The organism is Burkholderia sp. Nafp2/4-1b (genome assembly GCF_003635165.1).
GTDB lineage: Bacteria > Pseudomonadota > Gammaproteobacteria > Burkholderiales > Burkholderiaceae > Burkholderia.
Genome location: NZ_ML058616.1, coordinates 56,527 through 281,749, shown reverse-complemented (window position 1 = coordinate 281,749; position 225,223 = coordinate 56,527). Strand labels below are relative to the sequence as shown.

Annotated in this window: 213 protein-coding genes (2 of these 213 running past the window's edge); 115 read left to right on the top strand and 98 right to left on the bottom strand. The window is 67.9% G+C overall.

Annotation, left to right across the window (positions count from 1 at the left end):
• Both C7H84_RS24515 and C7H84_RS24510 read left to right on the top strand, forming a co-directional pair.
• A protein-coding gene (locus tag C7H84_RS24515; protein ID WP_121861186.1) for a glutathione S-transferase family protein crosses the window boundary here: on the top strand, positions 1-541 show its 3' portion. 107 nt of this gene lie to the left of the window's left edge; 541 of the gene's 648 nt are visible here — the last part of the coding sequence; the start codon falls outside the window, past its left edge; the stop codon is at positions 539-541.
• On the top strand, positions 538-1,779 hold the full coding sequence (locus tag C7H84_RS24510; protein ID WP_121861185.1) for a multifunctional CCA addition/repair protein: 1,242 nt from the start codon (positions 538-540) through the stop codon (positions 1,777-1,779). Before C7H84_RS24515 ends, C7H84_RS24510 begins: the two co-directional genes overlap by 4 nt.
• 119 nt (positions 1,780-1,898) lie before the next feature.
• On the opposite strand, the gene C7H84_RS24505 is transcribed toward C7H84_RS24510, so the two are convergent.
• A complete protein-coding gene (locus tag C7H84_RS24505) occupies positions 1,899-2,735 on the bottom strand; it encodes an XRE family transcriptional regulator (RefSeq protein WP_121861184.1) in 837 nt (278 codons plus the stop codon).
• 499 nt (positions 2,736-3,234) lie between these two features.
• Between C7H84_RS24505 and C7H84_RS24495 the strand changes: the two genes are divergently transcribed.
• On the top strand, positions 3,235-5,085 hold the full coding sequence (locus C7H84_RS24495) for a M24 family metallopeptidase (protein ID WP_121861182.1): 1,851 nt from the start codon (positions 3,235-3,237) through the stop codon (positions 5,083-5,085).
• Between the two features lie 119 nt (positions 5,086-5,204).
• Here the strand turns inward: C7H84_RS24495 and C7H84_RS24490 are convergent, their stop codons facing one another.
• The 3 genes from C7H84_RS24490 to flgA form a co-directional block, all read right to left on the bottom strand.
• Positions 5,205-5,645, bottom strand: coding sequence for a flagellar protein FlgN (locus C7H84_RS24490; protein ID WP_121861181.1), 441 nt, complete (start codon positions 5,643-5,645; stop codon positions 5,205-5,207).
• An 85-nt stretch (positions 5,646-5,730) separates the two neighbouring features.
• The gene (gene flgM / locus C7H84_RS24485) at positions 5,731-6,069 is read right to left on the bottom strand and encodes a flagellar biosynthesis anti-sigma factor FlgM (protein ID WP_121861180.1); all 339 of its coding nucleotides are present in this window, start codon (positions 6,067-6,069) and stop codon (positions 5,731-5,733) included.
• 118 nt (positions 6,070-6,187) lie between these two features.
• Entirely contained in the window at positions 6,188-7,273 is a 1,086-nt protein-coding gene (gene flgA, locus C7H84_RS24480) for a flagellar basal body P-ring formation chaperone FlgA (protein WP_121861179.1), read from the bottom strand.
• A 205-nt stretch (positions 7,274-7,478) separates the two neighbouring features.
• Between flgA and flgB the strand changes: the two genes are divergently transcribed.
• The 12 genes from flgB to flgL all read left to right on the top strand — a co-directional run bounded on the left by flgB (position 7,479) and on the right by flgL (position 19,472).
• On the top strand, positions 7,479-7,967 hold the full coding sequence (gene flgB / locus C7H84_RS24475) for a flagellar basal body rod protein FlgB (protein WP_121861178.1): 489 nt from the start codon (positions 7,479-7,481) through the stop codon (positions 7,965-7,967).
• A gap of 37 nt (positions 7,968-8,004) precedes the next feature.
• Positions 8,005-8,430: a flagellar basal body rod protein FlgC gene (gene flgC, locus C7H84_RS24470; protein WP_121861177.1), complete on the top strand. Its 426-nt coding sequence runs from the start codon at positions 8,005-8,007 to the stop codon at positions 8,428-8,430.
• Positions 8,431-8,518: 88 nt separating this feature from the next.
• Positions 8,519-9,265: a flagellar hook assembly protein FlgD gene (locus tag C7H84_RS24465; RefSeq protein WP_121861176.1), complete on the top strand. Its 747-nt coding sequence runs from the start codon at positions 8,519-8,521 to the stop codon at positions 9,263-9,265.
• 28 nt (positions 9,266-9,293) lie between these two features.
• Entirely contained in the window at positions 9,294-10,535 is a 1,242-nt protein-coding gene (flgE, locus tag C7H84_RS24460; RefSeq protein WP_121861175.1) for a flagellar hook protein FlgE, read from the top strand.
• Positions 10,536-10,555: 20 nt separating this feature from the next.
• Positions 10,556-11,314 carry a flagellar basal-body rod protein FlgF gene (flgF, locus tag C7H84_RS24455; RefSeq protein ID WP_121861174.1) on the top strand — a complete coding sequence of 253 codons (759 nt, stop codon included), beginning with the start codon at positions 10,556-10,558 and terminating at the stop codon, positions 11,312-11,314.
• 35 nt (positions 11,315-11,349) lie between these two features.
• A complete protein-coding gene (flgG, locus tag C7H84_RS24450; protein WP_121861173.1) occupies positions 11,350-12,138 on the top strand; it encodes a flagellar basal-body rod protein FlgG in 789 nt (262 codons plus the stop codon).
• 20 nt (positions 12,139-12,158) lie between these two features.
• Complete coding sequence (gene flgH / locus C7H84_RS24445; protein WP_121861172.1) at positions 12,159-12,848, top strand: flagellar basal body L-ring protein FlgH; 690 nt, start codon at positions 12,159-12,161, stop codon at positions 12,846-12,848.
• A gap of 5 nt (positions 12,849-12,853) precedes the next feature.
• The gene (locus C7H84_RS24440; RefSeq protein WP_121861344.1) at positions 12,854-14,038 is read left to right on the top strand and encodes a flagellar basal body P-ring protein FlgI; all 1,185 of its coding nucleotides are present in this window, start codon (positions 12,854-12,856) and stop codon (positions 14,036-14,038) included.
• Positions 14,039-15,037 (top strand): flagellar assembly peptidoglycan hydrolase FlgJ, encoded by a 999-nt coding sequence (gene flgJ / locus C7H84_RS24435; RefSeq protein ID WP_121861171.1) that lies wholly within the window; start codon positions 14,039-14,041, stop codon positions 15,035-15,037.
• A gap of 215 nt (positions 15,038-15,252) precedes the next feature.
• Positions 15,253-16,008: a flagellar brake protein gene (locus C7H84_RS24430; RefSeq protein WP_121861170.1), complete on the top strand. Its 756-nt coding sequence runs from the start codon at positions 15,253-15,255 to the stop codon at positions 16,006-16,008.
• A gap of 190 nt (positions 16,009-16,198) precedes the next feature.
• The gene (gene flgK, locus C7H84_RS24425) at positions 16,199-18,208 is read left to right on the top strand and encodes a flagellar hook-associated protein FlgK (RefSeq protein WP_121861169.1); all 2,010 of its coding nucleotides are present in this window, start codon (positions 16,199-16,201) and stop codon (positions 18,206-18,208) included.
• 22 nt (positions 18,209-18,230) lie between these two features.
• Positions 18,231-19,472, top strand: coding sequence for a flagellar hook-associated protein FlgL (flgL, locus tag C7H84_RS24420; protein WP_121861168.1), 1,242 nt, complete (start codon positions 18,231-18,233; stop codon positions 19,470-19,472).
• Positions 19,473-19,553: 81 nt separating this feature from the next.
• Here flgL and C7H84_RS24415 read toward each other — a convergent pair whose 3' ends face one another.
• From C7H84_RS24415 to C7H84_RS24400, 4 genes are all read right to left on the bottom strand, one after another.
• Positions 19,554-20,711, bottom strand: a complete 1,158-nt coding sequence (locus tag C7H84_RS24415) for an MFS transporter (RefSeq protein ID WP_121861167.1) — start codon at positions 20,709-20,711, stop codon at positions 19,554-19,556.
• Positions 20,708-21,934: an ATP-grasp domain-containing protein gene (locus tag C7H84_RS24410; protein ID WP_121861166.1), complete on the bottom strand. Its 1,227-nt coding sequence runs from the start codon at positions 21,932-21,934 to the stop codon at positions 20,708-20,710. Before C7H84_RS24410 ends, C7H84_RS24415 begins: the two co-directional genes overlap by 4 nt.
• A 64-nt stretch (positions 21,935-21,998) precedes the next feature.
• The gene (locus tag C7H84_RS24405; RefSeq protein ID WP_162999352.1) at positions 21,999-23,147 is read right to left on the bottom strand and encodes a cysteine desulfurase family protein; all 1,149 of its coding nucleotides are present in this window, start codon (positions 23,145-23,147) and stop codon (positions 21,999-22,001) included.
• Entirely contained in the window at positions 23,144-24,169 is a 1,026-nt protein-coding gene (locus tag C7H84_RS24400) for a hypothetical protein (RefSeq protein WP_121861164.1), read from the bottom strand. The genes C7H84_RS24405 and C7H84_RS24400 overlap by 4 nt, the downstream gene beginning before the upstream one ends.
• 335 nt (positions 24,170-24,504) lie before the next feature.
• Between C7H84_RS24400 and C7H84_RS24395 the strand changes: the two genes are divergently transcribed.
• Positions 24,505-25,812, top strand: a complete 1,308-nt coding sequence (locus C7H84_RS24395; protein ID WP_121861163.1) for a solute carrier family 23 protein — start codon at positions 24,505-24,507, stop codon at positions 25,810-25,812.
• A gap of 36 nt (positions 25,813-25,848) precedes the next feature.
• Here the strand turns inward: C7H84_RS24395 and C7H84_RS24390 are convergent, their stop codons facing one another.
• The 6 genes from C7H84_RS24390 to C7H84_RS24365 form a co-directional block, all read right to left on the bottom strand.
• Positions 25,849-26,298, bottom strand: a complete 450-nt coding sequence (locus C7H84_RS24390) for a hypothetical protein (RefSeq protein ID WP_240462087.1) — start codon at positions 26,296-26,298, stop codon at positions 25,849-25,851.
• Positions 26,299-26,508: 210 nt separating this feature from the next.
• On the bottom strand, positions 26,509-27,024 hold the full coding sequence (locus C7H84_RS24385) for a spore coat U domain-containing protein (RefSeq protein WP_121861161.1): 516 nt from the start codon (positions 27,022-27,024) through the stop codon (positions 26,509-26,511).
• Positions 27,021-29,327 carry a fimbria/pilus outer membrane usher protein gene (locus tag C7H84_RS24380; RefSeq protein WP_240462086.1) on the bottom strand — a complete coding sequence of 769 codons (2,307 nt, stop codon included), beginning with the start codon at positions 29,325-29,327 and terminating at the stop codon, positions 27,021-27,023. The genes C7H84_RS24385 and C7H84_RS24380 overlap by 4 nt, the downstream gene beginning before the upstream one ends.
• Positions 29,328-29,352: 25 nt before the next feature.
• Positions 29,353-30,105, bottom strand: a complete 753-nt coding sequence (locus C7H84_RS24375; protein ID WP_121861160.1) for a molecular chaperone — start codon at positions 30,103-30,105, stop codon at positions 29,353-29,355.
• 97 nt (positions 30,106-30,202) lie between these two features.
• Positions 30,203-30,709, bottom strand: a complete 507-nt coding sequence (locus tag C7H84_RS24370; RefSeq protein ID WP_121861159.1) for a spore coat U domain-containing protein — start codon at positions 30,707-30,709, stop codon at positions 30,203-30,205.
• A gap of 888 nt (positions 30,710-31,597) precedes the next feature.
• Positions 31,598-32,482 carry a transcriptional regulator GcvA gene (locus tag C7H84_RS24365; protein WP_121861158.1) on the bottom strand — a complete coding sequence of 295 codons (885 nt, stop codon included), beginning with the start codon at positions 32,480-32,482 and terminating at the stop codon, positions 31,598-31,600.
• A 95-nt stretch (positions 32,483-32,577) separates the two neighbouring features.
• Here C7H84_RS24365 and C7H84_RS24360 point away from each other — a divergent pair, with 95 nt between their 5' ends.
• The 10 genes from C7H84_RS24360 to C7H84_RS24320 all read left to right on the top strand — a co-directional run bounded on the left by C7H84_RS24360 (position 32,578) and on the right by C7H84_RS24320 (position 40,797).
• Positions 32,578-33,213: a chromate transporter gene (locus tag C7H84_RS24360; RefSeq protein WP_121861157.1), complete on the top strand. Its 636-nt coding sequence runs from the start codon at positions 32,578-32,580 to the stop codon at positions 33,211-33,213.
• Positions 33,210-33,737, top strand: a complete 528-nt coding sequence (locus C7H84_RS24355) for a chromate transporter (protein ID WP_121861156.1) — start codon at positions 33,210-33,212, stop codon at positions 33,735-33,737. The genes C7H84_RS24360 and C7H84_RS24355 overlap by 4 nt, the downstream gene beginning before the upstream one ends.
• A 38-nt stretch (positions 33,738-33,775) precedes the next feature.
• Positions 33,776-34,084, top strand: coding sequence for a hypothetical protein (locus C7H84_RS36525; protein WP_162999351.1), 309 nt, complete (start codon positions 33,776-33,778; stop codon positions 34,082-34,084).
• A 61-nt stretch (positions 34,085-34,145) separates the two neighbouring features.
• Positions 34,146-34,922, top strand: coding sequence for a YoaK family protein (locus C7H84_RS24350; RefSeq protein WP_121861155.1), 777 nt, complete (start codon positions 34,146-34,148; stop codon positions 34,920-34,922).
• A gap of 250 nt (positions 34,923-35,172) precedes the next feature.
• On the top strand, positions 35,173-36,294 hold the full coding sequence (locus C7H84_RS24345) for a porin (RefSeq protein WP_121861154.1): 1,122 nt from the start codon (positions 35,173-35,175) through the stop codon (positions 36,292-36,294).
• Between the two features lie 373 nt (positions 36,295-36,667).
• Entirely contained in the window at positions 36,668-36,892 is a 225-nt protein-coding gene (locus C7H84_RS24340) for a hypothetical protein (protein ID WP_121861342.1), read from the top strand.
• 242 nt (positions 36,893-37,134) lie between these two features.
• On the top strand, positions 37,135-38,496 hold the full coding sequence (gene gor / locus C7H84_RS24335) for a glutathione-disulfide reductase (protein WP_121861153.1): 1,362 nt from the start codon (positions 37,135-37,137) through the stop codon (positions 38,494-38,496).
• Between the two features lie 445 nt (positions 38,497-38,941).
• Entirely contained in the window at positions 38,942-39,613 is a 672-nt protein-coding gene (locus C7H84_RS24330) for a CsgG/HfaB family protein (protein ID WP_205611459.1), read from the top strand.
• A gap of 82 nt (positions 39,614-39,695) precedes the next feature.
• Positions 39,696-40,121 (top strand): DUF4810 domain-containing protein, encoded by a 426-nt coding sequence (locus C7H84_RS24325; RefSeq protein ID WP_121861151.1) that lies wholly within the window; start codon positions 39,696-39,698, stop codon positions 40,119-40,121.
• Positions 40,122-40,131: 10 nt separating this feature from the next.
• The gene (locus tag C7H84_RS24320) at positions 40,132-40,797 is read left to right on the top strand and encodes a DUF799 domain-containing protein (protein ID WP_121861150.1); all 666 of its coding nucleotides are present in this window, start codon (positions 40,132-40,134) and stop codon (positions 40,795-40,797) included.
• 193 nt (positions 40,798-40,990) lie between these two features.
• On the opposite strand, the gene C7H84_RS24315 is transcribed toward C7H84_RS24320, so the two are convergent.
• From C7H84_RS24315 to C7H84_RS37215, 11 genes are all read right to left on the bottom strand, one after another.
• Positions 40,991-42,292: an FAD-binding oxidoreductase gene (locus C7H84_RS24315; RefSeq protein WP_121861149.1), complete on the bottom strand. Its 1,302-nt coding sequence runs from the start codon at positions 42,290-42,292 to the stop codon at positions 40,991-40,993.
• A 27-nt stretch (positions 42,293-42,319) separates the two neighbouring features.
• Complete coding sequence (locus C7H84_RS24310) at positions 42,320-43,624, bottom strand: FAD-binding oxidoreductase (RefSeq protein ID WP_121861148.1); 1,305 nt, start codon at positions 43,622-43,624, stop codon at positions 42,320-42,322.
• A 112-nt stretch (positions 43,625-43,736) separates the two neighbouring features.
• Positions 43,737-45,320: a DUF3138 family protein gene (locus C7H84_RS24305; protein WP_121861147.1), complete on the bottom strand. Its 1,584-nt coding sequence runs from the start codon at positions 45,318-45,320 to the stop codon at positions 43,737-43,739.
• A gap of 105 nt (positions 45,321-45,425) precedes the next feature.
• Positions 45,426-46,265 (bottom strand): ABC transporter permease subunit, encoded by an 840-nt coding sequence (locus C7H84_RS24300; RefSeq protein ID WP_059535122.1) that lies wholly within the window; start codon positions 46,263-46,265, stop codon positions 45,426-45,428.
• The gene (locus tag C7H84_RS24295) at positions 46,262-47,248 is read right to left on the bottom strand and encodes an ABC transporter permease subunit (protein ID WP_121861341.1); all 987 of its coding nucleotides are present in this window, start codon (positions 47,246-47,248) and stop codon (positions 46,262-46,264) included. The genes C7H84_RS24300 and C7H84_RS24295 overlap by 4 nt, the downstream gene beginning before the upstream one ends.
• Positions 47,249-47,258: 10 nt before the next feature.
• Positions 47,259-48,413 carry a polyamine ABC transporter ATP-binding protein gene (gene potA / locus C7H84_RS24290; protein ID WP_121861146.1) on the bottom strand — a complete coding sequence of 385 codons (1,155 nt, stop codon included), beginning with the start codon at positions 48,411-48,413 and terminating at the stop codon, positions 47,259-47,261.
• A gap of 199 nt (positions 48,414-48,612) precedes the next feature.
• Positions 48,613-49,728 (bottom strand): polyamine ABC transporter substrate-binding protein, encoded by a 1,116-nt coding sequence (locus C7H84_RS24285; protein ID WP_121861145.1) that lies wholly within the window; start codon positions 49,726-49,728, stop codon positions 48,613-48,615.
• 62 nt (positions 49,729-49,790) lie between these two features.
• The gene (locus tag C7H84_RS24280) at positions 49,791-51,218 is read right to left on the bottom strand and encodes an aspartate aminotransferase family protein (protein WP_121861144.1); all 1,428 of its coding nucleotides are present in this window, start codon (positions 51,216-51,218) and stop codon (positions 49,791-49,793) included.
• 37 nt (positions 51,219-51,255) lie between these two features.
• Positions 51,256-52,593, bottom strand: a complete 1,338-nt coding sequence (locus C7H84_RS24275) for a glutamine synthetase family protein (RefSeq protein WP_121861143.1) — start codon at positions 52,591-52,593, stop codon at positions 51,256-51,258.
• A 27-nt stretch (positions 52,594-52,620) separates the two neighbouring features.
• Entirely contained in the window at positions 52,621-53,406 is a 786-nt protein-coding gene (locus tag C7H84_RS24270; RefSeq protein ID WP_121861142.1) for a gamma-glutamyl-gamma-aminobutyrate hydrolase family protein, read from the bottom strand.
• A 276-nt stretch (positions 53,407-53,682) separates the two neighbouring features.
• Positions 53,683-53,865: a hypothetical protein gene (locus tag C7H84_RS37215; RefSeq protein WP_006402789.1), complete on the bottom strand. Its 183-nt coding sequence runs from the start codon at positions 53,863-53,865 to the stop codon at positions 53,683-53,685.
• A 468-nt stretch (positions 53,866-54,333) separates the two neighbouring features.
• On the opposite strand from C7H84_RS37215, the gene C7H84_RS24260 reads away from it, so the two are divergent.
• A complete protein-coding gene (locus tag C7H84_RS24260; RefSeq protein ID WP_121861340.1) occupies positions 54,334-54,885 on the top strand; it encodes a cupin domain-containing protein in 552 nt (183 codons plus the stop codon).
• 86 nt (positions 54,886-54,971) lie between these two features.
• Entirely contained in the window at positions 54,972-56,462 is a 1,491-nt protein-coding gene (locus tag C7H84_RS24255; protein ID WP_121861141.1) for an aldehyde dehydrogenase, read from the top strand.
• A 70-nt stretch (positions 56,463-56,532) separates the two neighbouring features.
• Here the strand turns inward: C7H84_RS24255 and C7H84_RS24250 are convergent, their stop codons facing one another.
• Positions 56,533-56,733 (bottom strand): heavy-metal-associated domain-containing protein, encoded by a 201-nt coding sequence (locus tag C7H84_RS24250; protein WP_006754615.1) that lies wholly within the window; start codon positions 56,731-56,733, stop codon positions 56,533-56,535.
• A 335-nt stretch (positions 56,734-57,068) separates the two neighbouring features.
• Between C7H84_RS24250 and C7H84_RS24240 the strand changes: the two genes are divergently transcribed.
• Positions 57,069-57,401, top strand: a complete 333-nt coding sequence (locus C7H84_RS24240; protein ID WP_059521142.1) for a cupredoxin domain-containing protein — start codon at positions 57,069-57,071, stop codon at positions 57,399-57,401.
• Between the two features lie 12 nt (positions 57,402-57,413).
• A complete protein-coding gene (locus C7H84_RS24235) occupies positions 57,414-58,250 on the top strand; it encodes an FTR1 family protein (RefSeq protein WP_121861140.1) in 837 nt (278 codons plus the stop codon).
• 70 nt (positions 58,251-58,320) lie between these two features.
• Here C7H84_RS24235 and C7H84_RS24230 read toward each other — a convergent pair whose 3' ends face one another.
• The 9 genes from C7H84_RS24230 to C7H84_RS24190 all read right to left on the bottom strand — a co-directional run bounded on the left by C7H84_RS24230 (position 58,321) and on the right by C7H84_RS24190 (position 65,489).
• The gene (locus C7H84_RS24230; protein ID WP_111015945.1) at positions 58,321-58,539 is read right to left on the bottom strand and encodes a hypothetical protein; all 219 of its coding nucleotides are present in this window, start codon (positions 58,537-58,539) and stop codon (positions 58,321-58,323) included.
• Entirely contained in the window at positions 58,539-58,994 is a 456-nt protein-coding gene (locus C7H84_RS24225) for a hypothetical protein (RefSeq protein ID WP_121861139.1), read from the bottom strand. Before C7H84_RS24225 ends, C7H84_RS24230 begins: the two co-directional genes overlap by 1 nt.
• 88 nt (positions 58,995-59,082) lie before the next feature.
• On the bottom strand, positions 59,083-59,403 hold the full coding sequence (locus C7H84_RS24220) for a DNA-binding transcriptional regulator (protein WP_121861138.1): 321 nt from the start codon (positions 59,401-59,403) through the stop codon (positions 59,083-59,085).
• The gene (locus C7H84_RS24215; RefSeq protein WP_121861137.1) at positions 59,396-59,761 is read right to left on the bottom strand and encodes a type II toxin-antitoxin system RelE/ParE family toxin; all 366 of its coding nucleotides are present in this window, start codon (positions 59,759-59,761) and stop codon (positions 59,396-59,398) included. Before C7H84_RS24215 ends, C7H84_RS24220 begins: the two co-directional genes overlap by 8 nt.
• Positions 59,762-59,903: 142 nt before the next feature.
• Positions 59,904-61,721 (bottom strand): glutamine--fructose-6-phosphate transaminase (isomerizing), encoded by a 1,818-nt coding sequence (gene glmS, locus C7H84_RS24210; protein WP_121861136.1) that lies wholly within the window; start codon positions 61,719-61,721, stop codon positions 59,904-59,906.
• A gap of 51 nt (positions 61,722-61,772) precedes the next feature.
• Positions 61,773-63,134, bottom strand: coding sequence for a bifunctional UDP-N-acetylglucosamine diphosphorylase/glucosamine-1-phosphate N-acetyltransferase GlmU (glmU, locus tag C7H84_RS24205; protein ID WP_121861135.1), 1,362 nt, complete (start codon positions 63,132-63,134; stop codon positions 61,773-61,775).
• Positions 63,135-63,270: 136 nt separating this feature from the next.
• The gene (gene ttcA / locus C7H84_RS24200; protein WP_121861134.1) at positions 63,271-64,266 is read right to left on the bottom strand and encodes a tRNA 2-thiocytidine(32) synthetase TtcA; all 996 of its coding nucleotides are present in this window, start codon (positions 64,264-64,266) and stop codon (positions 63,271-63,273) included.
• A complete protein-coding gene (locus C7H84_RS24195; RefSeq protein WP_121861133.1) occupies positions 64,263-64,667 on the bottom strand; it encodes a dihydroneopterin aldolase in 405 nt (134 codons plus the stop codon). The genes ttcA and C7H84_RS24195 overlap by 4 nt, the downstream gene beginning before the upstream one ends.
• Before the next feature lie 78 nt (positions 64,668-64,745).
• A complete protein-coding gene (locus C7H84_RS24190) occupies positions 64,746-65,489 on the bottom strand; it encodes an SDR family oxidoreductase (RefSeq protein WP_121861132.1) in 744 nt (247 codons plus the stop codon).
• Positions 65,490-65,502: 13 nt separating this feature from the next.
• Here C7H84_RS24190 and C7H84_RS24185 point away from each other — a divergent pair, with 13 nt between their 5' ends.
• Both C7H84_RS24185 and C7H84_RS24180 read left to right on the top strand, forming a co-directional pair.
• Positions 65,503-66,693 carry an SAM-dependent methyltransferase gene (locus tag C7H84_RS24185; protein ID WP_121861339.1) on the top strand — a complete coding sequence of 397 codons (1,191 nt, stop codon included), beginning with the start codon at positions 65,503-65,505 and terminating at the stop codon, positions 66,691-66,693.
• 16 nt (positions 66,694-66,709) lie between these two features.
• Positions 66,710-66,904: a DUF2905 domain-containing protein gene (locus C7H84_RS24180; RefSeq protein WP_040142330.1), complete on the top strand. Its 195-nt coding sequence runs from the start codon at positions 66,710-66,712 to the stop codon at positions 66,902-66,904.
• A gap of 83 nt (positions 66,905-66,987) precedes the next feature.
• Here C7H84_RS24180 and C7H84_RS24175 read toward each other — a convergent pair whose 3' ends face one another.
• The 6 genes from C7H84_RS24175 to C7H84_RS24145 form a co-directional block, all read right to left on the bottom strand.
• Positions 66,988-67,209 (bottom strand): hypothetical protein, encoded by a 222-nt coding sequence (locus C7H84_RS24175; RefSeq protein ID WP_121861131.1) that lies wholly within the window; start codon positions 67,207-67,209, stop codon positions 66,988-66,990.
• A gap of 109 nt (positions 67,210-67,318) precedes the next feature.
• On the bottom strand, positions 67,319-68,227 hold the full coding sequence (locus tag C7H84_RS24170) for a carbohydrate kinase (RefSeq protein ID WP_121861130.1): 909 nt from the start codon (positions 68,225-68,227) through the stop codon (positions 67,319-67,321).
• Positions 68,224-69,504: an AGE family epimerase/isomerase gene (locus C7H84_RS24165; RefSeq protein ID WP_121861129.1), complete on the bottom strand. Its 1,281-nt coding sequence runs from the start codon at positions 69,502-69,504 to the stop codon at positions 68,224-68,226. The genes C7H84_RS24170 and C7H84_RS24165 overlap by 4 nt, the downstream gene beginning before the upstream one ends.
• A complete protein-coding gene (locus C7H84_RS24160; RefSeq protein ID WP_121861128.1) occupies positions 69,501-70,520 on the bottom strand; it encodes a LacI family DNA-binding transcriptional regulator in 1,020 nt (339 codons plus the stop codon). Before C7H84_RS24160 ends, C7H84_RS24165 begins: the two co-directional genes overlap by 4 nt.
• Before the next feature lie 361 nt (positions 70,521-70,881).
• A complete protein-coding gene (locus C7H84_RS24150) occupies positions 70,882-72,720 on the bottom strand; it encodes an EAL domain-containing protein (RefSeq protein ID WP_121861127.1) in 1,839 nt (612 codons plus the stop codon).
• Positions 72,721-72,798: 78 nt separating this feature from the next.
• Entirely contained in the window at positions 72,799-73,842 is a 1,044-nt protein-coding gene (locus C7H84_RS24145; protein ID WP_121861126.1) for a bile acid:sodium symporter family protein, read from the bottom strand.
• 345 nt (positions 73,843-74,187) lie between these two features.
• Between C7H84_RS24145 and C7H84_RS24140 the strand changes: the two genes are divergently transcribed.
• From C7H84_RS24140 to C7H84_RS24130, 3 genes are all read left to right on the top strand, one after another.
• Positions 74,188-74,682, top strand: a complete 495-nt coding sequence (locus C7H84_RS24140; protein WP_121861125.1) for a peptide-binding protein — start codon at positions 74,188-74,190, stop codon at positions 74,680-74,682.
• 353 nt (positions 74,683-75,035) lie between these two features.
• Positions 75,036-76,112, top strand: coding sequence for a porin (locus C7H84_RS24135; protein ID WP_121861124.1), 1,077 nt, complete (start codon positions 75,036-75,038; stop codon positions 76,110-76,112).
• A gap of 172 nt (positions 76,113-76,284) precedes the next feature.
• Entirely contained in the window at positions 76,285-77,247 is a 963-nt protein-coding gene (locus tag C7H84_RS24130) for a LysR family transcriptional regulator (RefSeq protein ID WP_121861123.1), read from the top strand.
• 118 nt (positions 77,248-77,365) lie between these two features.
• Here the strand turns inward: C7H84_RS24130 and C7H84_RS24125 are convergent, their stop codons facing one another.
• Positions 77,366-78,325: a nitronate monooxygenase family protein gene (locus tag C7H84_RS24125; RefSeq protein ID WP_121861122.1), complete on the bottom strand. Its 960-nt coding sequence runs from the start codon at positions 78,323-78,325 to the stop codon at positions 77,366-77,368.
• Between the two features lie 278 nt (positions 78,326-78,603).
• Here C7H84_RS24125 and C7H84_RS24120 point away from each other — a divergent pair, with 278 nt between their 5' ends.
• Entirely contained in the window at positions 78,604-79,500 is an 897-nt protein-coding gene (locus C7H84_RS24120) for an alpha/beta hydrolase (protein WP_121861121.1), read from the top strand.
• An 88-nt stretch (positions 79,501-79,588) separates the two neighbouring features.
• Here the strand turns inward: C7H84_RS24120 and C7H84_RS24115 are convergent, their stop codons facing one another.
• The gene (locus C7H84_RS24115) at positions 79,589-80,080 is read right to left on the bottom strand and encodes an Lrp/AsnC family transcriptional regulator (protein WP_121861120.1); all 492 of its coding nucleotides are present in this window, start codon (positions 80,078-80,080) and stop codon (positions 79,589-79,591) included.
• 113 nt (positions 80,081-80,193) lie between these two features.
• On the opposite strand from C7H84_RS24115, the gene C7H84_RS24110 reads away from it, so the two are divergent.
• Complete coding sequence (locus C7H84_RS24110; protein ID WP_121861119.1) at positions 80,194-81,096, top strand: DMT family transporter; 903 nt, start codon at positions 80,194-80,196, stop codon at positions 81,094-81,096.
• Positions 81,097-81,343: 247 nt separating this feature from the next.
• Here C7H84_RS24110 and C7H84_RS24105 read toward each other — a convergent pair whose 3' ends face one another.
• From C7H84_RS24105 to C7H84_RS24085, 5 genes are read right to left on the bottom strand one after another with little or no spacing between them, the layout of a single operon-like run.
• A complete protein-coding gene (locus C7H84_RS24105; RefSeq protein ID WP_121861118.1) occupies positions 81,344-81,550 on the bottom strand; it encodes a DUF1289 domain-containing protein in 207 nt (68 codons plus the stop codon).
• Positions 81,547-82,053: a YbaK/EbsC family protein gene (locus tag C7H84_RS24100; RefSeq protein WP_121861117.1), complete on the bottom strand. Its 507-nt coding sequence runs from the start codon at positions 82,051-82,053 to the stop codon at positions 81,547-81,549. Before C7H84_RS24100 ends, C7H84_RS24105 begins: the two co-directional genes overlap by 4 nt.
• 21 nt (positions 82,054-82,074) lie before the next feature.
• Positions 82,075-83,007, bottom strand: coding sequence for a hydroxymethylglutaryl-CoA lyase (locus C7H84_RS24095; RefSeq protein ID WP_121861116.1), 933 nt, complete (start codon positions 83,005-83,007; stop codon positions 82,075-82,077).
• 29 nt (positions 83,008-83,036) lie between these two features.
• A complete protein-coding gene (locus C7H84_RS24090; protein WP_121861115.1) occupies positions 83,037-83,978 on the bottom strand; it encodes a glyoxylate/hydroxypyruvate reductase A in 942 nt (313 codons plus the stop codon).
• Positions 83,979-83,982: 4 nt separating this feature from the next.
• Positions 83,983-84,420: a VOC family protein gene (locus C7H84_RS24085; RefSeq protein WP_162999350.1), complete on the bottom strand. Its 438-nt coding sequence runs from the start codon at positions 84,418-84,420 to the stop codon at positions 83,983-83,985.
• 392 nt (positions 84,421-84,812) lie between these two features.
• Here C7H84_RS24085 and C7H84_RS24080 point away from each other — a divergent pair, with 392 nt between their 5' ends.
• Positions 84,813-85,436, top strand: coding sequence for an alpha/beta hydrolase (locus tag C7H84_RS24080; protein WP_121861114.1), 624 nt, complete (start codon positions 84,813-84,815; stop codon positions 85,434-85,436).
• Positions 85,437-85,505: 69 nt separating this feature from the next.
• Here the strand turns inward: C7H84_RS24080 and C7H84_RS24075 are convergent, their stop codons facing one another.
• Together C7H84_RS24075 and C7H84_RS24070 are read right to left on the bottom strand one after the other, a co-directional pair.
• Positions 85,506-87,626, bottom strand: a complete 2,121-nt coding sequence (locus tag C7H84_RS24075) for a phospholipase C, phosphocholine-specific (RefSeq protein ID WP_121861113.1) — start codon at positions 87,624-87,626, stop codon at positions 85,506-85,508.
• A 57-nt stretch (positions 87,627-87,683) separates the two neighbouring features.
• The gene (locus C7H84_RS24070) at positions 87,684-87,968 is read right to left on the bottom strand and encodes a hypothetical protein (RefSeq protein ID WP_121861112.1); all 285 of its coding nucleotides are present in this window, start codon (positions 87,966-87,968) and stop codon (positions 87,684-87,686) included.
• 609 nt (positions 87,969-88,577) lie between these two features.
• On the opposite strand from C7H84_RS24070, the gene C7H84_RS24065 reads away from it, so the two are divergent.
• From C7H84_RS24065 to C7H84_RS24055, 3 genes are read left to right on the top strand one after another with little or no spacing between them, the layout of a single operon-like run.
• Positions 88,578-89,336: a 2Fe-2S iron-sulfur cluster-binding protein gene (locus C7H84_RS24065; RefSeq protein WP_121861111.1), complete on the top strand. Its 759-nt coding sequence runs from the start codon at positions 88,578-88,580 to the stop codon at positions 89,334-89,336.
• A gap of 19 nt (positions 89,337-89,355) precedes the next feature.
• A complete protein-coding gene (locus C7H84_RS24060) occupies positions 89,356-90,357 on the top strand; it encodes a xanthine dehydrogenase family protein subunit M (RefSeq protein WP_121861110.1) in 1,002 nt (333 codons plus the stop codon).
• Complete coding sequence (locus C7H84_RS24055) at positions 90,354-92,579, top strand: xanthine dehydrogenase family protein molybdopterin-binding subunit (protein WP_121861109.1); 2,226 nt, start codon at positions 90,354-90,356, stop codon at positions 92,577-92,579. The genes C7H84_RS24060 and C7H84_RS24055 overlap by 4 nt, the downstream gene beginning before the upstream one ends.
• Before the next feature lie 21 nt (positions 92,580-92,600).
• Here the strand turns inward: C7H84_RS24055 and C7H84_RS24050 are convergent, their stop codons facing one another.
• The gene (locus C7H84_RS24050) at positions 92,601-93,518 is read right to left on the bottom strand and encodes a LysR substrate-binding domain-containing protein (RefSeq protein ID WP_121861108.1); all 918 of its coding nucleotides are present in this window, start codon (positions 93,516-93,518) and stop codon (positions 92,601-92,603) included.
• Positions 93,519-93,630: 112 nt separating this feature from the next.
• Here C7H84_RS24050 and C7H84_RS24045 point away from each other — a divergent pair, with 112 nt between their 5' ends.
• Entirely contained in the window at positions 93,631-94,269 is a 639-nt protein-coding gene (locus C7H84_RS24045; protein ID WP_121861107.1) for a glutathione S-transferase, read from the top strand.
• 105 nt (positions 94,270-94,374) lie between these two features.
• Here the strand turns inward: C7H84_RS24045 and C7H84_RS24040 are convergent, their stop codons facing one another.
• The gene (locus C7H84_RS24040) at positions 94,375-95,631 is read right to left on the bottom strand and encodes an MFS transporter (protein ID WP_121861106.1); all 1,257 of its coding nucleotides are present in this window, start codon (positions 95,629-95,631) and stop codon (positions 94,375-94,377) included.
• A 107-nt stretch (positions 95,632-95,738) separates the two neighbouring features.
• Between C7H84_RS24040 and C7H84_RS24035 the strand changes: the two genes are divergently transcribed.
• From C7H84_RS24035 to C7H84_RS24025, 3 genes are all read left to right on the top strand, one after another.
• Complete coding sequence (locus C7H84_RS24035; protein ID WP_121861337.1) at positions 95,739-96,776, top strand: LysR substrate-binding domain-containing protein; 1,038 nt, start codon at positions 95,739-95,741, stop codon at positions 96,774-96,776.
• 115 nt (positions 96,777-96,891) lie between these two features.
• The gene (locus C7H84_RS24030) at positions 96,892-97,113 is read left to right on the top strand and encodes a hypothetical protein (protein WP_121861105.1); all 222 of its coding nucleotides are present in this window, start codon (positions 96,892-96,894) and stop codon (positions 97,111-97,113) included.
• A complete protein-coding gene (locus C7H84_RS24025) occupies positions 97,113-97,493 on the top strand; it encodes a type II toxin-antitoxin system VapC family toxin (RefSeq protein WP_121861104.1) in 381 nt (126 codons plus the stop codon). Before C7H84_RS24030 ends, C7H84_RS24025 begins: the two co-directional genes overlap by 1 nt.
• Before the next feature lie 55 nt (positions 97,494-97,548).
• On the opposite strand, the gene dapA is transcribed toward C7H84_RS24025, so the two are convergent.
• On the bottom strand, positions 97,549-98,442 hold the full coding sequence (gene dapA / locus C7H84_RS24020; protein ID WP_121861103.1) for a 4-hydroxy-tetrahydrodipicolinate synthase: 894 nt from the start codon (positions 98,440-98,442) through the stop codon (positions 97,549-97,551).
• A 460-nt stretch (positions 98,443-98,902) separates the two neighbouring features.
• On the opposite strand from dapA, the gene C7H84_RS24010 reads away from it, so the two are divergent.
• Both C7H84_RS24010 and C7H84_RS24005 read left to right on the top strand, forming a co-directional pair.
• The gene (locus tag C7H84_RS24010; RefSeq protein ID WP_121861102.1) at positions 98,903-99,922 is read left to right on the top strand and encodes a sulfate ABC transporter substrate-binding protein; all 1,020 of its coding nucleotides are present in this window, start codon (positions 98,903-98,905) and stop codon (positions 99,920-99,922) included.
• Between the two features lie 168 nt (positions 99,923-100,090).
• Positions 100,091-101,062, top strand: a complete 972-nt coding sequence (locus tag C7H84_RS24005; RefSeq protein WP_121861101.1) for an ion channel — start codon at positions 100,091-100,093, stop codon at positions 101,060-101,062.
• A gap of 74 nt (positions 101,063-101,136) precedes the next feature.
• Here the strand turns inward: C7H84_RS24005 and C7H84_RS24000 are convergent, their stop codons facing one another.
• Positions 101,137-101,751 (bottom strand): glutathione S-transferase, encoded by a 615-nt coding sequence (locus tag C7H84_RS24000; protein ID WP_121861100.1) that lies wholly within the window; start codon positions 101,749-101,751, stop codon positions 101,137-101,139.
• A 326-nt stretch (positions 101,752-102,077) separates the two neighbouring features.
• Between C7H84_RS24000 and C7H84_RS23995 the strand changes: the two genes are divergently transcribed.
• Together C7H84_RS23995 and C7H84_RS23990 are read left to right on the top strand one after the other, a co-directional pair.
• A complete protein-coding gene (locus C7H84_RS23995; RefSeq protein ID WP_121861099.1) occupies positions 102,078-102,635 on the top strand; it encodes a sugar O-acetyltransferase in 558 nt (185 codons plus the stop codon).
• Positions 102,636-104,943: 2,308 nt separating this feature from the next.
• Positions 104,944-108,519: an indolepyruvate ferredoxin oxidoreductase family protein gene (locus C7H84_RS23990; protein ID WP_121861098.1), complete on the top strand. Its 3,576-nt coding sequence runs from the start codon at positions 104,944-104,946 to the stop codon at positions 108,517-108,519.
• Positions 108,520-108,606: 87 nt separating this feature from the next.
• On the opposite strand, the gene C7H84_RS23985 is transcribed toward C7H84_RS23990, so the two are convergent.
• Positions 108,607-110,274: a Na+/H+ antiporter gene (locus C7H84_RS23985; protein WP_121861097.1), complete on the bottom strand. Its 1,668-nt coding sequence runs from the start codon at positions 110,272-110,274 to the stop codon at positions 108,607-108,609.
• A gap of 292 nt (positions 110,275-110,566) precedes the next feature.
• Here C7H84_RS23985 and C7H84_RS23980 point away from each other — a divergent pair, with 292 nt between their 5' ends.
• Together C7H84_RS23980 and C7H84_RS23975 are read left to right on the top strand one after the other, a co-directional pair.
• Positions 110,567-111,853 carry an EAL domain-containing protein gene (locus C7H84_RS23980; RefSeq protein WP_121861096.1) on the top strand — a complete coding sequence of 429 codons (1,287 nt, stop codon included), beginning with the start codon at positions 110,567-110,569 and terminating at the stop codon, positions 111,851-111,853.
• 77 nt (positions 111,854-111,930) lie between these two features.
• Positions 111,931-112,656, top strand: coding sequence for a copper homeostasis protein CutC (locus tag C7H84_RS23975; protein WP_121861095.1), 726 nt, complete (start codon positions 111,931-111,933; stop codon positions 112,654-112,656).
• Positions 112,657-112,779: 123 nt separating this feature from the next.
• Here C7H84_RS23975 and bioB read toward each other — a convergent pair whose 3' ends face one another.
• The 9 genes from bioB to aceK form a co-directional block, all read right to left on the bottom strand.
• Positions 112,780-113,799 carry a biotin synthase BioB gene (gene bioB, locus C7H84_RS23970; protein ID WP_121861094.1) on the bottom strand — a complete coding sequence of 340 codons (1,020 nt, stop codon included), beginning with the start codon at positions 113,797-113,799 and terminating at the stop codon, positions 112,780-112,782.
• A 36-nt stretch (positions 113,800-113,835) separates the two neighbouring features.
• Positions 113,836-114,555, bottom strand: coding sequence for a dethiobiotin synthase (bioD, locus tag C7H84_RS23965; RefSeq protein WP_121861093.1), 720 nt, complete (start codon positions 114,553-114,555; stop codon positions 113,836-113,838).
• A 127-nt stretch (positions 114,556-114,682) separates the two neighbouring features.
• Positions 114,683-115,894, bottom strand: a complete 1,212-nt coding sequence (gene bioF / locus C7H84_RS23960; protein WP_121861092.1) for an 8-amino-7-oxononanoate synthase — start codon at positions 115,892-115,894, stop codon at positions 114,683-114,685.
• Positions 115,891-117,237 carry an adenosylmethionine--8-amino-7-oxononanoate transaminase gene (bioA, locus tag C7H84_RS23955; RefSeq protein WP_121861091.1) on the bottom strand — a complete coding sequence of 449 codons (1,347 nt, stop codon included), beginning with the start codon at positions 117,235-117,237 and terminating at the stop codon, positions 115,891-115,893. Before bioA ends, bioF begins: the two co-directional genes overlap by 4 nt.
• A gap of 435 nt (positions 117,238-117,672) precedes the next feature.
• Entirely contained in the window at positions 117,673-118,947 is a 1,275-nt protein-coding gene (locus C7H84_RS23945; protein ID WP_121861089.1) for a CocE/NonD family hydrolase, read from the bottom strand.
• 107 nt (positions 118,948-119,054) lie between these two features.
• On the bottom strand, positions 119,055-119,492 hold the full coding sequence (locus tag C7H84_RS23940) for a YchJ family protein (protein ID WP_121861088.1): 438 nt from the start codon (positions 119,490-119,492) through the stop codon (positions 119,055-119,057).
• Between the two features lie 39 nt (positions 119,493-119,531).
• The gene (locus C7H84_RS23935; RefSeq protein ID WP_121861087.1) at positions 119,532-120,209 is read right to left on the bottom strand and encodes an SDR family oxidoreductase; all 678 of its coding nucleotides are present in this window, start codon (positions 120,207-120,209) and stop codon (positions 119,532-119,534) included.
• Positions 120,210-120,427: 218 nt separating this feature from the next.
• A complete protein-coding gene (gene can / locus C7H84_RS23930) occupies positions 120,428-121,195 on the bottom strand; it encodes a carbonate dehydratase (protein WP_121861086.1) in 768 nt (255 codons plus the stop codon).
• Positions 121,196-121,269: 74 nt separating this feature from the next.
• Positions 121,270-123,090, bottom strand: a complete 1,821-nt coding sequence (gene aceK, locus C7H84_RS23925) for a bifunctional isocitrate dehydrogenase kinase/phosphatase (RefSeq protein WP_121861085.1) — start codon at positions 123,088-123,090, stop codon at positions 121,270-121,272.
• A 349-nt stretch (positions 123,091-123,439) separates the two neighbouring features.
• On the opposite strand from aceK, the gene C7H84_RS23915 reads away from it, so the two are divergent.
• Positions 123,440-124,555, top strand: a complete 1,116-nt coding sequence (locus C7H84_RS23915) for an MBL fold metallo-hydrolase (protein WP_121861084.1) — start codon at positions 123,440-123,442, stop codon at positions 124,553-124,555.
• Positions 124,556-124,661: 106 nt separating this feature from the next.
• Here the strand turns inward: C7H84_RS23915 and C7H84_RS23910 are convergent, their stop codons facing one another.
• The 5 genes from C7H84_RS23910 to argS all read right to left on the bottom strand — a co-directional run bounded on the left by C7H84_RS23910 (position 124,662) and on the right by argS (position 131,096).
• On the bottom strand, positions 124,662-126,257 hold the full coding sequence (locus C7H84_RS23910; protein WP_121861083.1) for an ABC transporter substrate-binding protein: 1,596 nt from the start codon (positions 126,255-126,257) through the stop codon (positions 124,662-124,664).
• 520 nt (positions 126,258-126,777) lie between these two features.
• Positions 126,778-127,551: an SDR family oxidoreductase gene (locus C7H84_RS23905; RefSeq protein ID WP_121861082.1), complete on the bottom strand. Its 774-nt coding sequence runs from the start codon at positions 127,549-127,551 to the stop codon at positions 126,778-126,780.
• Positions 127,552-127,570: 19 nt separating this feature from the next.
• Positions 127,571-128,212 (bottom strand): thiol:disulfide interchange protein DsbA/DsbL, encoded by a 642-nt coding sequence (locus tag C7H84_RS23900; protein ID WP_121861081.1) that lies wholly within the window; start codon positions 128,210-128,212, stop codon positions 127,571-127,573.
• Between the two features lie 69 nt (positions 128,213-128,281).
• Positions 128,282-129,196 (bottom strand): SPOR domain-containing protein, encoded by a 915-nt coding sequence (locus C7H84_RS23895; protein ID WP_121861080.1) that lies wholly within the window; start codon positions 129,194-129,196, stop codon positions 128,282-128,284.
• A gap of 118 nt (positions 129,197-129,314) precedes the next feature.
• On the bottom strand, positions 129,315-131,096 hold the full coding sequence (gene argS, locus C7H84_RS23890) for an arginine--tRNA ligase (protein ID WP_121861079.1): 1,782 nt from the start codon (positions 131,094-131,096) through the stop codon (positions 129,315-129,317).
• 201 nt (positions 131,097-131,297) lie between these two features.
• Here argS and C7H84_RS23885 point away from each other — a divergent pair, with 201 nt between their 5' ends.
• On the top strand, positions 131,298-131,621 hold the full coding sequence (locus C7H84_RS23885) for a DUF1840 domain-containing protein (RefSeq protein WP_044846191.1): 324 nt from the start codon (positions 131,298-131,300) through the stop codon (positions 131,619-131,621).
• Between the two features lie 284 nt (positions 131,622-131,905).
• Here the strand turns inward: C7H84_RS23885 and C7H84_RS23880 are convergent, their stop codons facing one another.
• The 6 genes from C7H84_RS23880 to C7H84_RS23850 all read right to left on the bottom strand — a co-directional run bounded on the left by C7H84_RS23880 (position 131,906) and on the right by C7H84_RS23850 (position 139,674).
• Entirely contained in the window at positions 131,906-132,493 is a 588-nt protein-coding gene (locus C7H84_RS23880; protein ID WP_121861078.1) for a hypothetical protein, read from the bottom strand.
• A 189-nt stretch (positions 132,494-132,682) separates the two neighbouring features.
• The gene (gene metH, locus C7H84_RS23875) at positions 132,683-135,400 is read right to left on the bottom strand and encodes a methionine synthase (protein WP_162999349.1); all 2,718 of its coding nucleotides are present in this window, start codon (positions 135,398-135,400) and stop codon (positions 132,683-132,685) included.
• A gap of 43 nt (positions 135,401-135,443) precedes the next feature.
• Positions 135,444-136,511 carry a homocysteine S-methyltransferase family protein gene (locus C7H84_RS23870; protein WP_121861077.1) on the bottom strand — a complete coding sequence of 356 codons (1,068 nt, stop codon included), beginning with the start codon at positions 136,509-136,511 and terminating at the stop codon, positions 135,444-135,446.
• 331 nt (positions 136,512-136,842) lie between these two features.
• Positions 136,843-137,100 carry a DUF3567 domain-containing protein gene (locus C7H84_RS23865; RefSeq protein ID WP_069257692.1) on the bottom strand — a complete coding sequence of 86 codons (258 nt, stop codon included), beginning with the start codon at positions 137,098-137,100 and terminating at the stop codon, positions 136,843-136,845.
• A gap of 246 nt (positions 137,101-137,346) precedes the next feature.
• On the bottom strand, positions 137,347-138,612 hold the full coding sequence (locus C7H84_RS23855) for a DUF3108 domain-containing protein (RefSeq protein ID WP_121861075.1): 1,266 nt from the start codon (positions 138,610-138,612) through the stop codon (positions 137,347-137,349).
• 186 nt (positions 138,613-138,798) lie between these two features.
• Positions 138,799-139,674 (bottom strand): IclR family transcriptional regulator, encoded by an 876-nt coding sequence (locus C7H84_RS23850; protein ID WP_121861074.1) that lies wholly within the window; start codon positions 139,672-139,674, stop codon positions 138,799-138,801.
• Positions 139,675-139,801: 127 nt separating this feature from the next.
• On the opposite strand from C7H84_RS23850, the gene C7H84_RS23845 reads away from it, so the two are divergent.
• From C7H84_RS23845 to rfaE2, 6 genes are all read left to right on the top strand, one after another.
• Positions 139,802-140,794: a fumarylacetoacetate hydrolase family protein gene (locus C7H84_RS23845; RefSeq protein WP_121861073.1), complete on the top strand. Its 993-nt coding sequence runs from the start codon at positions 139,802-139,804 to the stop codon at positions 140,792-140,794.
• 170 nt (positions 140,795-140,964) lie between these two features.
• Positions 140,965-141,792, top strand: a complete 828-nt coding sequence (locus tag C7H84_RS23840) for an enoyl-CoA hydratase/isomerase family protein (RefSeq protein WP_121861072.1) — start codon at positions 140,965-140,967, stop codon at positions 141,790-141,792.
• Positions 141,793-141,871: 79 nt separating this feature from the next.
• Entirely contained in the window at positions 141,872-142,627 is a 756-nt protein-coding gene (locus C7H84_RS23835) for a PhaM family polyhydroxyalkanoate granule multifunctional regulatory protein (RefSeq protein WP_121861071.1), read from the top strand.
• Positions 142,628-142,651: 24 nt separating this feature from the next.
• The gene (locus C7H84_RS23830; RefSeq protein WP_121861070.1) at positions 142,652-143,878 is read left to right on the top strand and encodes a patatin-like phospholipase family protein; all 1,227 of its coding nucleotides are present in this window, start codon (positions 142,652-142,654) and stop codon (positions 143,876-143,878) included.
• A 509-nt stretch (positions 143,879-144,387) separates the two neighbouring features.
• Positions 144,388-145,266 carry a ferritin-like domain-containing protein gene (locus C7H84_RS23820; protein WP_121861069.1) on the top strand — a complete coding sequence of 293 codons (879 nt, stop codon included), beginning with the start codon at positions 144,388-144,390 and terminating at the stop codon, positions 145,264-145,266.
• Between the two features lie 171 nt (positions 145,267-145,437).
• On the top strand, positions 145,438-145,923 hold the full coding sequence (gene rfaE2, locus C7H84_RS23815) for a D-glycero-beta-D-manno-heptose 1-phosphate adenylyltransferase (protein WP_059451616.1): 486 nt from the start codon (positions 145,438-145,440) through the stop codon (positions 145,921-145,923).
• 16 nt (positions 145,924-145,939) lie between these two features.
• Here rfaE2 and C7H84_RS23810 read toward each other — a convergent pair whose 3' ends face one another.
• From C7H84_RS23810 to C7H84_RS23785, 6 genes are all read right to left on the bottom strand, one after another.
• Entirely contained in the window at positions 145,940-146,182 is a 243-nt protein-coding gene (locus tag C7H84_RS23810; protein ID WP_121861335.1) for a hypothetical protein, read from the bottom strand.
• A 264-nt stretch (positions 146,183-146,446) separates the two neighbouring features.
• Positions 146,447-147,235, bottom strand: coding sequence for a type III pantothenate kinase (locus tag C7H84_RS23805; RefSeq protein ID WP_121861068.1), 789 nt, complete (start codon positions 147,233-147,235; stop codon positions 146,447-146,449).
• Complete coding sequence (locus C7H84_RS23800) at positions 147,232-148,152, bottom strand: biotin--[acetyl-CoA-carboxylase] ligase (protein WP_121861067.1); 921 nt, start codon at positions 148,150-148,152, stop codon at positions 147,232-147,234. Before C7H84_RS23800 ends, C7H84_RS23805 begins: the two co-directional genes overlap by 4 nt.
• A gap of 119 nt (positions 148,153-148,271) precedes the next feature.
• Complete coding sequence (locus tag C7H84_RS23795) at positions 148,272-148,808, bottom strand: hypothetical protein (RefSeq protein ID WP_121861066.1); 537 nt, start codon at positions 148,806-148,808, stop codon at positions 148,272-148,274.
• A gap of 210 nt (positions 148,809-149,018) precedes the next feature.
• Positions 149,019-149,864 (bottom strand): tetratricopeptide repeat protein, encoded by an 846-nt coding sequence (locus C7H84_RS23790; RefSeq protein WP_121861065.1) that lies wholly within the window; start codon positions 149,862-149,864, stop codon positions 149,019-149,021.
• Positions 149,865-149,878: 14 nt separating this feature from the next.
• A complete protein-coding gene (locus C7H84_RS23785; RefSeq protein ID WP_121861064.1) occupies positions 149,879-151,948 on the bottom strand; it encodes a bifunctional 2',3'-cyclic-nucleotide 2'-phosphodiesterase/3'-nucleotidase in 2,070 nt (689 codons plus the stop codon).
• A 240-nt stretch (positions 151,949-152,188) separates the two neighbouring features.
• On the opposite strand from C7H84_RS23785, the gene C7H84_RS23780 reads away from it, so the two are divergent.
• The 10 genes from C7H84_RS23780 (at position 152,189) to C7H84_RS23735 (ending at position 161,438) form a co-directional block, all read left to right on the top strand.
• The gene (locus C7H84_RS23780; RefSeq protein WP_240462094.1) at positions 152,189-153,382 is read left to right on the top strand and encodes an ABC transporter permease; all 1,194 of its coding nucleotides are present in this window, start codon (positions 152,189-152,191) and stop codon (positions 153,380-153,382) included.
• Complete coding sequence (locus C7H84_RS23775; RefSeq protein ID WP_121861062.1) at positions 153,379-154,329, top strand: ABC transporter ATP-binding protein; 951 nt, start codon at positions 153,379-153,381, stop codon at positions 154,327-154,329. Before C7H84_RS23780 ends, C7H84_RS23775 begins: the two co-directional genes overlap by 4 nt.
• A 27-nt stretch (positions 154,330-154,356) precedes the next feature.
• Positions 154,357-155,292: an MlaD family protein gene (locus C7H84_RS23770; protein ID WP_121861061.1), complete on the top strand. Its 936-nt coding sequence runs from the start codon at positions 154,357-154,359 to the stop codon at positions 155,290-155,292.
• Positions 155,293-155,381: 89 nt separating this feature from the next.
• Positions 155,382-156,005, top strand: coding sequence for an ABC-type transport auxiliary lipoprotein family protein (locus C7H84_RS23765; RefSeq protein ID WP_121861334.1), 624 nt, complete (start codon positions 155,382-155,384; stop codon positions 156,003-156,005).
• A gap of 19 nt (positions 156,006-156,024) precedes the next feature.
• Positions 156,025-157,176 (top strand): VanZ family protein, encoded by a 1,152-nt coding sequence (locus C7H84_RS23760; protein ID WP_121861060.1) that lies wholly within the window; start codon positions 156,025-156,027, stop codon positions 157,174-157,176.
• Between the two features lie 192 nt (positions 157,177-157,368).
• Positions 157,369-157,686, top strand: coding sequence for a ferredoxin (locus C7H84_RS23755; protein ID WP_006485233.1), 318 nt, complete (start codon positions 157,369-157,371; stop codon positions 157,684-157,686).
• Between the two features lie 13 nt (positions 157,687-157,699).
• Positions 157,700-158,344, top strand: coding sequence for an alpha/beta hydrolase (locus C7H84_RS23750; protein WP_121861059.1), 645 nt, complete (start codon positions 157,700-157,702; stop codon positions 158,342-158,344).
• Between the two features lie 494 nt (positions 158,345-158,838).
• Positions 158,839-160,155 (top strand): D-alanyl-D-alanine carboxypeptidase family protein, encoded by a 1,317-nt coding sequence (locus tag C7H84_RS23745; protein WP_121861058.1) that lies wholly within the window; start codon positions 158,839-158,841, stop codon positions 160,153-160,155.
• Between the two features lie 48 nt (positions 160,156-160,203).
• On the top strand, positions 160,204-161,130 hold the full coding sequence (locus tag C7H84_RS23740) for a D-amino acid aminotransferase (RefSeq protein ID WP_121861057.1): 927 nt from the start codon (positions 160,204-160,206) through the stop codon (positions 161,128-161,130).
• Positions 161,130-161,438 carry a YbeD family protein gene (locus C7H84_RS23735; RefSeq protein WP_121861056.1) on the top strand — a complete coding sequence of 103 codons (309 nt, stop codon included), beginning with the start codon at positions 161,130-161,132 and terminating at the stop codon, positions 161,436-161,438. Before C7H84_RS23740 ends, C7H84_RS23735 begins: the two co-directional genes overlap by 1 nt.
• Here C7H84_RS23735 and C7H84_RS23730 read toward each other — a convergent pair.
• Entirely contained in the window at positions 161,422-162,408 is a 987-nt protein-coding gene (locus C7H84_RS23730; RefSeq protein ID WP_121861055.1) for a transcriptional regulator GcvA, read from the bottom strand. The genes C7H84_RS23735 and C7H84_RS23730 overlap by 17 nt on opposite strands.
• Before the next feature lie 102 nt (positions 162,409-162,510).
• Between C7H84_RS23730 and C7H84_RS23725 the strand changes: the two genes are divergently transcribed.
• From C7H84_RS23725 to lipA, 3 genes are all read left to right on the top strand, one after another.
• The gene (locus tag C7H84_RS23725) at positions 162,511-162,837 is read left to right on the top strand and encodes a DUF2917 domain-containing protein (protein ID WP_121861333.1); all 327 of its coding nucleotides are present in this window, start codon (positions 162,511-162,513) and stop codon (positions 162,835-162,837) included.
• A gap of 85 nt (positions 162,838-162,922) precedes the next feature.
• Positions 162,923-163,678 (top strand): lipoyl(octanoyl) transferase LipB, encoded by a 756-nt coding sequence (gene lipB, locus C7H84_RS23720; protein WP_121861054.1) that lies wholly within the window; start codon positions 162,923-162,925, stop codon positions 163,676-163,678.
• Positions 163,671-164,663 carry a lipoyl synthase gene (gene lipA, locus C7H84_RS23715; protein ID WP_006760316.1) on the top strand — a complete coding sequence of 331 codons (993 nt, stop codon included), beginning with the start codon at positions 163,671-163,673 and terminating at the stop codon, positions 164,661-164,663. Before lipB ends, lipA begins: the two co-directional genes overlap by 8 nt.
• A gap of 293 nt (positions 164,664-164,956) precedes the next feature.
• On the opposite strand, the gene C7H84_RS23710 is transcribed toward lipA, so the two are convergent.
• From C7H84_RS23710 to C7H84_RS23700, 3 genes are read right to left on the bottom strand one after another with little or no spacing between them, the layout of a single operon-like run.
• Positions 164,957-165,625, bottom strand: a complete 669-nt coding sequence (locus tag C7H84_RS23710; RefSeq protein WP_121861053.1) for a hypothetical protein — start codon at positions 165,623-165,625, stop codon at positions 164,957-164,959.
• 13 nt (positions 165,626-165,638) lie between these two features.
• The gene (locus tag C7H84_RS23705; RefSeq protein ID WP_121861052.1) at positions 165,639-166,553 is read right to left on the bottom strand and encodes a glycine zipper family protein; all 915 of its coding nucleotides are present in this window, start codon (positions 166,551-166,553) and stop codon (positions 165,639-165,641) included.
• The gene (locus C7H84_RS23700; protein ID WP_121861051.1) at positions 166,550-167,101 is read right to left on the bottom strand and encodes a PAAR domain-containing protein; all 552 of its coding nucleotides are present in this window, start codon (positions 167,099-167,101) and stop codon (positions 166,550-166,552) included. The genes C7H84_RS23705 and C7H84_RS23700 overlap by 4 nt, the downstream gene beginning before the upstream one ends.
• Positions 167,102-167,482: 381 nt before the next feature.
• On the opposite strand from C7H84_RS23700, the gene tauA reads away from it, so the two are divergent.
• From tauA to C7H84_RS23685, 3 genes are read left to right on the top strand one after another with little or no spacing between them, the layout of a single operon-like run.
• Positions 167,483-168,499, top strand: coding sequence for a taurine ABC transporter substrate-binding protein (tauA, locus tag C7H84_RS23695; RefSeq protein WP_121861050.1), 1,017 nt, complete (start codon positions 167,483-167,485; stop codon positions 168,497-168,499).
• A 49-nt stretch (positions 168,500-168,548) separates the two neighbouring features.
• Positions 168,549-169,346: an ATP-binding cassette domain-containing protein gene (locus C7H84_RS23690; protein WP_121861049.1), complete on the top strand. Its 798-nt coding sequence runs from the start codon at positions 168,549-168,551 to the stop codon at positions 169,344-169,346.
• Positions 169,346-170,311: an ABC transporter permease subunit gene (locus C7H84_RS23685; RefSeq protein ID WP_121861048.1), complete on the top strand. Its 966-nt coding sequence runs from the start codon at positions 169,346-169,348 to the stop codon at positions 170,309-170,311. Before C7H84_RS23690 ends, C7H84_RS23685 begins: the two co-directional genes overlap by 1 nt.
• A gap of 71 nt (positions 170,312-170,382) precedes the next feature.
• Here the strand turns inward: C7H84_RS23685 and ggt are convergent, their stop codons facing one another.
• Entirely contained in the window at positions 170,383-172,266 is a 1,884-nt protein-coding gene (gene ggt / locus C7H84_RS23680; RefSeq protein ID WP_121861047.1) for a gamma-glutamyltransferase, read from the bottom strand.
• A gap of 71 nt (positions 172,267-172,337) precedes the next feature.
• Positions 172,338-173,300: a LysR family transcriptional regulator gene (locus C7H84_RS23675; protein WP_121861046.1), complete on the bottom strand. Its 963-nt coding sequence runs from the start codon at positions 173,298-173,300 to the stop codon at positions 172,338-172,340.
• 260 nt (positions 173,301-173,560) lie between these two features.
• On the opposite strand from C7H84_RS23675, the gene C7H84_RS23670 reads away from it, so the two are divergent.
• The 9 genes from C7H84_RS23670 to C7H84_RS23630 all read left to right on the top strand — a co-directional run bounded on the left by C7H84_RS23670 (position 173,561) and on the right by C7H84_RS23630 (position 186,649).
• A complete protein-coding gene (locus C7H84_RS23670; protein ID WP_121861045.1) occupies positions 173,561-175,696 on the top strand; it encodes a 3-hydroxyacyl-CoA dehydrogenase NAD-binding domain-containing protein in 2,136 nt (711 codons plus the stop codon).
• A gap of 29 nt (positions 175,697-175,725) precedes the next feature.
• Positions 175,726-176,943, top strand: a complete 1,218-nt coding sequence (locus C7H84_RS23665) for an acyl-CoA dehydrogenase family protein (protein ID WP_121861044.1) — start codon at positions 175,726-175,728, stop codon at positions 176,941-176,943.
• 14 nt (positions 176,944-176,957) lie between these two features.
• Positions 176,958-178,103, top strand: coding sequence for an acyl-CoA dehydrogenase family protein (locus tag C7H84_RS23660; protein WP_121861043.1), 1,146 nt, complete (start codon positions 176,958-176,960; stop codon positions 178,101-178,103).
• A gap of 32 nt (positions 178,104-178,135) precedes the next feature.
• Complete coding sequence (locus C7H84_RS23655; RefSeq protein ID WP_121861042.1) at positions 178,136-179,341, top strand: CaiB/BaiF CoA-transferase family protein; 1,206 nt, start codon at positions 178,136-178,138, stop codon at positions 179,339-179,341.
• A gap of 196 nt (positions 179,342-179,537) precedes the next feature.
• Positions 179,538-179,843: a DUF485 domain-containing protein gene (locus tag C7H84_RS23650; RefSeq protein ID WP_121861041.1), complete on the top strand. Its 306-nt coding sequence runs from the start codon at positions 179,538-179,540 to the stop codon at positions 179,841-179,843.
• A gap of 11 nt (positions 179,844-179,854) precedes the next feature.
• Complete coding sequence (locus C7H84_RS23645; RefSeq protein WP_121861040.1) at positions 179,855-181,549, top strand: cation acetate symporter; 1,695 nt, start codon at positions 179,855-179,857, stop codon at positions 181,547-181,549.
• 358 nt (positions 181,550-181,907) lie between these two features.
• On the top strand, positions 181,908-183,200 hold the full coding sequence (locus tag C7H84_RS23640; RefSeq protein WP_121861039.1) for a dicarboxylate/amino acid:cation symporter: 1,293 nt from the start codon (positions 181,908-181,910) through the stop codon (positions 183,198-183,200).
• Between the two features lie 4 nt (positions 183,201-183,204).
• Entirely contained in the window at positions 183,205-185,223 is a 2,019-nt protein-coding gene (locus tag C7H84_RS23635; RefSeq protein WP_121861038.1) for an ATP-binding protein, read from the top strand.
• A 70-nt stretch (positions 185,224-185,293) separates the two neighbouring features.
• Positions 185,294-186,649, top strand: coding sequence for a sigma-54 dependent transcriptional regulator (locus C7H84_RS23630; protein ID WP_121861037.1), 1,356 nt, complete (start codon positions 185,294-185,296; stop codon positions 186,647-186,649).
• A gap of 92 nt (positions 186,650-186,741) precedes the next feature.
• Here C7H84_RS23630 and C7H84_RS23625 read toward each other — a convergent pair whose 3' ends face one another.
• Positions 186,742-187,278 carry a TlpA disulfide reductase family protein gene (locus C7H84_RS23625; protein WP_121861036.1) on the bottom strand — a complete coding sequence of 179 codons (537 nt, stop codon included), beginning with the start codon at positions 187,276-187,278 and terminating at the stop codon, positions 186,742-186,744.
• A 163-nt stretch (positions 187,279-187,441) separates the two neighbouring features.
• Here C7H84_RS23625 and C7H84_RS23620 point away from each other — a divergent pair, with 163 nt between their 5' ends.
• The gene (locus C7H84_RS23620) at positions 187,442-188,014 is read left to right on the top strand and encodes a hypothetical protein (protein WP_121861035.1); all 573 of its coding nucleotides are present in this window, start codon (positions 187,442-187,444) and stop codon (positions 188,012-188,014) included.
• Positions 188,015-188,347: 333 nt separating this feature from the next.
• On the opposite strand, the gene C7H84_RS23615 is transcribed toward C7H84_RS23620, so the two are convergent.
• Positions 188,348-189,982, bottom strand: coding sequence for a YifB family Mg chelatase-like AAA ATPase (locus C7H84_RS23615; RefSeq protein WP_121861034.1), 1,635 nt, complete (start codon positions 189,980-189,982; stop codon positions 188,348-188,350).
• 262 nt (positions 189,983-190,244) lie between these two features.
• Entirely contained in the window at positions 190,245-190,496 is a 252-nt protein-coding gene (locus tag C7H84_RS23610) for an accessory factor UbiK family protein (RefSeq protein ID WP_121861033.1), read from the bottom strand.
• A 355-nt stretch (positions 190,497-190,851) separates the two neighbouring features.
• Here C7H84_RS23610 and C7H84_RS23605 point away from each other — a divergent pair, with 355 nt between their 5' ends.
• The 7 genes from C7H84_RS23605 to ptsP all read left to right on the top strand — a co-directional run bounded on the left by C7H84_RS23605 (position 190,852) and on the right by ptsP (position 198,256).
• On the top strand, positions 190,852-191,190 hold the full coding sequence (locus tag C7H84_RS23605; RefSeq protein WP_006398175.1) for a P-II family nitrogen regulator: 339 nt from the start codon (positions 190,852-190,854) through the stop codon (positions 191,188-191,190).
• A gap of 33 nt (positions 191,191-191,223) precedes the next feature.
• Positions 191,224-192,723 carry an ammonium transporter gene (locus C7H84_RS23600; protein ID WP_121861032.1) on the top strand — a complete coding sequence of 500 codons (1,500 nt, stop codon included), beginning with the start codon at positions 191,224-191,226 and terminating at the stop codon, positions 192,721-192,723.
• 242 nt (positions 192,724-192,965) lie between these two features.
• Positions 192,966-194,255, top strand: a complete 1,290-nt coding sequence (gshA, locus tag C7H84_RS23595; RefSeq protein WP_121861031.1) for a glutamate--cysteine ligase — start codon at positions 192,966-192,968, stop codon at positions 194,253-194,255.
• A 25-nt stretch (positions 194,256-194,280) separates the two neighbouring features.
• Complete coding sequence (gshB, locus tag C7H84_RS23590) at positions 194,281-195,237, top strand: glutathione synthase (protein WP_121861030.1); 957 nt, start codon at positions 194,281-194,283, stop codon at positions 195,235-195,237.
• A gap of 231 nt (positions 195,238-195,468) precedes the next feature.
• Positions 195,469-195,939, top strand: coding sequence for a PTS fructose transporter subunit IIA (locus C7H84_RS23585; protein ID WP_121861029.1), 471 nt, complete (start codon positions 195,469-195,471; stop codon positions 195,937-195,939).
• 73 nt (positions 195,940-196,012) lie between these two features.
• The gene (locus tag C7H84_RS23580) at positions 196,013-196,282 is read left to right on the top strand and encodes an HPr family phosphocarrier protein (protein WP_121861028.1); all 270 of its coding nucleotides are present in this window, start codon (positions 196,013-196,015) and stop codon (positions 196,280-196,282) included.
• A gap of 201 nt (positions 196,283-196,483) precedes the next feature.
• Positions 196,484-198,256, top strand: coding sequence for a phosphoenolpyruvate--protein phosphotransferase (gene ptsP, locus C7H84_RS23575; RefSeq protein WP_121861332.1), 1,773 nt, complete (start codon positions 196,484-196,486; stop codon positions 198,254-198,256).
• Between the two features lie 81 nt (positions 198,257-198,337).
• On the opposite strand, the gene moeB is transcribed toward ptsP, so the two are convergent.
• The 3 genes from moeB to gpmA all read right to left on the bottom strand — a co-directional run bounded on the left by moeB (position 198,338) and on the right by gpmA (position 201,781).
• Positions 198,338-199,090, bottom strand: a complete 753-nt coding sequence (moeB, locus tag C7H84_RS23570; RefSeq protein WP_121861027.1) for a molybdopterin-synthase adenylyltransferase MoeB — start codon at positions 199,088-199,090, stop codon at positions 198,338-198,340.
• Between the two features lie 132 nt (positions 199,091-199,222).
• Complete coding sequence (locus tag C7H84_RS23565; protein WP_121861026.1) at positions 199,223-200,764, bottom strand: S41 family peptidase; 1,542 nt, start codon at positions 200,762-200,764, stop codon at positions 199,223-199,225.
• Positions 200,765-201,034: 270 nt separating this feature from the next.
• Positions 201,035-201,781 (bottom strand): 2,3-diphosphoglycerate-dependent phosphoglycerate mutase, encoded by a 747-nt coding sequence (gene gpmA, locus C7H84_RS23560; protein ID WP_121861025.1) that lies wholly within the window; start codon positions 201,779-201,781, stop codon positions 201,035-201,037.
• A gap of 136 nt (positions 201,782-201,917) precedes the next feature.
• Here gpmA and C7H84_RS23555 point away from each other — a divergent pair, with 136 nt between their 5' ends.
• From C7H84_RS23555 to C7H84_RS23535, 5 genes are all read left to right on the top strand, one after another.
• On the top strand, positions 201,918-202,340 hold the full coding sequence (locus C7H84_RS23555; RefSeq protein ID WP_121861024.1) for a rhodanese-like domain-containing protein: 423 nt from the start codon (positions 201,918-201,920) through the stop codon (positions 202,338-202,340).
• On the top strand, positions 202,337-202,597 hold the full coding sequence (grxC, locus tag C7H84_RS23550; protein WP_121861023.1) for a glutaredoxin 3: 261 nt from the start codon (positions 202,337-202,339) through the stop codon (positions 202,595-202,597). The genes C7H84_RS23555 and grxC overlap by 4 nt, the downstream gene beginning before the upstream one ends.
• A gap of 106 nt (positions 202,598-202,703) precedes the next feature.
• Entirely contained in the window at positions 202,704-203,195 is a 492-nt protein-coding gene (gene secB / locus C7H84_RS23545) for a protein-export chaperone SecB (RefSeq protein WP_006752068.1), read from the top strand.
• Between the two features lie 26 nt (positions 203,196-203,221).
• On the top strand, positions 203,222-204,220 hold the full coding sequence (locus tag C7H84_RS23540) for an NAD(P)H-dependent glycerol-3-phosphate dehydrogenase (RefSeq protein WP_121861022.1): 999 nt from the start codon (positions 203,222-203,224) through the stop codon (positions 204,218-204,220).
• A 185-nt stretch (positions 204,221-204,405) separates the two neighbouring features.
• The gene (locus tag C7H84_RS23535; protein ID WP_121861021.1) at positions 204,406-204,930 is read left to right on the top strand and encodes an O-acetyl-ADP-ribose deacetylase; all 525 of its coding nucleotides are present in this window, start codon (positions 204,406-204,408) and stop codon (positions 204,928-204,930) included.
• Positions 204,931-204,979: 49 nt separating this feature from the next.
• Here the strand turns inward: C7H84_RS23535 and trmL are convergent, their stop codons facing one another.
• Together trmL and C7H84_RS23525 are read right to left on the bottom strand one after the other, a co-directional pair.
• Positions 204,980-205,450, bottom strand: coding sequence for a tRNA (uridine(34)/cytosine(34)/5-carboxymethylaminomethyluridine(34)-2'-O)-methyltransferase TrmL (trmL, locus tag C7H84_RS23530; RefSeq protein WP_121861020.1), 471 nt, complete (start codon positions 205,448-205,450; stop codon positions 204,980-204,982).
• A 114-nt stretch (positions 205,451-205,564) separates the two neighbouring features.
• Positions 205,565-206,377 carry a ComF family protein gene (locus tag C7H84_RS23525; protein WP_121861331.1) on the bottom strand — a complete coding sequence of 271 codons (813 nt, stop codon included), beginning with the start codon at positions 206,375-206,377 and terminating at the stop codon, positions 205,565-205,567.
• Positions 206,378-206,460: 83 nt separating this feature from the next.
• Between C7H84_RS23525 and C7H84_RS23520 the strand changes: the two genes are divergently transcribed.
• The 8 genes from C7H84_RS23520 to C7H84_RS23490 all read left to right on the top strand — a co-directional run bounded on the left by C7H84_RS23520 (position 206,461) and on the right by C7H84_RS23490 (position 213,541).
• Positions 206,461-207,426 (top strand): methyltransferase domain-containing protein, encoded by a 966-nt coding sequence (locus tag C7H84_RS23520; protein WP_121861019.1) that lies wholly within the window; start codon positions 206,461-206,463, stop codon positions 207,424-207,426.
• A gap of 195 nt (positions 207,427-207,621) precedes the next feature.
• On the top strand, positions 207,622-208,146 hold the full coding sequence (locus C7H84_RS23515) for a DUF2244 domain-containing protein (protein ID WP_121861018.1): 525 nt from the start codon (positions 207,622-207,624) through the stop codon (positions 208,144-208,146).
• 56 nt (positions 208,147-208,202) lie between these two features.
• Positions 208,203-209,804 (top strand): cytochrome c oxidase subunit II, encoded by a 1,602-nt coding sequence (gene coxB / locus C7H84_RS23510; protein WP_121861017.1) that lies wholly within the window; start codon positions 208,203-208,205, stop codon positions 209,802-209,804.
• Between the two features lie 43 nt (positions 209,805-209,847).
• Positions 209,848-211,464 carry a cytochrome c oxidase subunit I gene (gene ctaD / locus C7H84_RS23505; protein WP_121861016.1) on the top strand — a complete coding sequence of 539 codons (1,617 nt, stop codon included), beginning with the start codon at positions 209,848-209,850 and terminating at the stop codon, positions 211,462-211,464.
• A gap of 80 nt (positions 211,465-211,544) precedes the next feature.
• Entirely contained in the window at positions 211,545-211,685 is a 141-nt protein-coding gene (locus tag C7H84_RS36520) for a cytochrome oxidase small assembly protein (RefSeq protein WP_006760728.1), read from the top strand.
• Between the two features lie 35 nt (positions 211,686-211,720).
• Positions 211,721-212,329, top strand: coding sequence for a cytochrome c oxidase assembly protein (locus C7H84_RS23500; protein ID WP_121861015.1), 609 nt, complete (start codon positions 211,721-211,723; stop codon positions 212,327-212,329).
• Positions 212,330-212,344: 15 nt separating this feature from the next.
• Entirely contained in the window at positions 212,345-212,545 is a 201-nt protein-coding gene (locus tag C7H84_RS23495) for a DUF2970 domain-containing protein (RefSeq protein ID WP_006752057.1), read from the top strand.
• Between the two features lie 138 nt (positions 212,546-212,683).
• Complete coding sequence (locus C7H84_RS23490) at positions 212,684-213,541, top strand: cytochrome c oxidase subunit 3 (RefSeq protein ID WP_121861014.1); 858 nt, start codon at positions 212,684-212,686, stop codon at positions 213,539-213,541.
• Positions 213,542-213,709: 168 nt separating this feature from the next.
• Here the strand turns inward: C7H84_RS23490 and C7H84_RS23485 are convergent, their stop codons facing one another.
• Positions 213,710-213,919, bottom strand: coding sequence for a twin transmembrane helix small protein (locus C7H84_RS23485; protein WP_121861013.1), 210 nt, complete (start codon positions 213,917-213,919; stop codon positions 213,710-213,712).
• An 84-nt stretch (positions 213,920-214,003) separates the two neighbouring features.
• Here C7H84_RS23485 and C7H84_RS23480 point away from each other — a divergent pair, with 84 nt between their 5' ends.
• From C7H84_RS23480 to C7H84_RS23460, 5 genes are read left to right on the top strand one after another with little or no spacing between them, the layout of a single operon-like run.
• Positions 214,004-214,714, top strand: a complete 711-nt coding sequence (locus tag C7H84_RS23480; protein ID WP_240462085.1) for an SURF1 family protein — start codon at positions 214,004-214,006, stop codon at positions 214,712-214,714.
• Positions 214,715-214,774: 60 nt separating this feature from the next.
• Complete coding sequence (locus tag C7H84_RS23475; protein ID WP_121861011.1) at positions 214,775-215,401, top strand: cytochrome C oxidase subunit I; 627 nt, start codon at positions 214,775-214,777, stop codon at positions 215,399-215,401.
• A gap of 25 nt (positions 215,402-215,426) precedes the next feature.
• Positions 215,427-216,539, top strand: a complete 1,113-nt coding sequence (locus C7H84_RS23470) for a COX15/CtaA family protein (protein WP_121861010.1) — start codon at positions 215,427-215,429, stop codon at positions 216,537-216,539.
• Between the two features lie 8 nt (positions 216,540-216,547).
• Positions 216,548-217,450: a heme o synthase gene (gene cyoE, locus C7H84_RS23465; protein WP_121861009.1), complete on the top strand. Its 903-nt coding sequence runs from the start codon at positions 216,548-216,550 to the stop codon at positions 217,448-217,450.
• An 18-nt stretch (positions 217,451-217,468) separates the two neighbouring features.
• The gene (locus tag C7H84_RS23460) at positions 217,469-218,086 is read left to right on the top strand and encodes an SCO family protein (protein WP_121861008.1); all 618 of its coding nucleotides are present in this window, start codon (positions 217,469-217,471) and stop codon (positions 218,084-218,086) included.
• A 172-nt stretch (positions 218,087-218,258) separates the two neighbouring features.
• Here the strand turns inward: C7H84_RS23460 and C7H84_RS23455 are convergent, their stop codons facing one another.
• Positions 218,259-218,549: a YciI family protein gene (locus C7H84_RS23455; RefSeq protein ID WP_044848209.1), complete on the bottom strand. Its 291-nt coding sequence runs from the start codon at positions 218,547-218,549 to the stop codon at positions 218,259-218,261.
• Positions 218,550-218,778: 229 nt separating this feature from the next.
• Between C7H84_RS23455 and C7H84_RS23450 the strand changes: the two genes are divergently transcribed.
• Positions 218,779-219,594 (top strand): MetQ/NlpA family ABC transporter substrate-binding protein, encoded by an 816-nt coding sequence (locus C7H84_RS23450; protein ID WP_121861007.1) that lies wholly within the window; start codon positions 218,779-218,781, stop codon positions 219,592-219,594.
• A 129-nt stretch (positions 219,595-219,723) separates the two neighbouring features.
• Here C7H84_RS23450 and C7H84_RS23445 read toward each other — a convergent pair whose 3' ends face one another.
• Positions 219,724-220,032: a VF_A0006 family four-cysteine protein gene (locus C7H84_RS23445; RefSeq protein ID WP_121861006.1), complete on the bottom strand. Its 309-nt coding sequence runs from the start codon at positions 220,030-220,032 to the stop codon at positions 219,724-219,726.
• Positions 220,033-220,430: 398 nt separating this feature from the next.
• Between C7H84_RS23445 and C7H84_RS23440 the strand changes: the two genes are divergently transcribed.
• From C7H84_RS23440 to C7H84_RS23425, 4 genes are all read left to right on the top strand, one after another.
• Positions 220,431-221,180: a hypothetical protein gene (locus C7H84_RS23440; protein WP_121861005.1), complete on the top strand. Its 750-nt coding sequence runs from the start codon at positions 220,431-220,433 to the stop codon at positions 221,178-221,180.
• A gap of 299 nt (positions 221,181-221,479) precedes the next feature.
• A complete protein-coding gene (gene imuA / locus C7H84_RS23435) occupies positions 221,480-222,172 on the top strand; it encodes a translesion DNA synthesis-associated protein ImuA (protein WP_121861330.1) in 693 nt (230 codons plus the stop codon).
• Positions 222,105-223,601 (top strand): DNA polymerase Y family protein, encoded by a 1,497-nt coding sequence (locus tag C7H84_RS23430; protein WP_121861004.1) that lies wholly within the window; start codon positions 222,105-222,107, stop codon positions 223,599-223,601. Before imuA ends, C7H84_RS23430 begins: the two co-directional genes overlap by 68 nt.
• A 6-nt stretch (positions 223,602-223,607) precedes the next feature.
• Positions 223,608-225,223: the 5' portion of an error-prone DNA polymerase gene (locus tag C7H84_RS23425; protein WP_121861003.1), read on the top strand. It continues 1,600 nt past the right edge of the window; only the first 1,616 of its 3,216 coding nucleotides appear in the window; it begins with the start codon at positions 223,608-223,610; its stop codon lies off the right edge, out of view.

The window sequence follows — 225,223 nt, the reverse complement described above, 5'->3', positions numbered from 1 at the left end:
CCGCGACGACACGGCCGCGCGTATTCGCGAGTATTCGCCGAGCGGCAAGGTGCCGTGCCTCGTCGACGATCACGGCATGGCGATCTGGGATTCGCTCGCGATCGCCGAGACGCTCGCCGAACGCTATCCGCAGTTCCCGATGTGGCCGGCCGATCCGCAGCAGCGCGCGTACGCCCGCTGTATCTCGGCCGAGATGCACTCGGGCTTCACCGCGCTGCGCACGGAGATGGGCATGAGCATCCGCGCGTCGATGCCGGGCCGCGGCGCGACGCCCGAGGCGCTCGCCGACGTCGCGCGCATCGACGCGCTGTGGGGCGCGTGCATCGAGGCGTCGGGCGGCCCGTTCCTGTTCGGCGAATTCGGCATCGCCGATGCAATGTATGCGCCGGTCGTGATGCGCTTCAACACGTATGCACCGGCGCTGTCGCCGGAGGCGGCAGGGTATGCGGCACGCGTGACCGCGCTGCCGGCGGTGCAGCGGTGGATCGACGCCGCACGCCGCGAAACCAACGTGATTGCCGAATACGAACCGCAGCCATGAACATCTACGCAGTAGGCGGAGCGATCCGCGACGAATTGCTCGGCGTGCCGGTGCAGGACCGCGACTACGTGGTGGTGGGTGCGACGCCCGAGCAGATGGTCGCGCAGGGCTTCCGGCCGGTCGGCAAGGACTTCCCGGTGTTCCTGCATCCGGACACGCAGGAGGAATACGCGCTCGCGCGCACCGAACGCAAGACGGCGGCCGGCTATCACGGCTTCCAGTTCTACTACGCGCCGGACGTGACGCTCGAAGAGGACCTTGCGCGGCGCGACCTGACGATTAATGCGATGGCGCGCGAAGTGACTCCGGAAGGCGAACTGATCGGGCCGGTCGTCGATCCGTTCGACGGGCAGGCCGACCTGCGCGCATGCGTGTTCCGGCACGTGGGCGACGCGTTCGTCGAGGATCCGGTGCGGATCCTGCGGATCGCGCGCTTTGCCGCGCGCTTCGCGGATTTCACGGTCGCGGACGACACGCTCGCGCTGATGCGGCGCATGGTCGAGGCAGGCGAAGCGGACGCGCTGGTGCCCGAGCGCGTGTGGCAGGAGATCGCGCGCGGGCTGATGGAGGCGAAGCCGTCGCGGATGTTCGCGGTGCTGCGCGAGTGCGGCGCGCTCGCGCGCATCCTGCCCGAGGTCGATGCGCTGTGGGGCGTGCCGCAGCGCGCCGACTATCACCCGGAAGTCGACACGGGCGTGCACGTGATGATGGTCGTCGACTACGCGGCGAAGCAGGGCTATTCGCTGCCGGTGCGCTTCGCGGCGCTCACGCACGATCTCGGCAAGGCGACGACGCCGGCCGACGTGCTGCCGCGCCACGTCGGCCACGAAGACCGCAGCGTCGACCTGATCAAGCCGTTGTGCGAGCGGCTGCGCGTGCCGAACGAGTGCCGCGATCTCGCGCTGGTGGTCGCGCGTGAGCACGGCAACCTGCATCGCGTGATGGACATGGGCGCGGCCGCGCTGCTGCGGTTCTTCGAGCGCAGCGATGCGCTGCGCAAGCCGGCACGCTTCGCCGAAATGCTGCAGGCGTGCGAAGCGGATGCGCGCGGCCGGCTCGGGCTCGACACGCAGCCGTATCCGCAGGCGGAGCGGCTGCGCGTGGCGCTGGTGGCGGCGCGCAGCGTCGACGCGGGCGCGATCGCGCGCGGCGTCGGCAACGATGCGATGCAGATCAAGGACGCCGTGCATCGCGCACGGATCGAAGCCGTCAAGCAGGCGCTGGCGATCGCGGAATAGTCGGGGGAATCGGGGCGGCTAAGCGGGGCGGCGAACGCGGCCGCGAACCGGGCTTCGAATTGGCCTTCGAATCACGCTGACGAACCCGCCGGCGCGGTGTGCCGCCTGGCCGTCAGCCGTCATTTCTTCGTGCGGGCGCCGCTGCGGCGGCCCTGTGTAGCGGCAGCCGGACGTTTGCCGGCGGCCGCGCGCGACTTGTCGACAGCCGGCTTGGCCGCCTTGCGAGCGGGCTTGTCCGCGGCCTGCGCGACGGGCGGTGCGGCGGCCTGCGCGGCTTCCGCGTCACGCTCGCGTGTCGGCGCCGGTTCGCGACGGCTCACGCGCGGTTCGCCCGGCGCCGCGCCGGCATCGCGCGCGAGCGGTCTGATTTCGATCGACGACGAGCCGATTTCGGCGCAACTGTCGTCGAACAGCGGCAGCGTGCCGACCGCGATCAGCTCGGCGGGACCGTCGCCGACGTTCGCGACCCGATGGCGCTTCCTCGCATCGAAGTGCAGCGAGTCGCCCGGCGCGAGCGGGTAATCCTTCTTGCCGATCGTGTAGCAGAGCCGACCGGTCAGCACGTACACGAATTCGTCGCCGCCGTGCGCGACCCATTCCGAGCGGTAGCCCTCCATCATCCGCACCTTCAACGCATTGATCTGACTACCGTCGAAGGTGGTCGACAGCCGCTCGTACCACTGCGACGTGCCATCGACCGCGTACGGTTCGCGGCGGCCCGCATGCGAATCGGGCTGCGCCTGGCGCGGCTGCTCGATCAGCGTGCCGAGCGGCACGTCGAGCGCCTTCGCGACGTTGGCGAGCGATGACAGCGAGATGCCGGTGAGATGGCGCTCGACCTGCGACAGGAACCCGACCGACAGGTTCGCCTCGGTCGCGACTTCCAGCAGCGTCTTCTTCGCCTCCCGGCGCAGGCGCCGAATGCGCTGGCCGATACGCATGAGGTCTGAATCCATGAATCTCTTTCGTGACAACGAGTCGGGAGGCGAGCGGAAGGGCGGTGCTGTCGCCGGACGGGGCTGTGCCGCGAATCGCACGAAGCACGGCCGTCGGGACGATGCGCGCGCATTGTACCGTGCGGTTGTGCCGGCACGCCTCGACGCCGGCAGCACCGCGCCACGCAGGCTGCGCCACCGTGGACCGTCGCGGAAGCACGGCCGCATACCGCATTGCGTACCGGGATCGCGTACCGCATCGGCAATTTTAGCCCTACGAAAATTTTAGCTTGACCTCAATTTTGCCGTGCTCTAGATTCTGAGCGCGAATCAAACAAAGTTAAGTGAGACAAAAATTTTCCCCGATACCGGCCGCCGCAGCGGCACCGCGGCCCGCTGTCCGCGCGGGCCTTGTGTCGTCCGCGCACGGGCGGCGTGCGGCTTCCTGCGCGCGCGCCGCCATGCCGCGCCCCCGGCCGCCGGCCGCCGGCCGCCGACAACAATCAATAAAAGGTATCCGATGATCGATCGCCTGAAATACAGCTTCTCCGGCCTTCCTCCGTACGACACGTCCGTCGCCGACACGCAGGCCGGCCTGTCGCGCGCGCTCGACGCGCTGCGGCTCGACGCCGTCGTCGTGACGTCGCAGGACGAATACATCACCGAATACCTGCCGCGCCGCAACAACCCGCGCTACGCGGTGTCGGGCTTCGACGGCTCGGCCGGCTGCGGGATCTTCCTGAGCGCGGCCACCGCGCAGGCGCTCGGCGTGCCGCCGTTCGTGCTGTTCGTCGACGGCCGCTATCACCTGCAGGCCGAACAGCAGTGCGATCCGGCGCGCGTGCGGATCGAGAAGCTCGGGATGAACGTGACGATCTGGCAGGCGCTGGCCGATTGGCTGGTCGCGCACGCGAGCCGGCTCGCGCGGGTCGGCTACGACGCGCTGCGGATCAGCGTCGCACAGCGCGACCGGCTGCTCGAGCGGACGCAGGCCGCGTCGCTCGACTGGGTGAGCCTCGTCGAGCGCGAGATCGACCGCGCGATCGCGCTGCCGGGCTGGGTGGTCGAGCGGCCGATCTTCGAGTTGCCGGAAGCGATGACCGGCGCGAGCGTCGCGCAGAACCTCGACGCGCTGAACCGGCAGCTCGCCGCGCACACCGGCGCGGCGCCCGGCAAGACCGCGTTCTTCACGTGCGCGTCGGACGATCTCGCGTACCTGCTGAACAGCCGCGGCTATCACATCCCGAATGCGTCGTCGCACCTGGGCTTCCTGTTCGCGGTCGGCGAGCGGGTCGCGCTGTTTCTGCCGGAAGGCTGCGATCGGTGTCCGGTCGAGCTGGCGTCGTATCCGGCGCTCCACGTGATCCGCCGCGACTTCGCCGAACTCGAGCGCTTCCTCGCGCAATTCGCGGTCGATCACGTGTGCTACGGCTTCGAATCGGTCAACAGCGCGCTCGCCGAATCGGTGAGCCGCGTGTGGCCGCATGCGCGCCACGCCGATTTCAACCCGGTCGAGGCGCTGCGGGCCGGCAAGACGCCGGCGGTGCTCGACCGGTTCCGCGACGCGTTCGCGCGCAGTTCGGCCGCGATCGCCGAGACGATGCGCTGGGCGAAGGCCGGCGAGCCGGGAAAGCGCCATAGCGAATACGACCTGGCCCGCGCGATCAACGACGCGTACGGCGAGCGCTCGGCGGTCGCGCTGACGTTCCCGTCGATCGCGGCGAACGGCGCGAACAGCGCGTTCGCGCACTACACGGCGGCGAGCGCCGAAGTGGAGCTGACCGAGGGCGAGCTCGTGCTGCTCGACAGCGGCGCGTACTACGACGCCGGTTTCGCGACGGACTGCACGCGCGTGGTGCTGCGTCGCACGCGGCCCGAGACGGTCGCGCAGCCGTGGCAGCGCGAGATCTACACGGTCGCGCTGAAGGCGTGCATCAAGGGGCTCGTCACGCGTTTCCCGAAGACGGCAACGGGCGGCGACGTCGATGCGACGGTGCGGCAGGTGTGCCGCGACCACGGCTACGATTTCGGGCACGGCACCGGGCACGGCGTCGGGATCCACGTGCACGAGGGCGGCGTGCGGTTCGCGCCGGGCGCGAAGTACGGGCTGGTGCCGAATGCAGTGATTTCGGTCGAGCCGGGCATCTACGTGCCGGGCAAGGGCGGCGTGCGGATCGAGAACATCGTGATCGTGCGCGCGGACGACGACGCGGCGGACACCGTGGCGTTCGAGAACATCGTCACGGTCGGCTACGACTGGGACCTGATCGACGTCGAACTGCTGGACGACGACGAGCGCGCGTACTTGCGCGACTACGAACGGCTCTGCGTGGAACGCGGCACGCAGGTCACCGCGTGTCCGCTGCTGTAGATCGGGGAAGGGGCGTGCGGCCGCGGCAGGGCCGCGCTGCATGTGGCCGGCGCATCGATGCGCCGGCGTGGCGACTACATCATTGCATCAATACATCGGCGCATCGGCGCATCGGCGCTTCAGCGCATCAGCGCCGACACCCGCCCGTCGGGCCCGTAGACGCCGGCCGGCGCGGGCGACGAGCGCAGCACCGCAAGCGCGCGCTCGTTGTAGTCCATCCGGATCCGGATCAGCATCCCGTTGGTCGCATTGGCCTGGCGCGCGCGTTCGGCGGCCTGCAGCAGCAGTTGCCAGCGGCCGGCGAGGCGCGCATCGCGCTCGGCGGCCTGGTCCATGCCTTTCTTGCCGGCCGGAAAGCCGAGTGCGGACAACTGCGTGTCGCGCGTGCGCTCGAGCTGCGCGAGCCGGTCGATCAGCACGCTCTTCTTTTCGACGATGCCGGGCAGCATGTCCAGCGGCTCCGGCGTCGTAAGCGCCTTTTCCTCGTACGCGAGCAGCGACGCGAACGCTTCGACCGTCGCGTGTTCGTCGTTGACCGTGGCCAGCAGCTCTTCTCTCATCGCGTCATGCTCGTCGCGCCGGCACGCGTGTCCGCATGCCGGCAAACCAGGGGACCGGTCAGGGCGTGACGGGCCCCTGGCCGGCTCAGTTGCCCTGCGAGCGCTGCTGTTGCAGCAGGTCGCGGGCGGTATTCAATACGCCGTCGGCGATCTTGTTCACGTCGATGGTCAACGTGCCGTTGTTCAACGCGTCCTTGATCGACTGGACGAGGGCCGTGTCGATGTCGGCGCTGCCCGAGGCCGACGCCGAACGCAGCTGGCCGGACAGACCCGACAGGTTCACGGTCGTGTCGCCGCCGGTCGATCCTGCATCGGCCGCGGCCGCGGGCGCGGACGACGACGAAGCCGCGCCGGATTGCGCGCGGGTCGCGCCGTTGCCGGTCGGCGCGAGTGAGCTCGGGTTCGGAGTGGAATCGATCTTCACGATGGGTTTCCTGTACGGTATGACCCAGATAACGGCCGGGTCGGCCCGAACTTTAGCATCGTGCTTCCGAAACGCTCCGAATAAACAATTCTTTACAAACTTGCGGCGGGATACGTCGCTACAGCGGAATTTCCACGGTTCCGGCGTCCTTGACGATCGCCGTGACGATCTGCCCCGCGGCCATCCTGACCCGCACCGACTGGCCCGGCGCCGCATTCGCGAGCGCGCTGCCCTCGGCCGAGATCGTGAAGCCGGCTCCCGCCGCGACGACGCGCACCGTCTGGCCGGCCGACACCGACGCGGCACTCTTCAGCATGTCCTGGCGCAGCGGCAGCCCGGCCGAGATCCGGGCCAGCGCGGTCGCGCCGACCGCCTGCGCGGGATCGGTGATCACCGCGAGCGGCAGCACTGTCAGGTCGCCGTCGCGCGCGACCAGGTCGGCCGCGGTGAGCGGCTCGCCCGGCGCGATCTGGCGCGCGGCGACGTAATAGGTAGCCTGCACGGCGACCTTCGCCTGCAGATAGACGGTCCACGGCCGCTCGCCGGCGCAGCGCACGCCGACGGTCGTGCGGCCCCACAGGCGCGCGCCGGTCGGCAGGAACGGCTCGAGCGTCGTGCAGGCGGCGAGCCCGCGCGGAAATGCGGTCGCCACAGTCGCGGTCGTCTTGCCCGGCAGGCCGGCGATCTGCTGCTGCAGGAACGCGAGGGCCGTGCGCCGGATCGACTCGGGGTCTTGTTGGCCGGGCGGCGTCGCGGGCTGGGATGAGGCGGTCGCCGTGGCCGCCGTGGCGGGAGCCGCCGCCGTGCGGGGCGCCGGCGCGGCCGCAGCAGCGCGGGCCGCCGCCGCGATGCGCGGCGCAATGGCAGGGCGCACCGGATTCGATGCGGGTTCGGCCGTTCCGGCGACGACGGACGCACCGCCCGCCGCGACACCGGCCGCCCCGACCATGCCTGAAGCACCACCAGCCGCGCCACCCATGGCCCCCACCGAAGCGGCCCCCGCATTCCCGCCGAACTGCCCGCCGCTCGCCGCATTCGCATGCGCGAGCGCGGTCTCGGCCGTCTCGCCGCGTCCGGGAATCACGATCATCCCGTCGTCGGCGTGCGCGGCCGGCACCGCGAGCCACAGCGCCGCGGCGAGCGCGAACGCGCACCGCACGCGTGTGCCGCGTCGGTCGTTCCCGCGAAGTGCGCTGGCTGTCATCGCCGTGTCCTCGAAACCGTTGATCCGATTCGCATTCTAGGGAGCGGGGCCGTCGCGCAAACGATGAATAGAGGGGGCCTTTGCCGCGTTATTCGCCCGATTGCCGGTTGCGCCCGGCGCCTACCATCGCTGTCATGGAAAAAAGCCCCTTGGGTCGCCATCCGGCGCAACGGGCGTGCAGCGCTTCATACGGAGAGACGCACACATGCTGGACAAACTCGATGCCGAATTCGCGTTCGGCCGCCAGGCGCTCGACGTGCGCGCCTATCGGCAGGAACTGCTGTCGTCGAACATCGCGAACGCCGACACGCCGGGCTACCAGGCCCGTGACGTCGATTTCGCGTCGACCCTCGCGCGTTCGCTGAAGTCGACGGGCGGCGCGCTCGCGCCGAGCAATGCCGCGCAGCTGCCGATGGCGCAGCCGGCCGGCGTGACGAGCGGGATGACGATGGCCTCGACGGCGTCGGGCCACATGGCCGGCACCGTGAAGCTGATTCCGACGGGCGGCCCGGGCGACGACTACGGTCGCGCGCAATACCGGATGCCGCTGCAGCCGTCGCTCGACGGCAACACGGTCGATCTCGACGTCGAGCGCGTGCAGTTCGCGAACAACGCGCTGCACTACGAAACCGGGATGACCGTGATGACCCAGCAGATCAAGGCGATGATCGCCGCGATCTCGACGAATTCATAAGCGCGCGCCGCTTGCGCACCCGAGCAAAGGAGCCTCCATGCCCTCGTTGATGAACATCTTCGGCGTCGCCGGTTCGGCGCTGTCCGCGCAATCGCAGCGCCTGAACGTGACCGCGTCGAACCTCGCGAACGCCGACAGCGCGACCGGCCCCGACGGCAAGCCGTACAAGGCCAAGCAGGTCGTGTTCGCGACCGACCCGATGGGCGGCGCGCGCACCGCGTCCGGCCAGGGCGTCGGCGGCGTGCGCGTGTCGAAGGTCGTCGACGATCCGTCGCCGATGAAGTCGACCTACGACCCGGCGAACCCGTCCGCCGATGCGAACGGCTACGTGCAGATGCCGAACGTCGATCCGGTTCAGGAGATGGTGAACATGATCTCGGCGTCGCGCTCGTACCAGGCCAACGTCGAGACGCTGAACACCGCGAAGACGCTGATGTTGAAGACGCTGACGATCGGCACGTAAGCCGCGCCGCCCGACCCCAGCGATCCGAAGATCCGACAGATCCGACAAATCCGATAGACCCGACAGTTCCGACCCAAGGCCACCCAGGATGACATCCACCAGCACGACGATCGGCGGCAACGGCACCAACGTGTCGACCCTGCCGACCGACACGATGAACACCAACAAGGTGTCGACGACAGGCACGTCGGCCAGCGACCTGCAGGCGACGTTCCTGAAGCTGCTCGTCACGCAGCTGCAGAACCAGGACCCGACGAGCCCCGTCGACAGCTCGCAGATGACGTCGCAGCTCGCGCAGATCAACACGGTGAGCGGCATCGCGCAGCTGAACACGTCGCTCACGTCGCTGTCGACGCAACTCGCGGCCGGCCAGCAGACGCAGGCGGCCCTGCTGATCGGCACGAACGTGCTCGCGCCGGGCAACGGCGTCGCGGTGAAGGGCGGCGCGGCGTCGCCGTTCGGCGTGTCGCTCGCGAGCGACGTGTCGAACCTGACGATCACGGTGAAGAACAGCTCGGGCGCGGTCGTCAACACGATCAACGCGGGCAAGCAGTCGGCCGGCACGGTGCCGTTCAACTGGACGCCGACGGACGCGGCCGGCAACACGCTGCCGGACGGCAAGTACACCGTGAGCGCGCAGTACACGGGCAGCGACGGCAAGCCGTATACGCCGACCGTGCTCGCGGCCGCGCAGGTGCAGAGCGTGATCAAGCAGGCCGACGGCACGGCGGGGCTCGTGCTGTCGAACGGCACGACGGTGGGCTTGACCCAGGTCGCGTCGATCTTCCCGAACACCGCGTCGTCGTCGACATCCGACGCCACCACCACCAACTGATCCAGCTTTCTCGAAAACGGAGACCGAAATGGGTTATCAACAGGGTCTGAGCGGCCTCGCCGGCGCATCGAGCGCGCTCGACGTGATCGGCAACAACATCGCGAACGCGAACACGGTCGGCTTCAAGTCGAGCACCGCGCAGTTCTCCGACATGTACGCGAACTCGATCGCGACGTCGGTCAACACGCAGATCGGGATCGGCACGGCGCTCGCGTCGGTGCAGCAGCAGTTCGGCCAGGGAACGATCAACACGACGAACTCGTCGCTCGACGTCGCGATCAACGGCAACGGCTTCTTCCAGATGTCGAACAACGGCGTGACGACGTACTCGCGCGACGGCACGTTCCAGCGCGACAAGAACGGCTTCATCGTCAACGCGGCGGGCGCGAACCTGATGGGCTACGCCGCCGACAAGAACGGCGTGATCAGCACCGCGCAGACCGTGCCGCTGCAGGCGCCGACGACCAACATCGCGCCGACCGCGACGACCAAGATCTCGGCCCAGTTCAACCTGAACTCGCAGGACACGGTGCCGACCAAGACGCCGTTCAACGCGACCGACACCACGACGTACAACTATTCGACGTCGATCCAGGTGTACGACTCGCTCGGCGGCTCGCAGCCGGTGAACATGTACTTCGTGAAGTCGGCGGCCGGTACCTGGGAAGCGTACGCGGGCGTGCAGGGCGGCGCCACGACCGACCTCGGCACGGTCACGTTCAACTCGTCCGGCGCGATCCAGAGCACGACGACGGGCACGCCGGCCGCGCCGACCGCATCGCTCGGCCAGTTCCAGTTCACCGTGCCGACCACCGACGGCTCGACGACGCCGCAGCCGCTCACGCTCGACCTGACCGGCACCACGCAGTTCGGCGGCAAGGACGGCGTGAACAACCTCGCGCAGGACGGCTATGCGAGCGGCACGCTGACGACCTTCTCGATCGGTGCGGACGGCAAGCTGACCGGCAACTACTCGAACGGCCAGACGGCGGTGCTCGGGCAGATCGCGATCGCGAACTTCAACAACCCGAACGGGCTGATCAACCTGGGCGGCAACCAGTACGCCGAGACGTCCGCGTCGGGCGTGCCGCAGATCTCCGCGCCGGGCAGCACCAACCACGGCACGCTGCAGGGCAGCGCGCTGGAGAACTCGAACGTCGACCTGACGTCGCAGCTCGTCAACCTGATCACCGCGCAGCGCAACTACCAGGCGAACGCGCAGACGATCAAGACGCAGCAGACCGTCGACCAGACGCTCATCAACCTGTAACGCGCGGATAACCGGCAGCCATGGACCGACTGATCTACACGGCGATGACGGGCGCGTCGCAGTCGCTCGACCAGCAGGCGATCGTCGCGAACAACCTCGCGAACGCGTCGACGACGGGTTTTCGCGCGCAACTCGCGACCTACCGCGCGGTGCCGATGAATTTCGGCGACGGCAGCAACATCGACCCGACGACGACACGCACCTACGTGCTCGCGTCGACGCCCGGCGCGGATTACGCACCGGGTCCGATCACGCGCACCGGCAACCCGCTCGACGTCGCCGTGCAGGGCGCCGGCTGGCTGTCGGTGCAGACCGCCGACGGCGGCGAGGCGTACACGCGCGCGGGCAACCTGCACGTCGATCAGAACGGCCAGCTCGTCAACGCGAGCAACCTGCCGGTGATCGGCAACGGCGGCCCGATCTCGGTGCCGCCGAACGCGGAAGTGACGATCGGCAAGGACGGCACGGTGTCCGCGCTGATGCCGGGCGACCCGCCCACCGCGGTCGCGATGGTCGACCAGATGAAGCTCGTGAACCCCGACCCGGCCACGCTCACGCGCGGCAACGACGGGCTGTTCCGCACCGCCGACGGCAATCCGGCCGACAGCGACCCGACCGTGGTCGTCACGCCGAATTCGCTCGAAGGCAGCAACGTGAATCCGGTGACCGCGATGGTCGCGATGATCGACAACGCACGGGCGTTCCAGTTGCAGTCGAAGCTGATCCAGACGGCCGACCAGAACGAGCAGTCCGCGAACCAACTGCTCAACTTCAGCTGAGCGGCACGGCCCTCGCTACCAGGAGAAGATTCAACATGAACCGTTCGCTCTACATTGCCGCCACCGGCATGAATGCGCAGCAGGCGCAGATGGACGTGATCTCGAACAACCTCGCGAACACCAGCACGAACGGCTTCAAGGCGTCGCGCGCGGTGTTCGAGGATCTGCTGTACCAGACCATCCGCCAGCCGGGCGCGAACTCGACGCAGCAGACCGAACTGCCGTCGGGCCTGCAGCTCGGCACCGGCGTGCAGCAGGTCGCGACCGAGCGCCTGTACACGCAGGGCGGCCTCACGCAGACCGGCAACTCGAAGGACGTCGCGATCAACGGCGCGGGCTTCTTCCAGGTGGTGATGCCGGACGGCACGAACGCGTACACGCGCGACGGCTCGTTCCAGACCAACGCACAGGGCCAGCTCGTCACGTCGAGCGGCTACCAGATCCTGCCGGCGATCACGGTGCCGCAGAACGCGCAGTCGCTGACGATCGGCAAGGACGGCGTCGTGTCGGTCACGCAGCCGGGCTCGAGCAACGCGGTGCAGATCGGCTCGCTGCAGATCGCGACCTTCATCAACCCGGCCGGCCTCGAGGCGAAGGGCGAGAACCTGTTCGCGGAAACGACGTCGTCGGGCGCGCCGAACGTGTCGCAACCGGGCCTGAACGGCGCGGGCGTGCTCAATCAGGGCTATGTCGAGGCGTCGAACGTGAACGTCGTGCAGGAGCTCGTCAACATGATTCAGACGCAGCGTGCGTACGAGATCAACAGCAAGGCCGTGACGACGTCCGACCAGATGCTGCAGACCGTCACGCAGATGAAGAGCTAACCGGAACACCCGTCGTCGCCATGAAGCAGGTTCGCCTCCTCCCGTCAGCCTCCGTCCGCGCCGCGTGCGCGGTCGCGGTGGCCGCGCTCGCCGGTTGCGCGCAGATTCCGCGCGATCCGATCATCCAGCAGCCGATGACGGCGCAGCCGCCGACGCCGATGTCGATGCAGGCGCCCGGCTCGATCTACAACCCCGGCTACGCGGGGCGACCGCTGTTCGAGGATCAGCGCCCGCGCAACATCGGCGACATCCTGACGATCATGATCGCGGAGAACATCAACGCGACCAAGTCGTCGGGCGCGAACACGAACCGGCAGGGCAACACCGACTTCAACGTGCCGACGGCCGGCTTCCTCGGCGGGCTGTTCGCGAAGGCGAACCTGTCGGCGGCCGGCAACAACAAGTTCGCGGCGACGGGCGGTGCCAGCGCCGCGAACACGTTCAACGGCACGATCACGGTGACCGTCACCAACGTGCTGCCGAACGGCAACCTCGTGGTCAGCGGCGAGAAGCAGATGCTGATCAACCAGGGCAACGAATTCGTGCGCTTCTCGGGGGTCGTCAACCCGAACACGATCTCGGGCGCGAACTCCGTCTACTCGACGCAGGTCGCCGACGCGAAGATCGAATACTCGTCGAAGGGCTACATCAACGAAGCCGAGACGATGGGCTGGCTGCAGCGCTTCTTCCTCAACGTCTCGCCGTGGTGATGACGATGCCGACGACCCTGTTCAGCCGCCTGTCGGCCCGCGCGCATGGCGCCGCGCGGCTCGCCGTCGCGTTCGCGGCGGTGGCGGCCGCCTGCGTGCTCGGCGCCGCGCCCGCGCACGCGGAGCGCCTGAAGGATCTCGCGCAGATCCAGGGCGTGCGCGACAACCCGCTGATCGGCTATGGCCTCGTCGTCGGCCTCGACGGCACGGGCGACCAGACGATGCAGACGCCGTTCACGACGCAGACGCTCGCGAACATGCTCGCGAACCTCGGCATCTCGATCAACAACGGTTCGGCCAACGGCGGCCCGTCGTCGCTGAACAACATGCAGCTGAAGAACGTCGCGGCCGTGATGGTGACCGCCACGCTGCCGCCGTTCGCGCGGCCCGGCGAGGCGCTCGACGTGACCGTGTCGTCGCTCGGCAACGCCAAGAGCCTGCGCGGCGGCACGCTGCTGCTCACGCCGCTGAAGGGCGCGGACGGGCAGGTGTATGCGCTCGCGCAGGGCAACATGGCGGTGGGCGGCGCGGGCGCGAGCGCGAACGGCAGCCGCGTGCAGGTGAACCAGCTCGCGGCCGGCCGGATCGTCGGCGGCGCGATCGTCGAGCGCGCGGTGCCGAACGCGATCGCGCAGATGAACGGCGTGCTGCAGCTGCAACTGAACGACATGGACTACGGCACCGCGCAGCGGATCGTGTCCGCGGTCAACTCGAGCTTCGGCCCCGGCACCGCGACGGCGCTCGACGGCCGTACGATCCAGCTCGCCGCGCCGGCGGATTCCGCGCAGCAGGTCGCGTTCATGGCGCGCCTGCAGAATCTCGACGTGAGCCCGGACAAGGCCGCCGCGAAGGTGATCCTGAACGCGCGCACCGGCTCGATCGTGATGAACCAGATGGTCACGCTGCAAAGCTGCGCGGTCGCGCACGGCAACCTGTCGGTGATCGTCAACACGCAGCCGGTGGTGTCGCAACCGGGACCGTTCTCGAACGGGCAGACGGTGGTCGCGCAGCAGTCGCAGATCCAGCTGAAGCAGGACAACGGCGCGCTGAAGATGGTGACGGCCGGCGCGAACCTCGCCGACGTCGTGAAGGCGCTGAACACGCTCGGCGCGACGCCGGCGGACCTGATGTCGATCCTGCAGGCGATGAAGGCGGCCGGCGCGCTGCGCGCCGACCTGGAGGTGATCTAAATGGCGGCGAATCTCCCCAACGCAAACGATCTCACGCAGCGCTTCGCGCTCGACGTGCAGGGCTTCGATGCGCTGCGCGCGCAGGCGAAGCAGTCGCCGCAGGCCGGTGCGAAGGCCGTCGCCGGCCAGTTCGACGCGATGTTCACGCAGATGATGCTCAAGAGCATGCGCGACGCGACGCCCGACGGCGGGCTGCTCGATTCGCACACGTCGAAGATGTACACGTCGATGCTCGACCAGCAGCTCGCGCAACAAATGTCGAAGCGCGGGATCGGCGTGGCCGACGCACTGATGAAGCAGTTGCTGCGCAACGCGGGGCCGGGCGCGGGCGACGACACGGCGGCCGACGCCGGCGCGGCCGGGCTCGGTGCGGCGGGCTTGGGCGCGGCCGGCTCAGGCACGGCGGGCAACGAAGGCAGCCTCGCCGCGATGAACGCGATGGCGCGGGCCTACGCGAACGCGTCGAACAACGGCGCGCTCGCCGGCTCGCGAGGCTATACGGCCGGCAGCGCGCTGACGCCGCCCGTCAAGGGCGCGAGCGGCGTGCAGGACGCCGATGCGTTCGTCGACCGGCTCGCCGGCGCCGCGCAGGCCGCCAGCGCGACCACCGGGATCCCGGCGCGCTTCATCGTCGGCCAGGCCGCGCTCGAATCGGGCTGGGGCAAGCGCGAGATCCGCGCGAGCGACGGCTCGACGAGCTACAACGTGTTCGGCATCAAGGCGAACAAGGGCTGGACGGGCCGCACGGTGTCGGCGCTGACGACCGAATACGTGAACGGCACGCCGCGCCGCGTCGTAGCGAAGTTCCGCGCGTATGATTCGTACGAGCACGCGATGACCGACTATGCGAACCTGCTGAAGAACAACCCGCGCTACGCGGGCGTGCTGAGCGCGAGCCGCAGCGTCGAGGGCTTCGCGCACGGGATGCAGAAGGCCGGCTATGCCACCGACCCGAACTACGCGAAGAAGCTGATCTCGATCATGCAGCAGATCGGCTGACGCACCCGTTTCACGCATGTTTGCAGTCTTACGGACCGCGCCCGGCCTCTGCCGCGCGCGGTTTCAACGTTTGCGCGAAAAATATCGGCAATTCGATCTAAACTTTCGGTGAGCACTGCCGCTAAGTGTGTGAGACCGCAACCGGGCCCATGTTCTGGCCCGGTTTTACTGCGCACCGGTTGCCCCGGGCGCCCATGACAAGAAACCGGCTAGCCATGACTATCGAAACGTCGTCCGATCCGAGCCTGGATGCGGGCCATTCCGGGCCCGACTATGCCCGCCGCAATCCGCTGGAGATCGGCGTGCAGTTGCGCAACCTCGTGAACCGGGGCGACTTCCTGACCGTCCAGTATCCGGGCGGCCAGCTCGTCACGCGCCTGCTCGAGGTCGACGTCGGCGCGCGCACGTTCACGTTCGACTGGGGTGCGCTGTCCGAGCAGAACGCCGGCATCCTCGGCGCGTCGCACTGCACGTTCGCGGCCGCGCCGGAAGGCGTGCGCGTCGAGTTCACCACCCGCACGCCGCGCGAGACGCGCTACGAGGGCTTGCCCGCTTTCGTCGCCGATTTCCCCGACGTGCTGATGTGCATCCAGCGCCGCGAGTATTTCCGCGTCGATGCGCCGATCGTCGATCCGTTCCTGTGCCGCGGCAAGCTGCCGGACGGCGACGGCTTCGTGTTCGAGGTGCACAACCTGTCGCTCGGCGGCGTCGGGCTGCGCACGGCCGACGAGCGCGTCGAGGCGCTCGAGGTCGGCACGCTGCTGCCGGACGTCGAGCTCGAACTGACCGGCCACGGCAAGCTGTCGCTCGACCTGCGCCTCGTGTCACAGCGTTCGACGCAGATGCCGAACGGCTCGCGCCGCTACCAGCTCGGCTTTCGCTTCATGTCGCTGCCGGGCAGCGCGGAGAACACGCTGCAGCGCCTGATCACGCAGCTCGAGATGAAGCGCCGCTCGCTCGCGCGGGCCTGACGCACCTGCTCGCGGCCCCTTCCGGGGCCGCTTTTGCTCCGGCCCGCACGGTCCGCCGGGGCCGCCGACCCGCGACGCGCCAGAGCGCGTCGCGCGCGCATTTTTTCCTCAATTTTTCCGATCCGCGGCCGTTATAACGGGAGTCACGCAACCCGGCGGCCGCAGCGCGGCCGGCTCATCAGGATCGCGCATGTCCAACTCACTCATGAACCTCGGCGTCAGCGGCCTCAATGCCGCGCTCTGGGGCCTCACGACGACCGGCCAGAACATCAGCAACGCCGCGACGCCCGGCTATTCGGTCGAGCGACCGGTCTATGCCGAGGCGAGCGGCCAGTACACGTCGAGCGGTTACATGCCGCAGGGCGTGAACACCGTCACCGTGCAGCGGCAGTACAGCCAGTACCTGAGCGACCAGCTGAACACCGCGCAGTCGCAGGGCGGCGCGCTGTCGACCTGGTATTCGCTCGTCGCGCAGCTGAACAACTACGTCGGCAGCCCGACGGCCGGCATCTCGACCGCGATCACCAGCTATTTCACCGGCTTGCAGAACGTCGCGAACAATGCGTCCGATCCGTCGGTGCGGCAGACCGCGGTCAGCAACGCGCAGATTCTCGGCGACCAGCTGAAGGCGGCCGGCCAGCAATACGACGCGCTGCGCCAGAGCGTGAACACGCAGCTGACCAGCACCGTGTCGCAGATCAACACGTACACCGCGCAGATCGCGCAGTTGAACCAGCAGATCTCCGCGGCGAGCACCCAGGGTCAGCCGCCGAACCAGCTGATGGACCAGCGCGACCTCGCGGTGTCGAACCTGTCGAGCCTCGCCGGCGTGCAGATCGTGCGCAACGACAGCGGCTACAGCGTGTTCCTCGCGGGCGGCCAGCCGCTCGTCGTCGCCGACAAGAGCTACCAGCTCGCGACCGTCACGTCGTCGTCCGATCCGAGCGAGCTGACCGTCGTGTCGCAGGGGATCGCCGGCGCGAACCCGCAGGGCCCGAACCAGGCGCTGCCCGATTCGTCGCTGTCGGGCGGCACGCTCGGCGGCCTGCTCGCGTTCCGCAGCCAGACGCTCGACCCGGCCCAGGCGCAGCTCGGCGCGCTCGCGACCAGCTTCGCCGCGCAGGTGAACGCGCAGAACGCGCTCGGCGTCGACCTGTCGGGCAATCCGGGCGGCAACCTGTTCACGGTCACGAACCCGACCGTCTATTCGAACCAGGGCAATACCGGCAGCGCGTCGCTGTCCGTGTCGTTCGCCAACGCGTCGCAGCCGACGACCGGCGACTACACGCTGTCGTACGACGGCACGAACTACACGCTGACCGACCGCGCGAGCGGCTCGGTGGTCGACCAGAAGCCCGGCCCGATGCCGGTTTCGCTCGGTGGAGCGAACGGGCTGAACTTCTCGATTGCGTCGGGCACGATGAATGCCGGCGACCAGTTCACCGTGCTGCCGACGCGCGGCGCGCTGACCGGCTTCGGCCTCGCGACGACGAGCGGCTCGGCGATCGCGGCCGCATCACCGGTGGTCGCGGCGGCGTCGAGCACCAACATCGGCACCGGCAAGATCGCGCAGGGCGCGGTGAGCGCGGGCTACCAGGTACCGTCGACGCCGACCAAGCTGACCTACGACGCGGCGTCGAAGACGCTGTCGGGCTTCCCGGCCGGCACCACGGTGACGATCGCGGGCACTCCGCCGACCTCGGTGACGATCACGAGCCCGACCGACACCGTGCCGTACAACGCGTCGGCCGGCGCGAAGCTGACGATCAACAGCACCACGCAGCCGGCTCCGGCGGGCGTGATGAACGGCGTGACCGTCACGCTGTCCGGCGCGCCGTCGGATGGCGACACGTTCACGATCGGACCGTACGCGGGCGGCACGAGCGACGGCTCCAACGCACAAGCGCTGTCGCAGCTCGTCACCGCGAAGGCACTCGCGGGCGGCACGACGACGCTGACCGGCGCGTATGCGAACTACGTGAACGCGATCGGCAACACGGCGAGCCAGCTGAAGTCGTCGAGCGCCGCGCAAACGTCGCTCGTCGGCCAGATCACGACCGCGCAGCAGTCGGTATCGGGCGTGAACCAGAACGAGGAAGCGGCGAACCTGATGCAGTACCAGCAGCTTTACCAGGCGAACGCGAAAGTGATCCAGACGGCGGCGACGCTGTTCCAGACCGTGCTCGGCCTGTTCAACTGACCGGATTCGAGGGATAGAAGCGATGCGAATTTCCAGCGCCCAGTTCTTCCAGCTGAACGTTTCTCAGATGAACGACCAGCAGGCGCAGCTCGCGCAGCTGTACCAGCAGATTTCGAGCGGCACGAGCCTGCAGACGCCGGCCGACAATCCGGTCGGCGCCGCGCAGGCCGTGCAGCTGTCGATGACGTCGGCGACGCTGTCGCAGTACTCGACCAACCAGACCACCGCGCTCGCGTCGCTGCAGGCCGAGGACCAGGCGCTGCAGAGCGTGAGCAGCGTGCTGACCAGCGTGCAGACGCTCGTCGTGCACGCGGGCGACGGCTCGCTCGCCGACAGCGACCGCTCGGCGCTCGCGACGCAGTTGCAAGGCTATCGCGACCAGCTGATGACGCTCGCGAACTCGAACGACGGCGCGGGCAACTACCTGTTCGCCGGCCTGAACAATTCGTCGGCGCCGTTCACGAGCAGCCCGAACGGCAGCATCAGCTACGTCGGCGACTCGGGCACGCGCCAGGTGCAGATCGGCGATTCGAGCAGCGTGTCGCAGGGCGACACCGGTTCGGCGGTGTTCATGTCGGTGCCGTCGCTCGGCAGCGCGCCGGTACCGTCGGCCGGCGCCGGCAACCTCGGCACCGGCACGATCACCACGGTCACGGTGACGGACCCGTCCGCCGCGACCAACGGCCACCATTTCTCGATCACGTTCGGCGGCACGGCCGCCGCGCCGACCTACACGGTGACCGACAGCACGGCCAAGCCGCCGACCACGACGGCCGCGCAGGCCTACACGTCGGGTGCGTCGATCGCGCTCGGCAGCGGGATGACGGTGGCCGTGTCGGGCACGCCGACCGCCGGCGATACGTTCGCCGTGACGCCCGGCCCGCAAGCGACCGGCGGCGCGGACATCTTCTCGACGCTCGACTCGATGATCTCGGCGCTGAAGACGCCCGTGACCGGCAACCCCGTCGCGGCCGCATCGCTGTCGAACGCGTTGATGACGGGTTCGATCAAGGTCGGCAACACGATGCGCAACGTGACGACGATCCAGGCGTCGGTCGGCGGCCGCGAGCAGGAAGTCAAGGCGATGCAGGCCGTCAACCAGACCGCGGCGCTGCAGACGACCAGCAACCTGACCGACCTGACCAGCACCAACATGGTCACGACGATCAGCCAGTACCTGCAGGTGCAGAACGCGCTGACGGGCGCGCAGAAGGCCTACGTGCAGTTGCAGAACCTGTCGCTGTTCCAGTACATCAATCCGTGATGCACGCGGCGCCGGCTTCGATGTGAGCGCACGCTTACTTCGCGGCCGCTTGCCCCCGCGGCTGCTGTATCAGGCCGCGCGCTAGGAAGTCGACAGCACGCGACTTTCAGTGGCGTTGATTTCGGCCGCACGGACCTTGACCTTGCGCGTCGTCGTCAGGGTTGCGATCGTCAACATCGCGGCCGCCACGAGGCAGACGGTGCGTGGCTGCGGACACGCCCAAAGCAGTGCTTGCGCGCCAGCTTCCCCGAACGCGCCTGCGACCCAGATGAAGCCAAAGTAGCGGCTGCGCGCATGCGCGGGTGCGTGTTCGGAAACCAAATGGTAGAGCACCGGGATCGACAGGAGTTCGCCGATGCTCAATACGGCAATGCCCGCCCCGACGATCCAGCCTGTGGGTGCTGCGCCCACCAACGCGACGCCGGCCGCGGTCAGCGCGAGTCCGGTCGATACACTGGACCACGAGATACCGGGCCTTGCCGGACGGCGCAGCGTCCACAGGTACGCGAGGAGGACCGTGGCCGAATTCACGCCCAGCCAGACGTTGCCTTGGGTACGCCACCCGAGTCCGGCTGCAATCAGGGGGGCGCTGGAAAAGATCATCGTGTAGCACGCCCAGATCGCGCTGAACAGGATGAACACCCTCAGGAAGACCGGGTCGTGCAGCGGTGCGAACCAGGACGCGGATCGATGCGGTGCCGGCATCGCGCGCGATCCTTCCGGCGACGCGAGTACGATCGCCAGTGCGACGCCAGCCGGAAGCAGGAGCCACAGGCATGCGTTGCCGAAGGCAGGCCACAGCAACAGGGGGCCAGCCAGTGCCCCGACGTTGATCAGCAGATAGTGCGTGGAAAAGGCCCGGCTGCCGGCCGGGCCTGATACCTGGCTCAGCATCGAATAGATGACCGGATTCAGGATCCCGCCACCGATCCCGACCAGTCCGCCCGCACAGAGCAGCGCCTGCGGCGAGGTGGCCTGACACAGTGCCGCTAGCCCGAGCGCCTGGAGCAGCGAGCCGAAGGCGAGCGTCGAGCATTTCGAATACCGGTCCGCGAGGAATCCGCCCAGCAAAGGGAAGAGGCGGTAGCAGAAGATCTGGATCACGAAGAACAGCGCAAGCCCGGAATCATCCAGCCAACCTGCCTGCCAGGCGGAAATGGGTTTGTTCGGCGCAATCGAGAAGAACAGGAGCTTGTCGAGCGCGTGGAAGGCGAGCAGCGTCAGCAGCGGTCGATTCATGGTGCGATCCTGACGACGACATCGCGCAGTACCCTTTGCACCCGGTCGGCCGCGATGTCGGCCGTGTCACCGGTCACGATAACGAAGGCGATACGGTCCCCCGAGCTTTCAGGTGGACGAATTCGGTCCCCCGGTTTCTTTTCCAGCTCGCAATGGACGACGTAGTCGCGCCGCGTGACGTCGTCCCAACCGTCGAGCGCTTCCAGTACGCCTTCACGCGGGGCAACGACGAACCCCACGGCCGCCCCCGCGTTGCGAGCGCGGGGTGTCGTTTCGGAACCACCCAGCAACGCTTGCAGGTGGAGCTTGAACAGATCGATGCCGGTCGCGAGCGGGACCAGGTGCGTTGTGATGTGATCGCCACCGGGGCGCGGGTTGGTCTCGATGATGCGGGGGCCGGTCGACGTCCAACGCAACTCGATGTGAAATACGCCGGTATCCAGGCCGAGCGCCTGCGTGGCGGCGCGGGCCGCGTCGACCAGTGCCTCGCGTTGCTGCGTGGGGAGGCGCGCGGGGAATATGTGACCGATCTCGACAAAGGCCGGCGGTGACGTCACCCATTTCTCCGTTACGCCGGCAAACCGAACGGTTCCCTCGACTAACGCCAGTTCGACGCTGAACTCGCGACCGTCCGCGAACGCCTCGAGCAGATACTCTGTACGGCGTGCCAGGCCGAACATGCCGAAGTCCGTTTGCTGCAGTTGCCGATACGCAGGTTCGAGCGCGGTCTCGTCTCGCAGCAGCGTGACGCCCTTGCTCGACGCGGCGCTGGTCGGTTTGATCACGAGCGGGTAGCCTATTCGGGCTGCCGCCGCTTGCGCATCGTCCAGGGTCGCAACTAGCGCGTAGTCGAGCGACGGCGCCCCCGCCTGCTGATACGCGTGCCTTGCGAGATCCTTGTGGACGCCGCGTTCGGCCGCAAGCGGGGGGACGCCGCGCAGTCCCAGCATGGCGGCCAGTTCCGCGGCCGTTACGGTGACGAACTGATTGCCGGCGACCACGGCCGCGATGGTCGACTGCAGGCCCGCTTCGTCCAGCGTCTGCTTGACGGCTTGCGCGTCGTTTACCGGGCACACCAGCACGTCACGCACCTGGTCGCGATACTTGTACTGGTCCGGGTGCGTTGCGTCGCTGGTTACCACCCAGCATTCCAGGCCTAGCGCACGGGCAGCCTGAATGTAACCGAGGCCGAAGAAACACGGCTCGATGATGAGAACCTTCATGGGTTTGCTCCTCTCGTGGAGCGCGCGCCCGTTGTCGTTCGCGCACGCTCTGGATTGCCGGCGGTCAGGTGTCGCTGTGCGCGCGACAGATTTCGACGATGCGTGTCGCGAGCCCGTCGATGTCCTGCATGGTGTGGTTCGGCGAAAAGGAAATGCGGATCAGGCTGTTGAGGTGCTCGGGCGGCACGCGCATCGCCGACAGCACCCGCGATGGCTCCAGTGAATGGCTGCTGCACGCGGACCCTTGCGAAACGCAATATCCCGACGCGGCCAGATCCGCGATCATTTGCCGTGACGGTACCCCAGGAAAGGCCAGCGCCAGGATGTACGCCGATGCGTCCGCTGCGGGAACCAGCCGCTCGAAGGCGATGCCGGCCCGGGTCAATCCGTCAGTCAGGCGTTCTCCGAGCGCGCTGACATGCGCGAGCGTGTCGGCGGGCGCGCGCATTGCTTGTCGGAGTGCGGCACCGAGCAAGCCGATGCCGAATACGTTTTCCGTGCCGGGGCGGTAAGTTTGTTCCTGGGCGCCGCCATACATGAGCGGCGTGAGCTTGAATCGACCATTCAGGTAGAAGCAGCCGACTCCCTTATCTGCGCCGATTTTATGGCCAGACATGAACAAGGCGTCAACGACGTCCAGGTCGATCTGCCAGTCCAACTTGGCGAAATGCTGCACTGCGTCGCACACGACCAGGATCTCGGGATCGGCGTGTTTGACGGCGTACGCGACTTCATTAACGGGTTGGATCGCGCCCGTTTCGTTGTTGACTGCCATTAGGCAGAGCATCGCCGTGCGCTCGTTGATCGCCGCGTCGACATGCGGGCTCGTGACGACGCCATGACGATTCACCGGCAGTTCCCGGACGGTATACCCATGCTTCTTCATGGACATGACCGTCTGATACACGGCAGGATGCTCGACCGCCGACACGACGATCTCCGAACGAGCGCTTTCCTTGCGGCGCAGCGTCGATAGATATCCCTGGATCAGGAGATTCGCGGATTCGGTGGCGCCTGACGTGAAATAGATACGTTCGGCGCGACACCCGAGATAGCCGGCGATCCGGTTACGGGTGTCGCTGATGATGCGGCGCGCGTGGTCGCCCGCGCCGTGCGCGCTGGACGGATTGCCGGGCCCATAGGTGGCCAGCGTATCGAGCCAGGCTTTGGCGGAGACCTCCATGGAGGCAGCGTGATCGAAGTATTTGTTCATGCCGGCGCGCCCTCCGAGTTTTTCCGTTCCACATACGGCTCCATGTGGCTGAAGACGTCCCGCAACTCCAGTTCGCTCGCAAACCTGGCCCATGACATGTTCGATCGTTTCAAGCGGGTTGAGTCGAGCAGCGAGATTTCCGGGGTTCGTGAGATTTCAGGGAATACGATCTGCAGGAAGGTTCGCGACATGTCGCGGCTTACCGCATTGGCAGCGATTACGCCGCGCAGGATTTTTTCGCCGATATGCGGATCATCACGGCGTGAATAGATACAGACGTGGTCGCTGGATTCGTCGTAATTGAGCAGCAATCCACCATAGGTGGCCGGACAGAGAATGCCGGAGCTCTTTTCGTACAGGTTGATGAAGCTGCTTCTCAGGAGACGGGTCATGGGTCTCGCGATAATGTCTTCTTCGCGATCAAAATAGCCCGGGCTTCTCCAGTCGGTATTTTCGTAATAGGCGTCTTCGTTCGCGCATTCGGTCAGGAACGGCGTGCTGATGGCTAAACGGTCACCGTCGAAACTCGACAGGAGCAGGCTTCCGGATTCCCGGTAAAAGACTTCGGACGACCCGCTGCGCGATGCCGCGGTTTTGAGTCTCTTCAATGCTCCAGAAAAGCGATTGCTGTTTCTCGTCTGCAGGGTCACGATTGTCTGAGCGAATTCGTCCTGCGAAAGCCGACGCAGATATTCGGACGGCAAAATCGCGGACCAGCGCCGCTCTGCAATGGCGGTTGCCAGTTCCGCGCGTTCCTTGCTGTCGCCGAGCAGACGCGAGGTATCGGACAGGCACAGGCTGAGTGTCGCTTCGCGTCCTTCGGACGCCAGCCGGCGGCGCAGTGCTATGCCGAATTCAAATGTCTGCAAGGTCGACGTGCTGGGCCCTCCGCTGCCGCCAAACGAGAAACCCTGGTGGTCGCGGCGTACTGAAACGTGGCCGCAGTCGATTACGACGCGCTTTCTCAGCGCTGAAATCGATTGTTCGATTTCGTCCCATTGCGATATTTCCTCGATTATCAATTCCTGTCTCTCCAGTTTTTATTGGCATTCGGATGCGCCCACTTTCCGGTGTTCTGGAGCAAGCGAACTGCGCGCACTCATGCGGGCTTTCTTGTGTTGAGCTACTGTTGGCGCTCGATGGATCAGTGCTGCCACGCTCGCGGCGGGGCAGTCCGGATACTTTAGGGCGAGCGGCTTAGGCCGTGAATTGGACGAGTTCGAATCTGCATGGCTGCCGTTCGGCCGCCGTGTACGAGCCCACTGCTTGCCAGCCCCATTTCCGCTCCGTAAACTCGCGCCAGATTCCAGACCGGCGCACCGTCCGCAGCCGGCGTTCGACAGGAGCCCTTTTCCCCATGTCCGATTCCTACTTCCCGCGCTGGCGGGTCCAACCGACCGGCGCGGCTTCGCGCGTGGTCGGCCCCGACGAACGCCTCGCGTGGCCGCAGATGGTCGCGATGGGCGTGCAGCACGTCGTCGCGATGTTCGGTTCGACCGTGCTCGCGCCGCTGCTGATGGGCTTCGATCCGAACCTGTGCATCTTCATGTCGGGCATCGGCACGCTGCTGTTCTTCGTGCTGGTCGGCGGCCGCGTGCCGAGCTACCTCGGGTCGAGCTTCGCGTTCATCGGCCTGGTCATCGCGGTGACGGGCTACGGCGGCAGCGGCCCGAACCCGGACATCCCGGTCGCGCTCGGCGGGATCATCGCGTGCGGCGTCGTGTACGTCGCGCTCGGCGCGCTGGTGCAGGCAATCGGCACGCGCTGGATCGAGACGCTGATGCCGCCCGTCGTCACCGGTGCGGTGGTCGCGGTGATCGGGCTGAACCTCGCGCCGATCGCGGTCAAGGGCGTGTCAGGGTCGACCTTCGACTCCGTGATGGCGCTCGTCACGGTGCTGTGCGTCGGCGGCGTCGCGGTGTTCGCGCGCGGGATGGTGCAGCGCCTTTTGATCCTCGTCGGGCTCGTGATCGCGTACGTGATCTACGCGATCGCGACCAACGGGATGGGCCTCGGCAAGCCGGTCGATTTCGCGATCGTCGCGCAGGCCGCATGGTTCGGCGTGCCGAGCTTCCGTGCACCGGCCTTCGATCCGCACGCGATGCTGATGCTCGCGCCGATCGCGGTGATCCTGGTCGCGGAGAATCTCGGCCACATCAAGGCCGTCAGCGCGATGACGGGCACCAACCTCGACCGCTACGTCGGCCGCGCGTTCATCGGCGACGGGCTCGCGACGATCGTGTCGGGCAGCGTCGGCGGCACGGGCGTGACCACCTACGCGGAGAACATCGGCGTGATGGCCGTCACGCGCATCTATTCGACGCTGGTGTTCGCGATCGCGGCGCTGATCGCGATCGGGCTCGGCTTCTCGCCGAAGTTCGGCGCGGTGATCCAGACGATTCCGGGCCCGGTGCTCGGCGGCGTGTCGATCGTCGTGTTCGGGCTGATCGCGGTGACGGGCGCGCGGATCTGGGTCGTCAACAAGGTCGATTTCTCCGACAACCGCAACCTGATCGTCGCGGCCGTCACGCTGGTGCTCGGCGCCGGCGACTTCTCGCTGAAGTTCGGCGGCTTCGGGCTCGGCGGGATCGGCACCGCGACGTTCGGCGCGATCATCCTGTACGCGATCCTGCGCAGGGAAAAGGAACCGGGGCCGGTGGTGTGACGCGCGGCGGGATCGCGGCCGCCGGCCCATCGACCATTACGGATTCGGCTGCACCGAAAACGTGAGCGGCCACGCAAAGGTCCCGTCCTTCGCCTTCGGCGCGAACACGAAACGATAGGTCAGCGTGAAGGTCGCGTTCAGCGCCGTATAGGGCACGTTGATCGTGCCGCCCGTTCCCGGCAGCACCACCTTGCCGCCGAAGCCGCTGATCTCGATCGAGCTGAACTGCGCCTGGCTGGCGGCGGCAACCTGTACGCGCACCGTGTAGCCCATCCGGTCGTTGGTCTGGACGGTGAGTGTCGTTCCCGACGGGTTGCTGGCGTTCGGCACGGCCACGTAGCCGAGGCTCGTGTCCTTGTTCGCGATCACCAGCTTCGCCGGACTGGTCGCGTTGAGCCGTGCGTACGCCTGGACCGTCGTCCCTACCTGCACCGACCGGCTCGCCTGCTTCGCGGCGCTCGGGCCGGGCGCCGCGCCGACGAGCACGATCGATAGCGCCGCTACTGCGGCCAGCAGCCCCCGCGCGCGGCCGGCGCCGCGCAGAGGCGCGAAGGCTCCCGTACCGGTCTGTCCGCGTCGGGCACACCGCGCTGCGGCGCTGCTCGCTGTCTCGGTTCGATTCATGTCTGCCCCCGTTATCCGAGTCCGTGATGGCGATCGCTGGCGGCATGCGCAACGCATGCGCCGCCGGCGCACCTAGTAGTTGAACAGGATCGTGATGTTGTGGTCGGCGTAGCTGCCCGGCACGACGTTCTGGCCGCCGCGAATCAGCCCGTACACGGTCGCGCTGAAGGCGCCGGCGCCCGAGATCTTGCCCCACGAAATCGCCGACGTGCCGCTCGTGCCGTCGCCCCAGATCGACGTGTGCGCGCTGTCGAGGTATAGGTTGTAGCCAAGTGTCTGCGTGCCGCCGGTGCGCGTCATCAGCCGGTTCGCGAAGGTGCCGCCGCCCGCGCTCGCGGTGACCGTCGGCGTGGCGTTGCCACTGCCCGTGCAGTTCACCGAGATCGTGACCGCGGACGTGGCCGCGTTGATCGTGTCGTACGTGCCGAACGCCATCGTCGACGGCGCATTCATCGTGCAGGTCGTCGACGCGCGCGCGGGCGGTGCGACCAGCACGAAGGCACCGGCCGCCAGCGCCGCGGCTGCCGCGGCTGCCGCGCGAGGGCGGGCGAGCCGGACCGGCCGCCCCGCATGCTTGCGATGTCTCATGGTGTGACTCCCTTGCAAAGATGGGTGCCCAGGTCCGGCAGCGGGTCGTCGCCGGCGGGGAAGCGCACGCTCACGTCGCACTGCCGGTCGCGCCACGTCGCATGCAGGTGGTTCTGCTCCGACAGTCCGGTCACGTAGACGACGCCGTCGCGGCCGACCGGAAACGCGTCCTTCTGTCCCGCGAGCGTGACGGTCGCGCCGGCCGGCAGGTGCGTGCCGTCCTCGAGATCGAGCGTCAGCATCGCGCCGCGCGAACGCGTGATCGGAAACACGAGCGCCATGCCGCTGCGGAAGTAGGGCACCGCGTCGAGCTTGAGCGTACCGATCGTCGCGTCGAACGGCAGGTCGGCCTGCTCGATCGAGATCGGATTGCTTTCGTACGCGCGCAGCCGCGGCAGCAGCGCGACGCCGTTGGCGTCCGTATGCGCGACGAGCTGGTTGTCCGCGAGGATGCCCACGTTGGCGAAGCCCGGCACCTTCACGAGCGCGAAGCTGTCGGTGATTTGCCGCGACAGGCGCGCGGTGCCGTCGACGAACGCGATGCCGCCCGCTGCGTTGGCGCGTACGCCGGCGCGGCCGCGATACGAAGCCGCCTCGATGTTGTAGGTGCCGGTGCGCGTCTGCAGCGTCGCGCTGGCGTCCTGCGTGTCGTTGCCGGCCTGCAGCGAATAGCCGAATCCTTCGCCGACCGGCAGGCTGCGCTGCAGTTGCGCGAGCATTTCGGTGCCGCCCTGCTGGTGCGTCAGCGTGACGGATGCACTCGTGCGGTTGTCGATCGGGATCGTCCACGCGACGCCGACGAGCGTCGCGCCCGAGCCGCTCAGCGGCTTGCTGACACTGATGTTGGCGAAGCCGAAGCGGCCGAGCTGCGCGCTGTAGCTGAGCGACAGCAACTGGGTGCGGTTGCCGCCGCGATCGTCGAGGAACACGTGCGCGAGCCCGAGCGAGCCGAAGCGGCCCATCCCGACGCCGACGTTGACGCTCGTCAGCAGCTTCGGCGCGAGCACGCCGGGCTCGAGCCCGATCTGCGCGAAATGCGGCGTCGCCCACTGGGCGTGCGCGCCGATCTCGACGAGGCCGGACTGGCTCTCGGCACCGAGCGTCGCGAGCACGCCGGGGCCGTCGGCGCTGCGGCTCGCGGCCACCGACGCGTTGACGATGCCGAGCGGCCCGGCCAGCGCCACGCCGCCGATGCCGAGGTTCTGCCGCGACGCTTCGGCTTCCGCGTGAATCTCGCCGGTGAACCGGTCGGTCAGGCCGATCCGGTGCGTCGCGCTGGCGAACCAGTGCCCGTAGTCGTTGCTCGCCAGGCCGAAATCCCGCCGTTCCTTGCCGATCTCGTACGAGTAGTCCTGCATGCCTTGCTTCAACAGATTCGCGCTCGCATAGAACGACTGGGTGATCACTTGCTCGCGGCCCATCACGTCGCGCACCACGACGCGCACGTCGCCCTGGCCGGTCACCACCGGCACGTTGTTGATCGCGAACGGGCCGGGCGCGACCTCGCGGGTCGACGTCAGCGCGTTGTTGACGTAGACGTCGACGGTCGAAGGCAGCACCGCCTGCCCGTTCACGCCCTGCAGCGGAATCGTGACGAGCCCCGGCTGCGTCGCGAAATTGGTCGCGTACTGGACGCCGCCGAAGCGGATCGCGCGGCCCCACATGCCGGGGCGGCTGATCGAATCGCCGACGCGCAGGCTGGCGAGGCGGTCGGGCCGATCGGTCGTCCACGTGGTTTCGAGGCGGGTCAGGCGCCGCGTCGGGCCCGATTCGTCCGCGAGGAAGGTGCCGACGCCGACGCCGAAACGGTTGAAGAAGCCGAGCTCGAACAGCCCGGAGGCGTGCGTCTGGCCGGCCGCCTGCTCGGCGAGCAGGTCGTAGTTGAAGAAGCCGCCGAGGCCCGGCGCGACCGCGGCTGCACGGCGCCGCTCGGTCTCGTCGAAGGTCGCGCCGACGAACGCCTGCGCCGGCACGCTGATCGCCATCGTCAGGTTCCGCTCGTCGACGGTGTAGGTCAGCCCCGCGATCGACTTCAGCGGGTAGAACGGCGCGTCGCTGCCGGCCAGCGGCGCGGCGTCCGGCTGCCTCAACCGCCAGCGCTTCAGGTCGTCGGCCGACACGTAGAAGTCGCCGTCGGCGGCCTTGATCAGCAACGCCGTTTCGTCGAGCCCCTGGCGGTTGATGTCGACCTGATACAGCAGCTCGGCCGAGCCGCCCGCTGCGCCATGCGACGCTTGCGCGGCCGGCGCCGGCGCCGGTGCCGCGACGAGTCGCTCTTCCGCGAGAGTGGTCTGCGCGCTCATGAGGATCGCGATCAGCAGCGCCGCGTCAGCGCGCGTTCGGCGCGACCGTCGAGTCGATGTCGCCTGCATCGGAGTAGCCGACCAGATGCAACGCGGAAGCAACGGCCGGCGCGGCTCCGGCGCCGGGCTTGAACACCAGTTCACGCGACTGGCCCGGCAGCACGTACGCGAACTCCGCATGCGTGGCGACGGGGCGATCGCTGCCCGGCGCGAACAGCGCGAGGTTCGCCACCTGCGCATGCGCGGTGCCGTCGTTGGTCACGCGCAGCGCGAGCATGCCTGCGCCGCCTGGCCGCGGTTCGGCGCTCCAGCGCAGCCGCGGGGCGGTGTCGGCGGCCGGCTTCACGAAGATCGGCAGGCTCATTTCCAGCGCGATCTGCACGCCTGCGAAACCGGGCTTCGGCGCGGGCGGAATTTCCTGCAGATAGAGCCGGTAGCTGGTTTCCCGGTCCGCGCCCGGCGCATGCCGCAGGCCGATACGCACGACCTGCGAACTGCCGGGCGCGATCGTGAAGATGGGCGGCGCGGCAATCAGGTCGCCGGTCGACGCATAGACGTCGTCGCCCGCCTCCTGCGACCACGCAGCGGTGCGCAACTGCACGACCACGGGCTGGTCCGGCGATTCGTTCCTGACCGTGAGCGCGACGCTGCGCTGCGCCGCGGACAGTTCGACGCGAACGGGAGACACGGTGAAGTCGGTTGCCTGGCTGTCGGTGCATGCGGCGGCGAGCGTCATGGCCGCGATCCAGGTCGCGAGTTTGCACACGTTCGGTTTCATCACGGATCCACCTCCGGGGAAGTCGCTTGGGCACGCTTGACGCGGGCCGCCGGGAGGGGCGCACGCATCGGCGATGCGGCGCACCCTCCGCACGGCACTAAAACGTCACGGTGACCGTCACCGTATCGGCGTAGTTGCCGGGCACCGCATTGGGCTGGTCGGGCACCTTGCCGTAGACGGTCTTGGTGATCGCCTGGGCCATCGCCATCCCCTGGCCGGTACCGTTGACGGTGTCGGTCGGCGGCGTATTGCCCCACACGACCGTGCGGTTCGAATCCTGGTACAGCGAGTAGTTGAGCTGGTTCGAGCCGCTCGTCATGACGCGGGTGGCGACCGTGGCGCCGGACGTCGTGCCCGCATTCAGGCCGATGTTGAAGTTCGTGCCGTTCGTGCAGCGGACCGTGATCGCCGACTGCGCGGACTGGTCGCCGGTGCCGGGCGTATAGGCGGGGAAGGTCAGTGCGCCGGCCGAGTCGATCAGGCAGGTGGCATTGACGGTGGCGGACACGCCGAACGTCGTGCTGGACTGTCCGGCCGATGCCGAGACGGCTGCGCAAGCGAGCGAAGCGGCAAGTGCCGCGTGGATAAGTGAGGACTGCTTCATGATGAATTTCTCCCTTGAAAACTGCAATGTGCGGCCGGTGCGGCGAGCGTGTCGTTCGCGACGGAAACTCGATCGTCCGGATGCGCGATGGGTCTTCTGGTTACGTCGGAATCGGATCGCTGTCTGGGCGTGCACCTCCTTGATGTCGTCATGCTGAGTCGGACCGGCGCCCGGATACCCTGGCCGCTGCGCTGCCGCGCCTACGACGTGTGTCGCAGCCGTCGCCGCGCGCGTGCGCGTCGGCACGCGGGCGAGCGCGGGCGGCAAGGCTCGCGCGAACGGCACGCGTCGTCGTGGCGCGCATGCGCCCGGCGAGGGCGTTCCGAGGGTTGTCTATCGGATCGAAGCGTCGTGACTTCGTGGGATGGCGTGTGCCGGGTTCGCGCATCGGACGGCGACGGTGCGAAGCCGCGCCGCCGGCATCGATGGATGCGTGACAGGAGCAGTGATGCAGGACAACAGCCGTGTGACGGCCGATATGAGTTTGGACATGATTTCCCCGACCCGCTTGATGATTGTTTGTCGCCTGCATCGAGCCGTTGGCGCGTGCAGTGTCGTTGTGCGCACGGCTGCACCAGCAAGCAACGGGCCAGCGCACGCACGACCGCGCAAACAGGGGCTGGCCGGCCGCGGCGCGCGACGGGTGCCGCGCGGCGGACGCGGAAATGTTTCAGACGTGCAACGCGAGGCGGCGGGCCGGTCGCCCGCTCCCCCCGGCCTGGCGTGTGCGCGCGGGAATCGCGGGAAAACGCACCGGCCGCGCGGTGGGGATTCGGCTGCGGAATGGCACGCGCGGCATGCGGATCGGTTTCAACCGTGCAACGTACGCGGCATCGTCCGCAGCTGGCGATGCTTCGCGGCCGTTTCGATCAGGTCGGCTGCGACGAATTACCCGTCCACGTTCGACTGCGCCTGCAGCCACGCGCAGAACTGGGCGACGAGCGGATCGTCGGCCGGCGCGCCCGGCGCGATCCACCAGTAGCTGCGCGTCGCGATGCGCGGGCCGTCGAGCGGCATCACGAGGCGCCCGCTCGCGAGCTCGTCGTCGAACAGCGGCAGCGGACCGAGCGCGACGCCCAGCCCGTCGACGGCCGCCTGCAGCGCCAGGTAGAAGTGGTCGAACGACTGGCGCTTGCGCCCCTTCATCGTCACGCCGGCCGCCGCGAACCAGTCGCGCCAGCCTTCCGGCCGCGTATCCGAGTGCAGCAGCACGTGCCGCGCGAGATCGTCCGCGCGGGCGATCGGCACGCGCTTGAGCAGCGCGGGGCTGCAGACCGGAATCACGCTTTCGTCGAGGAAGTGCCCGCTCGTGCAGTTCGGCCAGTGGCCGGGGCCGCGGCGGATCGCGACGTCGAAGCCGTTCAGCGTGTCGAGCGGCGCATTCGACGTGGACAGCTTCAGCTCGACGTTCGGCACGTCGCGCTGGAACCGCGACAGGCGCGGCAGCAGCCATTTCATCGCGAAGGTCGGCAGCGCATTGATGCGCAGCACGCGCGCCGCGCCGGTGTTGCGCAGCTGCTCGGTGGCGAGCGCAATGCTGTCGAACGCGGCGCGCACCGAATCCAGGTAGCGGCGGCCTTCGTCGGTGAGCTTCACGCGCTTGCCGTAGCGGTGGAACACCGGCTTGCCGAGCCACGCCTCGAACCCGGCGATCTGCCGGCTGATGGCACCGTGAGTCACATGCAGCTCGTCGCCGGCGGCGCTGAAGCTTTCGTGTCGTGCCGCTGCTTCAAAGGCCCGAAGCGCGGAAAAGGGCGGGAGATCGCGTGCCATGCTTGTGATTCTAAATCACAAGGGCGCGCCGATAAAATCGTTTTGCCGGCCTCCTGAACGGCGGTAATCTCGGGGCACCGTTCGTGAGGATCCCCATGCAATCCGCTTCTTCGCCACCCGCCGCTCCGCCACCCGCCGCGCCGTCGCCCGCGCGCCGGATCGGCCTCGCCGAGCTGTTCATCGGCTTCCTGTCGCTCGGCCTGATGTCGTTCGGCGGCGCGCTGCCGTTTGCGCGCCGCACGATCGTCGACGAGCGCAAATGGCTCTCCGCCGACGAATTCACCGATCTGCTCGGCCTGTGCCAGTTCCTGCCCGGCGGCAACGTGATCAACCTGTCGGTTGCCGTCGGCATGCGCTTTCGCGGTATCGCGGGCGCATTCGCCGGCATTCTCGGGCTGATCGCGGGCCCGACGCTCGTCGTCGTCGCGCTCGGCGTGCTGTATGCGAAGACGCAGGGCGATCCGCGCGTGCAGCACCTGTTCGGCGGGCTCGCCGCCGCGGCCGCGGGCCTGCTGGTCGCGATGGCCGTGAAGGTCGCGAAGCCGCTGCTGCAGGCGCCGCGCACGGCGGCCGCCATTGCGGCGCTCGCATTCGTCGCGATCGCGGTGCTGCGCATGCCGCTCCTGACCACGATGCTGGTGCTGACGCCCGTCAGCATCTGGCTCGCGTCGCGCCGCCGCGCTGCGCCTGCCGCCGGGCGCACCGCCGCGCGCGATGGAGGCCGGTCATGAACGACACGCTGATCGCGATCGCGACGATCTTCAGCCAGCTGTCGCTGCTCGCGTTCGGCGGCGGCAACACGATCCTGCCGGAGATGCAGCGGCAGGTGGTCGACGTGCATCACTGGATGAGCGCGCACGAGTTCACCGCGCTGTTCGCGCTCGCGCAGGCCGCACCGGGGCCGAACATGATGATCGTGTCGCTGGTCGGCTGGCATGTGGCCGGCTGGGCCGGGCTGCTCGTCGCGTCGATCGCGAAGTTCGGGCCGTCGTCGATCGTCACGGTCCTCGCGCTGCACGCGTGGGAGCGCTTTCGCGACCGGCCGTGGCGCCGCTACGTGCAACAGGGCTTGATGCCGGTCACGGCCGGGCTCGTCGCGGCCAGCGCGGTGCTGATCTCGGAAGCGTCGAACCGTTCGGCGATCCAGTGGGGCATCACCGCCGCGTGCGCGGTGCTTGCGTGGCGCACGCGCATTCATCCGCTGTGGCTGCTCGCGGCCGGTGCGCTGATCGGGCTGACCGGCATCGGGCAGTGAGCCGGGGCCGGTGAGCGGCGGGCGAAACGGCCAGCGAAATGGCGGGCGAAGTGGCCAGCGAAGTAGCCAGCGAAGTGGCCGATGAAAGGGCCGATGAAAGGGCAGGCGAAAGGGCGGGCGATGCGGCCAGCGAAACGGCCAGCGAAACGGTCAGCGCAACGGTCAGCGATGCGGCCGGCGAAGTGGCCGGCGATGTGGCCGTTATACTCGCCCGGTCTTTCTGCGCCGCCGTCCGCGACGGCGGTGCCTGCCGACACGGCGCGCCCGACGCCGGACATTATTATTGGCGCGGCACGCAACCCCGCGCCGTGGCCGCGCGACAGCCGCGGCATCCGGCCCACGCCTGAACCGATGAATCTGGCGCCGCCCGCCGCGTGCAGCCGGGCGGCGCGTCACACGGGAGCATCAATGGATCTCGACGGCGCCAGCCGCAACCTCACCGTCGCCGCGCTGCTCACGCTGTCCGGCGGCTACCTCGACGCCTACACGTACGTCGGCCACGGCCACGTGTTCGCGAACACGATGACCGGCAACGTCGCGCTGCTCGGCATCAACCTGTCGGCCGGCGAATGGGCGGCCGCGCTGCATCACGTGCCGCCGCTCGGCGGCTTCGTGGTCGCGGTGTTCGTCGCGCATCTGCTCGGCCTTGCCGCGCAGCGTGGCTGGATGCGCCATACCGCGTTCGCGAGCCTGATCGTCGAGATCGTGTTTCTCGGCGTCGCCGCGAGCGGGCTCGTCGGCGCGTCGAGCGCGTGGCTGATTCCCGGCATCTCGTTCGTCGCGACGCTGCAGACGCTGTCGTTCACCCATCTCGAGGAACTGTCGTACACGTCGGTGATGACGACCGGCAACCTGCGGCGCGCCGCGCAGAAGCTGTTCGTCGGGCTGATTCCGCGCTACGACGCGGGTGCGCTGCACGACTCGGCGCTGCTCGCGACGATCAGCTTCTGCTTCCTCGCCGGCGCGGTGGTCGGCGGCCTCGTGACGCGGCTCGCGCCGGACGTCGCGCTATGGGGCGCGGTACTGCTGCTCGTCGGCGCGTTCGCGGAGATCGTGCGGCGGGCGCGGCGGCGTGCGGGCGGCGGCACCGACAGCGGCGCTGGGCCGGGCGATATCGCCAGCAACGGCAGCAACGCCAGCGATGGCAGCAACCCCGACCGCGGGACGCCGAGTCCGGCCGCCTGACGCGTGCGGCGGGCCGCCGCCGCGCGACGTGCCCTTCCTCAAGTGACCGAAGCATCGTGCGACGCAGGCCTGCGCGGGAACCGTTGTTCCCGGACGACAATCGCGCGCCACCACGCATTTCAATTTCTTTCAGCCCGCGCAGTGGTCTTATGATTCAGCCCACATCGCGCGCGCCATGAACGGGCGCGATCGCCACCCGGCTGCGCACGCGGCCGGCCATGAATGGAGACACCTACAAAAGGGCAAGCTCATGAAGCAGACCACCCGACTCGCAGCCATCGCAGGGGGCGCGGTGCTGGCCTTCGCCAGCCAGTACGCAGCCGCACAAAGCTCGGTCACGCTGTGGGGCGTCGCTGACGCCAGCATCCGTTACCTGACCAACGCCAACGCCAAGAACGACGGCCTGCTGTCGATGACCAACGGCGCGATCACCAACAGCCGCTTCGGCATCTACGGCACGGAAGATCTGGGCGGCGGCCTGAAGGCCCTGTTCAACCTCGAAAGCGGCGTGAACCTGCAGAACGGCGCATTCGCCGACAGCGGGCGCCTGTTCAACCGCGCAGCGTACGTCGGCCTGCAGAGCCAGTACGGCACGGTGACCCTCGGCCGCCAGAAGACCCCGCTGTTCGACCTGCTGGCCGACACCTACGATCCCCTGACGGTCGGTAACTACCTCGAAAACGCGTGGCTGCCGGTCGCGCTGGGTGGCGGCCTGTATGCGGACAACCAGATCAAGTACACGGGCAAGTTCGCGGGCCTGACCGCGAAGGCGATGTACTCGACGGGCACCAACTACGAATCGACCGGTGCGGGCGGCTTCTCGGGCCAGATCCCGGGTTCGCTCGGCAAGGGCAATGCATGGGGCGTGTCGCTGTCCTACGTGGCGGGCCCGCTCAGCATCGCAGCCGGCGCGCAGCAGAACAGCGACAACTCCGCACGCAAGCAGACGATCTACCACGCGAACGTCGTGTACGCGTTCAGCAAGGCGAAGGTCTATGCGGGCTACCTGCGCTCGAAGGACGACACCGGTTTCGTCGACAGCCTGCTCGCGCAGCAGTCGATCCCGGTCGCGAAGGGCACCGGCCGCATCGACGACGGTCCGTTCGCGGGCGTGAGCTGGCAGGTCAGCACGCCGCTGACGCTGACGGGCGCGTTCTACTACGACCACATGCGCAATGCGATGACCACGAACGGCACGCTCGCGAGCGGCAACCGCTATGCGATCGTCGGCATCGCCGAATACGCACTGAGCAAGCGCACGGAAGTCTACGGCACCGTCGACTTCAACAAGACGAACGGCGCGGCGAACGTCGAGCTGCCGGGTCGCAGCAACCAGACCGGCATCGCGATCGGCCTGCGCAATATCTTCTGACGAACGTCGGAACCCGTGCGCCGGCGCTCGCGCGGCGCGCAGCGAAGAGGCTCCCGCGGGAGCCTCTTTTTTTCGTCACGCGCGCTTCATGCGCGCGGCCGACTATTCAGCGATCGCTCCATCGGGAGCGGCCCATCCGTAAGCGTTTCGTCGGCAATCCGGAACATACTTTGACAGTGCGCGCGCAGTGTTTCGGCTACGCTGCGTGCAGCTTCGCCGTGTGCCGCAGCACGCGCGCGCGGGCATCGTTCCGGTGCGCGCTTCGCGTGCGGCCGGCGTGGTGCGTAACTTGTGTATCCGGTGATGACAAACACGGTCTGCCGGTTTTTTTCGTGGGACGATGCGCTCACGATTTTCTTGAAAGGGGATGACGATGGGTATCCTGAACACCGTGGGTGAAATCGCTGGCGCAGTGGCTGCGGTCGAGGCAGCGGAGAAACTTGATCCGGACGCGGGCCTGCTGACCAAGGCGGCGGCAGCCGTCGCCGGCTTCAAGGGCGCCGAGGCGATCGAAGGCATGCTCGAGAAGAAGGAAGAGCAGCCGCAGCAGGCAGACGACACGCAGGCGACGGACGGCAGCGACACGTCGCAGGCCTGAGCATGGCGGCTGGCCCGCCGCGGGTGCGCATTCGCGCGCCCAGGGCGGGCCGGTGCCGCGCGGCCGGCAGGCCGGGCATGTGGTCGATCGGTGACGCATGGCACACCCGGCAGTCGGGTTGATCGGCGAGAGGCAACGTCTCTCGCCGTTTTTTATGGGGCGCGCACCTCGCGGCGTCATGTTCCGCACGAATTCCGGAATCTTGCTATCGTGCCGTCATCCGAACTGCGATGAGGCTTGCGATGGATTTCGACTACGACCTGTTCGTCATCGGGGCCGGCTCCGGCGGCGTGAGGCTGGCACGGATGTCGGCGTCATACGGCGCGCGCGTCGGGATAGCGGAAGAGGAGCAGATCGGCGGCACCTGCGTGCTGCGCGGCTGCATTCCGAAGAAACTGCTCGTCTACGCGTCGCACTATCCGCACGAGCTCGACGACGCGAAGGGCTTCGGCTGGACCTTCGGCGCCGGCACGCTCGACTGGCCCGCGCTGATCGCCGCGAAGGATCGCGAGATCAACCGGCTCAGCGACATCTACATCAGCCTGCTGCGGCAATCCGGCGTCGAGATGCACGCGGGGCGCGCGACGCTCGTCGACGCGCATACCGTCGCGATCGGCGAGCGCACGATCCGCGCGCGCCACATCGCGATCGCGACCGGCTCGCGTCCGGTGCTGCCGCCGCGGCCCGGCATCGAACATGCGATCACGTCGCGCGAGGCGCTGTCGCTCGCGAAGCTGCCCGCGCGCATCGCGGTGGTCGGCGGCGGCTATATCGCGGTCGAGTTCGCCGGCATCTTCAACGGTTTCGGCAGTCATGTCGACCTGTTCTATCGCGGTGAAAAGATCCTGCGCGGCTTCGACGACGACGTGCGGCAATTCCTGTCCGACGAGATGACGAAGCAGGGCGTGGCGATCCACACGCACGCGGTGGTCGAGTCGATCGCGCGCGCGGACGACGGCACGCTGTCCGTGCGCGTCGGCGACACCACGCACGGCCCGTACGACACGGTGCTCTATGCAACCGGCCGCGTGCCGAACGTCGACGGGATCGGGCTCGAGCATGCGGGCGTGCTGCTCGACGCGCGCGGCGCGATCGCGGTTGATGGGTATTCGGCGACGTCGGTCGCCTCGATCCATGCGATCGGCGACGTGACGTCGCGTCCGCAGCTCACGCCGGTCGCGACGCGCGACGGCGCGCTACTCGCACGCACGCTGTTCGGCGGCTCGCGCGTCGCGACCGATCACGACTACGTGCCGTCGGCCGTGTTCAGCCAGCCCGAGGTCGCGACGGTCGGCCTGACCGAGGCCGATGCGCGTCGCCTGCACGGCGACGTCGATATCTACCGCACGTCGTTCAAGGCGCTGCGCCACACGCTGTCGGGCCGCGACGAGCGCACGCTGATGAAGCTGGTGGTCGCGCGCGACAGCCAGCGCGTGATCGGCGCGCACATGGTCGGCCGCGACGCGGGCGAGATCATCCAGGGCATCGCGATCGCGATTCGCGCGGGCGCGACGAAGGCGCAGTTCGACGACACGATCGGCATTCACCCGACCGCGGCCGAGGAATTCGTGACGATGCGGCAGAAGGCGGCCGACCCGCAGTAACCGGCGCACCGGCACGCGAGTCCGGCGCACGTGCCGTTCGCGCCGGAGCTATCACCAATCGGTGGATCGACGGAATAAACGTCAATTCTTATCAAGAAATCCCGTCTCAATAATCAGACTTGGTATGATCGGCCAAAATCAAATACGGGGCCGATCATGCGCGATCAACAGCGCAGTATCCAGAATGACGATGTAACCAGCGCACGCGGGGTTGTCGACCCGGCAGTCGCGCGTTCACACGTGGCCGCAACGCGTCCGTTGCGCGCACATTCCTTTCGCATCCCGCCATCTTCATGTCCATCGCCATCCAGGCGATGAAACCGCGCGCGTCAACGCGCGCCCCGGTCGTTTCGATCATCGCATCAACCGCCGATTCTTCAATGAACCTGTGAGCCGGCGCGCCCGTTCCGGGCGATCTTTTCACGCAAGGAGACCAGCAGTGAACATTCAGACACGACGCACCGTTTTCGTGGCGGCGGCGCTCGTCGCGGCGCTGTCGGGCTGCGCGACCGAATCGTCGCGCACGCTCGACGTGCCGGCCGTGAGCAGCGCGCAGAAGCCGTACGCGGGCAAGCCCGTCGCGATCGCGGTCGGCAAGTTCGACAACCGGTCGAGCTACATGCGCGGCATCTTCTCCGACGGCATCGACCGCCTCGGCGGCCAGGCGAAGACGATCCTCGTCACGCGCCTGCAGCAGAGCCGCCGCTTCAACGTGCTCGATCGCGAGAACCTCGACGAGATCAAGCAGGAAGCCGGCTTCATGAAGAAGGCGCAGGCCGTGAAGGGCGCGAACTACGTCGTGACCGGCGACGTGACCGAATTCGGCCGTAAGGACGTCGGCGATCACCAGTTGTTCGGCATCCTCGGCCGCGGCAAGACGCAAGTCGCGTATGCGAAGGTCAACCTGAACATCGTCGACACGACGACGTCGGAAGTCGTCGCATCGAGCCAGGGCGCGGGCGAGTTCAGCCTGTCGAACCGCGAGGTGATCGGTTTCGGCGGCACCGCCGGCTACGACTCGACGCTCAACGGCAAGGTGCTGGACCTCGCGATCCAGGAAGCCGTGAACCACCTCGTCGACCAGGTCGACGCCGGCACGCTGAAGGTGCCGCAGTAAGCATCGCGGCCCATGTCGCAGCGCGCGCCGAGGGCGGCGCCGCGCTGGCACGATTCAACAAGATACTAAAAGAGAACAGACCATGAAACGGGCTAACTGGCTGCCGGCAACGGCCGCCGCCTTGCTGCTCGCCGGCTGCGCGAGCTCCACGCCGCCGCTCTATCAGTGGACCGGCTATCAGCCGCAGGTGTACGAATACTTCAAGGGGCAGAAGTCGCCGCAGGAGCAGATCGACGCGCTCGAAAAGGCGCTGCAGGAGATCCGCGCGAAGGGCCATACGCCGCCGCCGGGCTTCCACGCGCATCTGGGGATGCTGTATGCGAGCGTCGGCAACGAGCAGCAGGCCGAACAGGAACTGCAGGCCGAGAAGCAGCTGTTTCCGGAGTCGTCGACCTTCATGGATTTCCTGCTGAAGAAAAAGACCGGTGCGCCGAAGACCGCGGACCAGAAGACCGCCCAGGCGATCACCGGCCAGAAGGATCCTGCTCCGACCACCGCCAAACCGTAACGCGCCTGCCATGTTCAAGACACTCTCATTCAAGCTGATGTCCGTGCTGTCGATCGTCACGCTGCTGAGCGCGTGCGCGCAGCCGGTGAAACGACCCGACTACACGGCGTTCAAGAAGAGCCAGCCGCGCTCGATCCTCGTGCTGCCGCCCGTCAACGAGACGTCCGACGTGGCGGCAACCTACGGATTGCTGTCGCAGATGACGCTGCCGCTCGCCGAATCCGGCTACTACGTGGTGCCGGTCGCCGTGATGGACGAGACCTTCAAGCAGAACGGCCTGACGAATGCGGCGGAGATCCAGCAGACGCCGCCCGCGAAGCTGCGCGAGATCTTCGGTGCCGACGCCGCGCTGTATTCGAAGGTGTCGCAGTACGGCACCGTCTATCGGGTCCTGGCGAGCGCGACGGTCGTGTCGGCATCGGCGAAGCTCGTCGACCTGCGCACCGGCGACGTGCTGTGGCAGGGCCACGCGAGCGCGAGCAGCGACGAGAGCGGCAACAACGGCGGCGGCAGCCTGATCGGCATGCTCGTGGTGGCCGCGGTCAAGCAGGTCGCCAACACGCTGATGGACCAGAGCCATGACGTTGCCGCGTTCACCAGCACGCGACTGCTGTCGGCCGGTCCGCCGAGCGGGATCTTGTACGGCCCGCATTCGCCGAAGTACGGGACGGACTGAGCGGCCCATCTGCTGCGCGGCGCTGCGGGCACCGCATGCGCCCCCGCACCGCGTTCAGGCCAATGGCCTGCGATCCGGTCGAACGGCTGCGCTTCCTTGCGCGGCCGTTTTTATTTTGCGTGGGCGCACGGCGCACGCTTACGGCATGCATTCGCCGCGGTCGTCATCGCATCGCATCGCCGAGGCCTCACGCTCAATGCACGCCGAACGCGTCGAGCAGCCGATACCAGCTCATCGCGAGCACCAGCGCCGGCGTGCGCAACGTCGCACCGCCCGGAAAATCGCGATGCCGGATCCGGCCGAACAGGTCGAAGCGGCTCGCCTGTCCGTCGATCGCCTCGGCGATCAGCTTGCCCGCGAGCGCGGTCGTGTTCACGCCGTGCCCCGAGAAGCCCTGCGCGAAATACAGTGTCGGCGCGATGCGCCCGAAGTGCGGCGCGCGATTCATCGTGATGTCGACGAAGCCGCCCCATGCGTAGTCGACCTTCACGTCCGCGAGCTGCGGGAACGTCTTCAGCATGTCCTTGCGCATCGCGTCGGCCAGGTCGCGCGGCGGTCGCGTCGAATAACTGACCTTGCCGCCCCACACGAGCCGCGTATCGGGCGCCGGCCGGAAATAGTCGAGCACGAAGCGGCTGTCGCAGACGGCCGCGCGCGCCGGCATCAGTGCTGCGGCGCGCGCTTCGCCGAGCGGCTCGGTCGCGATCACGTAGGTGCCGACCGGCATGATCTTCTTCGACAGCGCGGGCGCGAGCGTACCGACGTAGGTGTTGCACGCGAGCACGACGAAGCGCGCACGCACGTGCCCCTCGCCGGTCTCGACGACGTGGCCGCCCGCGACGTCGCGCACGCGCGTCACGCAACTGTCCTCGTGGATCCGCACGCCGGCGTCGGTGGCCGCACGCGCGAGCCCGAGCGTGTAGTTCAGCGGATGCAGGTGGCCGCTGTCGGGGTCGTACAACCCGCCGCGGTAGCGTGCCGACTGCACGTAGTCGCCGATCGCGTCCGCTTCGACGAAATGGAAGCGATCGTAGCCGAAGCGCTTCGCGGCCTCGTCGCGCCAGCGCTTGAGCGCATCGGCGTCACGCTCCGTGTTCGCGGCGGTCAGGTAGCCGGGCACAAGCGCGCAGTCGATGTCGTGCCGCGCGATGCGCGACTTCACGAGCGACAGCGTTTCGAGCCCCATGTCCCAGATCCGCTTCACGTCGCCTTCCGGCATGAACTGCGCGAAGGTGTCGATGTCGCACGCGAAGCCGCCGATCAACTGTCCGCCGTTGCGCCCGCTCGCCGCCCATCCGACCCGCGACGCCTCGAGCACGGTCACCGAATGGCCACGCTCGGCAAGGTTGAGCGCGGCCGACAAACCGGTGAGGCCCGCGCCGATCACGCACACATCGGCGTCGATCGCGCCGGTGAGCGGCACATGGCGGGTCGTATCGTTGGCGGTCGCCGCGTAGTACGACGCGACGTGCGGCTGGTTGGCGAAGGTTTGCATGATCAGGAGAGCAGATAAAGGAAGGGCTCAGAACAGCTCGCGCACTCGGTGGTACAGCATCCCGAGTTCGAGCGCCGGCTGCCGCCATGCGTCGCCGCCCGGAAAGCGCCGGTGACGCAGCTGCGCGAACAGGTCGAACGCACGCGTGTCGCCCGCGAGCGCACCGGCGATCGCGCGCCCGGCGATGCCGGTGAGCGCGACGCCGTGCCCGCTGAAGCCCTGCACATAGAAGAAGTTCGGATCGAGCGCGCCGAAGTCCGGCGCGCGGTTGCGCGTGACGTCGACGAAGCCGCCCCACGCGTGATCGACGCGCACGTCGGCGAGTTGCGGGAATACGCCGACCATCCGCTGCCGGATCGTTTCGGCGAGCGTGTCGGGCGATGCGCCCGCGGAGTTCGCGCGGCCGCCGAACAGCATCCGGTGGTCGGCCGACAGCCGGAAGTAGTCGAGGAAGAAGTTGTTGTCGCACACGGCTTCGCGCTGCGCGATCAGCTCGTCGGCGCGCGCGCGGCCGAGCGGTTCGGTCGCGATGATGTACGACGCGATCGGCGCGATGCGCGCGGCGGTTGCGGCCGGCAGGATGCCGCCGGGGCCCGCGTTGCAGCACGACACGACGAAGCGGCAGCGCACTTCGCCCGACGGCGTGCGCACGACCGGCCGCGCGCCGCGCACGACGTCGAGCGCGGGCGTGTGTGCATGGAGGGCGACGCCTTCACGGCGCGCGGCGTCGGCGAGGCAGAGGCAATACTTGAGCGGATGCAGATGGCCCGACAGCGGATCGTAGACGCCCGCGAGGTAACGGGGCGATGCGATGCGGGCACGGATCTCGCCGGTATCGAGCCACGACAGCGACGGATGGCCCCAGCGCGACGTGGCGGCATCCATCCACGCGCGCAGGTCGTCGATGCGGCGCGGCTTCGTCGCGACGGTCAGGTAGCCGCGCGTGAAGTCGCAGTCGATCCCGTAGCGCGCGATCCGCTCGGCGATCAGCGCGACGCCGTCGAGCGACAGCGACCACGCGGCATGCGCACCGGCGGCACCGAGCTGCTTCTCGATCACCTCGTCCTTCGCGAAGCCGGTGATCGCCTGCCCGCCGTTGCGGCCTGACGCGCCCCAGCCAGGCCGATGCGCGTCGATCACGGCGACCGACAGTCCGCGTGCGCGGCACTCGAGCGCCGTCGACAACCCTGCGAAGCCTGCGCCGATCACGCATACGTCGACGTCGATCGCATCTTCCAGCACGGGAGCGTCGACTACCGGCCGCGTGGCGGTTGCTTCGTAGTACGAGTCGCGCGCGAGCGCATCGGCGCGGCGGGTGAAAGACTGCGTCATCAAACCGACTCCATCGAAGACGGCCGGCGGCGGTGCGCGACGCACCGCGAGCCGGCCGGGTGAAACGACGCGGGGCACCATGCGTGCGGCACGGTGCCCCGTGCGGCCTGCATCAGAACGAATAGATGAACTGCGTCGCGAGCAGGTCGTTGGACTTGCCGTACGACCCGTCGTTGCGCAGGAACACCTTGTTGTTCGCCCAGTCGTGCCGGTATTCGACTTTCACGGTGATCTGCTGGGTCGGATAGAACAGCAGGTCGAGCGCGACGTCCTGACGGATCGCGCCCTTGCACTCGAAGCCGAGGCCACCGCCGGCCTTCGACGTTGCGAGGCAGTCCGAATCGACGCCGAAGCCGTTGCTCGGATCCATCCCGTTGCCGTTCAGTGCGATGCCGCCGCCGCCACCGCCGTTCTTGCTGTTGACGAGCGCATCGTAGCGCAGCGTCACGCCCATGCGGCCGACCACCGGCGCGTTGAACTTGCGGTGCGCGAGCAGCGACAGGCCGTACCACTGCGCGAGGCCGCCGTTGTACGCCGCGTGCTGCTGCTGGCCGTAGTCGAGTTCGGCGTTGTACTGGATGTCGGCCAGCGTGTAGGTCGCGTCGACTTCGCCGAAGAAGAACGTGCCGAATGCGCTCGGCGCCGCGCCGCCCGGGCCATAGTGCACGACGCCGTCCGCATCGATCGCGCTCGCGAGCGTCTGACGGCCGATGTTGATCGAGCCGCCGAGATCGAGCGCGCTCGACCACGTGTAGTCCGCGCGCGCGGTGAAGGTCGGCACCTTGTTGCTGGTCGTGATCGGATCGCCGAGCGCGTTGGTGCCCGTCTGCGTGACCGAGCCGTACGTGCGGTACTGCTCGTTGCCGACGAAGAACTTCCACGCCCATGCACCCTTCGTGTAGTTCGCGCCCGCACCGACGTAGCTGCCCGGATCGGAGAAGTCGTACAGCAGGTTGTGCGTGAGCGTGAGCATCTGGTTCGACTGCTGCACTTCGTAGCCGCCGAAGCTCGGGATCAAGCCGGCGACGAGCGTCGTCTCGGCGGTGATCGGCACGTTGATGACCGCGGTGTTCAGCAGGTTGTCGGTGATCGACCCGCGCGAGTTCTGCAGCAGCGTGATGCCGTTGCCGCGGTTCGGCATCAGCGTGATCTCGGCCGACGGCGCCATCGGGCCGACGCCGAAGGTCTTCTTGATGTCGAGGTACAGGTCGCCGAACGTGCTGTTGAAGTAGTTGTACGCGTTCTCGTGGTTCGCGAACAGGAACGACGACGTACCGGCCGCACGGTTGTAGATGTAGGTCGGATCGATGTAACCCGTGACCGACAGGCCCGCGAGCGGGCCGGTGTTGGCCGCGTCGGTCAGCGAGTCGACCTTCAGCTGCTGGTTCGCGATCTGCTGCTTCATTTCGCTGACTTCGTCGTTGGTCAGCGCGGCCTGCGACTTGCCGTAGTCCGGCGACGACGGATCGGCGGCCACGATGACCGGCCTCGCCGAGCCAGCCGAGCCGCCCGTGCCCGCGTGCGCGACCGGTGCGCCGCCCGGTTGCGCGGCGAGCTGCGCCTGCATGGCCTTCATCTGCTTCTGCAGCGCGGCCACCTGCGCCTGCAGCGCCTTGATCTCGGCGGATGTCGAGCTGGCCAGCGCGATGCCAGGCAACGCGCCGGCCACCAGCAGGCAGATCAGTTTCTTCTTCATTGCGGATTCTCCTAGTCGTGCGGCTGTCAAAGTGCGTTTCGATGGGCGCGCCGCATCGCGCGGTGCGCCGGTCTTGTTATCGATCGATGGGGAAGGGGCGTCGTTTCAGGCCGCCGCGAAGGCCGCCTTCAGGTCGGCCACGCGACGCCGCTCGCGCGCGATCATCATCTGGTTCACGACGATCACGCCGATCGTCACGGCCGTGATGAACAGCGTCGCCAGTGCGTTCATTTCCGGGTTCAGGCCGAGCCGCACGCGCGAGAACACCACGAGCGGCAGCGTCGTCGAGCCCGGCCCGGACAGGAACGCCGACAGCACCAGATCGTCGATCGACAGCGTGAACGACAGCAGCCAGCCCGACAGCAGCGCCTGCGAGATCAGCGGCAGCGTGACCACGAAGAACACCTTCAGCGGCGTCGCGCCGAGATCGAGCGCGGCCTCTTCGAGCGACTTGTTCATCTCCTTCACGCGCGACTGCACGATGATCGCCACGTACGACACGCAGAGCATCACGTGACCGATCCAGATCGTCACCATCCCGCGGCCCTTCGGCCAGCCGAACATCTGCTCCAGCGCGACGAACAGCAATAGCAGCGAGATCCCCTGGATCACCTCCGGAATCACCAGCGGCGCGTTGATCATCCCGGTGTACAGCGTGAAGCCCTTGAAGCGGCCGAAGCGCGCGAGCACGAAGCCTGCCCACGTGCCGATCACGACCGACGCGGTGGCCGTCAACAGGCCGATCTTCAGCGACAGCCATGCGGCGGTCAGCAGCTCGTCGTCCTGCCACAGCGCCGCGTACCACTTCAGCGAGAAGCCCGACCACACCGTCACCAGCTTCGATTCGTTGAACGAGTACACGACCAGGCTGATGATCGGGATGTACAGGAACAGGAAGCCGAAGGCGAGGACGCCCGTCGACAGCGGTTTGCTTGGCTTGATCATTTCGCTTCCTCCAGTTCCTTGACCTGGTAGTACTGGAACAGCGCCATCGGCACCAGCAACAGCAGCACCATCGCGACCGTCACCGCGGACGCCATCGGCCAGTCCATGTTGTTGAAGAACTCGTCCCACATCACGCGGCCGATCATCAGCGTGTCGGCGCCGCCGAGCAGTTCCGGAATCACGTACTCGCCGACCGCCGGGATGAACACCAGCAGGCTGCCGGCGATGATCCCGTTCTTCGACAGCGGCAGCGTGATGCGCGTGAACGCGACCCACGGCTTGGCGCCCAGGTCGTATGCGGCTTCGAGCAGCGTGAGGTCCATCTTCACGAGGTGCGCGTAGAGCGGCATCACCATGAACGGCAGGTACGAATAGACCATTCCGATGTAGACGCCCGCATCGCTGTGATAGAGCCGCAGCGGCGTGTGGATGATGCCGAGCGCGATCAGCGTGTGGTTCAGCAGGCCGTCGTCCTTCAGGATGCCGATCCATGCGTACACGCGGATCAGGAACGACGTCCAGAACGGCAGCATCACGGCCATCATCAGCACGTTGCGCCGGCCGGGCTCGGCGCGCGCGATGTAGTACGCCATCGGATAACCGATCAACAGGCAAAACAGCGTCGACACGGCCGCCATCTTCAGCGAGCTGAGATAGGTCGCGATGTACAGGTCGTCCTTCAGCAGGAACGCGTAATGCGACAGCTGCAGCGCGAAGTGCACGACGCCGTCCTTCATCTCGACGAGCGCCGTGTACGGCGGGATGCCCATCACCTGGTCGGCGAAGCTGATCTTGAACACCAGCACGAACGGCAGCGCGAAGAAGACCGTGAGCCACAGGAACGGCACGCCGATCGCGACGCTGCGGCCCGACGGCAGGAAGCGCGACAAGGCGGCGAAGCGGCTGCGGCGTCTGGAGGCCGGGGTCGCGGCGGTGGCGCCGGTGGGAACCGGCGCGGACGGTGTGGAAGCGGAAGTTCTCATCATGTCGTCCTCACGCCGTCAGCACGACGCCGCTTGCCGGCGACCACGATACGAACACGTCGTCGTTCCACGACGGCGCACCGTCGTGCAGCAGGTGCGAGCTCGACAGGTTCGACACGACCGTCTTGCCGCTCGGCAAACGCACGTGATACAGCGAGTAGCTGCCCATGTACGCGATGTCGGTCACGACGCCGCGCGCCCAGTTGTGGCGCGAGCCGGGCTTGTCGCGCGATACGTGCACGCGTTCAGGTCGCACGGAGATGCCGACCGGCATCCCGAGCGGCCCCGTCACGCCGTGGCTCACGTACATGCGCGCTTCGAGGTCGTCGCTCTCGACGAAGATGTGATCGGGCTCGTCCTCGACCACGCGGCCTTCGAACAGGTTCGTCGAACCGATGAATTCGGCGGAGAAGCGGCTGTTCGGGTATTCGTACACTTCGCCCGGCGTGCCGATCTGCACGATCTTGCCTTCGCTCATCACCGCGAGGCGACTCGCCATCGTCATCGCTTCTTCCTGGTCGTGCGTGACCATCACGCAGGTGACGTCGACCTTCTCGATGATGTTCACCAGTTCGAGCTGGGTCTTCTGGCGGATCTTCTTGTCGAGCGCGGACATCGGTTCGTCGAGCAGCAGCAGCTTCGGGCGCTTGACGAGCGAACGCGCGAGCGCGACGCGCTGCTGCTGGCCGCCCGACAGCTGGTGCGGCTTGCGCTTCGCGTACTTGCTCATCTGCACGAGCGCGAGCGCGTCGGCCACGCGTTCCTTGATCTCGTTCTTCGGCGTGCCTTCCTGTTTCAACCCGAACGCGACGTTCGATTCGACCGACATGTGCGGAAACAGCGCGTACGACTGGAACATCATGTTCACCGGCCGGCGGTACGGCGGCAGCGACGCGAGGTCTTCGCCGTCGACGAAGATCTTGCCGGACGTGGCCGTCTCCAGCCCGGCGAGCATGCGCAGCAGCGTCGACTTGCCGCAGCCCGAGCTGCCGAGCAGCGCGAACAACTCGTTCTTCGCGATCGTCAGGTTCACGTTGTCGACAGCGGTGCTGTCGCCGAATTTCTTCACGACGTTTTCGATGCGCACGAACGCGTCGTTTTTCGAGCGGGCCGCGGCGGCCGGTTGGGTCTGTCGTGCAGCAGCGGAAGAGGGTATCGATTGCATGGGAGTCACCATTCGTTCTTCACGGATTGCAGGCGTGAGGGTCCCCGCGCGGGGCGCGCAATGCGACTCGCGGACGACGGCTCGTGCCGATGGAACAGGGCGCGCGGTGTGCGCGGGCGGACGGAGCGTCCGCGGATCTCGGGCGGGCAGGTGTCGGCCGATCCTTAGCCGATGCCTGCGCCGCCGCGATGGATTACGATCAGTGGCCCGTCTTCAACTGCGCCCACAGACGGTTCTCGAGGCGCAGGATGTCGGCCGGCATCGGCTTCATCAGCACCATCTTCTTCAGCACGTCCTCGGGCGGGTAGACGGTTGGATCCTGCGCGACGGCCGGCGTGACGAACTGATGCGCGGCCTTGTTCGCGGTCGGGTAGAACACCGTGTTGGTGATCGCCGCGTTGACCTTCGGGTCGGACACGTAGTTGATCCACTTCAGCGCGGCCTCCGCGTGCGGTGCATCCTTCGGGATCACCATCACGTCGAACCACAGCAGGCCGCCTTCCTTCGGGTTCGAGAACTTGATGTCGTACGAGCGCTTCGCCTCCGACGAGCGGCGATGCGCGATGCCGATGTCGCCCGACCAGCCGAGCGCGACGCACACGTCGTTGTTCGCGAGATCGTTGATGTAGCCGGACGAGTTGAATTGCGTGATGTACGGGCGGACTTTCTTCAGGACTTCGAATGCAGCCTGGTAGTCGCCGGGGTTCTTGCTGTTCGGATCCTTGCCCATGTACTGCAGCGTGGCCGCGAACACGTCGACGGCCTGATCGAGGAACGACACGCCGCAGCTCTTCAGCTTTTCCATGTTGGCCGGGTCGAACACCAGCGCCCAGCTGTCGACCGGCGCCTTGTCGCCGAGCGCCTTCTTCACGGCCTGCGCGTTGTAGCCGATGCCGTCGGTGCCGTACGCCCACGGCACGCCGTACTGGTTGCCGGGGTCGGCATCCGCGATCATCTTCATCAGCAGCGGATCGAGGTTCGCGAGGTTCGGGAGCTTCGACTTGTCGAGCTTCTGGTACACGCCGGCCTGGATCTGCTTGGCCATGTAGTTCGAGGTCGGCACGACGATGTCGTAGCCCGAGCTGCCCGCCAGCAGCTTCGCCTGCAGCGTGTCGTCGCTGTCGTAGTTGTCGTACTTGACGTGGATGCCCGTCTGCTTCTGGAAGTTCGGGATCGTGTCCGGCGCGATGTAATCGGACCAGTTGTAGACGTTCAAGTCCTCGGCATGCGCCGACGGGCTGGCGACCGACGTGAACGCGGCCGCGGCGGCAAGGGCCGCGACGGAACAGGCTTGGCGAAGAAGGCAGGCACGCATGGTGGAATTCCCCTGGGTTATGGTGGCGTGCGGCGCCCGCCGCACGCCTGTAGGCAAAGCCGTTACGAAAGGCCCAACTGCTGGGCGGTCGCATCGACGGCCTTCTTCGCCTTCGATACGAGTTCATCGATTTCCTGACGCGAGATCACGAGCGGCGGCGACAGCAGCATCCGGTCGCCGGTCGCACGCATGATCAGGTTGCCGTTGAAGCAGAAGTCGCGGCAGAGCGTGCCGACGTCGCCGCCGTTCGCGAAGCGGCGCCGTTCGGCCGGCGCTTCGGCAAGCTGCAGGCTCGCGACCATCCCGTGGCCGTGCACTTCGCCGACGATCGGGTGGCGCGCGAAGGTTTCGCGCATCAGCGCCTGGAAGTACGGGCCCGTGTCGTGCTTGACGCGCTCGACGATCCCTTCGTCGCGCAGCAGCTTCAGGTTCGCGACCGCGACGGCCGCCGCGACCGGATGGCCCGAGTACGTGAGGCCGTGATTGAATTCGCCGTTGTCGATGATCGGGCGCGCGATGCGCTCGTGAATGCCGACCGCGCCCATCGGCACGTAGCCCGACGTCAGGCCCTTCGCCATCGTGATCAGGTCCGGCTCGAAACCGAAGTGCTGATGCGCGAACCATTCGCCGGTACGGCCGAAGCCGCCGATCACTTCGTCGGCGACGAGCAGGATGTCGTACTTGCGGCAGATCCGCTGGATTTCCGGCCAGTACGTCGACGGCGGGAAGATCACGCCGCCCGCGCCCTGGAACGGCTCGCCGATGAAAGCGGCGACGTTCTCCGCGCCGAGTTCGAGGATCTTCGCTTCGAGCTGCTGCGCACGCGCGAGGCCGAACGCTTCCGGCGTCTCGCCGGCCTGTGCTTCGCCGAAGAAATACGGCTGGTCGATATGCACGATGTGCTCGACCTTCGACGGCATCTGTTCGTGCATGTAGCCCATCCCGCCGAGCGTGCCGCCGGCGATCGTCGAGCCGTGGTAGCCATTCTTGCGCGAGATCACATATTTCTTCTGCGGCTTGCCCTGCACGCGCCAGTACTGATGCACGAGGCGCAGCACGGTGTCGTTGCCTTCCGAGCCGCTGTTGCAATAGAAGAAGTGGTTGAAGCCGGCGGGCGTCACTTCGGCCAGCAGCGCCGACAGCTCGATCACCGGCGGGTGCGTGGTCTTGAAGAACGTGTTGTAGAACGGCAGTTCCTGGAGCTGGCGATACGCGGCGTCGGCGAGTTCCTTGCGGCCGTAGCCGACGTTCACGCACCAGAGGCCGGCCATCCCGTCGATCACCTTGTTGCCGTCCGAGTCCCACAGATACACGCCGTCGGCCTTGACGATCACGCGGCTGCCCGCGCGGTTCAGTGCACCCATGTCCGAGAACGGGTGGATGTGGTGCGCGGCGTCGAGCGCGCGATATTCGGCGGTCGTGCGCGCCTGCGTCGTGCGGGCCGCCGGTGCGGCGGGCTGGATCCACGCGGATTCGTTGCGGTACGTCATGTTTCCTCCGTAATTCGATAGTGCGTTGTGCGCGTGCTTACACGTGCAGCAGCAGATGACGGCGTTCCCACGAGCTGATCACGCGGAAGAACGCTTCGTATTCGGTTTCCTTCAGCGCGAAATACGCCTTCAGGAACTTGTGGCCGAGAATCTCGCCGAGCGGCTCGCATGCGGCCATCAGCGTGAGCCCTTCCTCGAGGTTGCGCGGCAGCTGGTACGGCAGCTCGTAGCCGTCGCTGACGAGCGGCTCGGTCGGTTCCAGCCGTTGCGTCATGCCGAGGTAGCCGGCCGCGAGCGTTGCCGCGAGCGCGAGGTACGGGTTGCAGTCGACGCCCGGGATCCGGTTCTCGATGCGGCGGGCGGACGGGCCCGAGTGCGGGATGCGGAAACCCACCGTGCGGTTGTCGTAGCCCCACTGCACGTTGATCGGCGCGGCCATGAAACGCGACAGCCGACGATACGAGTTGATGTACGGCGCGAAGATCGGCATCAGCGCCGGCGTGTACTTCTGCAGCCCGGCGAGGTAGTTGTAGAACAGCGACGTCGCGCCGCCCGTTTCCGGCGACGTGAACAGGTTGCGGCCGGTTTCCTCGTCGACGATGCTCTGGTGCACGTGCATCGCGGAGCCCGGCTCGTGCTCCATCGGCTTGGCCATGAAGGTCGCGTACATGTTGTGACGCAGGGCCGCCTCGCGCACCGTGCGCTTGAACAGGAACACCTGATCGGCGAGCGACAGCGCGTCGCCGTGCATGAAGTTGATCTCCATCTGCGCGGCGCCGACCTCATGAATCAGCGTGTCGATGTCGAGGTTCTGCGCTTCGCAGTACTCGTAGATGTCCTCGAACAGCGGATCGAACTCGTTGACGGCCTCGATCGAATACGACTGGCGGCCCGTCTCGGGGCGGCCGGTGCGCCCGACCGGCGGACGCAGCGGCAGGTCCGGATCCTTGTTCATGTCGACCAGGTAGAACTCGAGTTCCGGTGCGACGACCGGCTTCCAGCCCTTCGCCTTGTACAGGTCGAGCACGCGGCGCAGCACGTAGCGCGGCGAGATCTCGACCGGCGAGCCGTCGAAGTGCACGCAGTCGTGGATCACCTGCGCGGTCGGGTCGACCGCCCACGGGATCAGGCGGATGGTGGACGTGTCGGGCACGCACACCATGTCGGGATCGGTGACGCCGGTGAGCGACCCGTCTTCCGGATATTCGCCGGTGACGGTCTGCACCATCACGGCCTGCGGCAGCCGCATCGATTCACCGGACGTGAACTTGTTGCGCGGCGTGATCTTGCCGCGCGCGATGCCGGCCATGTCGGGAATGATCGCCTCGACTTCGGTGATCCGGTGCTGCTTCAGAAAGTCTTCGATGTCTTGCATGTCTGTTCTCGTTATGTGGGTCGGCGCTCAGGCGAGCGCGGCGGCGGCCGTGGCGCGCGTGCGGGCGTTGCGGCGCGCGCGGCACGCATCGCCGAACGCGCGGAAGATCGCGCTCGACAGCGGATCGTGCGCATGCCGCCATTCGGGGTGCCATTGCACGGCGAGCGCGAAGGCCGGGGCATCGACGACGCTGACGGCTTCGATCAGGCCGTCCGGCGCGACGGCTTCGACGGCGAGGCCGGAACCGAGCTGCGCGATGCCCTGCTTGTGCAGCGAGTTCACGTGAACGTCGTCGCGGCCGCCGGCGAGCGTGTGCAGCACGCCGCCGGGTGTCAGGTGCACGACGTGCGCGGGGCCGTATTGCGTGTCCATCGGCGCGTCGTCGTCCTCGCGGTGATCGGCGAGGCCCGGCACGTCGTGCACGCGCTGATGCAGCGTGCCGCCGCAGACGACGTTCAGCTCCTGAAAGCCGCGGCATACGGCCAGCACGGGCACGCCCGCGGCGATCGCCGCGCGCAGCAGCGGCAGCGTCGTCGCGTCGCGTGCGGGATCGTGCTTCGTGCCGGGTGCGCTCGGGTCGCCGCCGTACAAGTGCGGCTCGACGTTCGAGTAGCTGCCGGTAAACAACAGGCCGTCGACCGTGTCGAGCACGTCGTCGACCGACTGGCGATCGCCGAGTGCGGGCAGCACCATCGCGAACGCATGTGCGCCGTCGACGATCGCCGCGACGTACTTGTCGCCAACCGTATGCGACGCATGGGCGCCGATTTGCGTGAAGTCGGCGGTGATGCCGACCAGGGGTTTTCTTTCCATGACGTCAATCAGTTATCCATAAGGATGCTGCATGCGCTGCGCCGCAACGTGCGAAAACGCAGGCGCGACAGCGCCCCGCAGCCTGGCGAGATGCGCGAGGCCGCTGGTGAATGGGCACGGCGGGGAAGCCCCGCGCCGTGCGCGACGGTCAGGCCGTCGTTCGTTTTGCTGTGCTACGCGACGCGGCAATGGATGCGCGAACGCGTTCCGTCACCGCGGACGACGCGGATAACGAACAGACAGCTGAAACGAACGACGAGAAAAGGGGGAGAGGCGCTATGGCAGCAGCGACGCGACTTCGTCGGTATCGACGGCCACGAATGCGCGTGCGGAAACGGCGTTGTGACGCCGAACAGAACGACGGGACAGGATGGTGTAGATCGACAGGTGAAGCAGGCGAGGACTATGCCAGCCGCAACTGCCATCGGAAGCGGGAGCAGCGCTGCGCAAACTTCGCACATCGCCTCGATCCCACCTCACCAGAGGGCCACGGACTCTCACGATTACACTCGACTGGTTTGTTGAAAGTATTGAACACCTGATCGTTTCGGCGCGCGGGGCGTTTAAAATAATCAAGGTGCCGGGTTTGCGTCACTTACATCGAAAGGCATCAATTTTTGCGTTGCGATAACGTTTTTTGGTGCCAATGAATGGCCAATGACGCTGACCTGAGAGCCAGCATATACGAGCCAATAACGGCGTCAAATGTTTTTTGACGGTCTTGTGTCAGGGCTTTCCCGAGGCATTGCGAATAAAAGATTCGTAAATGGAATGATGCATCGGGTGTTCATTATTTCGAACGCCTTTCAGGGTTTTCCCCGCTGATGCGCGGCATAAAGTGATTAGAATATTCAACACGCGCCGAACGAGCCCAATGCGTCGTTTCACTTTTTCACCGCACTACATATCGTGTCCGAAACCGAATCGATGTCCACCGAAGTCGCCGAGCGCCTGCGTTTCGTGCGCAACAAGCATGGCCTGTCGCAGCGCGAACTCGCGAAGCGCGCCGGCGTGACCAACGGCACGATCTCGCTGATCGAGCAGGGCCGCGTGAGCCCGTCGGTCGGCTCGCTGAAGAAGCTGCTCGAATGCATCCCGATGAGTCTCGCGGAGTTCTTCACGTTCGAGCTGGTCGAGTCGCGCTCGATCGTGTCGCGCCGCGACGAGATGCCGAACCTCGGCAACGACGCGCTCGCGTTCCACCTCGTCGGCGCGGGCGTGAAGGACCGCAACATGTGCATCATGCGCGAGGTCTACCAGCCGCACGCCGATACGGGGCCCGAGATGCTCGTGCACGCGGGGCACGAGGGCGGCGTCGTCGTGTCGGGCCGGCTCGAGCTCACCGTCGACGGCGCGACCTGGTTGCTCGACCCCGGAGACGGCTACTACTTCGAAAGCCGTTTGCCGCACCGTTTTCGCAATCCCAGCGCGGAACAACTCTGCGAGGTCGTGTCGGCCAATTCGCCGGCCACCTTCTGAGCGCGCATCACCGCATTCGCCGCCGGCCGTGTTGCCGTTGCGCGGCGTGCCGCAGCGCGAATGACACAACCATTGAGGCATCCTGAATGAACAAGTTGACTTTGGCTGACTGGCAGGACAAGGCGGCGTCGCTCGAGATCGAAGGGCGCGCATTCATCGACGGCGCGTCGCGCGACGCGCACGGCGGCAAGACGTTCGACTGCGTGAGCCCGATCGACGGTCGCGTGCTCGCGAAGGTGGCCGATTGCGGCGAAGCCGACGTGAACGCTGCCGTCGCGGCCGCGCGTCGTGCGTTCGATGCCGGCGTGTGGGCCGGGTTGAACCCGCGTGCGCGCAAGGCCGTGCTGCTGCGCTGGGCCGCGCTGATGCGCGAACACCTCGACGAACTGTCGCTGCTGGAGACGCTCGACGCCGGCAAGCCGATCGGCGACACCACGACGGTCGACGTGCCGGGCGCCGCGTATTGCGTCGAGTGGTTCGCCGAAGCGATCGACAAGGTCGGCGGCGAAGTCGCGCCGGCCGACCATCATCTCGTCGGCCTCGTCACGCGCGAGCCGGTCGGCGTGGTGGCAGCCGTCGTCCCGTGGAACTTCCCGATCCTGATGGCCGCCTGGAAATTCGGCCCGGCGCTCGCGGCCGGCAACAGCGTCGTGCTGAAACCGTCGGAGAAGTCGCCGCTGACCGCGATCCGTGTCGCACAGCTCGCCTACGAGGCCGGCATCCCGGCCGGCGTGTTCAACGTCGTGCCGGGCGCGGGCGAGCCGGGCAAGCTGCTCGCGCTGCATCGCGACGTCGACTGCATCGCGTTCACCGGGTCCACCGCGGTCGGCAAGCTGATCATGCAATATGCCGCGCAGTCGAACCTGAAGCGCGCGTGGCTCGAACTCGGCGGCAAGTCGCCGAACATCGTGCTGCCCGATTGTCCGGATCTCGACCGCGCCGCGCGGGCCGCGGCCGGCGCGATCTTCTACAACATGGGCGAGATGTGCACGGCCGGCTCGCGCCTGCTCGTGCATCGCGACATCAAGGACGCGTTCATCGAGAAGCTCGTCGCGGCCGCGCGTGCGTACGTGCCGGGCAACCCGCTCGATCCGTCGGTTTCGATGGGCGCGATCGTCGATGGCATTCAGCTCGAACGCGTGCTCGGCTACATCGACGCGGGGCGCAAGGAAGGCACGCTCGTCACCGGCGGCACGCGCGTGAGGGAAGAGACGGGCGGTTTCTACGTCGAGCCGACGGTGTTCGAGGTGAAGCCCGATGCGAAGATCGCGCGCGAGGAAATCTTCGGGCCGGTGCTGTCAGTGATCGTGTTCGACGATGTCGACGACGCGGTGCGGATCGCGAACGATACCGAGTACGGGCTCGCGGCGGCCGTGTGGACATCCGACCTCACGACCGCGCACGACGTGTCGCGCCGGTTGCGCGCGGGCACGGTATGGGTGAACTGCTACGACGAGGGCGGCGACATGAATTTCCCGTTCGGCGGCTACAAGCAGTCGGGCAACGGCCGCGACAAGTCGCTGCACGCGCTCGAGAAATACACGGAGTTGAAGTCGACGCTGATCCGGCTGCGCTGACGCGGCCGACGGGCGTACTCACGGGCGCGGCGCCGGTCGGCGTCGTGCCCGCGTTCCGCGCCCGCGTCCTTCAGGCCGAGCGCAGCGCCGGGTGGAAGCCCGCCGCCTCGATGATCGACTGCACGCGTTCGGCGCCTTGCGCCGATTCGACCTTGACGGTCTTTGCGGCCACGTCGATGTCGAGTTTCGCGGCCGGGTCGGCTGCCGTCACGGCGCGCGTGATCGCGTTGGCGCAGCCGCCGCAGGTCATGTCCTGGACTTCGAATTCCATCGTGTGCTCCTGAGTTGACGATTGACGAACGAAGCGATGATGAAGCTTGCCATGGTGGGAAGGTCAAGCGCCGTTCGTCGTGATCCGATCGGTATCGCGTTGGCACTTTGTAATATTGAAGTCAGACGAATAGACGCTCCACGGCGCGCGTCAGCCCGAATTTCCCCCGATTGACTGTCGCGCATTGTCCGCAATCTCCTGCGGAGCCTTGCGGGACAACGCGTGTGTCACATTCGGGGCGCACGATCTCCATGCGCGGAGTAAGGGTACTCCGTGATGGAAATGCGAATCGATCTTACTATCGATTCTCTTCGATATTTCCATTCATTACGCACATGAACCGTTTCGCTTTCGGCTTCGCACTGGCCCTGCTGGGCGCGTCGGCAACGTCCGCTTTCGCGGCCGACGATGTCGTCAATCTGACCCTGAAGGACCACAAGTTTTCGCCGGATGGCGTGACGATTCCGGCCGGCAAGAAGGTCAAGTTCGTCGTGAAGAACCTCGACGCGACGCCGGCGGAATTCGAAAGCGACGACTTCAAGGCGGAGAAGGTCGTGCCGGCCGGCAAGTCGGTCGAGATCCTCGTCGGGCCGCTGAAGGCCGGCACCTACGAGTTCCACGACGAGTACCACGAAGCGCAGTCGAAGACGCACCTGAGCGTCAAGTAAGCGGATACCGCCATGCTGTCTACTGCCCTGATCGTCTTTCGTGAAGTGCTCGAGGCCGCGCTGGTGGTCTCGATCGTGATGGCCGCCACGAAGGGCGTGCCGCGGCGCGGCTGGTGGGTCGGCGGCGGGCTCGTCGGCGGCGTGATCGGCGCCGGCCTGATCGCCGCGTTCGCCGACGTGATCTCGCAGTGGGCGTCGGGCATGGGGCAGGAAGTCTTCAATGCGGGCGTGATGTTCGTCGCGACACTGATGCTCGCGTGGCACTGCATCTGGATGAGCCGCCACGGCCGCGAGATGGCGCTGCACATGGGCGAGGTCGGGCGCGCCGTCGCGGCCGGCAGCCGGCCGTTGACGGGGCTCGCGATCGTGGTCGGCGTTGCCGTATTGCGCGAAGGCTCCGAGGCCGTGCTGTTCCTGTACGGCATCGCGGCGGGCGACCCGGGGCAGACGCCGCAGATGGTCGTCGGCGGCCTGCTCGGCGTGCTCGGCGGCGCCGGGCTCGGCTACGCGATGTATGCGGGGTTGCTGCAGATTCCGCTGAAGCGCCTGTTCTCCGTCACCAACGCGCTGATCGTGCTGCTCGCGGCGGGGATGGCGAGCCAGTGCGTCGGCTTCCTGCTCGCGGCGGGCCTTGTGCCGTCGTGGGGCGATGCGGTGTGGGATACGTCGTGGCTGCTCAAGGAAACGAGCATCGTCGGCAAGGCGCTGCACACGCTGATCGGCTATACCGCGCGTCCGGCGGGGATCCAGATCGCCGCGTACGTCGGCACGCTGGTCGCGATCGTCGTGCTCGCGCGGCTGGTGGGCCGGCCGCAGACGGCCATGCGGCCGCCGCGGCATGCGGCGTGATCTGCCGCGGTGCGAATGAAACAAGGGGCGTCTTCGACGCCCCTTGTTTTCATCTGTTGCCCATTGCCGTTCAGCGGTGACTGTCGATCCACGCGCGCGCCCATTCGAGCCCGGCTTCGCGCGCATCGTCCTCGGTATCGAACACGCCGAGCACGCCCGACGCCTCGACGAGCCGGTTGTTCTGCGTGATCGTGCCGCTCGCCGCGAAGCGTTCGGGTTGCAGGATCTCGTCCTGCTGCAGGATCGCGTGGCCCCAGATCTGGTAGCCGTGATAGGTCTGCGCTTCCATTATCGCGTCACCTCCGCGGAACGGTTGTGCGTGCCGACGCGCAGCACGTTGCCGTCCGGCGTGTATTGCCGCGGGATATCGGACGTGCCGAGCGCGTGCGGCGTGTCGGGCGCCGCCGGCTGCATCACTGTGAGTCGGCCCGGCGCGGGCTGCGCGACCGGGCGCGGCGCGGCCGGCGCGTCGACCGTCGCGGCGGGCGGACGATGCGGTGCGGCTTTCATGGCTTGTGCGACGCGGCGCTTGTGCGGCTTGACCGCGGCCTTCGGCGGCACGCTCGCATGCTTTTCGGCGGCCTTGCTGCCGGCGTGCGCGTCGGCGCCGGTGCGTGCGGCCGGTGTGCGGGCCGCCGGCACGCGCGCTTCGGGCGGGTTCCAGACTTCGACGTAGTGCTCCGCCGCCCAGCCAGTCGACGCGGCGCTCAGCGCCAGCAATGCGCATCCAAACAGTCTTACCATGGTCTCTCCGTCATCTTGCTTGCGGCTCGCGTCGCGTTGCGGTGCGCGTTCCGGGATCGGCGGCTCAGCAGCGTTCGGGGAACGCGGCTCAGGAAAACACCTCGAGCCCGTGCTTCTCGACGATCTGCAGCATGCGCGCGGCGATACCGCTCGGCCGCTTGTCGCCCTGTTCCCATTGGCGGACGGTCGACGTCGTCGTGTTCAGGTAGAGCGCGAACACGCTCTGGCTGACGTTGACCGACTTGCGGATGCGCGCGATCGCTGCCGGATCGAACTTCGGCGCGGCTTCGATGCAGAGCGCGTCGTATTCGCGCATCGTCTTCTTGTCGATCAGCTGTGCACGATAGAGGCCCGACGCGGCGCTGTGGACCGCCTCCGTTGCGTCGCTCTTGAATCGGCTCTTAGCCATTGCAAATCTCCACCCACTCGTTCAATGCGACCAGTGTCGCGATGTCGACGTCGGTGCGTCGACCGACATCGGCGGCGAGCTTTCTGAAGGCGCGCAGTTCGCGAGCGTCGATGTTGTCGCGGTCGCATTTCGCGAACAGGAACACGAATACCCACGTATGCCCGACCTTGCCCAGCACGATGCCGCGCTGGCGATTCCCGTCCAGACGCTTCTTCCAGACGTTGCCGCCGAGATCGACGCCCTGGCCGCGGGCCAGCTCCCGCACCGCGCGGCACAGTTCGCCATCGGCGATTCCCGCTTTTCCCGCTGCCTTGTGAAACCACTTCGTCTTGAATACGCGTCGTACGGAAGCAGACATGTCGAGTCAGTCGAGTTAGCACAGGATTATATACCACTACGTGGTACATATTTCGACCTGGCCGAATGGCCTGACTGGCTTGCTTCACGCCGAGACGCAGCAGCCCGGAAGGGCCGGTGGCGGCCCTTCCGGGAGACGGGTTTTACTCCACCGTCACCGACTTCGCGAGATTCCGCGGCTTGTCGACGTCGGTGCCGCGTGCACACGCGGTGTGATACGCGAGCAGCTGCAGCGGCACGACGTGCAGGATCGGCGACAACTGCCCGTAGTGTTCCGGCATCCGGATCACGTGCAGGCCGTCGTCGTTGACGATCTGCGTGTCGGCATCCGCGAACACGTACAGCTCGCCGCCGCGCGCGCGCACTTCCTGCATGTTCGACTTCAGCTTCTCGAGCAGCGTGTCGTTCGGCGCGACCGTGACGACCGGCATCGCTTCCGTGACGAGCGCGAGCGGCCCGTGCTTCAGCTCGCCGGCCGGATACGCTTCCGCGTGGATGTACGAGATTTCCTTCAGCTTGAGCGCGCCTTCGAGCGCGATCGGGTAGTGCAGCCCGCGGCCGAGGAACAGCGCGTTTTCCTTGCGCGCGAATTCTTCCGACCACGCGATGATCTGCGGCTCGAGCGCGAGCACGCTGTTCAGCGCGGCCGGCAGATGGCGCAGCTCCTTCAGGAATTGCGCTTCCTGCGCGGCATCGACGTGCCCGCGCAGCTTGCCGAGCGTCGCGGCCAGCACGAACAGCGCGACGAGCTGGGTCGTGAACGCCTTGGTCGACGCGACGCCGATCTCGGTGCCCGCATGCGTCAGGAACTGCATCTCGGTGAGGCGCACCATCGCGCTCGTCGCGACGTTGCACACCGCGAGCGTATGCGTGTGGCCGAGCGACTGCGCGTGCTTGAGCGCGGCGAGCGTGTCGGCCGTTTCGCCCGACTGCGAGATCACCAGCACGAGCTCGCGCGGGTTCGGCACCGACTCGCGATAGCGGTATTCGCTGGCGATCTCGACCTGGGTCGGGATCTTCGCGATCGATTCGAGCCAGTACTTCGCGGTGAGGCCCGAGTAGTAGCTCGTGCCGCACGCGAGGATCAGCAGGCTGTCGATCTCCGCGAACGCGGCGCTCGCCGCGTCGCCGAACAGCGTCGCGTCGAAGGCATCGGTTTGCGGCACCGTGTCGCCGATCGCGCGCGGCTGCTCGAAGATTTCCTTCTGCATGAAGTGGCGATAGGGGCCAAGCTCGACCGCGCCGCCGTACGCGTTGACCACGCGGGTCTCGCGCTGCGCGAGCGCGCCGTGGCGGTCGACGATCTTCACGCCGTCGAGCGACAGCTCGCACACGTCGCCTTCCTCGAGGAACGTGAAGCGGTCGGTGCTGCCGGCCAGCGCGAGGGCGTCGGATGCGAGGAAATTCTCGCCGTCGCCGTGCCCGACGACGAGCGGCGAACCCTGGCGCGCGCCGACGACGGTGTGCGGCTCGTCCTTGTGCGTGACCGCGATCGCATACGCACCGTGCAGCTGCTGCACGGCTTCGCGCACGGCGTCGAACAGGTTGCCGCGATACAGGCTGTGTACGAGGTGCGCGATCACTTCGGTGTCGGTCTGCGACACGAATTCGTAGCCCTTTGCGCGCAGCGATTCACGCAGCGTCTCGAAGTTCTCGATGATGCCGTTGTGCACCAGCGCGAGCGCGTTCGACGAGAAGATCGGGTGGGCGTTGTGCGTGACGGGGGCGCCGTGCGTTGCCCAGCGCGTGTGGGCGACGCCGGTCGTGCCCTCGAGGTGCGATTCCTGCACCTGCGCGTCGAGATCGGCGACGCGCGCGACGCTGCGTGCGCGCTTCGGTGCGCCCGGCTCGAGCACGGCGACGCCGCACGAATCGTAGCCACGGTATTCGAGGCGCCGCAATCCTTCGATCAGCACCGGAACGATATTACGCTGCGCAACTGCGCCGACAATGCCGCACATGGAAATCTACCCTCTAGGTGGAGACGGGCGCCGCGCGACGCCCGCTTGATGTCAATTCTTCTTCTTGACCGGGCGGACGTAGCCGCTCTTCGCGGTCTGCGTCTTCTCGTTCAATGCGAGGACGCCTTCGGCGACGTCCTTCCAGATGGTCGTGCCGGCCGCGATCGTCACGCCGCGGCCGACGCGCACCGGCGCGACGAGCTGCGTGTCCGAGCCGACGAACACGTCGTCCTCGATCACGGTGCGGAACTTGTTCGCGCCGTCGTAGTTGCAGGTGATCGTGCCCGCGCCGATGTTCACGCGCGCGCCGATGTCGGCATCGCCGATGTAGGTGAGGTGGTTCGCCTTCGAGCCGTGGCCGATCACCGCGTTCTTCACCTCGACGAAGTTGCCGACGTGCGCTTCGTCCGCGAGCTGCGCGCCCGGGCGCAGCCGCGCGTACGGGCCGATCACGGTGTTCGCGCCGAGCTGGGCGCCGTCGATGTGCGTGAACGCGTCGATGCGCGTGCCCGCACCGATCGACGCGTTGCGGATCACGCAGTTCGCGCCGATCGTCACGTTGTCGGCGAGCGTCACGTCGCCTTCGAACACGCAGTTCACGTCGATCGACACGTCGCGCCCGCAGCGCAGCGTGCCGCGCACGTCGACGCGCGCCGGATCGGCGAGCGTCACGCCGTCGACGAGCAGCGCATCGGCGACGGTGCGCTGATGGATGCGCTCGAGCTCCGCGAGCTGCGCCTTGCTGTTCACGCCGAGCGTTTCCCACTCTTCGTCGGGCTGCGCCGTGACGATCTCGAAGCCGGCCTCGATCGCGAGTTCGACGACGTCGGTCAGGTAGTACTCGCCCTGCGCGTTTTCGTTCTTCAGCGCGCCGAGCCACATCGACAGCTGGGCCGTGGGCGTGACGATGATGCCGGTATTGATCTCGGCGATCTTCAACTGCTCGGGCGACGCGTCCTTCTGCTCGACGATGCGCGTGACGAAGCCGGGCGCGTCGCGCACGATGCGGCCGTAACCGGTCGGATCGTCGAGCGTGACGGTCAGAATCCCGTAGCGGCCGTCGCGCGCGGCGTCGACGAGACGGTGCAGCGTCGACGCGCGGGTGAGCGGCACGTCGCCGTACAGCACCAGAGTCGGTTGCGCGGGGTCGAGCAGCGGCAGCGCCTGGCGCACCGCATGGCCGGTGCCGAGCTGCTCGGCCTGCAGCGCGAACTGAACGTCGGGCGCGGCGACGGCGGCCTGCACCTGCTCGGCGCCATGACCGACGACGACGACGAGCCGCGACGGCTGCAGCGTGCGCGCGGTGGCGATGACGTGGGAGAGGAGCGGCCTGCCGGCCAGGGAATGGAGCACTTTCGGCAGCGCGGAACGCATGCGCTTGCCGGTGCCTGCCGCCAAAATCACGATATTCATGGCGCCAGCTTGTCTGAGGAGTTCGAAGCCGTCCATTTTAGCATGCGGCCCCTGGCGTTCCGGGCCTGTCGCGGCGCGGCGACAGTGCCGAAAAGGGGCGCGCTTCGCCCCATTCCGGTTGGCGTTCGGGCCCTGCTTACAGGTCGTCGAACTGGACGATCGAGATCGGTTTCGCGGCGCCCGGTGCGGCGGCGTCGTCACCCGATGCGCACGGCTCCTCGTCGAACGCGATGTCGCCCTGCGGATCGGCTTCGCCCGTCGCGCGCAGCGACGCGAACGGGAACTGGGTCGTATCCATCAGGTGCGACGGCACGACGTTCGACAGCGCACTGAACATGTTGTCGACGCGGCCCGGGAAGCGCTTGTCCCATTCGCGGATCAGCGCCTTCATTTCCGCGCGCTTCAGGTTCGGCTGGCTGCCGCACAGATTGCACGGAATGATCGGAAATTCGCGCAACTCCGCGAATTTCTCCAGATCGGTTTCCTTCACGTACGCGAGCGGGCGGATCACGACGTTCTTGCCGTCGTCCGACTGCAGCTTCGGCGGCATCCCCTTCAGCTTGCCGCCGTAGAACATGTTGAGCAGCAAGGTTTGCAGGATGTCGTCGCGGTGGTGGCCGAGCGCGATCTTGGTCGCGCCGAGCTCGCCGGCCACGCGGTACAGGATCCCGCGGCGCAGCCGCGAGCACAGCGAGCAGGTGGTCTTGCCTTCGGGCACGAGCCGCTTGACGATGCTGTAGGTGTCCTGGTTCTCGATGTGGAACGGCACGCCGATCTGCGTCAGGTACTCGGGCAGCACGTGTTCCGGGAAGCCCGGCTGCTTCTGGTCGAGGTTGACCGCGACGATGTCGAAGTCGATCGGCGCGCGCTCGCGCAGGCGCAGCAGCACGTCGAGCATCGCGTAGCTGTCCTTGCCGCCCGACAGGCACACCATCACCTTGTCGCCCTGCTCGATCATGTTGTAGTCGCCGATCGCCTGGCCGACCTGGCGCACGATCCGCTTGAACAGCTTGTTGTTCTCGTACGCTTCCTTCTGCTCGCGGCGCGTCAGCGCGCGGCGGCCGGTTTCGGCGACGGTGCCTTCGACGGCGACGCCTTCGGCAGCGGTGTCATTCATGTGGGGGGCGTTCATTCGCGCTCCTCGTCCTTGATGCGAAAGACTTCGACGCCGACGGCGTCGCAGTCCGGATAGGCGTCCGGTTTCTCGGTACAGACGCGTACCGCGCGCACGGTGTCGTGCGAGAGCAGGGCTGCGGCGATCGCGTCGCACAGCGTTTCCTGCAGGTGGATGTGGCCGCGCGCGAGGCACTGCGCGACGCTCTGCTTCATCAGGTCGTAGTCGACGACTTCATGCAGCCGGTCGTCGACGGGCGTCGATTGGGCGAGCGGCACGAACAGGTCGATGTTGATGACGACGCGCTGCTCGCCGCGCTTCTCGTGTTCGAAGGCCCCGATGTTGATGTGCACCTCGTAGTCGCGCAGGTAGAGCCTGCGGCAGTCCGCGAGGCGGGGGTGCAGGAGAGCGGAAAACATGGTCGTCCCAGTCAAATTGGCGTGCGCACACGCAAAGCGGCGCGGGTAGCGGCAGTCAGGCCGCGCGCGCCGCGCAGTTCAGTCATTCGGGCCGGCGGCGGGCGGCACCAGGTGCTCGCCGCCGTCGACGGTCAGCGTCGCGCCCGTGACGCCGGGCGCGCTCGCGAGATAGCAGGCCGCCGCCGCGATGTCGTTCGCGTGCGGCGCGTGGCCGCGCACCAGCGCCGCGACGCGCACCTTCGGCGCGAGCGCCAGCGCCAGCGCCGAGGTCGCGCGGTTCAGCGCGGCCTGCATCAGCGCATGCGACAGCTGCGCCGGCGCCGGATGAAACAGCGCCTGATCCAGCACGTGGATCGCACACGCGCGCAGCGTTTCGTCGTCGCGCGCGGCGTCGGGCGTCGCGTCGGCGAGCGCGCGGGCCAGCGCGAGCGGCGCCGTCACGTTGCGCGCGAGCGCATCGGCGAGCGACGCGGCGTCCACCGTGTGCGCGTCGTCGGTGCCGGCGCACGCGCTCACGAACACCACGCAGGCCGGCCGGCCCAGCGCATCGGCGCAGGCGGCGACCAGCGCCGCGGCGTCGCTTTCCAGGGCCAGATCGGCGGCGAGCACGACCGCGCGGCGGCCGCGCGCGGCGACTTCGGCGACGAGCGCGTCGGCGGCTGCGGGCGGCGCGGCGGGACTGCGCTGCAGCGCGACGTCCCAGCCGCGCTGCGCGAAGCCGGTCGCGAGCGCACGACCGAGCGACGCGGCGTCGGCCGCGCTGCCCAGCGCGCCTGCGACGAGCGCGATGCGCGGGGGCGACGTATCGGCTGAAACGGTCATTTACAATGCCGGGATGAACCCGAAAGCTCACGAACCCGCTAGTTTACCTGCTCCCGGCCCTGACGCGCTTGCGCAGTCCGAAACGCTTGCCGCGCAACTGCGCGACGAGATCGCGGCGGCCGGCGGCTGGCTGCCGTTCGACCGCTTCATGGAGCGCGCGCTGTATGCGCCCGGCCTCGGCTATTACAGCGGCGGCGCGCGCAAGTTCGGACGCCGTGCCGACGACGGCAGCGACTTCGTGACGGCCCCCGAACTGTCGCCGCTGTTCGCGCAGACGCTCGCGAACCCCGTCGCCGAAGCGCTGGCCGCGAGCGGCACGCGCCGCGTGATGGAATTCGGCGCGGGCACCGGCAAGCTCGCGGCCGGGCTGCTCGCCGCGCTCGATGCGCTCGGCGTCGAACTCGACGAATACCTGATCGTCGACCTGTCCGGCGAACTGCGCGAACGGCAGCGCGACACGATCGCGGCCGCCGCGCCGGCGCTCGCCGGGAAGGTGCGCTGGCTCGACGCGCTGCCCGAGCGCTTCGACGGCGTCGTGGTCGGCAACGAGGTGCTCGATGCGATGCCGGTGCGGCTGTTCGCGAAGGCGGGCGGCGCGTGGCGCGAGCGCGGCGTCGCGCTCGACGCGCGGCACGCGTTCGTGTTCGACGACCGGCCCGCCGGTGCGGCCGGCCTGCCGCCGGTGCTCGCGACGCTCGACGTCGACGACGGCTACGTGACCGAGACGCACGAAGCCGCGCTGGCGTTCACGCGCACCGTCTGCACGATGCTCGGGCGCGGCGCGGTGCTGCTGGTCGACTACGGCTTTCCCGCGCACGAGTACTACCATCCGCAGCGCGACCGCGGCACGCTGATGTGCCACTACCGCCACCACGCGCACGACGACGCCTTCCTGTATCCGGGGCTGCAGGACATCACCGCGCACGTCGAATTCACCGGCATCTACGACGCGGGCGTCGCGACCGGCGCCGACCTGCTCGGCTACACGTCGCAGGCGCGCTTCCTGTTGAACGCGGGCATCACCGACGCGCTCGCCGCGATCGATCCGTCCGACATCCACCAGTTCCTGCCGGCCGCGAACGCGGTGCAGAAGCTGATCTCGGAGGCCGAGATGGGCGAGCTGTTCAAGGTGATCGCGTTCTCGCGCGGCATCGACGGCACGCTCGACGCGTTCGCGCGCGGCGACCGCTCGCACGCGCTCTGACAGGAAGGGGCCCGGCATGCTGCGCTGGCTGATGGCGTCGTTCGTCGCGGTGATGATCCTGACGCGCTGCTGGCCGTGGCTCGGCAAGCTCGGCATCGGCCGGCTGCCGGGCGACGTCACGCTGACGCTCGGCGGGCGGCGCTATCCGTTCCCGTTCATGTCGACGCTGGTGCTGACGATGCTGGTGTCGATGGTGGCGCGGCTGCTGTGAGCCGCGCCGGATGTGGCGGCGCGTCGCGGCCGGGCCGCTGAGCGCGCGTGAAGGTTCGGTGCGTTACAACGACAGCTCGCGCCTCACAGCTCAATCTCGCCGAGGATCCGGTGCGCGAGCGCCTTCGCTTCCTCGAACGCTTCCTCCTCGCTCGGACTGGTCGTGTGGACGTCGTAGCGCATGTTCTCCGTCTCGTCGCCGTCGTCCCGCGCGAGGATCACGTAGCCCTGGAACTGCCCGTTGCCCGCGTGCTGCGTGTGCGCCTTGGCCGTGTAGATGCCCTTGGTGAACGTGTTCGTGTCCATCGTGCCTCTCCCGCAAAAGGACACTTCATCGTAGCACTGCGGCGCAGCATGTACAGCGCCGCAAATCAGCGACGGATCAGTGCGCCGTCGTCATCCCGTTACCCTCGCGTCACCGTTCGAGCAGTGCGACGACTTCGTCGAGCGTCGGCGCATGCGCGCCCGTGTGCCGGCACGCGGCGGCGCCGGCCGCCAGCGCGAACTTTAGATGGTCGCGCCACGATCGCTGCGGCGCGGCCATTAGGCTGAACAGCAGGCCGCCGATCGACGCGTCGCCCGCGCCGACGGTGTCCACTACCTCGACGCGCGGCGGGCTCGCCTCGAGCACGTCGCCGTCCGCGTAGAGCGTCGCCGGCTGCGCGCCGCGCGTGACCAGCACGGCCGCCTGCGGATTCAGCGCGCGCACCGCCGCGATCGCGTCGGGGCCGTCGCCGCCGAACAGGTGGCGCAGGTCCTCGTCGGACACCTTGATCAGGTCGGCGAGGCCGGCCATCTTTTCCAGCGTCGGCCGGTACGCGGCCGTCATCAGGTTCCGGTAGTTCGGATCGAAGCTGATCTTCACGCCGCGCGCGTGCAGGTCGGCCGCGAGCGCGACGAGCGTGCTCGCGAGCGGTTCGCGCACCAGGCTGATGCAGCCGAAGTGCGCCCACTTCACGTGCTCGGTCCAGCCGGCCGGCAGCCGCGCCGGGTCGAACGCGAGATCCGCGCTCGCTTCGCCGATGAAGAAGTACGCGGGCGGGCGCGTCTCGTGGACGATCGCGAGCAGCGGCGCGCGCGGCACGCGCTGCAGGAAGCGCAGGTCGAGGCCGGCGGCCTCGCTCGTGCGCCACAGCACGTCGGAGAAGCAGTCCTCGCCGATCGCGCCCGCGAGCGCGCTCGGCATGCCGAGGCGCGCGACCGCGCGCGCGACGTTCCAGCCGGCGCCGCCCGGCACCGACGTCCACTGCGCGTCGCCCGCGCGCACCATGTCGGTCAGGATGTCGCCCGCCGACACGAAAGCCGGAAACGTGCCGCCGCTCATTGCGTCGGCTCGCTGCGTTGCATGCGCGCGAGGGTCGCGAGCACGTCGTAGCAGGCGCCCATCGTGTGATAGTCGGTCTTGCCGGCCGGGCTTTTCTCGTCGCTGTACTTGCGGTTGTCGCAGGTGAGGATCCGGTACCACGCGCCGTAGCGGTGATCGACGAAATGCGCCCAGCTGTAGCGCCAGATCTCGTCGTACCAGTCCCAGAAGCGCTCGCTGCCGGTGCGGGCGCCGAGCATCGCGGCCGCCGCGAAGGTTTCCGCCTGCACCCAGAAATACTTGTTGTGGTCGCAGATCGTGAAGTCGGGGCCGAAGCCGTAGCAGAGGCCGCCGTGATCGGCGTCCCATGCATGCGTGAGCGCCGCGTCGAACAGCTCGGCCGCGCGCGGCGCGAGCCAGTCGAGCGGACGGTGCCGTTCGAGGATCAGCAGCAGCTTCGCCCATTCGGTCTGGTGGCCGGGCTGGAAGCCCCACGGACGGAAGATGTTCGAGCTGTCTTCCTTGTTGTAGTCCCAGTCGACCGACCAGTCCGCATGGTAGTGCTCCCACACGAGGCCGCCCGACAGCGCGGCCTGGCGCTGCGTGATGTGGGTCGCGAGCTTTTCCGCGCGATCGAGATAGGTGACGTGGCCGGTCGCCTCGTAGGCCGCGAGCAGCGCTTCCGTCATGTGCATGTTCGCGTTCTGGCCGCGGTATGTCGACACGTTCCAGTTCGGCGTCGCGTCGTCCGCGTAGAGGCCCGCGGCCGCGTCCCAGAAGCGGTGTTCGGCGAGTTCGTAGGTCGATGCGATGAGCGGACGCGCTTCGTCGACGCCCGCCATCGTCGCGTGCGCGGCGGCCAGCAGCACGAACGCGAGCCCGTAGCAGTGGCGCGTGCCGTCGAGCGTCGCGCGCTTGGCGCCGTCGCGCCACTCGAGTTCCCAGTCGTAGCCCTGCAGTTCGTCGTCCCAGTGCGCGTCGCGCAGGAAGCGCAGCGCGTGGCGCGTGTAGTCGAGATGGCGCGGATCGCCGAAATGCCGGTACGCCATCGCGTAGTTGAAGACGAACCGGCAACTGCTGACCAGATGCCGCGACGTGCGGTTGTAGACGCTGCCGTCGTCGCGGAAGTAGTGGTGGAAGCCGCCCGACGGATCGAACGCGTTCGCCGCGTAGAAGCGCAGCGTGTCCTCGACGTGCGACAGCAGGAACGACGGATCGCGGAAGCTCGCGACGAACGGTGCCGTTTGCGCGTGGGCGGCCGGCGCGGCCGGGCGGGATTGGACCGGGGGCATGTTCATGATTCGGTGACCGTGGCGGTATCGAGTGCCGGTGAGCCGGCGGGCTGGCTGCTGGCCCGCACGATCAGCTCGACGGGCAGGGAGATCTCGGTGTGCTCGGGTGCTTCCGCGAGCAGCAGTTCGACGCCGCGGCGGCCGAGCGCTTCCTTGTCGACGGCGAGCGTCGTGAGCGGCGGGTTCGCGTGCGCGGCGGCCGGGATGTCGTCGAAGCCGACGATCGCGATGTCGTCCGGAATCCGCACGCCGCGCGCGATGCACACGCGCTGCGCGGCCAGCGCGGCGGCGTCGTTGTACGCGAACACGGCGTCCGGGCGCGGGCCGGGCGCATCGAGCAGTTGCTGCATCGCGCGCGCGGCGCCGGTGTCCGGGTCGAGCCCGGCGTCGATCGTCACTTCGTACGCGGGATCGAACAGCCTCCCGGCCTCGAAGAACGCGCGCCGGTAGCCGATCGCGCGCTGCGCGATGCTGTAGTGCGCGGCCGAGCCGCCGATGAACGCGATCCGCGAGCGGCCGGTCGCGAGCAGGTGGCGCATCGCGAGCGCCGCGCCCGTCGCGTTGTCGATGTTGACCGAACGCAGGCCGGGCGCCCACAGGTCGATCAGCACGAGCGGCCGGCCGGTCGCGGCGAGCGCCTCGATCGTCTCGGGCTCGATGAAGCCGGCCACGGCGATCGCATCGGGCGCGTGCGGGCGCATCTGGCGCAGCACGTCGTCGTTCGGGCCGACGGTGAGCAGCGTCGGCACGATGCCGCGTTCGCGGCAGGCGTCCTCGACGCCGTGCAGCACATGCGAGAAGAACGGACTGGCCGGAAAGCGGTTGTGCTGGCGATGCAGCAGGAAGGTGAGCCGGCGCACGCGCGGGCGCAACTGGGCCGGGTCGTAGCCGAGCTGCTGCGCGATCCCGACGATGCGCGCGCGCGTGGCTTCGGACAGGCCCGGCTGGTTTTTCAGCGCGCGGGAGACGGTGCCGATCGAGACCTCTGCCGCCCGCGCTACGTCGCGAATGGTGGTGCCCATCGTTCGGGTCCGGTTTGTTTAGGGTGACGGCGATTGTATAGTAAAACCCGGCGCCTAATTCGGGCCGGATAACCGGGGAATACCCGGAAATAGCGGGATTTTGCGGGCTAATCTGCGAAAACGCCGTAACTAAAAATACTAAACAACGCGGAAAAGGCAAGGGGATTGCACGGGATGAAATCGTGCGGGGAATGGGCGCGTCGCGTGCGTTCGGATGTTCCGGCGGGCGCGGGCCGGCAGGCCGTTGCTGCGGCGCGAGTCCGCAGCGGCGTGCGGGACCGGCAACGGCGATCGGGCGCCGGGCTTCTCGTCTGTCCGCCCGCCGCCGGCAACCCGCGAGCGGCAAGCCGCTGGCCGTTCGTCAGCCCGCCACCGCGTGCGGAGGCTCGCCGCGCTCGCGCAGCGCCGCGCGGCCCGCATCGAGATCGACCACCGCGAGCCCGTCCGGCTGCTGTTTCGCGCGCCGCTTCGCGAGCGCCGCGACCGACGCGATCTCGTCGCTGCCGTAGCGCATCGCGCCGTTCGCGCCGGCCGGCACGCCGACCGCGCCGATCGCCATCGTCACGAAACCGAAGAACGCGGGATTGCCGTGGCGGTCCTCACCGCGCAGCCCGCCTGCCTGCCGGTCGGCCTGCGTGTAGAAGCGCTGCGCGCCGTCGTTGAAGCGCGCGATCGCGTCGGCCGCGCGCGTGCGCCAGTCGTCGCGCTGGAACAGCACGAGGAAATCGTCGCCGCCGACGTGCCCGAGAAAATCGCGCTGCGGATCGCACACGCCGGCCAGCACCGTCGCCGCGAACTTCAGCACTTCGTCGCCCTGCCAGTAGCCGTACTGGTCGTTGAACGGTTTGAACTGGTTCAGGTCGACGTAGCACGCATGGAAACCGGCGTCGCGCTCGAGCAGCCGGTCGATATGCGCGCTGATCGGGATGTTGCCGGGCAGGAAGGTCAGCGGGTTCGCATAGCGCGCGGCCTCGATGCGCATCTCGGTCACTGCGCGCACGAGGCTCTCGCCGGTGCCGAGCCCGACGTAGCGGCCGTGTTCGGTGAGCACGAAGCCGTCCGCGAGATAGCGCTGGTCGTGGCTCGCGAGCAGCAGCGCGAGCTGCTCGACCGTCGTCGCGACGTCGATCATCAGCGGCGCGTCGTTCGCGAACTGCAGGCACGGCTTCTTGCCGAACACCTCGCGGTGGTACGGCAGCGTGAAGCGGTCGATGAAGCCGCGCCGGTTCACGAGCGCGACCGGCTGCCCGCGTTCGACGAGCGCGACCGCATGCAGGGCCGGCATCCGGTTGAACAGGTCGAGCACGTCGTTGCTGGTCGCGTCGCGCGGCAGCGCCGGCGCGGGCACGAGCATTTTCGCGGCGATCGTGCCGGCCGGCCGCGTGGCGCGCGTCGCGCCGGGGAACACCGCGATGTGCGGGGTGCGGATCGCGTCGCGCGCGGCCGGCGCGACGACCGGCGACGGTTGCGCGTTCGGCCGCCCAAGCAGGAAACCCTGCACGCAGCAGATGCCCATGTCGCGCACGACGATCAGGTCGCACGCGTTCTCGATCCCTTCCGCGATCAGCTGCGCGCCGCTCGCGTGCGCGAAGTGCTGCATCGCCCTGACCGCCTCGAACTTGAGCGGGTCGCGCGCGATGTCGTGGATGAAGAAGCGGTCGATCTTCACGACGTCCGGATGCAGGCGCAGCCACAGGTTCATGCTCGCGTTCGCGGTGCCGTAGTCGTCGAGCGCGAACTGGATGCCCGCATCGCGCAGCGACGCGACCGCCGGCCCGATGCGCGCGACGTCCGGCATCGCGGTCTGCTCGGTCAGCTCGATCACGATGCGTTCGGCACCGACCCGCGCGCGACCGAGCAGTTGCCGCACGCGCTCGCGGTCGCGCACGAGCTGCAGGATCGTGCCCGCGCTGAAGTTGAGGAACAGCTTGCCGTCGCAGCCGAGCGCCGCGAACGCGTCGAGGCACGTGCGCGCGGCGGCCTGTTCGAGCGCGATGGTCGTGCCGTCGCGCGCGGCCTGCGCGAACAGCGCGGCCGGCGGCTCGAGGTCGGTGCCGCGCGGGCCGCGGATCAGGCCTTCGTAACCGATGACGGTGCCCGACCCGAGGTCGACGATCGGCTGGAACACGGCGGCGAGTGCGCGTTCGGCGATCAGGCGCGTGGTGGGGGCGGCGGAGGAATCGGGATGGGGCGCGGGCATGGACGAGGACAGCCGAAGCGACGGGACCTCGTCTTTAACGGCAGCACGCGCGCAGAATTGAATGAAGATTTCGTGACGTCAGCGCTTGCCCGCGTTCAGCGCACCCCGGGTGCGCGCAGCCCCGCCCGGCGCGTTCTCGCCGTCGCGCTCGCCGCTCACGTCGCGCGCGCCCCAGCGCTGCGCGAGCGCCGCGCACGCCATCAGCTGGATCTGGTGGAACAGCATCAGCGGCAGCACGATCGCGCCGACGGCCTGCGCGGAGAAGATCACCTTCGCCATCGGCACGCCGGCCGCGAGGCTCTTCTTCGATCCGCAGAAGATGATCGTGATCTGGTCGGCCCGGTTGAAGCCGAGCCGCTTGCTGACGATCGTGGTCAGCGCGAGCGCGATCACGAGCAGCACGACGTTGACGACCAGCAGGCCGCCGAGCGCACGCGCCGGAATCTGGTGCCAGAGCCCCTGGTTCACGGCCTCGCTGAACGCGACGTACACGACCAGCAGGATCGAGCCCTGGTCGACGAAGCGCAGCACGCCGCGATTGCGTTCGATCCAGCCGCCGATCACCGGCCGCAGCAGCTGGCCGGCGATGAACGGCACGAGCAATTGCATCACGATGCTGCCGATGGTGCTCCACGGCGACGCGGCCGCCGCCGACTGCGACGTGATCATCAGTCCGACGAGCACCGGCGTCACGAAGATCCCGAGCAGGCTCGACGCGGACGCCGCGCACACCGCGGCCGGCACGTTGCCTTTCGCGATCGACGTGAACGCGATCGACGACTGGACCGTCGACGGCAGCGTGCACAGGAAGAGCACGCCGGCATAGAGCGTCGGCGTGACGAGCGGCTGCAACACCGGCTTCAGCGCGAGGCCGAGCAGCGGGAACAGCGCGAATGTGCTGAGCAGTACGACCGCGTGCAGCCGCCAGTGGGTCGCGCCCGCGATGACGGCTTCGCGCGACAGCTTCGCGCCGTGCAGGAAAAACAGCAGGCCGACCGCGATGTTGGTCGCCCAGTTGAACGCGTGGGCGGCCGCGCCGCGGCACGGCAGCAGGCTCGCGAGCACGACGGTGCCGACGAGCGCGAGCGTGAAGTTGTCGGGAAGGAAACGGGGACGGGCCATCTGGGACTCATTCGAAAGCGGCGGGCGCGCCCTTCGCGCGCGCGAAGCCGATATTGTCCCGGTTGGTCATTCACTACACAAATTCATTGTGGGAATCGATTGATGAATCGCTCGCATGCAACACGGCGCTCCCGACAGGGGCCGCAAATGCGCAAAACGGCAGAAGAACATTCCGTCGCCGGTGCCCGTCGAAGTGGAAAAACCTAGCAGTAACATGGTGTTACACCGCTGCCCGCGACATAACACTTTTTGGCTCGACACCGTTTCGGACCGCTCATAAATTACTGCTGAAAGGCTTGCGTCGGCCGGAAACGGCAGGCGCAACGCGGCAATAGGCACTGGACGATGACGGAACGGGTGAAACTGAAGGTCGGACGATGGGTGGCAGGCGTGCTGGGCGCGTTCCTGTTGCCGCTCGCGCTCGCGCAACCGCCGCACGGCGGCCAGGCGTTCGGCGGCGACGGTTTCGGTCACGGTTTCGGCGGCGGCGAGATGCACGCATACGGTCAGCCGTCCGGCGCCGGGCCGGTCTGGCGTCGCGCGATGCCGCCAGCCGGGGCTCGTGCCGGCGGCGTGAGCGGCTACGGTTCCCGCTGGGGGCTGCGCCCGACGCCGTCCTACGGCCATTACGCCGCGCAGAGCCCGTATCGCCCGATCAGCGCCGAGTCCCGCCAGATGCCGCGCCCGCAGGGCGGCGGCAACGTGCCGCTGCGGGCCGGCTCGATCCGCGCCGACGTCGCGCGCTACAACGAGGAGCGCGGCGGCCGTCCGCTGCCGCCGCCCCGCGCCCAGGAAGAGCCCTCCCACTCGCCGTTTTTCTCCCCGTTCTACCGCAACTGAGCGTCCGCACGCTCGTCCTGGTGTGTCCCCTGCCGGCCGTGATGCGAATTCGCCACAGTCGCGCGCAGATTTCCGCTGATTTTCCCGCTGCATTGCGCTATCTTTCGCGCCCGGCTCGCGCACACCGCGAGGCCGTCCCGTCGCGTGCGTGCACCGCGCGGGGCCGCCGCGGCGCATCCGGCCCTCTGTCGATTCCGCGAAGTTAAGGCTGCCGCTATACCCGCAATAAGTGTGCGCAATTTTGACCGGACCCGTGATCCGTAAAGATGGCTGCGCCCCATACGACGCAAGCAATCGGCTCCTAAAACAACGCTCGCGCCACTTATCGACATTCGACAAAACCTGGAGATCCCATGAAAGCATTCGCTCGCCGTGCGTCGCGCACGTCCGTCAAGCTGATCGCCGCGGCCGCCTGCGTGGCGGCCGCCGCACCCGTCCACGCGCAGTCGAGCGTCTCGCTCTACGGTCAGGTCGACGAATGGGTCGGCGCAACCAAGTTCCCGGGCGGCAACCGTGCGTGGAACGTCAGCGGCGGCGGGATGTCGACGTCGTACTGGGGCCTGCACGGCGCAGAGGATCTCGGCAGCGGCTACAAGGCGATCTTCACGCTGGAGAGCTTCTTCCGCGCGCAGAACGGCCAGTTCGGCCGCTTCCAGGGCGACACGTTCTTCGCGCGCAACGCGTACGTGGGCGTCAGCTCGCCGTACGGCACGGTGACGGCAGGCCGCCTGACGACGCACCTGTTCCTGTCGACGATCCTGTTCAACCCGTTCTACGACTCGTACACCTTCTCGCCGATGGTGTATCACGTGTTCCTCGGCCTCGGCACGTTCCCGACCTATCCGAGCGACCAGGGTGCAGTCGGCGATTCGGGCTGGAACAACGCGCTGGGTTACACGTCGCCTTCGTTCGGGGGCCTGAATTTCGCGGCGATGTACGCGCTCGGCAACACGGCAGGCGACAACCGTTCGAAGAAGTGGAGCGCGCAGTTCAACTACGCGAACGGCCCGTTCGCGGCGACCGCCGTCTACCAGTACGTGAACTTCAACAACGGCCCGCAGGACCTGAGCTCGCTCGTGACCGGCATGAAGAGCCAGGGCATCGGGCTGGTCGGCGCGACCTACGACCTGAAGTACGTGAAGCTGTTCGGCCAGTATATGTATACGAAGAACGACCAGGTCGCCGGCAGCTGGCACGTGAACACGGCGCAAGGCGGCGTGTCGGTGCCGCTCGGCGTCGGCAACGCGATGGCGTCGTACGCGTACTCGCGCGACGCGGGCGGCCTCGACCAGACGCGCCAGACCTGGGCCGTCGGCTACGACTATCCGCTGTCGAAGCGCACCGACGTCTACGCCGCGTACATGAACGACCACATCAGCGGCCTGTCGAGCGGCAACACGTTCGGCGCAGGCATCCGCGCGAAGTTCTGACGACGGCTTGGCGGAACGCGCGCGACGTGTCGCGCGCGCCGTCCACCGGCATTCCGCCCGCAACGGCGCCGCTCCCCGCGGCGCCGTTTTGCGTTTGTTGACCTTCTTGTCTTCTCGCCTTTGTTACCCTATCTCGTAATTGCATGATTACCAGGAATTGCGAGCTAGTTCGATGGATACCCTCGTCAGCATGAATGTGTTTCGCTACGTCGTCGAAGTGGGCAGCTTCGTCGGCGCGGCCGAGCGCATGCAGATGTCGGCCGCGATGGCGAGCAAGCACGTGATGCATCTCGAGCAGCAGCTCGGCGCGCGGCTGCTGCATCGCACGACACGACGTGTCGCGCCGACCGAGGCGGGACGCGAATACTATGAGCGCCTCGTGCAGGCGCTGTCGGAACTCGACGAAGCCGGACAGGCGGTCGGCGCCGCGAGCGTCGTGCCGCAGGGCCGGCTGCGCGTGACGTCGCTGTCCGCGTTCGGCTTGCGGCACGTGATGCAGGCCGTCACCGATTATGCGGGTCGGTACCCGGACGTGACCGTCGACATGACGCTGTCCGATCGCGTGGTCGACCTGATCGAGGAAGGCTACGACGTCGCGGTGCGCGCGGCGCCGAACGGACTCAAGTCGTCGTCGCTGGTTGCGCGGCAGATCGCGACCGCGCACATCCTGCTGGTCGCGTCGCCCGAGTATCTCGAGAAGCGCGGCACGCCGCAGACGATCGGCGATCTCGCGCACCACAACTACCTGCGCCGCGATTCGAATTCGACGATGCTCGACTCATTGGTGATCGATGCGGCCGCCGCGTCGCGCGTGAACCTGAACGGCAACCTGATCGTGAACCATCTCGAAGGGCTGCGCGCGGCCGTGCTCGCGGGCGCGGGCATCGCGCTGCTCGGCACCGAGGTGGTCGGCGACGACATCGAAGCCGGCCGGCTCGTGCCGGTGCTGCTCGATTCCGTGCCGCCGCACGAGGCGCCGATCTATGCGGTGTACGCGAGCCGCCGCCACGTGTCCGCGAAGGTGCGCTCGTTCGTCGACTTCCTCGCCGCGCGTTTCGAAGGGCAGTCGCTGTGCCCGTCGATCGAGTCGCGCCTGCGCGTGCTGCCGATCACGCGGATCAAGCGCGTGGGCTGACCGGCGCGAGCCGCCCGCGAGCGGACACAAAAAAGCGCGAGCCGTTGCGGTTCGCGCTTTTTTTTTTGCGTGGGTCCGGCGTCGCGCGGGGCGCGGCGGCAACCCGCCGCCACTTGCGTCAGCGTGCGATGCCGAGCCGTGCCTTCGCGTCGTCGTACTCGCGCTTGAGCCGCTCGACGAGCGCGCCGACGCTCGGCAGGTCGTCCATCAGGCCGACGCCCTGGCCGGCACCCCAGATGTCCTTCCATGCCTTCGTCTTGTCGCCGCCGAAATTCATCTTCGTCTTGTCCGATTCCGGCAGCGCGTCCGGGTCGAGGCCGGCCTTCTCGATGCTCTCGCGGATGTAGTTGCCGTGCACGCCGGTGAACAGGTTCGTGTAGATGATGTCGGACGATTTCGCGTTGACGATCGCGCGCTTGTAGTCCTCGACCGCGTGCGCTTCCTGCGTCGCGATGAAGCGCGTGCCCATGTACGCGAAGTCGGCGCCCATCGCCTGCGCGGCGAGGATCGAGCCGCCGTTCGCGATCGCGCCGGACAGCACGATCGGGCCATCGAACATCTTGCGCACTTCGCCGACGAGCGCGAACGGCGACGTCGTGCCCGCATGGCCGCCGGCGCCGGCCGCGACGAGGATCAGCCCGTCGACGCCCGCCTCGAGCGCCTTCTGCGCGTGGCGCAGGTTGATCACGTCGTGCAGCACGATGCCGCCGTAGCTGTGCACCGCGTCGACGATCTCGCGCGCCGGCGCACGCAGGCTCGTGATGAAGATCGGCACCTTGTGCTCGACGCACACGCGCACGTCATGCTCGAGCCGTACGTTCGACTGGTGGACGATCTGGTTGACGGCGATCGGGCCGATCACCGCGTCCGGGTGCTTCGCCTTGTGGTCGGCGAGCTCGGACTGGATCTGCGTGAGCCATTCGTCGAGCAGTTCGGCCGGACGGGCATTGAGCGCGGGGAATGATCCGACGATACCCGCCTTGCATTGCGCGAGCACGAGTTCGGGGTAGCTGACGATGAACATCGGCGACGCGATGACGGGCAGCGTCAGGTTCTGCAGGACGGCGGGCAATGCCATGTTGATGTCTCCAGTCTCGAGGGGCGGCCGGGCCCGGCGCGATCGCACCGGGCCGGCATGCATCTTGGCGGTCGAACGACGCTTCAAGTGTAGCGGCGCAGCCGCGCGTTCATATTAATACGAACGGTCGTGCGATTCTACGCGAGCTTAACAAACCGGACGGCATGGCGACAATCGAGGGAGTGTTCTCTTTCTACGCATTCGGGTGTCTGCCGTGCGCAGCAGTGCGTCGCGCGCTCCTACAATAGGCGCCATAACAAACCAACGAGAAACAAACCATGTCGTTCGACGCGTTTGCACCGTTTCGCGTGACGGTGCAGGACACCGACATCTTCGGTGTCAAAGGAGGCGCGGGGCCGCCGCTTCTGCTGCTGCACGGCCATCCGCAGACCCACATGATCTGGCATCGCGTCGCCGCGACGCTGGCGAATCACTTCACGGTGATCGCGACCGACCTGCGCGGCTACGGCGCGTCGGGCAAGCCGCCGAGCGATGCGTCGCACGCGCCGTATTCGAAACGCGCGATGGCGGCCGACCAGGTCGCCGTGATGCGGCATTTCGGCTTCGAGCAATTCCACGTATGCGCGCACGATCGCGGCGCGCGCGTCGCGCACCGGCTCGCGCTCGATCATCCGGCGGCCGTCGAGCGGATGATGCTGCTCGACATCGCGCCGACGCTCGCGATGTACGAGCAGACCGATCGTGCGTTCGCGACCGCGTATTTCCACTGGTTCTTCCTGATCCAGCCGGCGCCGCTGCCCGAAACGCTGATCGAAGGCCGCACCGATGCATACATCGAGCGTGTGATGGGCAACCGTTCGGCCGGGCTCGCGCCGTTCGAGCCGCACGCGCTCGCCGCGTATCGCGCGGCGCTCGCACAGCCGGGCGCCGTGCATGCGATGTGCGAGGACTACCGCGCGTCGGCGACGATCGATCTCGAACACGATCGCGCGGACCTCGAGCGCGGCAACAAGGTCGCGTGTCCGTTGCGCGTGCTGTGGGGCGAGAACGGGATCGTCGCGCGCTGCTTCGAGCCGCTCGACGAATGGCGGCGCGTCGCGCGCGACGTCAGCGGCCGTGCGCTCGATTGCGGGCACTACATTCCGGAAGAGGCGCCCGTCGCGCTGATCGACGAGCTGCTCGCGTTCTTCGAAGCGCGCGACGCGGCCGCGTAAGCGGCGCCGGTCGCGACGGGGTGCGCGGGCGCGGTGTGCGTAGTGTGTTCCGCCAGCGATGGCCGCTGCGTGCCGCTCGGCTTGACGCTCAGCGGTGCGCGGCGTCGTCTTCGACGAGCGGCGGCAGGCGGCGCGGCACGGGCGTCGATTTCACGATCGCCGTGCTCGTTTCCGCGCGCTCCGTCACCTTCGACAGGATGTCGTCGAGGTGCTCGATCGTGCGCAGGTAGAGCCGGCAGATGAAACAGTCCTCGCCGGTGACCTTGTCGCATTCGACGAATTCCGGAATCCGCCGCAACACCTCCTCGACGAGATGCAGCTGCCCCGGCAGCGGCTTCACGCGGACGATCGCCTGCAGCGTGTAGCCGAGCGCACGCGGGTCGAGCTCGACGGTGAAGCCCGCGATCACGCCCTGCGCCTCGAGCCGCCGCACGCGGTCGGCGGTCGCGGGCGCCGACAGCCCGATCTGCCGCGCCAGCTCGCTGGTCGCGATGCGCGCATCCTCGGCGAGCGCCGCGAGGATCGCGCGGTCGGTCGCGTCCAGCGACGCGACGGCAGGCGGAGAAAGGCGTTTCGACATGATCGCTTTGGTTTCGAAGGTGAATCGATTGTTTCGCTTCAGTTTAGTCGTGGATACGCGGAAAGCAAGTTCCTAGAATCGAAGTCATCTTCTCTCGCCCAACGGAGTCCATGATGGCCTCGAACGAAATCCGCCGCGGCGCCGCCGAGATGGTCGTCGCGATGTTGATGTCCGGCACGATCGGCTGGCTCGTGATGTCGTCGCAGCAACCGCTCACCAACGTCGTGTTCTTCCGCTGCCTGTTCGGCGCCGCGACGCTCGCGATCGTCTGCGCGGCGCTCGGCTTCCTGCGCCGCGCGCTGTTCTCGCCGCGCATGCTCGCGCTCGCGACGCTCGGCAGCGTCGCGATCGTCGCGAACTGGCTGCTGCTGTTTGCCGCGTATTCGCGCGCGTCGATCTCGATGGCGACCGCCGTCTACAACACGCAGCCGTTCATGCTGGTCGCGCTGGGCGCGATCGTGTTCCGCGAACGGATCAGCGCATCGACGATCGCGTGGCTGGCACTGGCATTCGTCGGGCTCGTGTGCGTGGTGCGCGTCGAGCCGGCCGTGCTCGCGGTGCCGGGCGAATATCTCGAAGGCGTCGCGCTGTCGCTCGGCGCGGCGTTCCTGTACGCGGTGTCGTCGATCGTCACGAAGCATCTGAAGGGTACGCCGCCGCATCTGCTCGCGCTGCTTCAGGCCGGGCTCGGCATCGTGCTGATCGCGCCGTTCGCGCACTTCGACACGTTGCCCGCGACGGCCGCGCAGTGGCTCGATCTGGTCGTGCTCGGCGTCGTCAATACGGGTCTGATGTATGTGCTGCTGTATGGCGCGATCCAGAAGCTGCCGGTCGCGATGACGGGCGCGCTGTCGTTCGTCTATCCGGTCGTCGCGATCATCGTCGATCGTGTCGCGTTCGGGCAGACGCTCGCGTGGACGCAAGTGCTCGGCGCGCTGCTGATCCTGCTCGCCGCGGCCGGCGTGAACCTCGGCTGGCGCATCGTGCCCGCGCGTCGCGCGGCGGCCGGCAACTGAAACGGTCGTTTGAGTTGGCTCGCCGCTACGGTTCACCGCTACGGCTGGCCGCGATCGCCCGCTGCCGACGCCTCTCGGGTGCGGCTGCCGGGCACGCGGATTGCGCGTGAAAAACGCTGTAAGAAGTTGTAGGGAAACACCCGATGCGACGCTGCGGCGTCGCTCGTATGATTCGGGCTGTGACGTTGATCACGTTCACAGGATTCCGATCTCATGCCGTTCGCCAGACAGGCCGAACGGCATTTTTTTATGCGCCGCTCCTGGCGAGCAGGCGCCTTCGCGCGTCGAGCCGCGCGAGCAGCAAGCGCCTCGCGTCGTCGTCCGACGCACGCCATCCCTTGATTTCGTCGCGCGTGCGCAGGCAGCCCGCGCACCAGTCGGTGCGCGGATCGATCCTGCAGACGTCGGTGCACGGCGATGCGACCGTGCCGACCATGACGGGCACGTCGCTCATGCGTCGTTGCGCAGCGCGACGTCGACGACCGGCGCGCGCGTCAGCGACACGAGTTCCTGCGGCGACAGGTTGAACACCGCGTGCGGATGGCCGGCGGCCGCCCACAGGCTGTCCAGCTCGAGCAGGTCGGCGTCGATCAGCGTGACCGGCTCGACGAGATGGCCGATCGGGCAGACGCCGCCGATCGCGTAGCCGGTGTTGTCGCGCACGAATTTCGCATCGGCGCGGCCGACCGCGCCGACTTGAGCGGCGACCTTCTTCTCGTCGACGCGGTTCACGCCGCTCGCGACGACGAGCACCGGCACGCCGTCCGATTCGCGGCGAAACAGGATCGACTTCGCGATCTGCGCGACCGAGCAGCCGAGCCCGGCCGCAGCCTCGGCGGAGGTCTTGCCGGTTTCGGCGAGCATCACGATGCCGTTCGCATGCCCGCGCTCGCGCAGCAGCAGCGCGACGCGTCGCGCGGAATCGGGAAGGGATTCGAAGGAAGTGGGTGTCGTCATGGGCGATCCGTGAAAGTCAGGTCAGACGCAGTTCGGCGCGTCGGCCGCGCTCTGCGCCTTGGCGAGCAGTGCACGACCGGCGCGCGACACGTTCGCGCGGCCGATCGCGTTCGAGATGAAGTCGCCGGCGGCGACCACCTGCTCAAGATCGATGCCGGTGTCGATGCCGAGGCCCTGCATCAGGTACAGCACGTCCTCGGTCGCGACGTTGCCGGTCGCGCCCTTCGCGTACGGGCAGCCGCCGAGGCCGGCCACCGACGCATGGAAGATCTCGATCCCTTCGAACAGCGCCGCGTAGATGTTCGCGAGCGCCTGGCCGTAGGTGTCGTGGAAGTGCCCCGACAGCCGTTCGCGCGGGAACACGCGCGTGACGGCCGACAGCACTTCGCGCGTGCGCTTCGGCGTGCCGACGCCGATCGTGTCGGCGATGTCGATCTCGTCGCAGCCGAGCGCGGCGAAGCGCTCGACGACGTCGACCACCGACGCGACCGGCACTTCACCCTGGTACGGGCAGCCGAGCGTGCACGACACGCTGCCGCGCAATCGCACGCCGGCATCCTTCGCCGCCTTCGCGACCGGCTCGAAGCGCGCGATGCTTTCCGCGATGCTGCAGTTGATGTTCCGTTGCGAGAACGCCTCGCTCGCCGCGCCGAAGATCACGACTTCGTCCGCGCGGGCGGCCAGTGCGTTCTCGAAGCCCTTCAGGTTCGGCGTGAGCACCGAATACACGGTGCCCGCGCGCCGCTCGATGCCGGCCATCACGTCGGCGCCGTCGGCCATCTGCGGCACCCATTTCGGCGACACGAACGACGCGGCCTCGATGTTGCGGAAGCCGGCGCGCGACAGACGATCGACGAGCGCGATCTTCACGTCGGTCGGCACGAAGGTCTTTTCGTTCTGCAGGCCGTCGCGCGGGCCGACTTCGACGATCTTGACGGCGGTGGGGAACGTCATGGTTGTCTCCGGTTTTGTGTAGGCGGAATTCAGTAGCCGCGCGCGTAGTCGACGATGCCGCTGACGCGCTCGCCGCGCTCCAACGCGCGGATCTTGCCGGCGATCTGCTCGACGGCTTCGTCGCGCAGCGTCTCGGCCGAACTGTGCGGCGTGATCGTGATGCGCGGCGCGTGCCAGAACGGGTGGTCGACCGGCAGCGGCTCGTGCTGGAACACATCGAGCGTCGCGGCGGCGACCTGGCCGCTCGCGAGCGCGTCGAGCAGGTCGGCTTCGACGAGATGCGCGCCGCGCGCGACGTTCACCACGTAGGCGCCCGGCGCGAGCTTCGCGAAGGTGCGTGCCGACAGGATCCCGTCGGTATCGCGCGTGCTCGGCAGCAGGTTGACGAGCACCTTCGCGCCGTCGATGCATGCATCGAACGCGCCGTCGCCGGCGAACGTCTCGATCCCGTCCAGCTGCTTCGGGCTGCGGCTGTAGCCGCGTACCGGCAGGCCGAGCGCCGCGAGCGCCTGCGCGACCTGCGCGCCGAGCACGCCCAGGCCGAGCACGGCCACGGTGAAGCGCGCGCGCGGATGCGGTTCGAGCGCTTGCCAGCGGCGCTCGCGCTGCAGCGCTTCGTATTCGTCGAAGCGGCGCAGGTAGCGCAGCACCGCGTGCGTCACGTATTCGATCATCTGCTGCGCCATGCCCGAATCCTCGAGGCGCACCAGCGGCACGTCGCGCGGCAGCGTGCCCGGATGCGCGCGATCGAGCGCCAGCAGCGCGTCGACGCCCGCGCCGAGGTTGAAGATCGCGCGCAGGCCGTCGCGCGGCGCGAACAGCTCGCGCGGCGCGCGCCACACGAGCGCGTAGTCGGCGGGGGCCGTGTCGCCCGGCTGCCACGCGCGCAGCTCGGCGTCGGGCAGCGCCTGCGCGATCGCGTCGCGCCATGCGTCGGCTTCCTGGTGCGGCGAGTAGAACAGGATCTTCATGCGCTTACTTCGCGAACAGCTGGCCGATGTCGGCGAATGCCTTGAATTCCAGCGCGTTGCCGCACGGATCGAGGAAGAACATCGTCGCCTGTTCGCCGACCTCGCCCTTGAAGCGGATGTGCGGCTCGATCACGAAGCGCGTGTTCGCGGCCTTCAGCTTGTCGGCGAGTGCGTGCCATTCGTCCATCGACAGCACGACGCCGAAATGGCGCACGGGCACGTCGTCGCCGTCGACCGGGTTGACCGCGCTTTTGCCGGTTTCGTCCGGCGCGAGGTGCGCGACGAGCTGGTGGCCGAAGAAGTCGAAGTCGACCCAGTGGTCGGAGCTGCGGCCTTCGGGGCAGCCGAGCAGGCCGCCGTAGAACGCGCGCGCGTCGATAAGGCTCGACACGGGGAAGGCGAGATGGAACGGGCGCAGCGCGCCGGCGGGCGTAGCGGACATCGGGCGTCTCCTGTCGATCGAACCGGCCCGGCGGCGGCCGGTTCGATCCGATGCATGGCAAGCGGGAAGCCAACATTCTACGGTTTCGCGGCGGGTTGCGCCGCCGCGGGGCGGTTGGGGCGCCCGAGCGGCCGGCACGGTTGGCGCGGTTGGCGCGGTTGGCACGGTTGGCGCGGTTGGCGCGGTTGGCACGGTTGGCACGGGCGGCACGAGGGGCATGAAGGACACGAAGGGCTCGGACGGCACAAGCGGCACAAGCGGCGCAAGCGACACGGCCGGCCGTCCCCGGTGGCCGTCCCCCCGCAAAAGCAAAGCACAAAATATTGGTTCGGCCGCCGTGCGCCGCGCGCCACAATCGAGCTCGTCTCCAAGCAAAGCAAGCGAGGGCAATCATGCGCGCATGCAGCAAATCGGCGTGGCCGCCGCGGCTCGTGACGGTTCCGGGCCTGCACGGCAGCGAAGGCGCCCACTGGCAGACCTGGCTCGAGCGGCAGTTCCCGCGTTCGCTGCGGGTCGAGCAGGCCGACTGGGACGCCCCCGATCTCGCCGGCTGGGCGCAGTCCGTGCGCGCACTGCTCGAGCGCGAGCGCGGCCCGTTCGTGCTGGCCGCGCACAGCTTCGGCTGCCTCGCGGCCGCGCATGCGCTCGCGCAATGGCCGCAGGTGGCCGATGTCGCGGGCGTGCTGCTCGTCGCGCCGGCCAGCCCGACGAAATTCACGTTCGCCGGGCCCTTCGATGCGCGCCGGCTCGCGGTGCCGTCGATCGTGATCGGCAGCGAAACCGACCCGTGGATGCCGCTCGCCGATGCGCGCACGCTCGCGCAGCGGCTCGGCAGCGCGTTCGTGAACCTCGGCGATGCCGGGCACATCAACACCGCGGCCGGCTACGGGCCGTGGCCGCGCGCGAAGTACTTCATCGACACACTGGTGCATTGCGCGGCACCGCTGCGCTTTCGCGAAGCGGACGACGGCTTCGACGCCGCGCTCGTCGACCGCGCGCTCGCGCACGCGATCTGACCTGACACTCACGGGCACGCGCCGCGCGGCCGCTGCCGCGCAACGCCGTGCCGCTACCCGCGGTTACCCTTACGACGCGGACACGGGCCGCACCGCGGCCGGATCCGAGTAGCTCGGCCGGCCATTCTCGACGTGGCCCGCGAAGCGGCGCGAGAACGTGCCGTTCGCGCCGTCGCTCACCGTGACGTCATACCAGTGATGGCTCGACGCGAGCGCCCATTGCTCGACGCGCTCGTCGCCGCCGTGCAGCGTCAGCTGGCGCGCGGGCGTGCCGTACGCGTTGTCGGTCAGCGTCAGCGTCACATGGCCCGCGCCATGGTTGCGCAGCTTCAGGTACAGGTTGCCGTTCGCGATGTCGTAGCCGGCCTTCACTTCCGGCTGCGCCTGGTTGCGACGGCGCGCGGTCGCGGCCGACACGTTGCCCGCGAACATCCGCACGAAGCCGTTCGGGCCGTACACCGAGAACGCATAGACGCCGTTCGTTTCCGTCAGGTCGAAGTCCGCGTGCAGCACGCGGCGTGCGCCGACCGTGTAGCGCCACGGGCCGTCGGTGCGGTTCGCCGCATACACCTGGAAGTGCGCGCCCTGGTTGCCGCGGTTCGCGAATTCGACGCGCAGCGTGTTGCCGCCGTAGAGGCTCGCGTTCACGTGCAGCTCGTAAGGCAGCGCGCGCGCCGGCCGCACGCCGGGTTCCTGCGGGTCGATCGGCGACGGCGTCGCGGGCACGCTCGGCGCCGGTTGCGACGTGCATTGCTGGTCGGCGATCGTGCGGTACTGGCTCGTATCGGGCAGCGTCGGGAACGTCGCATCGGACGAACGGAAGTCGAACGCGGCGGTGAGGTCGCCGCAGACGGTCCGGCGCCACGGCGTGATGTTCGGCTCGTCGACGCCGAAGCGTTCGCCGATGAAGCGGATCACCGACGTGTGGTCGAACACCTGCGAGCACACGAAGCCGCCCTTTGACCACGGCGACACGACCGTCATCGGCACACGCGGCCCGAGGCCGTACGGCAGCCCGTCGGCCGTGTAGCTGCCGCCGCGGCCGGGGTTCACGACCGTGTGCAGCTCGCCGTCGGTCGTCACGGTCGACGCGCCTTGCGCGGCCGACGTCGGCGGCTGCGGCGGCACGACGTGATCGAAGAAGCCGTCGTTTTCGTCGTACATGATGAACAGCACCGTCTTCGCCCAGACGTCCGGATTCGCCGTCAGCGCATCGAGGATCTGCGACGTGTAGTTCGCGCCGTACGCGGGCGTGTATTTCGGATGCTCGGAGAACGCAGCGGGCGGCAGCAGCCACGACACCTGCGGCAGCCGGTCGTTGATCACATCGTCCTTCAGGTTGTCGAGCGTGCGCACCGTCTGCGCGCGCTGGTACAGCGACGAGCCCGGCTTCGCATTGATGAAGTTCGTGAAGTTCTGCAGGATGTTCGTGCCGTAGTTGCCGTTGTACGGGTCGGCCCACGTCAGGCCCTGCTGGTAGATCTGCCACGACACGCCGTGCGCCTCGAGGCGTTCGGGGAAGGTCGTCCACGACAGCAGCTGATACGCGGGCGGCAGGTCGCCGTCGACGTAGTCGGCGTTGTCGAGCAGCGGGCCGCCGAACTTGCCGGTCGGGTCGACCGTCCCGGTCATCAGGTACGAACGGTTCGGGTGCGTCGGCCCCGGCAGCGAGCAGAAATAGTTGTCGCACACGGTGAACGCATCGGCGAGCGCGTAGTGGAACGGGATGTCCTCGCGCACGTGATAGCCCATCGTCATGTCGGTCTTGTTCGCCGGCCACTGGTCGTAGCGACCGCCGTCGATCGCCGCGTGGGTCTTCGCCCACGAGTGGTCGAGCGCGCCGAGACACTGCGCGCTGGTCGTCTTCGTGTCGAGCCGGAACGGCAGCACGGGTTTCGTCGGATCTTCCTTCGACGGCTGGTACCACACCGGCTTGCCGTTCGGCAGCGGAATCGGGAAGCGGTCGTTATAGCCGCGCACGCCGCGCAGGTGTCCGAAGTAATGGTCGAACGAGCGGTTCTCCTGCATGAACACGACGATGTGCTGGACATCGCGGATCGTGCCCGTGCCGCGTGCGGCCGGAATCGCGAGCGCGCGGCGGATCGATTCGGGAAACGCGTTGAGCGCGACGGCCGCGCCTGCGGATTGCGCGACGGTATGCAGGAAACGGCGGCGGCTGGATGACGTCATGTTATTTCACCTCGGTTCTGCGATCGGGGGACGGAAACGGAGACGGAAACGGCGCGCTCAGTGCGGCGACGAAGCGGCGGCGGCGGACGCGCCCGCGTTCGTCGCGGGCTTCGCGTCGTCGTCATCGTCGGGCGGGTAGTGGACGACGGGCGGCGCGAGCGGCGCGGCATCGGACGCGGCGGCGCTCGCGCCGGCATTGCTGTTGAATGCGCTCGCGGAGCCGGACGATGCGCTTGCCGGTTGCGAGGCGTCGGCCGCGTGCGTGTCGTGCGGCGCATCGTCGCTGCAGGCGGCGAAGAGCGTGGAGGCACATAGAACGACGACGAGGGCAACGCGACGCATGACTACTCTCCTGGCAGGCGGATCGTGAAACGTTTCCGAGTATGCCGGTGCGATGCGACGATTCGGTGAATCGTTTGCTACCGGCACATGATCGCGAACGGCTTTCGCAAAGCTGACCGAATGCTTTCGCGCGGGGCTCCCGGCGCGCGTGGTGGAATTTTCCAGCGGACGCAGCGGCCGGACGCATTTACACGCGTGTGCAACGGCGCGTGCAACGGCGTGCGCAACTGCGGGTGCAACGGCGCACCGCGTGCAACGCGACAGCGTGGTATCGCGATGCGTACATCCCGTGCGGTACGGCAAATGCGCGTCGGCAATCGACGGTCGATGGGGTGCCCGCCACGCCGAAAAACGGACGTTTTTGCCGATCTGCCAGCGCACTGACAGCCACGCGCCAGCGTAGCGACATGCATGCGCCATGCAAGCCGGCGCGGCTGGCCACGCGCGCGTTCACAGCCCGACCCGATGCCGGCCCGAGCGGGACGCGCTATGCGCGCATCGCCGCGGCACCGGAATTGCTAGGTGCCCCGATACGCGTGCTGTCCCGCGCGGCCATCCGCACAGGGGCGGCACATCCGCGTCCATCACACCATGGAGCGAGCAGAAGTCATGTCCAGCGAACGACCCCATTCCCCCAGTGCTGAACCCGCGCGCGATGCCGGCTCGCCGACACCCGCGCCCGGCCATTCAGCGGCGCCACCGGCGCCGCACGATACGCCGCCGCCGAGTGCCGCGCGCCGCCGCTTCCTGCAAACCGCGGCGGCGGCCGCGACGGCAAGCGCCGCATCGCACGTTCATGCGCAGCCCGCGCACGTGGCACCCGCATCGGTCCCCCCGCATCGCGAAGCGGTACCCGCGCAGCCGGTGCATCTCGACATCAACGGGCGCGCATACACGCTGCAACTCGAACCGCGCGTCACGCTGCTCGACGCGCTGCGCGAATACGCGGGGCTCACCGGCACGAAGAAGGGCTGCGACCGCGGGCAGTGCGGTGCGTGCACGGTGCTCGTCGACGGGCGGCGCATCAACGCGTGCCTGACGCTCGCGGTAATGCACGAAGGCGAGCGCATCACGACCGTCGAAGGGCTCGCGCGAGGCGGCGTGCTGAGCCCGGTGCAGCGCGCGTTCGTCGAACACGATGCGTTCCAGTGCGGCTACTGCACGTCCGGCCAGCTGTGTTCGGCGACCGCGCTGCTCGACGAATTCGCGTCGGGCGCGGCGAGCGCGGCCACCGACGACGTGCGGCGGCGCCCCGCGCAACTGTCGGACGACGAGATCCGCGAACGGATGAGCGGCAATCTGTGCCGCTGCGGCGCGTACTCGAACATCGTTGCCGCCGTGCGCGCCGCGCACGGATCGCGCACCTAGCCGACGGAGGGCACCGCAAATGGAAGCGATCTCCTACGAACGCGCAACCGACGTCGCCGGCGCGGTGCGCGCGGCGCAGCGGCCAGGCGCGGCGTTCATCGGCGGCGGCACGAACCTGCTCGACCTGATGAAGGGCGGTGTCGCGCGGCCCGTCGCGCTCATCGACATCACGCGCATCGCCGGACTCGACGCGGTCGATGCGTTGCCCGACGGCGGGCTGCGGATCGGTGCGCTCGTGCGCAACAGCGACGCGGCCGATCATCCGCGCGTCCGTGCCGACTATCCGCTGCTGTCGCAGGCGCTGCTCGCCGGTGCGTCCGCGCAATTGCGCAACATGGCGACCGTCGGCGGCAACCTGATGCAGCGCACGCGTTGCCCGTATTTCTACGACACCGCGTTCGCGCAATGCAACAAGCGCCAGCCCGGCAGCGGCTGCGCGGCCCTCGGCGGCCACAACCGGATGCACGCGATTCTCGGCGCCAGCCCGCAGTGCGTCGCGGTGAACCCGTCGGACATGAGTGTCGCGCTCGCAGCGCTCGATGCCGTCGTGCAGGTGAGCGGCCCGCGCGGCGCGCGGCAGATTCCGTTCGCGTCGTTTCACCGTTTGCCCGGCGACCGGCCCGATCTCGACACGACGCTCGAACCGGGCGAATTGATCACAGCGGTGGATCTGCCGCCGCCGCGCTTTGCGGACCATGCGCATTACCTGAAGGTGCGCGACCGCGCGAGCTACGCGTTCGCGCTGGTGTCGGTGGCCGCCGCGTTGCGGATGGACGGCCCGCGCGTCGCCGAGGCGCGGATCGCGCTCGGCGGCGTCGCGCACAAGCCGCTGCGCGCGACGGCCGCGGAGCAGCATCTCGCCGGGCACCCGCTGACCGACACGACGCTGCAGGAAGCGGCCGCGCTCGCGTTGCGCGATGCGCGGCCGCTCGACGGCAACGGCTTCAAGGTCGCGCTCGCGCAGCGCGCGATCGTCCGCGCAGTGAAAACGGCAGCAGGAACCGCGGGAGGTGTCGCATGAACACGTTGACCGGACAGCCTCTCGACCGTGTCGACGGCGTACTCAAGGTGACGGGCGGCGCGCACTACGCGGCCGAATTCGCCGATACGCGGCTCGCACATGCGGTGCTCGTCACCAGCACGATCGCATCCGGGCGCATCGCATCGATCGACACGGCGCGCGCACGCGCGATGCCAGGCGTGTTGCTCGTCATGACGCACGAGAATGCGATGCGGCTGCCCAACGGCGGCCGCCCGCCGCTGTCGCCGCCGGCCGGGCGCCGGCTCACGTTGCTGCAGGACGATACGGTGCGCTACAGCAACGAACCGGTCGCGGTCGTCGTCGCCGAAACGCTCGAGCAGGCGACCGACGCCGCGAATGCGGTACGGGTGCGCTATCGCGCGAGCAATGCCGCACTCGATTTCGCGCAGGGCAAGCGCGGCGCGCGCGTGCCGCCGAAGCAGCAGGGGCGACCGATGGACACACAGCGCGGCGACGTCGATGCCGGGCTGCGCGCCGGCGCGGTACACGTCGACGCCACCTACACGACGCCGATGCAGCACCACAACCCGATCGAGCCGCACGCGACGATGGCGCACTGGGACGGCCCGACACTCACGCTGCACGACGCGACGCAGGGCGTGTCGGGCGCGAGCACGGCGGTGGCGGCGGTATTCGGCATCGCGCCGGAACACGTGCGGGTGATTTCGCCGTTCCTCGGCGGCGGCTTCGGCTGCAAGGGCTCGTCGTGGTCGCACGTGTCGTTGTGCGCGATGGCCGCGCGGCAGGTCGGGCGCCCGGTGCGGCTCGTGCTGACGCGGCCGCAGATGTTCGGCCCGGTCGGCGGGCGGCCGTTCACCGAACAGCGCGTCGTGCTGGCAGCCCGCGAGGACGGCACGCTGACGGCGATGCGCCACGACTCGATCGTCACCACGTCGACGTTCGAGGACTGGACGGAAATGTGCGCGATGCCGTCGCGGATCATGTACGCGGTGCCGAACCAGGCGACCACGCACCGGATCGTGTCACTGAACGTCGGCACGCCGACGTTCATGCGCGCGCCCGGCGAGGCGTCCGGTTCGTTCGCGCTCGAATCGGCGATGGACGAGCTCGCATGGCGGCTCGGCATGGACCCGGTCGCACTGCGGCTCGCGAATTTCGCGGAAGTCGACCCGCAGGAGGGCAAGCCGTGGTCGAGCAACAAGCTGCGCGAATGCTACGAGGCCGGCGCGCGGCGCTTCGGCTGGTCGCGGCGTACCGGCGCGCCGCGCACGATGCGCGACGGCGACACGCTGATCGGTCTCGGGATGGCGGCCGCGACGTATCCCGCGAATCGCAGCGAGGCGTCGGCGCGGGCGCGCATCCTGCCGGATGGCACGGCGGAAGTCGCGTCGGGCACGCAGGACATCGGCACGGGAACGTACACGGTCATGACGCAGGTCGCCGCCGACGCGCTCGGCTTCGCGCCGCAGAACGTGCGCTTCGCGCTCGGCGATTCGAGCCTGCCGCGCGCGCCGGTATCGGGCGGCTCGCAATCGGCGGCGAGCGTCGCGCCGGCCGTGCGCGATGCCGCGCTGCAGGCGCGCGCGAAGCTGATCGCGCTGGCGATCGCCGATCCGGCGTCGCCGCTGCACGGTATCGCGGCCGATGACGTGACGGTCGACAACGGCTGGGTCGTGCATCGCGGCGAGCCGTCGCGACGCGATCCGGCCGCCGCGCTGATCGCGCGCGCGGGCGGACGGCCGATCGAAGCGGAGGCGACGTCGAAGCCGGGCGACGAGAAGTCGCGCTATGCGTCGCATTCGTTCGGCGCGGTGTTCGCCGAAGTGCACGTCGATGCCGAGCTCGGCACGATCCGTGTACCACGCATCGTCGGTGTGTACAGCGTCGGCAGCGTGCTCAATGCGAAGACCGCGCGCAGCCAGCTGATCGGCGGGATGGTGTGGGGGCTCGGCACCGCGCTCGAGGAAGGGTCGTATCTCGACGTACGGCATGGCCGTTTCACGAATGCGAATCTCGCCGAATATCACGTGCCCGTGAACGCGGATATCGGCGAGCTCGACGTGAGCTTCGTCGACGAACGCGACACGCATTTCAATCCGCTGGGCATTCGCGGGATCGGCGAGATCGGCATCACCGGCGTGCCGGCGGCGATCGCGAATGCCGTCCATCACGCGACGGGTGTGCGCGTGCGCGATCTGCCGATCACACTCGACAAGGTGGCGATGCCGACGCGCGCGTGAACGTCAGCATGAGTAGCGGCCTCAGCGGCGCGGCGTCCTGCGCCGCACTTCGCTGCGCAGCCAGTCGAGCCACGTGCGAATCGCGGCTTCGTGCGGATGACCGGGGCGCCACACCACGTAGTGCGCATACACGTCGGTGATGCGCACCGTCGACACGCGCACGAGCGTGCCGGCCGCCAGCTCCGGTTCGATCAGCGAGCGCCGTGCGAGCGCGACGCCGCGGCCTTTCAGCGTCGCGTCGATCAGCGCGTTCGCATCGGTGAAGCGCGGCGCGCGCGCCGATTCGGTGAGGTCGAGGCGCGCGGCCTGGAACCACGGTTCCCACGGCTGCGCGGGGTGGCGCAGCAGCGTCGCGCGCACGAGATCGGCCGGTGCACGCGGCGCGATGCCGTCGCGATTGCGGTATGCGGGGCTCGCGACCGGAAAGACCGTCTCGTTCATCAGCTTCTCGGCGACGACGCCCGGCCACGTGCCGGGCCCGTAACGCAGCGCGACGTCGATTCGGTCGCGCTTGCGCAGCGGCGCGAGTGCCGCGTCCGGATGCAGCACGATCGCGATCTGCGGATGCGCGGCCGCGAAGCGCGGCAGGCGCGGTGCGAGCCAGCGTTCGGCGACGCTCGGCAGCACGCTCACGTTCAGCGTGACGTCGCAGGTGCGCGGCCTGCGCTGCGCGAGCGCAGGTTCGAACGCGCGTTCGAGCACGCTCAGGCCCTGGCGCACCTGCAGCACCAGGGCATGCGCGGCATGCGTCGGCGTCGCGCCGTTGCGTTCCCGCGTGAACAGCGGATAGCCGAGCTGCGCTTCGAGCGCACGAATGTGCTGGCTGACCGCGCCTTGCGTGAGCGCGAGTTCGTCGGCCGCGCGCGTGAAGCTCTGCAGCCGCACGGCGGCTTCGAACGCGCGCAGCGTCTGCAGTGGAGGGAGGTGAATGCGTCGCATCGCGCATTAGTATCACTAATGCGTGAGCACGACAATTCATCGTTTGCGATGGCATGCGCTGGGTTCCTACACTCGGTTCCATCTTCCAACGGGCCCACAGGGCAACGCCATCATGAACCGCTATCGTCTCTATCTTTCGCCGGGCGCGTGCTCGCTCGCGGCCCACATCGCGCTCGAGGAAACCGGCGCGCCGTTCGACATCGAGATCGTGTCCGTGCGCGAGCAGCAGAACCTCGAAGCGCGCTATCTCGCGATCAACCCGAAAGCCCGTGTGCCGGTGCTCGCGATTCCCGGCGAACCGCGCGTGCTGACCGAAACACCGGCGATCCTGACCTATCTCGCGCGCCGATATCCGGATGCGCGATTGCTGCCGCTCGACGATCCGCTGCGCGAGGCGCGCTGCCACGAATGGCTCGCGTGGCTGGTCGGCTGGGTGCACGGCGTCGGCTACGGCACGCTGTGGCGGCCCGGGCGCTTCATCGGCGATCCGGCGCTGCACGGCGCGATCAGTGCGCATGGGCGCGAGCTGATCGATGTCGCGAACGCGACGATCGAAGCCGCGTTCGCCGACGGACGCACGTGGGCCGAACCGGGCGGCCATTCCATCGTCGATCCGTTCCTGCTGGTGCTGTATCGCTGGGGCGTCGCGATCGGGCTCGACATGACGCGGCATCGCGCATGGACCGCGCATGCGCAGCGCGAAGCCGAGCGGCCGGCCGCGCGGCGTGCGCTGGCGCGCGAGGCGGCATGACGGCGGCGGCGTGGCATGGCATGCCTCGGAAGAGCTGCGTACGCCGCACGCGTGACGGCGTTCGCGTATGCAGCGCGATCGCCAGCGTGATCGCTATGACTGTCGCTATCGCGCGAACAGCGGGTAAGTCGCGGCGGCGATCAGCGCGGTCACGAGCCACACCACGCTCCACGAACTGACGGCAAGCAACGGCGGAATCGCGAGCGGCGTCGCGAACAGCCCGAGATAGACGATCGTATTCGCCATCCCGAGTGCGGTGCCCGCCTGGTTCGCGCCGGCGAGCGTCGCGAGTTCGGTGTACGCGACGCCGTGCCACGCCGACACGCAGATCCCGGCGAACACGAGAATCGCGACGATCGCGGCGAACGGCACGTGCGGGCTGCCGGCAGTCGCCGCCGCGAGCAGCGCGAACGATCCGGCCGCGACGCACACCGACCCGCGCAGGTACGCGCGCCGGTTGCCGTGCCGGTCGGTATGGCGTCCGCTCCAGACGCGCATCACCATCGCGCCGAGTTGCAACGCGACCATCGCCGCGCTGATCCCGGCGAGGCCGAGCCGGCCGAAATCGTGCAGGAACACGGTCGCGAACGTGAGCACCGCGAACTGCGGCGCGCAAAGTGCACCGATGCCGAGCACGATGCGCCACACGCGGCCGTTCGCGAGCGGGCTGCGCGCGGGCACGGCCGGCTGCTGCTGCGCGATCGGGCGGTGCGCGGCGGCCGGCGTGTCGGGCGGTTCGTGCAGCCAGCGCCACGTCAGCGCGGCCGAGCCGGCGCACAGCAGCATCAACGAACCGTACACCGCGGCGAAGCCCGCATGCGACGCGAGCGACGGCAGCAGCGCCGCGCCCACGCCGCCGCCGAGCGGCACGGCCGTCTGGCGGATGCTCATCGCGAGCCCGCGTTCGCGCTCGCCGAACCAGCGCATCACCGCGCGCCCGCTCGAGCCGTTCACGCTGCCGCCGAGCAGGCCGACGCAGCACATCGCCGCGACGACGCGCATGAGCGGCGGCACCGCGTGTGCGCTCGGGACGATCGTGGCCACCATCAGCGCGAGCATCGCGGCTGTCGCGACGAGGCCGGTGAGCAGCACGCGACGATCGCCGAAGCGATCGGCGGCGATACCCCACGGCAGTTCCGACAGCGCGACGCCGAAGCCGAGCGCGCCGAGCACGAGGCCGAGCGCGCCGTTGTCGAGGTGGTAGGCCGAGCGCATCCACACGGCGGTGGTCGGAATGCCGGCCGCGGCGGCGGAAAAGCTCATGTTCGCGGCGACGCCGGCCGCGAGCACGCGCCAGCGATGGGCCGGGCCGCGCGCATCGCGGGCGGGCGAGGACGGGGAAGCGAGGCAGGAGGTATCCATGGCGACAGGGCCTGTTCGGAAATTGACATCGCCAGTGTGGCGGCCTACATTCATCCTGAAAATCGGAAAGTTTTTGATGAATCGTTCGATAAAACGGGATGATCGAGATGTCCGGACAAGACAATGCCCACGGCACAGGGGCGCCTGACGCCGCGCTGGCCCGGCCGAACTTCGACGTCGCGGCGTTGCGCAGCCTGGTCGCGGGCGTGGATCTCGGCAGCTTCGCGAAGGCCGCCGATCGCGTCGCGCGTTCGTCGTCGGCGGTGAGCGCGCAGATCCGCAAGCTCGAGGAGCAGGCCGGCACGCCGTTGTTCGTGAAGGCCGGGCGCGGGCTCGCGCTGACCGACGCCGGCGACGCGATGCTGCGCTATGCGCGGCGGATGATCGAGCTGAACGACGAAGCGGCCGCGGCCGTGCGCGGCGTGAACCTCGACGGCTGGGTACGCGTCGGCCTGCAGGAGGATTTCGGCGAAGCGATCCTGCCCGACGTGCTCGGACGCTTCGCGCGCGCGCATCCGAAAGTGAGGATCGAGGCGCGCGTCGCGCGCAATACCGAGTTGCTCGAGCGGCTCGACGCGAACCAGCTCGATCTCGCGCTCGTGTGGGGCGATCCCGCCTCGGCGACGCTCGTGTCGCGCGCGGGCATCGACGCCGACGCGATCGCGCAGGTGCCGATGCAGTGGATCGCCGCGGTGGGCGCGGAGGGCTTCGGCACGCCGGACGGGGGTGAATCGGCGGATGCGGGCGGCGACGACGGCGCACGCGTTCGTGCGGCGCGCGCGGCGGGCGAGCCGTTGCCGCTCGTCGTGTTCGACCGGCCGTGCCGGTTCTTCGGCGCCGCGACCGATGCGCTCGATCGCGCGGGCGTGCCGTGGCGCGTCGCGTTCACGACGCCGAGCCTGGCCGGGCTGTGGGCCGCGGCGGCGGCCGGCCTCGGGCTGACCGTGCGCTCGCACTACGGGCTGCCGGCGTCGGTGCACGTGCTCGACGCCGCATCATCCGGGCTGCCGGCGCTGCCGAGCCTGCCGCTGATGCTGCTGCGGCGTACGTCGTCGGCCACGCCGACGGTCGAGCGGCTCGCGCGCATCGTCACGCAGGCGGTGCGGGACGCGACACACGGCGAGGCGGTGGCGCTGGCGGCGTGACGAAGCGCTCGGGGCGGTGGCTCGGCGCGCATCGACATCCCTATCCCGATCGGCCGAATGGAGCGATCGAGCGAACCGGACTACAGTGATGGACACCTGAAACGGAGGTCACATCATGCAAAACGCAAAGCTGCCTGACGGTACCGGCACCGGTACCGCGATCAATCCAGCGCAACGGGGCGACGCCTTGATTCCTGCTGACGGGGCTGGCCCCGGGCAAGTCGGGGCGGCGAAGGTGCACGTTCGGTTCGGCGTCCTGCAAGGGCAGGCGTGGATCGCGGACGATTTCGACGCACCATTGCCGGCGTATCTGCTGGACGCGTTCGAGGGGCGCTGATGCGCCTGTTGCTCGATACGCACATCTTCTTGTGGATCGTGACCAACGATTCGAAGCTCAGTGCGCGGGCGCGCAGACTGATCGCGAACGCCGATGAACGCTTCGTCAGCAGCGCGAGTATCTGGGAGGCCGCGATCAAGGCCGGCCTGGGGAAGCTGGATATCGACGTGGGCGGGCTGGTCTGCTCGATCGGCGCCAGCGGGATCCGTGAACTGCCGGTCAGCGCGGTGCACGGGGCCGCAGTGCGCGATTTGCCGCTGCACCACCGCGACCCGTTCGATCGCTTGCTGGTCGCGCAGGCGCGGCACGAACCGCTTCAACTCGTGACGGCCGATGCCCAGCTTGCGCGCTACGGCCTGTCTCTCGTTCTGACGGTTTGAAACAATCTGGCGGCCGAGCTTCGCCTGTTGTCCGAGCCGTGCGTCGCCCGGCCGCCTATGCCGCAGCGGCGTCCGGCTCGAATTCGGCGAGGGCGCCAAGAATCGCTGCCAGCCGCTCCCGCAGCCCGTCGCTCGCCGGCACGAACGGCAGCCGCAGCCCGTCCTCGCACCACCCCTGCGCGGCCAGCACCGCCTTCACCGGCGCCGGGTTCGGCTCGGCAAACAGCGCCGCGACGAGCGGCTGCAGCGCGACCGATAGCCGTCGCGCTTCGGCGAGCCGGCCGTCGCGCAGCAGCGCGTGGATGCGCACATGCCATTCGGGCAGCACGTGCGCGCTGCTCGCGATCGTGCCATGCGCGCCGGCACACAGCGCCGCGAAGTTCTGGTTGTCGTCGCCGGAAAGGATCGCGAGCGGCGTGTCGTGCACGAGCCGGCTCAGCCGGTCCAGCGTGCCGCCGCACTCCTTGATGCCGGCGACCCGCGGGTCGCGCGCGAGCGCCTGCAGCGTGTCCAGTTCGACGTTCACGCCGGTACGGTACGGGATGTTGTACACGAGCACCGGCAGGTCGGCCGCGTCGACGATCGCTTCGACGTGGCGGCGGATCCCGTCCTGCGTCGGTCGCACGTAGACGGGCGGCGTGACCAGCAGCCCGTCGGGCCGCAGCGCGGCGAGCTCACGCGCGCGGGCGGCCGCGAAGTGCGTCGCGCTCGCGGTGAGCCCGACGACGATCGGCAGGTCGGGCACCGCTGCGCGCAACGTCGCGAATACGGCGTCCTGTTCGCGTGCGTCGAGCAGCACGCCTTCACCGGTGGTCGCGCCCGCGACGAAGCCCGCGATGCCCGCTGCCGCGTAGTGGCGCGCGAGTCGCGCGAGCGCGCCGTGGTCGATCTCGCCGTCGTGGAACGGCGTGATGATCGGCAGCCAGATACCTTCGAAACGTGTGTGCATGCAAAGCCTCTTGGGGGAAACGGAGTGGGAAGGAACCGTTCCGCCGGCGGTGTGCCGGAGCGAGGCGTGCGAGCAAGGAGAATGAAACGACCTGCGGGCATCCCGTCCGGCATTCGCCTGACGGGACGCGACGTCCCCGTCAGTCGAGGAGTCGTTTTTTCAGTTTCAGCCCGGCCGCGCGCGTACCTGCCGCGATGGCGGCGAGGATCGGGAGCGAGTGCAGGGCAGCGGACATGGATGAACCGTTGAACCGTGAAAATGGGCTGAGCGGCGATCTTAACACCCGATCCGGCGCATGCGCGAGCGGCGCGCATCGTTTAGCAGAATTCGAGATTTGCTTTCCACCACAGATTGGAAGGCCCGCCGCACGCGGCCGCTAGAATGCCGCTTACGTTTCGATGACAGCGCGTACGCGTGCCGTCACGCACATTCACCATCACTGGAAACGGGGCATATCACGATGGCAAGCATCAAGGAGATCGGCCGCTGGCTGCACACGGGCACCGCGGCCGCGCTGGTCGTGGCGGCAACGGCCGCGCACGCGGACACGTCGATCCTGAACGTGTCGTACGACGTGACGCGCGAGCTGTACAAGGACATCAACACGAGCTTCGCCGCCGCATACAAGCAGCAGACGGGCGAAACCGTGACGATCAAGCAGTCGCACGGCGCGTCGAGCGCGCAGGCGCTGTCGGTGCTGCAGGGGCTGCAGGCCGACGTCGTGACGATGAACCAGCCGAACGACATCGACCTGCTCGCCGAACGCGGCCAGCTGCTGCCGAAAGACTGGCGCGCGCGGTTTGCCGACAACAGCTCGCCGTACTCGACCACGATGGTGTTCCTCGTGCGCAAGGGCAACCCGAAGGCGATCAAGGACTGGAGCGATCTCGCGAAGCCGGGCGTGCAGGTGATCATCGCGAACCCGAAGACATCGGGGAACGGCCGCTACGCGTATCTCGCCGCGTGGGGCTACGAGAAGCAGAAGGGCGCGACCGACCAGCAGGCGCTCGACTTCGAGAAGGCGATCTTCCGCAACGTGCCGGTGCTCGACTCGGGCGGCCGCGGCGCGACGACGACCTTCACGCAGCGCGGCATCGGCGACGTGCTCGTCACGTTCGAGAACGAAGTCGCCCTGATGGACACCGGTGCGTCGGGCGCGGAATTCGACGCCGTGTATCCGTCGACGAGCATCCTCGCGGAGCCGCCGGTCGCCATCGTCGACAAGGTCGTCGACAAGAAAGGCACGCGCAAGGTCGCGCAGGCGTATCTCGACTACCTGTACACGCCGCAGGCGCAGGAAATCATCGCGCAGCACCATCTGCGTCCGCGCGACGCGAACGTGCTGAAGAAGCATGCGGCCGAGTTCAAGCCGCTGAAGACGTTCAGCGTCGAGCAGGTTTTCGGCAGCTGGGCGAACGCGCAGAAGACCCACTTCGCCGACGGCGGCACGTTCGATCGCGTGATCGTCGACCGCAAGTAAGCACGACCGCACGCCGAGCGCGTGCCCGCGGAATGATCGCGCAGCCGGCCGCCCATGCGGCCGGTTTTTTTTCGCCCCGCACGCGGGCCCCGCTCCGCATCGCTGCGCATTCCCGGCCGCCGGCTTCGCGTGCTACGCTCATCGCCTTCCTGCTTCCGGCCTCGCGCGATGAACGTCGATTCGTCCTCCCCAGCCTCCCGCGGCCGTGGCCGCAAGCTCTGGTCGGGCACCCGGCCCGTGGTCGCGTACGGGATGCCGCCGCTCGGCTGGCGCGACCTCTATCACCGCGCGCTGACGGTGAGCTGGCCCGTGTTCTTCCTGTCGCTCGCGATGCTGTTCCTGCTGCTCAACGGCGGCTTCGCGACGCTCTACCTGCTCGGCGGCGCGTCGATCGCGAATCAGTCGCCGGCCGGGTTCGCCGGCGCGTTCTTCTTCAGCGTCGAGACGCTCGCGACGGTCGGCTACGGCGACATGCATCCGCAGACCGTCTACGCGCACGTCGTCTCGACGTTCGAGATCTTCATCGGGATGTCGGGCATCGCGCTGGCGACAGGCCTCGTGTTTGCACGGTTTTCGCGGCCGCAGGCGAAGATCCTGTTCGCGCGTTACGCGGTCGTGCGCCCGTTGAACGGCCGGATGACGCTGATGGTGCGTGCCGCGAATGCGCGCCAGAACGTGATTGCCGAAGCGCAGGCGAAACTGCGGATGATGCGCGTGGAAGGCACGCACGAGGGCTATACGCTGCGCAAGATCCACGACCTGCCGCTCGTGCGCAACGAACATCCGATCTTCCTGCTCGGCTGGAACCTGATGCACGTGATCGACGAAGCGAGCCCGCTGTTCGGCGAGACGGCCGAAACGCTCGCCGCGCGCGACGCGTCGCTGCTGATCACGATCGAGGGCTCCGACGAGACGACCGCGCAGGTCATGCAGGCGCGCTACTCATGGGCGCATGAGGACATCCGCTGGCTGCACCGCTATGTCGACCTGATGCACGAGGAAGACGGCGTCACGCACATCGACTACACGCATTTTCACGAAGTCGTGCCGATCGACGCGGAGACCGGCGAACGCGGCTCGGCGGGCGTGGTGATCGAGCCCGGCACGGCGGCAGCCCAGGCGCGCGGGCCGACGGCATAGGGTTGGCTTTCGGTTCGAACAGGCGCCGGCATCGGGCGGCGGTGGCCGCCACCCCATGCCGCGCCGTTCCCGCGTCACGCATGCAGCAGGCGCGCCGCTTCGCGCTGTTCCACCGCCACCGCGCGGCGGTAGCCGTCGCGGTCCTCGGCGCGCGCGACGTAGTCGCCGAGCACGCCTTCGTGCGGCAGCAGGTGTGCGTCGAACGCGATCTTCAGCGTGCTGGCGAGCAGCAGGTCGGCCGCGGTGAAGTGATCGCCGACGAGCCAGCGGCTGTGGGCGAGCGTCTGCGCGAGCGCGCGCTGCACGCGCGTGATGTTGCCCCAGCCGAACGCGACCGGATTGCCCGACGCGCCGGTGAATTTCTCGGCCATCGCGGGCTCGAGGCAGGTGGACGTGAAGAACATCCACTGCAGGAAGCGGCCGCGCAACGGATCGTCGGGTGCGATGCCGAGCCCGGCGCCCGGACACCGATCGGCGAGATACAGCAGCACGGCGCCGGATTCGGCGAACGGTTCGCTGCCGTCGTCGAGCGCGGGCAGCTTGGCCATCGGATTGACCTGGACGAACGCGTCGCTGCCCTGTTCGTGCGAACGCAGATCGATCGGTACGAGCTCGTAGACGGCGCCGATTTCTTCCAGCATCCACAGCGCCCGGAATGCCCGGGTTTTCGGCCAGTAGTAGAGCTTCATCGCGCCTCCGCGTTGGGGTGTGCGTGTCGGTTCGGTGGATGCTCAAGCGTACCCGAGCGGGAGACGTTCGGACAGGGGCGGGCGCGGCAAGCGGCGGAGCGTGGCGCGGTGACGGGCCGCAGGTCGAGCGGGTTCCCGCGCGCCCGAATTGACCTCGCATGTTCCGCAAAGCCATATGCAGCGGAAATTCATTGTCGAACTAGTTAATGCATGACTAGTTATAAATCGCATTGTGGGTGAAAGCCCAAGCGAATCGTATCCGGTGAATCGGGCGCGGCCGTCACGCGCCGTATGCCGGTTCGATCGCACACGGAGAACAGCAACGAATGGCGAACGACGATCGCACCACGATCATTCCCCGACGCACGCCGGAATCGGCCGCGATGACGGCCGAGCTCAAGCGGACGATGGCGATCACCGCGCGGCTCAACCGTCTGACGTTCGACGATGCGGACGAAGTCCGCAGATTATTCGGAGAACTGATCGGCAAGCCGGTGGACGCCGGATTCCTGTTGATCCCGCCGTTCTACGCGACGGGCGGCGCAGATACGCGCATCGGCCGCAACCTGTTCGTCAACCAGAACTGCACGTTCTACGACCTTGGCGGCCTCGACATCGGCGACGATGTGATGATCGGGCCGAACGTCAGCCTCATCGCGTCGGGTCATCCGGTGGAGCCGTCCCGTCGACGCGACGCCGTCGTCGCCCGGCCGATCGTGATCGGCAACAACGTGTGGATCGGCGCGGGTGCGACGATCATCGGCGGCGTGACGGTCGGCGAGAATTCGGTGGTCGGCGCGGGCTCCGTCGTGACCACGGACGTTCCACCGAACACGCTGGTCGGCGGAAACCCGGCGCGGATCATCCGTTCGATCGCTGAGTGACCGAGCTTGCGGTTGCTGCCGGCTGACCGTTGCGGAGCGCATGTGGACAACCGGCCCTTCCGCTCACTCGAAATGCTGTGGACCGGAACGGTGAGCGCGCGGTCGGACGCCCGATCTACGGGGCTTTCCGGCATTTGAGGCGGGTTGGGGGCAGACGCATGAAGCGCCATTGCCAATACGCGGGCGCCGAATGTCTACGCGGTTTCGGTTGTGGATATCCCGGTTTCCCAATCACTCGGAAGGCTGTGCATTCCACCGGTGAGAGTGGCGGCATGTAGCGCAGGCGCGATGCGAGGTGTGGACAACCAGGGTCCGCAACGACGAAAAATGCTGTGCTTTTGAATGGTGAGTGTCGACGGCCGGTTGTGTGTGAGGCTTGCCCGGCGGGGGCCTCCGGGCGCCCGCCCGACATTCGGACCGACGCGCATTCTAACGGCGCGCGGAAATCGGCGATAGACCAGCGGTAGATCGGCGATAAACCCGTACCCGAGCGCGGTGTGGATATCTTGCCGCGGAATTCACTCGGCGCGCTGTGTATTTCGATGGTGAGTGTCGGCGCCGGCTCGACGGACGCTCGACGGACGCGATGGCGCACGTGTCCGCTCCCGGTGTGCCGCGCCGCTTCGAGGGTCGCGCATTCTACCCGCAGTCGCGATTGCGTGCTCCGCTCGCGTACCGGCCCCGATGTGGATATCGTGCCGTCGAAGCGACTCGATGCGCTGTGTATTTCGTCGGTGAGCGTGCGTGCTCGACTGCCTGTCAGCCCGTTCGCGCGGGCCTCTGCGGCTTCAGCCGCAAGGCTTGCCGAGCGGTACCGATCGTCGCTGTTCACGCTCTGTTCGGCGTCATCGCGCGATCGCATGCCGACGCTCACCGTCGAATTTCACAGCGTCTCGAGTGGTTCGATGGCGAGCTATCCACACCCGAATCAGCGCTCATGTTCGATCGATGCGCTGTCGCTCACCATTGAAATTCACAGCGTCTCGAGTGGTTCGGGGCGAGCTATCCACACCCGAATCGGCGCCCGTGTTCGATCGATGTGCTGTCGCTCACCGTTGAATTTCACAGCGTCGAGAGTGGTTTGGGGGGCGAGCTATCCACACCCGAATCAGCACTCGTGTTCGACCGATGTGCCGTCGCTCACCGTTGAATTTCACAGCGTCGAGAGTGGTTCGAGGGGCGGACTATCCACACCCGAATCGGCGCTCGTGTTCGATCAACGTGCCGTCGCTCACCATTGAAATTCACTGGGTTTCGAGTGGGGCGGAGTCGAGCTATTCGCAGCCGAATCAGCGCTCTCGTTGGGTCGAGTGCTGTCGCTCACCATCGAAATTCACAGCGTTTTGAGTCGTCGCGGGGCTGGCTGTCCACACCAGGATGGGCATCCTCGATCGACCGCGGCCGGGCGCTCACCGTCGGGGATCACAGGGTTTCCAGTGTCTGCTGGCGGCGATATCCACATCTGCATCGGCGCCTCGTTTGACTGCGTAGTTGCACGCTCGTCCACGCCAAAATCGGCACCCGAGACGAACCCACGTAAGCCTGCATCGCCCGCCCACCGGACCACCGCTCAGGACCACCAGGCCGCAGCGCAGGACCGCCCGTCAGGACCCCCACTCAGACCATTGCAAGAACCGGCAGAGATGTGGATATCGTGCGCCCGAATCGACTCACAATCCTGTGTATCCGAACGGTGAGAGCGAACGCCGAATCGACCGGGCGGGGGATCCACCGTGTGGCCGTGTGGATATCTGCCCCCGACACCCACTCATCGCGCTGTGGTTTCCAACGGTGAGTGTCGGAACCGGCTCGAACTGAAGCCCAAAGTGAGGTGTGGACATCCGCCACCCGACGCCACTCGAAACCCTGTGCGATCGAGCGGTGAGCATTTCCGCCTGCTCGGCCGCGGCCCGGGCCGGCAATGTGGACATCCCGCGCCCGCGACCAATCCGAACGCTGTGCATCCGAATGGTGAGGCGCGCGTGCCCGACCGCTGAAACCCTTGTCACACGGGCCGCAAGCACCTGCCGCCCCCTCCGCGAGCCGACCTCCACCATCCCTCCTGTTCGCAGCACTCCATCCACCGACCGCGACACATCGCAAAGCCAGCCCCCAGCACCCCGCGCGAAAACTCTCTCAAATCCCGTCCAAAACCTGCGCAGTTTTTCTCACTCCGGCACCGTCCGAGCAAGATGAGAAAAAACTTTCTCGTGTCCACGCGAAAAAATAGAGTCATCCAGCCGCTCCAGGCCGGCGTCGCCCGACGCCCCGGTGCGCGGCACAGAACACACAATCCGGAGACATCCCCATGACCGCTCGCCTGCCCGAAGACGGCACGCCCGCTCTATCCGACTACCGTCTGACCGACAATCTGACCGCCACGCGCGGCCGGATCTTCCTGACCGGCACGCAGGCGCTGGTCCGGCTGTTGCTGATGCAGCGCGCGTCCGACACCGTGCAAGGCCTGAACACGGCCGGCTTCGTCAGCGGCTACCGCGGTTCGCCGCTGGGGATGGTCGACCAGCAGCTGTGGAAGGCGAAGAAACTGCTCGACGCCAGCGGCGTGCGCTTCCTGCCCGCGATCAACGAGGAACTCGGCGGCACCGCGGTGCTCGGCACGCAGCGCGTGGAAGCCGACCCGGAGCGCACCGTCGATGGCGTGTATGCGATGTGGTACGGCAAGGGCCCGGGCGTCGACCGCGCCGGCGACGCGCTGAAGCACGGCAACGCGTACGGTTCGTCGCCGCACGGCGGCGTGCTGGTGGTGGCGGGCGACGATCACGGCTGCGTGTCGTCGTCGATGCCGCACCAGAGCGATTTCGCGATGATCGCGTGGCACATGCCGGTCGTGAACCCGTCGAACATCGCCGACATGCTCGAGTTCGGCCTGTACGGCTGGGCGCTGTCGCGCTATTCGGGCGCATGGGTCGGCTTCAAGGCGATCTCGGAGACCGTCGAGTCCGGCTCGACCGTCGATCTCGACGCATTGCAGACGCAGTGGCCGGCGCCGCCGGGCTTCACGCCGCCGGCGGGCGGCCTGCACAACCGCTGGCCCGACCTGCCGAGCCTCACGATCGAGGCGCGCCTCGCCGCGAAGCTCGACGCGGTGCGCCACTTCGCGCGCGCCCACAGCATCGACAAGTGGATCGCGCCGAGCGCGCAGGCGAACGTCGGCATCGTCACCTGCGGCAAGGCGCACCTGGACCTGATGGAAGCACTGCGCCGCCTCGACCTGACGGTCGACGATCTCGACGCAGCCGGCGTGCGGATCTACAAGGTCGGCCTGTCCTATCCGCTCGAGATGACGCGCATCGAAACCTTCGTCGACGGGCTCGCGGAAGTGCTGGTGATCGAGGAGAAGGGGCCCGTCATCGAGCAGCAGATCAAGGACTACCTGTACAACCGCGCCGAAGGTGCACGCCCGCGCGTGCTCGGCAAGCACGACGCGGCCGGCGCCTGCCTGCTGTCCGAGCTCGGCGAGCTGCGCCCGTCGCGGATCCTGCCGGTGTTCGCCGAATGGCTCGCGCGCCACAAGCCGGCGCTCGACCGCCGCGAGCGCGTCGTCGATCTCGTCGCGCCGCAGATCCTGTCGAACGAAGCCGACGCGGTGAAGCGCACGCCGTACTTCTGCTCCGGCTGCCCGCACAACACGTCGACGAAGGTGCCGGAAGGCTCGATCGCGCAGGCCGGCATCGGCTGCCACTTCATGGCGTCGTGGATGGAGCGCGACACGACGGGCCTGATCCAGATGGGCGGCGAGGGCGTCGACTGGGCCGCGCATGCGATGTTCACCAACACGAAGCACGTGTTCCAGAACCTCGGCGACGGCACCTACTTCCACTCGGGCATCCTCGCGATCCGCCAGGCGGTCGCCGCGAAGGCGAACATCACGTACAAGATCCTCTACAACGACGCGGTCGCGATGACGGGCGGCCAGCCGGTCGACGGCAGCATCTCGGTGCCGCAGATCGCGCGCCAGGTCGAGGCGGAAGGCGTGTCGCGCTTCGTCGTGGTGTCCGACGAACCGGAGAAGTACGACGGCCATCACGGGCTGTTCCCGGCCGGCACGACGTTCCATCACCGCAGCGAACTCGACACGGTGCAGCGCGAACTGCGCGAGACGCCGGGCGTCACCGTGCTGATCTACGACCAGACCTGCGCGGCCGAGAAGCGCCGCCGCCGCAAGAAAGGCGAATTCCCCGACCCGGACAAGCGCCTGTTCATCAACGATGCGGTGTGCGAAGGCTGCGGCGACTGCGGCGTGCAGTCGAACTGCCTGTCGGTCGAGCCGCTCGAGACGCCGCTCGGCCGCAAGCGCCGCATCGACCAGTCGTCGTGCAACAAGGACTACTCGTGCGTGAACGGCTTCTGCCCGAGCTTCGTGACGGTCGAAGGCGCCGCGCTGAAGAAGGCGGCCGGCGCCGCATTCGACGAAGCGGCGCTGGCCGCGCGCGTCGACGCGCTGCCGGTGCCCGCGACGCACTTGGACGCGGCGCCGTACGACATGCTCGTGACGGGCGTCGGCGGCACGGGCGTCGTGACGGTCGGCGCGCTGATCAGCATGGCCGCGCACCTCGAAGGCAAGAGCGCGTCGGTGCTCGACTTCATGGGCTTCGCGCAGAAGGGCGGCTCGGTGCTGTCGTTCGTGCGGATCGCGTCGAGCGACCGCTGGCTGAACCAGGTGCGCATCGACACGCAGCAGGCCGACGTGCTGCTCGCGTGCGACATGGTCGTCGGCGCGAGCGCCGAGGCGCTGCAGACGGTGCGCCACGGGCGTTCGCGCATCGTCGTCAACACGCACCGGATCCCGAACGCGTCGTTCGTGCAGAATCCCGACGCGAGCCTGCACGCGGATGCGCTGCTCGAGAAGATGCATCACGCGGCCGGCGATGGCTATCTGTCGAGCTGCGACGCGCAGGCGCTCGCCGCGAAATTCCTCGGCGATTCGATCGGCGCGAACATCCTGATGCTCGGCTACGCATGGCAGCTCGGCCTCGTGCCGGTATCGCTCGCCGCGATGATGCGCGCGATCGAACTGAACAACGTCGCGGTGCCGATGAACAAGCTCGCGTTCTCGATCGGCCGGATGGCCGCGGGTGACGCCGCGGGCCTCGACGCGTTGTGGAACGCGCGCCACACGGTGGCCGCCGCGCACGCCGCGCCGGAGACGCTCGCCGACCTGATCGCCGATCGCGAAGCGCGCCTCGACGCATACGGCGGCGCGCGTTACGTCGAGCGCTACCGTGCGCTGGTCGACGCGGCGCGCGCAAAGGGCGACGATGCGCTCACGCGCGCGGTCGCGACGACGTTCTATCGGCTGCTCGCGGTGAAGGACGAATACGAGGTCGCGCGGCTGTACGCGGACGGCGCGTTCCGCAGCGCGCTCGAAGCGCAGTTCGAAGGCGTGCCGGGGCAGGACTATCGCGTGAAGTTCAACCTCGCGCCGCCGACGGTCGCGAAGGCCGGCCGCGACGGCAGCGCGCCGAAGAAGCGCGTGTTCGGCCAGTGGATGTGGCCGGTGCTCGGCGCGCTCGCGCGCGTGCGCAGCCTGCGCGGCACGTGGCTCGATCCGTTCGGCCGCACGGCCGAGCGCCGGATGGAACGCGCGCTCGCGGACGACTACGAGACGACGCTCACGCGCGCGCTCGCCGCGACGACCGCCGGCAATGCGGCGCAGGTCACGCAGCTGGCCGACCTGCATGCGCGCGTGCGCGGCTTCGGTCACGTGAAGGTGCGCAACCTCGCGGGCGTGAAGCGCGCGGAACGCGAGCTCGCGCTGCAACTCGGCATCGACGCGGCGACGAGCGCGGCCGTGCAGCACGCGCTCGACGAGATGAAGGGCGCGGGGATGCTGAAGGGGATTCCGGTAGTGGTCGCGAAGTAACGCGACCGCGCGCGGATGTGAAAACGGCGACGTGCGCGTCGCCGTTTGTTTATGCGCGGCCGGGTCGCCGGGACGCGTGCACGGTGCTCAGACGATCCCTTTCTTGCGGGTCGACAGCGCCGTTTCCGACAGGTCGATCTCGCGGATCAGCTTGGTCAGCGTCTCGTCGGAAATCCGGCTTTCGCTGCGCAGCCGGTACAGCACCGAACGCTCCGCGCGCACCGCCGCGATCCGCATCTGCAATTCCATCGTCTCGGTCTGCTTCGCTTCGGCGCGCGGCGTCGGGCCGTCCTCGGCGAGCGCGGCGAGGCGGCGGCGATACTGGTCCATCACGCGCGCGGAGATGTCCGCGCAGCGCGCGGCGCCCGATTCGTCGAGATCGGCGGAGATGGCGTCGTGCGACGAATCGATCGCGCGGATCGCGGCCTGCGCGGCGGCGGCGCGCGCGGTGCGCTCCTCGTCGGCGAGCGGGTTGCGCGTCGAGCGCACGCCGCGCAGCAGCAGCGGCAGGCCGATCACCGCGACGATCAGCGAACCGAGAATCACGGCCGACGCGACGAAGATCGCGGTGTCGCGCCCAGGCAGCGGCGCGCCGTCGGCCAGCGCGACGGGGATCGACAGCACGCCGGCGAGCGTGACCGCGCCGCGCACGCCGCCGACCGTCATCACCGCGATCGTGCGCACGCCGGCCATCGTGCCCGCGAGGCCGTGCCGCGCGGCGCGGCGGCTCGCGATCCAGCGCAGCAGCCAGACCCACAGGAAGCGGATCGCATACAGCGCGAGCATCATCGCGCACACGTTGAAGATCATCCGGCCGACGAGCGCGTCGCTCGTGTGATGCGCGTCGACGAGCGCGCGGCCGATGATGTGCGGCAGCTGCAGCCCGAGCATGATGAACACCATGCCGTTGAACACGAACTCGATCATCGCCCACGTGCTTTCCGCGCGCACCCGCGCTGCGACGGTGCTTTTGCGGGAGAAGCTCGTGTAATTCATCATCATCCCGGCCGACACGGCGGCGAGCACGCCGGACAGGTCGAGGTGCTCGGCGAACAGATACGCGGCGAACGGCACGAGCAGCGTCATCACGATGCCGGGAGCCGGGTCGCCTTCCTGCTCGGCATTCAGGAGGCGCGTCGACACCGCGCTGAACAGCCACGCGACGATCGCGCCGGTCGCGAGCCCGCCGGCCGCGACGATCACGAAGGTGACCGACGCTTCGCGCAGCGAGAACATGCCGGTGAGCGCGGCCGCGATCGCGAACTTCAGCGCGACGAGGCCCGACGCGTCGTTCATCAGCGCCTCGCCTTCGAGGATGTGCATCAGTTGCGGCGGGATCCGGCCCTTGCCCGCGATGCCCGACAGCGCGACCGCGTCGGTCGGCGACAGCACGGCGGCGAGCGCGAACGCGATCGGCAGCGGCAACTCGGGTATCAGCCAATGCGCGAAGTAGCCGACCGCGAGTACCGTCATGAACACGAGCCCGAACGCGAGCATCAGGATCGCGCGGCGCTGCAGGTACAGCTCGCGTTTCGGAATCCGCCAGCCGTCCGCGAACAGCAGCGGCGGAATGAACAGCAGCATGAAGATTTCGGGATCGAACGTGACGTGCAGGTTGAGCTTCGGCCACGCGAGCATCGCGCCGAACACGATCTGCATCAGCGGCAGCGGAAGCCGCAACGGCAGCACGCGCGTGATCGCGCCTGACAGCGCGACGGTGAGCAGCAGGATCAGGACTGTGAAAACGATTTCCATCGATACGGCAGGTGGGGAGAATGAAACGACTGTACGGAGTGTAGCGTGACGACGTGACGGGTGCGCTCGCGTGCCGCGGTGCGCGTGCACGCAAACGGTGCATCCGATCTGCGTCAGACTGGTGCGGCGGCACGGCACGCGAGCGCGGCGCACGGGTTCAGCGCTTGCACGGAGCTTGCTTGATGCTTGCGTACCGTCCGGCATGGCCCGGACAACCGAGGATTTCCACAATGATATTGCGCATGCCGTTCCGTTCACCCGCCGCGTCAGGCGGCCTCGCCAGGAGGGCGTCATGACGATCGCGCAGCAGGAGCGTCCGGCCGCGGCGTCGCCGTACCGTTTCGAGCGGGAGATGAGCTCCGGCCTCGAACGCCTGGCGACCCAGCATCACGACCTGACGCTCACGACCGTGTTCCAGCCGATCTTCAGCCTGTCGCACCAGCGGGCCGTGGGCTACGAGGCGCTGCTGCGCGCGCATGACGCGCTCGACCGCGCGGTGTCGCCGCTCGACGTATTCGGTGCGGCCGCGCGCCACGGCGAGCTGTTGCAGCTCGACCGGCTCGCGCAGGCGCTGCATCTCGAGAACTTCATGCTGCTCGGCGCCGAGCGCGAGTGGCTGTTCCTCAACGTGCATCCGGGCGTGCTCACCGACCCGTTCCAGGCCGCCGCGCTGCTCGCGAACCTGAAACGGCTCCAGATGCCGCCGCGTCGCATCGTGCTCGAAGTGCTCGAACAGCGCGCGGAAGACGTCGAGCGGCTCGCCGAGGCCGTGCGCGAATTCCGCGCGCAGGGCTTCCTGATCGCGCTCGACGATTTCGGCGCCGGGCACTCGAACCTCGAGCGGATCTGGCAGCTGAACCCGGACATCGTGAAGCTCGACCGGATCATGCTGTCGCACGCGGCACATCGCACCGGGCTCACCGCGATCCTGCACGGGCTCGTCACGCTGCTGCACGAGGCCGGCAAGCTCGTGCTCGTCGAAGGGATCGAGACCGAGCACGACGCGCAGATCGCGCTGGCATGCGAGGCCGATTTCGTGCAGGGCTATTACTTCGGCCGCCCGGCGCCCGGGCTGCCCGACAGCGTGACGGCGACCGGCTGCATCGGCGAGCTGACCGAGCGCTATCGTCAGCAAACCGAAGCGCGCGAGCGGCGCGACGCGCAGCGGCTCGCGCCGTACCTGCGCGCGTTCGAGCGGGCGGCCGAGCGGCTCGCGGCCGGCGAGCCGCTCGACGAGGTGTGCTGGAACTACCTCGCGCTCGACGCCGCCGCGCGCTGCTTCCTGCTCGATGCGCGCGGCCGTCAGGCGGGCCGCAACGTCGTGCTGCGCGCGGACCGCGCGCTTGCCGAGGCGCGCTTCTCGCCGCTGGCGGATGCGCAGGGCGCGAACTGGCTGCGGCGGCCGTATTTCCGCACGGCGATCGCCGAGCCCGGCCGCGTGCAGGTGACGCGCCCGTACCTGTCGATCAACGAGGCGCAGCCGTGCGTGACGCTGTCGATCGCCGTGCGGATCGGCGATGCCCAGCACGTGCTGTGCGGCGATATCGACTGGATCGACGAGGAAGCGGACGGCGCATAGCGCCGGCCGGCACGCTGGCGCGGTTCACGCCGCTCGGCTAGGATGCGCGAATTGTCCAGACGAATCGCGAGCCGCCGATGAACCGAACCGCCGCTTCCTCCGTCCTCCTCGAAGTGATCGCCACGACCGTCGGCGACGCGAAGGCCGCCGCCCGCGCGGGCGCCGACCGGCTCGAACTCGTGACCGCGATCGCCGAAGGCGGCCTCACGCCGAGCGTCGGCCTGATCGAGGCCGTCGTGGCGGCCGTACCGATTCCGGTGAACGTGATCGTTCGCCCGCACAGCCGCTCCTTCGTCTATGACACCGACGACCTGCGCGTGATCGAGCGCGACGTGCGCGCAGCCGTCGCGGCCGGTGCGAACGGCGTCGTGTTCGGCGCGCTCGATGCGCACGGTGACGTCGATCTCGACGCGCTCGCGCGCATCGCGGCCGCCGCGGACGGGCGCGACCTGACGTTCCACCGCGCGTTCGACGTGTCGCGCGATCTCAACGCCGCATTCGACGCGCTGCTGCGCGTGCCGGCCGTCACGTCGGTGCTGACGTCGGGCGGCCATCCGTCGGTGCTCGATGCCGTCGCGACGATCACGCGACTGGTGCGGCAGGCGGCCGGCTCGACCTGCACGGTGCTGGCCGGCTCGGGGCTCACGGTCGACGCGGTCGGCGATTTCGTTCGCGCGACCGGCGTGCGCGCGGTGCATTTCGGCTCGGGCGTGCGGGTGCGCGGCGAGGTGCTGGCACCCGTCGACGGGCAGCAGATCGAACGCGTGCGCGCGGCGCTCGACGGGGCGGCGGCGCACGTGTGATGCGCATGCCGGCGCCGCGCGCCGGCGAGCAGGCGCGCGGATGATCGGATGAGCGGACGAAAAAAAGCCGGGGCATGCCCCGGCTTTGTCGTTTGCGCCCGATGCGCGCCGCGCGGTGGCCGCTTACGCGTTCTCCGCGAGCGCGTCGGCCTGGCTCGCACGAATCCCGAGGCGCTCGAACAGCGCACGGTCGCGCTGCGTTTGCGGGTTGCTCGTCGTCAGCAACTGGTCGCCGTAGAACATCGAGTTCGCGCCCGCGAGGAAGCACATGGCCTGCATCGCGTCGTCGAGCTGCTCGCGGCCGGCCGACAGGCGCACGACCGCCTTCGGCATCGTGATGCGCGCGACCGCGATCGTGCGCACGAACTCGAACGGGTCGAGCGGCGCGGTGCCTTCGAGCGGCGTGCCTTCGATTGCGACGAGGTTGTTGATCGGCACCGATTCCGGATACGGGTTCAGGTTCGCGAGCTGCGAGATCAGGCCCGCGCGTTCACGGCGCGATTCGCCCATCCCGATGATGCCGCCGCAACACACGTTGATGCCCGCATCGCGCACGCGGTCGAGCGTGTCGAGACGATCCTGGTACGTGCGCGTCGAGATCACCTGGCCGTAGAACTCCGGCGACGTGTCGAGGTTGTGGTTGTAGTAGTCGAGGCCGGCGTTCGCGAGCTGCTGCGCCTGCTCGTCCTCGAGCATGCCGAGCGTCATGCAGGTTTCGAGGCCCAGTTCCTTCACGCCGCGCACCATCTCGGTCAGCGCCGGCATGTGGCGCTCCTTCGGGTTGCGCCACGCGGCGCCCATGCAGAAGCGGCTCGCGCCGTTCGCCTTCGCCGCGCGTGCGGCTTCGAGCACCGTGTCGACGTCCATCAGCTTCTCGGCCTTCAGGCCCGTGTCGTGGTGCGACGACTGCGAGCAGTAGCCGCAATCTTCCTCGCAACCGCCCGTCTTGATCGACAGCAGCGTCGACAGCTGCACCGCGTTCGCGTCGAAGTGCTCGCGATGCACCTGCTGCGCGCGGAACATCAGGTCGTTGAACGGCAGCTCGAACAGCGCGACGACGTCGGCGACGCGCCAGCGCTGCGACGTCGGGGCGGCCACGGGGATCGCGGCGGGTTGCACGGCGGCGCTCTGGGCTTGGGTCATGGTGGTTTTCCTGTCGTGAATACGGGGATCGGGGCGTCAATGCTGCGCGTGGCGCAGCGTATCGACGAGCGCGGCGATGTCGAGCATCGCCGCGGCGGATTCGGGGGCGGCCGGCGCCAGGTGCGCGATGCGGCCAAGGAGCGGCGCGCGATGCTCGCGCGCGAGCCAGTCGCGGATCGTCGCGACGTTCTCGTCGGCGTAGGACATGGCCGGGTCGACGTGGTTCGCGACCCAGCCGGCGAGCGTGAGGCCGCGCGCGGCAATCGCGTCGGCCGTCAGCAGCGCGTGGCTGATGCAGCCGAGCCGCACGCCGACGACGAGCACGACGGGCAGGCCGAGCGCGACCGCGAGATCGGCCGTGTCCTGCGTGTCGTTGAGCGGCACGCGGAAGCCGCCGACGCCTTCGACGACCACCACGTCCGCGCGCGTCAGCGCTTCGCGGTGGCTCGCGACGATCGTGTCGAGGTCGAGCGTCACGCCTTCCTGCGCGGCGACGATATGCGGTGCGGCCGGCGCCTTCAGCAGGAACGGCGTGCGCAGTTCGGGCGGCAGCACGACGTTCGCGGCCGCGTCGAGCTGGTCGGCGTCTTCGTTGCGCCAGACGCCGTCGCGTTCATACGCACCGGCGGCGACGGGCTTCAGCGCGGCCGCGCGCAGCCCGTGCCGCGCGAAGCCGTGCAGCATCGCGGCCGACACGAAGGTCTTGCCGATTTCCGTGTCGGTGCCGGTGACGAAGACGGAGAGCGGTGCGGTCATGCTGCCTCCTGCCGGTCTGTGCCAAACGGGGCAACCGCCCCTTCGGCGGGCAGCGGACGTGTCGATCCGGAGTAGCGCTTCAGCGCGTATTCCGGTCTCATGCAAAGCCAGTGAGCGAGCGGGCGATTCATCGTGCTTCCTTGCTGGCTTCGAGTAATGCGATTTCGAGCCGCGCGAGATCGTCGAACGAATGCGCGGCCGACAGCGAGATGCGCAGCCGCGACGTGCCGGCCGGCACCGTCGGCGGCCGGATCGCGGGCACCCACAGGCCGTGCGCGTCGAGCGAGCGCATCGCCGCGAGCGTCGCGTCGTTGCTGCCGATCACGAGCGGCTGCACGGCCGTGTGCGAATCGACCGGCTGCCAGCGCGTCGCGCGCAGCAGCGCACGCGTGCGCTCGATCAGCGCGGCGAGGTGCGCGCGTCGCGCATCGCCCTCGTCGCCGCCGATCACCTTCAGGCTCGCCGATACCGCATGCGCGACGGCCGGCGGCGCGGCCGTCGTGAAGATGTAGCTGCGCGCGCGCTGGATCATCCATTCGATCACGGTCTCGTGCGCGATGACGAACGCGCCCGCGACGCCGGCCGCCTTGCCGAGCGTGCCGACGTACACCAGGTTCGGCGAGCGCAGCGCGGCCGCCGCGAGCGCGCCGCGGCCGTGCGGGCCGAGCACGCCGAAGCCGTGCGCGTCGTCGACGACGAGCCATGCGCCGTGGCGTTCGGCCAGCGCGACGAGTTCCGCGAGCGGCGCGATGTCGCCGTCCATGCTGAACACCGTGTCGCTGACGATCAGCTTCGTTTCTGCCTCCGACGCATCGAGCAGCGCGGCGAGCGTGGCCATGTCCGCATGCGGATAGACCTGCACGTTCGCACGCGACAGCCGGATCCCGTCGATCAGCGATGCGTGGTTCAGCGCGTCCGAGAAGATCGTCGCGTGCTTGCCCGTCAGCGCCGTCATCGCGGCGAGGTTCGCCATGTAGCCAGTGCTGAAGTACAGCGCGCGCGGCGCGTCGGAGAAGCCGCCCGCGAAGCCGGCGAGTTCGTCCTCGAGCGCCGCGTGCGCGCGCGAGTGGCCGCCGAGCAGATGCGAGCCGCCGCTGCCGGAGCCGTAGCGCTGCGCGCCTTCGGCGAACGCGGCGACGAGTGCCGGATGCGCGGCGAGGCCGAGATAGTCGTTGCTCGCGAAGCCGACGATGTCGCGGCCGTCGACGCGCATGTGCGCGTCGCACGCGGTGTCGGCCGTGCGCCGCACGCGGCGCAGGCCCTGCGCATCGAGTTCGGCGAGGCCGCGCTGCAGCGTGTCGAGCAGCGGCGAGGTGGATGCCGGTGAAGCGTGTTTCATCGTGCGACCTCCGCGAGCGTCGCGTCGAGCGTGTCGCGGGTGCGCTGCGCGAGCCACGCGATGTCGTCGTCGCTCATCACGTACGGCGGCATCAGGTACACGGTCGTGCCGATCGGGCGCAGCAGCAGTTCGCGCTCGAGCGCGCGCTCGAAGAAGCGCCGCGAGAAGCCGCGTGCCGCGTCGCCGTCGAGCGCGACGTCGAACGCGAACAGCGTGCCGAGCTCGCGCAGGTGCCGCACGTGCGGGTGCGCGTCGAGCGGCGCGAGCGCGGCGCGCAGCGTGGCCGACTTGCGCGCATTGGCGGCGAGCACGTCGTCGCGCTCGAACAGGTCGAGCGTCGCGACCGCCGCACGGCACGCGAGCGGGTTGCCGGTGTACGAATGCGAATGCAGGAAGCCGCGCGTGGTGTCGTCGTCGTAGAACGCCGCGAACACGTCGTCGCGCGTGAGCACCAGCGACAGCGGCAGGTAGCCGCCGCTGATGCCCTTCGACAGGCACATGAAATCCGGCCACACGCCGGCCTGCTCGCACGCGAAGAAAGTGCCGGTGCGTCCGCAGCCGACCGCGATCTCGTCGGCGATCAGGTGCACGCCGAACTCGTCGCACAGCGTGCGCAGCCCGCGCACGTACGACGGATCGTGCATCGCCATGCCGGCCGCGCATTGCACGAGCGGCTCGACGATCAGCGCGGCGATCCGGTCGGCGCGTTCGGCGAACAGGCGCCGCACGTCGTCGAGCGCGCGGCCTGCCACGTCGGCTGCCGTCTCGCCCGGCAGCGCGCCGCGCGCGTCGGGCGACGCGACCACGTGCGCGTGGCGGATCAGCGGATCGTAAGCATCCTTGAACAGCGCGACGTCCGTCACGCCGAGCGCGCCGATGGTCTCGCCGTGATAGCTGTTCGCGACGCACACGAATTCGCGCTTGTCCGTGCGGCCGCGATTGCGCCACGCGTGGAAGCTCATCTTCAGCGCGATCTCGACGGCGGACGCGCCGTCCGACGCGAAGAACGCGTGGCCGAGCGTGCGGCCGGTGAGCACGTGCAGCCGCTCCGCGAGCTCGATCGCCGGCTCGTGCGTGCAGCCGGCGAGCATCGCGTGTTCGAGCGTGTCGAGCTGGTCCTTCAGCGCCGCGTTGATGTCCGGATTCGCATGGCCGAACAGGTTCACCCACCACGAGCTGATCGCGTCGAAGTAGCGGCGGCCGTCGCGGTCGTACAGCCATACGCCGGCGCCGCGCGCGACGGGAACGAGCGGCAGGCGCTCATGGTGCTTCATCTGGGTGCAGGGATGCCAGACCGCGCGCAGGCTGCGCGCGACCCAGTCGTCGGTGGCTGGCGTACTCAAGGCAACTCCGGGGGGTAAAACGGCGGCGGGCATCGCATGCGATGCCGCGCGGCGACAGACGGAAAACGCGCTGAGATTAGCGTGTTCCGCCGCTCGTTGCACTACCGGTTACAAACGCCGCAAAGCCTTGCCGGGCGGGAGTTCGGCGCAGATCGGAGCGGCTCGGGACGGTACGCGCCGGATGTCCGGAAATGACCGCAGATGACGACGTTCGAGTGAGACCACCCGATAGAAAAAAATCGCGGGTGCGCAGGTGTGCGAGCGGCGAAAAATCGGGGCGGGAAGCAAAAAGGGGGCGCAAAGCCGAACGCCGCTCGTGCGGGGGCGCGCACGCGAACACCGCCGCGGGCCGCGAGCGTTCAGGAAACGGAAAGAGGGGAAGGGAATCCGGGAGGCGCTCGACCTTGACCTCGACCGAGCGGCGCCACCCGCGCGTCAGCGCGAAGCCAGTGCGCGCGTATCGGCGTCGTGCGGGGTGGCGTCGCCGTTGTCGGCCGTTTGCGTCGCGCCCGCGTTCCACACGACGCGATCGTTGACCGCATACAACCGGCATGCGCCGGCACCCTGTTTCGAGCAATTATCGAGCGCGAGCGCCATCGGATCGTCGCCGCCTTCGGCCCACGACCACGCGCCTTCCGCCGACACCGCGAACGCGCGGCTCGGATGCTGGCTCAGGAAGCGGCGATAGCCTTCGCGGCCGGCCTCGTCGAGGAACGGCACCGCGTCGACCGAGTCGATCGACGCGTAGCCGGTCGCATTCGGTTCATGCGGATTGGCGACTGCATAGCGCACCGAGGTCGGCAGGTTCAGTTCCGCGAGGAACGCATGCACGGCCGGCCACCACAGGGGCACGCCGTCGCGATCGACGATCAGCCGGTGCGCGTCGTCCTTGTAGCGGCCGAAATCGATGAACTGCGCCTGCGTGCCGTGCGACACGTACGCGCCGTGCATCTGCGCGACGAGCGCGGGCGTCCACACCGAATCGTTGTCGCCATAGAGCCACAGCGAGCGCACGGCCGTATGCGCGCCGTACTGGTCGAACGCGTCGACCAGATTGCGCTGCCAGCCGTCGCAGAGATCCTGGCGCAGCCCGCCGGAGAAGTTGATGATGCCGCGCACGCCCGGCGCCGCTTCGGTGCCGTACGCGACCGATACGAGGCCGCCGTGCGACGTGCCGGCGACGACGATGCGCGACGCGTCGATGTACGACTGACGCGACATGTAGCGGACCGTCGCGTCGACGTCGGCCGCTTGCGTGAGGCCGTTCTTGCCGACGTTGCAGCCTTCCTGCTGGTAAGTGCCGCCCGACCCGGCGAAGCCCTGGCGATTCGGCGCGATCACCGCATAGCCGCGGCGCACGAATTCGCGCGCGAACGCGAGCGGCCGGCTGCGCGGCTGCTGATGGAGATCGCCGGTGTTCTTGCCGTGGTTGAAGACGACGAGCGGGAACGGGCCGGGGCCGTTCGGCTTGAACAGCGTGGCCTCGAGCATCACGGCGCCCGAAGCATCGGCCGGAATGCTGATGATTTGTTCGTTGAGGTTCGCGGCGACCTGCGGGAGGCCCGAGTCGCCGTAATCGAAGCGCTCGGCATGCGCGAGCGATCCGCTGGCCGTGGCCGCAGCGGCATTCGCGTTCGGCAGCGTACCGGCCTGAGCGGCCGACAGCGCACAGGCCGCCATCCATCCCACCAATACCTTGCTGAACGCCATTCGTAAGCCCTGCCATGCAACTTGACCAATCTGACGGCCATCCTAGCCCGACAAATTAAGGTTGTGCAATGCGGGAATTACCCGGCGTCTGACACAGCAACTATTTGTCAGCGTTCACTTACCTCGCCGTCGACATAGCGCCAGAAACCGTGCTCGTCGCGCGTGAAGCGACTCGTCTCGTGGAGCCGGTAAGCGCGTCCGCCGACCTTGTAGCGGGCCACGAATTCGACCTCCGCGTGCCGTTCGTCGAGCGGCGCATGCCGCTTGATCGCGAGACCGAGCCAGCGCGGTGCGTCGGGCGCATTCAGGTCCGCATCGAGATCGGCCGGGCAGGTGCGCGCGTAGCAGGTCGCGCGCAGGTAGTCGGTCGCGCCGAGGACGTACGCGCTGTACCGCGAGCGCATCAATTCGAGTGCGGTGGGGGCGGCTTCGCCGCCATCGATGAAGCGGCCGCAGCAGGCAGCATAACGCGGGGCCGGGGCTTTGCCGGCAGGAGCGGGGGACGCGCCGCCGCACGGGCACGCGTCAGGTCGGTTCAAAGTCATGCGAATCGTGAATTAACGACGCGGAGTTGTGATGCCGGCTTACCAGCTGAGCTCGACGCCGTCGTACTGGAGGAAACGGCCGTTGGCCTGCGAGATGTCCGCGCCGGCTTCGGCGATCACGCGGCGCATGCCGGTCACGCTGGTTTCCGGATCGATCGCCGCCTGCGCGCCGCCCATTTCGGTGCGCACCCAGCCCGGATGGAGCGCGATGCACGCGGCGTGGCGGGTCTGCAGCGACGCGATGCGCAGCACGTCGTTCAGCGCGGCCTTGCTCGCGCGGTACAGCCAGCCGGTCGTGCCAGTGGCTTCGGCGATGCTGCCCATCCGGCTCGACACGACGGCCAGCACGCCGCGCGCGTCTTCGACGAGCGGCAGCAGGATCGGTAGCAACTGCATCGGCCCGCGCACGTTCGTATGCATCACCGCGTCGAAATCATCGGCGCCGATCGTCTCGACCCCTTCGGTGCGCGGCCCGTATACGCCCGACACGACCACGGCCGCGTCGAGCCGCTCGCCGTCGAGCTTCCAGCCGAGCGCCGCGATCTGTTCCGGCTGCGTGATGTCGAGCGCATGCGCGTGCGCGCCCAGCTCGCGCAGCGCGCCGAGCGCGGCGTCGTCGCGCGCGGTCGCGATCACGTTCCAGCCGTCGCGCCGGTATTGCCTGACGAATTCGCGTCCGAGGCCGCGCGATGCGCCGACGATCAGTACGGTTTTCATGTTCGCCGCTCCTTTGCATTGCACCGCCGTCGCGGCAGTGCCGGTGTCAGATCAGTTCGATGCCGGCGCGGCCGGGGTGGGGCGCGAGTAGCCGGCGCATCCGTCGGGCGATGGGATGCCGGCGGCCCGATTTGTCACCATGATGCGCGATTAGCCCAAATTTCGTGCGACGCGACGCGTGCTCGCCGCACCCGCGCCCGCGCGGCTGTGCGTGCCGCTTACTTCGCGTCGTCGCACGGCTTCAGCGTATCGGCCACCGCCTGCGCGACGCCGTCGAGCTGCGCGGCGTCCGCCGCGACCATGTCGTTGTCGGGCGCGTGCTGGCCGCGTGCGGTCAGCGCCGCGACGCAGCGCTTGTAGGTTGCGTCGAGCGCGTCGAAGCTCGACACCGACATCCCGAGATTGCGCATGCGCCCGTCGTGCACGCCGTACACGAGCCCGTGCACGGTGAGCGACTGGCCGCGCGCCCATGCGTCGTTGACGATCGTCGTGCGGCACACGTTGACCACTTGCTCGATCGAGTTCAGCTCGATCAGGCGGCGATAGCGCGCCTCGCCGACCGGCCATTCGTCGAGCAGCGCCGCGTGGCGTTCGCGCACGTCCTGCACGTGGTGCAGCCAGTTGTCGGCGAGGCCGACGCGGCGGTTGTGCAGCGCCGCGTTCACGCCCGAGCAGCCGTAGTGGCCGACGACCATGATGTGCTTCACGCGCAGGATGTCGACCGCGAACTGAATCACCGACAGGCAGTTCAGGTCGCTGTGCACGACGACGTTCGCGATATTGCGGTGCACGAACACTTCACCCGGCGGCAGCCCGATGATCTGGTTCGCCGGCACGCGCGAGTCCGAGCAGCCGATCCACAGATATTCCGGCGCCTGCTGGTCGGCGAGACGCGTGAAGAATTCCGGATCGTCTGCGAGCTGGCGCTTGACCCAGGCTTCGTTGTTGTCGAACAGGTGAGAAAGCGGATTGTCTTGGGAAGTCATCGGTATGGATTCCGTTGGCGGAAATCGATCGATTGCGGTTTCGATTCAGTTTGAGTTGATTTGTTTCGGCGCGCTCAGGCGGCGCGCTGCGCATTGTCCGAGCGGTCGCCGACGTCCGTCGTCGCGTCGAAGCGCGCGGGGTAGCGCACGCTGAAACGCAGCGACGCGTCGTACGGGTAAAAATCGGGCAACTCGCCCTGCAGCAGCTTGTCCTTGCTCGCCTGCCACAGCGCGGGTTCGAAAAAGTCCGCGTGATGCTGCATGAAGACCTTCCGCACGCGCGGGTCGCCGAGCAGGAACGGTCCGTAGGTTTCCGGGAAGATGTCGTGCGGGCCGACGGTATACCACGGTTCGCCGGACATTTCGTCTTCCTCGTTGCGCGGCGGCGGCACGCGCCGCACGTTGCAGTCGGTCAGGTATTCGATCTCGTCGTAGTCGTAGAACACGACGCGGCCGTGGCGCGTGACGCCGAAGTTCTTGTACAGCATGTCGCCCGGGAAGATGTTGGCCTTCATCAATTCCTTCACCGCGTTGCCGTACTCCTTCACGCCGTGCTCGACTTCCGCATCGGTGCCGTTCTGCAGGTACAGGTTGAGCGGCGTCATCCGGCGCTCGATGTACAGGTGCTTGATCACGAGGTTGCCGTCCTCGTATTCGAGCAGCGACGGCACTTCCTTCTCCAGCTCGCGCACGAGCGCGTGGTCGAGCCGCGAGATCGGCAGCGCGACGCTCGAATATTCCAGCGTGTCCGCCATCCGCCCGAGCCGGTCGTGGCGCTTCACGAGCTGGTACTTCTCCATGATCTGCGCGCGCGTCGTTTCCTTCGGCGGCGGGAAGCGATCCTTGATGATCTTGAACACGTACGGGAACGACGGCAGCGTGAACACCAGCATCACGAGGCCCTTGATCCCGGGCGCGATGATGAAGCGGTCGCTCGAATGCGACAGATGGTGCAGCAGGTCGCGGTAGAACAGGTTCTTGCCCTGCTTCTGCAGGCCGACCGACGTGTAGATCTCGGCCTTCGGCTTGCCCGGCATGATCGTGCAGAGGAACTCCACGTACGCGGACGGCACGCCCATGTCGACGAGAAAATACGAGTGCGAGAAGCTGAAGATGATCTGCAGCAGGTCGCGGCGCAGCAGCACGGTGTCGAGCGCGAGCACGCCCGGGCGCACATGGCGGATCGGCACCGAGAACGGCAGCACGCGATCGGCGTTGATGATGCGGCCGACGATGTACGCGCTCTTGTTGCGGAAGAACAGCGACGACAGCACGTGGATCTGGAAATTCGGCGCGGCGTCGAACTGGCCGAATTCATCGGTGATCGCCTGCATCACGCAGCCGATGTCGCGCGTGAGATCCTCGAACGGGGGCTCGAGCTGGAAGTTCGTGACGATGCGCTCGAGCGTGGCGGCGAGCCCGTCGGTGCCCGGGTAGTACGCGCGATAGGTCGGCTTTGCGGCCGGCTCGTCGTTCTCGAGGTATTCGGTCGAGATCGCGGGCCGCACGAAGATGAAATCGTTGTTGAAATACGAGCGGTGCAGGATCGTGCAGCACACCGAATTGAAGAACGTTTCCGCGCACTCGGGCTGGCGGTGCGACGTGAGCAGGCCGATGTAGTGCAGCTTGATCTGCTGCCAGACTTCGTCGTCGATATCTTCCGCGTCGTATTCGTCCTGCAGCACCTCGATGCATTCCTTCACGCGCTCGTCGTACGACGTGATCCGTTCGCGCGCGAGCCGCTGCAGCCCGTGCCAGTCGCCGCGCTCGAACAGCGTCTTCGCATCGACCGCCGCTTCCCGGAAGATCCGGTAATGGCGGTCGAAGTATTCGAGCATCGTCTGCGCGACGTCGAAACCGATCTGCGACGACAGCAGTTTGGGGAAGTGATTCATTGCGTGCAGGCTCGTTCGAGAGGGGCTGTAAGCACTCGCCATTTTAGCGCCCAAGTCGGCGTTTCAATGACTTTCGGGGGCCGGCGCCGAGCGTCGTCAATCGGCAGGATATTCGCCGTTGACCGCCGTTCGGTGCATCTTCGCGTAAAGATACGGGTACGGACCGGATTCTGACACGAACTTTTTTTGACCGGCCGCAGCCCCGCCGGACACGCGTTTCGTGCGACGGCGATAGAATCGACGCGATGCCCGCCGCGGCCTGCCGCCTGCGCGCCTGCTGCCGCGCTTGCCCGCGCTTGCCCGCGCATTCGGATCCGCATTTGCCAGATAACGACGAGACACCCCACCGATGAACGCACTGGAACACCAACTCGACTATCCCTTCGCCGACACGCTGCCCGCCGCGGGCGACACGTTCGAGGTCGCGCCCGGCGTGCGCTGGCTGCGCATGCCGCTGCCGTTTTCGCTCGACCACATCAACCTGTGGCTGCTGCGCGACGAGATCGACGGGCAGGCCGGCTGGACGGTCGTCGATTGCGGAATCTCGTCGGACGCGATTCGTACGCACTGGGAAGCGATCTTCGACCAGCACCTCGACGGGCTGCCGGTGCTGCGCGTGCTCGTCACGCACTGCCACCCCGATCACTTCGGCCTCGCGAACTGGATCTGCGAAGGCGGCGACCATGGCCGCTGGAACGCGCGGCTGTGGATGACGCTCGGCGAGTACATGTTCGGCTGCCTGATGGCCGCCGGCAACGGCTCGAATGCCGGCGGCGCGGCCGCGGCCGATCACTTCGCACGCCACGGGCTGACCGATCCGGTCGCGCTCGACAAGCTGCGCAACCGCCGCAGCTACTACTCGGATCTCGTGCCGGCCGTGCCGCCGCGTTATCGGCGCCTGCGCGAAGGCGACGCGGTGACGATCGGCGCGCGCACGTGGCGCGTGGTAACCGGCTACGGCCATTCACCTGAACATTGTGCGCTCCACAGCGAAGCGGACGGCGTGCTGATCTCCGGCGACATGGTGCTGCCGCGCATCTCGACCAACGTGTCCGTGTTCGACCTCGAGCCGGAAGCGAACCCGCTCGCGCTGTACCTCGAATCGCTCGGCCGCTACGAGACGATGGCGCCCGACACGCTCGTGCTGCCGTCGCACGGCAAGCCGTTCCGCGGCGTGCGCACGCGCATCGCGCAACTGCGCGCGCACCACGACGCGCGGCTCGACGAAGTGCGCGTTGCGTGCGCGGAGAAGCCGGCGAGTGCGGCCGACATCGTGCCGATCATGTTCCGCCGCCGCGAACTCGACATCCACCAGATGACGTTCGCGCTCGGCGAGGCGCTTGCGCACCTGAACCTGCTGTGGCTCGCGGGCGAGCTCGTGCGCGAGCAGGGCGACGACGGCGTGATTCGCTTCCGCGCCGCGCGTATCGCGCAAGGAGCGCAACGAGCGCACCAAGCACACTGAACGCACGCCATCACGCTTACGCGACGGGTTCGTAGCGCCACCCGTCGCGCTGCCATTGCATCGTGTGCGTCGGCGCGAGCGCCGTCGCTTTGCGGGCCACGCACGGTTACTGCACGGCGACCGTCGTGAAGTTCTGCCGTCCGAACGGACTCACGTGATAGCCGCTCACGGTCGAGCGCGTGAGCGCGGCTGCCGTCGGGTAGCCGAGCGGAATCCACAGCGCCTGATCGTGGATGATCTTCTGCGCCGATTCGTACAGCTTCGCGCGCTTGCCCTGATCGGCGGTCGCCTTGCCGTCGGCGATCTGCTTGTCGAGCTGCGCGTCGCAGAAGCGCGCGAAATTGATGCCCGACTTCACCGCGTTGCAGCTGAACAGCGGCGACAGATAGTTGTCCGGATCGCCGTTGTCGCCGGCCCAGCCCATGAACAGCATGTCATGCTGGCCGAGCTTCGCCTGCTTGATCAGCTCGCCCCATTCGATCACCTTCACCTCGGCCTTCACGCCGATCTTCGCGAGATCGGCCTGCAGCAGCTCCGCGCCGGCCTTCGGGTTCGGGTTCAGCACGCTGCCGGTCGGGCGCGTCCAGATCGTCGTCGAGAAGCCGTTCGGGAAGCCGGCCGACGCGAGCAACTGCTTCGCCTTCGCGGGATCGTATGCATACGGTGCGATGTCCTTCGCGTAGCTCCACGTGTTCGGCGGATACGGGTTGTTCGCGGCCGTCGCCGTGTTGTCGAACACCACCTTCAGGTAGGTCGCGCGGTCGAACGCGAGATTCAGCGCCTCGCGCACCTTCTCGTTGTCGAGCGGCTTCTTCTGCGTGTTCAGCGCGACGAACGCGGTCATGAACGCAGGCGTCTGCACGACCTTCAGCGCGCCTTCGCCTTTCGCGGCGAGCACGTCCTGCGGCTTCGGCGACAGCGCGATCTGGCATTCGCCGGCCTTCACCTTCTGCATGCGCACCGACGGGTCGGGCGTGATCGCATAGATCAGCCGGTCGACCTTCGGCTTCGTGCCCCAGTAGGTCGGGTTCGCGTCGTAGCGGATCAGCGCGTCCTTCGTGTAGCTCTTCAGCACGAACGGGCCGGTGCCGATCGGCTTCGCGTTCAGGTCGGTCTGCTTGCCGGCCTTCAGCAGCTGGTCCGCGTATTCGGCCGAGTAGATCGACGCGAAGCCCATCGTCAGGATCGGCACGAACGTCGCGTTCGGCTCGTTCAGCACGAACTTCACCGTGTTGTCGTCGACCTTGTCGACCGACTTCACGAGCTTCACGAGGCCCATCGACTGCGCGTGCGGGAAGCCGCTCGCGCCGGCCACCTTGTGCCACGGGTTCGCATCGTCGAGCATCCGCGAGAACGTGAACGCGACGTCGTCCGCGTTCAGCGGGCGGCCGGGCTTGAAGTAGTCGGTGGTCTGGAACGCGACGTTCGGGCGCAGGTGGAACGTGTACGTGAGGCCGTCGGCGCTGGCTTCCCACTTGTCGGCGAGCGCGGGCACGACCTTCTTCGCGGCTTCGTCGTACGACACGAGCGTGTTGAAGATCACGTCGGCCGATGCGTTGGTCGTGACGAGCGAGTTGTACTGCACGACGTCGAAGCCGTCGGGGCTCGATTCCGTGCAGACGGTGAGCGGCTTGGCGACGACCAGGCCCGGAGCGGCGAGGGCGGCCGCGAGCGCGGCCGCGGCGAACAGCTTGACGTGCATAGGTTCTCCCACGTGACTTGTGATTTTTGCTGGATGTCGGAATGCGGGCGCGGCGCGGTCGAGGACCGGCCGGCGCGGCTGGCGAATAGCATACCGTCAAAGCGCGTGGCGCGCGGAAAAAGGCGCCGGAACGCGGGGAATTGAGCGACAAACGGCTGCGTTCGCGACGGAATGCGTGTTGGGGCGGCGGTGCGGGTGGGTCAGGCGAGGGCGCGAGATGGCGGGCCGATCGCGATGCGGTGAGCAAATGCGTGGCGCGTGGGCGACCTGGGCGACGGGACGATCACGCCAGCGATGCGCGACACTGGATGCGGCAGGAAGACGGGAACGCCGGGACTCGAGAACTCGGGAACTCGGGAACGCAGGAACGCAGGAACGCAGGAACGCAGGAACGCAGAAACGCAGAAACGCAGAAACGCAGAAACGCAGAAACTCAGAGATTCGCGCCGCTCCGCGCGATCCGACCGCGGCGATCAAGCCGCGTCCCGGCGCCCGCCGCACGCCGGGATCCGCGACGCACTCAGTGCGTGCCGGCCTTCGGCTTGCGCGGCGCCTTCTCGAACAGGCGGTCGTACAGCCAGCGCGGCAGCACGTGCAGCACCTTCGCGACGACGCCCATCTGCCACGGAATCACACGGAACGCATGCTGCCGCGCGATCGCGTGCGCGGCGCGGGCCGCGAAGCGGTCGGCGTCCATCAGGAACGGCATCCGGTACGGGTTGTGCGCGGTCATCGGCGTGCGGATATAGCCGGGCGCGATCGTCACGACACCGACGCCGGCCGGGCGCAGCTCGACGCGCAGCGCTTCGAGATACTTGATCGCGGCCGACTTCGACGCGCTGTACGCGCCGGAGCCGGGCAGCCCGCGCACGCCGGCCACGCTCGCGACGCCCACCAGCGTGCCGTGGCGCGCGGCCGTCATCGGGCCGACGAACGGCTCGAACGTCGCGACCATCCCGTAGTAGTTGATGTCCATCACGTCGCGGAACGCGGCGAGATCGCCCTGGCCCGTGACGGCGCCCTGGCTGATGCCCGCGTTCGCGATCACGACGTCGGGGCAGCCGTGCGCGGCGATGAACGACGCGGCGGCGGTGGCCAGCGCATCGGCGTCGCGCACGTCGGCGGAATAGACGGAGACGGACAGCTTCGGGAAGCGCCGCGCGAACGCATCGAGGGCATCGGTGCGGCGCGCGACGAGCGCGAGCGTGGCGCCCTGGCGCGCGTATTCCTCGGCCATCGCGAGGCCGAGGCCGCTCGACGCGCCGGTGATGAAGACCTTCAGCGGAGTAGTCATGCCGGCGCGCGGGCGGGGATCAGAGCTTCTTGTCCTGAACCTGCTTCACGAGGTAGTCGAGCGCCTGAGCGGTGCCCGGGATGCTGTTCGTGTAAGCCGGACCCGTCTTGTACTTGCCCTGGACGACGACCGTCGGCACGCCGTCGATCGCGTAGCTCTTCAGCAGCTCGGCCGACTGCTTGACCTGGCCCTGCACGCTGAACGAGTTGTATGCGTCCATGAACTGCTTCTTGTCGACGCCTTGCGTCGCCAGGAAGTCGGCCTGCGCCTGCGGCGTCAGCAGGTAGTTCTTCTGCTTGTGGATCGCGTTGAAGATCGCCGGCGTAACCTTCTCGGAAATACCGAGCGCGGACACCGCATAGAACAGCTTCGAGTGGGGGATGAAATCGTCACGGAATGCGACCGGCACGCGCTTGAAGTCGATGTTGTTGCCCTGCTTCTTCACCCAGGCCTCGATCGTCGGCTCGAATTCGTAGCAGTGCGGGCAGCCGTACCAGAAGAATTCGATGACTTCGACCTTGCCGGCCGGCGCGGACACCGGCTGCGGCGACTTCATCACCTCGAAGTCCTTGCCGGACACCGGGGCGGCGGGCGACGCCTGGGCGAAGCCGGCGGCGGCCAGGCCCAGGGACAGAAGGAGCGTGCTAAGCAGTTTTTTCATGTTGTGGACGTCGAATCAGTTGCTCGGGTTACGAAACGTAACGGGTTCTGCGTGGGCGCGGCCGGTTGCTTACTGCTTCGTGAAGCGGATCACCGCCGTGTCGACACCTGCATCGGACAGGCGCTGACGGGCCGAGTTCATATCCTCGAATTTCGAGAACGGGCCGACGCGCACGCGGAAGTACGTGACGCCGCTGACATCGCGCTTCGACACCTTCGACTCGAAACCCTGGAAGCCCAGCCGCGCGCGCTGCTGCTCCGCGTCGCCTTCCGTCTTGTACGCGCCGACCTGCAGGAAGTAGCCGGTGTTCGCGTCGTTCGCGGTCGGCGGCTTCGCGGCTGCGGCGGGGGCTGCGGACGACGTCGGCTTCGGCGTATTGTTCGCGACCTGCTGTTGCTGCTGCTTCTGCGCGGCAGCCTGCTGCGCCTGCTTCTGCGCGGCGAAGCGCCCGAGGTCGTCCTCGCCGCCTTGCTGCTGTTGTTGCTGTTGCTGCGCCTGCTGCGTCTTCTTCGGCGGCGGCGTGTCGGCCGGCTTCGGCGCGACGGCGACACCGTTGCCCGACGACCCGTTGTTCGATGCGGTGGTGTTGCTCGAGCCCGTGTTGCCGTTGTTGCCGTTGGTGCCGTTCGTGTTGCCCGACGGCGGCACCTCGACGATCTGCGGCTCGGGCAGCAGGCCGCCCTGGGTCTGGTTCGCGGCCTGGCCCGGCGCGGTGTTGGGCGGCGCCGACTGCGCGGCCTGCGGCACCGGCTGGCCGGGCGTCTTGCCCTGCAGCGCGCGGTTCGGGTCGAACTGCTGCGGCTGGCTCGCGCCGGTGTCGGCCGGCGGCGGCGCGACCTTCGACACGAACGGCGACGGCGAACGCGTGATGTAGAGCGCCACCACCACCGCGATCGCGAGGCCGACGATCAGGCCCAGCACGATTCCAAGAAATGTCCCTCCGGCTTGTTTCGATTGCTTCGAAGTTCGGCGTGGTTGTGCCATTGCTTGAGTCACCTGCAAAAAGAATCGTGAAAAGGCTGCGGCAGGCATCCGGTGGCAGGCGATCCTGCGGCGGGCGCTGCCGCGGCCATTCGCTGCCCGGTTCGGGCCGCTTGCATCGTTACATCTTGGCGGGGGCCGACACGCCGAGCACCGCCAGGCCGTTCTCGAGCACCTGCCGGGTCGCGGCGAGCAGCGCGGCGCGCGCATTGCGCGGCGCTTCGTCGTCGACCAGCACGCGCTCCGCATTGTAGAACGAGTGGAATTCACCAGCGAGATCGCGCAGGTAGAACGCAACCGCGTGCGGCGCCAGTTCGTTCGCGGCGTGCGTGAGCATGTCCGGATACTCGGCGAGCTTCTGCATCAGCGATACGGCCTGCGGGCTCGTGAGCTGCGACAGGTCGGCGCCCGGCAGCTGCGCGGCCTCGACGTTGTAGCGCGACTTCAGTTCGTTGAGCACCGAGCAGATCCGCGCATGCGCGTACTGGACGTAATAGACCGGGTTCTCGTCGTTCTGTTTCAGCGCGAGATCGATGTCGAACACGAATTCGGTGTCGGCCTTGCGGGAAATCAGGAAGAAGCGGACCGCGTCGCGGCCGCGCGTGATGGTCGCCTCGTCGATCAGGTCGGGGGCCACTTCCTGGCCCGGCGCCGCGCCGCCCGACCATTCGATCAGGTCGCGCACGGTCACGTAGCTGCCCGCACGCTTCGACAGCTTCACTTCCTGGCCGTCGCGCATCACGGTGACCATCTTGTGCAGTACGTAGTCGGGATAGCCCTTCGGGATGCCGACGTGCAGGCCCTGCAGGCCGGCGCGCACGCGCGCGATCGTGCCGTGGTGGTCGGAACCCTGGATGTTGATGACCTTCGTGAAGCCGCGCTCCCATTTCGTCACGTGGTACGCGACGTCCGGCACGAAGTACGTGTACGTGCCGTCCGACTTGCGCATCACGCGATCCTTGTCGTCGCCTTCGTCGGTCGTGCGCAGCCACAGCGCGCCGTCCTGCTCGTAGGTCATGCCGGCCTTGATCAGCGCGTCGACCGTCTTCTCGACCCGGCCTTCGCTGTACAGCGACGACTCGAGGTAGTACTGGTCGAATTTCACGCCGAATGCCTGCAGGTCCATATCCTGCTCGTGGCGCAGGTAGGCAACCGCGAACTTGCGGATCGCGTCGAGATCGTCGATGTCGCCCGCGCCCGTGACCGGCTCGCCGTCCTTCGCCGCGACCGTCTCGCGGTTCAGGTAGTCGCGCGCGATGTCGGCGATGTATTCGCCGTTGTACGCGGCTTCCGGCCAGCCCGCGTCGCCCGGCTTCAGGCCGCGCGCGCGCGCCTGCGTCGAGATCGCGAGGTTGCCGATCTGCACGCCGGCGTCGTTGTAGTAGAACTCGCGGTGCACGGCATAGCCCTGGCTCTCGATCACGTTCGCGAGCACGTCGCCGAGCGCCGCCTGGCGGCCGTGGCCGACGTGCAGCGGGCCGGTCGGGTTGGCCGACACGAATTCGATCAGCACCTGCTTGCCCTTTTCGCGATCCGACGTGCCGAACGCGCGGCCCTGGGCGAACACGGCGGCGATCACCGCCTGCTTCGCGGCGGCGCTCAGGCGCAGGTTGATGAAGCCGGGGCCGGCGATTTCGGCTGCGTCGACGAGCCCTTGCGCGGCCGGCTGGGCCGTGAGCGCGGCGACGATCTTTTCGGCGAGCTGGCGCGGGTTGGTGCCGAGCGGCTTGGCGAGCTGCATCGCGACGTTGCACGCGACGTCGCCGTGCGCGGCGACCTTCGGGCGCTCCAGCGTGATGGCCGGGGCGACGAACGCCGCGTCGGCGCCTTTCAGCGCGTGTGCGACCTGCGTGACGCTATCCGCGAGCAGGGCTTCGAGGGTCTGTTTGTGAGCTGGCAGCATGCTGGTAGAAGGCTTCGTTGGTGGCGGCCGGAAACGCGGGCCGGCCGGCGCGCTTTTTAAGCGCGCGTTTCAGGGATCGCAGAATTTTAACAGGTGCTAATATGCCGCTCAGGCGCGCCGCGTTCGCAAGGCCGGACGCTGGTCTGCCGGCGTCCCCCCAACCGCGTCGCGCAGGCACAACAAGATGAAAAGGGAATTGTCATGATTACGTTCAAGAGCAAGGCGGCACAGGATCTCGACGTGCTGAAGGATTTCGCCGTATACGTGCTGGGCCTCGTCGGCAAGCAGTTGGGCGAACGCGGTGTCATCACGCACGATGAACTGGACCACGCAATCGCGAAGCTGGAAGGCGCGGTCGCGCAGGCGAAGCAGGAGCGCGCCGAGCACGCCGGCCATTTCCACGAGGACGAAGACGACCACGCGCACCACGAAGTGCCGCCGAGCCTGGCGCAGCGTGTGGCGCCGTTCCTCACGATGCTGCGCGAAGCGAAGGCCGGCCAGGCCGACGTGCACTGGGGCTTCTGAGCGTCGTTGCCCGGCTGACGCGAATCGCAAGATTGGTCAGGCGAGAAAAGCCCGCTCGAAGCGGGCTTTTTCTTTTCATCTGACGAAAGTGGCGCCGGGCGGCTGCCCCGTCGCCTTGACCAAGATGGGAAATTCCTTATAATTCAATGCAAGACTATGTGAAAGCGGGTGCGAAAACATAGCGCCGCCCGAGCAATCGGGTCCCACCTGGAGTGGGTATTTCGTCGAACGACGGAAAGAGAGTCCCGCATGCGACGGCTGCCGAAAGGCGGCCGTTGGTTTTTCTACGCCCGGATCTTGCGGCCTTCCAGACTTGCGCGCAGCAACGTGCGCAACGCGACTTTCCGGGCTTCCCGCTGGCGCCGGTTTAGGCCGCCGTCCAACATGTAGGCCGACTGTACGCGCAGGATGAGCCGGCGTTTCCTGATCCGGTCCTTCGAAACCTCGAAGAACACGGCATACACGCGTTGCGTGCCGTCCGATGCGACAGCCTCCACCGTGACGAAATTGGGTTGCCGTTCATCCGCGACGACGATCCGGCGCGTCGCGAGCCCGACGATCACGCCGTGCAACAGCTCCCGTGACGCGCGATACCGGTCCGCGCAGAGCACGCGTGTCTCGCGGCCGTCGTCGTAGATCTCGTCGTCCGGAATGGTGTCGCGGGTGCGTCCGTCCCATTTGAAGCTGCGCGTAAAGCAGTGGCAGGAGAACAGAACCAGAACCGTCACGTCGAATCCGGTTTCCAGATCGCAGGTGAATGTCAACGGATGCAGATGGCTCAGATCCCAGCGCTCGCCGCGGTAGATCGTCGGCGGGAACGGGCTCGCGCTGTCCGCTGGCGTTTCGGTGATCCGGATCTCGAAGGTCGGCATGGCAGGAAGGATTTAGGGAGAACGGCGCGTCATGTCGCCCACGCGCGTTCGCCCGAAAGCACGGCGTTGCAGGGACGTCGATCTCGATTATTGAGATTAGGTATCCTGATGAACTGAGCTATTGTGCGACGCGCCCCTGGATCGGGGGCGCGTGGCGATGGAAGCGGCGGGTCGCCGCGGTCGACGCAGTTACAACTGCGGCGCGAGCGCGCGGCGCGCGTCGTCGAGCGACAGCTGCATCCGCTTCGCGTAGTCGTCGAGCTGATCCTGCCCGATTTTGCCGACCGAGAAGTAGCGGCTGTCCGGATGCGCGAGGTAGAAACCCGACACGCTCGCAGCCGGCAGCATCGCCAGCGAGTCGGTCACGCTCATGCCGATCTCGTCCGCATGCAGCGCGGCGAACATGTCGCGCTTCACGAGGTGGTCGGGGCAGGCCGGGTAGCCGGGCGCCGGGCGGATGCCCGCATACTTTTCGGCGATCAGCGCATCGTTGTCGAGCGTCTCGCCGCTCGCATAGCCCCACAGCTCGCGGCGCACGCGGGCATGCATCGCTTCGGCGAACGCTTCCGCGAAGCGGTCTGCCAGCGCCTTCAGCATGATCGCGCTGTAGTCGTCGTGGTCGGCTTCGAACTGCTTTTCCTTCACGTCGACGCCGAGGCCGGCCGTCACCGCGAACATCCCGATGTAGTCGGCGACGCCCGATTCCTTCGGCGCGATGAAGTCGGCGAGCGAGCGGTTCGGGCGCATCACGCCGTCGACCACCGGACGCACGCTTTGCTGGCGCAGGTTGCGCCACGTGAGCAGCACTTCCGAGCGCGAGTCGTCGGTGTAGATCTCGATGTCGTCGTCGTTGACCGTGTTGGCCGGCAGCAGCGAGATCACGCCGTTCGCGGTCAGCCAGCGGCCCTGGATCAGGCGCGCGAGCATCGACTTCGCGTCGGAGAACACGCGGCGCGCCGATTCGCCGACGATTTCGTCGTTCAGGATCGCCGGGTACGGGCCCGCGAGATCCCAGGTCTGGAAGAACGGGCCCCAGTCGATGTAGTTCGCGAGCTCGTTCAGGTCGTAATTCTTGAACACGCGGCGGCCGATGAACTTCGGCTTCACGGGCTGGTAGCCGGCCCAGTCGATCTTCGTCTTGTTCGCGCGCGCGTCGGCGAGCGTGACCATCGGCTGCGCCTTGCGGTTCGCGTGCTGATCGCGGATGCGGTCGTAGTCGGACTTCAGTTCATCGAGGTACTTCGCAGCGCCTTCGTCCGACAGCAGGTTCGACGCGACCGACACCGAGCGCGACGCATCCGGCACGTAGACGACCGGGCCTTCGTAGTGCGGCGCGATCTTCACGGCCGTGTGCACGCGCGAGGTCGTCGCGCCGCCGATCAGCAGCGGAATCTTCTTCACGCGGAAGTAGTCGTCGCGCTGCATCTCGGACGCGACGTACGCCATTTCCTCGAGGCTCGGCGTGATGAGGCCCGACAGCCCGATGATGTCCGCGCCCTCGACCTTCGCCTTCGCGAGGATCTCGTTGCACGGCACCATCACGCCCATGTTGACGACTTCGAAGTTGTTGCACTGGAGCACGACCGACACGATGTTCTTGCCGATGTCGTGCACGTCGCCCTTCACGGTCGCGATGACGATCTTGCCCTTCGCGCGCACGTCGCCGCCCGCTTCCGCGAGCAGCCGCTTTTCTTCCTCGATGAACGGGATCAGGTGCGCGACGGCCTGCTTCATCACCCGTGCCGACTTCACGACCTGCGGCAGGAACATCTTGCCCTGGCCGAACAGGTCGCCGACGATGTTCATCCCGTCCATCAGCGGGCCTTCGATCACGTTGATCGGACGGCCGCCGGCCGCGTCGATCTTCGCGCGCACCTCTTCGGTATCCTCGACGATGAAGGTCGTGATGCCGTGCACGAGCGCGTGCGCGAGCCGCTTCTCGACCGGCTGGTTGCGCCACTCGAGGTTCTCTTCCTTCTTCGCGCCGCCCGCCTTGAACTTGTCGGCGATTTCGAGCAGGCGATCGGTGGAATCCGCGCGGCGGTTCAGGATCACGTCTTCCACGCGCTCGCGCAGCTCGGCGTCGAGATCGGCGTACACGCCGAGCTGGCCCGCGTTCACGATGCCCATGTCCATGCCCGCCTGGATCGCGTGGTACAGGAACACGGTGTGGATCGCCTCGCGCACCGGGTCGTTGCCGCGGAACGAGAACGACACGTTCGACACGCCGCCGCTCACCTTCGCGTACGGCAGGTTCTGCTTGATCCAGCGGGTCGCCTCGATGAAGTCGACCGCGTAGTTGTTGTGCTCCTCGATGCCGGTCGCGACCGCGAAGATGTTCGGATCGAAGATGATGTCTTCCGGCGGGAAGCCGACTTCGTTCACGAGGAAGTCGTACGAGCGCTTGCAGATCTCGGTCTTGCGCTCGTAGGTATCGGCCTGCCCGGTTTCGTCGAATGCCATCACGACCGCGGCCGCGCCGTAGCGGCGGATCAGGTTCGCGTGGTGGCGGAACGCTTCCTCGCCTTCCTTCAGCGAGATCGAGTTCACGATCGCCTTGCCCTGTACGCACTTCAGGCCGGCCTCGATCACTTCCCACTTCGACGAGTCGATCATGATCGGCACGCGCGCGATGTCCGGCTCGGATGCGATCAGGTTCAGGAAGCGCACCATCGCCGCCTTCGAATCGAGCATCGCCTCGTCCATGTTGATGTCGATCACCTGCGCGCCGTTCTCGACCTGCTGGCGCGCGACGGCGAGCGCCTCGTCGAACTGGCCGTTGAGGATCATCCGCGCGAACGCCTTCGAGCCGGTGACGTTGGTGCGTTCGCCGACGTTGATGAAGAGCGTCCCGGACGTGACGTTGAACGGCTCGAGGCCGGCAAGGCGCATCATGTGATCGGTCATGGCGGTGCGAATTCGTGTGAGGTAGGACGTTGATGCGGGCGGGTCAGGCGGCGTCGCTGTACTGGCTCGGCCAGCGGCGCGGTGTCACGTCGGCGAGCGCCTTCGCGATCTCGGCGATGTGTTCGGGCGTCGTGCCGCAGCAGCCGCCCGCGAGGTTCACGAGCCCGGCCTGCGCGAACTCCTTCAGGAGGCCCGACGTGACGTCCGGCGTCTCGTCGAAGCCGGTGTCGCTCATCGGGTTCGGCAGGCCCGCGTTCGGGTAGCACGACACGTAGGTGTCGCACAGCTTCGCGAGCTCGGCGATGTACGGGCGCATCAGCGCCGCGCCGAGCGCGCAGTTCAGGCCGAACGTGAGCGGTTTCGCGTGGCGCAGCGAATTCCAGAACGCCTCGACCGTCTGGCCCGACAGGATGCGGCCCGACGCGTCGGTGACGGTGCCCGAGATCATGATCGGCAGGCGCTCGCCGGTGTCCTCGAACAGTTCGTCGAGCGCGAACAGCGCGGCCTTCGCGTTCAGCGTGTCGAAGATCGTCTCGACGAGGAACAGGTCGACGCCGCCGTCGAGCAGCGCCTTCGCCTGCTGATAGTACGCGTTGCGCAGTTCGTCGAACGTGACGTTGCGCGCGCCCGGATCGTTGACGTCCGGCGAGATGCTCGCGGTTTTCGGCGTCGGTCCGATCGCGCCGGCGACGAAGCGTGGCTTGGCCGGCGTCGCATGGCGGGCGGCCGATTCGCGCGCGAGCCGCGCGGATGCGACGTTCATCTCGACGACGAGGTCTTCCATCCCGTAGTCGGCCTGTGCGACCGTCGTCGCGCCGAACGTGTTGGTTTCGACGATGTCGGCGCCGGCCGCGAAGTACTGGTCGTGGATCTCGCTGATGATCTGCGGCTGCGTGATCGACAACAGCTCGTTGTTGCCCTTGATGTCGCGCGGGAAATCCTTGAAGCGCTCGCCGCGATACGCGGCCTCGTCGAGCTTGTAGCGCTGGATCATCGTGCCCATCGCGCCGTCGAGGATCAGGATGCGCGATTTCAGCAGCGCGGGCAGTTCGGCGCCGCGCGTGTAGTGCGCGTCGAGCGGGGCGGAAGCGGCGAGAGGGGTCGCAGACATGGCGGAAGACCGGCGAAGACGGGAAAACCGCCATTGTAGCCGGTGCGCCGGGGCGCCGCCCGGCGTCGCGCGGCGCGGGGCCGGCCGACGCGGCATGCGGGTTGCCCGCGCGGTCCCGGTGCATGCAGCGGCGCGGGCCCGGTGCAGGCGCACGAGCGTTGCCTGCGCAACGAAGCCGCGGCCGGCCATGCACGCGCCGCGCACCGTTCGCACCGTTCGCACCAAACGAAAACCCCCGCCCGGCGAACCGGACGGGGGCATGGATCGGAGTGCGCGTAGTGCCGCGCTGATGCGCGGCGAATGGCCCGGCGACGCGCCGGGCCGCGGGTCGTCAGTGCAGGACGACGGGCATCATCATCAGGCTGTCGAATTGTCCGAGGAACTCGTCTACTTCATCGAGCGACGGTTCGTCTTCGATCAGTTGCTTCACGTGCGCGCGGAATCGTTCGGCGAGCTCGCCGTCGATGAAGATCTCGCGCTGCGCGTTCTTGTCGACGATTTCGTATCCACCGGCATTCATCAGGTGATGGCCGACCTGCGGCGCAAATTCGACGACGCAGTAATTGGGGCTGTTGTAGATCATTTGCATGGCGGCACTCCTCTTCGCAGTGGCATCTGGCCTTGTTGTCCCGTAGGTGGGGCGGGCCTTGCCGGTTTCAAGGGGCTTGCGCTGCACACCCCGTTCTCCCGTTTGCGTGGGGTGTATCGGGTTAGAAGCCGATGTCTATCAAACGTTCTTATTGTGAGCCGGTGTACTGAAATAGTTGTTAAAGAATGTCATCGGCCATTTTCGCGACATCTTTAATCGGTCGAAATTGCCGATTCGTCATGGTGGTTACGGCGTAGGCGCCGAGGCCGGTACTTGTGATGCAGGCGGTTGCACGGGCTGTGCCTGCTCCGCGGGCGATGCTGCGGGTGCGGACGACGAGGCTGGCGCATTTGCCGTGCCGCCCGCGGGTGCGCCGTCGGCCGGTGCGCCCGGCGGCGCGAGGCGGCCGTGCCACAGCAGCTCGATTTGCGCGCCGTTCGGTTCCGATTGTACGAGACGCGCGGGCAACCAGCCTAGCGACGGTGCAAGCCACATGTCGATGCGCCGCGTGTCGCCCGCGCGGCGCGGCAGCCGCATGAAGTGGCGTGCGCTGACGATGCCGGTCTGCGTCTGCACGTCCTCGTCGCCGATCACCGTGATCGGCCACGTCTCGCCGCTGTTGTTGTCGATCACGAAGAACTGTTGCGTGACGCCCGGCTTGTACGCAGACGGATTGCCGCGCAGCAGCCCCGACAACTGCATCAGCATGCTGAAGCGGTCCTGCACGCCGTCGGGCAGCGGCGCGTTGTTCGGCGTGCGCGTGAAGACGACCTGACGCATCTCGCGGTTGAAGATCGCGATGTCCTCGGGTCGCTTGCCGCGTTTCTCGACGTAGCGCTCGGGCGCGATGCCGAATGCGTCGATGCGGCCTTCGCTGCGATAGGTGAACGGCCCGACGAACGGCACGGGCATCGACACCGACAGATCGTAGGTGTGGCCGTCGGTGCGCCAATGGATCGTGCCGATCATGTTCTGCATCCCGTTGTAGAACGTGTCGTACTGCAGGTCGCCGGACGGCGCCGCCGCGAACTTCACGCCGCTCGTCGCGGGGCCCGGTGTCGCGGCGGTGCCCGCGCCGCTGCTTGCGTCGCTGCTCGCGTCGCCGGCCGATGCCGCGTGCGTGCCGGATGCGCCTGTCGTGCCGCTCGCGGCGGAGGCGGCGGCCGGCGGCGGCTCGCCGTGCTCGGCCGTCTGCGTCGATGCGAGGACCGGTTCCTGCGACGGCGCGGGCTTCGGGGCGGCCGCGGCCGGCTTTGCCGGGGCAGGCTCGGCCGGATGTTCGACCGGAGGTTCAACCGGCTTCGGCGCGGGCTGGCGCTCGATCGGCCGCGGCTTCAGCAACTCGATCTGCACCGGGATCTCGGCAGGTGCGGGCGGCGTGAACGCTTCGCGGTTGCGCGTCAGCCACAAAGCGGCGAGCGCGTGCAGCACCAGCACGACGACGAGCGCGATGCCCATGCGCAGCCAGTGGCGTGGCAAGGCGCGGCGAGGACGGGTATCGGCTGGCGGCATCGGCGAGACGGAACAGGGTTGGGGCGGTCGTGGCCGGGCGTGCGCAACGCGCGCCACACCGTGCGCCACACTCGTCGGACCGCCGGCTGCGCCGCGCGTTCGCGGTGCGGCGCGCGGATTTCGCGCGGGATTCGCACGCTTATCGTGCGCGTGCGCGTATCGTGCGCCTGTTGCGCGCGCCGCGTGTCAGGCGTCGCGCGCGTCCGGACTATAGCCGAGTTCGTAAGACAGTTTCTGCGCGCATGCGCGCAGCGCGGTGTCCATCTCGCCGCCCCACGCGATGTCGAACATGCCTTCCTGGCCGAGCGCGACGATCGCGAGTGCGAGTTCACCGACCGCATCGAACACCGGCATGCAGAACGCGTGGATCGTCGGCAGCAGCATCCCTTCGACGCGCGCGGCCTGATGCGCACGCACGTCGGCGAGCACCGCTTCGACTTCGTCGAGCGTGCGCGGACCGCCGTGATGCGGCGAGCGGCGCGTATCGGCAAGCTCGCGTTCGAGCATCGCCGCGGTCTTGCTGCGCGGCAGGTACGCGGCGAACAGCAGGCCCGTCGCGGAGCCGAGCAGCGGCATCACGTCGCCGAGCTTCAGCGACGCCTTCGCGGGGTGGCTCGATTCCATCCAGTGCACGATCGTCGGGCCCTGGTTGCCCCATACCGCGATGCCGACGGTCTGGTCGACGCGGTCGCGCAACTCGGTCAGCGCGATCCGCGCGAGCTTCACGCCGTCGACGCGTGCGAGCCGCGCGAGCCCCATCTGCAGCGCGAAGCCGCCGAGTTCGTAGCGGCCCGAGACGGGATCCTGCGAGACGACGCCGAGCCGCGAGAAGCTGACCAGATAGCGGTGCGCCTTCGCCGGGCTCATGCCCGCGCGCTGCGCGAGATCGCGCAGCATCATCGCGCGCGGCTCGCTCGTCAGCACGTCGAGCAGGCGGAAGCCGACCTCGATCGACTGGATGCCGGAGCGCAGCTTCTCGCCGCCTTCGCCGTGCTCGCCGGAGCTGGCGTCGTCGGTGTCGGAATCGGCGAGATCGTCGTCGGGAAGCGGGCTGGCGGGCATGGGCAACGGGGGCGCGGCAAGGCGGCAAGGGTCGGGTCGAAAGCGGCATGCACGATCATGGCGCGCCGCACGGATTCACCATCGTAAAATAGATTCCCTCCATCGTCACTACAACGGCAGATACCCCATGAAACTTGCATCGCTGAAGGACGGCACGCGCGACGGCCAGCTGATCGTCGTGTCGCGCGACCTGCACACCGCGGCAATCGCCGATGCGATCGCGCCGACGCTGCAGCGCGTCCTCGACGACTGGGCGTTCTACGCGCCGCAACTGCGCGACCTGTACGACGCGCTGAACCACGGCCGCGCGCGCAACGCGTTCGCGTTCGATGCGGCGAACTGCATGGCGCCGCTGCCGCGCGCGTTCCAGTGGGCCGACGGCTCCGCGTACGTGAACCACGTCGAGCTCGTGCGCCGCGCGCGCGGCGCCGAAATGCCGGCGGAGTTCTGGACCGATCCGCTGATGTACCAGGGCGGCAGCGACGATTTCCTCGGCGCGCGCGACGACATCGTGTGCCCGTCCGAGGAATGGGGCATCGACTTCGAGGCCGAAGTCGCGGTGATCACCGGCGACGTGCCGATGAGCGCATCGCCCGACGACGCGCTGAAGGCCGTGCGGCTCGTCACGCTCGTGAACGATGTGTCGCTGCGCAACCTGATTCCGGCCGAGCTCGCGAAGGGCTTCGGCTTCTTCCAGAGCAAGCCGGCCACCGCATTCGCACCGGTCGCGGTGACGCTCGACGAACTCGGCGACGAATGGCGCGAAGGCCGCGTGCACCGGCCGATGATCGTCCACTGGAACGGCAGGAAGGTCGGCCAGCCCGACGCGGGCACCGACATGGTGTTCCACTTCGGCCAACTGATCGCGCATGCGGCGAAGACGCGCAACCTGCGTGCGGGCGCGATCGTCGGCTCGGGCACGGTGTCGAACAAGGACGCGAAGCGCGGCTACTGCTGCATCGCCGAGAAGCGCTGCCTCGAGACGATCGAGCACGGCGCGCCGCAGACGGAATTCATGCGCTACGGCGACACCGTGCGCATCGAGATGTTCGACGCGGCCGGCAAGTCGATCTTCGGCGCGATAGAACAGGCGGTCGCACCGCCCGACGGCGCGGCCTGACGCATGAGCGACACTAGCGCGACACCTGCCGCAAAGCTCGCCGCGATGCGCGCTTGCGGCCCGTGCGCCGGGTTTCGCCCGATGTTTGCCCGCGCGGGCTTGGCTACACTCGATTCAGGCTTTTCAAACACTGCGTTTCACATGGCGTTTCAAGCACCCGGGAGCTGCGCATGGCCGATCTCGCCGCATACGGCGGTTACGAAGCACTGAAGGTGACGCGCCGCGAGCATGGCGTGCTCGACATCGTGATGAGCGGGGAGGGCGCGAACCGCAGCGGCCTCGCGACCGCGAACGAGCGCATGCATCGCGAGCTCGCCGACATCTGGCGCGACGTCGATCGCGATCCCGACACGCGCGTCGCGGTGATCCGCGGCGAGGGCAAGGGCTTTTCGGCGGGCGGCGATCTCGCGCTCGTCGAGGCGATGGCGAATGACTTCGACGTGCGCGCCCGCGTGTGGCGCGAAGCGCGCGACCTCGTCTACAACGTGATCAACTGCAGCAAGCCGATCGTGTCCGCGATGCACGGCCCGGCCGTCGGCGCGGGGCTCGTCGCCGGGCTGCTCGCCGACATCTCGATCGCCGCGAAGGACGCGCGCATCATCGACGGCCATACGCGGCTCGGCGTCGCGGCCGGCGATCATGCGGCGATCGTGTGGCCGCTGTTGTGCGGGATGGCGAAGGCAAAGTACTACCTGCTGCTGTGCGAACCGGTGAGCGGCGAGGAGGCCGAGCGGATCGGCCTCGTGTCGCTCGCGGTCGAGCCGGCCGACCTGCTGCCGAAGGCGTACGAAGTCGCGGAGCGGCTCGCGCACGGGTCGCAGTCGGCGATCCGCTGGACCAAGTACGCGCTGAACAACTGGCTGCGCAGCGCCGGGCCGACGTTCGATACGTCGCTCGCACTCGAATTCATGGGCTTCTCGGGGCCCGACGTGCAGGAAGGCATCCGCTCGCTGCGCGAGCGGCGTGCGCCCGAGTTCCCCGGCGACGCACCGTTCTGACGCGCGCTATCATCGAACCAAAGGCGGCCGCACGCGCCGTGTCGGCCGCTTCGCCCACCCAGTCAATCAGGACGCCCGTATGACGAACGATGCCTCCGGCTCCAATCCTTTCGCCGGCTTTGCCGGTTTCAAGCCCGCCGACATGCTCGACCGGATGTGGGACATGATGCGGATGTCGCCGTTCGGCGGGATGGCGTCGTTCCCCGGCGGCGCGTCGGGGCTGCCGCCGACGCTGTCGAGCATGTCCGACATGATGGCGCCGCTCACGAGCGTCGAGGAACTCGACAAGCGGATCACCGATCTGCGCGCGGTCGAGCAATGGCTCAAGCTCAATCTCGGAATGCTGCAGTCCGCGATCCAGGCGCTCGAGGTGCAGCGTGCGACGCTCGCGACGCTGCGCGCGTTCGGTGCGTTCGCGCAGAGCTCGATGTCGGCGGCCGAAGAAGCGGCGCTCGCGGCCGCGCAGGCGGCTTCCGCGCCGCGCGCCGATGCGCGGCCGGCACCGGATGCGGCGGCAGCCGCTGCTGCAGAGGCACCGCCGGCCGGCGATGCGCAGCAGGCGTTCGACCCGGCCGGCTGGTGGAACCTGCTGCAGGCGCAGTTCAACCAGCTCGCGAGCCTCGCGGTCGCGCAGCCGGGCGAGCAGCCCGCGGCGCCGGGCGATGCGTCGGCCGAGCCACCCGCGCCTGCGGCACGGGCGGAATCGCGCGCACCCGATGCCGCCGCCGCGCCCCGCAAGCCGGCTGCGAAGCGTGCGAAGCCGACCGGCTCGGCCGCGGCGCGCGCGGCTGCCGCGTCGTCGCCCGCAACGCGTCCGCCGAAGCGTTCGACGTGACGCGAACCGGATAGCAGGTCGATCATGCGGCTCGCGCTCGTTCTGATGGGGGGCGGCGCACGCGCCGCCTACCAGGTCGGCGTGCTGAAGGCGCTGGCCGAGATCGCGCGCGAGGCTGATCCGCACCGGCATACGCTGCCGTTCTCGGTGATCTGCGGCTCGTCGGCCGGTGCGATCAATGCGACGGCGATCGCGAGCCATGCGGACGATTTCTCGCACGGCGTGCGCCGGCTGCTCGAATTCTGGGAGCCGCTGCGCGCGGAATACGTGTATCGCACCGACTGGCTCGGCATCGCGGCGGCCGGCGCACGCTGGCTCGCGACGATGGCCTTCGGCTGGGCGGCGCGCCGCTCGCCGCGCGGGCTGCTCGACAACGCGCCGCTCGCGCACCTGTTGCAGCGCGAGCTGAGCTTCCACCGGATCGAGCAGATGCTCGAGAGCCGCCTGCTGCATGCGCTGTCGATCACGGCGCTCAGTTATTCGAGCGGCCGCCACCTGACCTTCTACCAGGCCGCCGAGCCGATCCAGGCATGGCGGCGTGCGCAGCGCACCGCGCGGCTCGTCGACCTGTCGGCGTCGCACCTGCTAGCGTCGTCGGCCATTCCGTTCGTGTTCCCGGCCGTGCCGCTGGTGCTCGACGGCCAGATCGAATACTTCGGCGACGGCTCGATCCGGCAGGTCGCGCCGCTGTCGCCGGCGATCCACTTCGGCGCGCACGGGATCATCGTGATCGGCGCGGCCGATCCGCGGCCCGAGATTCCCGCCGCGAACGGCTCGGGCCTCGTGCGCGGGTACCCGACGCCCGCGCAGATCGGCCAGCAGGTGCTGGCGAGCGTGTTTCTCGACTCGATCGGCTCGGACATCGAGCGCATCGAGCACATCAACCGGATGATCGAGCACCTGCCGCACCAGGTCGAAGTGGACAGCGGCTGGCGGCACGTCGACGTGCTCGCGATCGCGCCGTCCGAGCGCATCGAGCTGATCGCCGCGAAACACCTGAAGCAGATGCCGGCGACGATGCGCGGGCTGCTCGGCGCGATCGGCGGCAGCCAGCCGGCCGGCGCGTCGTTCGCGAGCTACCTGCTGTTCGAGGAAGCGTTCACGCGCGAGCTGATCGAGCTCGGCTACCGCGACGGGCGCGCGCAGCGCGACACGCTCGCGGCCTGGATCGCACGGGCCGACGGCGGGAGCGCGCCGGGGGCCGGCACGCCGCCGGAAGGCGATCGCGCGGCAGGTGAAATACGGGTCTGATACGAATCCGCGGCGCGCGGGTCGAGAGGATCCTCGAGACGTCGCGAATCAGACGCGGCTTACAAAACGGTTGCATTTTTGCGACGCTGCCTGCGACCGATCGCCGCAGCACCGTGGCGGCGCGCGACCGGCTGCGCGTCTCGGAACCGTCATGCACGCGTGATATCATGGCCGCCGCCGTATACACCATATCGAGCAGTCCGCCGGACCGGCGGTCGCACGGGAACCCGAGCGGGAACCGCGTGGCGTCGGGGCGGGCTCGCCAACGAGCCGGCCTGCACCGGCCCCCACATCAGGCACGCGCGGTCGGTTCCGTTCGAGCGGAGCGGGCGGCGGCGTGCCGCAAGGCGGCGACGCGGCCGCCCGGCTGCCGGACGCTGAATCTGCGTCCGGGGGCCGGATTCCCGCGTAAAATTAGAGTCTTGGCTGCAAAAAGCGCGCTCGCGCGCCGACGCGGCAACAGTCACGTTTAGAGAAGTCGCATTGCGCAGAACAGGGGTGGGACCATCATGAACACCATGCTTTATCCGGAACTTTACAGGTCGCTCGAAGCTGTCCGCTGGGACATGGAGAAGGACATTCCGTGGGACAAGTTCGACGCTTCACTGCTTACCGACGAGCAGGCGAAGACGATCAAGATGAACGCGATCACCGAATGGTCGGCGCTGCCCGCGACGGAAATGTTCCTGCGCGACAACCAGCACGACAGCGACTTTTCCGCATTCATGAGCGTGTGGTTCTTCGAAGAGCAGAAGCATTCGCTCGTGCTGATGGAATACCTGCGCCGCTTCCGGCCGGAGATGGTGCCGACCGAAGAGGAGCTGCACGCGGTGCGCTTCCAGTTCGATCCGGCGCCGCCGCTCGAAACGCTGATGCTGCACTTCTGCGGCGAGATCCGCCTGAACCACTGGTATCGCTGCGCGGCCGACTGGCACACCGAGCCGGTCATCAAGCACATCTACGAAACGATCTCGCGCGATGAAGCACGTCATGGCGGCGCGTATCTGCGCTACATGAAGAAGGCGCTGAACAACTGCGGCGACGTCGCGCGCGCGGCGTTCGCGAAGATCGGCGTGCTGATGGCGTCGGCGCGCCGCACCGAGAAGCCGCTGCACCCGACCAACCTGCACGTGAACCAGGCGCTGTTCCCGCGCGACACCGTGCAGTCGCGCCTGCCGGATCCGGAGTGGCTCGAACGCTGGCTCGACGAGCAGATCCGCTTCGACGGCGAGTGGGAAAAGAAGGTCGTCGAACGGATCCTGCACAACCTGTCGATCCTGTTCGAGCGCACGTTCGCGACCGCGCAGGAGCTGAACCGTTACCGCAAGGAAGTCACCGGCCGCCTGCAGTCCGAAGGCGGGCAGTCGTCGGCCGCGCAACCGGCCTGACGCCGGACGGCGTCGCAGCCGGCGTGAAGTGCCGCCGGCCGCGATCGCCGCAGTGTTTTCAAGCATGAAGCCCGCCTGGCCGTCCGGCGGGCTTTTTATCTGGTGCCGCCCAGTTCCGTCGCGACCGTCGCGACGGGCACCGCGCGCCGCTCACGCCATCCGATATTCATCATGTCTGCTACCTTCGAACGCAAGCTGATCACCCGCGACGCCCTGGTTGCCCTGCGCGCGTCGCTGCCTTCGCCCGTCGTGTTCACGAACGGCGTGTTCGACATCCTGCACCGTGGCCACGTCACGTATCTCGCCGATGCGAAGGCGCTCGGCGCATGCCTGATCGTCGGCGTGAACAGCGATGCGTCGGTGCGCATGCTCGGCAAGGGCGACGACCGTCCGATCAACCGCGAGGAAGACCGGATGGCGCTGCTCGCGGCGCTCGAAAGCGTCGACTGGGTCGTGAAGTTCGAGGAAAAGACGCCGGTGTCGCTGATCGAGGCCGTCCGTCCGGACATTCTCGTGAAGGGCGGCGACTACGACATGGACGCGCTGCCGGAATCGGCCATCGTGCGCGGCTGGGGCGGTCGTGCGCTCGCGATTCCGTTCGAGCACGATCGCTCGACCACCGCGCTGCTGAAGAAGGTGCGCGCGCAGCAGTCCTGATACGGGTGCCGCGCCGTCAACGCGCCGATGCCGGGAGCGGCTCGGCCGCGACGGCCGGCGCGGCGATCGGACCGCCGAGCACCGGTTGATCGGCCGCGTGCGCGAGCGGCATCGCGTGCAGCGCATCGGGCTGCACCTGTCGCGACAGCATGCCCGGTTCGCGCGGGCCGGCCGCCGGCAGCGGCCCGAACACGCCGCGCACGGCCACGAATGCGAGCAGGTTCGCGAGAAAGAGAACAGCGATCAGCCAGCGCAGCATCGTCGACACTCCTCGTCGTGGTTCGGTCGTTCAACCTTCAGTCGTTCAATCGTCAGTGGTTCAGCCGTTCAGCCGTTCAGCCGGGCCAGCCGGGCCAGCCGCATGACCAGCGTGGTTCGTGACAGCAGGCGATCGTGCGCAACCTGTGCGGCCCGCTGATTGCATGGGCGCAAGCCGCAGCGCTCCTGTTCCCATCCTCATCGTGACGCAGCCCGCAGCCGGGCATTCGTCGACGCGGCCGGCGTGATGCCGGCCGGTGTTTCGTCAATCCTGCGCCGCGGCTTCCGCGGCGATCAGCGCGAGCCCCGACAGGATCAGCGCATCGTGCCGCGTATGCGGCAGCGTCAGCGCGCGCGCGACGTCGTCCGCCGCACCGCCGGCCAGCACGAGCCGCACCGGTGCCTGCCACGCATCGGCGAGGTCGCGCCACGCGCGTTCGATCAGCCCTGCCTGCGCGTACAGGCAGCCGGCCGACAGCGAGCGCGGCGTATCGACCTGGAACGGCTCGGCTTGCGCGCCCGCGAGCAGGCCGCTTGCAATGTCGGTGGTGAGCGTCGGCAACTGCGCGGTGTGCGTGCCGAGCGCGCGCATCATCAGCGCCCAGCCCGGTGCGATCAGGCCGCCCGTGAAACGACCGTCCGCGCGCAGCGCTTCCAGTGTCGTCGCCGTGCCGAACGTCGCGATCAGCAGATGTTCGCCCGGAAACGCCGCGCGCGCGCCGATCAGGCCGGCCCAGCGATCGCTGCCGAGCTGGTCGGGCGTCGTATAGCCGTTCGTCACGCCGCATTGCGCGGGCCGCGAGCGGATCGTCGTGCGCGGCAGCCCCGGCCAGCGGGCGTCGAGCAGCGCGTCGAGCCGTGCAGCCACATCGGCGCCCGCGACGTTCGAGATCCACGCGCGATGCGGACGCGGCAGCGCAGACCAGTCGGGATCGGGGCCGCCGTCGCGCGTATGGCCGAATGCGCCCGTATCGACGAGCGTGCGCTGCGCGTCGGCGAGCGCCCACTTGATCCGGCTGTTGCCGGCGTCGATGAGCAGATTCGGTTCGCTCATTGCGCTTCGCGCAGCGATACGTCGCCGGCCGCGATCGCCTGCACGCCGTCGGGCGTGTCGAGCAGCAGCTGGCCGGTCGCGTCGATGCCCGTCGCGATGCCGCGCACGCGCTCGACGCCCTGTTCCAGCAGCACGACCTCGCGTCCCGCATACGCGTGTAGCGCGTGCCAGCGCGGCAGGAACGGCGCGAGGCCGTCGGTGCCGAACTGCGCGAGTGCCGGTGTGAGCGCGTTCAGCGCCGCGGCGAGCGTATCGGTGAGGTTCGCCGATGCGCACGCGGCCGACAGCGCGGCCGGCGGCAGCCCGCTCGCGAGCGAGGCTTCGCGCGCGCGCAGTGCGTCGACCTGCGCGGCGACGGCTTCCGCGCCGCGCACGTTGATGCCGAAGCCGATCACGACGGCGGTTGCGTCGGCGGTGGTCCACACGGTCTCGATCAGGATCCCGGCGAGCTTGCCGACGATGTGCGACGTGCCGTCGTCGGTGGCCGTGAGCAGCAGGTCGTTCGGCCATTTGAGCGCGACGCGCGTGCGGGCGTCGAGCGGCAGCGCGGCGAGCCCTTCGGCGAGCGCGACGCCGATCGCGATGCTGAGGCCGCCGAGCGCGTCGACGGGGCGCGGCACGATGCAGCCGACCGAGCACAGCAGCGCGTTGCCGGGCTGCGCGAACCACGGGCGGCCTTGCCGGCCGCGGCCGGCCGTCTGCTCGAACGCGACGCGCACGACCGGTGCGGGCAGCGCGCCGGCGTTGCGCGGCAGCGCCTTGAGGCGCGATGCGACGTCGGCGTTGGTCGAGCCGGTAGCGGCGACGATGTCGAGCGGCCACGCGCGCGGCGCGGCATCCAGGTGCGCCTCGAGCCGGTTGCGCGCGATGTGCGCGTCGCCGGAGTCGGGCGTGTCGGAGGAGGTGGGGGCGTTCATGGCGCCTATTGTAGCGACAGGGGGCGGCGGCCGGCGCCGGGCCGTGCGCACGACAGGCGGGGCGCGGTACGGCGGCCCGCCCGCCCGTCCGCCCGCGAGCCGCGCCGCCGCCATGCCGGTCAATGCTTGTCCATCTGTTCCAGCGCGTTGAGGTCTTCCTCGGTCGTCATTTCGCAGGCCAGCAGCGTGTTGCCTTTCAAGGCCGGGCCCTGACGGGCCGAGACGAGGATCAGCGCACCGCCCGGACCGCGGACGTTCAGGCGGCGGGAATAGCCGACGGACGACGCGCCCAGCAGGTGGCCCTTCTCGGGGGTGAGCTGGTAGCGTTTGGCGAGCTCGCCGGCGACTTCACCCTGCACGAGCACGCCGATTCCGGTCGCGACGAACACGACGTGCTGCGTCGTGAAACCGTCCCGGTGGATCGGCTCGGGCAGACGATAGACCGCGGCGCCGAGCATCGATTGGTCCGGTTTCGGATCGGCCGCCTTCGCGCTCTGGTAGATCGAGTCCATCAGATCCGACGTGAATGGCGGCTTGCAGAGCGCGGCGTTGAAGATGTCGGGCTGGGCGGGCGGCGCGGCGAGCGCGACGAACGGAACGGCGGCGGCGACGGCGGCGCCGAGGGCGGCGCGAAGGCCGGACAGGCGATGCGACATGATGAAGTCCTCTCAGGTTTTATTGTGACTGCGAGGCTGCATGTTAAGGCATCGCCGCATGCCTATCGATCGTCGTGGATCGACAGGATGGCTGCGCGGCGACCGGTGCGCCAGCCCGCACCCGCGCATCGATGCCGCTTGCGGGCTCAGGCGCGTGGCGCAGGCTGCCGTTCTACCGGCTCCCCCCGCGCTTGCGCCGGAGCAGTGCCGTCACGGCGCAACCACCGGATGCTTCAACGCATGCGCGGTCTCGATCCACTGCGCGTGGAATTCGTCCGCGTCGGGCTTGAGCCCCAGTTCGCCGTTGCGATACGCCATCGCGAGCGTCTGCACGGCTTCCGGCAGCTCGTGTTCCGCCGCCCGGCGATACAGCGCGAGCGCGCGCGCCTCGTCGCGCGGCACGCCGCTGCCTTCGCGGTACGCGTTCGCGAGCATGAAGTCCGCAGCCGGGATGTCCGCGCGCGACGCGAGCTCGAACCAGTGCGCGGCCTGCACGGGATCGGCGGCAGTGCCGTAGCCGCTGCGATAGATCAGCCCGAGGTAGTACGCGGCGGCTGGATCGCCGCTCGCAGCCGCTTCGCCGAGCAGCGTGCGCGCACGCCCGTAGTCCTTCGGGATGTCGCCGCTGCCGAGCAGCAGTGCCTTTCCGAGGGCGAGCTGCGCGCGTCGCGCGGCCGGCGTTTGCGCATTCGCGTCGACCTGCGCGGCGGTTTCGAGCCAGCCGCGGCCCTCGTCGCGCAGCCCCGGCTCGTGCGCGTCGACGAGCGCGATGCCGAGCGCCGCCTGCGCGTCGCCCGACCCGCGCCGTGCAAGCGTGCGCAACTGCGCGAGCGCGTGCGGCTCGACAGCCTGCGTGACCATCGCCTGCCATTCGTCGAGCTGCGCGGCGCTCGGCGCGGGGCCGGCGGCACGCCAGCCGGTCGCCGCGGCGACGGCCGCGACCGTCACAGCCGCCGCCGCGAGCAACGCGGCGGGCGGGAGTTTCGCACGCAGCAAGCGCCGCGCGGCGGCGGTGAAGCCGGCCTCGGCCGGCCGCATCGTCCGGATCGGTTGCATTGCGGGTCTCATGGTCATTGCGTCAGGTCGATCTCGTAGATGGCGAGGTTCTTGCCCGAGCCGTCGTCGGCCGCGACCTGCGTGAGGCGGCTCAGGCCGGCTGCCGCCGCGTCGCCGAGGCGGTTCGGCGCGGACGTGAACTGCACGTGGGCGACCGAGCTCGCGAGCTTCGTGAAGCGCCAGCTGCGTTGCGCGCCGTCGGCCGCGCGCGTGATCGCACCGCGCTTCTTGATGAACGCGATCAGCACGTCGCGGTTCGCGTCGGGCGACGCGAAGATCGTCTTGCTGCCGTCGAGCCCGGGGAAGTTGCCGCCGCCGCTCGCGCGGTAGTTGTTGGTCGCGACGATGAACTGCGCGTTCGGGTCGATCGGCGCGCCCTGGTACGTGAGGTTCCGGATCCGGCTGCCGACCGGCTGCGTGACGTCGATCTCGTACGCGAGATCCGCCGACGTGAACATGTCGAAGTTGTAGCCGGGGAAGCTGCTGACGAGCGGCTGCACGGTCGCCTTGGTGGGGTCGATCGTGTTGAAGCGCTTCGCGGCCGTCTCGAGCCAGTTCTTCACGTCGCTGCCGCTCACCTTCACCGCGTACACGGTGTTCGGATACAGGTACAGGTCGGCCGCGTTGTTGATCGCGAGCGCGCCCGGCGCGACGTCGGTGTAGTCGCTGCCGCCGCCGAAGCCGCTCTTGAACGGCGCGCTGACCGACAGCACCGGCAGCGACGCGTATTGCGGCAGGTTCGCCTGCACGTAGGTCTTCACGTAGTCGGCCTGCGCCTCGTTGACGATCTGGATCGCGCCCGGATCGCCGACGTCCGCGAAGTACGAGTTCATCCGGTAGTCGGTCGAGCCGATCGGCGTCTTCACGTAGTCGATCGTCGCCTGGTGTTCGGCGGCGATCGCGGCGGACACCGACGGATCGGCGGCCACGTAGCTCTTGTCCGCGTTCTGGATCGGCCGCGCTTCGACGGTCGTTTGCGACTTGTCGACGTTCCACGCGTTGCCGTCGAACTTCAGGCCGAGCTTGATCACGCCGAGATGCTTGCCCCAGTAGTTGGCCATCACGGTCGGCACGCCGTTGACGGTGCCCTTCGCCTTGTCGACGCCCGGCAGGTTGAACTGCGCGACAGTGCTGTTCGCGTCCGGGAACACCTGGTGCGAGTGGCCGATCAGCATTGCGTCGATGCCCGGCACCTTCGACAGCCACCAGCTGCCGTTTTCCATCGTCGGCGAGTATGCGGAATTGTCGAGGCCGCCGTGCGAGATCGCGACGACGAGATCGGCGCCCTTCGCGCGCATCTCGGGAACGTACTTCTCGGCCGCTTCCTTCAGGCCGGTCGTGTAGACCTTGCCGTCGAGCCAGCGCTTGTCCCAGCTCATGATCGCGGGCGGCGTGAAGCCGATGATGCCGATCTTCACCGGCGCGCTGACCGTCTTGCCGTCGGGCGTGACGGCCGTCACCGTGCGCGTCAGGATCGTGTACGGCGCGAACAGCGGCGCGTTGGTCTTCGCGCTGATCACGTTCGCGAGCACCTGCGGGAAGCTCGGGCCGGCGCACCTCTTCTGCTGCGCGGGCGCCGGCAGCCCGTCGACGTCGAATGTGTTGCCGGTCACCTGCGACAGGTACGGCAGCCCGTAGTTGAACTCGTGGTTGCCGATCCCGCCGCCGTCGAACTTCGCGGCGTTCATCACCTTGTAGATCGCGAGCGTCTGGTCGCAGCCGAGCGGCTTCACGAGCGCCTGGTAGTCCGACAGCGCGGTGCCCTGGATCGTGTCGCCGTTGTCGAGCAGCAGCGTGTTCGGGTACTGCGCGCGTGCCTGCGCGATCAGCGTCGACACACGCTCGAAGCCGAGCGACTTGTCGGCGGCGAGCTTGAAATAGTCGTACGACAGCACGTTGGTGTGCAGGTCGGTCGTTTCGAGCAGCGCGAGCGTGGCGGTCGTGCCGGCGGGCGCCTGCGCGTCCGTCCGCGACGACGGCGGTGCGGTGACGTCGTCGCCGCCGCAGCCGGCGAGGACGAAGGCGAGGCTGGCGAGCGCTGCGGCGGTGCCCGCGCGGCGGCGGGAAAGCGTGGGGAGACGCATCGATGGTCCTGTTCGGTGTTCTGTTTTATGAGCGAGGTGCGCGGCGGGATGGCGGCGCGGGTGCCGACGGCCTGATGTGCGGCGCGTGAGAGTATCGAAAGGAAACGTGACGGAAGAATGAAAGGTCGCGCGCCAGGCAGCGTCAGGCAATCGGCCGTGCGCCGCGCCTGCGCGCCCTGGCCGGGCGCCCCTAGCCGGCGCCCCTAGCCGGGCGCCCCTAGCCGGGCGCCCCCGGCGGAAATCCTCACGTCGCGGCATCGGGCGGTTCGCTACAATGACCGCTGTCATCCATTTGCAAACATCCCGCCCTTGGACTTCGAGACTCCTCCCGGCCTGTCGGTCGACGCCGGCGGCCAGGGTCAGACGGTGCGCCTGTACGGCCAGTGGACCGCGCTCGCGCTCGCGCGCAATCGCGGTGCGGTCGCGCGCCGCGTCGCGGGCATCGCGCTCGGGCGCGTGAGCGAATGGGACCTGTCCGGCATCGAGCGGCTCGATCACGTGGGCGGCCAGGCGCTGTGGCGCGTGTGGGGCCGCAAGCTGCCGCCCGGCGTCGAGCTGAGCGCGACGCAGCGCACGATCTTCGAGCGGATCGAACGCCTCGACAGCCAGCGCGAGGCGCCCGAGCGTGTCGTGCGGTTCGATCCCGTCACGCGCCTCGGCCAGGCGATCTTCGCGTTCGGCGAACATCTGCAGGGCGGCATCGCGATGTTCGGCCGCGTGGTCCTCGACGCGTTGTCGGTGCTGCGCCGTCCAAAGACGATGCCGTGGACGGAAACCTCGGCGAACATCTACAGCGCCGGCGCGCAGGCGCTGCCGATCACCGCGCTGGTCGCGTTCCTGATCGGCATCGTGCTCAGCTACCTGTCCGCGCAGCAGCTGCAGACGTTCGGCGCGAACCGCTACATCGTGAACATCCTCGGGCTGTCGGTGATCCGCGAGCTCGGGCCCGTGCTGTCGGCGATCCTCGTCGCGGGCCGTTCGGGCTCGGCGATCACTGCGCAGATCGGCGTGATGCGCGTGACCGAGGAGCTCGACGCGATGCGCGTGATGGGCATCCCGCACGGGCTGCGGCTGATCCTGCCGCGCGTGCTCGCGCTCGGCGTCGCGATGCCGCTGCTCGTGATGTGGACCAACATCATCGCGCTGACGGGCGGCGCGCTGGCCGCGAAGCTGGTGCTCGGGATCGACGTCAACTATTTCGTGCGCTCGCTGCCGGGCGTCGTGCCGATCGCGAACCTGTACATCGGCGTCGGCAAGGGCATCGTGTTCGGCATGCTGATCGCACTGGTCGCCTGCCATTTCGGTTTCCGCATCAAGGCGAACTCGCAGAGCCTCGGCGAAGGCACGACCACGTCGGTCGTCACGTCGATCACGGTGGTGATCCTCGCCGATGCGGTGTTCGCGATCCTGTTCCAGAACGTGGGGCTCGGATGAGCGCATCCAACGCACCCAACGGATCCAGCGAATCGAGCGAATCGAGCGAATCGAGCGCACATGCCGCGGCAGTCGAGGCCGGCTCGGTCGGCACGCCGCCGGCCGCCGCCGCGCCCGGCGACGAGCTCGTGATCGAGGTGCGCAACCTGACGAAACGCTACGGGCGCAACATCGTTCACCAGAAGCTCGATTTCGACGTGCGGCGCGGCGAGATCGTGGCGATCGTCGGCGGCTCGGGCTCGGGCAAGACGACGCTGGTGCGGCAGATCCTCGGCCTCGAGCGGCCGACCTCGGGCACGATCAAGGTGTTCGGCGAGGACACGTCGAAGATCGACGCCGCGACCGCGCGGATGATGCGCACGCGCTCGGGGATGCTGTTCCAGCAGGGCGCGCTGTTCTCGTCGATGACGGTGTTCGACAACGTCGCGCAGCCGCTGCGCGAGCTCGGCCGCGTGCCGCCCGACCTGCTGCACGATATCGTGATGCTGAAGCTCGAGATGGTCGGCCTGCCGTGCAAGCACGCGTCGAAGATGCCGGCCGCGCTGTCGGGCGGGATGGTGAAGCGGGTCGGCATCGCACGCGCGATCGCGCTCGAGCCCGAGCTGCTGTTCCTCGACGAGCCGACCGCCGGCCTCGACCCGCAGGCGTCCGACGAGTTCGTCGAGCTGATCGGGACGCTGCACCGCACGCTCGGGCTGACGGTCGTGATGGTGACGCACGACCTCGACACGATGGTCGCGCTGTCGACGCGCGTCGCGGTGCTGGCCGACCGCAAGGTGCTGGTCGCCGCGCCCGTCGAGGAGGCCGCGAACGTCGACCATCCGTTCATCCACGAATATTTCCTGGGGCTGCGCGGGCGCCGCGCGCTGCAGGCGCTGCCGCCCGAGCGGCGCGCGAAGCTGCCGAAGGCGGCCCTCGAACCGGCGCTGCCGAGCGTCGAGTTGTAAGCCAGGCAAGAAGCAAGGAACCCGCGAATGGAAAACAAATCACATGCGTTCTGGGCCGGCCTGTTCACGATCGCGCTGACGCTCGCGATCGCGGGCACCGTGTTCTGGTTCAACGTCGATCGCACCGTGCGCGTGCCGTACGACCTGCTCGCGCGCACCAACGTGACGGGCCTGTTCCCCGATGCGGCCGTGCGCTTTCGCGGGCTCGACGTCGGCAAGGTGCAGTCGATCGGCTTCGACCGCACGCATCCGGGGCAGATCCGGATCCGGATCCTGGTCGACCACGACGCGCCGATCACGCAGTCGACCTACGGCAGCCTGGGCTTCCAGGGCGTGACGGGCATCGCGTTCGTGCAGCTCGAGGATACCGGGCGCGACCTGGCGCCGCTGCCGTCGTCGCCGAAGGCGATCGCGCAGATCCCGATGCGCCCGAGCCTGTTCGACCAGCTCCAGGAGCGCGGCGACGTGCTGCTGCGGGAGCTCGAGCAGGCGGCGTCAAGCGCGAACGCGGTGATGTCGCCGGAGATGCGCGAGCAGCTGCGCGCGACGGCCGAAAGCCTGCAGCACGCGGCCGACGGCGCGGCGACGCTGTCGAAGCAGCTCGCGCCGGCGGTGGCCGCGCTGCCGGAGACGATGCGCCAGGTCGACCGCGCGATGGCGTCGGCGAACACGCTGCTGCAGCCGAACGGGCCGCTGGTGGCGAACCTGAACAAGGCCGGCACGGCCGCGGAGCAGGTCGGCGTCGCGCTGAACGACCTGAACGCAAGGGTCCAGTACGATACGCTGCCGCGTTTCAATGCGCTGGTCGGCAACGTCGGCGACGCTTCGCGGCAATTGAAGGACGTCGCCGGTGAACTCGGCCGCAACCCGAGCAGTCTGTTGTTCGGTTCGCCGGGCGCCGCGCCCGGCCCCGGCGAAGCGGGCTTCGTCTGGCCCGGCGCGGGCGCGACGGCCGGGAAATGAAGCCGATCGCCAGCCCGTCGATCGACCGGCCCGGAACGAGACCGGGCCATCACGCCATCGAAACCGGAAACATCATGCAGGAACATGCCATGCCAGGAATCCTCGATCGCGCGCTGCGTCCGGCCGCGACCGCGCTCGCGCTGCTGACGCTCGTGATCGCCGCCGGCTGCGCCGACAACAGCGCGGCGCTGTCGAACATCCGCTACGACCTCGGGCCGGCCGCGCCGGTCGTGACGGCCGGCACTGCCCCCGCGCTGAAGGTGCTCGACGTCGGCGCGCCCGACGCGCTCGGCACCGACAAGTTCGTCTACCGCCTCGCGTATGCGGATGCGCAGCGCATGGCCGTCTACCGCGACAGCCGCTGGACCGCGCCGCCCGCGCAACTGCTCACGCAGCGGCTGCGCGGCGCGCTGTCGTCGCGCGGCACGGTGCTCGAAGGCTCCGACGGCGTGAGCGCACCGACGTTGAAGGTCGACCTGAACGAATTCGAGCAGGTGTTCGACGGGCAGTCGCAGAGCCACGGCGCGGTGACCGCGCGCGCGACGTTGGTGCAGGGCGGCAAGGTGCTCGGCCAGCGCACGTTCGTCGCGCGCGCGCCGTCGAGCACGCCCGATGCGGCCGGCGGCGCGCGCGCGCTCGCGGCCGCGAGCGACGAGCTCGTGTCGCAGATCGCCGCGTGGGTCGGCGTGCAGGCGTACGCGGGCAATCCGTGATGCAGCAAGCGCAGCCGCGATGAGCGCGCCGGGCACGCCGCGCGCGTCGGCGCTGGCGCGGCAGGCATTCGCCGCATACGCGGCGCTCGTCGTCTATGCGTCGCTGTACCCGTTCCAGGGATGGGTGTCGCTCGGCATCGGGCCGTTCGACTACCTGTTCGCGCCGATGCAGCGCTATGTGACCGCGTTCGATGTGGTCACCAACGTGCTCGGCTATATGCCGTTCGGTGTGCTCGGCGTGCTCGCGCTGCATCCGCGCCAGCGCGGCGTGGCCGCGACGCTGATCGTGTGCGGCCTCGGCGTGCTGCTGTCGGGATCGATGGAGGCGCTGCAGACCTACCTGCCGACGCGCGTCGCGTCCAATCTCGACCTTGCGGCCAACGCGCTGGGTGCGCTGCTCGGCGCCGCGCTCGCGGCACCGGCCACCGGCGCGCTGCTCGATCGCGGCGCGCTGCGCCGGCTGCGCTTCGCGTGGTTCGAGACCGACGGCGCGACGCCGCTGCTGCTCGCCGGGCTGTGGCCGTTCGCGGTCCTGTTTCCGTCGCCGTTCCTGTTCGGCATCGGCGACTGGCCGGCCGCGCTGTGGGAGCGTGCCGACGGCTCGATGCAGGACGCGCTGCTCGCCTGGCTGCCGGCCGCGTGGCGCGTCAGCGAATGGCCGGAGCGCGTCGACGGCTGGCTGTCCGACTCCGCATGGGAAGCCGCGCTCGGCGCGCTGATGCTGTTCGCCGCGCTGGCGATCGCGTCGCTCGCGATGCGGGCCGGCGCGCCGCGCGTGCGGCTGCTGATCGCATTCGTCACCGCGACGCTCGCGCTGAAGGCGGCCGCGACGTTCATGCAGTCGAGCACCGGCCTCGTCGTCGTGTGGGCGACGCCGGGCGCGCGGCTCGGCATCGAGCTCGGCTTCGCGGCGGCGCTGATCGCGTTGCGCGTGCCGGCCGCCTGGCGCGCGTTGCTTGCGGCCGTCGCGCTGCTGGCCGGCGTGGCGCTCGTCAACCTGTTGCCCGTCAACCCGTTCTTCGACTTCACGCTGTCGGGCTGGCGGCAGGGCCGCTACGTGCACTTCAACAGCCTCGCGCGCTGGCTCGCGTGGATCTGGCCCTACGCGGCGCTGATCTGGCTCGGCCAGCGCGTCGAGCACGCGTGGCTGCCGGCCGCGCTGCGGCGCTGACGCGAACCGCGGAAACAGCTGGGCAACGTGGCAGCGCACGGCGTGCCGGCCACGGCGCGTTCGCGGGCGGAGGGCGGGCAGCCGCGGGCAGCGGCGCGCGCCGGTCGTTATAATCGTCCGCACATCCGTTGCCGCGCAACGGCAATCGCCCCTCTTTCCGCCCGGCGCCGCGCCGGGCCGCTCGTCACCATCATGGATTCCTACTACCAGCACCACGTCTTCTTCTGCCTGAACCAGCGCGACCCGGGCGCCGAGCGTCCGAGCTGCGCGCAATGCGATGCGCAGACCATGCAGGAATACGCGAAAAAGCGCGTGAAGGAACTCGGCCTCGCGGGGCCCGGCAAGGTCCGCATCAACAAGGCCGGCTGCCTCGACCGCTGCGAGGAAGGGCCGGTGATGGTCGTGTATCCGGAAGGCACGTGGTACACGTACGTCGACCAGGCCGACATCGACGAGATCGTCGAATCGCACCTGCGCGACGGCAAGGTCGTCGACCGCCTGAAGATCTGAGCGGGCCGGCCGAATGAACGTCAATACGCAGAAGTCGCTGATCGCCGGCCCGGTCGGGCAGATCGAAATCGCGGTCGACCTGCCGGACGCCGTGCGCGAAGGCAGCGCCGCGCCGCGCGGGATCGCGCTCGTCGCGCACCCGCATCCGCTGTTCGGCGGCACGATGGACAACAAGGTCGCGCAAACGCTCGCGCGTACGCTGGTCCAGCTCAACTACGTGGTGTACCGCTCCAACTTCCGCGGCGTCGGCGCGACCGAAGGCGTGCACGACAACGGCCTCGGCGAGGCCGACGACCTGCTCGCGGTGCTTGCGCACATGCGCGCGCAGCCGGCCTATGCGGACCTGCCGCTCGTGCTCGCGGGCTTCTCGTTCGGCACCTTCGTGCTGTCGCATGTCGCGAAGCGGCTGCGCGACGCGGGCGAGGCGATCGAGCGGATCGTGTTCGTCGGCACGGCCGCGAGCCGCTGGCAAGTGGCCGAGGTGCCCGAGAACACGCTCGTGATCCACGGCGAAACCGACGACACGGTGCCGATCGGCTCGGTGTACGACTGGGCGCGGCCGCAGGAACTGCCGGTCGTGGTGATCCCCGGCGCCGAGCATTTCTTCCATCGCAAGCTGCACGTGCTCAAGCGCATCATCGTCGACGCGTGGCGTTGATGCGCTGAGCCCCCGCGCGCGGCGCTGCTGCCGCGCCACCGCGATGTCGCCGCACGCGCGACATCGCGCCGCATCGAGCAGCACCGCGTCGAACTCGGTCGCAGGTACGCGCTCCGGCGCGGCGCAACCTCACTTGCACGGCCATGGCGCACGCCTTTCGCGCGGCTTCGACCACGCTTCTCCGCGACGAAGCCGCGCTGTCCTCTCGAAGACGATGTGCGGCCAGCGCGTGCATGGTTCGCGAAAACGCCATTCGCGCCCACGTATAATGGCCGCTTTCGCGTCGCCCGCGGCCCGGCTGGGCCCATGCGCCGCTCGCTTCGCCGCCTGTCCGCCCGCTCGCGACGGCCGCGAACCGAACGCGTCCGCACGAGTCCAACCGGCGCGTTTCGCGCCGTCCGACGCAATCGGACGAACGCCGGAACGCCCGCCGCCTTGCCGTTCAACCCCTGCGCGTTTCGCGCCGCACTTTCTGCCACCTGCCTGAATCGATCATGCGTCTGTCTCCCCAAGGCCTCAAGTCCCTCGCTTCTTCCATCGCCTTCGGCACCGCCGCGCGCAACGTCGCGCTGGGCGTGATGCTGCCCGTCGCGCTCGCGTCGACGATCGTCGTCGCCGAAGCGAAGCCGGCCGCCAAGGCCAAGGCCGCGCATGCGGCGCCGGCCGCCGCCGCCGAGCAGTTCACCGGCGCGCCCGCGACCTTCATGCCGGGCGCGGTGCCGCCGCCGGGCGTGAACGCACGCTCGTGGGTGCTCGTCGATGCGACGAGCAACACGGTGCTCGCATCGGGCAACGCGGACGAACGCGTCGAGCCCGCGTCGCTGACGAAGCTGATGACGGCCTACCTGGTGTTCGAGGCGCTCGACAAGAAGAAGATCTCGATGGAGCAGATCGTCACGCCGAGCGAGGCGGTGCGCCGCGTCGGCCGCGACGAGTCGCGCATGTTCATCGAGGCGAGCAAGCCGGTGTCGGTGCACGACCTCGTGTACGGGATGATCATCCAGTCGGGCAACGACGCCGCGATCGCGCTGGCCGAACTGGTCGGCGGCAGCGAAGGGCAGTTCGTCACGCTGATGAACGCCGAGGCCGCGCGCCTCGGCATGAAGGGCACGCACTTCGCCGATGTGAACGGCATGCCCGACCCGAACCACTACACGACGGCCGGCGATCTCGCGAAGCTCTCCGCGCACCTGATCCGCGATTTTCCGCAGTACTACGGCATCTTCTCGGAGAAGGAATTCAAGTACAACAACATCCGCCAGGGCAACCGCAACCGGCTGCTGTGGCTGGATCCGACGGTCGACGGCCTGAAGACGGGCCATACGCAGGCAGCCGGCTTCTGCCTGATCGCGTCGGCCAAGCGCGCGATCCCGGGTGTCGACGGCCAGCGCCGCCTCGTGTCGGTGATGATGGGCGAGCAGAAGGAAAGCGACCGCACGCAGGACAGCATGAAGATGCTGAACTACGGCTACAGCGCGTTCGACGCGGTGCGCCTGTTCAAGGCCGGCCAGGCGATGTCGACGCCGCGCGTCTACAAGGGCAAGGAGAACACCGTGCAGGTCGGCGTGAAGAGCGACCAGTGGGTGACCGTGCCGCGCGGCCTGGGCGACAAGGTCAAGCCGGAAGTCGACGTCAACGCGCCGCTGATCGCGCCGCTCGCGGAAGGCCAGCAGGTCGGCACCGTGAAGCTCGTCGCCGACGGCAAGACGCTGTCGGAGTTCCCGGTCGTCGCGCTGCAGGCGGTGCCGGAAGCGGGTATCTTCGGACGTATCTGGGACTCGATCTTGCTGATGTTCAGCAAGAAGAAGTAAGCGCGACGGGCCTTTGTTTTCACGACTTCATCCCCATCTGGTATAGCCATGAGCCAAGCCGAATTCGAACCGATCGTCTACCTCAGCGTGTCATCGCAGGAGGAACTGGTACCGCTGTCGGAAGCCCGGGTGCCGGTGCTCGACCGCGGGTTCATCTTCGGCGATGGCGTGTATGAAGTTGTCCCCGTTTATGCGCACGACGGCGCGCACGTGCCGTTCCGGATCGAACAGCATCTGGAGCGGCTCGCGCGCAGCCTGAAGAAGATCGGCATCGCCAATCCGCACGACGCCGCCGGCTGGCGCGCGCTGATCGAGCGTGTGCTCGCCGCGAATGCGGAAGGCCTCGTCGACGCCAACGCGCTCGTCTACCTGCAGGTAACGCGCGGCGTCGCGAAGCGCGGCCACGCGTTTCCGGCGAACGCGGTGCCGACGGTGTTCGCGATGACGAGCCCGCTGCGCCTGCCGTCGGCAGAGGAGCGCGCGGTGGGCGTGCGCTGCGTGACGGCCGAGGATCGCCGCTGGCTGCATTGCGACATCAAGTCGATTTCGCTGCTCGGCAACGTGTTGATGGCGCAGCATGCGGCCGAACGCGACGCGTTCGAGACGATCCAGCTGCGCGACGACAACGTGACCGAAGGGTCTTCGTCGAACGTGTGGGTCGTGAAGAACGGCGAACTGTTCGCGCCGCCGCGCAGCAACAGGATCCTCGAAGGGATCCGCTACGCGCTGGTCGAGCAGCTGGCCGACGAATGCGGGATTCCGTTCACCGCGCGCGAGATCAGCGAGGTCGAACTGCGCACGGCGGACGAGATCATGATCACGTCGGCCACGAAGGAAATCTTGCCCGTCACGTCGCTCGACGACCTGCCCGTGCAGGGCGGCAAGCCGGGCCCCGTGTTCGCGGCGTTGTACGACGCGTACCAGCGTGCGAAGGCACGCGAGTTTGAACAGTTTGACCTAACCCGGAGAAAGTGATGAGCGAACCGACCAAAACCGTCGAAGTCACCGGCGCGATCGATGCACGGAAGGAGTCGCTGCTGGAGTTTCCGTGCGATTTCCCGATCAAGATCATGGGCAAGGCGCACCCGGAGTTCAAGGACACGATCTTCAAGGTCGTGGCCGTTCACGACAACGAGATCGACGTCGAGAAGATCGAAGAGCGCGCATCGAGCGGCGGCAACTACACCGGCCTCACGATCACCGTGCGCGCGACCAGCCAGGCACAACTCGACGACATCTACCGCGCACTGACCGGCCATCCGATGGTCAAGGTCGTGCTGTAACTGCTTTCCATCCTCCTTCCTGCGCGCACTCAGCGGGGGTCTTCCCCGCCGCGCGGCGCGCGTCCAGTTCGTCGCACAGCCGCTTGTAGTCGGCGACTTCCTGCAGCAGCCAGGTCCTGAACGCCTGCACGCGCGGCGTGTTCACGAGCGGCGGCGGACACACGAAAAAATAATGCCACGGGCTTTGCCCGTCGATGTCGAACAGGCGCACGAGCCGGCCGTCCAGCAGGTCGTGCACTGCGAGCGAGCGCCGCACCAGCGCGATGCCCTGGCCGTCGATCGCGGCCAGCAGCAGGTTCGACGAATCCTGGTACAGAATCCCCCGTTTCGGCTCGGTCAGCGTATCGAGCCCGGCCGCGTCGAACCACGGCCGCCACAGCTCGTCGTCCGAGCGCAGCAGGTTGTAGTGCGCGAGATCGGCGGGCGTCTGCGGCAGCTTGCCGCCGTTCAGCGTCGGCGCGCACGCCGGAAAGAACACCTCCTCGAACAGCGGCTCGACATGCAGCCCAGGATAGCTGCCGGAACCGAAGCGGATCGCGAGATCGACGTCGTCGCGCGCGAAATCGGTGAGCGTGTTGGTCGACTGCAGCTCGACGTCGATTTCCGGATGCCGCTCGATGAACGTGCCGATGCGCGGCGTGATGAAGCGCGCGGCGAACGACGACAGCATCGACACCACCAGCCGCCGTCCGCGGTCGCTTGCACGCACCTCGCGCGTCGCGTCGGCGATCACCATCAGCGCGGTGCGCACCTGCTGCGCGTAGCGCATCCCGGCGTCGGTCAGGCACAGCCGCTTGCCGTTGCGCGTGAACAGCTGCACGCCGAGTTCCTCCTCGAGCGCGCGCACCCGGTGGCTGACCGCGCCGTGCGTGACGTACAGCTCGTCGGCGGCGCGGGAGAAGTTCTCGTGACGGGCCGCGGCTTCGAACGCGCGAATCGCATTCAGCGCAGGCAGCTGGCGGAGGTCCATTTGCTAATTTTCCTCACATCGACGTGAAAATTGGTCGTTTGGTCGGGCGCCTTGGGGTGACTACGATTGTAGCCATCGGAGCAACTTTTGGCGGAGTCGATCATGCAAGAAATCTCTTCAAGCATCACCTTCGAAATCCCCGCGGGCGAAACCGTGCCGATGAGGGTGCAACGCAGCACGCGGCTGACGGTGCATTGCGGACCGGTGTGGGCGACGCGCAGCAACGACGTCGAAGACTACTTCCTGGTCGACGGCGAGACCCTCCGGCTGCGCCGCGGCGAGCGCCTGTGGCTCAGCGCGGAAAGCGGGCAGGGCGCGCACGTCGCGTTCTCGGTATCGCGGCCGGCCGGTGAAGTCGCGCGCGGTGTGCTGGCACGGCTGCGCAACCGCGTGAATGCGCTGCTCCATGACGGCTGGCGCACCGTCTGACGCGGTTTTCCTCCGACGGATGCCCGGCATCCGTCCCTTTTCCACATCCGGCGAGACCCATGGGTTTTCGGTAAACTACCGCCCATTGTCCGTCTCGCCGGTTGCCATCGTGTCCACGCCTGTCGCTGTTTCCGCATCGCCCGCCGGGTCCCCGGTCGAGCCCGTCGTGCCGGTCACCGTGCGCTGGCGAGGCAGCGAGGCTTACCAGACGAGCTTCGACGCGATGCGCGCGTTCACCGATTCGCGCACGGCCGACACCGGCGACGAAATCTGGGTCGTCGAGCATCCTCCCGTCTATACGCTCGGCCAGGCCGGCGACCCGGCCCACCTGCTGGTGGCCGACAGCGGCGTTCCGCTCGTGAAGGTCGACCGCGGCGGACAGATCACTTACCACGGCCCCGGCCAGATCGTCGTCTACCTGCTGCTGGACCTGCGCCGGCGCAAGCTGATGGTGCGCACGCTCGTGACGAAGATCGAGGAGGCCGTGATCGAAACCCTCGCGGCGTATAATCTCGCTTCGGTCCGCAAGGCGGGCGCGCCCGGGATCTACGTGGCGTCCGGCGTGCACGAAGGCGCGAAAATCGCGGCCCTCGGCCTGAAGATCCGCAACGGCTGCAGCTATCACGGGCTGAGCCTGAACGTGAAGATGGATCTGCGCCCGTTTCTTGCGATCAACCCGTGCGGCTATGCCGGACTGGAAACCGTCGACATGGCGAGCCTCGAGGTTGCCGCCGACTGGAACGACGTCGCCCACACGCTGGTGGGGCGTCTGATTGCCAACCTCGATGGCGCATCCGCGGCCGCCGACAAGCCGCAGGCACTGGAACATTCGAATGACTGACGTTACCGCTTCTCCCGCACCGGCCGATTCGGCCGCGACCGCTGCCTACGATCCGACCGCCAAGCAGAAGGCGCAGGCGAAGACGGCGCGCATCCCGATCAAGGTCATTCCGATCGAGAAGCTGAAGAAGCCGGAGTGGATCCGCGTGAAGGCGGCCACCGGCAGCTCGCGCTTCAACGAGATCAAGACGATCCTGCGCGAGCACAACCTGCACACCGTGTGCGAGGAAGCGAGCTGCCCGAACATCGGCGAATGCTTCGGCAAGGGCACCGCGACGTTCATGATCATGGGCGACAAGTGCACGCGCCGCTGCCCGTTCTGCGACGTCGGCCACGGCCGTCCCGATCCGCTCGACGCGGACGAACCGAAGAACCTCGCGCGCACGATCGCAGCACTCAAGCTGAAGTACGTGGTGATCACGAGCGTCGACCGCGACGACCTGCGCGACGGCGGTGCCGCCCACTTCGTCGAGTGCATCCGCGAAGTGCGCGAGCAGTCGCCGGAGACGCGCATCGAGATTCTGACGCCGGACTTCCGCGGCCGTCTCGACCGCGCGATCTCGATCCTGAACGCCGCGCCGCCCGACGTGATGAACCACAACCTCGAAACGGTGCCGCGCCTGTACAAGGAAGCGCGCCCGGGTTCGGACTACGCGCATTCGCTGAAGCTCTTGAAGGACTTCAAGGCGCTGCATCCGGACGTCGCGACGAAGTCGGGCCTGATGGTCGGCCTCGGCGAAACCGAAGAGGAAATCCTGCAGGTGATGCGCGACCTGCGCGCGCACGACGTCGACATGCTGACGATCGGCCAGTACCTGCAGCCGTCGGAGCACCACTTGCCGGTGCGTGCGTACGTGCATCCGGACACGTTCAAGATGTACGAGGAAGAGGCGTACAAGATGGGCTTCACGCACGCGGCCGTCGGCGCGATGGTGCGGTCGAGCTATCACGCCGATCTGCAGGCGCATGGGGCGGGGGTGGTTTGACCGCTCGCTGGCGCTCAACACATAAAAAGACCCGCTTCGCGGGTTTTTTTATGCATTTCTCTGTCTCCCTATCCTGACGAAGCGAGGCATCGGCTTCCAGCGCAGCGTGAGTTCGCTAGCGTTCCCACCGGCAGTCGGCATCCGGTCGATCTTCCGTCATTTCGCCTTCACCCTCCGTCATGGCAAGTGTCGCGTCTGTCATCGATCCTCGTGAATCAGCCATAGCTGCAGAGACTAGCTTGGATAAGCACGCTGCCATCACGTCGCATCGGCCCACTACCGGAAGCGGGCTTTTAGTCGTCAAGCTTGCGAAACCGGACATCGCGCATTCTGATACTCTCGACCCACAGTTCCCAATCCTCGGCCGAGATATAAGCGCTAGTCTCTTTCCTGCCTTCTTCCAGAAATCTCGTCTGTTCATCCAGGCTCAGGCTTTCCCAGAACGAGTCCCATACATGGTTCAGCCAGTAGTGAGGATCGCCCTGACTGATATGCAGAACCGGTCCGAACTCATACAACGTGATCCACGGCGGGGTGGGCTGGAAGCCCTGCTCCGAGAGCTTTGCAATCAGTTCAACATCGTTGGAGAGCAAGCGCACGACTCGCTCTGCAAATCTCCATGTGGGGGAAATGATGGTACTCAGCGAATGCGTGTTGACTTCGCGGATGAAGTGAAAATAGGTGATCTCGTCCCTGCCTTGCCGCACGAGATTGAGAAAAGCCGGAAACTCGCAAGGCTGAACGTGATGGACCAGCCCAAAAGCATTGATACCTGCATCGCCTTGATATATCGGCTTGGGATAGGCAGGAAGTTTCTGCTGTTCTGGATCGAGCGCACCGGAACCGAAAATGGTTTGCAATTCACCGAGCGACTTTCCAAAGGCGTCTTCCAGGCTCTTCAGACTTTCCCGTTCCGCACGTTTCGTTTGCAACTCTTCAACCTTGCGCTTGAAGAAAGACACATCTCCTCCCTCATCATTTATCTGGAATCTGATCGGCAATCATCGAGCCGCCGAAATAGCCGATAGCGCCAAAGAGGATGCCGCCAATGGCCCCGGTTATTACGGCACCAGGCCCGAGTTCAATACCGACCATCGCACCCGCTGTAGCTCCTACCCTGGCTCCAGCAACGGCGCCTGCCCAACTCCCTGCCCATCCCCCGGCCTGGCGAATGACTTCCTTTTCCAGAGGACGAATGGACTTTAGACGAATGGATTCGTTGGATGCAACCGAGAGGTCATAGCCGGTAAAAGCGAGGCCGACAACCCGCACAACACGAGCGTATTTGACGATGCCGAGGCTGATAGCCAAGCCACGCTGTGAGAACACGCCTTCACCGGGCACCATTGGCCGTGGCTGAACCAGAACCTCCTTATCCATGGTCAAGACTTTTTGCTTGATATGTTCCGCCCATCGTCTGTCCTTTGAGCGGGCCTTGGCAGCATACTCATCGATGGCCTGAACAATCTCATCGGTTGCGACGAGCTTCGCACCTGCTCGCTTGGCCTTGGCGATGTCGACATACACTGCCTTGCCTGCCATTCTCCCCGTGCCTTGAGGATAGATGCTGCTGGCAGAGGCATAAGAAGTCAGCTTCTCGTATTCCAGCACGTGCTCCACAACACTTCCTGGTGCTGTGGGACCGCCCTTGCTCCACAGACCATATTTTTCTGGATAGACCTCGCGCATCTCACCAAGGGGTGAGAGTTCAAGTTGTTTGAGATATGGATCGTTGATCGTGCTGTACGTGCGACGGACCAGCATGCCATCCTTGCCGACTTCTTCGACTGTAACAAAGAAGAAAATGCGAGCAGGCATGTGATGCCCGAGGACATCATACTTGGAGTCAGCGGTAGTGTTTGTCGTTGTTCGATACACGAAGTTGCTCATTGATCCCACCGCTCCAGAGCTTGCAGACCTACTGCGATGTCCAGCTTAGACTCATCCTTCGTGTAGACACGAGGACAGTAACCTTGGGAATCGGTCAGCCCCTTGTAGATCGCGCCTGCTGACGTGCGAATGTGATAGGGCGAACTGCAAACAGGTTGATTATTGCCGTCGAGCACGCGCACGCGCTCATCGCAGTTGCCTCGGTACTCTTCCGTCAGAGATTGCCCGGAAGGTCCGTATCCCATCTCGGCGAGGTTGTGAGACTCGAAGCTATGAAAGCTATCGGTTTGGGAGGCGATCATCACCGGAGGAGGATGACATTTGCAAAGGCACAAGTCGCCATCAAGAGCTTGTTCTTTGCCCATCATGTGATCGGGCCAACGAGGGCCTTGAGCCGCGATGACACCCGTGGATTGGCACGCGTTACAAACGACTTGAGCGCCAACAAAAGTCAGCGCCGTGCCGTGATGCATGCAACTGTCTATCCCCTCGATGACGATGCCGCCCGTAGTTGACTTGTCGCCCACCTTAAGCAAGTAACGTTTCATGCTCCTCACCTGTTTTCGCAACAGATGAAGAATTATCACGGTGGCATCGGGCGCAGCAATCAGATAGGTACTAAAAACGCGGTAGTCCGAATGTCTTTCAGGCCTCACGGTTTTTGTCGATTTCACCCTGGATGTGCGGAGTATCCAAACGTCTAGAACGTTTGCTGCGATCTCGTATCGACTCACCGGTGCCGGGCACACGCGGCAATGGCCTGCCCCCGCACGACAATCGTCACCCGACCGGACGCGCGATCCAATCGAACGTGGAAAGCAAAGCCGAAACAGCGTCGATAGCTTCGCAGGATAAGTTCGCTCCCGCCGCGCGCAAAGCTCGTAAAGTCGGCTCTCCCGCAGCAATGCCCGCATTCGAAGGAGAGCCGCATGTCCCGTTTCAGCTTCATCCGCCGCGCCGTCGTCGCGCTGACCGCCTTTGCCGCGCTGGGCGCGGCGCACGCCGACTCGCGCGAGGTCGTGATCGCGTACCAGGACATGGTCGTGCCGTGGCGCTATGCGCAGGCAAGCGGTGAAGTCGAAAAGGCCACCGGCTACAAGGTCACGTTCCGCAAGCTCGACAGCGGCGCCGACGTGATCCGCGCGCTCGCGTCGGGCTCCGTGCAGCTCGGCGAGGCCGGCTCCAGCCCGATCGCGGCCGGCCTGTCGCAGGGGCTCGACATCTCGCTGTTCTGGGTGCTCGACAACATCAACGACGCCGAGGCGCTCGTCGCGCGCAACGGCTCGGGCGTGACCAGCGTCGCCGCGCTGAAGGGCAAGAAGATCGGCGTGCCGTTCGTGTCGACGTCGCACTTCCATACGCTCGTCGCGCTGCAGGCCGCCGGCGTGAACCCGAACGACGTGAAGATCGTCAACCTGCGTCCGCCCGAAGTCGCCGCTGCGTGGACGCGCGGCGACATCGACGCGACCTACATCTGGGATCCGGTGCTCGCGAAGGTCAAGCAGTCGGGCACCGTGCTGACGACGTCGGGCCAGGTCGCGAAGGAAAGCGGCAAGGCGACCTTCGACGGCTTCGTCGTGAGCCGCAAGTTCGCGCGCGAGAACCCCGAGTTCGTCGCGCGCTTCGTGAAGGTGCTGGCGGCCGCCGATGCCGACTACCGCGCGCACACCGCCGCGTGGAAGGTCGGCTCGCCGCAGGTCGCGGCGGTCGCGAAGGTGTCGGGCGCGAACGCGCCGGACGTGCCGGCGAGCCTCGCGCTCTACGCGTTCCCGACGCCGGCCGAGCAGGCGTCGCCGACGTGGCTCGGCGGCGGTGCGCAGTCCGGCGCCGCGAAGTCGCTCGCGGCCACCGCCGCGTTCCTGAAGACGCAGGGCACGATCCAGACGGTGCTCGCCGACTACTCGGTCGGCGTCGATCCGCAGTTCGTGCAGAAGGCCGCGCGCTGAGCGCGGCACCGCACGCACGTCAGGCCACTCATCGCGGAGCCCTTCGATCATGAGCACGCTGGAAGTCCGTCAGGTATCGGTCGCCTATCCGGGCGAGCGCGGTCGGCCGACGACGCAGGCGCTCGCGCGCGTCGACCTGCGCATCGATTCCGGTGAATTCGTCGTCGCGCTCGGCGCGTCCGGGTGCGGGAAGACGACGCTGCTGAACTGCATGGCCGGCTTCGTCGCGCCGACGACGGGCGACGTGTGCGTCGACGGCGTGCCGGTCACGGGCCCCGGCGCCGATCGCGGCGTCGTGTTCCAGAAATACGCGCTGCTGCCGTGGCTCGATGTGCTCGACAACGTTGCGCTCGGGTTGCGCTTCGCGCGTGTGTCGAAGGCCGAACGCGAAGCGCGCGCGACCGAGATGCTCGCGCTCGTCGGTCTCGAGCGTCATGTGCATGCGCGCGTGTACGAGCTGTCGGGCGGGATGCAGCAGCGCGTCGGCATCGCGCGTGCGCTAGCAAGCGACCCGCGGGTGCTGCTGATGGACGAGCCGATGGGCGCGCTCGACGCGATGACGCGCGGCACGATGCAGGCGCTCGTGCTCGACGTGTGGGCGCGCACCGGCAAGACGGTGTTCTTCATCACGCACGACGTCGAGGAGGCGCTGTTCCTCGCGACGCGGCTCGTCGTGATGACGCCGGGCCCCGGCCGCATCGCGGAAACCTTCGAGCTGCCGTTCGCACGGCGTTACGTCGAATCGCGGGATGCGCGCGCGGTGAAGTCGTCGCCGGAATTCATCGAATGGCGCGAACGGCTGATCGCGTATCTGCATCGCGACGAGGCGGTCGCGGAGACCGCGTGATGCACGAGTTCGCGCGACACGGCGCGTCCGTCGGGCGCGGCCGGATCAGTACCTTGCACAGGCAGGACGACATGAGCACGCAGGATTCTTGGGCGGCCGAACGCGCGACCGCGCCGTTCGGGCAGGACGATCACGCTAGGCAACGACGCGACGCAGCGCGTCCGGTCCGTTCGTCGAACCGCTACCGGTTGCCCGGGCAGGGGAACACGGCCGCGCTCAGCGCGGCGACGGTCGCGGCGCTGGCCGTGCTGTGGTGGGTCGCGACGCATCTGCAGTGGCTGCCGCCGCTGTTCCTGCCCGCGCCGGAAGCGGTGTGGACCGCGTTCGTCGATGCATGGCACGGGCGTATCCAGGGCGGGTTGCCGTTGTCCGAGCACTTGTTGTGGAGCGCCGCGCGTGTGTTCGGCGCGTTCGTGTTCGCAACTGCGATCGGCGTGCCGGCCGGCATCCTGATGGGCGTGAGCCGCATCGCGCGCGGCGTGCTCGATCCGCTGCTGGAGTTCTACCGGCCGCTGCCGCCGCTCGCGTACCTGCCGCTCGTCGTGATCTGGTTCGGCATCGATGAAACGGCGAAGCTGGTCGTGATCTTCCTCGCGTGCTTCGCGCCGATCGCGTTGGCGGCGCGCGCCGGCGTGCGCGCGGCGACGGTCGAGCAGATCAACGCCGCGTATTCGCTTGGCGGCAGCTTCGCGCAGATCGTGCGCCATGTCGTGCTGCCGGCCGCGCTGCCGGAAATCCTCACCGGGCTGCGGATCGCGATCGGGTTCGGCTGGACGACGCTCGTCGCGGCCGAGATGGTCGCCGCGACGGCAGGGCTCGGGCAGATGGTGCTCAACGCGTCGAGCTTCCTGCGCACCGATATCGTCGTGATGGGGATTCTGATCATCGGCGCGATCGCGTGGTTGTTCGATCTCGCGATGCGCTGGGTCGAGCGGCGGGTGGTGCCTTGGAAGGGGCGGGGGTAAAGCGCTTGTCCAACGCCCGGCCGGCGGCGCGCGTGCGCTGCCAGCCGGGCGCATCAGTCACGTCGGTCGCCTCATTCCCCCATCGCCACCCCTTCCCGCCGCGGATCGGCCCCGCCGAACCACACCGTCTGCCCCTGCACGTTCAGCCGCTGGATTCCCTGCACCCCCGAGTTCATCTCGACGACTTTCACGTCGTGCCCGCGCCCCTTCAGCCCATCGACGAGCGCATCCGACACGCGGCCGCGTTCGAGCTGCGTCGGCCCGTTCATCGACCCGAAGTTCGGCAGCGCGATCGCCTGCTGCATCGTCATCCCCCAGTCGAGCACGCCGATCATCGTCTTCGCGACGTGGTTGATGATCGCGGGGCCGCCGGCTGAACCAACGATCATCGTGACCTGCTTCGTTTTCTGGTCGAACACGAGCTCCGGCGACATCGCCGAGCGCGGCCGCTTGCCGGGCTGCACGCGGTTCGCGACCGGCCGCCCGTTCTCGCTCGACACGAACGAGAAATCGGTCAGCTGGTTGTTCAGCATGAAGCCGCGCACCATCAGCCGTGAACCGAACGCATCCTCGACGCTGGTCGTCATCGACAACGCCTGGCCGTAGCGGTCGACGATCGCGATGTCGGAGGTCGACGGCAATTCGGGGCTGCGGTCGTCGGCCAGCGCGAGCGTCGCGCCCTGCGGCGTGCCGGCCTGCGCGACGCCCATGCTGTTGTCGCCGATCAGGCGCGCACGCTGCGCGAGATAGCTCTTGTCGGTGAGGCTCGCCCAGCCGCCGCCCGGCAGCGGCGCGAAATCGGGATCGGCGACGTAGCGCGCGCGATCCGCATAGGCGAGGCGCCCGGCCTCGCTGAACAGGTGCGCGGCGAACGGCGTCGGCTCGTAGCCGACCTCGTTGCGCATCGGCTTCTGCGCGCCGATCTGCTGCCAGTCGGGCATCGCCTGGAGGATGCCGAGCATCTGCGCGATCGCGAGGCCGCCCGACGACGGCGGCGGCATCCCGCACACCACCGAGCGCCGGTAGTCGGTGCACAGCGGCGCACGCACCTTCGCCTTGTAGCGCGCGAGATCCTGCAGCGACAGCAGGCCCGGATTGGTCGGGTGCTTGTGCACCTTCGTGACGATGTCGCGTGCGATCGCACCGGTGTAGAACGCGTTCGCGCCGCGGTCGGCAACCTGGCGCAGCACGGTCGCGAGCGCGGGGTTCTTCAGCACGGTGCCGGCCGCCTTCGGTGTGCCGTCCTTGTTGTAGAAGTACGCGCGCGCGGCCGGGTCGTTCATCAGGTACTTGTCGTTCGCGATCAGCATCGCGAGGCGCGGGCTGATCGTGAAGCCGTGCTCGGCGAGCCGGATCGCCGGCTGGAACAACCGGCGCCACGGCAGCTTGCCGTGCGCGCGGTGCGCGGCGTCGAGCATCCGCAGCACGCCCGGCGTGCCGACCGAACGCCCGCCGACGACACCTTCGTAGAAGCTCATCGGCTGCCCGGTCGGGCCGTAGAACAGCCGGTCGGTCGCGGCGGCCGGCGCGGTTTCGCGGCCGTCGTACGCCTGCGTCGCGTTGCCGTCGAAGTACAGCATGAACGCGCCGCCGCCGATTCCCGACGATTGCGGCTCGACGAGCGCGAGCACCATCTGCGTCGCGATCGCCGCGTCGATCGCGGTGCCGCCGGCCTTCAGCATGTCGTAGCCGGCCTGCGTCGCGAGCGGGTTCGCGGCCGCGATCATGAAGCGCTGCGAGGTCCAGCCCGGCTTGTCGGTCCAGCCGGACGACAGCTCCGGCGCGTGCACGCCGGGCAGCGGCACCGCGGCGCCCGACGCGGCGGCGACCGGGACGACGGCGTTCGATGGCGCGGACGGCGACGTGCAGCCGGCATCGATCGTGGCGAGCGCAACGAGTGCGAGCGTGGCGGCGAGCGTCCGGGGACGCGAATGCGGACGGATCCGGTCGAACATTGAAACCCTCGGCAACAGTGGATTCGAAGGAGGCGGCGTGTGCGCGGCACGCGCTCCGCACGGACGGCGCGCTATTGTCGCCGCGTGGCCGGCGGGTTGTCATCCGACAGGAAACCCTGACGCATCCCGCCGGGCCCGCCCCGGCCGGCCTTTCCGGCCTGTTCGAGGACGAACTCTATGAACGTCGCGGTGGCACGCGTGTGGTGCCGGTTCGGCATGTACAGCATGTACATGTGCGTGCCGAAGATGCTGAGCCGATATGCGTCGAGCGACGTGACGACCGTGCCGCGCCGCATGTCGTCCTGCATCACGTAGTCGGGCACGATGCCGACGCCGATGCCGGCGAGGATCGCCTGGCGCAGGAACAGGAAGTTCTCCGAAATCAGCGTGGGCTCGAGCAGCACCTCGTGCCGCTCGTCGCCGAGATACGCGGCGATCCGCAGCTGCCGGCCCAGCACCGTCGCGGTGACGACCGGCGCGGCGGCCAGCGCGCCGAGGCTCGCGGGCATCCCGTGCGCGGCCGCGAACGCGGGCGACGCGCACGCGACGTAGCGCACCGCGCCCATGTCGCGCGCGACGAGGTTCTGCGGTGGCTCGGACATCACGCGGATCGCGATGTCGACTTCATCGCGCATCAGGTCCTCCACGCGATTCTCGAACACCACGTCGAGCACGATACCCGGATGCAGCCGCTTGAACGCGAGCAGCCACTCGGACATCACCATCTGCCCGTAGCCGCTCGGCACCGACAGCCGCACGCGGCCCTGCAGGTCCTGGCCGAGCGTCGTCACCGATTCCTGCGCGGCGAGCAGCTCGTTGCGGATGCGCCGGCCGTGCTCGTACAGCTTCAGCCCGATCTCGGTCGGCTCGATGCGGCGCGTCGTGCGGCGCACGAGTTGCTGGCCGATCGAGCGCTCGAGCTGGTTCAGCCGGTAGCTGACGTTCGCGCGGCTCATCTTGAGCCGCTGCGCGGCCTTGCTCAGGTTGCCCGCGTCGAGAATCTCGACGAGCAGCGTCAGCGCGTTCAGGTCCATCCCGGGTGTCTCCTGATCCGTCCCGCTTAACGGTCCGAAAGGGTCCGAAACGGTCCGAAAGCATTCAATGTCAAGTCAGACTTGACAGCTTGTAAAGGCGTGCGGGAATTGTCAATGAATCTCGATCAATCGAGAATCGAGTCATCCCCGGCAAACGCGCCGGATCGTTTCCCGCCGTGCGGGACCACGCTCGGGAACCGGCGCCGCTCGCCGGCCCGTCGACCGGTTCCGTCCGCCCGGCGCACCGCACTGGAGACACCATGAATTCACCCGCTTCCCCCGAATCCACCCAGGCCGGCACCGTCACGCGCGAACGGCGCGACAAGATGCTCGTCGTCACGATCGACCATCCGCCCGTCAACGCGCTGTCCGCGGACGTGCGGCGCGGCCTTGCCGACGCGCTCGACGCCGCGCAGGCCGACGACGCGATCCGCGCGGTGCTGATCGTCGGCGCCGGCCGCAACTTCATCGCGGGCGCCGACATCCGCGAATTCGGCAAGCCGCCGGTGCCGCCGTCGCTTCCCGACGTGTGCGAGCGGATCGAGTCGAGCGCGAAGCCGGTCGTGGTCGCGCTGCACGGCGCGACGCTCGGCGGCGGCCTGGAGGTCGCGCTCGCCGCCCATTACCGGCTCGCGGTGCCCGGCGCGAAGCTCGGGCTGCCCGAAGTGACGCTCGGCCTGCTGCCGGGCGCGGGCGGTACGCAGCGCGCGCCGCGCCTGATCGGTGCGAAGGCCGCGCTCGACCTGATGCTGACCGGCCGCCACGCGAGCGCCGACGAAGCGCTCGCGCTCGGTCTCGTCGATCGCGTCGCGCACAGCGACGACACGCTCGCCGAAGGGCTCGCCTATGCGCAGGAACTCGTGTCGCTCGGTGCGCCGCCGCGGCGGACGCGCGATGCGCGGGGGCTCGCCGATCGTGCAGCCGCGCAGGCCGCGATCGACGCGGCACGCGCCGAGTTGCCGAAGAAGTCGCGCGGGCTGTTCTCGCCGGCGAAGATCGTCGACGCGGTCGAGGCTGCGCTCACGCTGTCGTTCGACGCCGGGATGAAGCTCGAACGCAGCCTGTTCCTGCAATGCATCGACAGCCCGCAGCGCGCGGGCCTCGTGCATGCGTTCTTCGCGGAACGCGAGGCCGCGAAGGCGCCGGAGGCGCGCCGCGCGAGCGCGCGTCCGGTCGAGCGGATCGGCGTGGTCGGCGGCGGCACGATGGGCGCGGGGATCGCGGTCGCGGCGCTCGATGCCGGGCTGCCGGTGACGATGATCGAGCGCGACGAAGCGTCGCTCGCGCGCGGCCGCGCGCATGTCGAGAAGGTGTACGACGGGCTCGTCGCGAAAGGCCGGATGACGCCGGCCGCACATGCGGCGCGGCTCGCGCGCTTCAAGGGCAGCACGTCGTATGACGCGCTCGCGCAGGCCGACGTCGTGATCGAGGCCGTGTTCGAGGACATGGCCGTGAAGAAGGCGGTGTTCGCCGAACTCGCGCGCGTGTGCAAGCCGGGCGCGGTGCTCGCGACCAACACGTCGTATCTCGACATCGACGAACTGGCCGCCAGCACCGACCGCCCGGCCGACGTGATCGGCCTGCATTTCTTCTCGCCGGCCAACGTGATGAAGCTGCTCGAGATCGTCGTGCCGGCGCGTGTGAGCGCGGACGTCGTCGCGACCGCGTTCGCGCTCGCCAAGCAGATGAAGAAGACGCCGGTGCGCGCCGGCGTGTGCGACGGCTTCATCGGCAACCGCATCCTCGCGGTCTACCGCACCGCGGCCGACTACCTGATGGAGGACGGCGCGTCGCCGTACCAGATCGACCGCGCGGTGCGCGAATTCGGCTTCCCGATGGGGCCGTTCCAGGTCGTCGACCTCGCGGGCGGCGACATCGGCTGGGCGACCCGCAAGCGCCGCGCGGCGACGCGCGATCCGCGCGCCCGCTACGTGGAGATTTCCGACCGGCTGTGCGAGCGCGGCTGGTTCGGGCAAAAGACGGCACGCGGCTACTACCTGTATCCGGACGGCGCGCGCGTCGGCACGCCGGATCCGGAAGTCGAGGCGATTGTCTCGGAAGAACGCGCGAAGAAGGGCATCACGCCGCGCACGTTCACCGACGACGAGATCCTGCGCCGCTACCTCGCCGCGATGATCAACGAAGGCGCGAACGTCGTGCACGAGAAGATCGCGCTGCGCCCGCTCGACGTCGATGCGGTGTTCCTGTACGGCTACGGCTTCCCGCGCTACCGCGGCGGCCCGATGCACTACGCGGACACGGTCGGCCTCGCGAACGTGCTCGCCGACATTCGCGCGTTCGCGAAGGAAGATCCGCTGTTCTGGAAGCCGTCGCCGCTGATCGTCGAGCTGGTCGAGCGCGGCGCGACCTTCGCGAGCCTGAACCACATCGACTGAACGCTCACCGCATTCGCAACGGACCCACGATGGATCTCGATTTCACTCCCGAAGAGGAAGCGTTCCGCACGGAAGTGCAGCGCTTCCTGCAAGCCGAACTGCCCGAGCGCATCGCGCGCAAGGTGAAGGGCGGCCTGCGCCTGACGCGCGACGACATGCGCGAATGGCATGCAATCCTCAACGCGCGCGGCTGGCTCGCGAGCCACTGGCCGCGCGAGTACGGCGGCCCCGGCTGGAGCGTCGCGCAGAAGTTCCTGTTCGACAACGAATGCGCGCTGGCCGGCGCGCCGCGCATTGTGCCGTTCGGCGTGAACATGCTCGGCCCCGTGCTGATCAAGTACGGCAGCGAAGCGCAGAAGCGCCGCTGGCTGCCGCGCATTCTCGACGGCACCGACTGGTGGTGCCAGGGCTATTCGGAGCCGGGCGCCGGTTCCGATCTCGCGTCGGTGAAGACGAGCGCGGTGCGGGGCGTGGACGCGCAGGGCGAGCACTACATCGTGAACGGCCAGAAGACGTGGACCACGCTCGGCCACTACGCGAACATGATCTTCTGTCTCGTGCGCACCGCGACCGACGTGCGCAAGCAGGAAGGCATCAGTTTCCTGCTGATCGACATGAATACGCCGGGCGTCGAAGTGCGCCCGATCATCACGCTCGACGGCGAGCACGAGGTGAACGAAGTGTTCTTCACCGACGTGCGCGTGCCGGTGGAGAACCTCGTCGGCGAAGAGAACCGCGGCTGGACCTGCGCGAAATACCTGCTCACGTACGAGCGCACCAACATCGCGGGAATCGGCTTCTCGACGGCCGCGCTCGAGCGGCTGCGCGTGGTTGCCGCGAAGGTCACCAAGAACGGCCGGCCGCTCGCGGACGATCCGTTCTTCGCGGCGCGGCTTGCACGTGTCGAGATCGAACTGGAAAACATGCGCACGACCAACCTGCGCGTGCTGGCCGCGGTTGCGGGCGGCGGCGTGCCGGGTGCGGAAAGCTCGATGTTGAAGATCCGCGGCACGCAGATCCGCCAGGAAATCACCGCGCTGATGCGCCGCGCGATGGGGCCCTACGCGCTGCCGTTCATCGAAGATGCGCTCGACGCCGACCATGCGGAGGGCAGCGCCGAACCGGTCGGGCCGGAAGAAGCCGCGAGCGCCGCGCAGCAGTACTTCAACAATCGCAAGCTGTCGATCTTCGGCGGCTCGAACGAGATCCAGAAGAACATCATCGCGAAGATGATGCTCGGGCTGTAACGAGGGACGCGACGATGGATTTCCAGCACACAGAAGACCGCCGGATGCTGGCGGATACGTTGAACCGCTTCATCGCCGAACAGTACGCGTTCCCGGTGCGCGACCGCATCGCGCAGTCGGCCGAAGGCTTCGATCGCACGATGTGGCAGCGCTTCGCCGAGCTCGGCGCGATCGGCGCGCTGTTTCCCGAAACCGACGGCGGGTTCGGCGGCGGGGGCTTCGACATCGCCGTGGTGTTCGAATGTCTCGGCCGCGGGCTCGTCGTCGAGCCGTTCCTCGGCGCGCTGCTCGCGGGCCGTGCGCTCGCGCTCGCCGGCGGCGATGCGCATCGCGCGCGGCTCGCCGCGCTGATCGACGGCAGCGCGAGCGCCGCGTTCGCGCACGACGAACCGGGCTCGCACTACGAACTGACGACCGTGCGCACGCGCGCCGAACGTGCCGGCGACGGCTGGCTGCTGACGGGCGCGAAGGGCGTCGTCGACCAGGCTGCGCAGGCGGCGTTCTTTGTCGTGAGTGCGCGCGTGTCCGGTGATGACGACGACGCGGCGGGGATCGGCCTGTTCGTCGTGCCGGCCGACGCGCCGGGCGTGTCGCTGCGCGACTACCGGAAGGTCGACGGCGGCCGCGCGGCCGAAGTGGGCTTCGAGCGCGTCGCGCTGCCGGCCGATGCCGCGCTCGGTGCGCCGCAGGCTCACGATGGCGAAGCCGGCGCCGCGCTGCTCGAACGCGTGCTCGGCTACGGGCTGCTCGCGTTGTCGGCGGAAGCGCTCGGTGCGATGGACGTCGCGAAGGAAGCGACGCTCGACTACCTGCGCACGCGCAAGCAGTTCGGCATGCCGATCGGCAGCTTCCAGGCGCTCCAGCACCGGATGGCCGACCTGCTGCTCGAAGTCGAGCAGGCGCGCTCGGCGGTGATCAACGCGGCCGCGCAACTCGACGCGCCGCGCACGGTGCGCGAGCGATCGCTTGCGGCGGCGAAATACAGCATCGGCCGGATCGGCACGCTGGTCGCCGAGGAAAGCATCCAGCTGCACGGCGGAATCGGGATGACATGGGAGCTGCCGCTGTCGCATTACGCGAAGCGGCTCGTGATGATCGATCACCAGCTCGGCGACGAGGATCACCATCTCGCGCGCTACATCGCGCTGTCGAAACAGTAAAAAAACGGACGACGCGAATGGAGGAGACAACGATGACGAACGACGTGCGCGCATTGCCGCTGGCCGGCGTGAAGGTGCTCGATTTCTCGCGCGTGCTCGCGGGCCCGTGGAGCGCGATGGTGCTCGCCGATTTCGGCGCGGAGGTGATCAAGGTCGAGCATCCGGCGCGCGGCGACGACACGCGCGACTGGGGGCTGCGGATTGGCGATACCGAGACGACCTATTTCAACAGCGTGAACCGCAGCAAGCGGTCGATCTGCGTCGACCTGCAGACGGACGAAGGGCAGCGTCTCGCACGCGAGCTGGCCGCGCAGGCCGACGTGCTGATCCACAACTTCAAGTGCGGCGGCGCGGAAAAGCTCGGCCTCGGCTACGACGCGCTGGCCGAGCTGAATCCGCGGCTCGTGCATTGCGCGATCTCCGGCTACGACCGCTCGGGCCCGGAGGCCGCGCGGCCCGGCTACGACCTCGTGGTGCAGGGCGAGGCGGGGCTGATGGCGCTGAACGGCGAGGCCGGCCAGCCGCCGCTGAAGTTCGGTGTCGCGGCGGTCGACCTGTTCACCGGCATGTATTCGGCGCAGGCGATCCTCGCCGCGCTGTACGAGCGTCATGCGACGGGCCGCGGGCGCCGCATCGAGATGGCGCTGTTCGATTGCGGGCTGATGATCAGCGCGTACTACGGGCTCGACGCGCTGCTGATGGGCGAGGATCCGCCGCGCTACGGCAACGCGCATCCGTCGGTCGTGCCGTACGGCGTGTTCGATGCGGCCGACGGCCCGCTCGTGATCACGGTCGGCAACAACACGCAGTTCGCGCGTTTCTGCGACGCGATCGGCCGGCCTGACCTCGCGGCCGACGACCGCTACAAGACCAACCTCGGCCGTTCCGAAAACCGCGCGGCGCTGCTGCCGGAGCTCCGTCTCGAACTCGCACGGCGGCCGCGCGCGATGCTGCTCGCGGCGCTCGCCGAAGCCGGCATTCCGTGCGGCGAAGTGCTCGGACTGCACGAAGCGCTGACGTCCGAACGCGCGACCCGCGCCGGGCTCGTCACGCGGCAGCCGCATCCGGTCGCGGGCGGCGTCGACGTGCTCGCGCCGCCGTATCGCTTCGATGGCGCGCGGCTGCCGGTGCGCGGTGCGCCGCCGGTGCTCGGCGCCGATACCGACGACGTGCTCGGCGGCTGGCTCGGGCTGTCGGCGGACGACGTCGCGCGGCTGCGTGCCGAGCGCATCGTGTAACGCGTTTCACGAATTGCCGCCGCGGCGCGGGCGGTTTCGGATCACGCGCCGGCCATCCAAAGACAGCGCTCGCGACGACGAGACGCTTGCCCTGCGGGGACTGGAGCTCGCGCCCAAGCGCCAGCGCCGGTCCACCGCGCAGCATGGGACCCGAGCAAGTGCTGAAGCGCCGGCTTCGGTCCACCCAGGAGACACCATGGAGCTTTCCGTCATCGAATCGGTCACGGCGCGCCGTGACTACCAGCAGCTCGTGCGGGCGCGGCGCCGCTTCAGCTTCACGCTCACCGCGCTGATGATCGCCACCTACTACGGCTTCATCCTGCTCGTCGCGCTCGCGCCGCACGTGCTGGCCGCGCCGCTGTACCGCGGTGCGACGACCACGGTCGGGATCGTCGCGGGCGTCGCGATCATCCTGATCGCGATCGGCCTGACCGCGTGCTACGTGCTGCGCGCGAACCGTGCGTTCGACCGCCGCGTCGACGCGATCCTGCAGCGTTCGTGACGGAGGCCGCCATGCGATTCAATTCGAGCGTGCTCGGCGCGCTGGCCATTCTCGTTTCCCTTGTTTCCTCCACCGCCCACGCGACCGGCGTCGCGGGCCCGATGCCCGACAAGGTCGAGCTGAACCCCGTGGCGATCGCGATGTTCTTCGCGTTCGTGTTCGCGACGCTCGCGCTCACGCGCTGGGCCGCCCGCCGCACGCGCTCGACGCGCGACTTCTACACGGCCGGCGGCGGCATCACCGGGCTGCAGAACGGGCTCGCGATCGCGGGCGACTACATGTCGGCCGCATCGTTCCTCGGGCTGTCGGGCATGGTGTTCATGTTCGGCTTCGACGGGCTGATCTACTCGATCGGCTTCCTAGTCGGCTGGCCGTTCGTGATGTTCCTGATCGCCGAGCCGCTGCGCAACCTCGGCAAATTCACGTTCGTCGACGTCGTCGCGTACCGCTTCGCGCAGCGGCCGATCCGGCTGCTGACGTCCGCGAACGCGCTGACGATCGTCGTGCTGTACCTCGTCGTGCAGATGGTCGGCGCGGGCAAGCTGATCCAGCTGCTGTTCGGGCTGTCATACGGCACGGCCGAGCTGATCGTCGGCGTGCTGATGGTCGTCTACGTGTTCTTCGGCGGGATGACCGCAACCACCTGGGTGCAGGTGATCAAGGCCGTGCTGCTGCTGTGCGGCGCGACGGTGCTCGCATTGCTCGCGCTCGGCGAGTTCGGTTTCAGCGTCGACGAGATGTTCCGTCGCGCGGTGGCCGTGCATCCGGGCGCGCTGTCGATCATGGGGCCCGGCAAGCTGATCCGCGATCCGGCCAACGCGCTGTCGCTCGGCATCGCGCTGATGTTCGGCACGGCCGGCTTCCCGCACATCCTGATGCGCTTCTTCACGGTGCCGAACGCGAAGGAGGCGCGCAAGTCGGTGCTCTACGCGACCGGCTTCATCGGCTACTTCTACCTGCTGACCTTCGTGATCGGCTTCTCGGCCATCGTGCTGCTCGCGCAGCATCCGGAATTCTTCCGGCTCAGCGCGAACGGCACCTTCAACCTGACGCACGACCTGCTCGGCGGCTCGAACATGGTCGCGGTGAAGCTCGCGCAGGCGGTGGGCGGCAACTGGTTCTACGGCTTCATCGCGGCCGTCACGTTCGCGACGATCCTGGCCGTGGTCGCCGGGCTGACGCTCGCCGGCGCCACCACGATCTCGCACGACCTGTATGCGCAGATGTGGGCGCGCGGCAAGCCCGACGAGCGGCTGGAAATGCGCATCTCGCGCGCGGCGACGATCGGGCTGTCGGCGATCGCGATCGCGCTGTCGATCCTGTTCGAGCACGTGAACGTCGCGTTCATGGTCGGCCTTGTCGCGGCGGTGGCGGCCAGCGCGAATTTCCCGGTGCTCGCGATGTCGATCTTCTGGCGCGGGATGACCACGCGCGGCGCGGTGCTCGGCGGCGGCCTCGGCCTCGCGTCGGCGGTCGCGCTCACCGTGCTGTCGAAGTCGGTGTGGGTCGACGTGCTGCACCACGCGCATGCAGCGGTGTTTCTCGACAACCCGGCGCTCGTGTCGGTGCCGCTCGCGTTCGTCGGGATCGTCGTCGGCTCGCTCGCGGATCGCGGCGAGCGCGCGCGCCGCGAGCGCGACGCATTCGAGCAGCAGGAGTTCTACGCGCAGACGGGCGTGCTGGCCAGCCGGGCCGTGCAGCACTGATTCGTCTGATGAAACAATGAAACCGTCCGGATCGCCGGACGGATATTTTCCGGAAATCCGGAATCCCGGATTTCCTTGCCTGCCGCATTATGAGAAATACAATGAAAACAACGGTTTGAGGGGTTCCGGAAACCTGGCATCGACCTTGCGATATAGAAGGCACGGCCGTCCCCCCGGCCGAACTACTACAGCAAGCAAGGAGACAACCGATGACCAATGCCTTCCTCCCCCTCCGGATGTCTTGAGGCATCGCTTGTTGCGGCACGGCAGCCGCGCGGGCGAGTGACTTTCCCCTGAGACATTCGCCTGCGCGCGTGACGCCGTTTCCACCGGCTCATCTACTTCAGCAGGAACCATCGTGAAGAAGAAACCCTTCTACAAAGTGCTCTATGTGCAGGTGATCTTCGCCATCATCGTCGGCGTGATCCTCGGCCACTATTACCCGTCGATCGCCACCGCCATGAAACCGCTCGGCGACGGCTTCATCAAGCTGATCAAGATGGTGATCGGTCCGATCATCTTCTGTACGGTCGTCACCGGCATCGCCGGCATGGAGGACATGAAGAAGGTCGGCCGCGTCGGCGGCAAGGCGCTGCTGTACTTCGAGATCGTGTCGACCTTCGCGCTGCTGCTGGGCCTCGCGGCCACGCACATCCTGCGTCCGGGCGTCGGCTTCAACATCGATCCGGCGACGCTCGACGGCAAGGCCGTCGCGTCGTACGCGGAGAAGGCGCACGGGCAGTCGACGGTCGACTTCCTGATGCACATCATCCCGAACACGATGGTCGATGCGTTCGCGCAGGGTGAAATCCTGCAGATCCTGCTGATCGCGCTGCTGTTCGGCAGCGTGCTCGCGCACCTCGGCGAGCGCGGCAAGGTCGTGACCGACTTCATCGACGGCATGACGCGCGTGCTGTTCGGCATCGTGCACATCGTCACGAAGCTGGCCCCGATCGGCGCGTTCGGCGCGATGGCGTTCACGATCGGCAAGTACGGCGTCGGCTCGCTGGTGCCGCTGCTCAAGCTGATCGGCACGTTCTACCTGACGTCGATCGTGTTCGTGCTGGTCGTGCTCGGCACGATCGCGCGTGTCACGGGCTTCTCGATCATCCGCTTCGTGTCGTACATCAAGGAAGAGCTGCTGATCGTGCTCGGCACGAGCTCGTCGGAAGCCGCGCTGCCGCAGCTGATGGAGAAGCTCGAGAAGGCCGGCTGCTCGCGTTCGGTCGTCGGCCTCGTCGTGCCGACCGGCTACTCGTTCAACCTCGACGGCACCAACATCTACATGACGATGGCCGTGCTGTTCATCGCGCAGGCGACCAACATCGAACTGACGTGGATGCAGCAGCTCACGCTGCTCGCGGTCGCGATGCTGACGTCGAAGGGCGCGAGCGGCGTCACGGGCGCGGGCTTCATCACGCTCGCCGCGACGCTCGCGGTGGTGCCGACGATCCCGCTGTCGGGCATGGTGCTGATCCTCGGCATCGACCGCTTCATGAGCGAATGCCGCGCGCTGACGAACATCGTCGGCAACGGCGTCGCGACCGTCGTCGTGTCGGCGTGGGAGAAGGAGCTCGACCGCAACAAGCTGCGCCAGGCGCTGAAGGGCGGCGGCGAGGTCGCGACGACCGAGACGACGGCCGGCGTCTGACGTCATGAACGAGCTGGCGGCGACACCGCCCGCAGGCGGCGCGCCGCGCGGCGGCCGCGGCGGCCAGGGCAGCGATGCGGAGCCCTATGACACAATAGGGGATCCGCATCGCCAGGAAGTCACGTCCGTGAAGCGCCGCCTGCTCATCCTCGTCGTGCTTGCCGCCGCGCTCGCGGCGGCCTGCGCGCTGACGTGGACCGTCACGTGGCAGCGCGGCGTCGCCGAGCTGCAGCGCAACGCCGCGGTGCGCGTCGACCGCACCACCAACGCGCTCAAGAGCACGCTCGACCGTTACGAATCGCTGCCTTATCTGCTCGGCAGCCATCCGTACGTGCAGGATCTGCTCACCCAGCCGAAGCGCACCGATTTCACCGCGCGCGCGAACCGCTATCTCGAAGACCTCAACGAACACGCGCACGCGACCGTCACCTACGTGGTGGGCGCGGACGGCCTGTGCGTCGCCGCCAGCAACTGGCGCGCGCCCGACAGCTTCGTCGGGATCGAATACCGTTTTCGTCCGTATTTCATCGACGCGATGAGCGGCAAGGTCGGCCGCTTCTTCGGGATCGGCACGATCTCGCGCGATCCGGGCTACTACATCTCGCAGCCGGTATGGCGCGACGGCAGGATCGCGGGCGTCGTCGTCGTGAAGCTCAATCTCGAATGGTTCCAGGGCGCCGATGCGTCCGAGCCGCTCGTCGTCGTGGACAATCACGGCGTCGTGTTCCTGTCGTCGGTGCCCGCGTGGAAGTACCACACGCTGCGCCCGCTCACGGGGCCCGTGGCCGCGTCGATCTACGAAACGCGCCAGTACGCGCAGCAGCCCGTCACGCCGTTGCCGTTGCGCGTCGAGCAGGTGCTCGGCCCCGACGCGGAGATCGTGCGGCTCGGCGCCGGCCGGCGTGCGCCGCGCTATCTCGCGAGCAAGCGGCGGATCGGCGAACCCGACTGGTTGCTCGTCACGCTCGCGCCGATCGCGCCGATCGACACCGATGCGCGCAATGCGACGATCGTCACGGGCTTCGGCTTCGTGTCGGTGGCGTTGCTGGCGTTCTACTGGCGGATGCGCCGCGCACGCGTGCGCGAGATGATCCGCGGCCGCGCGCTGCTGCAGCAGGCGTATGCGGAGCTGAACCGGCGCGTCGAAGAGCGCACGGCCGACCTGTCGGAAGCGAACGAGCAATTGCAGAAGGAAGTCGGCGACCGGATTCGCGCGGAACAGGAGTTGCGCGCCGCGCACGACGAACTGATCCAGGCGAGCAAGCTCGCCGCGCTCGGCCAGATGGCGGCCGGCATCACGCATGAACTGAACCAGCCGCTCGCGGCGCTGCGCAGCTTCTCGGACAACACGCGCGTGCTGCTCGATCGCGGCGAGCAGGCCGCCGCGCGCGAGAACCTCGAAGCGATCGCCGCGCTGACCGAGCGGATGGGCAAGATCACCAACCAGCTGAAGCTGTTCGTCGGGCGCGCCAAGCCGCGCAACGAACGGGCGCTCGTGGTGCGCGCGCTGCGCAGCGTGCTGGCGCTGCTCGGCGACCGGATGCGCGGCGTCGCGCTCACGCTGACGCTGCAGGATGCGACCGTGTCGCCCGCGCAGGATGCGCCGCTCGACCTCGCGCGCGACTATCCGGAACTCGTCGCGCGCTGCGAGGACCTGCGCCTCGAACAGGTGCTGATCAACCTGCTCGGCAACGCGCTCGACGCGGTCGCCGGCGTCGCGGCGCCGGCTATCGAAGTGACGATCGCGGTGTCGGCCGCGACGCTCGCGATCGAGGTGCGCGACAACGGTTCCGGCATCGCGCCGGACCTGCTGCCGCGGCTGTTCGAACCGTTCTTCACGACCAAGGAAATGGGGCGCGGGCTCGGGCTCGGCCTCGCGATCTCGTCGTCGATCGCGAGCGACGCGGGCGGCGCGCTGACTGCGCGCAACGCCCCGTCCGGCGGCGCGCTGTTCGTCTTGACGCTGCGGCGTGCACGCACACATCATCCGGACGCCGTGTCCGAGCCGGCGGGCTCGCGCTAGCGCCCGCCCGCATCAACGAGCGCCGCGCGCCTACCCGCGCTGCGCGACCTGTCAGGAGCAAGTGACTACGATGGCCAACCGGCTGCAAGTGATCTATATCGAAGACGATGCGCTCGTTCGCCGGGCGAGCGTGCAGAGCCTCCAGCTCGCGGGGTTCGATGTCGTCGGGTTCGAATCGGCCGAGGCGGCCGACAAGGCGGTCGTCGCGGAACACGCCGGCGTGATCGTCAGCGACATCCGGCTGCCCGGCGCGAGCGGGCTCGACCTGCTCGCGCAGTGCCGCGAACGCGTGCCCGACGTACCGGTGATCCTCGTCACCGGCCACGGCGACATCTCGATGGCCGTGCAGGCCATGCGCGACGGCGCCTACGACTTCATCGAAAAGCCGTTCGCAGCCGAGCGGCTGATCGAGACGGTGCGCCGCGCGCTCGAGCGGCGCGAGCTCGTGCTCGAGAACCATGCGCTGCGGCGCGAGCTGGCCGGCCAGAACATCGTCGCGCCGCGCATCATCGGCCGCAGCCCGGCGATCGAACAGGTGCGCAAGCTGATCGCGAACGTCGCGCCGACCGACGCATCGGTGCTGATCAACGGCGACACCGGCGCCGGCAAGGAGCTGATCGCGCGCAGCCTGCACGAGCTGTCGCCGCGTCGCGACAAGCCGTTCATCGCGGTGAACTGCGGCGCGCTGCCCGAGCCGATGTTCGAGTCGGAGATGTTCGGCTACGAACCCGGCGCGTTCACGGGCGCCGCCAAGCGCCGCGTCGGCAAGCTCGAATACGCATCCGGCGGCACGCTGTTCCTCGACGAAATCGAAAGCATGCCCCTCGCGCTGCAGGTGAAGCTGTTGCGCGTGCTGCAGGACGGCGTGCTCGAACGGCTCGGCTCGAACCAGCCGATCCGCGTGAACTGCCGCATCGTCGCGGCCGCGAAGGGCGACATGAGCGAGCTCGTCGCGGCCGGTACGTTCCGGCGCGACCTGCTGTACCGGCTCAACGTCGTGACGATCGCGCTGCCGCCGCTTGCCGAGCGCCGCGAGGACATCGTGCCGCTGTTCGAGCACTTCATGCTCGACGCGGCCGTGCGCTATGAGCGCCCGGCCCCGGTGCTGACCGACCGGCAGCGCGCGAGCCTGATGCAGCGCGACTGGCCCGGCAACGTGCGGGAACTGCGCAACGCGGCCGACCGCTTCGTGCTGGGCGTCGCCGACATGCCGCAGGAAGGCGGCGCGAACGGCGACGATGCGGAAAACGACCAGACGCTGAAGGAGCGCATCGAGCAGTTCGAGCGCGCGGTGATCGCCGAGGCGTTGAACCAGACGGGCGGTGCGGTCGCCGCGACCGCCGACCGGCTGCACGTCGGCAAGGCGACGCTGTACGAGAAGATGAAACGCTACGGGCTGTCGGCGAAAGGCGAAACCGAGCGCTGAAAAACGAACGGACCGCGGTGCGGTCCGTTTGCTGGAGCAGGGCGCGCTGCGCGGGCCTGCGAGTGTGTTGCGCGACGCGTCGCGCGGTGTGCTCAGGCCGCGTTGCTGTCGAGCGCCTTCTTGAGCAACGCGTCGAGTTCCGCGAATTGCGGTGCGCCGACGTAGCGTTTCAGGATCTTGCCGTCCTTGTCGACGACGAAGGTCGTCGGCGTGAGCTGCACGTTGCCGAACTGCTTCGCGACGCTGCCGTCGTCGAGCGCGACCTTGAACGGCAGCTGGCGCGTCTGCGCATAGTTCGCGACGTACATCGGCGGATCGTAGTTCATCGCGACCGCGACGAATTCCAGACCTTGGCCCTTGAAGCGGTTATAGGTCTCGACCATCTGCGGCATTTCCTGCATGCAGGTCGCGCAGCTCGTCGCCCAGAAGTTGACCAGATAGACCTTGCCCTTCAGGTCGCCGGCCGTCGACACCTTCTGGCCCGACAGCAGCGTGAACGTCGCGTCCGGCACGGTGGACTTGCCATTGAACGCGAAGAAGCCGGCAATGGCGATGGCCGCGACGACAACGGCCGCGACGATGTAGCGGGCGGGGCCGGTGCGGCGCTGGGCGGGAGGCGTGGTGTTCATCTGCGGTGCTCTCGGAGTCGGACGATGACGCGGGTCGATGCAAAGGACGTCGAAATTCGGCGCCCATTTTAGCGCGAATGCGGCGCACGCACCGGCCGCCGCCACGCATCCCGGCGGTCAGCTTCGACGCATAATGGGCGTTTTGCCTGTCCCCATCATTGCCATGCCGAAGGAAGTCATCGATTCGTTGCGCCCCCTTTTTCGTCCGCTGCGACACTTCGCCGCGCTCGCATGCGTGAGCGCGGCGCTGGCCGGGTGCTCGCCGTCCTATGACTGGCGTACGCTGCACAACGACGCCGGTTACACGATCGACCTGCCGGCGAAACCGACCGTCGAGGATCAGCCGGTGGCGGTTGGCGGCGCGTCGATGCCGATGCGGATGCAGGCCGCGCACGTCGACGGCGCGGTATTCGCGGTCGGCACGCTGAAGCTGCCCGACGATCGCGACGACACGCGCCGCGCCGCGCTCGAATTCCTGCGCGCCGGGCTGTCGCGCAATCTCGAAGGCGCGCCGCAGACGGCATCGGTGCCGGTACCGCTCGCGGCCGGCGGCGCGGTGAACGGGCTCGAGCTGCGCGTCGCGGGGGCGGCCAGCGGCGGCGACCATGCGCACAAGACGATCATCGCGCGGCTGGTGGCACGCGGCCGGCATGCATACCAGGCCGTCGTGATCGCCGACGGGCCGCTCGCGCAGGAGCAGCTCGATCAGTTTTTCGGCTCGTTCAAACTGGACTGACCGCAGCCGGCGAGGGCCCTGTGACACGCGGTGACAACTGAAAGTTCATTCGCAGCTTTCGACGCTAATCGCCGGATTTTGCGGGGATTTTCCGGCTATCCACAGCGCATGTGGATAACTTTGTTGAAAAGTTGACCGAATCGCCCGCAAAGCCGCGCGGGGCGGCCCTCCGGTAGATTTGACAGCCTGTTCGCTCGTTGAGAAAAATCAATTAAAACAAAGGGATACGCGCTCATCGATAAAAGGGCACGCGCGAGCGCGGATCAAGGGCCGGATTCGAGAAATTGTGCATAAGTCAAGTCTTGACAGCCGTATTTTGTCCTCCGAAGGCATTCACAGCGCCGTGAGCGCGCGCCGGTAGCGGATTGCCTCGGCGATCTGCGCGGCTGTCGGCAACGGGTCGCCGGCCAGGTCGGCGATCGTCCGCGCGACCTTCAGCACACGGAAATACGCGCGCGCCGACCAGCCGAAGCGCTCGCCGGCCTCCCGCAGCAGCCGCTCGCCGTCGTCGGTCGGCCGGCACAGGTCGTCGGTTTCGCGGCCGCTCAGCATGTGATTCGTCTTGCCCTGCCGGTGGAGCTGCAGCGCCCGCGCGTGCGCGACCCGCGCGGCGACTGCCGCGCTCGGCTCGCCGGGCGCCGTCGCGCGCGCCGCGAGTTCGGCCGGCGACAGCGCGGGCAGGTCGATCTGGATGTCGATCCGGTCGAGCAGCGGCCCCGACAGCTTGCGCAGGTAGCGCGTGGCGACGTCCGGCGTGCAGCGGCAGCGCCCGGACGGATCGCCGTGCCAGCCGCACGGACACGGATTCATCGCGGCGATCAGCTGGCACGCGGCCGGGAAGTCGGCCTGCTGCGCCGCGCGCGAGATCGTGATGCGGCCGGCTTCCAGCGGCTCGCGCAGCATTTCCAGCACGTGGCGGTCGAATTCGGGCAGCTCGTCGAGGAACAGCACACCGAGGTGCGCGAGCGTGATCTCGCCCGGTTGCGGCGGATTGCGGCCGCCGACCAGCGCGGCGGCGCTCGACGAATGATGCGGCGCGCGGAACGGCCGCTGGCGCCACTGCGCGGGCGAGAAGCCGAGGCGGCTCGCGGAAAGCAGCGCGGCCGACGTCAGCGCCTCGTCGTCCGTCAGCGGCGGCAGCAGGCCGGGCAGCCGTGCGGCCAGCATCGACTTGCCGGCGCCGGGCGGGCCGACCATCAGCATGTGGTGGCCGCCCGCGGCGGCCACTTCGAGCGCGCGCCGGGCGCCGCGCTGGCCGACGACGTCCGCGAGATCGGGCGCGGCTGGTGCCGGCACGCCGTCGAGGCATGGCGCCGCAACCGGCGTGAGCCGGCCATCGGGCGCACCGGCGAGGTGCGCGCACAGCGCAGGCAGGTCGGGTGCGCCGAACACCGTGACGCCCGGCACGAGCGCGGCCTCGGCCGCGCTGGGGAGCGGCAGGTACAGCTCGGGCGCGTGCGACAGCGCGGTCGCGCCGGATATCGCGACGCAATCGGCGCTGGACCTGCGACCGGACTCGACGCCGGAACCAAGACCGGAACCGAAGCCCGCTCCGGCGTCCCCCGCGCGCCAGTCGCGCGCCGCGCCGCACGCCATCGCGAATGCGCCGCGCATCGGCCGCAGCGCGCCGGTCAGCGACAGCTCGCCCGCGAACTCGCGGCCGGCGAGCGCGTCGGCCGGGATCTGCCCGTTCGCGGCGAGGATGCCGAGCGCGATCGGCAGGTCGAAGCGGCCCGACTCCTTCGGCAGGTCGGCCGGCGCGAGATTGACGGTGATGCGCCTGACGGGGAACTCGAAGCCGCAGTTCTGCAGCGCGGCGCGTACGCGCTCGCGGCTTTCGCGGACTTCGAGATCGGGCAGGCCGACGATCGAGAACGACGGCAACCCGTTGGCGAGATGGACTTCGACGGTGACGTCCGGCGCGCGGCCGGCCGCCGGCGCGCGACTGCGCACCACGGCGAGCGACATGGCGAGGCTCCTGTAGATGAAATCGGACGGGCAACGACCGTTCGGGGGCCGCATGCCGCGGGAAAACGGAGGAATCGGCGCGCGCTTGCCGGCGTGGCGCGGGAAACAACGAAGAGCGAGGAACAGCGAAGAGCGAGGGGAGACTGCGAAGAGCGACGAAACGGCTTACTGCGTGACCGACGGGCTGACTACAGATCGACAGGCTGACAGGCGCGGGCCGCACGAGGCGGCCCGCGCCCCGACCTGTCGGTCGGGTGGGGCGTCAGGCCTGGGACGCCGCGAGCCGCTGCTCGAGGTCCGCGACGCGCTTCTCGAGTTCCTCGAGACGCACGCGGGTGCGGGCGAGCACCTGTGCCTGCGTGTCGAACTCCTCGCGCGTGACGAGATCGAGTTTCGAGAAGCCTTGCGACAGCATGGCCTTCACGTTGCGCTCGACATCCTTGGCCGGCGAGTTCTTCAGCAGATCGCTGACGCGCGCCTGCAGGTCGTTGAAAACATCGCTGGGTTGTTTCATGACAGTTCCTTCCTTGCACAAAAAATGTGCATCTTCAGTTGCGTACGTGCCCGTGATGCACGCATGACCGGAAATGGTGCGCCGACGGCGCGAATTCCGGGCATGGCGCCCGCACGGGTGAATGGCCCGGCGAACCGGGACTTGCGTGCACTCTAGCAACGATCCTTTCGGTGCGCCAGCAAACCGGCCCACATTGGCCGTTCGGCCGGGCTTTCGCACCTTTCAGCGTGCCATGCGACCCCGCCTCCGAGCCGTTCGAGACGGCGCTCGCGCAAACATGGCATGCGAGTTGCTGATAAGAGAACCGTTACAACATTCCAACCAATTCGACGGGACCACCCAGCGAGAGGACTTCATGAAACTGATTACCGCAATCATCAAGCCGTTCAAGCTCGATGAGACCCGCGAAGCGCTCTCCGCGCTCGGCGTCTCCGGGATCACGGTGACCGAGGTGAAAGGCTTCGGGCGTCAGAAGGGGCACACCGAGCTGTATCGGGGCGCCGAATACGTGGTCGACTTCCTGCCGAAGATGAAGATCGAGGCGGCCGTGTCCGACGATCTCGTCGACCAGGCGGTCGAGGCGATCGAGCGGGCCGCGCGCACCGGCAAGATCGGCGACGGGAAGATCTTCGTCACGCCGATCGAACAGGTGATCCGGATCCGCACCGGGGAGACAGGCGCAGACGCGCTGTAACAGACAAAGACAAGCAACAAGAGGAAACCTGAGATGCGCAAACTTCTGATGTCCCTGCTGATGGCAGGCTCGCTGATCGCGGCCGGCGTCGGCCCCGCGCTCGCCGACGACGCGGCTTCTGCCGCGGCTGCGTCCGCGCCCGCCGCCACCGCGTCCGATGCGTCGGCCGCCGCCGCGCCTGCTGCTTCGGCTCCCGCTGCTTCGGCGCCGGCTGCCACCGACGCGTCGGCCACTGCCGCCGCCGCACCCGCATCGGCTGCCGCCGCCGCATCCGCACCGGCCGCACCGACCGAGCCGTTCTCCGTCGATTCGTCGAAGATCAGCGCCGGCGACACCGCGTGGATGCTGACGTCCACCGCGCTCGTGCTGTTCATGACGATTCCCGGCCTCGCGCTGTTCTACGCGGGCATGGTCCGCAAGAAGAACGTGCTCGCCACCGTGATGCAGAGCTTCGCGATCACCGCGGTGATCACGGTGCTGTGGACGGTGGTCGGCTACAGCCTCGCGTTCACGCCGGGCAACGGCTTCATCGGCGGGCTGTCGCGCGTGTTCCTGCACGGGATGAGCTACGTGAAGGGCGACAAGGCGACCACGCTGACCGTCAGCCACCTCGCGACGACGATTCCGGAATCGGTCTACTTCGTCTACCAGATGACGTTCGCGATCATCACGCCGGCACTGATCTGCGGCGCGTTCGCCGACCGCATGAAGTTCTCGGCGATGCTCGTGTTCATGACGCTCTGGTCGCTGGTCGTCTATGTGCCGATCGCGCACATGGTGTGGGAGCCGACCGGCTGGCTGTCGGCCGACGGCGTGCTCGACTTCGCGGGCGGCACGGTGGTGCACATCAACGCCGGTATCGCGGGCCTCGTGTCGTGCCTGATGCTCGGCAAGCGCGTCGGCTTCGGCCGTGAGTCGATGGCACCGCACAACCTCGTGCTGACGATGATCGGCGGCTCGATGCTGTGGGTCGGCTGGTTCGGCTTCAACGCGGGTTCCGCGGTCGCGGCCGACGGCCGTGCCGGTTTCGCGATGCTGACGACGCAAGTCGCGACGGCGTGCGCGGCGCTCGGCTGGATGTTCGCGGAGTGGGTGGCGAAGGGCAAGCCGTCGGTGCTCGGCATCGTGTCGGGCGCGGTCGCGGGTCTGGTTGCGATCACGCCGGCCGCCGGCTTCGTCGGCGTGACGGGTGCACTCGTGATCGGCATCGCCGCCGGCGTGGTGTGCTTCTGGTCGGCCACGTGGCTCAAGTCGAAGCTCGGCTACGACGATTCGCTGGACGCGTTCGGCGTGCACGGCATCGGCGGGATTCTGGGCGCGCTGCTGACGGGCGTGTTCGCGATCAAGGATATCGGCGGCGCCGACGGCAGCCTGCTGCTGCAGGCGAAGGGCGTGCTGATCACGCTCCTGTACAGCGGCATCCTGAGCTTCGTGCTGCTGAAGCTGATCGACCTGACGATCGGCCTGCGCGTGACCGAAGAGGAAGAACGCGAAGGTCTCGACGTGGTGCTGCACGGCGAGCACGTCGAATAAGTCGTAAGGATGAACGGGGGCCGCCGCGACGACGGCGCCCGCCTCGAATGAGCGCAGCGACTTCGGCCCGCCTACCCGGCGGGCTTTTTTTCTCCTGCCTCCTGCTGCCGTAGCGGATAACCCTTCACACTATCGGGTCAATAGCCGAAAACTTCCTCCATATCCTTGCGAAGCCGGGAACAATCCCCAAATGGGCAGGGCAATTGCTCTACAATCTTCATTCTCCCGCTCGCGAGTGATTCATGGTTCCCCACCTCGTTACCGCGTTGAACGGTCCGCTGCTCGAACTCGAGCAGAAGATCCTCGACGCGACGCCTGCGATCGAACGCTGGTTCAGGCTCGAATGGCAGGAACACACCCCGCCGTTTTATTGTTCGGTGGACCTGCGCAACGCCGGCTTCAAGCTGGCGCCCGTCGACGCGAACCTGTTCCCCGGCGCGTTCAATAATCTGCCGTCCGAAGTGCTGCCGCTCGCCGTCCAGGCCGCGATGGCCGCGATCGAGAAGATCTGCCCCGACGCAAAGAACCTGCTCGTGATTCCCGAGTTGCCGACCCGCAACGCGTTCTATCTGGAAAACGTCGCGCGGCTCGCGACGATCATGCGCCAGGCCGGCCTGAACGTGCGCTTCGGCTCGCTCGATCCGAGCATCACCGACATGACGCCGATCACGCTGGCCGACGGCCAGAAGATCGTGCTCGAGCCGCTCGAGCGTTCGCAGCGCCGCCTCGGCCTGAAGAATTTCGATCCGTGCTCGATCCTGCTGAACAACGACCTGTCGGCCGGGATTCCGGCCGTGCTGGAAAACCTGCACGAGCAGTACCTGCTGCCGCCGCTGCACGCGGGCTGGGCCGTGCGCCGCAAGTCGACGCACTTCGCGTGCTACGACGACGTCGCGAAGAAGTTCGCGAAGATGGTCGGCGTCGATCCGTGGATGGTGAATCCGTATTTCGCGCACGTCGAAGGCGTCGACTGGCAGGCGCATGAAGGCGAGCAGGCGCTCGCCGACGCGATCGACGGCGTGCTGAAGAAGATCGCGCGCAAGTACCGCGAATACGGCATCAGCGAAAAGCCGTACGTCGTCGTGAAGGCCGACGCGGGCACCGCCGGGCGCGGCGTGATGACCGTGCACGACGCGGCCGAGATCGGCCGCATGTCGAAGGCCGAGCGCGTGCAGATGGCCGAGTCGAAGGCCGGCCTAGCGGTGCGCGACGTGATCGTGCAGGAAGGCGTCTATACGTTCGAGCGCGTCGGCGACGAAGTCGCGGAGCCGGTCGTCTATATGATCGACCGCTACGTGGTCGGCGGTTTCTACCGCACGCACGGCGGCCGCGAACGCGACCAGAACCTGAACGCGCCCGGCATGCATTACGTGCCGCTCGGCTTCGAGCACACCGCGCTGCCGGATGCAGGAGCTAAGCCCGGTGCCGCGCCGCCGAACCGGTTCTACATGTACGGCGTCGTCGCGCGCCTGTCGCTGATCGCGTCGTCGATCGAACTGGAAAAGACCGATCCCGAAGCCATCCAGGTGTAACGGCTTCGCTACGTACAGGACCCGCATGGACATTCTCTTTATCGCCGACCCGCTCGAGCGCTTCAAGATCTACAAGGATTCGACCTACGCGATGATGGCGGAGGCCGCGCGGCGCGGGCATGTGGTGTACGCATGCGAGCCGCACCAGCTCGCGTGGACGGGCTCGGGCGTCGAGGCGGACGTGCAGCGCGTGACGATCGTCGGCGACACGGCCGACCTGCATCGCCGCCCGTGGTATGAGGCGGCTGCCCACGAGTCGCGTCAGCTGACGTCGTTCGGCGCGGTGCTGATGCGCAAGGATCCGCCGTTCGACATGGAGTACGTGACGGCCACCTGGATGCTGGAGCTTGCGGAACGCGCAGGCGCACGCGTGTTCAACAAGCCTCAGTCGATCCGCGATCACTCGGAGAAGCTGGCGATCGGCGAGTTTCCGCAGTTCGTCGCACCGACGCTCGTGACGCGCGACGCGGCGCGCTTGCGTGCATTCCACGCCGAGCATGGCGACGTGATCGTGAAGCCGCTCGACGGGATGGGCGGGATGGGCGTGTTCCGCGTGAAGGCCGACGGGATGAATCTCGGCGCGATCATCGAGATGCTCGGCCACGACGGCACGCGCTCGCTGATGATCCAGAAGTTCATTCCCGAGATCAAGGCCGGCGACAAGCGCATCCTGCTGATCGGCGGCGAGCCGGTGCCGTATTCGCTCGCGCGGATTCCGCAGGGCAGCGAGGTGCGCGGCAATCTCGCCGCGGGCGGGCTCGGCGTCGCGCAGCCGCTGACGCCGCGCGACCGCGAGATCGCCGAGACGCTCGGGCCGGTGCTCGCCGCGCGCGGGCTGCTGCTGGTCGGGCTCGATGCGATCGGCGACTGGCTGACCGAGGTGAACGTGACGAGCCCGACGTGCTTCCGCGAAATCATGGAGCAGACGGGTTTCGACGTCGCCGCGATGTTCATCGACGCGCTGGAGCGGGCGGCCGCGTAGCCCCTTTTCCGCGCAACCCCGGCGGCGGCGGCGCAGGCCCCCCGTCGCCGGAGCCGTTCGACCGGCCTGCTACAATGCCCGCTTGCCCGGTGCCGTGATTGGCGCACCGAAGGCCCGGCGGTCGGGCCGACACTGTTGCAAGGCTGAACATGAAACGTTTCCCTCACTCGCCACGCTCATTGCCCCTTCGCGGGGTATCGGCCCGCCAGGGGCGGCCGGGAGCGGTCTGACATGGCCGGGATCCTGATCATCGCGCATGCCCCGCTCGCCACCGCGCTGCGGGACTGCATCGCGCACATCTACGGCGGCGTGCCCGCGCGCATCGGCTGCATCGACGTGACGGCGGACAGCGACCCCACCCAGGTGATGGCGTTCGCGCATGCGGAGCTCGCGCGGCTCAAGGAAGAAAACGGCATCGTCGTGCTGACCGACATGTACGGCGCGACGCCCGCGAACATCGCGGGCCAGCTCGCGAAGATCGACAACGTGCGGGTGCTCGCGGGCGTGAACCTGCCGATGCTGGTGCGTGCCGTCTGCTACCGCACCGTGCCGCTCGACAAACTCGTCGACAAGGCGCTGTCCGGCGGCGCGAAGGGCGTTCACGAGGTGTCGGCCGGCACGCCGCCGCCGCCGTCCGAAACCGGCTGCGGCCAGTGCGCACCGATTCCGCCCGAACCGCAACCGCGCACCGAATCGCCCTGACGTCCCGTTTTCCGTTTTAGATCGACCCGCCGACGCCCGTCGCCGGCGGCCGTGACCGACCCGACCGAGAATCATGCTTCAACAAGAAACCACCATCGTCAACAAATTGGGGCTGCATGCGCGCGCATCGGCCAAGCTTACGCAACTGGCCGGCAACTTCCAGTCGGAAGTCTGGATGACGCGCAACGGGCGCAAGATCAACGCGAAGAGCATCATGGGCGTGATGATGCTCGCGGCGGGCATCGGCAGCACCGTGACGATCGAGACCGAGGGTCCCGACGAGAAAGAGGCGATGGACGCGCTGCTGAAACTGATCGCGGACAAGTTCGGCGAAGGCCAGTGATTCCCGCTCCCGATCATTGCCGTTTCGAAGCAGAATGCCGCGTCTTTCGCGGCATTTTTTTCGTTCGTAGCATTGATGCGAAACGTGCAATGCTGCGCTGCATGCAGCCAGCACGGACGCGCGGAATTTATAATCGCTAACCGGGGTCATAAGCGCATCGCAGCAGTGTGCCGCGGCTTTACTTGTACAGAGGAGGTGCGCGTGTCCTTCACGCTGCATGGCATTCCCGTCTCACGTGGTATCGCGATCGGGCGGGCGTATCTGATCGCGCCGGCCGCGCTCGACGTCGCCCATTACCTGGTCGAGGCGACGCAGATCGATGCCGAGGTCGAGCGTTTCGACACGGCGCGCGAGGTCGTTCATCGCGAACTCGAGGCGCTGCGCGCCGACCTGACCGAGGACACCCCGAGCGAAGTGGGCGCGTTCATCGACGTCCACGCGATGATCCTCGGCGACGAGATGCTCGTCCAGGAAACCATCGACCTGATCCGCACGCGGCGCTACAACGTCGAATGGGCGCTGACCGAGCAGCTCGAGCTGCTCACGCGCCACTTCGACGACATCGAGGACGAATACCTGCGCGAGCGCAAGGCGGATATCGAGCAGGTGGTCGAGCGCGTGCTGAAGGCGCTTGCCGGCGCGCCGTCCGCGTCGCAGGCGCTCGATCGCGCGGCCGCGCACGGCCAGAACGAGATGATCGTCGTCGCGCACGACATCGCGCCGGCCGACATGATGCAGTTCAAGTCGCAGTCGTTCCAGGCATTCGTCACCGATCTCGGCGGCCGCACGTCACACACGGCGATCGTCGCGCGCAGCCTCGGCATCCCGGCCGCGGTTGGCGTGCAGCATGCGAGTTCGCTGATCCGCCAGGACGACCTGATCATCGTCGACGGCGACCAGGGGATCGTGATCGTCGATCCGGCGCCGATCGTCCTCGAGGAATACTCGTACCGCCAGTCCGAGAAGCTGCTCGAGCAACGCAAGCTGCAGCGCCTGAAATTCTCGCCGACGCAAACCATGTGCGGCACGAAGATCGACCTGTACGCGAACATCGAGCTGCCCGACGACGCGAAGGCGGCCGTCGAGGCCGGCGCGGTCGGCGTCGGGCTGTTCCGCTCCGAGTTCCTGTTCATGCATCAGAAGGAGATGCCGGAGGAGGAGGAGCAGTTCGCCGCGTACAAGCGCGCGGTCGAGTTGATGAAGGGCATGCCGGTGACGATCCGCACGATCGACGTCGGCGCGGACAAGCCGCTCGAGGCGCTCGACGAAGGCTACGAGACGGCGCCGAACCCGGCGCTCGGCCTGCGCGCGATCCGCTGGAGCCTGTCCGAGCCGCAGATGTTCCTCACGCAGCTGCGCGCGATCCTGCGCGCGTCCGCGTTCGGGCAGGTGAAGATCCTGATCCCGATGCTCGCGCATGCGCAGGAGATCGACCAGACGCTCGACCTGATCCGCGAGGCGAAGCGCCAGCTCGACGACGCGGGGCTCGCATACGACCCGAACGTGCGCGTCGGCGCGATGATCGAGATCCCGGCCGCGGCGATCGCGCTGCCGCTGTTTCTGAAACGGGTGGATTTCCTGTCGATCGGCACGAACGACCTGATCCAGTACACGCTCGCGATCGACCGTGCGGACAACGCGGTCGCGCACCTGTACGACCCGCTGCATCCGGCGGTGCTGCATCTGATCTCCTACACGCTGCGCGAAGCGAAGCGCGCGGGCGTGTCGGTGTCGGTGTGCGGGGAAATGGCGGGCGATCCGGCGCTCACGCGCCTGTTGCTCGGGATGGGGCTCACCGAGTTCTCGATGCACCCGAGCCAGTTGCTGGTCGTGAAGCAGGAGATCCTGCGTGCGCACCTGAAGTCGCTCGAGAAGCCGACGGCCGACGTGCTGGCCGCGTTCGAGCCGGAGGAAGTACAGGCGGCGCTCAAGCGCCTGTCGGTCGCGGAACCGCGCGCGGACGCAGCGGCCTAGGCGGCGCGGGCCGCACCGCGCGGCCGTAGAACGTAGCGAAACGTCACGCGTGCGCCGCTCGGCGCATGCATCCGGCGCGCGTCAGTGCCGGCCCTGGCACACGGGGCAGTCGGCCTGGCGCGCGATCTTCATCGTCGTCCATTCCATCCGCAGCGAATCGAGCATCATCAGCCGGCCGTTGAGCGTCGTGCCGATCGCGCCGATCACGCGCAGCGCTTCGGCGGCCTGCATCGCGCCGATGATCCCGACGGTCGGCGCGAACACGCCCATCGTCGCGCACGCGACTTCCTCGAACGGCTGGTCTTCCGGGAACACGCATGCGTAGCAGGGCGCGGCCGGGTCGCGGAAGTCGAACGTGCTGATCTGGCCGTCGAAGCGCAGCGCGGCGCCCGACACGAGCGGCACGCCGTGCGCGACGCACGCACGGTTGATCGCATGGCGCGTCGCGAAGTTGTCGGTGCAGTCGAGCACGACGGTGGCCTGCGGCACGTGTTCGTCGAGCCACGCGTCGTCGACGCGTGCCGCGACCGCATGGACCGTCACTTCCGGGTTCAGCTGCGCGAGCGTGTCGCGCCCCGATTCGACCTTGCTGCGGCCGACCGAGGCCGTCACGTGCAGGATCTGGCGCTGCAGGTTCGTGAGGTCGACCGTGTCGGCGTCGACCAGCGTGATCGTGCCGACGCCGGACGCCGCGAGGTACATCGCGGCCGGCGAGCCGAGGCCGCCGGCGCCGACGACGATCGCATGCGCGTCGAGGAAGCGCTGCTGCGCGTCGATGCCGATTTCATCGACGAGGATGTGGCGGGAATAGCGGAGGAGTTGATCGTCGTTCATGGGGAAGTCGGGCGACGCATACCGCCGGCGGCGGCGCGGACGCCTGTCGCGTCTGTCTGCGTATTCTAGGCGCACATGAAAAACGGGCCATCGCGGTCTTCCCGCGATGGCCCGTCGGATGCCGGCCGGCGCTTACTGCGGTGCGGACGCCGGCTTCGGTGCGGCGGGCTTCGCGCCCGACGCCTTCGCGGCGGTCGCGGCCTTGGCTGCCGGGCTCTTCGCCGTGCTCTCGGCGACCGGCGACTTCGATTCCTGCACCGGCTTGCCTTCGAGCTTGTTGAGCGCCTGCTGCATCATGAAGTCGTCGGCGCTGCCGAACTCGATCGGCTTGCGATCGCGGTCCTTCTGGCGTTGCTCCGGCGTCTTCTTGTCGTTCTGCTCTTCGAGCACGCGCAGCTGATCCAGCCGGCGCTGCTCGCGCTCTTCCTGTTCCTTCTTCTCGTTCGGATCCTGCGTGTTCGCGAGGTGGTTCGTGTAGTCGACCTCACGCGTCACGAGCACGTCGTCCGGATCGCCGTCCGAATACTGATCGACCGGCACGTCGGGCGTGATGCCCTTGTTCTGGATCGAACGGCCGCTCGGCGTGTAGTAGTAGGCGGTCGTCAGGCGCAGCGCGGTGTCGGCCGTCATCGGACGCACCGTCTGCACCGAACCCTTGCCGAACGTCGTCTTGCCCATGATCAGCGCGCGCTTCGAATCCTGCAGCGCGCCGGCGACGATTTCCGACGCGGACGCCGAGTACGCGTTCGTCAGCACGATCATCGGCACGGTCTTGAAGACCGGCGGCAGGCTCTTCAGCGGATCGCCATCGAAGGACGGCAGGCGGTAGTTGTCGTAGGTGTCGCGGTAGACCTGCTTCGAATCGGGGATCTGGCCGTTGGTCGACACGACGACGGAGTCGGGCGGCAGGAACGCGCCGGCGACGCCGACCGCGCTCTGCAGCAGGCCGCCGCCGTTGTTGCGCAGGTCGACGATCAGGCCCTTCAGGCCCGGCTGCTGGCGTGCGATGTCCTGCAGCCTCGCGGCGAGATCGGGCGTCGTGCGCTCCTGGAAGCTCGTGATCCGGATGTATGCGTAGCCCGGGTCGAGGATCTTCATCTTCACGCTCTGGACCTTGATGATCGCGCGCGTGACGGTGATCGGGAACGTGCGGTCGTCGCTCTTGCGGAAGATCGTCAGCGTGACCTTGGTGCCCGGCTCGCCGCGCATCTGCTTGACGGCCTTGTCGAGCGTCATGCCGCGCACCGGCTTGTCGTTGATGCGCGTGATCAGGTCGCCCGGACGGATGCCGGCGCGGAACGCGGGGGTATCTTCGATCGGCGAGATCACCTTGACCAGGCCGTCTTCCTGCGAGATCTCGATGCCGAGGCCCGCGAAGCGGCCCTTGGTCTGCTCCTGCAGCTCGTCGTAGTCGGTCTTGTCGAGGAACGACGAGTGCGGGTCGAGGCTCGACACCATGCCCTTGATCGCCGCCGTCAGCAGCTTCTTGTCGTCGACCGGCTCGACGTACTCGCGCTTGATCTGGCCGAACACTTCCGCGAACAGGCGGAGCTGGTCGAGGGGAAGCGGCGCCGTGGCCGTCTGCTCGGCCGACGCCGAAATTTGCAGCGTGGCGAATACGCCCGTGGCGAGGCCCGCGGCAATCAGGCCGATGTTCTTCAATTTCATTCGCATAGAGAGTCTGGTGCGGTCGGGAAGCGCGTGGCGGTAGCGGGGATGTAGCGGACAAGTATAACTGTTCGTCCGATTACCCAGTGGAACGGTGCTAAATGGTCCTTCGGGCCTTGGCCCTCGGGCCCCGAGGCCACGTGCCGCGTGGGGCCGCCGGACGCGCGGCGGATTCGAAAGCGGGTTCGACAGCGCCGGGGCCGCGAAGGTTCGCGCCGCGCGCGGGGGCCGGCCGGGCTGCCCGCGTGCGACGCGGCCGGCCCGGCGGGACGGGCGTCAGCCCGCCTTGCCCTGCTTCGCGACGGCGGCCTGCGCCTTCGCGATCGCGTCCTGGTCGCCCAGGTAGTAGTGCGTGATCGGCTTCAGATTCTCGTCGAGTTCATACACGAGCGGCACGCCGTTCGGGATGTTCAGGCCGACGATGTCGCTGTCCGAGATGCCGTCGAGGTACTTGATCAGCGCGCGCAGCGAGTTGCCGTGCGCGGCGATCAGCACCTGCTTGCCCGCGCGGACGGCCGGCGCGATCGATTCGTTCCACAGCGGCAGCACGCGCGCGACCGTGTCCTTCAGGCACTCGGTGAGCGGCAGCTGCTCACGCGGCACCTTCGCGTAACGCGGATCGTTGAACGGCGCGCGTTCGTCGGTCGGCTCGAGCGCCGGCGGCGGCGTGTCGTAGCTGCGGCGCCACACGAGCACCTGGTCGTCGCCGAACTTGGCGGCCGTTTCCGCCTTGTTCAGGCCCGACAGCGCGCCGTAGTGGCGCTCGTTCAGGCGCCACGAATGGACGACCGGCAGGTACATCAGGTCCATCTTGTCCTGCACGTGCCACAGCGTGCGGATCGCGCGCTTGAGTACCGACGTGTACGCGATGTCGAACGTGTAGCCGGCCTCCTTGAGCAGTTCGCCGGCCTGGTAGGCTTCGTTGCGACCCTGTTCGGTCAGGTCGACGTCGACCCAGCCGGTGAAGCGGTTTTCCTTGTTCCACGTCGATTCGCCGTGGCGGATGAGAACGAGTTTGTACATGGATCTTGCGGTCGGTAGTGATAGGGAAGCGGGGCGCGTCGCGCGGCACCCGGACCGGGCCCGCCATCGCGCAAGACGGTTATTTTATAATGGCGGGATTGTCCTCATCCGATTTCTCTTTTTCCGGCGGAATTCCGTGACGTTCTTTACCAATTACACCAACCTGGCCCTTATCGCGATCCTGGTGGTTTCCGGCGGCCTGCTCGCATGGCCCGCGCTGCGCCGCGGCCGCGGCGGCCTGTCGGCCGCGGAGGCGACGCAGCTCATCAATCGCCGCAACGCAATCGTGATCGACGTGCGTGCGGCTGCCGACTTCGCCGCCGGCCACCTGCCGTCGGCACGCCAGGTCGCCGCCGGCGAGATCGGCGCGAAAATTGCGCAAGTCGCGAAGAACAAGAGCACCCCGGTGCTGCTCGTGTGCCAGAACGGCCAGCAGTCGCAGAAGGCGGCGCGCGAGGTCGAGGCGGCGGGCTACGCCGAAGTGCACGTGCTCGAGGGCGGCGTTGCCGCCTGGCAGCAGGCCGGGATGCCGGTCGTCAAACAAGGAGTGGCGAAGTGAACAAGGTTTTGATGTACAGCACGCAGGTGTGTCCGTATTGCATCCAGGCCGAGCGCCTGCTGAAGCTGCGCGGCGTCGAGCAGATCGAAAAGGTGCTGATCGACCGCGAGCCGGCCCGCCGTGACGAAATGATGTCGCGCACGGGCCGTCGTACGGTGCCGCAGATCTATATCGGCGACACGCACGTCGGCGGTTACGACGATCTGTCGAAGCTCGACCGCGAAGGCGGGCTCTTGCCGCTTCTGCAAGCGGCCTGATTAGGGCAGAATGGCCGCCGGCCGCGCCGCGGCTTGGGCGCACAGGATCCAACCGAGGCGGTCGGCGTGAAGCCGGCCGCCCCGTCACCATTTTTAGGGAAACACCATGTCCGACGTCGAAAACCAACCGTTCTTCAACATCCAGCGCGTCTACCTGAAGGATATGTCGCTCGAGCAGCCGAATTCGCCGGCGATCTTCCTCGAGCAGGACATGCCGTCGGTTGAAGTCGAAGTCGACGTCAAGGCCGAACGCCTCGCGGAAAGCGTGTTCGAAGTCGTCGTGTCCGGCACGGTCACCGCGAAGGTGAAGGACAAGGTCGCGTTCCTGATCGAAGCGAAGCAGGCCGGCATTTTCGACATTCGCAACATTCCGGACGAACAGCTCGACCCGCTCGTCGGCATCGCGTGCCCGACGATCCTGTTCCCGTACCTGCGCTCGAACATCGCCGACGCGATCACCCGTGCAGGCTTCCCGCCGATCCACCTGGCGGAAATCAACTTCCAGGCGCTGTACGAGCAACGCCTCGCGCAGCTTCAGCAGCAGGCCGGTGCAGCAGGCGCACCGAACGGCGCGCCGAACGGCACGACGCTGAACTGACGTTTCACTCCGGACCGGTGCTGGGTATGAAAGTAGCCGTTCTCGGCGCCGGTGCCTGGGGCACCGCGCTCGCGGGCCATCTGGCCGCGCGGCACGACACGCTTCTCTGGGCGCGCGACGCCGCGCTGATCGCCGGGCTGCAGGCCCGGCACGAAAATTCCCGTTATCTCGACGGCATCGCGCTGCCCGATGCGCTGCGCTACGACGCCGATCTCGGCGCCGCGCTCGCGCACGGGGCCGCGGACGACGCGCTGTGCGTGATCGCCGCGCCGGTGGCCGGCCTGCGCACGCTGTTCGGTGCGATGCGCAACGCGGGCTGCGTGCCCGCGCACGTCGTGTGGGTCTGCAAGGGCTTCGAGGCCGACACGCATCTGCTGCCTCACCAGGTGATCGCGGCCGAACTGCCCGGGCAGCACAGCAACGGCGTGCTGTCGGGGCCGAGCTTTGCCCGCGAGGTCGGGCTCGCGCTGCCCGTCGCGCTGACGGTCGCGAGCGCGTCCGCCGAATGCCGCGAGCGCACGCTCGCCGCGTTTCATCACGGCGCGATGCGGATCTATACGGGCGATGACGTCGTCGGCGTCGAGGTCGGCGGCGCGGTGAAGAACGTGCTGGCGATCGCGACCGGCATCGCCGACGGGCTCGGGCTCGGGCTGAACGCCCGCGCCGCGCTGGTCACGCGCGGCCTCGCCGAAATGTCGCGCCTCGGCGTCGCGCTCGGCGGCCGTGCCGAAACCTTCACCGGGCTCACGGGCCTCGGCGACCTGATCCTTACCGCGACGGGCGACCTGTCGCGCAATCGCACGGTCGGCCTGCAACTGGCGGCCGGCCGCTCGCTGAACGACATCCTCGGCGCACTCGGCCACGTGGCCGAAGGCGTGCGCTGCGCGCAGGCGGTGCTCGCGCTCGCGCGCGCTCAGTCGATCGAAATGCCGATCACCGAAGCCGTGTGCGGCGTGCTGTTCGACGGCGTCGCACCGCGCGATGCGGTCAGCGGCCTGCTGCGGCGCGACGCGCGCGCGGAATAGGCGCGACCCATCTCGGTCCGCGGATCAGTGGCGCAGCCGTCAGGGCCGGGGCTCCGGCTGCGGGCGACGTCCCGCTACGGTTGATGAGCATCACGCCGCTTTCTGCGGCTGCGCGCGCTCGCGCAAAGCGGACGGCGCGAAAGCGCACTACGCTTGAACCGTCTCCGGCGTTTCGGGAGGGTGTCATGCTGCAGATTGGTTCCACCACATTCGACGCGCAACTCGTCGACATCACGACGCTCGAGGTCGACGCGATCGTCAACGCCGCGAACGGTTCGCTGCTAGGCGGCGGCGGGGTCGACGGCGCGATCCATCGCGCGGCCGGCCCGGGCCTGCTCGCGGAATGCCGTACGCTCGGCGGCTGCGACACCGGTGACGCGAAGCTCACGCGCGGCCACGGGTTGCCGGCGCGCTACGTGATTCATGCGGTCGGCCCGGTGTGGTACGGCGGTGGGCGCGGCGAGCCCGAGCTGCTTGCCGCGTGCTACCGGCGCGCGATCGAGCTGGCCGAGGACGTGGCGGCGACGTCGATCGCGTTCCCGGCAATCAGTTGCGGCATCTATCGCTATCCGGCCGACGAGGCCGTCGACATCGCGGTCGGCACGGTCGTCGAAATGCTGCCGCAAGCGCCGAATCTCGCACGCGTGGTGTTCGCGTGCTTTTCATCCGACATATACGACCTGTATCGCGCGCGGCTCGCGCGCATCTAGTATCTAGTGCGTCCGGCTGCGCGGCGCGGCCTGGCAGTCCGGGCCGTTGTCACGCGCCGCCTTCGAAGCCGGCCTGGCGCCATGCCTCGAACACGACCACCGCGACCGTATTCGACAGGTTCAGGCTGCGGTTGCCGGGCCGCATCGGCAGGCGCACGCGCTGTTCGTTCGGGAAGCGCTCGAGCAGGTCGGCCGGCAGGCCGCGCGTTTCCGAGCCGAACACGAACCAGTCGCCGGGCACGAATGCGTGATTGTGGAAGCGGCCCGAGCCGCGGGTCGTGAACGCGAACATCCGCGCGGGGTCGGGCGTTTCGGCCGCGACGAACGCGTCCCAGTCGCGGTGCACGCGCATTTGCGCGTACTCGTGATAGTCGAGGCCCGCGCGGCGCATCTTCGCGTCGTCGAGCGGAAAGCCGAGCGGCTCGATCAGGTGCAGGCGCGCGCCGGTGTTGGCGCACAGGCGGATCACGTTGCCGGTGTTCGGCGGAATTTCGGGGGCGACGAGGACGACGTTGAACATGGTTGGATCTGGCTGGGCCGGCCGGGACGAAGCAACGTGCATTTCTTCCCGGCCGACCGGTTCGTGACGGCCGGCGGCGCGTGCGGGCGGCCGGCCTCTCTACTCTCTATCTAATTAATCCCGGGCGGTGCGCAGTGCAACCAGATTCGTCACGCGTGCGGCACCCGCCGTCTTCAATGCGTGCGCGGCGGCCGCGAGCGTCGCGCCGGACGTCATCACGTCGTCGACCAGCGCGACGTGGCGGCCGGCGACATCGCCGGCCACCGCGAACGCGGCCATCACGTTGTCGCGTCGCGCGCGCCGGTCGAGCCGCGACTGCGGTGCGGTTTCGGCCACGCGGGCGAGCAACGCGGCATCGGCGTGCACGCCGAGCCGGCGCGCGAGCGGTCGCGCAATCGCCCACGCCTGGTTGTAGCCGCGCGCGACGAGCCGTCCGTGCGACAGCGGCACCGGTGCGATCACGTCGAAGCCGCCGGCTTCGTGCATCGCGTCGGTGTCGTCGATCCGCTGCGCGAGGCGGGCCGCGAATTCTGCGCCCAGCGCGAGCCGCGCGTGAAACTTCAGGCTGCGCGCGAGCGCGTCGAGCGGCGCGCGGTAGTCGGCGAGCGCGAGCGTCGCATCGAACGGCGGCGGCGTCGCGCGGCACGCGTCGCACCGGTACGCGGACGCGGAGCCCGACTTGCCGTGCCGCGCGCGAGCGCCGTGCAGCCGCGGCCGCCCGACACCCAGCGGCACCGCGCAGACGTCACAGCGCAGCCGCGCTTCATTCCAGTGTGCGGCGTCGCACGCGCTGCAAATCACCGTGCGTGACAAATTGCCGCACAGCGCGCACCGGTTCGGCCACGCGAGCGCGACGACGCGCGCGGCCAGCACGCGAACCTGCGACAAAACGACGCGCACTGGGCGCGGGGTGGAACTGCGATTCATCGCGAACACTCCTGGCGGCCCCGCCTCGATGAAGGCTGCGAGGCGAGCGAGTATACTTCGGGCTCTTCGCCAGTGTGCCCGACATGTCCCCAGCTTCGACTTCAACCGGCCGTCCGGCCAATGACGCCCGGCGTTTGCGGCGCATCTTCGATCGCCGTGCCGCCGCGTTCGACGCGGTCGCGTTCCTGCCGCGCGAGATCGCGCAGCGGATGAACGAGCGCCTCGAATACATCAAGGTGAGCCCCGCGGCCGTGCTCGATGCGGGCTGCGGCCCGGGCGACGACCTGCCGGCGCTGCGCGCGCGCTTTCCCGAAGCCCCGGTGTTCGGCGTCGACCTGTCCGGCGCGATGCTCGCGCGGGCGGGCCAGCGCGAGGTCGAGCAGACGAGCTGGCGCCGCTGGCTGCCCGCGTCGCTCGGCCGGGCGCTGGGCCAGCGCGGCCCGCGCGTCGCGCAGGCCGACTTCTCGATGCTGCCGTTCGCGGCCGGCGCGTTCGACCTGATCTGGTCGAATCTCGCGCTGCACTGGCATTCGCGTCCCGATACGGTGTTCCCCGAATGGCAGCGCGTGCTGCGCGTGAACGGCCTGCTGATGTTCAGCACGCTCGGCCCCGACACGCTGCGCGAACTGCGCGCGGCCTGCGCGGACGCCGAAGCGGCGCTCGGCATCGCGCCGGGCGCCGCGCGCGTGATCGATTTCGTCGACATGCACGACCTCGGCGACATGCTCGTCGAGAGCGGCTTCGAGATTCCGGTGATGGACCAGGAAGTGCTGACCGTCACGTACAAGACCGCCGATTCCCTGCTGGCCGACGTGCGCCGCTGGGGCGCCTATCCGTTCGATCGCGCGGTGCCGCAGCACGCGACGCGGCGCTTTCGCGCGGCGCTCGGCGACGCGCTGGAAGCCCGCCGGCGCGCGGACGGCACGATTGCCCTGACATTCGAAGTGATCTACGGCCACGCGTGGAAGGCCGTGCCGCGTACGACCGCGGAGGGCCACGGGATCGTGCGCATCGAAGATATCGGCAAGGGGCGGCCGAAGAATCGGTAAAGCGGTAAAGAGGGGTTTTGTTATGTCCGAAATTAGCGGCGCAAAGCGGGGTCGAATTGGCGGCAAAAACGGCCGGAAAGCTTGTGGCGCTTGGCTCGCGGGCCGATAGCCGCTTGCTTGTGGATGCCATTGAACCCGCCTATAATGCGTCAGCTTGTCGTCCCGGGGTCCCCGCAACAAGGGGCGGCGAGTCCGATGCAGGCATGCATCGCATGCCATTCGCGTGAGGCGGCGATGGGAGCAGCAAGGGGTTTGGCGGAGACGACGAACAGCGAACCGGTCCTCGCAGAGTGGCTGATGAAACGCAACTGTTCGGTGTCGCCGCGCCAGTTCGTGCTGTTTTACGCGTCGCTCGCGGGCTTCTCGCTGGTGATCGCGGCGTTGCTGATGTGGCGGGGAGCGTGGCTCGTCATGCCCTTCACCGGAATCGAATTGCTGGCGGTAGGGGTCGCGTTTGCGATCTATGCACGCCATGCGGTCGATTACGAGCGCATCAGGCTGTTTCCGCACCGGCTCGTGATCGAGCGGATGGATGCGGAGCGGTTCACGCAGATCGAATTCAACCCGCGCTGGGTGCGGGTCGAGCCGGGTGCGACGCCACGCGATCCGATTCGACTGGTATCGCGCGGGCAGACCGTCGTAATCGGGCAGCATCTCGCGCAGTACAAGCGTGCGCAGTTCGCCGACGAACTGCGCGTGTCGCTCAGGCGCTGCGGCTGACGAGGCGCGGGCACCGGCCGGAACAGGCCGGCGTCTTGCGACGGGGGAGGGTTTGAATGGAAATTTTGGGTAAGGATGCTATGAAAACAATCAAGCGAGCCCTCACGGGCGTGCTGGCATGCAGCGGATTGCTCTTTGCCGGCGCTGCTCTGGCGGTCGGTGATAGCCCGGGCGGCCCCCGCGTCAACGAGATCAACTTTCAGCCGCCGGTCACGAAAATCGCCGAGGAGCTCTACGATCTCCACACGATGATGCTGATCCTGTGTACGGTGATCTTCGTCGGCGTGTTCGGCGTGATGTTCTATTCGATCTTCGCGCACCGCAAATCCAAAGGCCACAAGGCCGCCAATTTCCATGAAAGCACGACCGTCGAAATCATCTGGACGATCGTGCCGTTCATCATCGTCGTGCTGATGGCGCTGCCGGCCACGAAGGCCGTCGTCGCGATGAAGGACACGACCAACGCCGATCTCACGATCAAGGTCACCGGCTACCAGTGGAAGTGGGGCTACGACTACGTGAAGGGTCCGGGCGAGGGCATCGGCTTCCTGTCGACGCTCAGCACGCCGCGTGACGAGGTGATGGGCAAGAAGGCGATTACCGAGACTTACCTGCAGGAAGTCGACAATCCGCTCGTCGTGCCGGTCAACAAGAAGATCCGCATCATCACGACCGCGAACGACGTCGTTCACTCGTGGTACGTGCCCGCGTTCGGCGTGAAGCAGGATGCGATCCCCGGCTTCGTGCGCGATACGTGGTTCAAGGCCGACAAGGTCGGCACGTTCCGCGGCTTCTGTACCGAACTGTGCGGCAAGGAACACGCGTTCATGCCGGTCGTGGTCGAAGTGCTGTCGGAAGACGACTACGCGAAGTGGGTGACCGCGCAGAAGGCCAAGCTGGCGGGCGCAGCGGTCGATCCGAACAAGGTGTACACGATGGCCGAACTCGTCGCGCACGGCGAGGAAGTCTACAAGGCGAACTGCGCGGCCTGCCACCAGGTGAGCGGCAAGGGCCTCGGCGCCTTCCCGGCGATGGACGGCAGCCCGATCGTGAACGGCCCGATCGCCGGTCACGTCGAGCGCGTGCTGCACGGCAAGGGTGCAATGCCGTCGTGGGCGTCGCTGTCGGACCTCGACATCGCATCGGTCATCACGTACGAGCGCAACTCGTGGGGCAACCACAAGAACGATCTGCTGCAGCCGAAGCAAGTGGCTGACGCGCGCAACGGCAAGATGCCGGAAGACACGGCAGGCGCAGCGGCGCCGGCCGAAGCGGCCTCGGCACCGGCGCAAGCCGCGTCGGGCGCGGCCGAGCAGCCGGCGGCAGCGTCGGCATCGGCTGCGGCGGCCGTGTCGACGATCTACTTCGAAACGGGCAAGAGCGTGCTGCCGGCCGACGCGAAGGCGGCGATCGCGGCAGCGGCCGACTATGCGAAGGCACATCCGGACGCGAAGCTCGCGCTGTCGGGTTTCACCGACAAGACGGGCTCGGCCGACGCCAACGCCGAACTCGCCAAGCATCGCGCACAAGCCGTGCGCGACGCGCTGAAGGCAGCAGGCGTGGCGGAAGACCACATTATTCTCAAAAAGCCGGAAACGATCACGGGTGGGGCTGACGCCAAGGAAGCCCGGCGTGTCGAGATCGGGCCGGCGGCTTGACGTGTCGCTGAGTTAGTCGACGTATTCGCATTAGGAGATTCTCATGTCTAGCATCGGGCACGACGTAGCCGCGGACCACACGGGCCACGCGCACGACGACCACGCGCACGAAACACCGCACGGCTGGCGGCGCTGGCTGTTCGCCACCAACCACAAGGACATCGGTACGCTGTACCTGCTGTTCTCGTTCATCATGTTCCTGTCGGGCGGCGTGATGGCACTCGGCATCCGTCTCGAGCTGTTCGAGCCGGGCCTGCAGATCATGCGTCCGGAGTTCTTCAACGAACTCACGACGATGCACGGCCTGATCATGGTGTTCGGCGCGATCATGCCGGCGTTCGTCGGCTTCGCGAACTGGATGATTCCGCTGCAGATCGGCGCGTCCGACATGGCATTTGCGCGGATGAACAACTTCAGCTTCTGGCTGCTGCCGGTCGCGGCCGTGCTGCTGGTCGGTTCGTTCTTCGCGCCGGGCGGCGCGACGGCCGCCGGCTGGACGCTGTACGCACCGCTGTCGACGCAGATGGGCCCGGGCATGGACTTCGCGATCTTCGCGGTCCACATCATGGGCGCGTCGTCGATCATGGGCGGGATCAACATCGTCGTGACGATCCTGAACATGCGCGCACCGGGCATGACGCTGATGAAGATGCCGATGTTCGCGTGGACGTGGCTGATCACCGCGTACCTGCTGATCGCCGTGATGCCGGTTCTGGCAGGCGCGATCACGATGGTGCTGTTCGACCGCCACTTCGGCACGTCGTTCTTCAACGCGGCAGGCGGCGGTGACCCGGTGATGTACCAGCACATCTTCTGGTTCTTCGGCCACCCCGAGGTGTACATCATGATTCTGCCGGCGTTCGGGATCGTGTCGCAGGTGATCCCGGCGTTCGCACGCAAGACGCTGTTCGGCTATAGCTCGATGGTGTACGCGACGGCGTCGATCGCGATCCTGTCGTTCATGGTCTGGGCGCACCACATGTTCGCGACGGGCATGCCGGTCACCGGTCAGCTGTTCTTCATGTACGCGACGATGCTGATCGCCGTGCCGACGGGCGTGAAGGTGTTCAACTGGCTCGCGACGATGTGGCGCGGCTCGATGACGTTCGAAACCCCGATGCTGTTCGCGATCGGCTTCCTGTTCGTGTTCACGTTCGGCGGCCTGACGGGCCTGATGCTGGCGATGGCGCCGCTCGACATCCAGTACCACGGCACTTACTTCGTGGTCGCGCACTTCCACTACGTGCTGGTGGCCGGGTCACTGTTCGCGCTGTTCGCGGGCTGGTACTACTGGGCACCGAAGTGGACGGGCTGGATGTACAACGAGACGCGCGGCAAGATCCACTTCTGGGCGTCGATGATCTTCTTCAACCTGACGTTCTTCCCGATGCACTTCGTCGGTCTCGCGGGCATGCCGCGCCGCTATGCGGACTACCCGGCGCAGTTCACGGACTTCAACCAGGTTGCGACGATCGGCGCATTCGGCTTCGGCCTCGCACAGGTGTACTTCCTGTTCGCGGTCGCGCTGCCGGCCTACCGTGGCGGCGGCGATCTCGAAAAGGCGTCGGACAAGCCGTGGGATGGCGCGACGGGCCTCGAGTGGACGGTGCCGAGCCCGGCTCCGTTCCACACGTTCGAGCAACCGCCGCACGTCGAATAAGTTTCACCCCGCGTTCCGCCGCTGCCTGCCGCCCAGGCAGGCGCGGCGGGCGCCGAACTGAAGTTTCAGCGAAGTTTCAGATGAACCGGAATCCACAAGAAAGACGAACGCCCGAGCAGATCCGTGCGGGCAACAAGCGGCTCGGCCTCATCCTGCTCGTCATCGCCGCCGTTTTTTTTGTGGGTGTCGTGATCAAGCAGTGGTGGCTGTCCACTCACTGATGCAGTAACTGACGCAGTAGCGAGGAAGTTGTCGTATGTCGAAGCCGGAAGAGGGCGCCGCCGATCGCGCGTTCAATCGTTCGATGCTGGTGAAGCTCTTCGTCGTGGCCGGGCTGATGTTCGGCTTCGGCTTCGCGCTGATCCCGATGTATCGCGCGATTTGCCAGATCACTGGCATCAACAATCTCGTGCAGCGCGATGTCAGCGAGCGCGAGGCAAAGAACTCGCAGGTCGACTACAGCCGCACGGTGTCGGTCGAGTTCGATGCGAATGCGCGCGGGCCGCTCGGTTTCAAGCCGGAACACAACAGCCTCGACGTGCATCCGGGCGAACTGACGACGATCGTGTACGACGTGACCAACGGGCAGGGCCGGCCGGTGGTCGCGCAGGCGATCCCGAGCTACGCGCCGAAGCAGGCGACGGAGTTCTTCAAGAAGATCGAGTGTTTTTGCTTCACGCAGCAGACGCTGGCCGCGAACGAGTCGCGCAAGATGCCGGTGGTGTTCGTGATCGATCCGAAACTGCCGAAGGACGTGAAGACGATCACGCTGTCGTACACGTTCTTCGAGCTGAATACGCCGGCCGCGCCGGCGCCCGCACCGCGCAAGACGGCGGCGCAGGGCGCGGCGAAGCCGGACGCATGACGACGGAGGCGAGCGGTGACTGAGACCAAGCGGAGCGGGTCGTTCGGCCAGGCGGTGCGAGCGGTGTTGTGGTCGTTCTTCGGGGTGCGCAAGCGGCGCGACCTGGAGGCCGATGCGACGCAGCTCAATCCGCTGCACGTGCTGATCGTCGCGTTGATCGCGGCCGGCGTGTTCATCGGCGTGCTGATCCTGATCGTGCGTGCGGTCGTGGGCTGAAGCCCGCGGCCACGAAAGAATGCGGTGCGCGGCGCCCCGGCGCCGCGTGCGGGAAAGTGCGGCGGCGGTGGCGCCGCGCAAGAAATAAAGCCGGAGCGGTTTCCGGTACACAAATTGGACTGAAGTGGAGAATCAAGCATGAGCGGTCAAAACCAGACCCCGTACTATTTCGTGCCGCATCCGTCGCACCATCCGATCAGTGCGGCCACCGGCTTGCTGGTCATGCTCGGGTCGACGGCGCTGTGGATCAACGGTCACGACTGGGCGCCGTTTACGGCGCTGCTCGGCCTGCTGTGGTTGCTCTTCACGCTGTATCACTGGTTCGGCGACGCGATCGCCGAGTCGGAAGGCGGTCATTACGGCAAGAACGTCGACAAGTCGTACCGCTGGAGCATGAGCTGGTTCATCTTCTCCGAAGTGATGTTCTTCGGCGCCTTCTTCGGCGCGCTGTTCTATGCGCGTGAAATCGCGCTGCACCAGCTCGGCAGCCTCGACTACAAGCTGATCTGGCCGGACTTCTCCGCCGTGTGGCCGAACGAAGGCCCCGCCGCGCTCGCCGGTCACTTCAAGACGATGGGCCCGTGGCCGATCCCGACGCTGAACACGGCATTGCTGCTGTCGTCGGGCGTGACGCTGACGATCTCGCACCATGCGCTGCGCGACGATTATCGCAAGAAGGCGATCGCATGGCTGGCCGCGACGCTCGTGCTTGGTATCTGCTTCCTGTTCATGCAGGGCTTCGAGTACTACCACGCGTACAACGAACTGAACCTGACGCTGAACTCGGGCGTCTACGGCTCGACGTTCTTCCTGCTGACGGGCTTCCACGGCTTCCACGTGTTCCTCGGCGGCACGATGCTCGCGGTGGTGCTGGTGCGGATGATCCGCGGCCACTTCAAGCCGGATCACCACTTCGCATTCGAAGGCGCCGCCTGGTACTGGCACTTCGTCGACGTCGTCTGGCTCGGCCTGTACGTCGTCGTCTACTGGCTGTAAATGGAACAACGGCCCGCGCAGCGATGCGCGGGCCGTTTTCATTGGCGGGGACGGAGCAGCGGCTGGCTGCTCGCGCTCAACGCCACCCCGGCGCCGCCGCGACTCAGTCAGGCGGCGCTTTTGCTTGGTGGCGCCGTTGTGCGGCGAAATGTCACGGCGGTCAACGCATCAACGCCCGACAGGCAGGCCGGTCGAATGAATCCAGCCCATCCAGTTCGCGAACAGGATGAACAGGAACAGCGAGACGGACAGCCCGACGCGGGTGGCCAGCGACCAGACCATGCGTTTCGTATGGCCGCGGTCGTGCATCATGAAATAGAGCGCCGAGCCCATGCTGGCGATGATCAGGACGAAGGCGATGGGAACGAGGATGTGCATGACACGAACCGGACGACGGCAATTCGAAAGGAAGAGGATAATTATCGCACTTCGTTTTCGCGAATGCGCCTCGCGGGTGGCCCGATGAAGATCCGCTGGCTGCCTGCGCTGCTGATCCTCGCCGTCGTCGCGGTCACGATTCGCCTCGGGTTCTGGCAGCGCGACCGCGCGCACCAGAAGGAAGCGCTGCAGGCGAACATCGAGCGCTACGAGCAAGCGGCGCCCGTCGACGTCGGCGCGCAGCCGCTTGCGCTCGCGTCGATCGAGTTCCATCGCGTGCGGGCCCGCGGCCGCTTCGTGCCCGAGCAGGCGGTGTTTCTCGACAATCGGCCGTATAACGACCAGCCGGGTTTTTACGTCGTGATGCCGTTTAAACTCACGGGCGGCGGCGCCGTGCTGGTGAATCGCGGCTGGCTGCCGCGCAACATCGCCGATCGCACGGCGATCGAGCCGTTCGCGACGCCGGCCGGCGAAGTCGAGATCGTCGGCATCGCGCGCGCCGACGCGTCGCGTGCATTCGAGCTCGGCGAGGGCGGGTCGGCCGCGCATCAGAAGATCCGGCAGAACCTCGACGTCGCCGCGTATGCGAAGGAAACGGGGTTGCCGCTGCAGCCGTTCGTGATCCAGCAGACGAGCGACGACGGCGACAAGCTCGTGCGCGACTGGCCGGCGGCGACGACCGGCGTCGAGCGCAATTACGGTTACATGTTTCAGTGGTGGGGCATCGCGGCGGCCGCGCTCGGTTTCGGCCTGTACGCCGCGCGGCGTGCGGCGAAGAAGTCGGCCGGCGCGTGAGCGCGATGCCCGGACGCGGCGCCAGTGCCGCGGGTTCGTTTCGAGAGGTCTGATTTGTCCATGCAATCTTCCCGTCAGGGTCCGGCCACGGCGCCGGTTTCGCCGGCGGCCCGCAAGCGCGGCCGTTGGATGCTCGTACTGCTCGGGCTCGTGTGCGCGGCGCCGATACTTGCGTCGTACTTCACCTATTACGTGATCAAGCCGAAGGGCGGCTCGACCAACTACGGCACGCTGATCGAGCCGCAGCGGCCGATTCCGGCCGGCCTGCAGGTCACCGACGAAACCGGCAAGACGGTGCCGCTGTCGTCGCTGCGCGGGGTGTGGCTGTTCGTGATGACCGACCGCAGCGCATGCGACGACGCGTGCGCGCAAAAGCTTTACTTCATGCGCCAGATCCGCGTCACGCAGGCGGGCGAACGGCACCGGATCACGATGGTGTGGCTGCGCAGCGATGCGGGCACGGTGCCGCCGAAGGTGCTCGAAGCGTATCCGGACACGCGCCGGCTGATCGCCGATCCGGCCGCGGTCGCCGCGTGGCTGCCGGCCGACACCGGCACGAAGGACAGCGACCATATCTACATGGTCGACCCGAACGGCAACCTGATGATGCGTTTCCCGAAAGACCCGAACCCCAGCAAGATCAAGTCGGACGTGACGAAGCTGCTGAAGTGGTCGAGCATCGGCTAAGGCGAGAGAACGAGGCACCATTCCGATGTCGTATCTACTGCAACTCGGCCTGATCGGCTTCTGCATCGCGCTGCTGCCGCTGTCGTACGTGTGGGTGAAGGCAGACGACAACAAGTTCCGCAAGCTGGTGTGGATCACCACGTTCCTTACCCTCGACCTCGTGATGTTCGGCGGTTTCACGCGGCTGACCGATTCGGGCCTCGGCTGCCCGGACTGGCCCGGCTGCTACGGTACGTCGTCGCCGTTCATCGCGCATGCGGCGATCACGGCCGCGCACCAGGCGATGCCGACCGGGCCGGTCAGCATGACGAAGGCGTGGATCGAGATGATCCACCGCTATTTCGCGATGGCGATCGGCGTGCTGATCATCGCGCAGGTCGTGATCGCGTGGTCCGCGCGGCTGCGCCGCCGCCCGCTGCACGTGTCGCCGTGGTGGCCGACGAGCCTGCTGTTGCTGATCGTCGTGCAGGGCGTGTTCGGCGCGTGGACGGTCACGATGAAGCTGCAGCCGGTGATCGTCACGACCCACCTGCTGCTCGGCCTCGCGCTGCTCGGCACGCTCGGCTGGCTCGCGGCGCGGCAGACGCCGCTGCCGTCGCATGACCCGGAAGCCGGCCGCTACCGCGCGGCCGCGCTCGCGGCGCTGCTGCTGCTGGTCGTGCAGATCGCGCTCGGCGGCTGGGTAAGCACCAACTACGCGGTGCTCGCGTGTACCGATTTCCCGACCTGCAACGGCCAGTGGATTCCGCCGATGAACTTCGCGCAGGGCTTTCATCTTTGGCGCGCGCTCGGGATGACGCGGGACGGCGACGCGATCACGCAGGATGCGCTGGTCGCGATCCACTGGAGCCACCGCACGTTCGCGTTCGTCGTGGTCGCCTACCTGGCCGGGTTCGCGCTGAAGATGCGCCGCTTCGAGTCCTTGCGGCGGCCCGCGAACGGCGTGCTGCTGGTCGTCCTGCTGCAGTTCCTGACGGGCCTGACCAACATCGTGCTGCAGTGGCCGCTGCCGGTCGCCGTCGCGCACAACGGCGGCGCCGCGATCCTGTTGCTGCTCGTCGTCATGTTAAACTTTCGCATCCTTTCAAGCCGCCCCGGCCGTGTCGTGCAGCCCGCGCGCGACGCCGCCCCGGCGTGACCGTCCCCATGCAAAGCACCCTTTCCCAATCGCCCGGTAGCCGGTTTTCGCAGTACATGGCGCTGACGAAGCCGCGTGTCACGCAGCTCGCGGTGTTCTGCGCGGTGATCGGCATGTTTCTCGCGACGCCGGGTATGGTGCCGTGGCATGTGCTGATCGGCGGCACGGTCGGCATCTGGCTGCTGGCCGGCGCCGCGTTCGCGATCAACTGCCTCGTCGAGCAGAAGATCGACGCGATGATGCGCCGCACCGCGTGGCGCCCGTCCGCCCGCGGCGAGATCACGACCCCGCAGATCCTGCTGTTCTCGGCCGTGCTCGGCAGCGTCGGCGCGTGGACGCTCTATACGTTCACGAACCCGTTGACGATGTGGCTGACGATCGCGACGTTCGTCGGCTACGCGGTGGTCTACACGCTGCTGCTCAAGCCGATGACGCCGCAGAACATCGTGATCGGCGGCGCGTCGGGCGCGATGCCGCCGGCGCTCGGCTGGGCGGCGGTCACCGGCGCGGTGCCGGGCGACGCGTGGATCCTCGTGCTGATCATCTTCGTGTGGACGCCGCCGCATTTCTGGGTGCTGGCGCTCTATCGCCGCAAGGACTACGAAAACGCGGGCCTGCCGATGCTGCCGGTCACGCACGGCGAGAAGTTCACGCGGCTGCACATCCTGCTGTACACGGTGATCCTGTTCGCGGTCACGCTGATGCCGTTCATCTCCGGGATGAGCGGGGCCGTCTACCTGGTGAGCGCGGTGCTGCTCGGCGCGGTGTTCCTCGCCTATGCATGGAAGATCTACCGCGACTATTCGGACGAACTCGCCCGCAAGGCCTTCCGCTACTCGATCGTCTACCTGTCGCTGCTGTTCGCCGCGCTGCTTGTCGATCACTATGCACGCCCGCTGCTCGGCGTGTAACCGCACGGTTTGAACGCAATGCTCCATTCACGGTTCGGGCGCCGCGCGCGCCAAGGCTGGATGCTCGCGTGCGCATTCGCGGCAGCCACGCTGCTCGCCGGCTGCGACAACGCGCCGAAATTCCAGAATCTCGACCTCACCGGCAACACGCAGTTCGGCAGCGACTTCTCGCTGCCCGATACCACCGGCAAGGTGCGCACGCTCGCCGACTTCAAGGGGCGTGCCGTCGTGATGTTCTTCGGCTATACGCACTGCCCGGACGTGTGCCCGACGACGATGGCCGAACTGTCCGAAGCGCTGAAGCAGCTCGGCCCTGACGCCGCGAAGCGCGTGCAGGTGCTGTTCGTCACCATCGATCCGGAGCGCGACACGCCCGCGCTGCTCGGCCAGTACGTGCCCGCGTTCGATCCGTCGTTCATCGGCCTGCGCGCGGCCGACGAAGCGCAGCTCAAGAAGGTCACGAAGGATTTCCGCGTGTACTACGCGAAGGTGCCCGGCAAGACGCCCGGCAGCTACACGATGGATCACACCGCCGCGAGCTACGTGTTCGATCGCAACGGCAAGCTGCGCCTGTTCGTGCGCGACGGGCAGGGCCCCGGCCCGTGGGTCCACGACCTGAAACTGCTGGTCGACTGAGCGGCGCGCGCCGCATGATCGCCCGGGCGCTCGCCCGGCGATTCGCGTGACGGCCGCGATCTGCCGTCACGCATTCTTCCTGCTTCCCCTCGAATCGATATTCGCAGCCTCGTCGCGTCGCAACCTCGTCGCGCGCGGCGTGCATGCGCACATGCATTCGCGCTCGCTCGCGTTACGGCAACGCCGGCACGTTGAAGCCTTGCGCGGCACGCGTGATCCGGAATTCGGTCACGCGATAGGTCGCGAGTCCTTCCGTCACGAACGGATCGGTTTCGAGGATCGCGTCGAGCTCGTCGCGGTCGATGCGGGCCGCGAGGATCACGCCGCCTTCGCGCGGCACCTTCGGCCCCGCCGCGATGAAGATGCCGCGCTCGAACAGCGGCTGCAGATACGCACGATGGCGTTCGAGTGCATCGTCGATGCGCTCGAGCGACGCGTTGTAGTGGATGTCGATGACGTACATGGATGGCCCTGGAATGTCGCCGGCGCGCTGCGCGCCGGTCAGCCGGTCTTTTTAGCACAGCGGCCGTCGCGTGTCGTGCGGGCGCGCCCGGCACCGCCGCGGTGCATACCCATATGAGCGGGATGTATTTCACTTCCGGCGGATCCTGTGACACCATTTGCCCCTTCCTGCGAGTTCGGGCATACCCGTATCGCGCCCCATTTTCAGTTAGCAAGAAAGCGAGAAACAGATGAAGCGTCGCAGTCTCCTGAAGGTATTTTCCGTACTGGCCACCGGTGCCGCACTGACGCTGTCGGCGGCCGCGCATGCCGAAGACAAGGTCATCAAGGTCGGCACGGTCGCCGGCCCGGATGCGGAAGTGTGGCAGCTCGTGCAGAAGGTTGCGAAGGAGAAGGAAGGCCTGAACGTGAAGGTCATCGAGTTCAATGACTACGTGCAGCCGAACGCGGCGCTCGACGCGGGCGACCTCGACGCGAACAGCTTCCAGCACCAGCCCTACCTCGACAGCCAGGTGAAGCAGCGCGGCTACAAGATCGTCAGCGCGGGCCTGACCTACATCTCGCCGATCGGCGTGTACTCGAAGAAGTTCAAGTCGCTGAAGGATCTGCCGCAAGGCGCGAAGATCGCGGTGCCGAACGATCCGTCGAACGAGAACCGCGCGCTGCTGCTGCTGCAGACGCAAGGCGTGATCAAGCTGAAGGCCGGCGCCGGCACGGGCGGCAACAACGCGACGGCGCTCGACGTCGCCGAGAACCCGAAGAAGCTGAAGATCTCCGAACTCGACGCCGCGCAACTGCCGCGCGTGCTGTCGGACGTCGACGCCGCCGTGATCAACACGAACTACGCGATCGCCGCGAACCTGCAGCCGACCAAGGACGCGATCGCGCTCGAGGCGCTGACGAGCCCGTACGCGAACCTGATCGCCGTGCGTGCGAAGGACAAGGATCAGCCGTGGGTGAAGAAGCTGGTCAAGGCTTACCAGTCGCCGGAAGTGAAGGAATTCATCAAGAAGCAGTTCAAGGGCTCGATGGTCGCGTCGTTCTGAACGCTGCCTGTCCGTCGGACTGCTGAAACGAAAGGGCCTGCATGGTGCAGGCCCTTTTTTCATTGGCGCGGCCGGTACGCAAGCGCGCGGCGGCAGCCGCGGTGCCGGCGCCAGGCGTTCGGCGTGGGCTCACATCTCGCCGCGCCGCGAGCAGATCGCCATGATCTGCTGGATCGCATAGTTGTCGCGCACACCCGGCAGCGATTGCACCACGCACTCGTGAAAGCGCCGCTCGCGCGGCAGCAGCATCGCGTTGTTGCGGTACAGCGCGTCGCACGAGCGCTGGATCAGCTGGGCCGCCGCGCCGTTGCGGCTTTCGCGCAGCGCGCCCAGCATGCAGTCGTCGTATTGCGCATAGCCGTCGGTCAGCGCGAATGCCGCGGCCGGCAGCGCCAGCGCGACGGCCGCGCATGCGATCGCACGGATACCCCGTTTCATGTGCCCTCCGATGGTGGGGACTGGATCGGCGGACAGCATAACGTAAAGCCACCGGCGCGGCTGACGCGTTGCGCCGAGACCGGCGCGCGGCAGCGGAGGCGTGCTGCGCGTTGCAGCGTGCCGGTTTGCGTGCCGGTCCGGCCGCGCGATTCGATTCGCCCGTGACGCATCGGGCGGGGGAGTGTTGGGGGGAGCGGCGCGAGCCGGCCATGCCGCAAGTCGGCGCGCCGTAAATTTCGGATGGTAAATTGAGAGCCATGTGAACGTGGTGGCGGTCACCGATTCGGCTGGGCGACGGAGTCGGTCGCGCGAAGCGCGGCTTGCTTGTGATGGTGCAACGCCGCGATGCGCCCCTGCTGGCAAGGCGCGTAGGCGGCGCGTGGCGGCGAGGAAACGACATGGACCATGGCAATGCATTGCCGGATGCCATCCGGGCGGCGATCGACGCACACGGCGGTGCAGCGCGGTGGGCCGAACTGGCGGAGATCGAGGCGACGGTTTCCGCCCACGGTTTCCTGTTCACCGCGAAGCGACGGCCGGTACTGCGACAGGTGCAGGTTCGAGCGTCGCCACATGAGCCTCGATTCGCTTTCAACGATTTTCCGCATGTCGGCGAGACGAGCGAACTTCAAGGAGAAGAACGGGTTCAAATCGTCGGCCGAGACGGGGCGGTCTTGGCACGCCGCGAAGAACCGCGAAGCGCATTTGGCGGCTGGCGACGGCAAATCTACTGGGACGACCTCGACTTCGTCTTTTTCGGCGCCTATGCGTTCTGGAACTATCTGACAGCGCCTTTCTCGTTCCTGCGCGGCGGCTTTACGTTCCAGGAACTTCCGCCGCTGGTGACTTCGGCTGGGACATGGTCGAGAATCCGGGCGACCTTTCCCCCCGACGTTCCAACGCACAGCCGGGTCCAGGACTTCTATTTCGATAGTCAGCACCGGCTTTGCAGGCTCGATTACACCGCCATGGTGGTCGGACGCTGGGCGCGGGCCGCCCACATCTGCGAGGATTTCCGCGACTTCGACGGATTCCTGGTGCCGACCCGCAGGACGGTGAAGCCGTTGCCGGTTGGCCACGCTCCGTTGCCGGCTCCGACGCTCGTGGCGATCGAGGTCCACGATTTTCGGCCAAGGCCCGCTCATTGACGCCGGTTCGCTCGGCCGCTGCGACGGCGCAAGCAAGGCGACCGCTGTGAACTGCGCGAGGTCGTAAAAGCACCCGCACGATGACTTGCATCACCGCGTCGCGCGACGTGCGCGGCGCCGCGTGGCGTGCGACGGATTGATGACGCGGCCGCGCCAATCGCGAAATCTTGCGCTAGAATAACTGTATATTTATACAGTATTTTTGGAGCCGGATCGTGAACCGCACCGCCGCCGATGCTCAGCAGATACGTGCGCCTGATGAACGGGCTCGCGCCGTCGATGCCCTTCTCGACACCAATATTTCTTCAGCCACGGGGGGAATAACTCTCTGGCGCGGCTCGCAGCTCGCGCGCGGAGGCACGCGCACGATCGACACCGGTTTCGCGCCGCTGTCCGCCGAGCTGCCGGGCGGCGGCTGGCCGGTCGGCGGCCTCGTCGAACTGCTGGCCGCGCAGCCGGGCTGCGGCGAGATGCGGCTGCTCGCACCGGCGCTCGCGCGCACCGTCAGCGCACGGCGTCCGCTCGCGCTCGTCGCGCCGCCGCAGTCGCCGCATGCAACCGCGCTGGCCGCGCTCGGCGTGCCGGCCGACGCGCTGCTGTGGCTGCGCGCCGACAATCGCACCGACGCGTTGTGGGCCGCCGAGCAGGCGCTCAAGACGGGCTGCTGCGGCGCGCTGCTGCTGTGGCAGGACGCGCGGCCCGATGCGCTGCGGCGCCTGCATCTCGCGGCCGCGCGCACCGGCGACACGCTGTTCGTGATGCTGCGCCCGCTGTCGGCGGCCAGGCAGCCGTCGCCGGCCGTGCTGCGCGTCGCGCTGCATCCGGTGCCGGGCGGCGTGTCGCTCGACATCGTCAAGCGTCGCGGGCCCGCGTGCAGCGAGCCGCTCGCGCTCGATTTGCCGTCGCCCATCGTGGAGAGCCGCTATGCGCGTCTTGCTCGGCATCCATCTGCCGCGCCTGCCGCTCGACGTGTGCGCCCCGCCGCCGTCTGACGCAGCGGCCGGCGAGGCCAGCGAAGCCGGCTGCGCGGTGCTCGAGCAGGGTGTCGTGCTGATTGCCGACGCGCCCGCGCGCCGGCAGGGCGTGCGCGCGGGCATGAAGCGCGGCGGCGTGCTGACGCTCGCGCCCGACACGCGGCTCGTCGAACGCGATCCCGCCCGCGAAGCCGATGCGCTGCGCGCCGTCGCGCTCGCATTGCTGCGCTTCTCGCCGTGCGTCGCGCTCGACGACGAAGCGACGCTGCTGGTCGACGTCGGCCCGAGCCTGCGCCTGTTCGGCGGCCTGCCGTCGTTGTGTCGGCAGGTGCGCGCGACGCTCGCGACGCTCGGTTATGCGGCGCGCCTGTCCGCCGCGCCGACCGGGCGCGGCGCGTGGCTGCTCGCGCGCACGTCGGCGCGGGCACGCATCCGGCGCCGCGTGGCCCGGCCGGCGTCGCTCGTCCGCACGCTCGATCGGTTGCCGTGTGCGTTGCTGCCCGACGCCCGCCCGTATGCGGGCTGGTTCGACGGCCTCGGTTGCCGCACGCTTGCCGACCTGCGCGGCCTGCCGCGCGCGGGGCTGCAGCGCCGCTGCGGTCCGGCGCTGCTCGCCGCGCTGGATCGCGCCTACGGCGATGCGGTCGAGCCGCTTGCATGGATGGCCGTGCCGTCCGTGTTCGACGTGCGGGTCGAATTGCCGGAGCGCGTCGAATACGCGGAAGCCGTGCTGTTCGTCGCGCAGCGGCTCATCGTGCAGCTCTGCGGCTGGCTGGCCGCGCGGCAGTTGTCGCTGGCCGCGATGACGTTCGAGCTCGAACACGAGCGCGGCCGTCAGGCCGTGCCGCCGACACCGCTCGAACTCGCGTTCGCCGCGCCCGTGCGCGACGAAGCGCACTTCATGCGGCTGCTCGGCGAGCGGCTCGCGCGCGTCGAGTTGCCGGCCGCGGTGATCGCGGTGCGGCTGAAGGCCACGCGCGTCGAATCGGTCGCGCCGCCGGCCGACGATCTCTTTCCCGAGCCGGGCGGCACGCGAGAAACCCGCGAACGGCTGTTCGAACTGCTGGTCGCGCGGCTCGGCGCCGACAACGTGCTGCGTGCGGCGCCCGTCGCCGATCATCGTCCGGAGGCCGCGAACTGCTGGCTGCCGCTCGACGCGCAAGCGGGCAAGCCGGCCGGCGGCCCGCCTGCCGTGCCGCCGCGTCCCGCGTGGCTGCTGGCCGCGCCGCTGCCGCTTCTGATGCGCGGCGAGCGGCCGGTATTTCATACGCCGCTCAGGATGATGTCGTCGCCCGAGCGAATCGAAGCCGGCTGGTTCGACGGGCAGATGGCCGCACGCGATTACCACGTCGCGCAGGACGAAGCCGGTGCGTGCTATTGGGTGTTCAAGGAGCGGGCGGGGAGCGAGTCCGAGCCGCGCTGGTTCCTGCACGGCCTGTTCGGGTGAACGGCGATGGTTGCGGAATTCAGTTTGCTGCCCGATTACGCGGAATTGTTCTGCCGTTCGAACTTTTCGTTCCTGCATGGCGCGTCGCATGCGGAGGAGCTGGTCGAGCGCGCGAAAGAACTCGGCTATCGCGGGATCGCGATCACCGACGAATGCTCGCTCGCCGGCGCGCCGCGCATGCATGTCGCCGCGCAGGCGCACGGGCTGCCGCTCGTCATCGGTTCGTATTTCGACGTCACACCGGATGAAGTCGCGCCCGGCCACGATCCGGGCCCCGGTGCGTTCGGGCTCGTGCTGCTTGCGCGGAACCGCGAGGGCTACGGCAATCTTTCCGAGCTGATTTCGTGGCGGCGGATGACAGCGCCGAAGGGCACTTACACGCTGACGCCGCGGATGCTGTCGGTGCCGCCAGCGGAGTTCGCCCACCTGCGCGGGATGCCCGACTGCTTCGCGATTCTCGTGCCCGCGTACCCGGTGCGGGCGGACGTGCTCGATGCGCAGGTCGCGTGGTTTCGCGCGACGTTCGGCGAGCGTGCGCGGCTCGGGCTCGTGCAACTGCAGCGCGCGCTCGACGGCGCGCAGCGCGACGAGATTCGCGAGGCCGGTGAGCGGCGTGGCGTGCGTATCGTCGCGCTCGGCGACGTGACGATGCATGTGCGCTCGTGCAAGCCGCTGCAGGACGTGATGACGGCGATCCGCATCGGTATGCCGATATCGGAATGCGGGTACGCGCTTGCGCCGAATGCAGAGCAGCATCTGCGTTCGCGTGGACGGATCGCGAAGTTGTTTGCGTCGAACGAGATCGCGGAAACCTGCGCGATGCTCGATGCGTGTGATTTCGATCTCGGCACGCTGCGTTATGAGTATCCCGACGAGATCGTGCCGGAGGGGCTGACGCCGACGCGCTATCTGGAACAGGAAACCTTCGCAGGCGCGGCCGATCGTTATCCGCAGGGCATTCCGGAGAAGGTGGAGAAGCAGATCCGTTACGAACTCGAGCTGATCGCGCGGCTCAGCTACGAACCGTTCTTCCTGACCGTCTACGACATCGTCAAATACGCGCGCAGCCAGAACATCCTGTGCCAGGGCCGCGGGTCGGCCGCGAACTCGGTCGTCTGCTACTGCCTCGGCATCACGGAAGTGAATCCCGAGCAGAGCACGATGCTGTTCGAGCGCTTCATCAGCGAGGAGCGCGGCGAGCCGCCCGACATCGACGTCGACTTCGAGCATCAGCGCCGCGAAGAAGTCATCCAGCATATCTACCGGAAATACGGCAAGGATCGCGCGGCGATCGCGGCGGCCGTGTCGACCTATCGCCCGCGCGGCGTGCTGCGCGAAACCGGCAAGGCGCTCGGCGTCGATCCGATGCTGGTCGATCGGGTCGCGAAGGGGCATCGCTGGTTCGACGGCAGTCGCGACCTGCTGCAGCAATTCTCGTCGACCGGGCTCGATCCGGCGACGCCGCTGATCCGCACGTGGGCCGAGCTCGCCGCGCGGCTGCTCAATTTTCCGCGCCACCTGTCGCAGCACTCGGGCGGCTTCGTGATCAGCCGCGGCAAGCTCACGCGGCTCGTGCCGGTCGAGAACGCGGCGATGGACGGGCGGCGCGTGATCCAGTGGGA

Excerpts from the sequence above, each read along its gene's own strand:
- ttcA (WP_121861134.1), bottom strand. The coding sequence starts at position 64,266 with ATGAACGCCCCCCACATGAATGACACCGCTGCCGAAGGCGTCGCCGTC.
- C7H84_RS23565 (WP_121861026.1), bottom strand. The coding sequence starts at position 200,764 with ATGCGAATGAAATTGAAGAACATCGGCCTGATTGCCGCGGGCCTCGCC.
- C7H84_RS23485 (WP_121861013.1), bottom strand. The coding sequence starts at position 213,919 with ATGCACATCCTCGTTCCCATCGCCTTCGTCCTGATCATCGCCAGCATG.
- C7H84_RS23845 (WP_121861073.1), top strand. The coding sequence starts at position 139,802 with ATGAAACTTGCATCGCTGAAGGACGGCACGCGCGACGGCCAGCTGATC.
- C7H84_RS24395 (WP_121861163.1), top strand. The coding sequence starts at position 24,505 with ATGTCCGATTCCTACTTCCCGCGCTGGCGGGTCCAACCGACCGGCGCG.
- C7H84_RS23670 (WP_121861045.1), top strand. The coding sequence starts at position 173,561 with ATGAATTCACCCGCTTCCCCCGAATCCACCCAGGCCGGCACCGTCACG.
- C7H84_RS24150 (WP_121861127.1), bottom strand. The coding sequence starts at position 72,720 with ATGCCCGCGCCCCATCCCGATTCCTCCGCCGCCCCCACCACGCGCCTG.
- C7H84_RS23540 (WP_121861022.1), top strand. The coding sequence starts at position 203,222 with ATGAAAGTAGCCGTTCTCGGCGCCGGTGCCTGGGGCACCGCGCTCGCG.
- C7H84_RS23525 (WP_121861331.1), bottom strand. The coding sequence starts at position 206,377 with ATGAATCGCAGTTCCACCCCGCGCCCAGTGCGCGTCGTTTTGTCGCAG.
- C7H84_RS23750 (WP_121861059.1), top strand. The coding sequence starts at position 157,700 with ATGAACGTCAATACGCAGAAGTCGCTGATCGCCGGCCCGGTCGGGCAG.
- C7H84_RS23865 (WP_069257692.1), bottom strand. The coding sequence starts at position 137,100 with ATGCAAATGATCTACAACAGCCCCAATTACTGCGTCGTCGAATTTGCG.
- C7H84_RS24340 (WP_121861342.1), top strand. The coding sequence starts at position 36,668 with ATGGGTATCCTGAACACCGTGGGTGAAATCGCTGGCGCAGTGGCTGCG.
- C7H84_RS24090 (WP_121861115.1), bottom strand. The coding sequence starts at position 83,978 with ATGAAGATCCTGTTCTACTCGCCGCACCAGGAAGCCGACGCATGGCGC.
- C7H84_RS23515 (WP_121861018.1), top strand. The coding sequence starts at position 207,622 with ATGCAGGCATGCATCGCATGCCATTCGCGTGAGGCGGCGATGGGAGCA.
- moeB (WP_121861027.1), bottom strand. The coding sequence starts at position 199,090 with ATGAACGACGATCAACTCCTCCGCTATTCCCGCCACATCCTCGTCGAT.
- C7H84_RS24115 (WP_121861120.1), bottom strand. The coding sequence starts at position 80,080 with ATGTCGAAACGCCTTTCTCCGCCTGCCGTCGCGTCGCTGGACGCGACC.
- C7H84_RS24025 (WP_121861104.1), top strand. The coding sequence starts at position 97,113 with ATGCGCCTGTTGCTCGATACGCACATCTTCTTGTGGATCGTGACCAAC.
- C7H84_RS23770 (WP_121861061.1), top strand. The coding sequence starts at position 154,357 with ATGGAAAACAAATCACATGCGTTCTGGGCCGGCCTGTTCACGATCGCG.
- C7H84_RS24160 (WP_121861128.1), bottom strand. The coding sequence starts at position 70,520 with ATGGGCACCACCATTCGCGACGTAGCGCGGGCGGCAGAGGTCTCGATC.
- C7H84_RS24275 (WP_121861143.1), bottom strand. The coding sequence starts at position 52,593 with ATGCAAGACATCGAAGACTTTCTGAAGCAGCACCGGATCACCGAAGTC.
- C7H84_RS24030 (WP_121861105.1), top strand. The coding sequence starts at position 96,892 with ATGCAAAACGCAAAGCTGCCTGACGGTACCGGCACCGGTACCGCGATC.
- C7H84_RS24345 (WP_121861154.1), top strand. The coding sequence starts at position 35,173 with ATGAAGCAGACCACCCGACTCGCAGCCATCGCAGGGGGCGCGGTGCTG.
- C7H84_RS24120 (WP_121861121.1), top strand. The coding sequence starts at position 78,604 with ATGTCGTTCGACGCGTTTGCACCGTTTCGCGTGACGGTGCAGGACACC.
- C7H84_RS24310 (WP_121861148.1), bottom strand. The coding sequence starts at position 43,624 with ATGACGCAGTCTTTCACCCGCCGCGCCGATGCGCTCGCGCGCGACTCG.
- C7H84_RS23900 (WP_121861081.1), bottom strand. The coding sequence starts at position 128,212 with ATGAAAAAACTGCTTAGCACGCTCCTTCTGTCCCTGGGCCTGGCCGCC.
- bioD (WP_121861093.1), bottom strand. The coding sequence starts at position 114,555 with ATGACCGCACCGCTCTCCGTCTTCGTCACCGGCACCGACACGGAAATC.
- C7H84_RS23885 (WP_044846191.1), top strand. The coding sequence starts at position 131,298 with ATGATTACGTTCAAGAGCAAGGCGGCACAGGATCTCGACGTGCTGAAG.
- C7H84_RS24145 (WP_121861126.1), bottom strand. The coding sequence starts at position 73,842 with ATGGCCCGTCCCCGTTTCCTTCCCGACAACTTCACGCTCGCGCTCGTC.
- flgA (WP_121861179.1), bottom strand. The coding sequence starts at position 7,273 with ATGACAGCCAGCGCACTTCGCGGGAACGACCGACGCGGCACACGCGTG.
- C7H84_RS23800 (WP_121861067.1), bottom strand. The coding sequence starts at position 148,152 with ATGAACGCCCCCACCTCCTCCGACACGCCCGACTCCGGCGACGCGCAC.
- C7H84_RS24440 (WP_121861344.1), top strand. The coding sequence starts at position 12,854 with ATGCCGACGACCCTGTTCAGCCGCCTGTCGGCCCGCGCGCATGGCGCC.
- C7H84_RS23935 (WP_121861087.1), bottom strand. The coding sequence starts at position 120,209 with ATGAAAACCGTACTGATCGTCGGCGCATCGCGCGGCCTCGGACGCGAA.
- C7H84_RS23805 (WP_121861068.1), bottom strand. The coding sequence starts at position 147,235 with ATGAGCGAACCGAATCTGCTCATCGACGCCGGCAACAGCCGGATCAAG.
- C7H84_RS23460 (WP_121861008.1), top strand. The coding sequence starts at position 217,469 with ATGCTCCATTCACGGTTCGGGCGCCGCGCGCGCCAAGGCTGGATGCTC.
- C7H84_RS24250 (WP_006754615.1), bottom strand. The coding sequence starts at position 56,733 with ATGGAATTCGAAGTCCAGGACATGACCTGCGGCGGCTGCGCCAACGCG.
- C7H84_RS23470 (WP_121861010.1), top strand. The coding sequence starts at position 215,427 with ATGTCGTATCTACTGCAACTCGGCCTGATCGGCTTCTGCATCGCGCTG.
- C7H84_RS23685 (WP_121861048.1), top strand. The coding sequence starts at position 169,346 with ATGCACGAGTTCGCGCGACACGGCGCGTCCGTCGGGCGCGGCCGGATC.
- C7H84_RS23480 (WP_240462085.1), top strand. The coding sequence starts at position 214,004 with ATGAAGATCCGCTGGCTGCCTGCGCTGCTGATCCTCGCCGTCGTCGCG.
- C7H84_RS24405 (WP_162999352.1), bottom strand. The coding sequence starts at position 23,147 with ATGAACAAATACTTCGATCACGCTGCCTCCATGGAGGTCTCCGCCAAA.
- C7H84_RS24320 (WP_121861150.1), top strand. The coding sequence starts at position 40,132 with ATGTTCAAGACACTCTCATTCAAGCTGATGTCCGTGCTGTCGATCGTC.
- C7H84_RS23990 (WP_121861098.1), top strand. The coding sequence starts at position 104,944 with ATGACCGCTCGCCTGCCCGAAGACGGCACGCCCGCTCTATCCGACTAC.
- C7H84_RS24300 (WP_059535122.1), bottom strand. The coding sequence starts at position 46,265 with ATGATCAAGCCAAGCAAACCGCTGTCGACGGGCGTCCTCGCCTTCGGC.
- flgC (WP_121861177.1), top strand. The coding sequence starts at position 8,005 with ATGCCCTCGTTGATGAACATCTTCGGCGTCGCCGGTTCGGCGCTGTCC.
- glmS (WP_121861136.1), bottom strand. The coding sequence starts at position 61,721 with ATGTGCGGCATTGTCGGCGCAGTTGCGCAGCGTAATATCGTTCCGGTG.
- C7H84_RS24125 (WP_121861122.1), bottom strand. The coding sequence starts at position 78,325 with ATGGCATTGCCCGCCGTCCTGCAGAACCTGACGCTGCCCGTCATCGCG.
- trmL (WP_121861020.1), bottom strand. The coding sequence starts at position 205,450 with ATGTTCAACGTCGTCCTCGTCGCCCCCGAAATTCCGCCGAACACCGGC.
- metH (WP_162999349.1), bottom strand. The coding sequence starts at position 135,400 with ATGACCGATCACATGATGCGCCTTGCCGGCCTCGAGCCGTTCAACGTC.
- C7H84_RS23870 (WP_121861077.1), bottom strand. The coding sequence starts at position 136,511 with ATGTCTGCGACCCCTCTCGCCGCTTCCGCCCCGCTCGACGCGCACTAC.
- C7H84_RS23665 (WP_121861044.1), top strand. The coding sequence starts at position 175,726 with ATGGATCTCGATTTCACTCCCGAAGAGGAAGCGTTCCGCACGGAAGTG.
- C7H84_RS24130 (WP_121861123.1), top strand. The coding sequence starts at position 76,285 with ATGGATACCCTCGTCAGCATGAATGTGTTTCGCTACGTCGTCGAAGTG.
- C7H84_RS23910 (WP_121861083.1), bottom strand. The coding sequence starts at position 126,257 with ATGCACGTCAAGCTGTTCGCCGCGGCCGCGCTCGCGGCCGCCCTCGCC.
- C7H84_RS24495 (WP_121861182.1), top strand. The coding sequence starts at position 3,235 with ATGATCGATCGCCTGAAATACAGCTTCTCCGGCCTTCCTCCGTACGAC.
- C7H84_RS23650 (WP_121861041.1), top strand. The coding sequence starts at position 179,538 with ATGGAGCTTTCCGTCATCGAATCGGTCACGGCGCGCCGTGACTACCAG.
- C7H84_RS24035 (WP_121861337.1), top strand. The coding sequence starts at position 95,739 with ATGTCCGGACAAGACAATGCCCACGGCACAGGGGCGCCTGACGCCGCG.
- C7H84_RS24370 (WP_121861159.1), bottom strand. The coding sequence starts at position 30,709 with ATGAAGCAGTCCTCACTTATCCACGCGGCACTTGCCGCTTCGCTCGCT.
- C7H84_RS23820 (WP_121861069.1), top strand. The coding sequence starts at position 144,388 with ATGAACACCATGCTTTATCCGGAACTTTACAGGTCGCTCGAAGCTGTC.
- C7H84_RS24355 (WP_121861156.1), top strand. The coding sequence starts at position 33,210 with ATGAACGACACGCTGATCGCGATCGCGACGATCTTCAGCCAGCTGTCG.
- C7H84_RS24140 (WP_121861125.1), top strand. The coding sequence starts at position 74,188 with ATGACGGAACGGGTGAAACTGAAGGTCGGACGATGGGTGGCAGGCGTG.
- C7H84_RS23475 (WP_121861011.1), top strand. The coding sequence starts at position 214,775 with ATGCAATCTTCCCGTCAGGGTCCGGCCACGGCGCCGGTTTCGCCGGCG.
- C7H84_RS23985 (WP_121861097.1), bottom strand. The coding sequence starts at position 110,274 with ATGGAAATCGTTTTCACAGTCCTGATCCTGCTGCTCACCGTCGCGCTG.
- C7H84_RS24165 (WP_121861129.1), bottom strand. The coding sequence starts at position 69,504 with ATGAACATGCCCCCGGTCCAATCCCGCCCGGCCGCGCCGGCCGCCCAC.
- C7H84_RS23535 (WP_121861021.1), top strand. The coding sequence starts at position 204,406 with ATGCTGCAGATTGGTTCCACCACATTCGACGCGCAACTCGTCGACATC.
- C7H84_RS24105 (WP_121861118.1), bottom strand. The coding sequence starts at position 81,550 with ATGAGCGACGTGCCCGTCATGGTCGGCACGGTCGCATCGCCGTGCACC.
- gor (WP_121861153.1), top strand. The coding sequence starts at position 37,135 with ATGGATTTCGACTACGACCTGTTCGTCATCGGGGCCGGCTCCGGCGGC.
- C7H84_RS23725 (WP_121861333.1), top strand. The coding sequence starts at position 162,511 with ATGCAAGAAATCTCTTCAAGCATCACCTTCGAAATCCCCGCGGGCGAA.
- bioF (WP_121861092.1), bottom strand. The coding sequence starts at position 115,894 with ATGAAACACGCTTCACCGGCATCCACCTCGCCGCTGCTCGACACGCTG.
- C7H84_RS24040 (WP_121861106.1), bottom strand. The coding sequence starts at position 95,631 with ATGGATACCTCCTGCCTCGCTTCCCCGTCCTCGCCCGCCCGCGATGCG.
- C7H84_RS23795 (WP_121861066.1), bottom strand. The coding sequence starts at position 148,808 with ATGTCGCATCGCCTGTCCGGCCTTCGCGCCGCCCTCGGCGCCGCCGTC.
- gpmA (WP_121861025.1), bottom strand. The coding sequence starts at position 201,781 with ATGTACAAACTCGTTCTCATCCGCCACGGCGAATCGACGTGGAACAAG.
- C7H84_RS24050 (WP_121861108.1), bottom strand. The coding sequence starts at position 93,518 with ATGCGACGCATTCACCTCCCTCCACTGCAGACGCTGCGCGCGTTCGAA.
- C7H84_RS23635 (WP_121861038.1), top strand. The coding sequence starts at position 183,205 with ATGAACGAGCTGGCGGCGACACCGCCCGCAGGCGGCGCGCCGCGCGGC.
- gshA (WP_121861031.1), top strand. The coding sequence starts at position 192,966 with ATGGTTCCCCACCTCGTTACCGCGTTGAACGGTCCGCTGCTCGAACTC.
- C7H84_RS24285 (WP_121861145.1), bottom strand. The coding sequence starts at position 49,728 with ATGCGTGCCTGCCTTCTTCGCCAAGCCTGTTCCGTCGCGGCCCTTGCC.
- C7H84_RS23880 (WP_121861078.1), bottom strand. The coding sequence starts at position 132,493 with ATGCCGACCTTCGAGATCCGGATCACCGAAACGCCAGCGGACAGCGCG.
- C7H84_RS23810 (WP_121861335.1), bottom strand. The coding sequence starts at position 146,182 with ATGCTGCGCTGGCTGATCGCTGTTCTCTTTCTCGCGAACCTGCTCGCA.
- C7H84_RS24065 (WP_121861111.1), top strand. The coding sequence starts at position 88,578 with ATGTCCAGCGAACGACCCCATTCCCCCAGTGCTGAACCCGCGCGCGAT.
- C7H84_RS23940 (WP_121861088.1), bottom strand. The coding sequence starts at position 119,492 with ATGACTTTGAACCGACCTGACGCGTGCCCGTGCGGCGGCGCGTCCCCC.
- flgH (WP_121861172.1), top strand. The coding sequence starts at position 12,159 with ATGAAGCAGGTTCGCCTCCTCCCGTCAGCCTCCGTCCGCGCCGCGTGC.
- C7H84_RS23830 (WP_121861070.1), top strand. The coding sequence starts at position 142,652 with ATGCGGCTCGCGCTCGTTCTGATGGGGGGCGGCGCACGCGCCGCCTAC.
- C7H84_RS24465 (WP_121861176.1), top strand. The coding sequence starts at position 8,519 with ATGACATCCACCAGCACGACGATCGGCGGCAACGGCACCAACGTGTCG.
- C7H84_RS23895 (WP_121861080.1), bottom strand. The coding sequence starts at position 129,196 with ATGGCACAACCACGCCGAACTTCGAAGCAATCGAAACAAGCCGGAGGG.
- C7H84_RS23790 (WP_121861065.1), bottom strand. The coding sequence starts at position 149,864 with ATGCAACCGATCCGGACGATGCGGCCGGCCGAGGCCGGCTTCACCGCC.
- ggt (WP_121861047.1), bottom strand. The coding sequence starts at position 172,266 with ATGTTCGACCGGATCCGTCCGCATTCGCGTCCCCGGACGCTCGCCGCC.
- C7H84_RS23855 (WP_121861075.1), bottom strand. The coding sequence starts at position 138,612 with ATGCCGCCAGCCGATACCCGTCCTCGCCGCGCCTTGCCACGCCACTGG.
- C7H84_RS23430 (WP_121861004.1), top strand. The coding sequence starts at position 222,105 with ATGCGCGTCTTGCTCGGCATCCATCTGCCGCGCCTGCCGCTCGACGTG.
- C7H84_RS24185 (WP_121861339.1), top strand. The coding sequence starts at position 65,503 with ATGAACCCGAAAGCTCACGAACCCGCTAGTTTACCTGCTCCCGGCCCT.
- C7H84_RS24380 (WP_240462086.1), bottom strand. The coding sequence starts at position 29,327 with ATGAGCGCGCAGACCACTCTCGCGGAAGAGCGACTCGTCGCGGCACCG.
- C7H84_RS23655 (WP_121861042.1), top strand. The coding sequence starts at position 178,136 with ATGACGAACGACGTGCGCGCATTGCCGCTGGCCGGCGTGAAGGTGCTC.
- C7H84_RS24360 (WP_121861157.1), top strand. The coding sequence starts at position 32,578 with ATGCAATCCGCTTCTTCGCCACCCGCCGCTCCGCCACCCGCCGCGCCG.
- C7H84_RS24410 (WP_121861166.1), bottom strand. The coding sequence starts at position 21,934 with ATGAAGGTTCTCATCATCGAGCCGTGTTTCTTCGGCCTCGGTTACATT.
- C7H84_RS24180 (WP_040142330.1), top strand. The coding sequence starts at position 66,710 with ATGCTGCGCTGGCTGATGGCGTCGTTCGTCGCGGTGATGATCCTGACG.
- C7H84_RS24010 (WP_121861102.1), top strand. The coding sequence starts at position 98,903 with ATGGCAAGCATCAAGGAGATCGGCCGCTGGCTGCACACGGGCACCGCG.
- C7H84_RS23625 (WP_121861036.1), bottom strand. The coding sequence starts at position 187,278 with ATGAACACCACGCCTCCCGCCCAGCGCCGCACCGGCCCCGCCCGCTAC.
- C7H84_RS24095 (WP_121861116.1), bottom strand. The coding sequence starts at position 83,007 with ATGACGTTCCCCACCGCCGTCAAGATCGTCGAAGTCGGCCCGCGCGAC.
- C7H84_RS23490 (WP_121861014.1), top strand. The coding sequence starts at position 212,684 with ATGAGCGGTCAAAACCAGACCCCGTACTATTTCGTGCCGCATCCGTCG.
- C7H84_RS24415 (WP_121861167.1), bottom strand. The coding sequence starts at position 20,711 with ATGAATCGACCGCTGCTGACGCTGCTCGCCTTCCACGCGCTCGACAAG.
- C7H84_RS24135 (WP_121861124.1), top strand. The coding sequence starts at position 75,036 with ATGAAAGCATTCGCTCGCCGTGCGTCGCGCACGTCCGTCAAGCTGATC.
- dapA (WP_121861103.1), bottom strand. The coding sequence starts at position 98,442 with ATGCACACACGTTTCGAAGGTATCTGGCTGCCGATCATCACGCCGTTC.
- C7H84_RS24295 (WP_121861341.1), bottom strand. The coding sequence starts at position 47,248 with ATGAGAACTTCCGCTTCCACACCGTCCGCGCCGGTTCCCACCGGCGCC.
- aceK (WP_121861085.1), bottom strand. The coding sequence starts at position 123,090 with ATGAATCACTTCCCCAAACTGCTGTCGTCGCAGATCGGTTTCGACGTC.
- C7H84_RS23740 (WP_121861057.1), top strand. The coding sequence starts at position 160,204 with ATGAGCCAAGCCGAATTCGAACCGATCGTCTACCTCAGCGTGTCATCG.
- ctaD (WP_121861016.1), top strand. The coding sequence starts at position 209,848 with ATGTCTAGCATCGGGCACGACGTAGCCGCGGACCACACGGGCCACGCG.
- C7H84_RS23760 (WP_121861060.1), top strand. The coding sequence starts at position 156,025 with ATGAGCGCGCCGGGCACGCCGCGCGCGTCGGCGCTGGCGCGGCAGGCA.
- C7H84_RS24045 (WP_121861107.1), top strand. The coding sequence starts at position 93,631 with ATGAACCGCTATCGTCTCTATCTTTCGCCGGGCGCGTGCTCGCTCGCG.
- C7H84_RS23765 (WP_121861334.1), top strand. The coding sequence starts at position 155,382 with ATGCCAGGAATCCTCGATCGCGCGCTGCGTCCGGCCGCGACCGCGCTC.
- C7H84_RS24005 (WP_121861101.1), top strand. The coding sequence starts at position 100,091 with ATGAACGTCGATTCGTCCTCCCCAGCCTCCCGCGGCCGTGGCCGCAAG.
- flgB (WP_121861178.1), top strand. The coding sequence starts at position 7,479 with ATGCTGGACAAACTCGATGCCGAATTCGCGTTCGGCCGCCAGGCGCTC.
- C7H84_RS24325 (WP_121861151.1), top strand. The coding sequence starts at position 39,696 with ATGAAACGGGCTAACTGGCTGCCGGCAACGGCCGCCGCCTTGCTGCTC.
- flgJ (WP_121861171.1), top strand. The coding sequence starts at position 14,039 with ATGGCGGCGAATCTCCCCAACGCAAACGATCTCACGCAGCGCTTCGCG.
- C7H84_RS23455 (WP_044848209.1), bottom strand. The coding sequence starts at position 218,549 with ATGTACGTCATCGACATCCACTACAACGCGTCGCTCGAGCGCATCGAC.
- glmU (WP_121861135.1), bottom strand. The coding sequence starts at position 63,134 with ATGAATATCGTGATTTTGGCGGCAGGCACCGGCAAGCGCATGCGTTCC.
- C7H84_RS24215 (WP_121861137.1), bottom strand. The coding sequence starts at position 59,761 with ATGTCTGCTTCCGTACGACGCGTATTCAAGACGAAGTGGTTTCACAAG.
- C7H84_RS23610 (WP_121861033.1), bottom strand. The coding sequence starts at position 190,496 with ATGAAACAACCCAGCGATGTTTTCAACGACCTGCAGGCGCGCGTCAGC.
- C7H84_RS23775 (WP_121861062.1), top strand. The coding sequence starts at position 153,379 with ATGAGCGCATCCAACGCACCCAACGGATCCAGCGAATCGAGCGAATCG.
- can (WP_121861086.1), bottom strand. The coding sequence starts at position 121,195 with ATGACTTCCCAAGACAATCCGCTTTCTCACCTGTTCGACAACAACGAA.
- flgG (WP_121861173.1), top strand. The coding sequence starts at position 11,350 with ATGAACCGTTCGCTCTACATTGCCGCCACCGGCATGAATGCGCAGCAG.
- C7H84_RS23580 (WP_121861028.1), top strand. The coding sequence starts at position 196,013 with ATGCTTCAACAAGAAACCACCATCGTCAACAAATTGGGGCTGCATGCG.
- C7H84_RS23745 (WP_121861058.1), top strand. The coding sequence starts at position 158,839 with ATGCGTCTGTCTCCCCAAGGCCTCAAGTCCCTCGCTTCTTCCATCGCC.
- C7H84_RS23785 (WP_121861064.1), bottom strand. The coding sequence starts at position 151,948 with ATGCGTCTCCCCACGCTTTCCCGCCGCCGCGCGGGCACCGCCGCAGCG.
- C7H84_RS24070 (WP_121861112.1), bottom strand. The coding sequence starts at position 87,968 with ATGCGTCGCGTTGCCCTCGTCGTCGTTCTATGTGCCTCCACGCTCTTC.
- argS (WP_121861079.1), bottom strand. The coding sequence starts at position 131,096 with ATGCTGCCAGCTCACAAACAGACCCTCGAAGCCCTGCTCGCGGATAGC.
- C7H84_RS24075 (WP_121861113.1), bottom strand. The coding sequence starts at position 87,626 with ATGACGTCATCCAGCCGCCGCCGTTTCCTGCATACCGTCGCGCAATCC.
- C7H84_RS24170 (WP_121861130.1), bottom strand. The coding sequence starts at position 68,227 with ATGAGCGGCGGCACGTTTCCGGCTTTCGTGTCGGCGGGCGACATCCTG.
- flgK (WP_121861169.1), top strand. The coding sequence starts at position 16,199 with ATGTCCAACTCACTCATGAACCTCGGCGTCAGCGGCCTCAATGCCGCG.
- C7H84_RS23520 (WP_121861019.1), top strand. The coding sequence starts at position 206,461 with ATGTCCCCAGCTTCGACTTCAACCGGCCGTCCGGCCAATGACGCCCGG.
- C7H84_RS23660 (WP_121861043.1), top strand. The coding sequence starts at position 176,958 with ATGGATTTCCAGCACACAGAAGACCGCCGGATGCTGGCGGATACGTTG.
- C7H84_RS23630 (WP_121861037.1), top strand. The coding sequence starts at position 185,294 with ATGGCCAACCGGCTGCAAGTGATCTATATCGAAGACGATGCGCTCGTT.
- C7H84_RS23600 (WP_121861032.1), top strand. The coding sequence starts at position 191,224 with ATGCGCAAACTTCTGATGTCCCTGCTGATGGCAGGCTCGCTGATCGCG.
- C7H84_RS23735 (WP_121861056.1), top strand. The coding sequence starts at position 161,130 with ATGAGCGAACCGACCAAAACCGTCGAAGTCACCGGCGCGATCGATGCA.
- C7H84_RS23445 (WP_121861006.1), bottom strand. The coding sequence starts at position 220,032 with ATGAAACGGGGTATCCGTGCGATCGCATGCGCGGCCGTCGCGCTGGCG.
- C7H84_RS23605 (WP_006398175.1), top strand. The coding sequence starts at position 190,852 with ATGAAACTGATTACCGCAATCATCAAGCCGTTCAAGCTCGATGAGACC.
- C7H84_RS24230 (WP_111015945.1), bottom strand. The coding sequence starts at position 58,539 with ATGGAAGCGCAGACCTATCACGGCTACCAGATCTGGGGCCACGCGATC.
- gshB (WP_121861030.1), top strand. The coding sequence starts at position 194,281 with ATGGACATTCTCTTTATCGCCGACCCGCTCGAGCGCTTCAAGATCTAC.
- C7H84_RS24260 (WP_121861340.1), top strand. The coding sequence starts at position 54,334 with ATGTCCACCGAAGTCGCCGAGCGCCTGCGTTTCGTGCGCAACAAGCAT.
- C7H84_RS23905 (WP_121861082.1), bottom strand. The coding sequence starts at position 127,551 with ATGACTACTCCGCTGAAGGTCTTCATCACCGGCGCGTCGAGCGGCCTC.
- C7H84_RS23995 (WP_121861099.1), top strand. The coding sequence starts at position 102,078 with ATGGCGAACGACGATCGCACCACGATCATTCCCCGACGCACGCCGGAA.
- C7H84_RS23835 (WP_121861071.1), top strand. The coding sequence starts at position 141,872 with ATGACGAACGATGCCTCCGGCTCCAATCCTTTCGCCGGCTTTGCCGGT.
- C7H84_RS23980 (WP_121861096.1), top strand. The coding sequence starts at position 110,567 with ATGACGATCGCGCAGCAGGAGCGTCCGGCCGCGGCGTCGCCGTACCGT.
- C7H84_RS24365 (WP_121861158.1), bottom strand. The coding sequence starts at position 32,482 with ATGGCACGCGATCTCCCGCCCTTTTCCGCGCTTCGGGCCTTTGAAGCA.
- C7H84_RS23975 (WP_121861095.1), top strand. The coding sequence starts at position 111,931 with ATGAACCGAACCGCCGCTTCCTCCGTCCTCCTCGAAGTGATCGCCACG.
- C7H84_RS24055 (WP_121861109.1), top strand. The coding sequence starts at position 90,354 with ATGAACACGTTGACCGGACAGCCTCTCGACCGTGTCGACGGCGTACTC.
- C7H84_RS23700 (WP_121861051.1), bottom strand. The coding sequence starts at position 167,101 with ATGAAACGTTACTTGCTTAAGGTGGGCGACAAGTCAACTACGGGCGGC.
- C7H84_RS24490 (WP_121861181.1), bottom strand. The coding sequence starts at position 5,645 with ATGAGAGAAGAGCTGCTGGCCACGGTCAACGACGAACACGCGACGGTC.
- C7H84_RS23585 (WP_121861029.1), top strand. The coding sequence starts at position 195,469 with ATGGCCGGGATCCTGATCATCGCGCATGCCCCGCTCGCCACCGCGCTG.
- C7H84_RS36525 (WP_162999351.1), top strand. The coding sequence starts at position 33,776 with ATGGCGGGCGAAGTGGCCAGCGAAGTAGCCAGCGAAGTGGCCGATGAA.
- C7H84_RS24000 (WP_121861100.1), bottom strand. The coding sequence starts at position 101,751 with ATGAAGCTCTACTACTGGCCGAAAACCCGGGCATTCCGGGCGCTGTGG.
- C7H84_RS24385 (WP_121861161.1), bottom strand. The coding sequence starts at position 27,024 with ATGAGACATCGCAAGCATGCGGGGCGGCCGGTCCGGCTCGCCCGCCCT.
- lipA (WP_006760316.1), top strand. The coding sequence starts at position 163,671 with ATGACTGACGTTACCGCTTCTCCCGCACCGGCCGATTCGGCCGCGACC.
- C7H84_RS24225 (WP_121861139.1), bottom strand. The coding sequence starts at position 58,994 with ATGGTAAGACTGTTTGGATGCGCATTGCTGGCGCTGAGCGCCGCGTCG.
- C7H84_RS24255 (WP_121861141.1), top strand. The coding sequence starts at position 54,972 with ATGAACAAGTTGACTTTGGCTGACTGGCAGGACAAGGCGGCGTCGCTC.
- potA (WP_121861146.1), bottom strand. The coding sequence starts at position 48,413 with ATGCAATCGATACCCTCTTCCGCTGCTGCACGACAGACCCAACCGGCC.
- C7H84_RS24280 (WP_121861144.1), bottom strand. The coding sequence starts at position 51,218 with ATGACGTACCGCAACGAATCCGCGTGGATCCAGCCCGCCGCACCGGCG.
- C7H84_RS23705 (WP_121861052.1), bottom strand. The coding sequence starts at position 166,553 with ATGAGCAACTTCGTGTATCGAACAACGACAAACACTACCGCTGACTCC.
- C7H84_RS24220 (WP_121861138.1), bottom strand. The coding sequence starts at position 59,403 with ATGGCTAAGAGCCGATTCAAGAGCGACGCAACGGAGGCGGTCCACAGC.
- coxB (WP_121861017.1), top strand. The coding sequence starts at position 208,203 with ATGGAAATTTTGGGTAAGGATGCTATGAAAACAATCAAGCGAGCCCTC.
- C7H84_RS24195 (WP_121861133.1), bottom strand. The coding sequence starts at position 64,667 with ATGTTTTCCGCTCTCCTGCACCCCCGCCTCGCGGACTGCCGCAGGCTC.
- C7H84_RS24190 (WP_121861132.1), bottom strand. The coding sequence starts at position 65,489 with ATGACCGTTTCAGCCGATACGTCGCCCCCGCGCATCGCGCTCGTCGCA.
- C7H84_RS24235 (WP_121861140.1), top strand. The coding sequence starts at position 57,414 with ATGCTGTCTACTGCCCTGATCGTCTTTCGTGAAGTGCTCGAGGCCGCG.
- C7H84_RS24110 (WP_121861119.1), top strand. The coding sequence starts at position 80,194 with ATGGCCTCGAACGAAATCCGCCGCGGCGCCGCCGAGATGGTCGTCGCG.
- C7H84_RS24510 (WP_121861185.1), top strand. The coding sequence starts at position 538 with ATGAACATCTACGCAGTAGGCGGAGCGATCCGCGACGAATTGCTCGGC.
- flgE (WP_121861175.1), top strand. The coding sequence starts at position 9,294 with ATGGGTTATCAACAGGGTCTGAGCGGCCTCGCCGGCGCATCGAGCGCG.
- secB (WP_006752068.1), top strand. The coding sequence starts at position 202,704 with ATGTCCGACGTCGAAAACCAACCGTTCTTCAACATCCAGCGCGTCTAC.
- C7H84_RS23645 (WP_121861040.1), top strand. The coding sequence starts at position 179,855 with ATGCGATTCAATTCGAGCGTGCTCGGCGCGCTGGCCATTCTCGTTTCC.
- C7H84_RS24270 (WP_121861142.1), bottom strand. The coding sequence starts at position 53,406 with ATGGAAAGAAAACCCCTGGTCGGCATCACCGCCGACTTCACGCAAATC.
- tauA (WP_121861050.1), top strand. The coding sequence starts at position 167,483 with ATGTCCCGTTTCAGCTTCATCCGCCGCGCCGTCGTCGCGCTGACCGCC.
- C7H84_RS36520 (WP_006760728.1), top strand. The coding sequence starts at position 211,545 with ATGAACCGGAATCCACAAGAAAGACGAACGCCCGAGCAGATCCGTGCG.
- C7H84_RS23675 (WP_121861046.1), bottom strand. The coding sequence starts at position 173,300 with ATGGACCTGAACGCGCTGACGCTGCTCGTCGAGATTCTCGACGCGGGC.
- bioB (WP_121861094.1), bottom strand. The coding sequence starts at position 113,799 with ATGACCCAAGCCCAGAGCGCCGCCGTGCAACCCGCCGCGATCCCCGTG.
- C7H84_RS24060 (WP_121861110.1), top strand. The coding sequence starts at position 89,356 with ATGGAAGCGATCTCCTACGAACGCGCAACCGACGTCGCCGGCGCGGTG.
- C7H84_RS23690 (WP_121861049.1), top strand. The coding sequence starts at position 168,549 with ATGAGCACGCTGGAAGTCCGTCAGGTATCGGTCGCCTATCCGGGCGAG.
- C7H84_RS23615 (WP_121861034.1), bottom strand. The coding sequence starts at position 189,982 with ATGTCGCTCGCCGTGGTGCGCAGTCGCGCGCCGGCGGCCGGCCGCGCG.
- C7H84_RS24080 (WP_121861114.1), top strand. The coding sequence starts at position 84,813 with ATGCGCGCATGCAGCAAATCGGCGTGGCCGCCGCGGCTCGTGACGGTT.
- C7H84_RS24430 (WP_121861170.1), top strand. The coding sequence starts at position 15,253 with ATGACTATCGAAACGTCGTCCGATCCGAGCCTGGATGCGGGCCATTCC.
- C7H84_RS23730 (WP_121861055.1), bottom strand. The coding sequence starts at position 162,408 with ATGGACCTCCGCCAGCTGCCTGCGCTGAATGCGATTCGCGCGTTCGAA.
- C7H84_RS23500 (WP_121861015.1), top strand. The coding sequence starts at position 211,721 with ATGTCGAAGCCGGAAGAGGGCGCCGCCGATCGCGCGTTCAATCGTTCG.
- C7H84_RS24375 (WP_121861160.1), bottom strand. The coding sequence starts at position 30,105 with ATGAAACCGAACGTGTGCAAACTCGCGACCTGGATCGCGGCCATGACG.
- C7H84_RS23450 (WP_121861007.1), top strand. The coding sequence starts at position 218,779 with ATGAAGCGTCGCAGTCTCCTGAAGGTATTTTCCGTACTGGCCACCGGT.
- C7H84_RS24240 (WP_059521142.1), top strand. The coding sequence starts at position 57,069 with ATGAACCGTTTCGCTTTCGGCTTCGCACTGGCCCTGCTGGGCGCGTCG.
- cyoE (WP_121861009.1), top strand. The coding sequence starts at position 216,548 with ATGCAAAGCACCCTTTCCCAATCGCCCGGTAGCCGGTTTTCGCAGTAC.
- flgL (WP_121861168.1), top strand. The coding sequence starts at position 18,231 with ATGCGAATTTCCAGCGCCCAGTTCTTCCAGCTGAACGTTTCTCAGATG.
- C7H84_RS24305 (WP_121861147.1), bottom strand. The coding sequence starts at position 45,320 with ATGAAGAAGAAACTGATCTGCCTGCTGGTGGCCGGCGCGTTGCCTGGC.
- C7H84_RS24175 (WP_121861131.1), bottom strand. The coding sequence starts at position 67,209 with ATGGACACGAACACGTTCACCAAGGGCATCTACACGGCCAAGGCGCAC.
- C7H84_RS23840 (WP_121861072.1), top strand. The coding sequence starts at position 140,965 with ATGGCCGATCTCGCCGCATACGGCGGTTACGAAGCACTGAAGGTGACG.
- C7H84_RS24350 (WP_121861155.1), top strand. The coding sequence starts at position 34,146 with ATGGATCTCGACGGCGCCAGCCGCAACCTCACCGTCGCCGCGCTGCTC.
- C7H84_RS23945 (WP_121861089.1), bottom strand. The coding sequence starts at position 118,947 with ATGGCGTTCAGCAAGGTATTGGTGGGATGGATGGCGGCCTGTGCGCTG.
- C7H84_RS23620 (WP_121861035.1), top strand. The coding sequence starts at position 187,442 with ATGCCGAAGGAAGTCATCGATTCGTTGCGCCCCCTTTTTCGTCCGCTG.
- C7H84_RS24505 (WP_121861184.1), bottom strand. The coding sequence starts at position 2,735 with ATGGATTCAGACCTCATGCGTATCGGCCAGCGCATTCGGCGCCTGCGC.
- C7H84_RS23915 (WP_121861084.1), top strand. The coding sequence starts at position 123,440 with ATGAACGCACTGGAACACCAACTCGACTATCCCTTCGCCGACACGCTG.
- C7H84_RS23755 (WP_006485233.1), top strand. The coding sequence starts at position 157,369 with ATGGATTCCTACTACCAGCACCACGTCTTCTTCTGCCTGAACCAGCGC.
- C7H84_RS23850 (WP_121861074.1), bottom strand. The coding sequence starts at position 139,674 with ATGCCCGCCAGCCCGCTTCCCGACGACGATCTCGCCGATTCCGACACC.
- flgF (WP_121861174.1), top strand. The coding sequence starts at position 10,556 with ATGGACCGACTGATCTACACGGCGATGACGGGCGCGTCGCAGTCGCTC.
- C7H84_RS24315 (WP_121861149.1), bottom strand. The coding sequence starts at position 42,292 with ATGCAAACCTTCGCCAACCAGCCGCACGTCGCGTCGTACTACGCGGCG.
- rfaE2 (WP_059451616.1), top strand. The coding sequence starts at position 145,438 with ATGTCTGCTACCTTCGAACGCAAGCTGATCACCCGCGACGCCCTGGTT.
- C7H84_RS24100 (WP_121861117.1), bottom strand. The coding sequence starts at position 82,053 with ATGACGACACCCACTTCCTTCGAATCCCTTCCCGATTCCGCGCGACGC.
- C7H84_RS23440 (WP_121861005.1), top strand. The coding sequence starts at position 220,431 with ATGGACCATGGCAATGCATTGCCGGATGCCATCCGGGCGGCGATCGAC.
- C7H84_RS24085 (WP_162999350.1), bottom strand. The coding sequence starts at position 84,420 with ATGTCCGCTACGCCCGCCGGCGCGCTGCGCCCGTTCCATCTCGCCTTC.